The following is a 214,211-nucleotide window of genomic DNA, read 5'->3' as shown; positions in this document are numbered from 1 at the left end:
TCCTCTTCTTCAGTCTCATCCTCTTCCTCCTCACTCTCCTCTTCTTCAGTCTCATCCTCTTCCTCCTCACTCTCCTCTTCTTCAGTCTCATCCTCTTCCTCCTCACTCTCCTCTTCTTCAGTCTCATCCTCTTCCTCCTCACTCTCCTCTTCTTCGCTTTCTTCTTCGTCACTCTCGTCATCCTCGCTTTCTTCGACGTCGTCACCGCCCGGTCCGGCGTGGGATGGCGGTCCCCGTTCGCCGTCATCTGGCGGCCCAGCATGATCCGGCGGGCCTTGCATGACGTTCTCCGGCGGCCCCTGCGTCACATTTTCGGGCGGTCCCTGTGTCGTGTTCTCCGGCGGGCCTTGCGTGACGTTTCCGAGCGGCCCCGCGCCGGGATTGTTCGCGGTCACGAACGCCGAGATGATCTGGCCGAAGGTCAGTTGCGTCTGGTTCGCCAGCGATATGTTCCCGCTCTGGAGGGCGTGGACGAACGAGGAGACGGTCACCCCGAACGGCTGGTCGCTCACGTTCCAGTCGATCTCGTCCCCGATGTCCGTCTCGTTCTCGCCAGCGTCTGTCTCGTTCTCGCCAGCGTCTGTCTCGTTCTCGCCAGCGTCCGTCTCATTATCGCCAGCGTCCGTCTCGTTGTCACCGGCGTCTGTCTCATCATCCTCGTCGCCCGCCGCGTCGAGTTCGTCGTCGGTCGTTCCGTCCTCGTGGTCGTCCGCGGCCGCGACGCCGACGCCGGCCATCGCAACCACGGAACCGACCATCAGGAGTGCCAACACGAGTGCAGTCAGTCTCTCTCGCATGAGAGTAAAATGTCCAACAGTAGGTATTAAACCCGCAAGTAATTCAATCGAATTCGGGGACGTTCGAACTGATTGAAACCGTTTGAGACCGGCTGATACGATTTATCGACGTTTTGTGTCGTTTAATTCTCAACTGTAGAGTGAAAATCAGTCGGCGGACCGCTCGAACAGCGCCGTCGCGTGCTCGTTCGCTTCGCGGGTGACGGCCTCGACATCGAGTGTCAGCAGTTCCCGGTCGCGCATGAGCACGGACCCGTCACAGACCGTGTGGCGAACGTCGCTCCCGCGGGCGGCGTACGCGAGGTGACTGACCGGGTCGTGGTCAGGGGTGAGATGAGGGGCGTCGAGGTCGACCACAGCGAGGTCGGCGTTCGCGCCGGGTTCGATCCGGCCACTGGCGAATCCGAGCGCGTCGGCGCTTCCCGCGGTCGCCATCCGAACCACCGCGGGTGCCGGAACGGCGCTTGCGTCGTCGGCCGCGAGTTTGCCGAGCATCGCCGCGTCGCGCATCTCGTCGAACAGGTCAAGATCGTTGTTCGAGGCCGCGCCGTCAGTCCCGAGACCGACCGGAACGCCTGCATCGAGGAGATCCTGCACGGGAGCCATCCCGCTCGCGAGTTTCATGTTCGAGGCCGGGCAGTGAACCACTGCTGTCTCGCGCGCCGCGAGCAGGTCGATCTCGGTCTCGTCGACGTGGACGCAGTGCGCGAGAAAGCTGTCCGCCCCGAGCACGCCGAGGTCGTCGGCGTATTCGAGCGGGCGCTCGTCGCGCTCGGCGACGATCGGATCGACCTCGTCGGTCGTCTCGTTTGCGTGGATGTGAACCGGGATCCCTGCCTCGCGCGCCTTTGGGACGTACTCGCGATAGAATTTCCCGTCGACGGTCGTCAGACTGTGCGGGGTGAACATCGTCCGGACGCGGCCGTCGGCGTAGTCGTCGTACTCGCGAGCGAAGTCGAGCGCCTCCGCGAAGTCCTCGTGGGCCGCCTCGTCGTCCTTACCGACGGAAATCGCGCCGTGGCCGAGACGCGCACGGAGACCAGCGCTGGCGACGGCGTCGGCAACCTCTGGCATGAAAAAATACATGTCGCCGAATGCAGTCGTCCCCGAGCGGATCATCTCGGCGATGCCCAGACGCGCACCGGCGCGAACGTCCTCGGCCCGGAGGTTCGCCTCGACGGGCCAGATGTCCTCTTGCAGCCACGCGTCGAGTGGCTTGTCGTCGGCCGCGCCGCGAAAGAGCGTCATCGCGACGTGCGTGTGTGCGTTGACGAGACCGGGAACGACGAGTCCGTCCGCCGCGTCGAGGGCTTCGTCGCCGTCGACGGTCCCCGAGTCGGCCACCGCTTCGATCGTTCCGTCGTCGCTGTCGACCAGTACGTCTGCCCGCTCAACGGACATATCCGGCCGGAGCACCCGGCCACCCGTGATCGCGAGTTCCATACCCCCACTCCGAGACACGGCGAGTTAACTCTTGGAGAATTACAGACCGAGCGGTGTCAGCAGTGCGGGAGCGAGCACGGCAGCTTCCTGTTCGAGTTCTGGCCCATAGAGCAAGACGATGAGGAGAATCGAGTTGTGCATAGCGTGCAGCAGCGTCGGCACGACGATGTTGCCGGTGTACTCGTAGACGAAGCCGAGGACGTTCGCGGTCACAAAGAGGATCCCTATCGTGACGATGGCACCGGCGACCGACCCCGCGAGCGCGATGACGTGGACGACTGCAAACACGGCAGAGGCAATCAAGATTGCAGGAACCGCGTCGAAGTGTTCGCGCAGACGCCCCTGGACGACCCCGCGGTAGAGAACCTCCTCACACGGGCCAACGACGAAAAACATGAGCGCGAGTGCCCCGACCGCGAGCAGTGGGGACGGGTTCTCGATGCCCGAGACCTGTCGTTCCGCACCCTCTGCGGTCTCCAAGCCGAGAAATTCGACGAACAGCCCGATGACGAGCGAGAGCAAGAGAATCGCAAGATAGCCCCCGATGACGATGCCGAGTTCGCGAAGCGTCGGCCAGCGAACGCCGAGATAGGACGTGATGTGGTCACGCGTGAACCCGCGGCGTCTGAAGTAGGTGACACTGAGACCGAGAAATCCGATGTACTGTCCGAACACCGAACCCACGATGAGTGCAACGCCGAGCGAGAAACCGAGCGTGACGCCGATCACCCCGACGATGGTGCTCACGATGAGCAGAATGACGATACCGAGGAGCCCCAGACCGACTGCGATTGCTGCGTTCCGTGCCTGTGGTCGGTCACCGAGAAAGACATCTGCGTTGTGGGACATAGGTCGATAGTACTCCCGCAGGGGTGCGATTTTCGCGCCACGAACGCAGACCCCCGCGTTGTGTCTATCTTTGGAAGGGCAGACAAAAGAGTGTTCGTGGTTCGCACGGTCGAAAGGCAATTGCCCGAGGCGGGAGAAGGTGCAGTATGCGTATTGCCGTCCCGAACAAGGGCCGCCTGCACGACCCGACGGTCGAGTTGCTCGAACGCGCCGGGTTGCATCTCGTCGACGGTGCTGACCGCAAACTGTACGCCGACACCGTCGACCCGGACGTGACCGTGCTCTTCGCCCGGGCGAGTGACATCCCCGAGTACGTTGCTGACGGGGCCGCCGATATCGGTATCACCGGCTACGACCAGGTCCAAGAATCTCCGGTCGATCTCGTCGAACTGCTCGATCTCGGGTACGGAACCTGTCGGATCGTGCTCGCCGCCCCGGAAGACGGCCCCATCGAGACAGTCGAGGACTTCGCCGGTGGCTCGGTCGCCACGGAGTTTCCCCAGATCACTCGCAACTACTTCGAGCGCGAGGGTGTCGACGTGGACATCGTGGAGGTCTCTGGCGCGACCGAACTCACGCCCCACGTCGACATCGCTGACGGCATCGTCGACATCACCTCGACGGGCACGACGCTGCGGATGAACCGGCTCGCGGTCGTCGACGAGGTGCTCGACTCCTCGGTTCGGCTGTTCGCCCGCCAGTCGACCGCCGACGACCCGAAGGTTCGGCAGGTCGCGACCGCGCTCGAATCGGTTCTGGCCGCCGAGGACCGCCGCTATCTGATGATGAACGTCCCCGAAGAGAGTATTGAGAAGGTCAAAGACGTGATTCCGGGAATGGGCGGCCCAACGGTGATGGATATCGCTGGCGGAGACCAGGTCGCCGTGCACGCCGTCGTCGCGGAGGACCGCGTCTTCGAGACGATTTCCGAACTCAAAACCGTGGGTGCAAGCGACATTCTCGTCACCGAGATCGAACGGCTGGTCGAGTAGCGTGGATCACTAGAAGGTGTCGTTATAAATTTTCCACTCGCCGTCTGTCCTTCAAAGCTCGATATTTAGTGTCTGGCTCTGTTCGTCCTCTGGTCCCTGGACGGTGATATCAGCCTCGACCATCGCCTGTGTCCCAGTCTCTTCGACGACCCGGATCGCGTCGATGGTGTACTCGACATTTTCGAGAAACGACAGGTCTCCCTCGCTGACTTCCTGCAGTTGCGGACTGTTTGGATGGATGATCCGGTTGTAGGTCTCGATATTTGTCGAATCGATCGCGTTGATGTAGGTTCGAACCGCCGCTTCCGGCGTCGAGGCGTCGTATCCGCCGCCGTCCCGGACGAAGAAGTACCAGCCACCGACAGCGGCGGCGACGGCCGCGCCACCGGCCAGAAGGAGATTGCGCCGACTCTGGTCGTTCGGCCCGCCAGCACCGGGCGCACCAGGTGCCTGTCCCGGCCCGCCGCCACCTGGTTGCTGCTGTCTGGTCCCTTGCTGTTGGCCGCGCTGGGGCTGTTGTCGGCCGCCCTGCTGCTGTCCACCCTGCACCTGTCGGCCGCCCTGCTGGGCACCGCCCTGTGGCTGCTGTCCCTGCCTGGGCTGCGCTCCCTGTCGCCCGCCCTGGGGCTGTTGGCCACCCTGATGCGGTTGCTGACCGCCGCCCTGGCGTTGTCTGCCCTGCTGTCTGTCCCGCTCGCTCGGTCGCTGTTGCCGCTCTGTTCTGGATGGCTGTTGTGGGTCTGTCTCCACCAGGTCTGCGCCACACTCACTACAGTAGCGGGCGCCATCACTAGTCTGTGCGCCACACTGTGGACACTGAGCCATACGTATCATGTCCGGGACTTGGGATATAAAACGCCCGCTTGCGTCACTGTCCCGCGATAAAAACGCGCCGAGGATGACGCTAGCCCGGCTATTCGAGGAGGTTCAGGTCTTCGAGCCGTGAGACGATCTTGTCGACCGCCTGTCGGGCATCCTCGGGCTGTTTCCCGCCGGTGATGACCAGTTTGCCCGAGCCAAACAGCAGCGCGACCACGTCGGGGTCGTCGAGCCGGTAGACGAGTCCCGGGAACTGTTCGGGTTCGTACTCGATGTTCTCGAGTCCGAGTCCGATGGCGATGGCGTTGAGGTTGAGGTTCTTCCCAAGATCCGCCGACGTGACGATGTTCTGGACGATGATCTCCGGGTCGTCCTCGACCTGAATGTTCAGGTCACGGAGTTTGTCGAAGACGATGCGCAGACTCTGGTGGACGTCGTCGGTGCTTTTCGCACCCGTGCAGACGATCTTGCCGGACCGGAAGATGAGCGCCGCCGATTTCGGGTCCTGCGTGCGGTAGACGAGTCCCGGGAACTGCTCGGGGTCGTAGTCGGCACCTTCGAGGTCCATCGCCACGCTCTGGAGATCGAGTTCCTGTCCGATTCCAGTCGAGGCGACGACGTTTTCGATATTGATGGTTTCCTTTGGATCGGCCATGTCTCGACTTAAATATCGTATTTAAGGTTTATAAAGGTTCGTGGGATGGGGACGAGAACCGTCAGAGCGACGAAGTGAGCGGAACGGTGTGAGCCAATTCGAGGGATAGAGCGGAGATATCTGTGCAGACGGGCGAGAGACCGATACGCTCATGTCGTTCGCCCGGTCAGTTCAGCCGTGTACGTTCTCGAACTCGCGGGGCAGGACGACGAGTTCGCGACCTACGAGGCGCGCCAGCGCGCGAGCGACGTGACCCACGTCGCGCCGGGACTCGCGACGGCGCGTGGGATCACCGACGCCTTTGCTGATCTCGCCTTTACGCACCGCGCGAGCGAATTGGTCGGTCAGGGCGACCCGACCGTGTCCGACGCGCGGGCGATTCTCGACGCCGCGACAATCGAGCGCGAGGGGACAGTCGCGGTTCGCGCGGTGGACGTTCGCGCGACAACGGGGGTCGACACCCAGCGCGTCGAGCGAGAACTGGGGGACGTGCTCGTCGAGCGGGGCTTCGCTGTCGATCTCGATGACCCCGACCACGAGGTGCGTGCGCTCTTTTCCGGCGGCGAGGACGGAACCTGTCTCGTGAGCTGGCTAGCCGCAGAGACGACGCGGGGATTCACCGCGCGCAAACCGACCGACCGCCCCTTCTTCCAGCCCGGGAGCATGGACCCGATGCTCGCCCGCGCGCTCGTCAACATCGCCGGTGCACGCCCCAGCGCGACGGTGCTCGATCCGATGTGTGGCACCGGCGGCATTCTGGTGGAGGCCGGACTGGTCGGAGCCGACATCGTTGGAATCGACGTACAGCGGGAGATGGTCGAAGGCACGCGAGCGAATCTCGACGATGCGCTCGACGGGGACTACGAGGTACTGCAGGGTACCGCTGGCGCGCTCCCACTCGCCGGGGACAGCGTCGATGCAGTCGTCTTCGACCTGCCCTACGGCAGACAGTCGAAAATCGCAGGCGACCTCCACCAGCTCGTCGCCGACACGCTCGGTGAGGTTCGCCGGGTCGCCCCTCGGTGTGTCATCGTCGGTGACCGCCCGTGGACGCGGACGGCGAGCGAGATGGGGTGGACGGCCGAAGCAGCCTTCACCCGACGCGTTCACAAGTCGCTGACCCGGTACATTCTGGTGTTGCGACGGTAGACAGAACCGACATGGAATTGCGCTCGAGTCACCGACGCTCGGCGTAACCCCGAAATTCTGTCACTACGAGCGTTTTGGCGGTTCAATCCACAACGACGGAACCTTTCATTCCGAGCGACAGGTGCGGCTCACAGTGATAAAGCGCAATACCAGACTCATCGAACGTGTAGGAGTACTCGTTATCAGCACCTTCAACTGGTTCCCCAGAGCTGAACTCGTAGTCGGATTCACCGATCTGGTCGTCCGGTTCTGCTTCGACGTTGTGTAGGCTCCCCTCGCCAGTCCAATCCCACAGAACCTCGGTTCCAGTCGAAACAGCCACTGCGGATGGCCCGTAGGCGTACCCATCCCCGTTTCCTTCTGCGCCGACGTCTATCGTCACGTCACTATCGTCGCGGAGATCCACAATTTCTCCCTCGTAAGTATCATCCGCATCCCCGATATCTGTCTCGGTCATCCACTCGTCGACGGCCGGATAGTCGCTTCCAGGAATTGTATCAGTGCCGTTTCCGTCACCGTTGTCATCGCCAGCACACCCTGCAAGACCAATCAACCCGGCGGTCGAGAGAGCGCCAACCGAGTGAAGAACTGTTCGTCTGTCTACGTCGGGAAGGCGTGAGCGGGCCATCTCAATAGAACAATAAGTCGCCCAATAAGATATAACAAACCATAATTATCCCCAAGTGATAACTAATGGTGTTTTTGAAACATTAGCCAAAATAGGCCTGATAGCACGCGTACTACCCTACTCCCGTTGACGAATATCGAGAGGTCGTCAATACGTCTTGTAGGGGTAAATAAAACAGGAGATGCTCCGATCCGAGTTCGCCCGGTATCGGTCGGTGAGAATCACCAGTATGGACTGCCTTTGCAACCAGGTAATTATATCCAAAATTGAGTTTGAAATAATCTTCGACGAGTCGGGGAAACATCGCAGACGACAGGTTGTCATAGATAGCGTGTCCCTGTAGCAGTGCAGTTTCACAGCCTGGGCTGGGGAAGAATTCGCGCGCAAAGAACGCATAGCGACCATCCCAATCGGCGAATTGAGACAGGCAATCATCGATCGAGACAGAGGCATCTTTCCCGAGAGGCTCGTCAGTAATCCGGTCAGCAAATGGATTGATCGACCGCCACTCTGGCGATGGAGTGTTCGACGAACGCTCGTGATAAAAGTCGATACAGCAGTCCGGGTAGCCGTGTAGTCGTCCCTGATACCGTTCGAATTTATAAAACGAGTCGCTCACGAGTGCATCGATATTTCGCTGGAGTATCTCTTCCGGCGTTATCGGATCGTCACTCTGAAAGAGATAGATGCGTGCCCCGTACTGAAGGAGGTTCCCGGTCTGTAGCCACTCCGGAACAACGAAACACCGACCTGGAAACTGATCTTTGAGATAATTTACTTCCGGAAGTTGCTGTAACTCTCGGCGAAACTTCGCCGACGCAGTCCGGAGACTTTCCTCGGTAAGTGACGAAACGTCGACCTCGATACGCTCGTATGTCCGTCTCGATTCGCGAATGTCTCGCAGTCGTTCTTTGTGATTTGCGTTCGAGGACCGCTCCGTATCGCCGTCAAATGCATCGATAGCGCGTAACTGTCCAGAAAAGTACGTCTCGTCTAATTGGATGCTCGTCCCCCGTCGCTGGTCAGCAAGCACGGTGTAACTATCTAGAGCAGTAAACGTTGGAAGGGACAAGATGTCTCGTTGTCGGTTCATTCTGTCGGGTGTTCGCTGAGCGTCAGCGTGTACGTGTCCGGGATCGGTATTATATCATATTGACACTCGAAGACAGTGGCGAGCAGTCATCAGTGTCAGATTCGTTGACTCCTCGCCGAACCTGACCGAGATGCATACTCATTTCCCTCTCTTGGTGGTGTCGATTCCGACGACTTTCTTATTCATAATACACTCAAGTGTTAGATTACAGCGAGGTGTTATTATATCTGGGATCGTTCTCAGTCACTGAGAAGTACTGTCGCGACTCGGCGAACCAGTCGGCTGTCAGGTCTGCAACCTCTTCGAGATGCCTGCTTCCTCGAAGCGGTGACCAGCATCGAGACAGCTCTTCATATAGCCGCTCGTCGAGTCGTTCCACCTGAAACGCAGCGCACGCGCGGCTGACGTGCGTCAGACACACCTACGGAGTTCGACAATTCCTACGCCGGGACGCCGAGCAGCGACCACAGCTGGGCAGCGTCGCCGTCCATCTGCGAGAGCAGGTCGCGAGCGCGCTCGCGTGACTGTCGGTCGACCGGAACGTGGACCATCCCTTCCCCGGGCTGGCCGTAGACGACGCTCGCACCCTCGGGTGCGGCGAGAATAGCCGGTAGCACCGCCAGGTCCTCCTCGCCGTCGACGACGAGCAGCGTCCGGCCGTCCCCGTTGAGCGCCTCCGCGAGCGCAGAGAGCAGGTCGGCGGTGAGCGTCGCCGGTGGGTTGGTCACTACCAGTTCGCGGTCGTAGTCGTGCCCGAAGACGACGCGTGCGACTGTCTCGTCGACGGCGGCGCGCTCGGTTCGCTCGTCCGCGACGGCGACGGTCGGCGTCCGCCCTGCTTCGAGCACGTGGTAGGTCACGACGTCGCCGACGGTGATAAGCGGCGACGACCCGACAGCGTCGAGCAGTTCGTCAGTGTCGGTGTAAATCGAGCCGAGTGGCTCTTTGAGGTCAGAGCGCAGCGATTCGGGGAGTTCGACGACAGTCTCGCTCACTTATCGCACCTTCAGCGCGTACGTGCCGGGTTCTGTCACTTCCATCTCGTCGGCAATCTCGCTTTGCTCGGGGTGGGCGATGACGACGTAGCCAGCCCAGTCCTCGGTCAGCGACGTCGAACCACAGGCGTCACAGGCTTCGGCCTCCTCGGTTTCCTGCACGCGGTGACACTCCCGGCAGACGAGTCGATCGGCCATCAGTTATCACCCGCTTCGGCCTGGGCCTGGCGCTTCTCGCGTTCCTCCTTGAGCCAGCCGTGCTTGCCCAGTCCGACCTGCTTTGCGGTCAGCCCAATCTTCGAGTCCCGCGGGTTGCGCTCGTCGATGCTCTTCGTGACGATGCGCGTGCGGACGGAGTCGCCAGTGCCGAGCGTGCGGTTGGACTCACTGGATGCGAGTTGCTGGCCCTCGCTGTCGAAGGCCAGATACTCGTCGGAGATCTGGGAAACGTGCAACAGTCCGTCGACTGGCCCGATGCCGACGAACGCGCCGAAGTTGACCACCTCGACGACTTCGCCGTCGACGACCTCCTGCATCTGTGGGTCGAAGGTGAGCGCGTCGAACTCGGCTTCGTAGTAGACGCCGGGTTCGTTCGGGAGCACCGCCCCGTCGCCGATATCGTGGACGTCGATGACGGACACGACCGAGCCCACGTCCTCGTCGACGCGTCCTTCGAGTTTGTCCTGCAGCAACTTCTTCACGAGATCCGGCGTGACGTCTGCCAGATGCTCCGGCGGTACCTCGACCGTATCGCGTAGTGTGACCCGTTTGTACATAGAGATGATCGACTCGATTATGATTGAGTGATAGCTAGTTTGTTCTTCCCGCGTAAACTAATTACTGATATGTCCCGAGCGAGCGCGCGCTCCTGGACGTCCCCGTCGTTGGTGACGACGTGTGTCGCGTCGACAGTCTCAGCGAGTTCGAGCACCGCGTCGTCTGCGTATGCTTCCGCGGTGTCGCGGACGGCACAGCGCTCGCGGGCCAGATCCAGCCCGACGCTCGCTGCCGTCGCCGCCGTGTTGCTGCCCGCAGAGAGTTTTTCGAGTTCGGCAACGACCGCCGACGGGATGAGATAGTCGACCCTGCCCAGCAGCCGCTCGATCTCCTCGAAGACGCGAACGTCACATTCGACGGGCATCATGAGTGCGTTGGTGTCGAGAACGACGGTCACTGTATCGTGCCGTAGCCGATGAGCCGCCAGCGCGCGCCGACGCGGCGGTTGATCGCTATCTTGACGCCCTCGCGGGCGCAGACCGGTCGCTTGAGTTGTACTTCACACTCGTCGCCCCGGGCGCTCGTGACCGATCCGACTGTCGTCGCCGTGCCCACAGTGAGCATCAGCGGCTCGCCGGTCGAAATCTGCTCGACGTCGCCGCCGTCCTCGCCGACGATGCGGTCGAGCAGGTTGACGCTCATCGTAAAGGACTCGTGAACAGGCGGGAGTGTCCCCGGCGGCCCGGCAACCTGTCCGGCGAGCGCGTCGCCTTTCGTGATCGCCGGGTCGAGTCCGGTCCCGACACCGAGCAGGCCGCCGGGCGTCGCTTTGTCGACGGTGTCGTCGCCAGCCTGCAGGGATCGGATGGTCGTCTCGACGGGCGTCCACTCGGTCTGGCCGCCCTCCTCGACCTCTCGGCCGGGGCGCAGTTCGATGTCGTCGCCGACTTCGAGTTCGCCAGCGGCGAGCGAGCCCCCGAGGACGCCGCCGGTCAGCCCCTCCCAGGTCGTCCCCGGGCGGTTGATGTCGAAGCTCCGGGCGACGAGCAGTTCTGCGTCCGCGTCGGGGTCGCGCTCGGGCGTCGGAATCTCCTCCTCGATGGCCTGGATGAGCAGGTCAATGTTGACCTCCTGCTGGGCGCTGACCGGAACGATCGGCGCGCCCTCCGCGACGGTGCCCTCGACGAAGGACTGGATCTGCTCGTAGCTCTCTTCGGCCCGCGCGCGGTCGACCAGATCGATCTTGTTCTGGGCGATCACGATGTTGTCGATGCCGATGAGATCGAGTGCCATCAGGTGTTCTTCAGTCTGTGCCTGGGGGACGTCCTCGCTCGCCGAGATGACGAGCACCGCCCCGTCCATGATCGACGCGCCGGAGAGCATCGTCGCCATCAGCGTCTCGTGGCCAGGTGCATCGACGAACGAGACCGTCCGAAGTGGCTCGCTCGTCGATCCGTCGGGACACTCCTCGTCGACGGTGTACCGCTCGGGTTCGTCCAGATCCGGACACGACCGGAACGTCGTGTCGGCATAGCCAAGTCGGATCGAGATCCCGCGTTTCATCTCTTCGGAGTGCTGATCCGTCCACTGTCCGCTCAACGCCTGGACCAGCGTCGTCTTTCCGTGGTCGACGTGGCCGACGAGTCCGATGTTCACCTCCGGTTGGTTGTTCGCTGTCATCTCGGGAGTAATATGCGTTGAGTTTGGCTCGCTGCGGGTGATAAAGCTACTGTTTGCGATTTCTGCCCCCGTCTCAACGCACGCGGCGTACCCTCGACGTGTCGCTGAGCATCGAATCGATGCAAACGACTGCATCAGAATATTCTTGTGGCCGCGAACGGAACACAGGGTATGGACGACGACTCACAACAGTCCCGTCGAAGATTCCTTGCGCTGGCCAGTAGTGCCTCGGTGCTTGGCCTCGCAGGCTGTCTTGGCCATCACAGCGAGCCACACCCGAGCGAGCGAACGAAAGAGTTCTTCAGCGCGGACATGAATCGCCCGCTCCCGGAAGGGAGAGAAGAATGTGTGAGTATCGACGGGTACGAGCGTGACCCGAACAGCCTTGCCGCGAAGGGCGATGTCCAGTATCAGTTCCACCCACACCACGGTAGCGGCGGTGTCAACGATACCGAGATGTGTGCGAACTGTCGGTTCTTCTGTCCTGCAACGGACGGCGACAGGATCGGTGCCTGTGCCAGAGTTGCGGGCGGCATCCGTTCTCAGGACTGGTGTGCGCTCTGGCAGCCAACAGAGGAACTGCAACAGCTCCGCGACGAGCGCGCGAGCGGATCGGAGTAGCTTATTTTCGTTCGTCCCATAGGACGTCTGTGCAGGAGTTCGGCTTCGAACTCGCGCTGTGTGCCCATCTCGAACGAGAACGAGAGTGGATTCTGAGCCGCCAGCTCGGCACGCACATTCACGGACGGCGGGTGATGGACATCGTCTGTGTCGAACCCGGTTCGGCGTTCGAGAAGCGCCAGCGACTCACGCCGGAGACGATCCCGCCGAAAGCGATCGAAAGCGAGGTCGGTGCCGGGACGGCGACCTACTGGAAGGACGCGTTCGACTGTCATCCCGAGCGCGCGAAATCGATCACCGAGCAGGCCGTCGAGTGTGGCTTTTTCGAGCGCGAGCGACGAAACGGTCGCACCTACGTCAGACAGACTGCCCGCTATCCGGCGTGGCACGACCGCATCGTCGGCATCGAGAACAAGCCAGACCTGGATCGACCGGGCGCACTCGAAACGCAACTGCTGACTGACGTGAAAGCGGGCGTCCTCGATGCAGTCGTGCTCGCGACGGCCTCGCACGTGACCGGCGCACACCGCAACCGCATCCCCGACGAGGTGGGCATCTGGCAGTTCGACCCCGCCACTGGCGAGCGGGAGGTACTCCGCGAACCCACGCCGCTGTCGCCGGACTCACCCGGTATCGAGATTCTCAACCGGGACCCGACGCGGACTGAGATCCGACCGGTCACGGCAGCGGAGAAGGCGCGGCGCCGCCGCACGCTCGCAGAGCGCGCCTACGGGAAGGGCTGGCGAACCTACGAACTCCCGGACTGTGTCCGCCTCGACCCCGACGAGACTGGGCTTCCCTACTGCCCGTTCCACGACCGGATCGTTCGGCCTGCGACGGACTGTGGGTCCGAGTGTGCGGGCTACGACACGAGTGGTGACCGAAAGCGGGGACTCGACGCCGAGCAGTTGCGCGCCGAGCGGTCGCCGTGGGAACCCGACCCGCCGGGCCCGAGCCAGCAGTCGGGGCTGAGTCGGTTTCGCGAGTGATACTGTCGGCTGTCCGTGCGGACAAATATTCGCCACCCGGAGTGGCGAAGTATGTTCGAGATGGGAAAGCCGACAGTATGAGGCTCCGGGAGGCTACAGCAGGTCAGTAGCATCACTCATCGTCTCGGCGAGTGGCTGTCCAGTCTCGTCGCGGGCAGCGAGTAACCCCTCGACGGCGGCACAGGCCGCCTCGATGGGTTCGTGGGTTTCGACGTAGACGGCGAGTGCGAACTCGGTTTCGCCGAGGCGAGAGAGCGTCAGCGCGTCAGTTCGAGAGAGGTCGCCAGCGATCCAGTCCCGGACGACATCACGCGCGGTCGGGCCCGCGGGCGAGACTGACTCGCCGAGCAGGTGAAGTGTCTTGGCGGTGGTCACAGGCGGAACCCCTGCTGCCCGGCCCGCCGCACCGACGGATCCGCCCGCAGCGTACCGTTCGAGGATGGTCGCGGCCGCCGACGCATTACAGGGAAGCGACTCCTCGAACTCAGCGAGTCGTTTCGAGAGCGTTGCGTCCGTGTCGTCGACGGTCGCAACGCCACGCTCCTGCTGGCGCTCCGTGACGGTCACCCCCGCCGCAATCTCCGACAACCCCATTAGCTGACAGTCCGCTCGGACTGGATAAAAAAGCTACGTGTTCGTCGACGGAATGTGTGGACCCGAGAGAGTGACGGAGACGTATCAGCACTGCCAGCCCCGAGCTACCTACCGGTTACCGGTAGGTACTGGCCGCGGGTTCCGACCGAATTCGACCAGTTCGTGGCCTCTTTAAAAGGCCATCCCGGGACAAGCTTCAATTGATGACGGCGACGACAGCAACAGTCTGTCCGGAGTGTGAGGGAACGGTACGCGCGAGCGAAACGGAGACGGTCTGCACGAGCTGTGGGCTGGTGGTCGACGAACACGCGATCGATCCCGGGCCAGAGTGGCGCTCGTTCGCCGATGACGATACGAACCCGGAGCGGACGGGTGCGCCCCTGACGCGGTCACGACACGACCGTGGCCTCTCGACAGAGATCGGCCGGTCGACCCGTCTCAAGGGTCGCAAACGGCGACAGATGGCTCGCCTGCGCACCCAGCACAAGCGCACGCAGATCCGCTCGAAGGCAGAGCGCAATCGGGTGTACGCCTTCACCGAAATCGACCGGCTGACGAGCGCGCTCGACCTGCCGGAACACATTCAGGAGCAGTCCTGCGTGCTCTTCGAGTCGGCACAGGATGAAGGGCTTCTCCAGGGGCGGTCCATCGAGGGCTTCGCCGCGGCCGCCGTGTACGCGACCTGTCGGGTGAGTTCGCTCTCGCGGACGCTGCCGGAGGTGACCGAGGAATCGAAAGCCTCGCGGGGGGAACTGGACGCCGCCTACGACGCGATGAACCGCGACCTGGGGCTGTCGACCGGGCCGATCGATCCGAGTGAGTATCTCGCCCGGTTCGCGAGCGAACTCGATGTGGAACAGACGGTCGAGCGACGCGCCCGGGAGTTCGCGGAGCAGGCACGCGAGCAGGGCATCGACAACGGTCGAAACCCCCGTGGCGTCGCGGCTGGCTGTCTGTACGCCGCAGCACAGCACGCAGACGAGAAGCTGACCCAGCAGGAGGCGGCCGACGTGGCCGACGTGACGCCAGTGACGCTCCGGGGGACCTACACAGCGCTTGCAGGCGAGGCGTCATCGTGACGGTGAACCCCGATTCAGCGTAGCGTTAATACGAACTCGTCCCGTATCGGTATCCAGTGAGCGATCGCACGGCCGCACTCGATTCGGTCATCTTCGGCGTCGACGTACAAAGCGGTGACGTCCGGGGGGACGCACCCTCGTACGCGCTCGTCGTCTTCGACGGCGAAGGGGTCGAACGGGACGTGGTCAGCTACCGAAAACTCCGCCGTCGCATCGAGAGCGAGGAGCCGTCGCTTGTCGGGACGGACAACATGTACGAACTTGCGGAGGACAAGGACAGCCTCGTCCACTTCCTCGGGACACTCCCGGCCGGGACGCGACTGGTGCAGGTGACCGGTGCCGAGCAGCCGGAACCGCTCTCGCGCGTCGCCTCCCGTCACGGCGTCCCCTACGGGAAAGACCCGATGCAGGAGGCCGAAGCGGCGGCGCGGCTGGCGGCCGCGAACGTCGGCCACGAGGTGACGGCTTTCACCGACCGAACCGAGGTGAAAGTCTCCCGGGGCCGCTCGACGGGAAGCGGAGGGTACAGCGAGGACCGATACACCCGGAAGATCCACGGCGCGGTCAAGCGCCGGGCCAGAGCGGTCGAGTCGACGCTCGACGACAACGCGCTGGAGTACGACCGCGACGTGACCGAGAAGTACGGCGGGTTCGCAAACGCCGTCTTCACCGTCGAGGCACGGCCCGAGGACATCCCGGTCACGACCGGCCGGTCAGGAGACGTTCGCGTCGAGATGGAGCGAAAGCGCCGCGACGGAATCGAGTTTCGCCCGCTCGCGAAGCGTCGCGACCCCGTCGTCGTCGGGATCGACCCGGGAACGACGACGGCCGCCGCCGTGGTCGGCCTCGACGGCGAGGTGCTCGACGTGATGAGCACGCGCACGGCAGACACCGCGGCGGTCATCGAGTGGGTGATCGAGCGCGGTCGGCCGGTCGTCGTCGCGGCCGACGTGGCGGGGATGCCCGAGACCGTCGAGAAGATCCGGCGGAGCTTCGAGGCGGCGGGCTGGACGCCCGACCGGGACCTGCCGGTCGACGTGAAGAAACACCGAACCCGGGAGACGGGCTACGACAACGACCACGAGCGCGACGCCATCGCGGCGGCGCTCGGGGCCTACGACGACCGAGCCGACCAGTTCGACCGCATCGCCGCCAAAGTCCCGCCGCGGGAGGACCTCGGGACGGTACTTGCGCGAGTGGTCACCGACGAGGAGTCCGTCGAGTCAGTGCTTGCAGACCTGCGTGACGACTCGGGAGACGACGAGGAGACCAGCGAACACGTCGAACAGGAGACCTCACCCGAGCAACGGCGCATCCGACAACTTGAGACGCAGGTGAACCAGCTACAGGACTACGTGGCGGATCTGGAATCGACCGTCGAGTCTCGTGACGACCGGATCGAGGAACTCGAATCTGAGCTATCGGAGGCCCGCCGCGAGGAGCGACGCGAGGCACGCGAGCGCCGACAGGTCACGCGTCTCGAACGGGAAACCGACCGACTGGAGCACGAACTCGACGAGAAGGAAGGACGGATTGCGGAGCTGGAGGGGAAACTGGAGCGGCTGAAGACGCTCTGGAAGCTCGACCACTCGAATTTCGCTGACGTGGCCGAGAAGAAGGCGGGACTGGTTCCGGTGAAGGTGATCGAGCAGTTCACCCGCGATGCGATCAGAGATGCCGACGAGCAGTTCGGCCTCGCGGAGGACGATATCGTCATGTTACGGGACGCGAGCGGTGCCGGGCAGTCGACAGCGGAGTTGCTCGCGGACGTGAACCCCAGAGTCGTGCTCCGGAACGGACAGCTCTCGGAGATGGCCGACGCCGTCCTGTTCGACGCCGACATCCCCGTCGCGCCCGCGGACAGCGTCACCGTCCAGGAGGTCGACGAACTCGCGGTCGCCCGCGAATCCGAGGTCGAGGAGGCCATCGACGCCTATTACGACCGCGCGGCCGAGCGAAAGCGCGAGCAGCGCGCCGAACTCGTCGACCAACTCATCAGCGAACACCGCGCCGACCGCCGCGAGCGGGGATGAAAACGTGAGACCGGAGCGACGTCGCAACCGTCATACTGTCGGCTGTAAGTACGTACAAATATTCGCCACCCCGGTGGCGAATTATTTTCGAGATGTTACAGCCGACAGTATCAGCAGGAGTGACACAGTCTTTATCACTTGACCGCCCCGATCACGACCATGGAATCGGATCTGATTGCGTCAGCAATCGACGAACTTGACGATATCTTCTACGTGTTCACGCCAGACGGTGAGTACATCGAATGGAACGACCAGCTTTCGACAGTGACGGGGTACAGCGACGGCGAACTCGACGACAAAGAGCCAAACGACCTGTTTACCGGTGACGACCGTGCGGCGGTCGAAGAGGCCATCGCGACAGTGATCGAAACCGAACAGCGAAACGCAGTGCAGGCCGAAATCGAGACGAAGCGAGGCACCGAAATCCCGTACGAACTTTCGTTTGCGCCCCTCGATCGGGAGGGGGAACTCGAAGCGATCGCCGGGATCGGGCGAGACATCTCGAAGCGACTGGAAAACGAGCGACGACTTCGCGAGTTGGCGGCGGAGATCCGGTCGAAGTCGATGCCAGTCGTCGAAATCTGGGACGGCGTTATCCTCACGACGATCGTGGGGTCGCTCGACACACAGCAGGCGGAGAATCTGACCGAAGACCTGCTCCAGTCGATAGTCGAAGTGGAGGCGTCGGTCGCGCTGATCGACATCACGGGCGTGGAGGCGCTGGACACGGCGACGGCACAGCACCTCATCGACACGGTAAACGCGGTCGACCTGCTCGGGTCTGACGTGATTATCACCGGTATCAGCCCGGAAATCGCCCAGACGCTCGTCCAGATCGGGATCCGACTGGAGGGGATCGAGACGCAGTCCTCACTGATGGAGGGGCTGCGCCAGGCGCTGACGTGGCGGGGGGTCGCGTTCAACTGATGGCCCCCAGATCGACTGCGATCAACGAAGTGTTCGGCGTGTTGCTCGCCACGTTTCCGGCCGAGCCGACAGACCGGGCGGTAAACGACCTCCAGGAGTCGCTTTTGCGGGAGGTCGATGACGTCCAGCCGGATGGGGTCGTCATCGACATCTCCCGGGTGACGACGCTCGACTCGTTTTTCGCCCGCGTCATCTCCGATACGGCCGACATGGTGTCGCTGATGGGCGGCGACGTCGTCATCGTCGGCACGCGCCCGAGCGTCGCGATCACTGCAGCAGAGCTTGGATACGGGTTCGAGGACATCGAGACGGCACGCGACATCGACCACGCGCTCTCGATGCTCGGTGTCGCGGAGACAGACGACATCCCGGACATCGATCAGGGAGAATCCGAGGCGACCAACCAGACTGGGAGTTCCGCTTCAGAGGGAGTACAGAACCGACATGAGTGAGAGCCGTGGGGACGAGCGGAGCCACGGCAGTTCGCCAGTCGATGATCTCGACGACGCGACAGTCACACGTTCGGGGGCGGTTTCGATCACGAGCGAGGACGACATCCTCGAAGCGCGTCAGACAGTCAGGACGGTGGCGGAAGAGTCCGGCTTCGGCCTCACGGACGTGACACGCATCGTGACCGCCGTGTCGGAACTCGCACGGAACATCTTCCTGTATGCCGAGGAGGGCCGGATGGAGTATCGGGTACTGACCGCGGCGGGCGAGGAGGGGATCGAACTGGTTTTCGACGACGACGGGCCGGGGGTCGAGAACGTGGATGCAGCACTGCAAGGCAATCACTCCACGTCGGATGGGATGGGACGCGGACTCGTGGGGACGCGGGAACTCATGGACGAGTTTCACATCGAGACGAGCGCGTCCGAGGGTACGACCATCACCATCCGGAAGTGGCACAGATGATCGACATCGAGACGACCAGACAGGAACACCACCAGTTGCAGGTCGACGCGGACACCGTCCTCGCCAGACAGACGGCGACGGCGTACGCGGAGGCGGTCGGCTTTCCCGAGCAGGCAGTTTCAGAGGTCGGTGTCGTCGCCTCGGAACTCGGTGAGAACATCATCAAACACGCAGACAGCGGCCAGCTCGTCGTCTCGCAGATCAGCGCAGACGACCGCGCGGGGATCCGTCTCGAATCGGTCGATGTCGGACCGGGGATCGACGACGTCGACGCGGCGTTTGCCGACGGCGTCTCGACGGCGGGAACTCTCGGGAGCGGTCTGGGCGCGGTCAATCGGCTGATGGACCGAGTGACGGTGTCGGGAGAGCCGATCGACGGCACGAGAGTCGTCGCAGACCGGTGGGTGAAACCGACCTACGAGCGGACGATGGACGCGCCGGTCGATGTCGGCGCGGCGACGCGGCCGAAGGTGCCAAACGAGCCAAACGGGGACAGCTTCGTGCTCAAGCGCTGGGACGACTCGGCGCTGTTCGGCGTGATAGACGGGCTGGGACACGGAAAGCAGGGGCAAAACGCGGCGACCGCGGCGCAGGCGTACGTCGAGCGACACTTCGACCGGCCGTTCGAGGAACTGTTCGAGGGAACCGACCGGGCCTGTCGCGGGACGCGCGGCGTGGTGATGGCGCTCGCACGGTTCGACTGGCGTGAGCGGACAGTCACCGTCGCCGGGGTCGGCAACGTCTCGATGCGACTCGACGGGGACGGGCACGACTCGATCCCGATGCGGCGGGGCGTCGTCGGCGGGAACAGCACGACACCGCTCGTCGAGACGGTCGACTGGCAGCCGGACGACCGACTGGTGATACACTCAGACGGTGTCAAGTCCCGCTGGGGCTGGGACGACTGGTCGGACATCGCCGGAGAGCCAGCGGCCGTGCAGGCCCGGACGCTGCTCGACCGCTACGGCAAGGACGACGACGCGACCGTGCTGGTCGTTGCAGGCACCGGGAGGTGACGGCGAACTGGCTCGACGCTGTTATCGCTGCCCGAAAACCGTCGACAAGATATAGGTGGTACCGTCCCTAGCGGGCACAGAATCGATGGAGACGGAGGAGCTACTCGAGCGACTGGAGGAACAGGCGAGGGGAGACGGGGAACACGGACCGCTGTTCGGCGCGGCGGCCGAACAGATCCGGGACCAGCAGTCTCGCATCGAGTCACTCACTGCGGAACTCGAAGAGACCAACGAGGGGATGGTAGCGCTAACCGTCGAGTTACAGGAGGCCGAACAGCGGTATCGGTCGCTGTTCGAGGAGGCCGTCGAGGGGATCTACAAGACGACGCCGGACGCCCGCCGGTACCGGATGGCGAACCAGTCACTCGCCGAGATACTCGGCTACGACGACCCCGAGCAGTTGCAACAGAGCGTCAGCGTCGAGGACGTGTTCGTCGACCCACAGCGGTACGAGACCTACCGGTCGACGCTCCAGCGCGAGGGTGAACTCGAAGACTTCGAGTACCGAGTGCGCCGAGCGGACGGCAGCATCAGGTGGGTCACGGACAACGTCCGGGCGATCACCGACCAGCGCGACCAGCCGAGCTACCGGGGTGGGGTGGTCGACATCACGGAGCGAAAGGAGTACGAGACGCGCCTCGAAGAGCGAAACGAGGCGCTCGAAGCGCTCAACCGGGTCGTCCGCCACGACATCGGCAACGACGTGCAGGCGGTCGCGACGTGGGCCCAACAGCTCACAGACCACGTCGAACCCGAGGGGCGGGATGCGCTCGAACGCGTCCGGCGGAAGGCCGACAGCATCGCACAGATAACCCGAGAGGCCGCCGCCGTGCTGGAGACGCTCACGGACGAGACGGTCGAACTTGACGCGGTCGCGCTCGAACCGGTGCTCACCGACGAGATCGAGCGACAGCGAACGTCCCATCCGAACGCGACGTTCGCGGTGACGACGGAGATCCCGTATGTGCAGGTCAGGGCAAACGAGATGCTCGGGTCGGTGTTCCGGAACGTCCTCACGAACGCAATCGTCCACAACGACTCCGCGGAGCCACGCGTCGAGATCACGTGTAAGATGCGGGACGAGACCGTTCTCGTCTCGATCGCAGACAACGGACCCGGGATCGACGACGACCAGGCGGGAGCGATCTTCGAGAAGGGCGTCCAGTCCATCGACAGTGACGGCACCGGGATCGGGCTCTTTCTGGTCGACTATCTACTCGATGCCTACGGCGGATCCGTCCAGATCGAGGACGCAGACGGCGTGGAGACGGCAGAGCCGACCGTCGACGGCGCGATGTTCGTGCTGGAGTTCGAGCGCGTGGAGTGACCGTCGCAACGCGTGCGGGGAGAGTGTCGTTTCAAAAACATAGTAGTGAACGAGAACGCTACCGTCGGTCGAAAATGAAAGAGACAGCACGTGACGGGAGGCTGCGCGGGAAGGTACGGTACTCGGTGTTACTGGTCGTCGTTACGGTGGTCGTCGCAGGGACAATCGGCTATCTCGACGGCAACCTCCGGATGGGCGTGGTAATTGGTCTCGGGGTGGGGGTGGGGTTTGTGATCGTGCACCTGTTGCGGCCCCTCAACGGATAGTGAGACGCCGACGGCAGTCAGACCATCCCGCCCATGCCGAGCGCAGAGAGGAGATTTCGAACCATGCCGAACACGACGAGTCCGAGGCCAGCGATGACGAGCGCGATGCCGCCACCGATGAGCAGGTTTTCCGAGGCGACGAGAGCGACACCGGCGAGCACAAAGAGGAGTCCGAGGACGCCAGCGATGCCGAGTTTGTTGAGCATACGAGTGTCTGGACGGGCGGGGATAAAAACTCGCCCGTTCGAGGTGAGTCCAGTCGATACAGTTGAAAAGGTTAAATCCCCACCCGGCCGAAAGGGGATGTATGAGCGACGACGAGGGGCGAACGGACCTTCGGATGCCCGACGACGACGAGGTGTTCGCCGTCGTCACGGACATGCTCGGCGCGAACCGCGTCCGAGTCCGATGTATGGACGGCGTCGAACGCACGGCTCGCATCCCCGGCAAGATGCAAAAGCGCATCTGGATCCGGGAGGACGACGTGGTACTGGTCGAGCCCTGGGACTGGCAAGACGAGAAGGCCGACATCACCTGGCGCTACGAGAAACAGGAGGCCGACCAGCTCCGCGAGGAAGGCCACATCCAGGCCTGAATCCCGGCCGCGAGGACTGGCGACGACGCTCTTCTGATACTGCTGGCTGTATGAGCTACAGTCTTTTGCATCTCGGGCGCGTACGGCCCACCAGATGGACACGGAGTACGGCCTACTCGACACAGACAGAGAGGAACCGCCAGGCGACGAGTGGGAGGAGATCGATTATTCCGACACAGAGGCCGACCGCATCGCACGCGAGCGCGACCGAGAGTTCAACAAGTTTCGGAAGCGACTGACCGACGCTGACCAGTTCAAACTCGAAGAGTCGGTGTTCGACGAAGCGACCTACGGGGCGCTGTACAAACTCGTTCAGGACGGGTACATCGACGCCTTCGGTGGACCGGTCTCGACCGGAAAGGAAGCGAACGTCTACACCGCACTCGCTGGCGACAAGGAGGTCGCAGTCAAGATTTACCGGATCAACGCCTCGGACTTTCGCGAGATGGGCGAGTATCTAGAGGGTGACCCGCGCTTCGAGAAGGTCGGCGACAAGTTGGCGGTCGTGCTCGCGTGGGTTCGCAAGGAGTTCGCCAATCTGCGTCGAGCGCGCGAGGCGAACGTTCGCGTCCCGGAGCCGATTGCCGTCGAGCGAAACGTGCTTGTCATGGAGTACATCGGCACCGAGACGGGGCGGGCGAAGCGACTCACTGAAGTCGAGATCGAAAATCCCGAAACTGCCTACGAGGTCGTCCGGGAGTACATGCGCAGACTCTATTCGGCTGGACTCGTCCACGGCGACCTCTCCGAGTTCAACATCGTCTTTCACGAGGGGCAGCTGGTCATCATCGACCTCGGGCAGGCGGTGACAGTCCATCACCCAAACAGCGACGAGTTTCTCGACCGGGATTGTGAGAACGTCGCGAACTTCTTCGCCAGACAGGGCATCGAAACCGACGGCAGCCAACTGCGCGAGTACATCGAGGCGAACGCGGATCCGACTCCATCGGGGTAGCGTACAGGGCGTCGTTGAGGGGAATCAACAGTGTACCACGTCTGATTGCTTCGACGATCCCTCGTCTATTTTTCAGCGCGGAGAAATGTCTGGTAGCCATCCACCACCCGCTCTTCGACCGAAAAACCGTGGCTCTCGAGCACGTCGGTAATATCCGAGACTGAGTGGCCTTGCGATTGAAGTCGCTCTTCGTGTACTTCACAGTAGACGAGTCGACAGTCAGGGGACGACAGCGTTGACTCGAGTCCCTCGATAACACCCATCTCTGCCCCTTCGACATCGATTTTCAGAACGGTCGGCGGGGGCACCTGTTCGCTTTCGACGAACTCGTCTCCCGGTCTCGTTTCGACAGTGATCGTTTCGGTGTCCTCCTCTTCGTGATCGACCAGACTATGGCCAGCCGAACCGAGTCGTTCGATGTCGAATCCGGGGGCGAGCCGTAGCTCGGCTGTGCCTTCTGATGCGGCGAGTGCGCAACGATACACGGAGATGTCGCTCTCGTTGAGTGTGGCGTTTTGTTCCAGTCGGTCGGCGTTTTTCGGATGTGGTTCGAAGGCCACGACAGGCGACGTGACGATATCTGCGGCAAGACACGAATACAACCCAACGTTTGCCCCGAGGTCGTAGAAGACATCGTCAGCCCGAAGATTTGAAAGGAAATCATCCAGTATCGGTCGCTCTTTCAGCTCCAGAAAGTCGAAGTATTCCTGTCTGGTCAGGACAGAAAACTCCGCCTCGGCATTCCCGACTGTGACTCGATAGGTGTCACGCCGCAGTCGATACTGCTTGTATCTGAGGTCTCGCAGGCGTTTTTGTATGCCCCGCCATCTCCAGTACAGCCATGCGGCAATCGGGCGAATACCAAGCTTTGTCGATAATCTGTCGACAGTCTGTATTAGTTCACTCATTACCGTCAAAGACAGGGCCGGGTGTAAGACTATAGAGTGCATACTAGTCAGGACTGCTGTCGAGGGGAACCGGGTCAAGCCGTTAGTGAGACTACTCTCTTAGTAAGCCCTACGTATTCACGCACCGGAGCTGGTATCAAGAGTGTCTATTGTCTCTATTACATCAAATTCTGACTATTTTGAGGGTGTGGGGCACGCGTTCCTCTTTGAGAAGCGACGGGGCCTCTCGAGTGACGAGCGATACACTTTAACGGGTCTGTCACGTAGTTGAGTGTATATTATGCAGCACGTGAAGGTGCCCGACGACCGTATCGGGGTGTTGATCGGTCAGGGCGGCGAGACGATGCGGGAGATAGAGGAGCGCACGGAAGTGCGACTCGATATCGACTCCGAATCCGGCAAGGTCAGCATCGAGACGGTCGGCGACCCGGTTCTCGGTCTCAAGGGGCCGGACATCGTCAAGGCGATCGGCCGCGGGTTCGCACCCGAGGAAGCGCTGCGCCTGCTCGACGACGACATGATGATGTTCGACGTGGTCGACATCGACGCAGCCGCGCGAAACAAAAACGACCTCCGGCGACAGAAGGGCCGACTGATCGGCGAGAACGGCCGCACGCGGGAGTTGATGGAGGAGTTGACCGGTGCCTCGGTCGCCATCTACGGCTCGACGCTTTCGATCATCGGCGGTCCCAAACAGGTTGCGGCCGTCCGCGAGGCCGCCGAGATGATCTTGGACGGCGCACCACACGGGGCCGTGTACTCGTTTCTCGAACGCAAGCGAAACGAACTCAAGCACAAGGGGATGGAGTACCACCCCTACCACGGCTAGTGTCGTGTGTCTGCTGAGTGTCAGTGGCTGAACGACTGTCGAGAACGGAAACGAAGTAGAATCAACAATAAAAATCGAACAACAATATTGAAGCGCGTTCGATCAAAGAGTCAGCCACTTGAGCGTGAATCTCTCGGCAACTCTGCTGTGGGCGACACAGGCGACCGGAGTGCAGACGAACGCCACGTATCTCGGCTACGTGCTCGGCTTCGGGATCGCTGGAGTCGTCTGTCTCGGCGCGGTCAGGCGTGCTGAACAGGTCGAAGACGACGACGTCCGGCGGGGGCTGGTCTGGTTGCTCGGAACGACGAGCGCGTGGGCGTTTCTCAAGGTTGCATACTTCACGTTTCCTGGACGCGCTGCCGAGCCAGTGTATATTGCGGGTCTCATCTTCGGCTTCGCGACCGTGTGGGCGTGGCTGTACTTCTGTTCGGCGTACACCGGGCGGAACTACCACCGGGATTCGACGCTACGACGACTCGGTTCCGGGGTGTTTCTGAGCGTAGTCGCCGTCAAGGTCACGAACCCAGTTCACGGGCTGTACTTCGGGACGGCACGGGTCGACGATCCGTTCGCCCACGTGGCGATCGAACACGGCGTCTTCCACTGGACCGTGACTGGGTTGTCCTACGCACTCGCTGCGATGGGGGTGTTCATGCTCTTTGAACTGTATCGCCAGTCCGGATACGACACTCGACCGCTCGCGGTGCTCACGGGGCTTATCGCGGTCCCGGTCGCGGTCGATATCGGAGTGCTGTTCACGCCGGTGCTGCTCGACGTCATCTACGCGCCGCTCGGCGTCGCGGTGTTTGTCGTCGGCGTCCTGTACGTCTACGAGCGGGAGTTCATCGCCGTCGACCGGGCCGACGGGGAGAGCGACGCCGCCATCGTACTGAACGACGAGGGGCGGATCCGGGATTACACACCCGCCGCCGGGGCGTTGTTTCCCGAGCTTGAGGGGGCCATCGGCGAACCGCTCGGAGCGGTGGTGCCGTCGGTGGCCGAGCTCATCGAGCGCGACGAGCAGATCCTCGAAGACGCGCAGGCGGGGGAGACCCGGTACTACCTGACCACGACAAACCGTGTCTCGCTCGGTGAGACAACAGAAACAGTCGTGTTGCTGTCGGACGTCACCCGCGCGGAGCGGCGGCGGCGCGAGCTCGCCAGACACAACCGACAGCTCGAGAGTCTCGCGAGTGCGATGACTCACGAACTGCGGAATCTGTTGCAGATAATCGACTGGCGGCTGGCGGCCGCAAGCGACAGAGTCGACGACGGAACAGTCGAACACGAGTCGATCGAGACTGCCGCCGACACCAACGAGCGGATGGCAGACCTGGTCGAGGACTTCACGGCGGTCGCGAAGTACGGGCAGACGGTCGAGCACGTCGAGTCGGTGGACCTCGGAACCGCAGCCCGGGACGCGTGGCGGAGCGCCCTGACCGACGGCATGACTCTCCGGATCGAAACCGACGTGACGGTCGAAGCCGACCCCAGCCGTCTGGGAGAACTGTTTACGAACGCCTTCGAGTTCGCGCGACACAACGGCGCGGAGACAGTCACCGTTTCACACACCGCAGACGGGTTCGCCATCGAAGACGACGGCCGGTCGCTCGCCGGGGATCCAGACCGGTATCTCGCGTACGGCGAAGCGGTTCCGGACGCAGAGTCGGGTATGAAGCTCCCGAACGTGGACACGTTCGCCCGCGTGCACGGCTGGTCAGTCGCGGTCGAGGACGGCAACGACGGGATTCGGATCGAAATCACTGGCGTCCGGATGGAGTGATCGTGGACGGAGTGATGAGCGTGGCTCTCGAAGCGGTTCGAACCGTCGGACACTTGCTGGATGCCGTCGTAATGAGCGTATGGTACTCGAACCGGGGACAGCGGTCAAGCCGATCGAGGCGACAACTCAGGACGGCGAGCGCGTGAGCGTCCCCCTCGCGGAGCCGACGGTACTGTACTTCTATCCGCGTGACGACACGCCGGGCTGTACGACCGAGAGCACCGAGTTCGACGACCACCTGACGGAGTTCCGGGACGCTGGCGTCGCAGTCTACGGCATCTCGACGGACGACGCCGAGTCACATCGGGCGTTCGCGGAGAAACACGACCTCGACGTGACCTTGCTTGCGGATCCGGACGCCGTCATCGCGGAGGCGTTCGACGTGCCCGTCGAGAACGGCGCGGCCGCCCGGACGACGTTCGTCTGCGCCCGACAGCAGGTGTGTGGGGTCTACGAGGGCGTCCAGCCTGAAGGACACGCGAGCGCGGTGCTCGAAGATATGCGACAGATGAGCCTGATCGAGTAGCCGAAGGCGGACCGTCAGGCCACGCCGAGCCAGGTCAGCACCGCAAAGAGCACGTCGCCGTAGGTGAAGGCGACGACGAGTCCGAGAAACATCGGCACCAGAAACGGGATCCCCGGTGAGATCCACACGCGGTCGCGTTCGACGAGCGCGTCGAGACCCGCTCGCAACACCTCCGGGGAGGTGCCGTAGGCAGACCCCTCGATGTCGTCGAGAAACGCCTCGGCACCCCACGGGTCGTCGTAGGCTTGGGCGGACATCTGGTCGTCAGACTGGGCTGTCGTGTGGTCTGAACCAGAGGGTGTCTCGACAGCTGTCGAGGAGGTGGCATCGGACTCACCGAGCGTCTCGTCGGGGACAGCGACCGGATCCGCGCCGGGTGGGAAGGAGCCATCGCCGGGCGGATGTGGCTCCGCAGGAAGTGAGTCGGGGTCGCGATACCGGTCGGCGTTCGCGCGCAACTCAGCGAGGGTGCAGCCACGCCACTGGAGATACATCCGGAGCGCGTCCAGATCAAGTCCCCGATAAGAAAAGTACGAGCGGAGACCAGCGAGCGAGCGAACCTCGGTGAGCGACCGGTCTGCAAATTTGAGCATCACGCCGTACTCGCTCGTGGTCTCGTCCCACCGCAACGGCCGGGCGAAGAACATCCCGAGGGAGAACTGCCCGGCGAACGCATTTCGACCGGCCAGCACGACCGGATACAGCGCACCCAGCAACACGGTGTTCGTGAGGATGGTCAGCGAGAAGACACCGACTGTCGTCTCGACGACCGGAAGCGTCGCGAGCGCGCCCTCGATACCCAGGTCCGAGAGCGCGTACTCGGGATAGGTCGGAAAGAGGACGGCGACGACGAAAAACGCCTTCGCGTCCGCGCCACCGAATCCGCCGATGAGCCAGAACAGGTACGTGAGCGGGATCAGAAAGCCAATCGAGATGAGCGTCCGGATCAGGAACCGCTGCTGTTGCACGTCGGTCGCGTCACCCACAAACACCGCGAGCAGTTCCCAGCCGAGCAAGACGACCGCGAGCGCTGCGAGCGGATACCAGGTCCGGTTTGGCACGCGACGGGTTCTGATATCGCGATAGGCCACGTAGCCAAAGACCGGGAGCACGAGCAGTCGAAGCAGGTCCGGGATGGTCCCCACCGGCGTCTCGACAAATGAGACAGAAGAAATCGGGAACGACGACAGAGCAGAAACCGACGTCAGCGAGAGCGACGTGAGCATAGCGAGTACTGCACGGCGCTCCCTGTTAGAGATTGGGACTTGCAGTTGCTGTCAACGACTGCAGCGTTGGGTGCGACAGCTGTCGAATGTGGAGCCGACACTCGCCGAGTCAGTTCGTCTTCGAGTCGAGTTCGTCGCCGTTCTCGGGCGGTTCGACACCTTCGGCGGCGGCGACGGCTTCGGTTTGCTTTTCGGTGTCGATGTGCCATCGGTCGACCTCAGTCTCGTAGTCTGCGAGTTTGTTCGAGACCCTGATTTTCAGGTCGTCGTCGTTGACGTTGACCTCGAAGACGTACTCGGGGCCGTTGTCGCCGTCGATTCGACGAATATTCGCGCTGATCAGTTCGTTGTCGAAGTAATAGGGCGACATCTGGGTCATCACGTTCTGGTAGACGGCATCCTCGACTTTCCGGACGGCCTTGCGGCCAGCGGAGTCGGCCGCACGGGCGACGTAGTCGATGCTCTCGCCCCACTTGCCGACAGCCTCGTCCGGGTCGTCTAGATTCTCGTAGGACTCTGCGAGCTTCTCGCCCGCCGTCTGGAGGTCCTCGTCGGGTGCTTTGCCCTCCTTTTCCCCTGCGCCCTCCTCGACGTAGGCTTGCTGGGCAGTCTTTTCGCTGACGTCCTCGTCGAGGCGTTCGTGGCTCTTCGGTCGCCAGTCGTCGAACTCCGCGAGCAGTTCCTCGTCGATTGTCGCGTCGGCCTCGGTGACGACATCGCGGATGGCCCGACTGATGCGCTCACCGTGTTCGACCACCTCGACCCAACTCCCACGGCGCTTGAACCCGGAGACGCTCTCTTCTATCTCGGACATACTCGGGGCCTGATACTGATCGGATACGTGACCGACCGGAATAAGCCTTGTCGCCCAGGGCGAGTCTTGCGGTATCGACAGGCGTCGAACCCCCTCATTTCGGGTGGAAACATCACCCACGATCGACGGACGCACGGCCGCTGGTCGCGCTCCAAATGCGGTCGCGGACCCGTGCCGATTCTGATTCGGGAACGCGGACAACGAACTCGACGGCGCTCGCGTAGTCGGCCTCGAAGTCGGCGTCGGCGCTTTCGAGAATCCCCCGGACAGTCCCCGAGTCGTCGTATTCGACGGTGACAGTGAACGAATCGTGTGGCTCTCTGGTGACGATAGATGCGTCGTCGAGGCCGTCCTTGACTGCACGACTGTACGCGCGTGCGAGGCCGCCGACGCCGAGGTTCGTCCCGCCGTAATAGCGCGTGACGACGGCGACGACGTTCTCGACGCCCTCCTGCTGGAGCACGTTCAGTGCGGGTTTCCCGGCGCTTCCGGCGGGTTCGCCCGCGTCGCTGGCCCACTCGCGGAGCGGGTCCGCCCGGACTCGGTACGCGGGGACGTTGTGTGTGGCGTCGTCGTACTCCGCGCTGATCTGCTCACAGACGGACTCGGCGGCTTCGACTGACTGGACAGGAGCGACGTGACCGATGAACTCGGATCCACGGACGGCAAACTCCGCCCGGCCGCGACCCGCGACAGTTCGGTACGGTTCAGTCACGCGAGTTCGATGCGTCGCACGAAGTCGAAGTCGCGAATTTCGGTCAGCAGATCGCCGGGGATATCTCCGTCGGTGATGACGTACAGGCGCGGCTCGTCGGTGAACTCGGGGTCCTCACTTATCGTCTGTCGAATGGAGATGTCGCGGTCGGCGATGGCTTCGGTCACGGTGGCGACGATGCCCGACTCCTCGGCATCGCGGACAGCGACGGTCAGAACAGTCATGTCGAGGACGGGAGCGAGATCCATCAGACTCGGGATGGCAGAGATGTTCTGAAAGATCGGTCGGAGTTGGTCGTCGGCCAGAATCGCGTCCGTGGTTGCGTCGACGACCCGGCGGTCGACATCGACCTCTCGGGCGATTCCGGTGTTGGGTATCTCGATGCCGCCGGAGACGACGCGACCTTCGTCGTTGACAGAAAAGCCGCGTTCGAGCAGAAGGCGAATGACTCGCTGCTGACTCGGTGAGTCAGCGAACTTCTCCATGATCTCTTCGAACATATCGGATCCAACTGCCCACTCGCTCATAGGTGTTGGGCACGAGCGTTCATCGTCGGACAGAAATGGGCAATTTTTGCCCAGAACGGGACGATGTGGCTAGTAGCCGAACTGTTCGCGGATGAGTACGACGGTGGTGCGGCCCTCCTCGAGTTCCTGTCGGAAGATAAGTTGCTTGGCGATAGCCGACTCCACGCCGTAGGCGTCCTGTGCACGTTCGTTTTCGAGCGGGTAGGCGACGGATTCGAGTCGGTCGAGTGCATCGTCGAGCGTCGGGACGATCTTGTTCACGCCGCTGACGATGACGACGTTTCCGGCGGCAAAGGGATAGGCACCGATGCGACTGCCCGAGCGGTCCGCCGCGACGAGTTCGCCGGTCTGTGCGATGGCGTTGACGCCGCCCAGAAAGTAATCGGCCGTCTGTGATTCGCGGCGGGCAGCCTGGCGCTCGGCGTCGTCCTCGATGCTCCAGATGTCGTCGGGGAGACTCTCCCAGTCGTGGTCCCCTTCGCTCAGATACTCGACGAAACCGATCTCTTCGAGTGTGGTCGAGTGGCCGTTCATCACGGACGCGCCTTCGGGAATGCGCGACCGTATCTCCGCGAGCGCGTCGGAAGCGTCGTCAGCGACGACGACATCGAACCCGTTTGCCTCCAGATTCTCGACAGTGGCTTCGACGGTCTCCGCGGCGGGCAGGTCGTCCAGCGATTCGTCAATCTCGGTTTCGTCGACGTAGTCTGATTTCTGTTGAGACATGGTGACAGCAGTAGTCGTATCGACAGCAGCTAGTAGCCCGAGAACGCCCATAAGTGCTCGCGGACACCGGTGTCAGGAGGTGACATCGGTGTTACTGCGGATTGCTGACCGCGTTCGGGGAAGCTAGAGTTCGCCTTTCGTGCTCGGCGGGTCGCCCCGTCGCTCGTCGATGCGGGTGGCGTCGTCGAACGCGCGTGCGAAGGCCTTGAACAGTGCCTCGATTTCGTGGTGTGCGTTCCGCCCGGAGACGCTCGCGTGCAGCGTGACGCTGGCGTTTGTCGCCAGCGAGCGCATGAAGTGTCTGGCCATGTAGCTGGTCATCCCGCCGACGGACTCCTGGGAGAACTCGCCGTCGAACTCGAAGTGGGGGCGGCCACTCACATCGAGTACGACCGTGGCGCTCGCCTCGTCCATCGGGACGGTGCGGTCGGCGAATCGACTGATCGCGCGCTTCTCGCCCAGCGCCTCGTCGATGGCCGTCCCGACTGCGATTCCCACGTCCTCGACGGTGTGGTGGTCGTCGACAGCGAGGTCACCGTCGCAGTGGACGGTCAGGTCCACCAGGGCGTGCGTGGCGAAGGCGTCGAGCATGTGGTCGAAAAAGCCGATCCCCGTCTCGACGGTCACGTCGCCGTCCCCGTCGATGTCGAGCGTGACCTCGATGTCGGTCTCGGCCGTCTCACGGGTGACGGCCGCGGTTCTCCCGGTCATACGTCGATACTGGACGCCCGGCTATTTGGCCGTTGTGTCCGAGGGGCGGAGTGACAAAAACAGGAGTACACCCATCAACGACTGTTGTCACTCGAGACAGGTGCGCTCGCGATGTACTCTGACACACTCCTCTTCCAATCGGTATTACAAAGTCCGTAATACCTATATCAAATTACACGCTAGTGAGAGTATGCCTCGCGTCACCACCAAAGGTCAGGTCACCATCCCGAAGGAGATCCGGGAGGCGCTCGGGATCGAGCCCGGTGACGAGATCGCCTTCGAGAAAGTCGAGTCCGGCTACAAGATCCAGAAGAAGGCACCGACCACCGCAGAGGGGTCGGACCCCTTCGAGAAACACCGTGGCAGCGCCGAACGCAACGACACGATGCCGGACCGGATGCGTCGACTCCGCGGCGAATACCCCCGCGAGACCGGCACCGAAGCGGAGCGTGACCCGGGGGACGAGTCGTGATCACGGCAGTCGATACGAACGCCCTGCTCGCACTTTTGTACGACGACGAACACGCAGACAGGAGTGAAGCGGAACTTCGGCGCGCGTACACAGAGGGGCGAGTCGTGATTACGCCGGTCGTGTACGCCGAACTCGCAGCGGATGGCCACTTCGAGACGCCGTCGGACCTCGACCAGTTTCTCGAAGACTTCAGCATCCAACTCGTCGAGCCATCACAGGAGGGACTGTTCCGGGCTGGAGAACAATTCCAGGAATACACCGTACAGCGCCCGGATGGGCTGCAGTGTCCGTCGTGTGGGACGAAACAGGCTGTCCAGTGCGAAGACTGTGGGGGGAGTCTCACGCCGCGGCAACATATTGCTGCGGACTTCCTCATCGGCGGTCACGCGGCGGTCGACGGAGATGCGCTGGTCAGCTTCGACACCGCCTTCTACGAGACGTACTTTCCGGACGTCGACGTGTATCCCGAGTGACCTAGTTCAGAGAAGTGGATTAAGAAGGGATCTCAGGCCCCGTTCAGCGAGATGTAGGTGGTCTTGATGATCCGGCCGTCCTCGTTCAGTCGGGTGAGCACCTCGTCGGGGACGGGGTCGTCGAGTGTGTACACCGAGAGCGCCTCGCCGCCGATGGTCTCGCGGCCGTTGAACATCCCCGCGATGTTGATGTCGGCCTCGCCGAGCACGGAGCCGATAAAGCCGATCACGCCGGGGGAGTCCTCGTTGCGGGCGACGAGCATGTGGCCGCGGGGCACCGCGTCGACGCGGTAGCCGTCGATGCGAACGATGCGCGGGTCGTTGCCAGCGAACTGCGTGCCACAGACGCTGATGCTGTCGTCGTCGTTGCTGACAGTCACCGTCACGAGCGACTGGAAGTCCTCCGCACTACGAGATTTGGATTCGATGACGTCGATGCCTCGATCCTCTGCGATTCGGGGCGCGTTGACGGCGTTGACCTGCCACTCCAGCGGTTCGAAGACGCCTTTGAGCGCGCTCGCAGTCACGAGTTCGACGTCCTCGTCGGCGATGTCGCCAGCGTAGGTGATCTCGACTTCCTCGACGCGGTCGTCGAACAGTTGGACGGCAATTTCACCGGCGGTGTCGGCAAGGTCGATGTACGGCTGGATGCGCGGGAACGCGCTCTTGTCGACGGAGGGCGCGTTGAGCGCGTTGAGCACGGGTTCGTCGTTGAACGCGGCGACGACCTGCTCGGCCGTCGAGACGGCGACGTTCTCCTGTGCGGCAGATGTCGAGGCACCGAGGTGGGGCGTCACGATGACGTCCTCAACGTCGAGCAGCGGGTTGTCGGGGTCGACCGGTTCCTCAGCGAAGACGTCGACCGCGGCCCCCTGCAGAATGCCGTCCTCGACGGCGCTGGCGAGCGCCGGTTCGTCGACGATGCCACCGCGCGCGCAGTTGATGACGTAGCCGTCTTCGAGTTGGGCGAGTTCGTCGTCGCTGATCATGTTCTCGGTTTCGCTGGTCAGCGGCGTGTGGATCGTCAGGAAATCAGCCCGGTCGAGACAGGCGTCGATGTCGTCGACGAGTTCCGCGCCGAGCTGGTCGGCCCGCTCCTCACTGATGTACGGGTCGAAAGCGACCAGATCCATCCCGAGGCTCCCAAGCCGTTTTGCGACTTCCTGCCCGACGCGACCGAAGCCGACGACGCCGAGCGTCTTGTCGTTGAGTTCCGTCCCGAGGAAATCGCCCTTGGCCCACTCGCCGTTGGAGAGGCGAGCGTGTGCCTGTGGGATCGACCGGGCCGTCGCGAAGGTCATCGCGACGGTGTGTTCCGCGGCCGCGCGGACGTTGCCCTGTGGCGCGTTCGCGACGATGACGCCGTGGTCGGTCGCGGCGTCGATGTCGATGTTGTCGACACCGATGCCCGCGCGGCCGACGATGATCAGCTCCGGCGCGGCGTCGAACACCTCGTCGGTCACCTCGGTTCCAGAGCGAACGATGAGTGCGTTTGCGTCCCCGACGGCGTCGAGAAGTTCGCTCTGGGTCAGATCGTAGGCGGTTTCGACCTCGTGACCCTGGTCGCGGAGATAGGCGAGACCAGCGTCCGCGATTGGATCCGTGACGAGTACCTTCATGCGCGGAGGGACGGAGGGAGTCGCAATAACGTTTGTTTTCTCCGGACGGACGGGCAAAAACCGGGATTGCTGGAAGCAACAGATGCGGTTTCTGTCGAGACAGTACGGGCCCGGGTTTTTCGGGGAGAGACGAGACAGTATCCGTCTCAGCGTAGATATAGACCTCGTACGTGGAGGGTATCGAGAAAGCTGGGTGTGTTGGCTGCGCGCAACACCGGAGCTACCGCCACGCAGGAAGGGATGCCGCGTCCTCGAGTGGTGTCGAGAGATAGGCCCCGTCCCGGGTTACATCGGCGATGATGAACTGGTCTGTCGGCCCTTCTTCGACTGCGGCCATCACTTCTGTGTCCGCTTCAACTGCCGCCGGGACTGCCGTTTCCGGCTCCATGCATGTGAATATGTAACACCCCAATATAAACCCTCCGGATTGATCCGGCAAGAATCGCCAGCGTGCGGGGACACAGCGTCAGACACATGTTGAAAATAGATAATAAACTCTGGCAGTGGGTTCGACGCTCGCCCAGACCGGTCACGGGGGGACTCCCGGAAAGTGTAAGGCCTTAGTGGATGGGGCGTGGAGTAGAGGCACATATGAACGTCAGCGACGTTATGACGCCCCGCGAGGAGGTCATCACGGTGGAGCTTCCCGGCTCCCGCGAGGACGCACTCGAATACCTGCAAGAGCGCGCGTTCTCGTCGGTTCCTGCGATCAAATACACCGACGACGGCGAAGTCTTTCGCGGTATTGTCTCCCGGAAATCACTCATCGAACGGCCCGACGAAGACCAGCTCGCCCTGCTCGCACAGGACGTTCCGACGACGGTGGCCGACGCGACGATTGCCGAGGTTGCCGACCTGATGGTCTCAGAGGGCGAGCGTCGGATCCCGGTCGTCTCGGGTGACGAACTCGTCGGCATCGTCACCGTGACCGACATCGTACACGCGATTGCTCGCGGCGAGGCCAACGGTGACAGACAACTCGAAACCGTCGCCAGCCGAGAGATCAACGCTGTCTACGAGGGCACACCACTTCCGACCGCCGAGCGCGAACTCTCCTTCGCAGGCGTTCCCTACGCTGTGGCGCTCGACGACCACGGCGAACTCGCTGGCATTCTCACCGAAGTCGACATTCTCGAAGTCGCACGCGTCGTCGAAGGGGAGGACGCGACCGGCGACTCGATCGCAAACCAGGACGACGAGTGGGCGTGGGAGGGGATCAAGGCTACCGGGAACCGCTACATGCCGACGCGAAACGTCGAACTTCCGACCGGCCCCGTCTCGGAGTTCATGACCGAGGACGTACTCACGCTGAGCCAGCGCCGTACCGTCCGTGACGCCGCGCAGGCGATGATCGAAGAGGACATCGAGCAGATCCCCGTGCTGAGCGGCGACGAACTCGTCGGCATCGTCCAGGATATGAACCTGCTGGAGGCGCTGCGATGACCGGCGAGGGCGAGCGTCTCGCGGAACTCGCGAAACGGCGTGGCTTCTTTCTCCAGAGCGCAGGCGCGTACGGCGGCGTCTCCGGCTTCTACACCTACGGCCCCGAGGGCGGCGCGCTCAAAGACAACCTCGAAGCCGCCTGGCGCGACCGCTACGTGACCCGAGAGGGCCACATGGAGATCAGTTCGCCGGACGTGATGCCCGAAGCCGTCTTCGAGGCGTCCGGCCATCTCGACACGTTCGACGACATGCTCGTCGAGTGCGGCGAGTGTGGACAGAGCCACCGCGCCGACCACCTCGTCGAGGACAACACCGATATCGAGGAAGCCGAATCGCTCTCGAACGAGCGGATCGCTGAGATCATCACCGAAGAGGACATCACCTGCCCATCGTGTGGAACTGCTCTCGCCGGGCAAGCAGTCGAGGACTTCAACCTCATGTTCGAGACCAACATCGGGCCGGGGTCGTCCTCGCCGGGCTATCTCCGCCCCGAAACCGCACAGGGCATCTTCGTCGAGTTCCCGCAGTGGGCCGAGTACGCCCGCAATCAACTTCCCTTCGGCGTCGCGCAGATCGGCAAGGCCTACCGCAACGAGATCAGCCCACGAAAGTCGATCATCCGCGTCCGGGAGTTCACACAGGCCGAACTCGAACACTTCATCGACCCGGAGGACGACCAGCCGCCGCTCGAACGGGTCGAGGACGTCGTGATCCCGCTGTACTCCATCGGGAGTCAGCAGGACGACGAGGGAGTCATCGAGGAGATGACCGTCCGAGAGGCCGTCGACGAGAGCGTCGTCGAGAGCCCGTGGATCGCCTACTATCTCGGTCTCTCGAAGGGCTGGTACGAGCGGGTCGGCGTCGACATGGAGCGGTTCCGGTACCGCCAGCATCTCCCCGACGAGCGCTCACACTACGCCTCGGATTGCTGGGACGCCGAGGCCGAACTCGGCGGCGACTGGATCGAGATCACGGGCTTTGCATACCGCAGCGACTACGACCTCCGGAAACACGACGAGCACTCCGACGAGGACTACACGGTGTTCAAGCAGTACGACGAGCCCGTCACCGTCGAGCGAGCGACGGTTGATCCTGAGATGAGTTATCTCGGACCGGAGTTCGGCGGCGACGCCGAGGGGGTCGCCGAGGCGCTCGACGCGCTTGCAGGACGTGACCCCGACGCGTTCGACGGGGACGAGGTGATTGTCGACGTGGACGGGTCGAAATACACGATTCCGGTCGAACAGACGGGCTTCGAGATGGAGGAGGTGACCGAATCCGGGGAACACATCATGCCTCACGTCGTCGAACCCTCTTTCGGCGTCGGTCGGCTGGTGTACACGGTGCTCGCGCACGCCTACTGGACCGAAACCGTCGATGGTGAGGAGCGAACCGTCCTCTCGCTGGAACCGAAGATAGCGCCGACGACGGTCGGCGTCTTCCCGCTGATGGACAAGGACGGCCTGGCCGAGCGCGCTCGGTCGGTCGCGGCCGACCTTCGGGCGGCAGGGCTCGCGGTCGAGTACGACGACTCCGGCGCCATCGGCAGACGCTACCGCCGTCAGGACGAGGTCGGGACGCCCTTCTGTGTTACGGTCGATTACGACACCATGGAGGACGACACCGTCACGATCCGCGACCGTGACTCACGATCCCAGGCGCGCGTGGCAATCGACGACCTCGCGGCGACGGTTGCCGACCTGCGGGACGGGGTTCAGTCGTTCGAGGACCTCTGAGCGATGGCGACCGCGTTCCGGGAGTGGGCAGTCGCGGTCGAACTGCCCCGACGACTCGTTCACGCGAGCGGGTCCGCGCTCCCGGGGCTGTACCTGCTCGACGTGCTCACGTGGTCGACCGTCGTGCTTCTGTTCGCGGTCGGCGCGGTCGGTGCGACGGCGCTCGAATTCGTTCGTCTCTCTGTGGGTCTGGACTGGGTTGTCTTCGACCGACTCACCAGAGAGTACGAACAGGCGGACGTTGCGGGCTACGCGCTGTATATGCTCTCGGCGGCGGGGGTCGCGCTCGCGTTCGCGCCACAGATCGCGGTTCCGGCCATTCTCATGCTCACCCTCGCAGACCCGATCAGCGGCGTCATCTCGACGGGCGGCTTTCGCCGCGTCAAACGACCCCGTTCGCTTGCCGCGATGTTCTGTCTCTGTACCGCTATCGCGTTCCCGTTCGCCTCCGAGATGCCACACGTCGCCGTTCTCGGCGGGATCGCCGGGATGAGCGCCGACGGCGTCAAGCCCGAACTACGCGGGTTCGTCGTCGACGACAACCTCACAATCGCGCCCGTGGCTGCTGGCGTCATGTGGCTGGGGATGCAGGTGAGCGGAATCGCGTGAGAATCGCCGTCGCTCAGTCGTCGGCCGCAACCGCCGGGTCGCCGTGGACGATTTCATCACCGAGCAGGTCGAGGAACTCGGCAAGCCATTCGGGGTGGTCCGGCCAGGCCTGTCCGGTCACGAGGTTTCGGTCGCGGACGACCCCGTCGACCCAGGAACAGCCAGCGGCCTCGACTTCGGCGCGAACCGCAGGATAGGCGGTCATCTCGTAGCCGTCGAGAACCCCCGCCGCGGCGAGAATCTGCGGGCCGTGGCAGATCGACGCGACGGGTTTGTTCGCCTCGAAGAAGTGCTGGACGGCCTCGATGACCTCGTCGTAGGTGCGGAGGTACTCGGGCGCGCGCCCGCCGGGGACACACAGCGCGTCGTACTCTGTCGGATCCACCTCGTCCATCGTCGCGGTCAACTCGAAGTTGTGGCCGCGCTCTTCGAGATAGGTCTGGTCGCCACGGAAGTCGTGAATCGCCGTCTTGATCGTCTCGCCTGCCTCCTTGTTCGGACACACCGCGTGGACGTTGTGCCCGACCATCTCCAGTGCCTGAAACGGCACCATTATCTCGTAGTCCTCTCCGAAATCTCCGACGATCATGAGAATGTCTTTGCTCATAGGTCCACGGTACCATACACCGTGAAGAACCATTATGTTTTCTGTCCGGTTCAGGAGCCCCAACGCGGCCACAACAGATGAGGAAAGCCGTTAATTCATAAGCCAATTCGTGAGTTGAATCGTATCGTTCCTGTTCACGTCTGTTGGGAGTTTGTCTACAATATCCACTTGTACCATTCCACAGAAATCACCTGGGTGAAGACGCCTGCAAGCAGTATATAGAGATCAACCTCAGAAAATTGTATTTCCCATGCTGTGTTTTCAAAAACAAATATCGAAGTAACCAAAAGAACAACTACCGCCCAAAGTCCGTTCCACCCCGCACGATGGTGGATCTTGACAAGCTGGTCGTCGCGATTCTCACGGTTTTTCCGAAGATCGCCGTACCATAACGCACCACAAAACGTCACTCCGCCAGCAATTGACAGTGCGACGATGATAGTCTCATCCAGGGTTTGTTTGAGTAGCATCGGAATGATGAGTCCGATGAGTAACCCCGATTGCGGCCAACACATAGGCAAAATATGGTCGTTCCCCCGTCATATGATTCAGTATGGATATACACACAACAAAATACCTTTTGCAATATAACCCGAGTCGTTGTCTTCACTGTTGCGGAACCACCAATCACTTTCACCCTGCTACACGAACGCTTAACCGCGGGGACGCGCAAGGAACAGTGAATGGCGACGACCGGAACGGACGACGAGACCATCGACCGGTCGCTGGTCACGACCGGGTTGCTCGAACGTCGGGAGTACCAGACCCAACTGGCCGAGTCGGCGCTGTCGGCACACACGCTCGTCTGTCTCCCGACCGGACTCGGCAAGACGGCGATTTCGCTGCTGGTGACAGCCCACCGACTGTACGAAACTGGCGGCAAAGCACTCCTGCTCGCGCCGACGAAGCCACTCGTCACCCAGCACGCCGACTTCTACCGTGAGGCACTTTCGATTCCCGACGACGAGATAGTGGTCTTCACCGGCGAGGTGCGCCCCGCCGAGCGCGGCGAACTCTGGGCGGACGCGCAGGTCGTGATCGCCACCCCACAGGTCGTCGAGAACGACCTGGTCGGCAACCGAATCTCGCTTGCGTCGGTGACACACTGCACGTTCGACGAGTGTCACCGCGCGACTGGCGAGTACGCCTACAACTACATCGCAGAGCGCTATCACGAGGACGCCGCCGACCCGCTCGTGACGGGGATGAGCGCTTCGCCCGGCGACGACGAGGAGGCAATCCTGCAAGTCTGTGCGAACCTCGGCATCGACAACGTCGAGGTGATGACCGAATCCGACGCCGACGTGAGCGAGTACACCCACGAGACGAGCGTCGAGTGGAAGCGCGTCGAGTTGCCCGAGACAGTCGAGGAAATTCGGGATTTGATTCAGGAGGTCATCACGGAGCGACTGACAAGTCTGAAGGAACTGGGCGTCACCGGTCGCACCGACCCCAGTCTCTCCGAGCGAGAGATCCAGAAGATTCAGGGCCGCGTCCGGGGGTTGATGGACGACGACCAGTCGGAGGGCTACCAGGGGATGAGTCTCCTCGCGGAGGTGCGAAAGCTCAGAACCGCGGTAACCTACGTCGAGACACAGAGCGTCGAGTCCTTCGAGCAGTACATGGACCGCCAGCGCGAGGCCGCCCGGTCGTCGGGAGCCTCGAAGGCCGACCAGCGCATGGTCTCGGACCCGAACGTACAGCGCGCGGTCAGACTCGCCGAGGAGTACGACGGTCTCCACCCGAAGTACCGGCGCGCGCGGATGCTCATCGCGGAGACGCTCGGGATCAACGACGGCGAGCGCGTCATCGTCTTCACTGAGTCCCGGGATACCGCCGAGGCGCTGACCGAGTTTTTGGGCGATCACTTCACCGTCGAGCGCTTCGTCGGGCAGTCGGACACTGACGGCAGCGAGGGGATGACCCAGACCGAACAGCAGGACACGCTGGAGCGGTTTCGGGCGGGCGAGTTCGAGGTACTCGTCTCCACGTCAGTCGCAGAGGAAGGGCTGGACGTGCCGGAGGTGGATCTGGTCCTCTTTTACGAACCCGTGCCGACTGCGATCCGGTCGATCCAGCGGAAGGGTCGAACCGGCCGTCAGACCGAGGGGCGGGTCGTCGTCTTGCTCGCGGAGGACACCCGCGACGAGGCGTACTTCTGGAAGGCCAGACAGGACGAAAAGAAGATGGAACAGCAACTCCGAGGGCTGAAAGACGCCGCCGGAACCATCGAGGGGAAACTTGGGGAGCAGGTCGCACTCGACGGTGTTCCAGAGGAGGCCGTGAGCGCCGACGGTGACGGAGGGGAAACCGGAGAGGGGTCGGCTCGGGAGGGGGAATCCACGGACGGAAAACCGGACGAATCCGATGGGCAGGCCGGACTCGATGCGTTCGCTGGCGGCGCGTCCTCCTCAGAGGAGGAGAGCGAATCAGGGGACGGCGATTCGGAACGGCAGAATGGAGAGAGCGGTTCCGAGCGACAGGATGGAGAGGCCGTCGTCGCGACGGCGGAGGGCGAGGACGAAGTCGAAATCGTCGTCGACCAGCGGGAACTCGACGCCGCGATTCCGCGGGATCTGTCGACGCGCTCGGGCGTCGAGACGCGTCTAGAGACGCTCGAAGTGGGCGATTACGTGCTCTCGGACCGGGTGGTCGTCGAGCGAAAGAGCGTCGAGGACTTTCTGGATACGCTGACCGGCGGCGACCGGTCGCTGTTCGAGCAGGTGGGCGACGCGGCCCGTCACTACGGCCGTCCGGTGGTGATCCTCGAAGGCGAGAACCTCTACGGGAAGCGAAACGTCCATCCAAAGGCAATCGGCGGCGCGCTCGCGTCGCTCGCGGTGGATTTCGGCGCGAGCGTGATGCAGACTGCGGGCGAGGAGGAGACAGCAGATCTGCTGGAAGTCATCGCGGAGCGCGAACAGGAACGCGACGACCGAGAAGTGAGCGTTCACGGTGAGAAGCAGTCGAAGACGCTCACCGAACAGCAGGAGTACGTCGTCGCCTCTATCGCCGAAGTCGGGCCGGTGACCGCTCGGGCGCTGCTCGAATCGCTCGGTAGCGTCGAGGCCGTGATGACCGCCGAGAAGGAGGAGTTACTCGCAGTGGAGGGCGTCGGCGAGGTGACCGCCGACCGCATCCGGGAGGTCGTTTCGAGTTCCTATTCGAGTTGAGTTGAAACGGTCGCGAGGATCAGTGCCGAAACCGGCCGGATTTTCCCCGCGCTTTAAGTATTTCAAACCCGACAAGAGAGATATACTCTCGATGGATCTTCGGCCAGATACCCGGGCGCAGTCGATACAGATCGGTGCAGTGCTACTGTTCGGGATGATCATCATCCTGTTTGCGGTGTATCAGGCATTCGTCGTTCCGGACCAAAATCAGGAGATCGAGTTCAATCACTATCAGGACGCCCAGCGTGACATGGTGCAACTCCGGAGCGAGACGCTGCAGGCGAAAACGACGGGCGAAGACCGGTTCACGACGGTGAAACTCGGCACGGAGTTTCCCAGTCGAGTGATCGCCGTCAATCCGCCCGATCCGTCGGGTACCTTACGGACGACGGACAACAAAACGATAGCGGCAGAGGTGACGGTCGATGGGCAGACACAGACCCTGCCGGACCTGTTCGAGCGGTTCGAGCCAGCGAATCGCTTCATCGAGTACACACCGGACTACACGGAGTTCGACGAGCACGGAACGGTCCGATACGAGAACACGGTCGTCTACAGCGACTACGGGGATGCAACGGTGCCACTCTCGAATCAGCGACTGCTGCAGGGCGACGTGATCAGTCTGATCCCGATACACAGGTCGTACTTCGAGAGCGGCGGACAGGCCGCCTCGATCGAACCGATCCCGGGCGTCCTCGAAACGCAGGAGGTAGACGACCCGACGATCACGCTCGGGACGGAACTCAGCGAGGCCGACTGGGAGGAGTTGCTGGCAGACGAAATCGAGCAAAACAACAACCTCGACGAGACGGACATCACGGTGCAAAACGGCGAACTCGAACTTGATCTACAGGGAACCTACGAACTGGAGTACGCTCCGGTTGGGATGGACAGAACGCCGATTGGCGGCGGCCGAGGCGACGACATTCTGGAGATCAACCCGGCAGCGCCGGGCGATATCGAACTCGTCGCGGCGGACTGGCAAGGAAACACCGTGACGGCGACGTTCAGAAACAACGCAGACGCGGGCCAGAACAACAGCTTCAGCCGCGGTCGGATCGCCTTCTACGACAGGATCGACCCGGAACTCGACCAGGTGCGAGTCAACGGACAGAACCGAGCGAGCAACAGCCCGTGGGTGATCCCGGGGTCGTTCGAGGACCTGAACCCGAACATCGAACTGCCCGGAGACGACACCCAGACAGTCGAACTCGTGTTCAGCGAGAACCTCAACGCACAGCAGCAGTGGTTCGTCCTCGAATTCCGGTTCGAGACCGGACAGACGGCGACGTACTTCATCGGGAGCGACTTCGACAACAGGTGAAAATGACCGGGACGACTGACTCACGGACCGAGGGCGCGTGACCATGACGGGCGCGAACCGGTCTCAATCGGAAGTGATCGGGATGATACTGCTCACGGCCGTCGTCGTCGTCCTCATGACGCTCGTCGGAGTCGTGCTGATCGGAAACGTGACGAGTGAGGAGCGAGAGCCCAGACTGACCGTCGACGCCGAGGTAACCTCACAGAACGTCACGATCAGGCACGCTGGCGGGGAAGCTATCGATATCACGGAGCTAGATGTGATTCTCCGGACCGATAGGAGAGAGCGCTACGGGCTCGAATCGTTCACGCAGCTTCGCGGGACAGACGACAGCCACTTCGAATCCGGGGACAAGTGGTACCGGAGTCACGGACTCGCCGGTGACCGAATGGAGATTCTGGTCGTTCACACGCCGTCGAACGCGATACTGGACCGGACGACAGTCGCCGTCGAAGAGACGCTCGCGGCGCGCTTCGAGACGAACGCGACGAACCCGACGACGCTGGATACGATCGAGTTCGACGCATCCGCAAGTGTCTCGCAGGAGGGCGAAATAACGAGTTACGAGTGGACTTTTGGCGACGGGACGACAGCAAGCGGTGAAGTCGTGACGCACAGCTACGACGACAACGGCACCTACGACGTGACGCTGACCATCGAGACGAGTGGCGGTCGCACCGCGAGCAGAACGAAGTTGATCACCGTGGCGAATCCCACACCAATCGCGTCGTTCACCACCAATCCGACGAACCCGGGAGTGGGCGAGTCGACAGCGTTCGACGCCTCCGGATCCGAGTCGCCACAGGGGAACATCGTGGAGTATCAGTGGGACTTCGACGACGGGAGCACCGAGACGACCACTGCCGAGACGGTCACGCACAGTTTCTCAGCGTTTGACACCTACGAGGTGACGCTGACGGTGACTGACGACAGGGGCGAGACGGCGACGACGACGCGTCAGGTGTCGGTCAGCCCACCGTTTTTCGCGGTCAACATTACGGGAACGAACTCGCCGGTCACCCGCGGCGACGAGGTCGTGGTCTCTGCGACGATCGAAAACACCGGAAGTAGCACGGACACACAGACGGTCGAGCTCGAGGACTTCGACGGGACGACCGTCGACAGCGAACAGATCACACTCGGCCGGGGGATGAGCGTCGACACGGACCTTCGCTGGCAGACGGGAGCGACTCCGGCAGGAACGGGAGAGATCACAGTGGCGAGCGCAAACGAGAGCAAAACGGCGACCGTGTCCATCGTCGAACCGGATATCAGGATATTCAACGGCCGTCCGGGGAGCAACGGGAATATCGTGCAGTTCGACGTCAAGAACACGCAAAGCAGCGACGTGACCGTGACTGGGATCGCGCTCAACGGGACGAGTTCGGGCGCGACAGTGGTTGAGAATAAAGGGAGCAGTGAACTCACATTCGGCGGCGGTGGTTCGATAAATAAGAAAGGGAACAAGAACGGACTCAATATCGACGGAACACAGTACTCGCTCGATACAAACGAAGTCGTCGCGAGCGGTGACGTCACCACGGGTACGCTGGCCGAATTCGACACCGGGATGATCGGCGAGACGGTCACGATAACGCTGTACTACGAGATCGACGGCGAGCAGAAGATGCGCACGGAGACGGTCACCGTCGAGTCGGGGCCGTACTTCGACGTCAGCGTGACCGGCACGAACAGCCCAGTCGAAGAAGACGGGACGGTCACAGTCCAGTACGAAGTGACGAACATCGGTGACCAGGCGGGAACACAGACTGTCGGACTGGAGTTCGACGGCAACAGCGGAGAGAGTACACAGTTGCAACTCGACCCCGGAGAGACGGGGTCGGGAGAACTCACCTACTCGCTCGATGGGTTCGGCGGAGGGCCGGGCGAGTACGGCGTGAGCGTGTTCACGGACGACGCAAGCGCCGCGACGACTGTCGATGTGATCGAATCCGGAGCGCCGTTCCTGGATGTCACCATCACGGGAACGAACGAACCCGTGGCCGAGGAAGAGACGCTCTCGGTGACGGCCGACATCACCAATACAGGAGGGACTGCCGTCCAGAACGCAGAGATAGCCCTCGATATCGGTGGCGTCGGCGAGACAGACACCACAACGGTCAGCGTCGCAGCGGGTGAGACCGAAACGGTCACGCTCGACTGGGGGACCGGAACTGGCGACGCTGGCGAGTACACGGCAACCGTCAGCAGTAACGACAGCAGTGACACCGCCAGCGTAACAGTGACCGAGGATGCGGAGCCACAGTTCGCAGACATCTCGGCGACAGTGACACAGAGCCAAGGGCAAAGCGGGAATATCGGTCAATTTGCGGTCAGCGGAGACGTGACTCAGCCAGACGGGGCCGGAACGATCGAATTCGTCCTGACCAGCGGCGGGAACGAACTCAGTGCGAGTCCGAGAACGATCACGATGGCTGGGACGTTCGACGAGACGTTCGACGGCGGGAACAACAAACAGATCGACGTCACTGTCCGGCTACTCGACGCACAGGGCACCGTATATCAGGAATGTGTGAGTCAGACGTCGCTGACAGCGGACAACGACCTCGCGTTCGGGGACTTCACGTGCGGATAGAATTGACTATGCCGTCGGGCTACCGCCGAAGCGCTGCGAGCGCCTCTGCGGCCTCGCGTGCGGCCGCGAGTTCGTCACGGGCCTGTCGCGGATCCTCTGTGGCTTCGGCCCGCTCGCTGAATCGAACGAGCGAGCGAACCAGCGACGCTTCTGCCGTCGCGACATCACCATCGGTCGGGGACTGTCGTGTCGCCCCACCAGTCGGAGACTCCCGTCGCGGAGCGCGGTCGTCGAGGTCACGATACGCGTCAGTATCATCGGCGCGCTCGCGAGTGCGTGAGTCGTCGCTCGCAGTCGAGTCGACCGGTGCAGTTCGGCCTGCATCTGTAGAGTCTGCGCCGGCAGTTTCCGGTGTATCCTGGTCAGCAGACGGCAGCCTCGCCCCGTTTCCACTCGAAGCGGCGTCGGCAGCACCGGCCTGTTCTGTGTCACCAGTACTGGGCTGGTCCTGTTCGGGAGACGCGCCGCCGAACTGAACCTGCGTGTCATCGGGGCTGGTCACTTCGATTCCCCCGCTGGACTGATCGGCTGCAGTCGATTCGTCTGCGTCATCTGACTCGCTCGTGTCGGCAGTATCGCGTTCGACCGCGCGCTCGCAGGTCGCACAGAACTCCTGTCCGTCGTACCGGAAGATGGGGTCGCCACACTCCGAACAGTGGGCGTTCGTCATCGTCGCCCCCTGCAGGAGTAGTTCGCTCATCCGCTCGGTCGCCTCACGCTCCTCACTGTCGCGCTCGTACTTCTCGCGAAGTTTCTCGCGCTCGGCTTCCTTGTCGAAGTCGCTCATACCCGAACAGAGCAGATGCGCGACAAAATGACTTGCGCCACAGAAATCAGTGGGGCAGGTCGGAGAGTCGTTATGTGAAGTGTAACTCCGTCCAGATGGGATCGCCATCAGAGAGAGACAGTGAGACGGTCGCGCTTACGATCGCGCTCATCGAAATGAGGGAGATATGTAACAACTCCAGATATCCTCCAATGAAGATATCGATATTCAGAATCTCAAGCGAGAATGTAAACGTCAGTGCGACCCAGAGGTACAGATACACCTGTCTCGTGTCGGGATGGAGCGTCCCGCCGATGATTGAGAGAAGCCACAAGACGGCAAATCCACCACCTCCGACGACAATTCCGGCGAAGACAGAGTGGACGATTCGTTGAGATAGTAGCAAAAATACGAAGTTCGATGGCATGCGACGAGTGTCCTCAGTACGGATCTGATCAGCCGAGATTGGATATAGATTCTGGATAGAGAGAGTATCGAAACAGCGGTGACAGTCGCGTTTCGGTATGTTTAACCCCGACCCGAGATGCGTTTCACGTATGGCAAAGGTAAGCATTATCGGTGCGGCAGGCACCGTCGGTGCGGCGGCGGGATACAGTATCGCGCTTCGGGACATCGCTGACGAACTCGTCTTCGTCGACATCCCCGAGCAGGAGGACGTAACGGTGGGACAGGCGGCAGACGCGAATCACGGCATCGCCTACGACTCGAACACTGAGGTTCGACAGGGCGGCTACGACGCCACGGAAGGATCGGACGTCGTCGTCATCACTGCGGGACTCCCCCGGTCGCCCGGCGACAGCCGACTCGATCTTGCCGACGACAACGCCCCGATCATGGAGGATATCCAGTCCTCGCTCGCGGAGTACAACGACGAGTTCATCACCGTGACGACCTCGAACCCGGTCGACCTGCTCAACCGGCACCTCTACGAGTCCGGCGACCGACCGCGCGAGCACGTCATCGGCTTCGGCGGCCGACTCGACTCGGCACGGTTCCGATACGTGCTCTCCCAGCGCTTCGACGTCCCCGTGCAGAACGTCGACGCGACTATCCTCGGCGAGCACGGCGACTCACAGGTCCCCGTGTTCTCGAAGGTCCGCGTCGACGGACAGGATCTTTCCTTCGACGAGGACGAAAAAGAGGAGATTCTGGCGGACCTGCAGGAGAGCGCGATGAACGTCATCGAGCGCAAGGGCGCTACGGAGTGGGGCCCGGCCCGCGGCGTCGCCCACACCGTCGAGGCAATTCTCGACGATACCGGTGAGGTGCTCCCGTGTTCGGTCGCGCTACAGGGCGAATTCGGTCACGAAGACGCCGCGTTTGGCGTCCCGGCGAAACTCGGCTCCGACGGCGTCGAGGAAATCGTCGAGTGGGACCTCAGCGAGTTCGAGACCGAGCAGATGCAGGAAGCCGCCGACAAACTCGGCGACCAGTACGAGAAAATCGCATAACGCCGCTGTTTCGCCTGGAAATTTCTCTGTGGTCAATCGTCTTCAGGGGGCCCGTCGTGTCCGTTCTGTGTGGATCAGATAGTCCGCCGTGTCCGGTCTGGGAGGATCAATCCTACCGCCAGTACTGGAACGGGATGGGTCAAACAGCGATTTGAGTTTACGGGAGACCCATTATACGTCGTGTCGAACGGATAGATATGAGCAGCCAGCGCGTGACAGTACGGCCCGGACGACTCCTCCAGCGCGGCCTGGGACAGATTGCGTTCTGGGGAGCCATTCTGGTGCCACTCGCGTATCTGCCCCTGCTGTATCGACTGGACAGCACGGACAGCTATCTCCTACTGGGCGGACTCATCCTCCTCAACGTCTGCTGTCTCGTCGTCGACCAGTTTGGCCTACTCGAACAGCACCAGACGGGAGGAGATCCATGAGTACGACACCTGAGGAGCGTTCCACCGACGAGAGTACGACGGCAGACGAGGACATCGGGACCGACGAAATCCCGCCGAAAGCGAACGTGGTCATCGAGTATCTGAAAGCTCGAGTAGAAAAGGAGGGGGTCTGTTACCTGAAGAGTCGAGATATCGCCAGCGACATCGAGCTGTCTCCAAAGGAAATCGGTGCGTACATGGAACGAATCGGCGAGCAGACGACGCTCTCAGTCGAACCGTGGGCCTACACGAAGGGAACGACGTGGCGTATTTCGGAGTGACGGGACGATGTGACGGATGTCGGAGTGGCAAAACGGCGTGGCGTATTTCGGAGTGGCAAAGGGGAGTCGAGCTACTCGTCTTTCCAGCGTTCGGGGACCTGAATCGTGTACTTACCGTCCTCCTGGAGAGCGATGATGTACTCCTCGCGGTTGTACAGTTCCATCAGGTTGAGTTCGTACTGGCCTGGTTCGAGCACGCGAATCGACTCAAACTGGTCGTTGAGTTCCTCGCGAAGTTGTTCGAGGCTCGGCCGCTCTGCAGCATCGTCGGTCTGGTCGTCCATCACCGGGGCCGGGCGTGACCTAGTCTGGTCGCTGGTGACCGGTGAGTCCGGTGCCGGAGGTAACTCGTCTGGTGAGACGACGTCCGAGCGCGCGCTCGCCTGCGCGTCGTTTTCGGTCTCGGCCGCGCTGGTTTCAGTTTCGGCCATGCTGGCACGGGCCGGTGTGTCGCTGTCCCTCTCGGGCGACCGGTCAGTTGAGGAGTCGGGCTGGACCGAGGAACTCGAAGCAGTGGCCGCTTTGCTGTTCGGATCCGTACCTACGGAACCAGCATCTGATCCAGCGCCGGAGCTACTGTCCGAGCCGACAAAATCCCGCACAGCCGTCGCAGCGTTGCCGACAGTCTGTGCCACCGAGCTATCGACGGCGGGCTCGGGAGGCTCTGGCGGCGTGTCTGGTTCGGACTCGTCAGGTGCCTCGGGATGATACTGGAAGGTGTTGCCGCCACAGTCGGGACAGCCCGACAGCATCTCCTTCGAGCCGTCCGAGAAGGTCCGGCCGCAGTCGGTACACTGGTGAGGCATTCGTTATTTCCGGGAGACGAGTGTCTGGATGAGCGTTTCGTCCTTGTGGAGTGTCTCGATCTGGTTTGCTGGCCCGATGACAGTCAGCTTCTTCGCCGACTCGCGACCCATCAGCCGGTCCAGAAAGCTCGCGTCCGCTGTCTCCGAGCGCGGGTACGTCTCGATTTCGATCCCGTTGAACTCCTCTGGGCTGATCTCGGTCATCGTCACCTCGATGAGGCGTGACTCCTCGTCAGGGGAAAGTCCCTCCTCGAGGATCACGATGTTCCCGTCGCGGACGCCGTCCAGGATCATGCGAATCTTCTCCATCGTCGTCTGCCCGGCCAGTCGCTGGCCGCTGATGAGGTCTATCTGAACGCCGTCACGTTGTTTGACTTCTGCCATGTTATCACCCGAAGTACTCCGCTATCTTGCCGTACACTTCGTCCATGTTGTCCCCTTCGAGCGCCGAGAGCGGAATCGTCTCGTGCTGTGGGAATGCGTTTCTGATACGCTGGACGCTCGCTTCCTCCAGGTCGATCTTGTTTGCGAGGATCAAGACCGGAAGATCCTGACTCTCGATGATGCCGATGAGCATCGTGTTGACCTGCGTGAACGGGTCGTTCGCCGCGTCAAGGACGTAGACGACGCCGTCGACGTCCTCACGGAGCCAGTGCATCGCCTCGGCGACCCCTTCGGTCGCCTCGCGAGAGCGACGAACTGCGTCGTCTTTCTCCATGTCGTGTTCGAGAAACTCCGTGTAGTCGACTTTCGTCGTCACACCCGGTGTATCCACGATGTCGATGGTGACGGTCTTGCCGTCCCGCTCTATTTCGACGTTCTCCTTGCGTCGGGCGCGCCGTGTCTCGTGGGGAACGTGACTCTCCGGCCCGACGGCGTCGCCGTGCTCGGTCCAGTCACGCGCGATCCGATTCGCCAGCGTTGTCTTCCCCGCGTTCGGCGGTCCGTAGATCCCGATCCGCTTGGGATCTTCCTCGGAGAACAGCGACGATACTGCACGCGAAATGCTCGATCTGAGGCCTGTAAGCAGTCCCATTCGATAATCCTCCCGGCCCCTTGCGGGGCTTGCATCAAAAACCCGACCGGACGTACTTAAGCCTACGTCAGACAATTGTCAACCAGAGGATGCGAATAAATCTGGAGGTGAAAAGAAGGGGTGTGGGAAGAAACTCGACAGTACAGAAGGAAATTCGGGAGTTTTTCTCCCGTTCCGACACCCCCCACCCCTTCGTTTCAAGTGGAAACAGGCAGACGACCGGGGAACGACGACGCTCTGGAAGCGACAGGCGTGTGTTTAGAGCAGAAAATCTAGTGAATCTAGAAGGATAGAACTGAGGGGATGTCGACCAAGACTCACGTCCTGTCGCTAGTTCGTTTTTTGTCTAGTTCTACTAGAGAATACACTAGTAGAAATAAACTATTGTAATATTGCAATAATAACTAGAGTGGTTTGTTGCTCTTTCACCCACTACGGATTTGGTTATAGTGTATCTATATTAAATCTTTCCTAGTCTAGAGCACATCTTTCTCTCTGCTGTTGTGGGGACTCCTCTCTTTCTGGTTCCACCTGAAACGAAGGGGTGGGGGGCACTCCCCGCTGCCGAAGCTATCGACTCTTTCCTGTTCTACTATTCTCGACTCACACGGTCACTCTTACACGGTCACTCTCACACGGTCACTCTCTCACAGGACGACAACACCCGATACAACAGATCCGGCTGTTCAAAGACCACTGCTCCCAATCGTTCAGACTTCACCTCTCAGCTGTCGCTCATCAGCTGTTACTACTTCCGATCAATCGATATCACTCACAACCAACTAATCACTCACAATTAACTGCTATCGACTCGAACTCTTCCTCCACCGTCTGATTCCTTACTCCGAGGCGACCATCGGGAACGGCAGAACGTCCTTGATCGACTGTGAATCGGTGAGGATCATCGCCAGTCGGTCGATACCGATTCCGAGTCCACCGGTCGGCGGCATTCCGTACCCGAGCGCCTCGACGAAGTCCTCGTCCATCTGGTGTGCTTCCTCGTCACCTTCTTCCCGGCGCTTCATCTGCTCGGCGAAGTGTTCGCCCTGCTGAATCGGGTCGTTGAGTTCGGTGTAGGCGTTTCCGACCTCTGCCCCGGCGACGAATAGCTCGAACCGCTCGATGCGCCCCTCCTTGTCCCGGTGATCCTTCGAGAGCGGCGTCGTTTCGACTGGATGGTCGACGATGAAGACTGGCCCCGTGAGCTTGTGTTCGACGAGCGCCTCGAACAGTTCCATGATCGCAAGCCCTCGAGAGAACCCGCCGGGGAACTCACCCCCCGCTTCGAGTGCACGCTCGCGAAGTTCCTCGTCGCTCAACTCCGACGGGTTGATGTCGGCGTATTCGACGAGAGCTTCTTCGACTGACAGCCGTGGCCACGGCGGCGAGAAATCCAGTTCGACGACCTCCGTCTCGATCGTTCCCTCCTCGTCACGGACGATATGACCGTCGTCAGTTCTGACCGGGTTGTGATACTCGATCGCGTACTCCCCGTCGTTCAGTTCGTCCAGAATCGCCACGACGAGGTCCTCGGTCAACGACATGATGTCCTCGTAGTCGGCGTAGGCCTGATACAGTTCCATCATGGTGAACTCCGGGTTGTGGGTCGTGTCGATATCCTCGTTGCGGAAGTCCTTCCCAATCTCGAAGATCCGCTCGAACCCACCGACGACGAGCCGTTTGTGGTACAGTTCCTTCGCGATCCGCAGGTACATCTCGCTGTCTTTCGCGTTCGCCTCCGTGCTGAACGGACGGGCGCTCGTCCCGCCGTAGATGTTCTGCAACACGGGCGTCTGCACTTCGGTGAAGTCCTGACTCGCGAGATACTCCCGGATCACACGGAGCATCTCGAAGCGATACTCCAGATTCGAGCGCAGCGAGTCGTCCCACATCGCGACGGCCCGGTTGCGGAGCGTTTGCTCCTCGTTCAGCCCTTCGTAGCCCGGTGGGTGCTTGAGCGCCTTCGAGAGCATCTCCATCTCGGAGACGTTGATCGACAGTTCCCCGTTCTGCGTTCGCATCGGCGTCCCCGTCACTCCGACGAAGTCCCCGCGGTCGACCGTATCGAGGATGTCGTAGTTGTCCATCGCGTCCTCGTTACAAAACAGCTGGACGCTGCCCCTCTCGTCGCTGATGTCGAGAAACGTGATGCTCCCCAGATCACGGATGTTGCCGGTGATGCGCCCGGCAAGCCGATAGGTGTCGTCGCTATCGATCTCGTCTTGCTCACTGAACTGATCCACGTACTCCCCGATCGATACCGTCCGATCGAACTCGTGAGGATAGGGGTCGATCCCCTCCTCTTCGAGTCGTTCGCGCTTTTCGAGTCTGTCGGGCGCGAAATACGCCTCGGGATCGAATTCCATTAGCGTCAGTTCGGCACACCGCGCACTTAACGCTGCTGTTCCGTGATAACGACGACTCTTTCAAACTCCGGTATTACGACCTCTCGATAGGGATTTCACTTTCACTCCGGGTGGCTGGCATATTTATTCCTGGGTGTCTAGCCTGTACACAGAGGGCGCGCCGCCCTCGATCGGAGTTTCACACGCTCTACCCCTTTCCCTTCGTGTTCGCCTGTGAGACGCATCTCCCCTTCCAGAGTACGAATCACCACACTCTCGTAATGCCCACCACGCTTTTTCCTGTTCGGTTACAATTGCGGCGCATGTCCTCTCTCGTCGATTCGGATATCTTGCTCGAATACGCGCAGGATAAGATCGTCGTCATCGACGAGGAGGGAGTGTTTCGGTACGTCAACCGTGCGGCAGAGCCAATCCTGGGCTACGACCCCGAGACGTTGATCGGCGAGAACACCTTCGAGTACATTCATCCAGAAGACAGAGCCCGCGTCCGTGACGTGTTCGAGAGCGTCATCGGGGAGGGGCGGTTCCGCGACGCGACCGGTGAATATCGCTTCCGACGGGCGGATGGGTCCTGGTGTTGGCTCGAAAGCCGCTTCTCGAATCTCACCGATTCGCAACTGGATGGCTACGTCGTCAGTTCGCGAGACGTCACCGACCGCGTCGAGGCCGAACAGCGACAGGCAGATACCGAGTCCCGACTCAAAGAAATCGCCCACACGACAGCCGACGTACTCTGGATGTTCTCGGGGGACTGGGACGAACTGTTGTTCGTGAACCCTGCGTACGAACACCTGTATGGCTCCTCCATCGAGGCCCTCAAAGCAAACCCCCGGAACTTTCTCGAGAGCATTCACCCCGAAGACCGCGAGGCAGTCGAGAAGGCCATGGAGGCACTCTCGAACGGCTCACCGGTCGACATGGAGTACCGTATCGGGTCTGGGGAGACGTGCGACCGATGGATGTGGGTGCAGTCAGAACCGATCACGGAGGACGGCGAGGTGGTTCGTATCGTGGGATTTACTAGAGACATCACCGACCGCCGTCGCAGAGAGCGCCAACTCGCGGTGATGGACAATCTCTTGCGACACAATCTCCGCAACGAACTGAACGTGATCATCTCCGCCGTCGATACGATCGAGCGGGAGACAGATGTCGACGATATCACCGAGCAGACGCGCGTGATCCGGAAGATCGGCTCGGAACTCGTCGAGACCGCGGAAAAACAACGGGATATCATCGACGTGCTCACCGACCCGACCGAGTGTTCGACTGTCGATCTCGTGATGGCGACCCACAGTGCGGTCGACCGGGTTCGGAGACACCACCCCGACGCCACAATCGACGTTGATCTCCCGGATATGATGTCGACGTGCGGTCTGCCAGAACTCGAACTCGCTATCGCTGAACTCATCGATAACGCCGCGAAGCACGCGACTCACAGTCCACGGGTACGCGTCACTGGCAAGAAACTGGACGGCGACAGGCTGCGGATCACAGTCGAGGACAACGGCCCGCCCATCCCGGAAGAGGAGTACCGGGTGTTGACTGGTGACCGGGAGATGAACGCGCTGTATCACTCCTCTGGTCTGGGTCTATGGCTCGTCTACTGGGTCGTCACGCTCTCCGATGGATCGATCTCCTTCCGTGAGCGACCGCGAGGCAACACGATCACGATAACGCTGTCGGCAACCGACTCGGACTAGCTGTCGTTTACCTTCCCTTCGAGCACTTTCGCCGCCGTCAGCACCGGATCCCACGTGGTGTTGAACGGCGGCGCGTAAGCCAGGTCGTAGTTCGCGAGTTCTGCCACCGCGACACCCTCGGTAACCGCTCCGACGAGCGCGTGACTCCGGTGGACTGCGCCCTCGCCGTACTCTGAGGTGAGACTCCCACCGAGGACGCGCCCCGTCTCTCGGTCTGCGGTCAGCGTCACCTCGACGGTTCCGCCCTCGGGGTAGTACCCGGCCCGCGATTTCGCCTCGATTGTCTCGGTGACTGGTTCGAATCCCGCCTCGCGTGCCTCCTCGGCATTAAGCAACCCCGTGCGTGCGGCCTCGATATCGAAGGCCTTGACCGCAGCGGTCCCCGCAACCGCCCCGCCCACCGACGGGGTGCCGGTGACAGTCTGTCCAACCGCGCGACCGTGTCGGTTCGCCGTCAGCGCGAGCGGAACGTACGCCGGTTCGCCCGTGACCACGTGTTCGACCTCGGCGCAGTCACCTGCCGCGTACACGTCTGGGGCGTTCGTCTCGCGGTAGGCGTCTGCCGCGATTGCTCCCGTCTCGCCGAGTTCGATCCCCGCATCCTCCGCGAGGTCGGTGCGGGGGCGTACGCCCGTCCCGACGAGTGCCATCTCTACGGGCACTCGCTGGCCCTCCGTTCTGACTGCCGTGGCGCGCTCGTCGCCCTCGATTTCGATGACACTCTCGCCGAGATACACCGCGACGTCCTGTGCTTCCAGATGGGCACAGACACTGTCGCTCGTCGCCTCGGAGAATCCCTTCAGGATCCGGTCGCCGCGCTGGAACAGGTGCACCTCGAACCCGTTTGCGGTGAGTGCTTCGGCCATCTCGACGCCGATGTAGCCGCCGCCGACGACTCCCACCGGCCCGGTACACTGTTCGAGAAACTGGCAGGCAGGGCCGCTGTCTGGCTGGTCAAGATTCTCCTCCGAGCGCGCACGCGAAACGTATTCTCGAAGTTCCTTACCGTCCGACATCGACCCCAGCGTGTAGACGCCTTCCAGATCCAGCCCGTCGATTGGCGGTAGTACTGGCTCCGCGCCGGTCGCGATCAACAGGTGGTCGTACGGCTGTTCGACCGTTTCGTCCTCGCTCTCGGCGGTGACCGTCCGCTCGTCGGGGTCGATGTCGACCACTTCGTGTCCCGTCCGCAGGTCGATATCGCGCTCCTCGCGGAACTCCTCGGGGGTGATCGAGACCAGTTCCTCCAGCGACTGTATCTCGCCTTTGATGTAGTAGGGGAGTCCGCAGGCCCCATACGAGACCCACTGGCCTTTCTCGAAGACGACCACCTCCATCTCGGGGTCGTCTCGCTTTGCCTTGCTCGCGGCGGACATCCCCGCCGCATCGCCACCGACGACGACGAACGTCTCCATACCCCCGGTTCGCCCGTCGCTGATATAAATGTCGGCTGGCTGTGTGCGGCCGCCGTCCCTTCGCGCTCGCTCGCTTCCCTCAGGTTCTGTCGGCGTCCCCGACACTGTTGTCTTCGATCCCCGTCTCGACGCCTGCATCTGCGTCGTTGTCCTTCCACTCACCGATCCCGGACGGGTCGAGATGCAGATGGACGTCTTCGATATCCTCGAGGTCGCGAACCGCACGGAGCAGTTCAGTCTCCAGGTCGTGGGCCTCCCGTAGCGTGAGGTTCCCGTCGGTTTCGATGTGGGCTTCGACCTCGATAACCGACCCGTCGTAAAACACCGCAAGGTCGTGGACGCCTCGCACGGCCGGATACGACAGCAGCGTCTCCCGAACCTCCTCGCGTCGTTCGTCGGGCGGGGCCTTGCCCGAGAGATACGAGAGATTCTCCCGGGCGATGTCGACTCCCTGATAGACGACGAGTCCGCTGACCAGCGCGCCAGCGAGCGGATCGAGAATCGGATAGCCTGCGGCGACGCCGAGAACGCCGACGATGGCCGCGACAGTCGTGTAGAGGTCGTTGAGACAGTCCGCAGCGAGCGCGCGGAGCGCGGGAGCGTCGATACCCTTGTTCATCCGCCGCGTGTACCAGTAGACGAGATACATATCCACCATCGCGAAGGCGAGCGCCCCGATCAGAATCGGGCTGAAGGTGACTGTGCTCTCACCGAGCAGTCCGTTCACCGACTCGTAGAGCAGATTCAGCCCGAGGATGATGATCACGGCACCGACAAACAGCGCGGTCAGCGGTTCGATTCGGGCGTGGCCGTGTGGGTGTTCCCTGTCGGGTGCGTCGAATCTGCTCCCGCCCCAGAGGATCACGACGAAACTCGCGATCAGGTCCGCCACGGAGTGGGCGGCGTCGGCGACGAGTGCGACGCTGCCGAAGGTCAGCCCGGCCGCCCCCTCGACGATGATCTTGACCGCGTTGCCGACGGCGTTCGCCCACGACGCGCGCCGGAATCGCCGTCGGTCGGTGTCCGCGGCCATAGACGTGTTAGACCGATCTGCGCCTTCAACGTTGGTATTAGCCCCGTCGAATCACAGAGTTGTCGGGGTCTATCTCGACTGTCTGACTCTCCCTCCGACCGACGGGCTTACCCTCCCGGAGTCCATACCACGAAGTGGCAGAGGGAGCCCGGTTCCCGTGTCCCGGCAGCCACTGGCCAAGGGACATGAGAAAAGTCCCCCCACCGTCCGGGCGGGCGACCGGGGGCAACCCCGGGGCGGGAGACCGTCGGCTCTGGAACAGAAACGAGACCCCTCCCCCCGACCGATGAGGTGCGCGAACCCGAAGCCAGGCCACACGGCCGAAGCGACGGGGAGTTAACCCACCGAGGACGCGAGGTCGACCAACGGGAGACCTCGATCGGGCGGCATCGCCGCACGAGACGGGGGAGAACGGCTGGAACGGCGAATCCTCGCCGGTGCAAGTCCGGACCGCAAGGTAGCCCGGACACACGGTTCGGACGCTTAGCTGAATACCGGGTAAACAGAAGGGGGCTTACTCCCCTCAGCCAGTTTCATTCCTGAGCCCTTGGTGGCTTGATCTCCGGTGATTCCGAATGCTCTGGTAAATACCCAGAATCTGATATATTGTCCTTGCCCGACTCAGATCAGAATGGGGACTTATTCACTCGTGGTATTCGGGTCAAAAGGGTAGGAGACGACAGCCATAGTGATCCCCATCGTCAGTCCTATTGCTATTGATTCAAAATTTCCCTGACCCGATAGTGGAATTCTAACAGCAACTACAGCCATGGCGGTGACGAGACCAAGGAGTAGTGAGTAGGAAACGCGAGACAGTTCACGAACTCGATCATCCAGTTGCCGGTACAGGCCCCGAAGAGTTTCCATACGCTGGAGGATTGGAGAGTAACTGCTGTGTAGTTTTTGATACTTCACTCTTCGGCAAACTCAACGGTGTGTCCGTTCCCCGCTGTATCGGTAGACTGCGTCCATTCTGGTACTGGTCACGACTGTTGGCTGGCTCGCATGGGACTTCTGACGGGCCACAGCACGGCGAGAACGCCCATTAATCGTCAGCGTACGCTGCCTCCGGTCGATACTCTTCGCTGATCGATTTCCACTTCCCGGTCTGGAACCGCCAGTAGTTGATCGCCGCGGGGACGGCAGTCTCAGCGAACAGGGCGAGATACAGCCCCCACATGCCAAGCCCCGTCGTCGCCCCGAGATACGTCAGCGGAATCGCCACACAGAACATCCCGATAAACTGGCTGAGGAAGGGCACACGGGTGTCGCCGCTCGCGTCGAGTGGCCCCGCCGCCGCGCCAGAGACCCCGCGCAGGAGCACCGCGACACAGGAGACGTAGACGAGATTGACAGCGATCGGCACCTCCGGACTCGTTGGGTCCTGCGCGAACAGCGCGACGATCTGGTCGGCAAAGAGCGCGACCAGCACCGCCGAGACCAGATACGTCGCGACGGCGAATCGGATGATATCCTGTCCGTAGGAGGTGGCCTTGCGCTCGTCGTTTTCGCCGAGCGCCTGCCCGACGAGACTCGACGACGCGAGTCCGAAGCCCCATCCGGGCGCGTTCATGATCCCGACGATCCGTCGGGCGATGACGAACCCGGCGACCGTCGCTTCACCGAAGAGATCGAGGATGCCGAGCATGGGAAACTCGGCGACCGTCCAGACGAGTCCCCGTGCGCCGATCGGGAGACCGATGTCGACGATGTCTCGCATCATCCCCACGTCGACGTACGATTTGGTCGCGGCGATCTGGACGGGAAACTCACCCGCGCCGGGCAGGCGACCGCGGGTGAGTCCAATCGCGAACGCGCTCGTCACGCCAGCGTTCGAGAGCACCGTTCCGAGTGCGGCCCCCGTGACGCCCAGCCCCAACCCGAAGATGAAGACGGCGTTCAACCCGATGTTCGCGACCGCACCGGCCCCGCGCAACTGCATCGCGGTGTAGGCGTCGTCGGCCCCGATGACGGCGCGGCTGCCGACGAGATTCAGCCCGGCGAAGGGAATCCCGAGGCCGACGATCTGGAGGTACGTCGCCCCCTGTTCGATCGCGTCCTCGTTGCTGCTCAGCACCGAGATGAGTTCGCCCGGGAACGTCCAGAATACGGCGGTGATCGGCACCGTCAACACGACGGTCATGAGGGTGCTCGTCCGGATGGTCAAGCCGAGTTCCTCGTAGGCATCTGCGCCAAAGCGCTGTGAGACCAGCGCGAGCGTCCCGCCAGCGACGCCGCCACCAACCGCGAAGGCAAGTCCCCAGTACGGAGTGGCAAAGCCGACACCGGCAACTGCCGACGTGCCGACTGCCACCCCGACCATCGCGACGTCGACCGCGTTTTTCGACATCCGGGCGATCCCGGTCACGATACGCGGCCACGCCAGATCCGTCGTCCGCACCACGTGCTCTCGGTCGACGAGACCGACCCGGGCGAGCCCGAAGCCGATCCACAGGATTGTCAGCCGGATTGGGTTTGGAAGACGCATTTGGGATGGTGCGGATCGTCTGCTGTGGCCAATTCGTGTCGTCTGTCTGCCGTGGGGCGAGCAGATTCGTGTCGTCTGTCTGCCGTGGGGCGAGCAGATTCGTGTCGTCTGTCTGCCGTGGGGCGAGCAGATTCGTGTCGTCTGTCTGCCGTGGGGCGAGCAGATTCGTGTCGTGAGTCCTGACTGAGCAACTCTCGTGGGAGGGCTGTATCGGCCGGTCTCGCTGGACCTATCGCTCGGCCCAGTCGGGCATGTCCGCGAGCGTATCCGCGAGCGTCGGCCGCTGGGTGTCTGCGGTGAGCAGCGGGTCCACGACCCGGGAGAGTGTCTCCTCGGCGACCGTTCGCGTGTACGGCTGGTCCGTCGGCGGATTGTTGCCGAGTGTCACTTGCCGGGTTCGTGCGCCGTCAAGGGTCGCGACGACGAACGCCGCTGTTCGGTCGACGTCGACTGCCTCGAACTCCCCGGCGTCGATACCTGCTTCGAGAATCTCGGCGACGGTCTCTCTGAGCAGTTCGTCAGCGCGAACCAGTTCGTCGCGGATCTGGTCGTCGAACGGCCCCTGCGCTCGCATCTCGAGCAAAGCGAGATGATACGACTCGCGCTCGTCGTCGTCCGGCCCGAACACGTATCGCGCGATGAAGGCACACAGTTGCTCGGTTGGCGTCCCCTCGGCCCGGTTCTCGACGCGACACTCGTACTCGTCGAGAATGTGGTCAAGAAATTCCCCGAGCAACTCCTCTTTCGTGTCGTAGTGGTAGTGCAGCAGCGACGTGCTCTTCGAGCACTCGTCGGCGATATTCTGCACCGTCAGGTCGGCGTAGCCGTGCGTACACAGCGCACGGTAGACGCCGTCCATGATCTCGTCCCGACACTCGATTTCGCTCACTGACTGAGTAGTCAGTCAGCAACGACATTAGGAATTGTGATCCCGGTCGGCCGTCACTCCTTCGACGGTCGCGATCTCGACCGCGCCGTCGGCATCCGCGCTGGCTGGTTCCGCCGTCCAGACGCATCGACCCGTCGACGAACTCGCAGAAGCATTTGCTTTCCGACAGTTCCCGCCCCGACTCCGATCGCCAACCCCGCGACCAGGGCGGGGTTTGCAAGCAGGGCCAGTAGCCCGCCGAGCGCGATCAGATATCCCACGAGACCGCCGACACTCCGTCTTTTGTCTGCCGATACCGCTGTTGCGCCGCCGCGTTCACGCGATTCGTTCGGGAAGTGTTCCCCGCTTGGGATGTAATTCATCGTGGTGATCACCACGGCCCCGTTCCCCATAAGTATAATCTGAAGAACATTTCTGTAAACGGCGTTACTGAAGATTTCTTCACTTACTGTGTGCGTGTTCTCACCCGCCGAGTCATTTACAAGCCATTCGTGAGATAGTGGGGGTATGACCACGCCGACGTTCGTCGAGCGCGACGACCCCGAGGCGGTGTTTTCGACGCTGTCGGACACCAACCGGGTCGACATCCTGCGTGCGCTGTGGGAGGCCGAGGGCCACGAGGCGACGTTTTCGGATCTTCGCGAGGCCGTCGGGATGCGCGACTCCGGACAGTTCAACTACCATCTCGACAAACTCGTCGGTCGCCTCGTCACCCGGACCGACGAGGGGTACGAACTCACCCGAACCGGGATGCAGGTCGTCGGCGCAGTCGAGGCAGGCACCTACACGACCAGCGCGGACGTCGATTCGATCCCGGTTTCGGCCCCGTGTGGAACCTGCGGCGGGACGCAGACGCTCTCCTACGAGAACCAGACGGTGCTGGTCGAGTGTGAGGACTGCGGGATCCACATGGCGGTGGGGGTTCCGCCGAGCGTCATCGCGGGCTACGACCGCGAGGAGATCCCTGCGGTCGCCAGCCGGTATCTCCAGAGCAAACTCCGGCAGATCTACGACGGCTTCTGTCTGTACTGCGACGGGGCCATCGAACCGACCGTCGACTCGCTATCCGCGATTATCGACGTCTCCGAGAACGTTCCCGAGGACATCGCCGCGGAGATCAAAGACAGCGCGTTCGTCCAGTTTGAGTGCTCTCGCTGTGGCGGACGCGTCCCGACGACCCCCCGGATCACCCTGCTTCACCACCCCGCCGTGATCGCCTTCTACTACGACCACGGGATTTCCCTCAGCGAGGAGTCGGTCTGGCAGTTCGCTGACCTCTCGGCCGACCGGCAGCGACTGGTCGAGACCGACCCGGTTCGGGTGCGTCTCACCTACACCGTCGATGGCGACACGCTCACGCTCGTCGTCGATGGCTCGCTCGACGTCGTCGAGATAGAGTCCTGAGGCGACGCGTCACAACTGCTCGGCGACAGCGGGGGCGGCGCTGACTTCGCTGACGGCACGCTCGATGGTGTCCGTGCCGTAGATAGCCTCGACGCCAGCGCGTTCGAGTTTGAGTCGCGCGTCGCGGGCGAACAGTGGGTGGACGCAGGTGACGAACACGCGGTCGGCACCGCCCTCGTCGAGTAAGGTCACGGCTTCGCTCATCGTCGACCCCGTGGCGATGATGTCGTCGACGACGACGACGTCCCGCCCCGCGACGCTCGTCTCGCTCGGTTCGATGTCGACTTCCGTCCCGGAGTGGCGCGTCTTCTCGAAGTAGTCCGTCTCGCCGCGGCCGTAGGCGTCTCTGACGCTCGTCGCGAGTTCGATTGCGCCGTCGTCGGGCGAGAGAAAGAGCGGGTCCGAGAGGTCAGCGAGCGGGGCGGCGAGACGGCCCGCCGCGTCGACGGGTGTCGCTGGCACGTCGAAGAAGTCACAGACCGCCGCTTCGTGGGGATTCACCGTCAGCACCCGATCACTTCCGGTGGAGATTGCCCGCGCCATCGCACGCGCGGAGACGCTCTCGCCCGACTCGAAGGCGTGGTCCTGGCGGGCGTATCCCATGTACGGGAGGACTGTAGTGACCTGCGTTGCGCCAGCCTCCCGTGCCCCATCCTGCAGTTGGAGCAGTTCCACCCACGCTTCATCCGAAACGGTGGACGCGACGACGACCGCTTCGTCGACGCTGTCCTCGACCCGGAGATATCGCTCGCCGTCGGGGAACCGCTCCGTCGTGACGGTGGCGATGTCGATGCCGGTCTGGGCTGCGAGTTCCGCAGCGAACGCCTGTGACGTGGCCCCGGCGAGTATCATACCCGAACGCTCGCCCCCCGCGGTAAACGACTTTTCGGTTCGACCTCTCTCCTGTCGCACACTCGAACCCGCTCAGTAGTGGATGCTCTCGCCGCCCGCGCCCAGTACTGCCTCGTGGACTGCCTCCGAGAGCGTCGGGTGGACGTGTACCGTCGCCGCCAGTTCTGCGAGCGTGAGTTCGTGCTCGACGGCGAGCGTGAGTTCGGCGATCAGCTCTGACGCTTCCGGTGCGACGATCTGCCCGCCGCGAATCACCCCGTCTTCGCTCGCGACTACGCGAACGAACCCCTCGCGCTCGTCGAGCGTGCTGGCACGCCCCGATGCGCGAAGCGGCATCTGCCCGACGACCGGTTCGAACCCGGCCTCCCGTGCCGCCGCCTCGGTCATGCCGACGGTCGCTATCTCGGGGTCGGTGAACACTGCCGCCGGGATCACCCGGTCGTCGAGCGTCGCAGGCTCACCTGCGGCCGCGCGTGCGGCGACCTCCCCCTCGTGGAACGCGGCGTGTGCGAGCATCGGTTCCCCGGCCACGTCACCGACCGCGAACACCGACTCCGCGCTCGTCGCCGTCCGGTCGTCCGTCTCGATGAAACCGTTGTCGTCGGTGTCCACCCCGAGCACGCCGAGATTTACTGTCTCTGTCACCGGCTCTCGGCCGACTGCGACGAGACACCGCTCGGCGTCGAATGCGCGCTCCTCGCCCGCTCCGTCCTCGGCCAGGACCCTCACGCCACTGTCGTGTTGCTTCCACCCCGTGGCGCCGTGCTCGAAGTGAAACTCGACGCCGACCGACTCCGCCCGCGAGACGACCACGTCTGTCACATCCTCTTCGTAGCCCGGGAGCGCGTTCGGAAGCTGTTCGAGTACGACCACGTCACAGCCGAGTTTGCCAAACACCGTCGCGAGTTCCATCCCGATGTAGCCCGCACCGACGACGACCAGTCGCTCCGGCACCGATTCGAGTTCGAACGCGTCTGCCGAGGAGAGCACTGACTCCCCGTCGAAGGCAAAGCCGGGGATTTCGACCGGTCGGCTCCCCGTCGCGATAATCGCGTTCTCGAAGCTGACCTCCGTCTCGGAGCTGTCCTGACCGACGACCCGAACGGCGTCGTCCGCAATAAACTCGGCCCGTCCCTCTCGGAGGGTGACTCCGGCCCCCTCACACAGCGACTCGACGCCTTTTGTGAGCCGACGGACGACGCCGTCTTTCCACCGGACCAGTCGGGTCATATCCACGGAGGGGTCGGCGTCGATTCCCATTCGGCTGGCCTCGCGCGCGCGGTGTGCGATATCAGTCGCAGAAATGAACGCCTTCGAGGGGATACAGCCGGTGTTCAGACAGGTCCCGCCGTAGGCCTCTTTCTCGACGAGCGTGACGTCAAGCCCCGTCTGACCGGCGCGGATCGCAGCGACGTAGCCGCCCGGCCCGCCGCCGACGATGAGTAGTTCCGTGTCCATACAGACCGGTCGGGGGCCACCGCCCTCAAACCATCGCTGCCCCCTGAACCTCGTCCACAGTCTCTAGTCACTTCCCCGGGCCAGCGCACGGGCCTGCCCCACGTCCTCACCGGCCTGCACTGCCTCGACGAACAGTTCGCCAGCGCGGTACGACGAGCGAACGAGCGGGCCGCTGGCGCAGTACTGGAAGTCGAGTTCGTCCTCGGCGACGCGTCGCCACGTCTCGAAGGCGTCCGGGTGGACGTACTCGCTGACCTCTAGATGGGAACGGGATGGCTGGAGATACTGCCCGAGGGTGACGATGTCGACGCCGACAGCGCGCAGGTCCCGGAGCGTCTCGTACACCTCGTGGTCGTACTCGCCGACGCCGAGCATCAGGCTCGTCTTCGCGTAGGCGTCGCTCTCCCTGGCGATCCGTCTGAGCACGGACAGCGACTGCTCGTAGCCCGCTCTGCGGTCGCGCACCGGCCACTGGAGACGGTCGACCGTCTCGACGTTGTGTGCGATCACGTCCGGCCCAGCCGCGATGATCCGGTCGACCAGTGCCGCGTCGCCCTGAAAGTCCGGGATCAGCGCCTCGACCAGAATATCCTCGTTCCGTTGCTTGATCGCCTCGATGGTTCGTGCGAACTGGCCCGCGCCCTGGTCGGACAGGTCGTCGCGGTCGACCGAAGTAAGCACGACGTAGTCGAGACCGATCGTCGCGACTGCGTCTGCGACGTTTTCGGGTTCCTCGGGGTCGAGCGGCTTCACCCCACCGGTTTCCACGTCACAGAAGTTACAGCCCCGTGAACACCGGTCCCCCAGCAGCATGAACGTGGCCGTCCCGGGACCGTGGCCTTCCTCGGTAGCGTCTGTCCTCTCCGTGCCCGGAGCGGCGTTTCGCCCTCCCGACCAGCACTCCCCGAGATTCGGGCAGTTCGCCTCTTCACAGACCGTGTTGAGGTCGTGTTCGCGGAGCGTCTCCTTGATCTCGGTGAACCGCTCTCCCGACGGCGGCGGCGTCTTCAACCACTCCGGCTTCCGGGCGCGACTCATTAGCGAGTGCTTTGCGCGAACGGACTAAAAGCTGGCCGCTCGCACGTTCACTTTCGAAACAATATTTCCCGCACGACCGATAATGGCAGTACCATGCTGTCTCGCCGCTGGCTGTCCCTCGCTGTGATACTTGCACTGGTCGCGAGCGTCCCGGCTGTCGGTCTCGGTGCCCAGTTCGGTTCGGGTGCCCAGCCCACGGACTCGGCGAACGCGACTGCACTCCAGCAGACGGACGCGCCGCCGGACCCCGAATCGGACCGGCTTGGCTGGGAGAACGGCTACTGGCACAACGAATCGGTCGACGTGACGCCCGACGACGGATTGAACGACGCCGAACTGGACGCGGTCGTCGCCCGCTCGATGGCCCGCGTCGAGTACGTCCGTGGTATCGAGTTCGCGGAGACGCCGCCAGTCGAAATCATCACTCGCTCGGCGTTTACAGCCCAACTCGAATCGCAGTACGCCAACCTCACCGAGTCAGACCGTCTCCTCCACAACACGAAGTACGAGGCGCTGTTCATGGTCGGCGAGAATGAGAGTTCGGTCGCCGCACAGCGTGCCAATCAAGGTGGCGGCGTGGCCGGATTCTACGACCCCGAATCTGAGGCGATCAAGATCATCTCGAACAACGGCACGACGCCGAAACTCGACGAGATCACTCTCTCACAGGAGCTGTTCCACGCGCTTCAGGACCAGCGGTACAACATCTCGGCGTACAACCAGACGACGCGAGAACTCCACAACGCCAGAGACGGGATCACCGAGGGTGACGGCAACTACGTGGACCACCTGTACAACATCGAGTGTACGCAGGGTGTCTGGGAGGGCAGTTGCCTGCTCTCGGAGAGCGGCGGTGCACCGGCGGGCTTTGACCCGCACCTCGGCCTGTATCAACTGTTCTTGCAACCCTACAGCAGCGGGCCCGCGTTCGTCCAGGAGATCCACCAGACGGAGGGTTGGGAGGCTGTCAACGAGATATACGAGGACCCGCCAGCGAGCACCGAGCAGACGATCCATCCCGAAACGTACGATTCTGACGAGCCGACGAACGTCAGCATCGAGGATACGAGTTCAGATCCGTGGCGCCAACTGGAACTGAACGGGTCGAACTCGGCAAACAGCGTCTCCTTCGCACAGTTCGGTGAAGCGGGGCTGTACACCGCGCTGTGGTACCCAAGTGTTGCAGGGAAAGAACCGATCATCCCTCGGAGAGATCACCTCAATATCGATGGGGGACAGCTCGACCAGATCGAACCGTACCTCTACGAGAACGAGGCGACTGCAGGCTGGGACGGCGACAAACTCGTCCCCTACGTCACCGACGACTCCGCCGAGACCAACGAGACCGGGTACGTCTACAAACTCGTCTGGGACTCAGAGGCAGACGCGACCGAGTTCCGCGAGGCGTGGCTCGAACTCCTCTCGGTCAACGGCGCGACGAGCGTGGACGGTTCACAGACAGTCTATCGCATCCCGGACGAGGAGGCATTTGGCGACGCGTTTTGGGTCACACAGAACGGCGACACCGTCCGAGTCGTCAACGCGCCGACCCTCGCTGCCCTGTCGGATATCGACACGGATGCTCCGTCATTATCGGCGGGTGACGACGGTTCGACTGACGACGACGCGGCCGACGATGGTGGTGCTGACGGGACGGCCGACGATAGCGGGACTGGCGATGCGACAGACTCTGCCGACGAAGATGGGGCTGGATTCACGCTCGGACTCGCCTTCGTTGCGCTCGTCGTCGGTGTCGTGCTTGCGGTTCGACGAGTGAACTGACGCCTGTCGGGTCGAGCTGATTTGTGGAACTCTCTCAGAACAGCGACCGCTCTGCGATCTGTTCGTCAGCGTCGGTATCTGGTTCGACGTCAGACCGGACGTACAGGACACAGCCAGCCAGCACGAACAGGAACGCCCACAGCGGCACGGACGTGAAGGCCATCCCGCCCCGGATGAGGTCAAGCACCACGGCCCCCGCGCCCGATGCGATGCCGAGCGTCTCGAACCCGGCCTCGACGTGCTGTGGGTAAATCGGGACGTGGATCAACACCAGCGCGGCGAGAAAGCACGCCTTCGTCCGGCGGTGGTCGACGAGGTAGACGAGCGACACGAGCGGGAAGAGCAGGTAGACCACGTACCCCGCTGTCAGCGGGATCACCGTGATCAGAAAGACCACCAGCGTCCCGAAGAAGGCGATAAGGCGATCGAGTTCGCTCTGGACGTTCTGATACAGGTACAGCACCACCGGCGAGAGCAGGATGACCGACACGACAGAGAGTTGATTGCCGGTCAGGGGAAGGATCTGCGAGAGCGGCCGTCGAACGGTGATGTACTGGAGTTCCGGATTGAGTCCACCGACGAACTCACCCTCGCGGCTCCGGTCCGAGAGGATGAACTCGACGAAGTCGATGTTGGTGTCGAGCCCAAAGACGAGGACGCTCAAGACCATCGCCCCGCCCCCGACGACGAGCGCGGACGCGACCGCCCGGTACTGCCGTCGGTACAGCAGCCAGACGCCGAGAAATGCGGGGAAGAACTTGAAGAGCGACGCGATCGCCCACAGCGCGCCGCCGGTTAGCTCCCGGCTGCGTTCGACCGTGAGAAAGCCCACCGCGATCAGCAACACGACTGCCGGGTCGACGTTGCCCCGATACAGCCCCAGTACGGAGGGCCCGGAGAACAGACAGAAGCCGATAATGAGCCACCGATCGACGCGTGCGACTTCGTGACCCTGACTCTCGATGTACCGGACGCTAATGTGTCCGATCAGGTAGAACACCCCGAGGAGGATGGCAGTGTGGATGACGAAGGGGATACGCCAGTCTCCGAAGAGCCCGTAGGGCACGAACAGCGGTGCCGTGATCGGTGCGTACACGTAGCCTTTCTCCACCAGAAAAGTCCCCTCCGTGATCGCCCACCCGACGAACGGCTCACCGGCGATGATCTTTCGCCCGGTAAAGTAGTAGGCGTGAAAGTCGATTTCGTGACCCTCTGGATACCAGAGGACGAGTGCGATGATCGTCCCGAACCCGACCAGCAACCCGAAGGCGAGCACGAACCGCTCGGGAGGGTGTCGACCGAGTCGGTCACGTAACTGCAATCCCATCGCGTTGGGGGATGGGGGCGTTCGGAATCAACGTTTCGACTGCCGTTCGGGTCGTGATACTGCTGGCTGTATGCGTCATCACCCACAGTGTCGTCACGCGATCGGAGTCAAAAAGGTATATCACGATGTCGGCCAAGATGCGCACGTTGTGGCACGTCAGACCAACCGCCGCCGATTTCTCGCGCTTACCGCAGCGGCGGCCACGGGCGGTCTAGCTGGCTGTACGATCGAGGCTGAACAGGAGAGTTCGCGTGGTACGGGTCCCGAAATCGCTCTCGAACCCGTCATCGAGGGACTCACCTTTCCGACCACGATGACCTTTCTCCCGACCGGTGATCGTCTCGTCTGTGAGCGAACTGGACAGATCCTTCGTCAGGCCGAAGCGGGCGCGTCGCCGGGGCTATTTGCCGATCTGAGCGACCGAATGGCCGAACTCGCCGGAGAGCGTGGGCTGCTCGGAATCGCACATCACCCGAACTTCACCGAGAACCGCAGGGTGTATCTCCGCTACAGCGCGCCGCTTCGCGACGGGATGCCCGAGGGCTACTCCCACACGGCCGTCCTGTCGTCGTTCGAGGTTGCCGAGGACGGGTTCGTCCCCGACTCGGAGCAGATCCTTCTCGAAATCCCGGAACCCGGCGCGGTTCACAACGCTGGCGACCTGGCGTTCGGTCCGGATGGCTACCTGTACGCATCGATGGGCGACGGTCGACGCACCGACCTCGGGGCCGAGGGCTGGTCGTGGTGGTACGACCAGGGACAGGAAGCTCAGAACACGGACAATCTGCTCGGTGGTATCCTCCGCCTCGATGTTGACAACCCCTCCGACGGTCGCCCCTACGGGATTCCCGATGACAACCCGCTCGTCGGACGGGAGGGACGCGACGAGTACTTCGCCTGGGGGTTGCGCAACCCCTACCGAATCTCCTTCGACGAGGGCCGTCTGTTCGTCGGTGATGTCGGCGAACACGTCCGCGAGTCGGTCTACATCGTCGAAAACGGCGACAACTGCGGCTGGCCGATCACTGAGGGGTCTTCCTGTTCGCCGCCGGTGCCGCTCGGGCAGACACTGGGAGACAACCCGCTGCAGTTTCTCAATCCGAAGACGTGGGTCGCACAGACCAATCGGCTCTCCCCGCGGAAGGTCTGTCCCACACCTGAGGGCGTCAGCGGCCCCTTCAACGATCCCATCGTCGAGTACCGCCGCACCGGCGCTCGCTTCGTCACCGGCGGCTACGTCTACCGCGGCACCGAAGCCCCCTCGCTCCAGGGCAAGTACATCTTCGGCGATGGGATCCCGCAAGTACCGATCTTCGCGACCGAGGATCCGGGCGACGCCTCGAAGCCGTGGCCGATCGTCGAACTCCCCGTCCCAGACCGGGAGAACGACCGGCTCAACGGACAACTGCTCTCCTTCGCCCGTGACCCCGACGGCGAGGTCTACACCCTCTCGACGCAGTTCGAGCAGGGCTCCGGTGTCGTCCAGAAGATCACCGAGCCAGCCTGACCACCGCAGTCTGGTGACCCAGACCGTTACGAACGCAGTGGAATCGATAGCTCGCCGTCACGCTTCGACCCGGCAAACAGCCCCAGCGCGAAGACGAGCGTCCAGACGAGCATCGCCAGAATCGTGACCGTCGGCGTCTGCACCGCCGTCGAGATTGGGCCGCCGAAAACGGCGAACATCAGCGTGGCGAAGACTACCGGGGCGATTCCGGCCGCAATCGCTGGCGCGATATCGAACCCGAGACGACGCCCCGCGAGAACGCCGACGACGAAGTGCGGGACGACGTACATCAGCGCGAGGCCCGCGACCTGTGTGACGATGTTCGTGAGCAAGAATCCTTCTGCGACGAAGATCAGCCCGGCGACGACACCGAATCCGACCCCCATCGCGACCAGCGCCGCGGCCGCCGGGGCGAGCACCTGTCTCCCCACATAGCGCCTGTCGATATCGTCCGCGTGTGGATACCAGTTCTCGGCCATCTGGGCTAGTGTTTGGCAGTTTCTACTTAACTCTACTGTCTGTCGCCCGTCCCCGTGTCTGCGTGCGCTCTGTGGCGGATTCGCTGTCACTCGGACAACGAAGGAAACGCCTATGTGCGTTGCACTCTGCCTCTCGGTCGTGCCACGCAGTGCCGATACGGAGACCGAACTTCCTGTCGCCGAGGTGCTTCCGGAATTCGCCGATGCGTTTCCCTTCGAGCGGTTCAACGCCATGCAGACGGCGACGCTCCCGGCGCTGCTCGACTCACAGGACAACGTCGTCGTGAGCGCGCCTACTGCGAGCGGCAAGACCGCAATTGCCGAGGTGGCTATCTGTCGAACGCTTGCCGCGGGCGGAACCGCGCTCTTTCTCGCCCCGCTTCGGGCGCTGACCACCGAGAAAGAACAGGAGTGGGAGCGCTTTGAGGATCTTGGCTACTCGGTGTATGTCGTCACCGGCGAACGCGACCTCAACCCCGCGCGAGCAGAGCGCGCCGACATTCTCGTGATGACTCCCGAGAAGGCCGACTCCGCGACGCGCAAACACGACACTCATCGCTATTCGTTCGTGACCGACGTGGACTGCTGTGTCATCGACGAGGTGCATCTACTCGACTCCGAACACCGCGGGAGCGTCCTTGAAGTGACCATCGCTCGTCTCCGGCGACTCTGTGATCCACGTGTGATCGCGCTCTCTGCCACGATGTCGAACGTCGACGACGTTGCGGCGTGGCTGGACGCGACCGACGAGACCACGTTTTCCTTCGACGACTCCGCTCGACCGGTGCCACTCGAAGCCTCCGTCGAGACCTACACCCACGGCGAGAACGCCTTCGCCGACAAGTACCGCCGCCTCTACCGAGCGCTGGATCTGGTCGAACCACACGTCCGCGAGGAAGGGCAGGCGCTCGTCTTCGTCGCCTCCCGGCAGGACACTGTGCAGGCCGCGAAGAAGGCTCGGGACGAACTCACCGAGCGTGACATTCCCATCGGTGCGCGAGGTGACTACGACTTTCACACCGCCGCGGAGCAACTCTCCGATGACACGCTCAGACAGTCCGTCCTCGACGGGGTGGGCTTCCATCACGCCGGACTCGCACGCGAGGATCGCAATCTGATCGAGGAGTGGTTCCGCGAGGGGAAGATCCAGATTCTCTTCTCGACGTCGACGCTCGCGTGGGGGGTCAACCTGCCCGCGCGGTGTGTCGTCATCCGCGATACCCGTCGCCACGACCCGCTCGAAGGCGAAGTCGAGATGAGTCCGCTCGACGTGCTCCAGATGCTCGGCCGCGCGGGCCGCCCGGGCTACGACGACCGCGGGTACGCGTGGATCGTCTGTGACGGCGAGACCCTCGACCGATACGAGCAACTCCTGCGGGACGGCAAGCCGATCGAATCTCGCCTCGCAGAGCAGACCCAGACCGAAACCGGCCCGCCGACCGGTGACCTCGCGGACCATCTCAACGCCGAAATCGCCTTGGGCACCGTCGGCGACGTGAGCGACGCGATGGACTGGCTCGAAGAGACTTTCTACTTCGTGCGCGCACAGCGTGCCGCCGACTACATCTCCGGTGACGAACTCCGCGACCGAGTCGGGGAGACGCTGGAGTGGCTACTCGACAACGGCTTCGTCGAGATGGACGGTCTCTCGGTCGACCCGACGCCGCTCGGCCGTCTCGCCTCCGAGTTCTATCTCCGGCTGGACACCGCACGACAGTTCGCAGACTGCGCCGAACGCGAACAACTCACGGCCGAGGATATTCTCGGTGCGGTCGCGACCGCCGGGGAGTTCGACAGCGTCACGACACGGTCTGACGAGGAAGACGCCGTCGAGGCAGTACTCGGTGACCGCGGGACTGACCTCGATTCCGGGTCCCGCAAGGTGCTCGCAATCTGTCGGTCGAGCATGGCCGGCACCACTCCAGCGGCCCTGCGGAGCGACGCGTGGGTCATCAGACAGAACGCTCTGCGACTGCTCGGTGCGCTGCGCGCCATCGTCGACCGCTTTGGGACCGCCGCGGAGGCGAATCTGGTCCGTCGCGTCATCGCCCGGGTCGAGACATCGATCAGCGCCGATGCCGTCGGACTGGCCGCAATCGACGGCGTCGGGCAGACCCGTGCGAGTTCGCTCGCGAGCGCTGGCTACCAGACGCCCGAGGATGTCGCACGAGCCACGGTCGACGAACTCGTTGCCGCAGGGCTCTCCGACGGCGTCGCCAGACAGGTCACCGAAAGCGCCGCCGAACTCCCGGTCGTCGAGGTCGACTGGGGCGCGTTTCCGGATTCGATCGGTCGCGACGAACGTGACCTCTGTGAGATCACGGTTCGGTCGAGCGCTGGCGACGCACGGGCGGGCCTGTGGGTGACGGTCAACGGCGTCGAGATGACCCGCAAGTCGACCTATCTTGGTGAAACCACCCTTCCCGTCGGCGTCTTTGGCGGCGATGCCGAGGAGTTGACCTACACTGTTCACGTTGCCTTCCCGGACCTGCCGCTGTCTCCGATCACCCACACGCGAACGGTCGGGGTGAGTGACTCCTGACGCCAGCGGTGGATTCGACGAAACGGACTTTGACGGCAGATTAAATTGTCTAGACGAACCTCAGAGCGTCGTAAAGAGTCGACCGATCCGAATAAAACGTCCCGGCAGTCGAGTTAAAATGTCCTCTGGATTGGCGACTATCAGAAAAATAACCCGAAATCGCGCTAGCGTTCACCCCTTTATATGGTCACCACAGTCCATGGTGTGAGTGAGGAGAACCCCCATGTCAAGCGCATCCCCCTTCAGAACTGATCCAGTTGCGTTCGACTCTCTCATCGAGTCCCTGGACCGAGCACTCAAGCCAGTACAGTTTCTGGGCTTCTGGACGGCAATCGTAGCTCCCTTTGTCATCTTGGCACTGGTCGCGGGCAACACGGCGCAGAGTTCTCCAGCACTGCTGGCGGGACTTCTGGCACTCAACGTCGTCGGGATCGTCCTCGGTCGGGGCTATAACACATAAGGGTGCGCTGGGGACTCCTCATTTTCGGCTACTAGCTGTCCTACAGAGCAACAGCGCGAGTCAAGCGGTCACTCTATCGCTCTGTTACACCCTGACAGCGCCGATGATGAAGGTCACAAGCGCCAGGGCTACGAGAAGATGATACCCAAGCAGAATGCCCTGCCCCGCTGTGGTTATCCCCTCCAGTGGAACGACGAAGACGGGAATGAGCATGAACACGAACACACCGGCCGCGATTGCGACGAAGTTTCTCACCGGTCGTGCTGTGTACCTGACGACGGCGGCGTACACGATAGCTGCGCCTACCCCAGCCGAAATTGATGTGACGATCAGCGGACCGGCTGTAAACGGGTTCATGGAGCCAGTTACCCCGACATCGACACTCAGCGCATCCACGAGTGCCTGAGCAATAAGTACCAATCCGACCGCGACGAACACGCCAAGAGCTGTGCGACGCGCGAGGTCACTGCCCGTCTCTGGAACTGGATATCGAGTGGTTTCGTTGGCCATACGCATCCTACGGCTAAAGATAAAAAAGAAAGAGCTGAATACTCGACAGTCACCCTTCCTTATCGCTTTTGTCTGGATCCTTGGATAGCCACTGGCAGTGCTGAGCGTCTAGTATCTCGCTCATACTGGGGTGTGGTGTCGACACGAACTAACCCCTGTCCGATCACGGGTCTCATGTCGACGACTGACACGCGTAAATCGGGGTACAGGAGCTACACCTATTGTCATCGGTTCGATGCCCGATATTCCTCGAACTGCCACAGCTTTATATCCGATCACGGAACCAATCGCCGTATGCCCGAGACGACCCGCGTCATCGCTGGCCGCTGTACGACCGTTTTCGAGGGGTCTCGCGAACAGGAACAGCAGGGAGAGATGCTCGTTCTCGTCAAGCCCGATGGAACCGTGCTGGTTCACGACGTGGACGGGTACCAGCCTGTTGCATGGTTGACCCGCGCCGAATCAGTGACCGTCACCGACCACACCGTCGTCGCACAGGATGGAGAGCAATCGCTGGAGGTCCGAATCGACGACGAATACGCGAGTCACGACCATCCAACCGGTGAGGCAGGCCACCCCGTCGGAACGTGCCCGAGTTGTCACGGGTCACTGCTCCGGAGCGACGGTCGCGTGTTCTGTCCCGACTGCGACCACAACTTCGGCCTGCCATCGCAGGCGACGGTGCTCGATACGACCTGTTCGGAGTGTGGTTTGCCGCGGATGCGCGTCGAGCGTGGCGACGAGTTCGAACTCTGTGTAGACCGACACTGCGAGTCACTCGACCGCGCGGTGGACGCACGATTCGACCGGGAGTGGCCGTGTCCCGCCTGTGACGGCGACCTGCGGGTGCTTCGCCGGGGCGGTCTCATTCTGGGATGTGAGGAATACCCCGACTGTGAGACGGGCTTTGCCGTTCCCAAGGGGATTCACGACGGTGACTGCGCCTGCGGTCTGCCAGCCTTCGAGACGCCGACAGGCAGGCGCTGTCTGGACAGCACCTGTTCGGAGATGTCGTCCGACCGCCGTTCGGAGGAGGTGTAGAGACGCAATCACAGGGGCTTTACTCGCGCCCGACACAGGCGGGATATGGAGTGTACGTTCGACGGCGACCGGGTCCGGGCCGGAACCGACGCCCGCGAGCAGTTCTACGATTCGCGCGGCTACGGCCGCCCCCACAACGGTGCCCTCGAACTCGCGCCGGTCGAGGCGGCCCACTTGCTCTATCGCGGCGACATCGAGCGCGTCCGCGACGAGCGACCCGAGACGGCTCAGTATCTCGATTTCGAGTCACTCCTCGACACGGTCGTCCGTGCGGTCGATTTCTTCGTCTACCGCGAACTCCGGGACCGGGGCTTTTACCTCTCGCCTGTTCGCGAGGGCTGGGTCGACGATATCGACCAGTTTGCCGAGGCCGATTTCGTCGTGTACCCTCGCGGCGAGGGGCCGTGGGACGACACAGTCGCGTACCGGGTGCGCGTCGCGAGCGAACGCGAGTCCATCCCGGCTGATTCGCTCCTGGCACTCGCCACGGGGGATCCGACCGGCGTCCTCGCAGTTGTCGACGAGGAAAGCGAGGTCACGTACTTCGAGTGTGACCGGCCGACGATGACTGGGTCGAGCCATCACGACCTGTCCGCAACTTCGGGAACGTTGCTCGAAGACCGAGTCCTCGTCGAGACGCCGCCGGACGCCCTCCACGAGCGGGCGTTCTACGGTCAGCCACTCGACCACGAGGACGACGCTCTGCAACTCTCGCTGATCGAGGCGACCCATCTCGCGGGCCGTGGGCTACTTTCTGTCGAGGGCGGCGAGCTCGCGCTGCTGGAACGTGGCCGTACAGTCGAGGGTGACCGATTCGACCGTAGGCTCGCGGTCTACGACGCGCTCCGGACGGCAGGGATCGTCCCGAAAACCGGCTTCAAGTTCGGCGCGGACTTTCGCACCTACGCACACGTCGAGTCGGTCGACGACCTCGGCCACTCAGAGCGCCTCGTTCGGGTCTGTCCCGCCGACCACGTCTTCGACCCGCGGGACCTGGCGCTCGACGTTCGCCTCGCTGGCGGCGTCCGCAAGCAACTCGTCTGTGCGCTCGTGGCGGACGACGACATCGACTGGCTCTCCGTGGGTCGGCTCACGCCCTGACGCTCGTCGCGTGTGACGACTCCGCGCTACCCGAACCCTTCGGATTCGATTCGCTCCGGTGGTACCCCGAGTCGCTCCACCGCACGGACGAGGCTGAATACCATCGCGTTGATGCCACAGGCGTAGACGTCCATGTTGGTCGGGTCGAGGCGGGCAGTCACGTCCGAGTCAGGACCCTCGCGGATCCAGCGTTCGAGGCGCTTGCCGATTGGCGCGGTCACGGCGCGCTCGTCCGTGTGTTTCAGGAGTGCGTGCTGGACGTAATCCGACTCCCCGTCCCAATCGGAGAGAATTGGTTCGCGGCTCAGACACGGGACGAAATGGAAGTTGTCGTGCTCGCGCTGGCGCTCGCGAAAGGCCTCGCGATAGGGCAGGTCGTCGAGCCACGCCGTGCCGAGAAAGAGCCAGATATCTCGCTTTTCACCGGCGAACTCGTCACGTCCAGTCTCGAAGAGGTAGTCGATCATCCCCTTGAACGGCGCGACACCGGTGCCCGTCGCGAGAAAGACCATATCGCGGGGCGACCGGTCCTGCAAGACGAGTTCACCGTAGGGCCCGCGAACCGTCAGCGTGTCCCCGACGTCGAGTTCGTCACAGAGCTGGGGCGAGAGCTTGCCGCCGGGCACTCGCCTGACGCAGATTTCGAGTTCGTCCTCGATCGGTGAGTTCGCAATCGAGTACGCGCGCGGAACGTCGTTGTAGGTCAGCCCGACGTACTGCCCGGCGAGAAAGTCGATGTCCGGTTCGAATCGCGCCCGGACGAGCATCGGCTTGGGGCGCTCGTAGCGCTCGGTCAGCGTCGCAATCTGGCGCCCGAGTTCGGGGTCCCCCGCCTCGGCAACCTGGGCGCTGAGTCCCGCCCAGTCGTCCGGACCAGACACCGGGCCGTAGTCGTCGTCCAGGTCCGTCGCTTCGAGCCAGTGGTTGATCACCCCTGTCACCTCCGGCCTCCGGTCCTCGTCCATTCGCTCGACGTCTGTCACTTCCGCCGACTGGGTGATGAGCGGCAACTCACCCATCGCGTCGTGCTGTGAGACGTACTCGCGAACCGATGTCTCGACCATATGTGCGCACATAGGGCTCGTGTCGTATAGTTCCGCGCCCGTCGAGTCGTCGGTCCGACAACGAATCGACCGGGTCGATGCTATCGGTGCTCGGCCACGTCGAAGCTGATGTCGAGTTCGTCGAGATGCTCCTCCCACTCCGCGCGTTTCTCCTGATGGTCTTCGAGAAACTCCTCCATCAGCCGTGCGGCCTGCTCCTTGCAGTCGCCACAGAGGCGCTCGCCGCCGACGCACTCGTCGTAGACCTCCTTCGCGAACTCGTCGTCGTCGCCCGCGAGCAGGTACGCGTACAGTTCGTACACCGGACACTCGTCGGCCTCGCCGCCGAGTTCGCGCTGTTCCTCCGCGGTTTCGCGCCCGCCGGTGGTCGCGCTCTTGACCTTGTCGTAGCCGTCCTCTGGGTCGTCGAGCAGGCTGATGTGCGAGGCGGGGATCGACGAGGACATCTTCCCGCCGGTGAGGCCCGTCATGAAGCGATGATAGATCGACGTGGGCGCGAGAAAGCCGTAGCCGCCGTGGTCGATAGCGACCTCCCGGGACAGCGCCTCCGCCTCCTCGCGGGAGAGATCGAAGGTGTCGATGTGCTCGTCGTAGACGCGCTTCTCGCCGTCGACCGCTTCGATGAACGCCTCGAAGGCCTCCTCGGTCGCGTTGCGGTCGACGATCCGAACCCGCGGGCGAAGCGGTTCCTTGCCCGCCTCCTTGAGCATCGTGATCGTCGAATCGAGCGTCGTCGCCGCGACGTCGGTCGCGCCGGGTTCGCGCTCGCCTTCGAGCAGGTTCGCCGCGTCGCTACACCGGATGGTCTCGTCTGGATGGCGCTCTGCGAGGCGGTCGTAGGCGTCTGCGATGAGCGCGCGCTCGGCGTCGTCGGCCTCGAAACTCGCGTAGGCTTCGGTGACGCCGAAGTACTGTACTCGCGCGGCGAGATCACGCGAGAGGCGGATGTGCGGGTCCTGGTCGGGGCCGACCGGGATCACCGTCGGCTTCGGCCCGTCGAGTTGCGGGTAGAGGATGTCGGCCATCTGGGTGACCACCGACTGCATATGCGAGACGTCGGTCTCGCCGTCGAAGTCGTAGATCGCCTGCAGTTCCGAGAAGTTCGCCTCGATGCCGAGTTCGAAGGCCAGGTCCTGCACCTCGCGGTTGGTGGACTGGCGGTACAGCCGTCCATCCTCGGGGTCGAATCCGAGCGCGAGCAACGAGAGGATGTAATCGCGGGCGTGTTCGTCGATCTCTTCCCACGTCAGCCCGCGGGCGCTGTGGGCTTCCAGATCTGCGATGAGGGCGTACGCATCACCACCCTGCTGTTGATGCCAGATGATCTCGTCGAAGACGAGTTTGTGTCCGATGTGTGGGTCGCCGGTCGGCATGAACCCCGACAGGGCGGCGAAGGGTTCGCCTTCGGCCATCGCGGCCGCCACGTCGCGGTAGTTGCGGTGGCCGAAGATGACGCCACGGCGCATGAGGTAGTGCGGGTCGTCGAGTCTGTCGACCATCTGGTCGAACGCCTCGATGCCGAACTGCTCGAAGAGCTTGCGGTAATCGGAGACGGTCGAAGACCCCCACGGGTCGAGCGCCACGTCGTCGACGGCTCCGCCGTCTGTTCGATACCCGGCGCTCTCCGCGTTCGGTTCCCCCGACCCGTCCGGCGTGTCCCCCGCTGTCGAGTCTGACGATTCGTCGGTCATTACCACAGTATCGCGCCGACGCGCGCAAAAAGCGTTCGCTTTGGCTAGGACGGGTTGCAGGTGTCTTTGCTAATTTTATTGAGGGAAACCCAAGACCAAGAAAGCCCCGAGCCGTTGGACTCGGGCGACTCGCTGCGCTCCTCACCCTTTGGGTTGCGGTGCTTGCATCGTCGTCCGTCGACCAACGGCTCGCCCCTTTCAGTCCCGCCCGATTCGGCTGATTGGCCTTTGTACGTGGGTGGGACTGAAAGAGGCCATCTGTTCGAGGAAGGCGGACGAAGCAAGCACTGAACCGAGCGAAGCGAGGGAAGCGCGCAGCAAGTCCCCCGACTCGAACAGACGGGGGCTTTCTTGGTGTTCATAAGATCAATCTCTACTCTTCTTCCTAGTCGATGCGAGTGAGAACCGTTAACTGGCCGACCAGCGGTGTATGTGATAACAACCGATGCGATTACCACAGGCACAGGTCGCGGTCCTCGAAGCCGCGACTGACCGAACCGACCGACCGATCGCTGACATCGCGACCGACACAGACCTGAAACCCGAAACCGCGACCCGGGCGGCGTTCGAACTCGCTGAGGAGGGGCTGGTCGAACTCACCGAGGAAACCGTCGAGGACATCTCCTTGACTGACGAGGGCCGAACCTATCTCGATGCCGGGCTTCCCGAAATCAGGCTGTACGAGGCCGCAGTCGCCGCCGGTGGCGAGAGCGTTCAGATGGGTGAGGTGCTTGGACGGGCCGAACTCGACGGCGAGGCCGTCGATATCGCGCTCGCGAACTTCGCTCGCAAAGGATACGGCGAGGTCGAGAGCGGCAACGTTCGACCCGACCCGGATGCCGACCCCGATAGCGACGAGGAACTGACCGCGCTCGCGGCGCTCGACGCCGACGAATCGGTCGCCGACGAGGACGTTCTGGACCAACTCGCAAGTCGGGGGCTGATCGAGAGGACCGACCGGACGGTTCGACGCGTGCGACTGACCGACGAGGGCGTCGACGCCCTCGACGCTGGCGTCGAAGCCGCCGAAACAGTCGACCAACTCACACCGGAACTGCTCACCAGCGGCGAGTGGCAGGACGTGGAGTTCACCGAGTACAACGTCGCCGCCGAGGCCGAGACGACCCCCTCCGGCCGGAAACACTCGCTTCGGCAGATGGCAGACCGCGTGAAGGACGTTCTCGTCGGGATGGGCTTTCAGGAGATGCAGGGGCCGACCGTCGACGCCGACTTCTGGATCAACGACTGCCTGTTCATGCCACAGGACCACCCGGCGCGCAACCACTGGGACCGATTCGCGCTCGAACAACCGGAAGAGATAGACGAACTCCCGCCGGATCTGGTCGAGCGCGTCGAGTCTGCCCATCGCGAGGGCGTCGGCGCGGACGGCGACGGCTATCACTCGCCGTGGGAGGAATCGTTCGCCCGGAAACTCGCGCTCCGCGGACACACGACCTCACTCACGGCTCGCCATCTCTCCGGGGAGGCGCTCGGTGAACTAGAGCCACCCCAGCGATTCTTCAGCGTCGAGAAGGCCTACCGCAACGACACGCTCGACGCCACGCACCTGCTCGAGTTCTTCCAGATCGAGGGGTGGGTCATGGCCGAGGAACTCTCCGTTCGGGACCTGTTTGGCACCTTCACTGAGTTCTACGAGCAGTTCGGCATCACCGACATCGAGTTCAAACCCCACTACAACCCCTACACGGAGCCGAGTTTCGAGCTGTTCGGTCGCCATCCGGAGACTGACGAACTCATCGAAATCGGCAACTCCGGCATCTTCCGTCAGGAGATGCTCGAACCGCTCGGCGTCGACTGTGACGTGATGGCGTGGGGACTCGCGCTGGAACGGCTCATGATGCTCGCGACTGGTGCGGAGGACATCCGCGACGTGCACGGCACGCTCGTCGATCTGGACTACCTGCGAACCGAGGAGGTGATCTACTGATGCCAGTCGTCGAAGCTGACCCCGACGAACTCCGTAGACTGACCGGCCACGAAGAGATCTCCGACGACCAGCTCCGCGAGGACCTGTTCGGGCTCGGACTCGAATTCGAGGGGCTGACCGACGACGGCGAGTTCCAGCTCGAATTCGCTCCTGACCGACTCGACCGACTCTCGATCGAAGGGATCGCCCGCTCGCTGCGGTATCAGTACGGCGATGCCCGGGGCGTGTACGTCCCCTCGACCAACGACGCCGAGTGGACGATAGAAGTCGACAGCCCACCAGAAGAGCGACCGTATGTGACCGGCGCAGTCGTCCGCGGGCTGGATCTGGACGAGGCGGCCTTCGAGTCGCTCATCCAGTTACAGGAGAAGCTCCACGCGACGATGGGACGACAGCGCGCGAAGGGCGCAATCGGCGTCCACGACCTGACGATGCTGAAAGGCGCGCCGGGAACCGGCGGCGAGAAGTCGATCCGCTACACGAGTGTTGACCCCGACGACGAGCGTCTGGTTCCGCTCGAAAGCGACGAGGAGATGACGCTCCGGGAAGTCACCGAACGCCACCACATCGGCACCGAATACGCGGACCTCGTCGCCGACATGGGGCGGTATCCCGCCATCTACGACGCTCTCGGGTTGTTCTCGTTCCCACCGGTGATAAACGGACAGCGGACGGAAGTGACCGAGTCCTCGCGGGACCTGCTCATCGAGATGACCGGCACCGACCAGTGGACGATAGACCGGATGTGTGCGATCGTCTGTTATTCGCTTGCGGCACGCGGCGCACAGGTCGAGCGAGTCACAGTCGAGTACGAGGCCGACACGCCAGGCGAGTACGCTGGCCAGCGACTCGACCGCCCGGACTTCGAGATCCGGACGAAGACGGTCACGCACGACCGCATCGAATCGATCCTCGGGATCGATCTCGCCACCGACACGGTCGTCGACTGTCTCGAACGCGCGGGACTCGACGTCGAGACCGACGGCACGGACTATCGGGTCGAGATTCCGCCCTATCGCGTCGACGTGCTCCATCCCCTCGATCTGATCGACGACATCGGACGCGCGTACGGATTCAACGAACTCGAACCGCGATACCCCGACGTGTCGACGGTCGGGGGCCGCCACGAACGCTCCCGACTCGAAGACGCCGCCCGCGAGACGCTCGTCGGACTGGGCTTCGAGGACCTGTTGAACTTCTACATGACGAGCGAGGCCGACAACTTCGAGCGGATGAACGTCGACCCCGGCGACGACGTCGTCGGCGCTGGCCGTCCGGTCACGATTCAGGAACCGTACAGCGAGGAGTACACCATCCTGCGAACGTGGGCGCTCTCCTCGATACTGCTCGTGCTCGAAAACAACACCCACCGCGCATATCCGCAGGACCTCGCGGAGATTGGACTCGCTGCCCGCGTCGACGAGAGCGAGAACACCAACGTCGCCGAACACCGCACGGTCGCCGGGGCGCTGGCCCGTACGGACGCCTCCTACGAGGACGCCCGCGCTCGCCTGCAGACGCTCGCCCGTGCGTTCGACAAGAATCTGGAGACGCCCCCGACAGAACACCCCAGTTTCATCTCCGGCCGAACCGCCGATATCCGCCTCGACGGCGAGTCAGTCGGTGTCATCGGCGAGATTCATCCCGAAGTGCTGGTCGAACACGACCTCGAACTGCCAGTGGCGGCCTTCGAGTTCCGGCTGGATGGCCTGCAGTAGTCTTTGTCTGGTCTCCCATCAGAGCTATTTGCGCTCCACGACAACAGCGATCCGAGGAACAGGGCGTGAAACGTGACCAGACCCGCCCGAGCGAACCGACGCGTCGGTCGAGTGCATCCGGCCGCGGTTCAGCACCGGTCATCGGTGACGTGTTGTTAGTCGGTGTTGCGCTTCTGTTCGCTGTGATAGCGACGATTACCGTGCTCAACCTTACCGGTCTCCTCGTGGAGGACGCTCCGGTCGCGAACATCGAGTTCGAGTACGAGTCGGACGTGAAATCGACGTATGCCGACAGCTTCAACACGACGAACGAGGCTGGCCAGTACGACGGGCTGTTGACGATTACACACACGCATGGCCGGACGATTCCGGCGAAGGAACTTTTCGTCGACAACGTGTCGAGTCTCGCTGGCAAGACCTCGTGGGCCGTGACCGTGGCGACGGGCGACGGTCCGAGTTACACGCGCACGCAGCGGGTCGGGGCCAGTGACCAGCTCGAAGTCTGGGTCCGCACGACCGATCCGGTACAGATCATCTGGCTGTTCGAGCAGGATCGTGAGGGGCTGGTGCTCGCGGAGTGGGAGCACTAGTCCGCCCGATCTCGCCATCTGACAAATCGCCAGTCAGGTCAGTCTGGTCGTTGTACTGTGTCGTAAACGCCTCGTTAGAAATCGTGTTGCACGTCGTCCTGGTCGGCTTTCTGGATGATTATCTTGTTGTCCCGAACCCGGACGAACACCTCGTCACCGATCTCCATCCCGGCTACGGCAAGTTCGTCCTCGTGGAGGTTGAGATGTACGTTGTGATACTCGCCGTCCTCGTCTTTCGCCCCGCTGGGGCTGAGCTTCTTTTTTCGCACCATCGCGGCTATCTAGTCCGTCCTTCACCCCACCAAATACTTAAGCTTACCGCGCTGGTCTACTGCGCGCGAGCGTTTTGGTCCCGAACTACGCCCGGAATTCACCCCGCAACGAGCGGTTTTGGCGCCGATCCTCCCGCTCCATTTATAAACTACCCGCAGAAGGCGGTCGATTCAGGGGGTATATTTATATTGGGTCGTGTGCTGAATTGACATGGAGCGGTGAAACCATGGCACCCGACAACGATAAGCGCAACTTTGCGCTCCGAACGAACGATGGTGAAGAGACAAGCGTATTCTCCGGCGGGACGCCCCGTCAGGCAGCACTGAAAGCGGCGCGACGGCTCGACCCCGCGGACTCGGAAGCGGATGCCGACCCCGAGGAGATCCGTCTCCGCGAGAAAGGCACCGAGAAGGTCCACGTGTACGAAGGCTGGGCATGGGAAGAAGATGCACCGGACGACAAACCTGACTGGATGCCAGGCGAAATCACGAAGGGCAACGTATCGAAGGAAGGCGTCGAACACCTCGACGAGATCTGAGGCGATCTCGTCGATCTTCTCAGCGATGATACGGCCGATGAGCGACGTGGCTGGCTACAGGTCAGCGTGGACGCGCAGCTCTGTGTCCGTGACCGTTTCGACGCTGTCTGCAGGTACTGTGATGTCGTCGGCGTCCGCGTCACCGAACCCAAACCCCTGTACGACGGACTCGGCAAGTCCCGGCTCTGGCTCGACGTACGCCTCCTGTGCGTCTGGGTCGACTTCGGTGACGATCCCGATCTGTTCACCCTCGACGTCCATGAGGAACTTCCCCTCGTCCTCAGTTGACAGTACAGTCACAGTTACGTGTTCCCGTTCGGCTTGTATATATATTCGGAACTCAGACAGAGCGCAGGACTGATAGGCGTCAACTCCGTTTCGTGAGGTGCGTGGCTCTCACCCGCCGGGACTGTACGCACGCGCGTGGGATGACCGGCAGGCCTCCGGCCACGCGACAGTTTCGCTGACCGACACGCTTCTACAGCACTTGCTCTCTGCGCCCCAGCACTCGACCGGTCGGTAGTGCTCGCTCGACCGCTGATCGGGACAACAACCCGACACGAATCCGTGGCGTGAGAGCGCATGGCGAACAGGGATTGCTTCGACGGGCTTAATACCAGCCTGCCTCTGAGAACGTAATGCGATGGTCGGTCGGGTCACGCTGGCCCGCCAGGCCGGATCGCATCCGATGCCCTTAAGTATAACAGGGCATTCGGAACGGATGCGAAAAACCGCTCACGCTGGTCGGTTCCGACGCCGTTCGGAATCGGAGCCCTTAAGTGTAATAGGGCGTTTCGGTGTGATGCGAAGGAGGTCTGGTTCGGGTCGAGGAAACCCGGCCGACGCTGGACCACGACGATGCCAACTCGAAGGGTTTAAGACCCTATCTGGCATACGATCTGGTCCGAACGATATGAGGATTCCACCCCTGCGGTCCGCCGTATAGATGGGATCTGATGTTAGCTCTGGTAGTTCGGTGACACCTGGTCGATCGACCGAGTGTGCCGAACTTTCGATAGCAACACACGTCATGTGTGTTCAACACACAATACGTGTGTTTCCCGCCTACCGCCCACTTCACGTGGGCACATTCCGGTTGATCCTGCCGGAGGCCATTGCTATCGGAGTCCGATTTAGCCATGCTAGTCGCACGGGTTTAGACCCGTGGCGTATAGCTCAGTAACACGTGGCCAAACTACCCTGTGGACGAGGATAACCTCGGGAAACTGAGGCTAATCCTCGATACAGCTTCCGTCCTGGAATGGTGGAAGCTGGAAACGTTCCGGCGCCACAGGATGTGGCTGCGGCCGATTAGGTAGACGGTGGGGTAACGGCCCACCGTGCCAGTAATCGGTACGGGTGATGAGAGTCAGAGCCCGGAGACGGTATCTGAGACAAGATACCGGGCCCTACGGGGCGCAGCAGGCGCGAAACCTTTACACTGCACGACAGTGCGATAGGGGGACTCCGAGTGCGAGGGCATACAGTCCTCGCTTTTCTGTACCGTAAGGAGGTACAGGAATAAGTGCTGGGCAAGACCGGTGCCAGCCGCCGCGGTAATACCGGCAGCACGAGTGATGGCCGATCTTATTGGGCCTAAAGCGTCCGTAGCTGGCCAGACAAGTCCGTTGGGAAATCTGCGCGCTTAACGCGCAGGCGTCCAGCGGAAACTGTCTGGCTTGGGGCCGGAAGACTCGAGGGGTACGTCCGGGGTAGGAGTGAAATCCTATAATCCTGGACGGACCGCCGGTGGCGAAAGCGCCTCGAGAGGACGGACCCGACAGTGAGGGACGAAAGCCAGGGTCTCGAACCGGATTAGATACCCGGGTAGTCCTGGCCGTAAACGATGTCCGCTAGGTGTGGCGCAGGCTACGAGCCTGCGCTGTGCCGCAGGGAAGCCGTGAAGCGGACCGCCTGGGAAGTACGTCTGCAAGGATGAAACTTAAAGGAATTGGCGGGGGAGCACTACAACCGGAGGAGCCTGCGGTTTAATTGGACTCAACGCCGGACATCTCACCGGCACCGACAGTGTGCAGTGAAGGTCAGTTTGATGAGCTTACTGGAGCCACTGAGAGGAGGTGCATGGCCGCCGTCAGCTCGTACCGTGAGGCGTCCTGTTAAGTCAGGCAACGAGCGAGACCCGCATCCCTAGTTGCCAGCAACACCATTGGTGGTTGGGTACACTAGGGAGACTGCCGCTGCTAAAGCGGAGGAAGGAACGGGCAACGGTAGGTCAGTATGCCCCGAATGTGCCGGGCAACACGCGGGCTACAATGGCCGAGACAGTGGGATGCGACTCCGAGAGGAGGAGCTAATCCCCGAAACTCGGTCGTAGTTCGGATTGAGGGCTGGAACTCGCCCTCATGAAGCTGGATTCGGTAGTAGTCGCGTGTCACTAGCGCGCGGCGAATACGTCCCTGCTCCTTGCACACACCGCCCGTCAAAGCACCCGAGTGAGGTCCGGATGAGGCCACCGCACGGTGGTCGAATCTGGGCTTCGCAAGGGGGCTTAAGTCGTAACAAGGTAGCCGTAGGGGAATCTGCGGCTGGATCACCTCCTACTGACCGGGACTGAGGCGTTGACCTCAGCCCACATTCGTTTGGGAGACCTCGTGTCTCCAGGAGGCGTCGACACACTCGCTCGGGCGACCGGGCACCTATGAACTACCAGAGCTAACACTGTACGGCGGACGGGCCCATAGCTCAGCGGCAGAGCGCCGCCTTTGCAAGGCGGAGGCCCTGGGTTCAAATCCCAGTGGGTCCATATCCCGTCCCTCGATGGAAGTCGTGCCCCTTAAGTGGGGCAGGACACGATTCGAGGTACGGAGGACCGATGCACCATCTCGGGCAACCGCGGATGGGAAGGGTCGATGCACGCACCGTGACCACCGGGCGTGCAAATGACACTGTGTGTACGTGCGATCCAGGCGTCCACTGGACTCGTTTCACCGAGTCACAAGTGGCTGCTATGCCGCCTGGTGAATGGCTCGGCTCGGAAGCCGACGAAGGACGTGCCAAGCTGCGATAAGCTCTGGGGAGCCGCACGGAGGTGAAGAACCAGAGATTTCCGAATGGGAATCCCCACCGCAATTGCTTCGCGCAATGGGGAACGCCCCGAACTGAAACATCTTAGTAGGGGCAGGAAGAGAAAGCGCAACGCGATGTCGTTAGTAACCGCGGGTGAACACGATACAGCTCAAACCGAAGCCTACGCCCTCGCGAGAGCGAGGGCACGGGCAATGTGGTGTGTGGGCTGACACTCAGCGTCCGACCGCCGTCGAGAAGTCTCCTGGAACGGAGCGTGAAACAGGGTGACAACCCCGTATCGACGGTCAGTACGACGTGCGTCAGTTCCGGAGTAGCGGGGATTGGAAATTCCTCGTGAATATGGCAGGCATCGACTGTCAAAGCTAAACACTCTCCGAGACCGATAGCGAACAAGTAGCGTGAGCGAACGCTGAAAAGTACCCTCCGAAGGGAGGTGCAATAGGGCCTGAAATCAGGTGGCGATGGAGCGACGGGGCATACAAGGTCTCGTGCAAAACGACCGTAGCGTGAGCTACCAGTAGAACGCACGAGAAGCCGATGTTCCGTCGTACGTTTTGAAAAACGAACCAGAGAGTGTGTCTGTCTGGCGAGCCTAACCCGTCTACCGGGGAAGGCACAGGGAAACCAACATGGCCGCAGTGCTTTGCACGAGGGCCGCCGTATTCAAGTGCGGGGAGTCAGACGGACACGACCCGAATCCGGACGATCTACGCGTGGGTAAGGTGAAGCATGACGAAAGTCATGTGGAAGCCTGCTAGGGTTGGTGTCCTACAATACCCTCCCGTAACCTACGTGTAGGGGTGAAAGGCCCATCGAGTCCGGCAACAGCTGGTTCCGACCGAAACATGTCGAAGCATGACCTCCGCCGAGGTAGTTCGTGAGGTAGAGAGACTGATTGCCGTGACCGCCCTCGAGAGAGGTCGGCGCGGCTGTCAAACTCCGAACTCACGAACGCTGTCGACGCGGGGAGTCCGGTGCGCGGGGTAAGCCTGTGTACCATAAGGGAGACAACCCAGCGTTAGGTTAAGGTCCCAAAGTGTGGATTAAGTGCGATCGAAGGTGGTCCCGAGCCCCAGACAGCCGGGAGGTGAGCTTAGAAGCAGCTACCCTCTAAGAATAGCGTAACAGCTTACCGGCCGAGGTTCGGGGCGCCCAAAATGATCGGGGCTCAAATCCACCACCGAGACCTAACCACACCTGTCACAGGGTGGTTGCGTAGGTCGGCGCTCCGCGCGGGTGGAAGTATGGGCGAGAGCTCGTATGGACCGCGTGGTGACGAAAATTCTGGTCGCAGTAGCAGCGAAAGTCGGGTGTGAATCCTGACGGCCGAAAGGGCAAGGGTTCCTCGGCACTGTTCGTCAGCCGAGGGTTAGCCGATCCTAAGAGGCGTCGCAACTCGAGCGTCTCAAAAGGGAAACTGGTTAATATTCCAGTGCCATCATACACTGAAAGCCGACGCCCCGGGGTCGACCGAACTGGGCTTTGCCCAGTCGAACTGTCCAACTTCGTGGAAGCCGTAATGGCACGAAGCGAACGAACGGCAGGATAGCGAAAGTCGGTTCAACCTGGGGCCCGTGAAAAGGCGAGTATGATGTCCGTACCGAGATCCGACACAGGTGCCCATGGCGGTGAAAGCCAAGGCCTGTCGGGAGCAACCGACGTTAGGGAATTCGGCAAGTTAGTCCCGTAAGTTCGCGATAAGGGATGCCTGCTTGGGAAACAAGCAGGTCTCAGTGACTCGGACGCTCCGACTGTCTAATAACAACATAGGTGACCGCAAATCCGCAAGGACTCGTACGGTCACTGAATCCTGCCCAGTGCGGGTATCTGAACACCTCGTACAAGAGGACGAAGGACCCGTTAACGGCGGGGGTAACTATGACCCTCTTAAGGTAGCGTAGTACCTTGCCGCTTCAGTAGCGGCTTGCATGAATGGATGAACGAGAGCGTCACTGTCCCAACGTTGGGCCCGGTGAACCGTACATTCCAGTGCGGAGTCTGGAGACTCCCAGGGGGAAGCGAAGACCCTATGGAGCTTTACTGCAAGCTGTCGCTGGGACGTGGTCGCTGATGTGCAGAGTAGGTAGGAGCCGTTACCGAGGCCCGTGCGCTAGCACGGCGCCCAGGCACCCATGAAACACTACCCGTCAGTGACTGCGACCCTCACTCCGGGAGGAGGACACCGGTAGCTGGGCAGTTTGACTGGGGCGGTACGCGCTTGAAAAGATATCGAGCGCGCCCCAAGGCCACCTCAGCCGGGACGGAGACCCGGCAGAGAGCGTAAGAGCAAAAGGTGGCTTGACAGTGTTCTTCACAACGAGGAACGCTGACGCGAAAGCGTGGTCTAGCGAACTTTTGCGCCTGCTTGATGCGGGCCAAAAATGACAGAAAAGCTACCCTAGGGATAACAGAGTCGTCACCCGCAAGAGCACATATCGACCGGGTGGCTTGCTACCTCGATGTCGGTTCCCTCCATCCTGCCCGTGCAGGAGCGGGCAAGGGTGAGGTTGTTCGCCTATTAAAGGAGGTCGTGAGCTGGGTTTAGACCGTCGTGAGACAGGTCGGCTGCTATCTACTGGGAGTGTTTTGGTACCTGACGGGAACGACCGTATAGTACGAGAGGAACTACGGTTGGTGGCCACTGGTGTACCGGTCGTTCAACAGAGCGTTGCCGGGCAGCTACGCCACACGGGGTAACGGCTGAACGCATCTAAGCCGGAAACCCACCTGGAAAAGAGGTACCGTTGAGGCCACTCGTAGAAGACGAGATCGATAGACTCGGGGTGTACGCATCGAGGCAACGAGATGTTCAGCCCGCGAGCACTAATCGGCCGAAGCCACCATTCTTACCGCATTGACTCGCTGAAACGAGTCCAGGCGCAAACTGGATCGCACGAACACACAGTCTCTATGACCGACCGATGTTGGACGTATCGCGGTTCGATTCCGCGGATCGGCGTTAAGGCGGCCACAGCGGCGGGGTTACACCCGTACCCATCCCGAACACGGAAGTTAAGCCCGCCAGCGTTCCGGGGAGTACTGGAGTACGAGAGTCTCTGGGAAATCCGGTTCGCCGCCTCCATTCTTACCACTTTCATCCCCGACCAGCGACGGCTGGCGGGGATGGTTTCATTTCGAACGCGGTGGACACCGGTCGCTACTGCACAGGTCGGGCTGTGCCGATCTGTTCCGTGCCCGGTGCAGTTTCGAGTCGAGATGTGACCTCGGCGTCAAGTGCTGTTCGGACCGTAACGTCACACTCGACGACGGTTGCGCCGAGCGTGGGTTCGATATCGGTGACGGCACGGATCTCGATGTCGTCGATGGCTGCGGGGCGTTCGAGCCGTCGTCGTGCGGCCTCGACGAGACCGTCGCTGTCACCGTCGGGGACGCGAACCGTCGCACGGACGTGCCAGTCGTTCATAGGCGCGAGAGGCGAGTCGAACGCCTCGACGTGGCCACCCCACTCGCGCTATCGGCGGCGGTGCGCTCGTTCGATGCGTCGCCGCTTGCTTGCGTGTTCTCTACACCGCTTGTGGATCGGTATCGCTCTCATAACGGCGACAGCCGGGGCGAACCGGAGACAGCGCTGTCGCTACAGGTGTGAGCGTGTACCCGGAGACCGACTACACCGGCATCCGGGGCTGGAAGGTGTCGTCAGCGAGAACGTGCCCGCGTTCCCCACCCCGGTCGGGTACTCCGGATCCGGGTGACGGTTATTCGGGCGCAGTCGGCACGAAGACGGTCAGTGCCTGAATTAGCGTCCGATGGTGACCATCGGTCCGGGTGACCGTCTCCGAGAAAAGCCGGCTGGCGCGGGCGCGCCGCTATTGCCCGGCCAGCGTCGAGTGGAGACGAGTTCCATCCGATGTCACCTCGTGTGTCAGCCTGATGATGGGGTTTGTATTAAAAGTACTCGGAGTGTGTGTCACACACCCAGGCCAAAATTCGACTCCGATGGGCTTAAGCGACCAAATGCGGTAGTATTGACTGCGCCAGGGTGGCAGAGTTCGGCCGAACGCGTCCGCCTGCAGAGCGGATCATCGCCGGTTCAAATCCGGCCCCTGGCTCTTCTCGCCGAGCATGTGCGAGGCGTGAGAGCCTTCGCCGTGATTTGAATCCGAGAAGACGAACGAAGTGAGTCTTCGCCCGGTTCAAATCCGGCTCTATGCTCTCGGTTCACTGCCATGGCCTTTGCCCGCTTTCAGTCTTCCCCTTCGAGTAACCAACCGAATCGTTTCTCCCAGAACTCCTCGCTTCGTGGTTTTTTGCTTTTGCCGCGAGTTTTCTCGTCACGGATCTGTCGTTCGAGGATATCTCTGGCTTCGTGGAGTGCGTGACTCGCTCCGTAGCCCTCTCCGGAGGCGATGAACAGCCCTCGATCGGTATGGAGACGGATCCGGGCGAGCAACAGCGCCCGTCCACGGTGTTTCTCCTCGTGCTTGTGGAGATGGATCTTCGCGTCTAGAACGCTCATGTCGTGGTTCCTGTCGTCGAACTTCTCGACCATCGTGACGATTTCGTCTGAGCCCATGTCGTCTACCAGTTCGATCCCGTAGATCTGCACTGCCCGGTTACCGCCGGTCTCCCACGTGAGTGAGTCGAGAACGTCGGTCTTGGTGAGGATCCCGTACGGGCTGTCCCCGTCGACGACGACAAGTGACGACCCGTCGATCGCAAACATCTCTTCGACGGCCGTTTCGAGTGTGTCGTCGGGCTGGATCACTCGAACTGGCGACGCCATGACATCACGGATCGGGAGATCCAACAGTCGCGCGAGTTCCCCTTCGCGAGCGCCGAACCCTCCACGGCGCGTGCTCCCTGCACTGTCGGAGATATTGCCCCCGAACGCATCTGTTCCACTGGCGTCACCGCCTTGACTCTGATCTACCGTTCGAACCGTAAAGTCTGTGACGTCATAGAGGCTCAGAATACCGACAGCGGCGTCGTTCTCGACCACCGGTAGGTGGGCGATCTTCTCCTCCCGGAAGAGATGGAGAACATCCCCGAAACTCGAGCCCGGATCGACCGTGACGAGGTCGGTCGTGGCAGCTTCGGCGACCGTCGCCGCGTCGAGAAACGGCTGTACCTTTTTCAAGACCCCGTCGACCGTAACCACACCGACCATCTCCTGTCCGTCGAACACCGGGAGAATCTGCGAACCGCTCTCGATCATGAGCCGGGCGACTTTGCGGACGTCTTCGCCGGGAGACAGATGCGGGACGTGCCAGACGAGTGATTTGAGCTTTTCGTTCGGTGGATGTTTGGATGCAATAAGTTGTCGCCTCGTGACAACTCCCTCGAATACGTCACCGTGTACGATGACTCCTTTCACTGCAGGATCGTCGAACACGCTTGCGAGCTTCGAGACACGCGTTTCCGGAGAAAGTTCCTCGTAGTCGTTGGTAACGATATCGGTGATGTTCATGAGTCTGTGTTGCTCTCCGTTGTTTCCGGTTTGGAAAGGTACGGTTCCACTCGTCCCATTCAACCGTGTTAGCAAAACTATCCGGAGCTTATTTGCTCGGACACATCGATAAGGGTTCCCAACTGATACTGTTGCTATCACATTTCAAAACTATTTAACGGACGTACAGCCAGCAGTACGCGAACTCCGTCCGTTCGCTGATTGCAGGTGGTTGCCGCCAGCGCGCCGACTGTCATGGGGCGTACTGCTCTCCTCACACAATTCTCATACGATGAGAACTAACTATCTACTTATATGAATTTCTCTCGAATAGCTACCCGTATGGATTTCGACGAGTTCACCGGCACGGTACAGAATCGACTCGAACTGCCCGGCACCGGCGAGGCGGTGCGGGCGTCCCGGGCGACGCTTCTGACGCTCGGGCAACGGCTCCCGGAAGGCAACGCGGCAGACCTCGCGGCTTCACTCCCGATGGAGATCAAGTGGTACATGACCGGCGCAGTTCACGACCACGGACAGCGCTTCGACTGGTCGGAGTTTGTCGACCGCGTGACAGCGATCGAACAGACCGACCCGGCCGAGGCGGCGTATCACGCTCGCGTTATCATCGACCTCGTGCACACGCTCGTTCCGGAGTCCGACTTCCAGCAACTGCGAGACTCGCTGCCCGAAGACGACGACTGGGGAAACCTCTTCGAGGTTGTCGACGCCTGATACTGTCGACTATACCATCTCGAACGCAATTCGCCGCCTGGGTGCGAATATTTGTCCGTACAGTCGACAGTATGCGTTACTCGTCTCCGAAGTTCCGCTCGGCGAACAGGAGGGCAACCAGCGCGAAGATGATGAGTGCGTATGCGCCAGCGGCGAGCAGGGCGTCCTGCAGCGTTGCGTACTCGCCCGTTCGAAAGATGATGGCCTTTCTGACCATCGCGATGACGCCGGTGTAGATCACTAGCCGAACGATCCGTCGGGTGTTGCTCTCTTCGACGTACGCGAGTACCGTCTGGTACACCTCGACGATGATCAACAGGAGCAGTCCGGTGTCGATGAAGCCGATAACGACAAGCGGATCGGTGATACGACCAGACCGGACGGCCCCGAGTATCTGGAGCGTCAAATCGATCACACCCACCGCGAAGAGAATCGCGAAGATGGTCGCAGCGGCTAGCTCGGTTCCCTGAACGAACCGGCCCAACATGTCGGAGTATCGTTCTGTTACCGCTGCTGAAGACCCGGTCCCGACCGCTTCGGGCGGATTCTCCGAGGCGGGCTGGTCATCGTCGCTCATGTCTCTCACACAGGATTCGGTGCATGGTAACTCGTTTCAATACACAGTATGGCTTCTGCCACATATACCATCGGGTGCGCTCACCGCTGTGGCCGTGCCCGTCGTGCTTCTCGGATGTCGCGACGCGAACGGCGGTCGTACACGGGGCCGACTCCGATGGGCTTAAGCCGATAACCCATGGAAGTCCGTCATGTTCGAGATGGTCGCGTGGATCCGCTCGCCCGGCGGTCGTGCCGCTCCGTCCTGATTCATCGGTCGCTACCGTCTCGGTACTGACGAGGAAACCATGGCAACGTACGTCAACTGGCGGCAAAGTGTCGCGCTGACGGGTACCGTCATCAAGTGGCTGGCAGTCGCGATGGTGGTACCGCTCGTGACGAGTCTCGTCTACGGCGAAGACACGGTCGTCTTCCTGGCATCGATGGGGATTTTCGTCCTCATCGGGTTCGCGCTCGAACAGGCTGACACCGACGGCGACCTCGGGCCGCCGGAGGCACTCCTGCTCGTCGCGCTCGCGTGGCTCGGCGCTGCGTTCGTCGGTTCGATCCCATATCTACTCGCCGGGATGGGGACCGAGTCGACGCTCGCTCACCCCGTCAACGCACTCTTCGAATCGATGAGTGGCTTCACGACGACTGGCGCGACCGTCATGGGCGACATTTCGACCGAGCAGCACTCACACGCGCTGTTGATCTGGCGACAGCTCACCCAGTGGCTCGGCGGGATGGGAATCATCGTCCTGATGATCGCCATCCTCCCCGAGATCGCGATCAACGGGGCACAGTTGATGGAACAGGAGGCACCAGGCCCAGAACTGCAGCGACTCACCCCACGGATCGCCGAGACTGCGCGAGTGCTCTGGCTCGTCTATCTCGGCTTCACGCTGCTTTTCGTCTTCCTGATGACTGCGCTGCATTACAGCCATCTGGTGCTCGACAGCAGCCTCGCGCCGGACATGACCCTCTACAACGCGGTCGCACACGGCCTCTCGACGCTGCCGACGGGGGGGTTCTCCCCGGAGGCCGACAGCATCGCCGCCTTCGACCCCGCCGTGCAGTGGCTCGTGATCCCGTTTATGGTCGTCGCGGGGACGAACTTCGCGCTCTTCTGGTATCTGTTGAACCGCGACACCACCACAGTACTGAACGACGCCGAGTTCCGGGGGTATCTCGGCGCGCTCGCGCTGTTGATGCTCGTGCTCGCCGGTGTGCTGTACGCGGGGGCGGCCCCGTCCCTGCGACTGGGCGGGACGACCGCGGGACACCTCGAAAACGCCGCACGGCAGGCCGCCTTCCAGATCGGCTCGCTGATGAACTCGACGGGCTTTGCGACCAGCGACTTCGCGCAGTGGGACACTGCCGCACAGATGGTTATCCTCTTTGCGATGTTCATCGGCGGCTCCGCCGGATCGACCGGTGGCGGAATCAAGATCGTCCGGTGGCTAATCGTCCTCAAGGCTGGCAAGCGCGAACTCGACACGGCCTCGCATCCGGACGTCGTCGAGCCGATCCGACTCGGCCATCACGTCGTCGACGAGGGCGCGGTGCGTGGCGTGATCGGGTTCACGCTCCTGTATCTCGTGTTGCTCGGACTCGGCGCAGTCATCATCGCCGTCGACGCCAGCCGCACGACCGACATCGCCCTCACTCCCATCGACGCGCTCAGCGCCAGCCTCGCGACGATCGGAAACATCGGCCCCGGATTTGGCCCGCTCGGCCCGTTCGGGAGCTATCTCGACTTCCCGAACACCTCGAAGCTGTTTATGGTCTTTCTGATGTGGGCCGGTCGGCTCGAGATCATTCCCGTGCTGGTGGTGTTCACCGGCGCATTCTGGCGTCGGTAGCGGTTGGGCCGCTCGTTTGCTCAAGGTCTATCTGCTTGTAGCCCGTCGCTCCGCGTATGCAGGCTCCACCATCTGATGACCGACTCGTCGAGACGCTCTCCGGACTGGTCGTCGAGAGCCTCGCGATCAAACAGAATTTCACTGACGGGACCGTCGGCTGCCGGGCCTGCGATGGGACACGGCTGCGCGAGGGTGACTCCGTGACGGTCGCAGTCTCGTGTTACGAGGGGCACAGCTGGGAGATTCAGGGGGTGTACTGTGCGGAACACGACATCGACGACGTCGAAGACGTGATGGAGACGCGCGCCGAGACGCAGGCCGTCGTCGCGGCGGTGCTGCAACGGGACCGGTACCAGTCCGCACGCGGCGACGTCGAACCCGACGCACTCGTACTCGCTGCCGTCGAGGTACTCGACGTCAGTCCAGCGGGTGACGCCTACTGACGGGCCGCCCGCCGAGTTCGCCCTGTTGTGTCGTTCGCCAATACGTACCCTTTTGTATCAACTGGACGAAATAGAACTATGGGACTCAAACTGGCGCTCAGTCGCGCACGGTACGCAGCGATCGGTGCGGCAATCGGCGCAGCGATTGGCGGATTGATCAGTCGCAACGCGGCGAGCACCGGCGGCGCAGTCGGCGCGCTCGTCGGCGCGACCATCGGCGAGACGCGCATCTCGGTCGGTGACAAGATCGAAAACGTCCGCTCGTCGGCGAGCGGGCGCGTGCCCGGTGTGAAGACTACAGACGAGAGCTAAATTCGAGACGCGGTTGCCGTCATCTGACCCGTCGCGCATCGGGTAGCCGCGGGTTTCATTCGGCTGGAGACAAATCGATCGGCAGTGCCCGAGACGGACCGCCAGCGCGTCGACATGACGGCGGGGGCGATAGCGCCGAGTCTCCTCACGCTGGCGTGGCCGCTCGTGCTCGGCAACCTGCTTCAGACGGTGTACAACCTCGCGGATATGTTCTGGGTGGGTCGGGTCGACTCGGAGGCGGTCGCAGCGGTATCGCTGATGTTTCCCCTCTCGTGGCTCTTTGTCTCGACGGCGATGGGTATCACTGCCTCGACGATCGCCGTCGTCTCCCAGCACGTCGGAGCGGGCAACGATCGGCAGGCCGACCAGGTCGTCGCACAGACGATGTTGCTCGCAGTTGCTGTCTCGGGGCTTCTCGCGGCCGTCGGCTGGCGATTTCGCACGACGGTCCTGACGCTGATGGGTGCGGAGGGCGCGGTGTTTACCGACGCACTCGCGTACATCGAGGTCATCTTTCTCGCGCTTCCCTTTACCTTCCTGTTCATGGGCTTTCGCGCCTCCCTGCAGGGGGCCGGGGATACGAAAACTGCGATGTGGCTGATGGTCGCCTCTGCTGGCGGCAACGTCGTTCTCGACCCGTTTCTGATCCTCGGCTGGGGACCGTTCCCGGCGATGGGTACTCGCGGCGCGGCGGTGGCGACGCTCATCGCCCGGGCGGGTGCGACTGCGGCGGGGATCTACTTTCTGCTGCGTGGCGGCTTCGGCGTGCGCCTGTATCTCCGTGACCTCCGACCGGACCTCAGCGTGCTGGGGAGGCTACTGTCGATCGGCTATCCGGCGACGATCGACGGCTGGGCGCGGAGTTTCGCTGCGGTCGTCATGGCCGCCTTCGTCACGCCCTTTGGCACGGCGGCGGTCGCTGCCTACGGGATCGGTGTTCGGCTGATGTCGGTCACGTGGTCGGTCGCTGGCGCGGTCGGACAGGCGACTGCGACCGGCGTGGGACAGAACCTGGGTGCGAACACGCCCGACCGTGCTTGGCGTGTCACCTACGTCGCGACCGCCGGAACGATGGGACTGCTCGGGGCCGCGGCGGCGGTCTGTCTGCTCTTCCCCCGGTTCATGCTGGGGATTTTCGTCGACGACCCGGCAGTCATCACCGAGGGCGTCGGATTCCTGTACATCATCGCGCCGTTCTGGGCGGCCTTCGGCGGGACGATGGTCATTCAGGGAGCCTTTCGCGGTGCCGGACAGACGAAAGTCGCGATGGCGCTGTCCTTTCTCTCGCGGTGGGTCTTTCGCGTCCCGGTCGCGATAGTCGTCGCCTTCTCCGCGATCACGGTCCCCGGAACCGACCTCGCGATCCCGACGCTCGGCGTCGGTGTCGAGGGGATCTGGATCGCCTTCGCTGTCGGTGCTGCCCTCTCCTTCGTGATCGCAGTTGTCTGGTTTCGCCTCGGCCGGTGGCAGGACACCGTCATCGACGAATCACGACCGGACCCGGCCGTGAAGAGAGAATCGGTCGACGACGACGCTGCCGTCCGTGACGTGGACTGACTGCGCCCGGTCTCCGTGCGCTCATTTAAATATCCTCCTTCTCGATCTGGTCTACTCACGACCGAAATCTTTAATATAGTATCAACCGCCGTTTCTGGTGGTTCAACTGGACGCGACTGGCACTCGCAGTACCCCCTATGTGTCGGCGTTACCCGGGGATGCGGGCAAATTCGCGTCGGCGCGCGAGACTTCCACCCGAAACAGAGGGCACGAAACCGCATGACAGAGAGGAATAAATCATCCGAGGGCGGTGGCGAGAGCGATATCGATCCCAGCGAATCGGCTGGAGTAGCCGACCTGGATACTGCGACTGCTGACGATGAGATGTCCGATTCTGCGGTCCCCGACGATGGCGACGACACACCGGAGGCTGACGACGCCACCCCAGAAACCACCGACGGTGACGAGCCGGACGATGTGGGCTTCGAGTCGACCCCGTCCGGCGATGGTAGTTTATCCGACGAGGACGGACTCGACGATATCTTGCTCGACGATATCGAGGGTGGTGACGATGAGGCCTCGCAGGGGCTGTTCGATAACTTGCTCGACGGCGAACCGATCTTCGAGAACAAGGAGGTGCTTCGTCCGTCGTACACGCCCCGGAAACTCCCCCATCGCGAGGAGCAGATCAACAACATGGCCACTATTCTCGTCTCGGCGCTCCGGGGCGATACGCCGTCGAACATCCTCATCTACGGCAAGACGGGGACGGGCAAGACTGCGAGCGCGAAGTTCGTCAGCGACGAACTCGAATCGACCTCCGAGAAGTACGAGGTGCCCTGCGAGGTGCAGTACATCAACTGCGAGGTGACCGACACCCAGTATCGCGTGCTCGCCCAACTCGCAAACACCTTCATCGAGCGGAACCGCGAGGCCATCGAGGCCGACATCGAGGCCGCCGAGTCGCTGGCCGAGCGGGCCGAGTCGGACCCGAGCGCCCTCACCGACACCGAGTTTTCCTCCCGCGATCAACTGACAGAACAGATCGAATCACTTCGCGACGAGCGCGACGAGTTCGACGAGGTGCCGATGACTGGCTGGCCGACCGACCGCGTCTACAGTTCGTTTTTCGACGCCGTCGACTACCGGGAGCGCGTGGTCGTGATCATGCTCGACGAGATCGACAAACTCGTCGAGAAGTCGGGCGACGACACGCTCTACAACCTCTCGCGGATGAACAACGAACTCGAACGCTCTCGCGTCTCGATCATCGGCATCTCGAACGACCTGAAGTTCACTGACTTTCTGGACCCGCGCGTCAAGTCGAGTCTCGGCGAGGAGGAAATCGTCTTCCCGCCCTACGACGCGAATCAACTCCGGGACATCCTCGAACACCGCGCCGAGGCCGCGTTCAAACCGAGCGCGCTCACCGACGACGTGATCCCGCTGTGTGCTGCATTCGCGGCACAGGAACACGGCGACGCCCGGCGCGCGCTCGACCTGCTGCGGACGGCGGGTGAACTCGCCGAGCGCGACCAGACTGACAACGTCGAGGAGGACCACGTCCGACAGGCCCAGGAGAAGATCGAACTCGACCGCGTCGTCGAAGTCGTCCGAACCCTCCCCCAGCAGTCCAAACTCGTCCTGTTTGCGATCATCCTGCTCGAAAAGCAGGGCGTCCACAACATCAACACGGGCGAGGTGTACAACATCTACAAGCGCCTCTGTGAGGAGATCGACGCCGACGTGCTCACCCAGCGTCGCGTCACGGACCTCATCAGCGAACTCGACATGCTCGGGATCGTCAACGCCGTCGTCGTCTCGAAGGGGCGGTACGGCCGCACCAAGGAGATCAGCCTCTCGGTCCCGGTCGAGGAGACCGAGACGGTCCTGCTTTCGGACTCCCGACTCGGCGACATCGAGGAGGTTCAGCCGTTCGTCCAGGCCCGCTTCGACAACTGATCCGTCCCGGAAGTTGGGTGAACGGATCACGCACCTGTTTTGCTGTCTCGACTGTGCGTGTCGGCAGTACTTACAGCGTTCATGCCATTTAGTACGGGGGGACAGATGGATCGCAACATGGCTGATTCTTCGGGAGATTCCCCCGAACTGCTCGGTGCTGTCGAGAACAGACTCACAGACGAGGGCTGGCGCATCGACCGAACCGAGGTGTCACCCGGCGTGTACCAGATTGCGGCACTCGACCCGGAGACTGACCAGCGCCGCGTCCTCGCTGTTCTGCCCAATCCCGAAGCGACCGTGCGGGCCGAGCACTGCACGTGGCTCGCAGAGCAGGCCGACGAGACAGAGGCCGACGCCGCGGAACTGGTCACAGCGGGGAGGGTCCCCGACGACGTGGCCGACACCGCCCGTGAGCACGACGTTTCGATTCTCGATCCGGCGACGTTCTTTCACTCGGCTGACCAGCCGTCCGCGGCGACGGACGACCCCGGCGCGGAGTCACCACCTGGCAGCAAACAGGCAGGCGGCGGGGCGCAGACTGGAGCGGGGCAGCCACCAGCTGAACAGCCCCCCGGTCAGCCAGCGCGCGGTCACGGACAGTCCGACCCACGACAGCGTACCGAACCGCCACAGCAGGGAACTGCACCGCCCCGAAACTCCCGGCAGGAACCCACACAGCCACAGAACCAACAACCGCCACAGGGGACCGCACCGCAGAACCAGCAGACACCACCGCAGAACGCACAGCAGGGATCTGCACAGCCACGGGACCAGCAACAGCATGCCGCACCACCGCAGAACCAGCACCAGAACACCGCACCGCCGCAGAACGCACAGCAGGGTGGAATCTCGAACTGGAGTTCGAGCAGACTTCTCGCGCTCGGCGGCGGGGTTCTCGCTGGCGTCTCGCTGTTTCTGCCGTGGGTTGTCTCAATCGAAGGCAGTCAGAGCTGGAACGGGATGGCACTCGAAATTTCGGTGCTCGTGCTGATCCCCGTGTTGCTCGGTGTACTCCTCCCCGCCCTCTCGTGGGGTACCGGGCTGGGACGGCTCTCGGCGCTCGTCACACTGATACTCGGTGGTCTCATGGTCGCTGGTGGATTCTTCCTCCGGACCATGCTGGCCGAAACCGTCACGACCGGAACCATCGAAATCGACGGGCAAACGATCCCGATTGCCGTCGTCGAGAGCGCCGTGGGGCTGGACGTGTTCATGCTGGCCGGGGTGCTGGTCGCAATCGGCGGCCTCGGAGGACTGTTCGGGTCGTTCCAGAAGTGAACTACCCCACCCTGCTCGCACTGACGCGCTCGCTGAGGGTGGGGCTTCCTGTTTCCAAGACGCGCTTTGCAGGAACAACCGCAGTTCCCGCAGGGAGCGCAGTCTCCACAGGCGTGCCTTCGGAGTGACCCACTCCTAGTTTGGTGAGTCCGCGAAAAAGAATGTTCCACGCTGCGTTTGCGTCTCTGTCCGCCTCGAAACCACAAGCCGGACAAGAATGTTCACGCACCCACAGCGGTTTGTCGGTTTCGACGCCACACTGAGCGCACTCTTTGGTGGTTCCTTCGGGGTCAACTTCCACGAAGTGCGTGCCTTCCTGCTCACACTTCGTTTCGAGCATATCAGTGAAGGTATTCCACGCCGCCGATACCATGTTGCGGCTGTTGCGCGGCTGTTTGAGCATCCCTTTCACGCCAAGGTCTTCGACCGCGACTAGCTCGTACTCCCGAGCGTAGTAGTTCGAGAGTTTATGCAAGAAATCACGCCGCTTGCGCTTGATGTCGAAATGGCACTCAGCGACACGCTGACGTTGCTTCTCCCAGTTGTTCGACTCGTACTCTTTGCGTGAGAGCTTTCGCTGCTCTCGTTCGAGTCTGTCGCGTTCTTCCGAGAGGTCGAGTGATTCGACCGCCGTGCCGTCTGTGTCGTGGGCGTACTTCAGAATACCCACATCGATGCCGACCATCTCGTCAGTGTCAATATCCGCTATGGACGGCTTGGTTGGCGGTTTCGTGTCCATCTCGATGCCGAAAATGGCGAACCACTCGCCAGTCTTCTCTTTTTTGAGCGTGACTTCTTTGACTGTGGCGTCCTCGGGCAGTGGTCGGTGGAGTTGGATGGGAATGTCTGCGAGTTTCGACAGCGACAACACGGTCTGACCACTCTTCTTGTCGAGTTCGAAGCCAGACTGGTTGTAGGTGAAACTGCGAAACTCCCGAGGTGATTTCCACCGAAGTTTACCAACCTTGTAGCCCTGTTCTTTGAGCTTCCCCAGTGTGTTGATGTTTTTCGCAATCCGCATGACAGTGGGCTGAAGCACTTTCGAGTACACGTCGGTAAGTGCGTCCCACCAGTCTTTGAGGTCGGGAAGCTCGTCACGGATTGTCCGCACACGCTGTTTGACAGTGCCCTCATCTTCGGGAATTTGGTTGAAGCGGTACAGGGCGTGATTATAGAGTTGTCTACAGATATCGCGGTGGTAGTCCAGTGTCTCACGCTGGCTTTTGGTCGGCTTGAGGCGATACCTGTAGTTGTAGTTCATGTTCGCTGGTTTTCGACGTACTCTTTCAACACATCCAGTGAGACTTGTCCTGTCGAGATGAGACAGTACGAATCGTTCCAGAACGAATCGCCCCACAGGTCGGTTTTGAGTTCATCTTCGTACTCGTTTCGGATGCGTCGAGCAGTTGCACCTTTGACAGTGCTGATGAACTTCACGAGGTCTGTGGTTGGCTCGGCCCGGAACAGGATATGAACGTGGTCGTCCTCACCGTCGAGGTTGGTCAGTGTGACACCATAGTTATCTGCGAACCCCTCGATGACCCCGCGAATGAATTGGGTTCGCTCCTCGGTGAGCACACCACGTCGATACTTGGTGGTGAGTATCAGGTGGTAATGGAGCGAATACACCGAGTGCGCTCCCGTGTCGAGGTCGTATTCTATTGGGTTCAGTTAATATCTGTAGAGTCTAGTCGAAAGAAGTTACGACTGCGTGGGCCTGTGGGTCGAGAATAGAACAGTGTATGAAAGACGATGACGGCGCTGTATCTCCTCCCTACTGCGCTCCTTGTCCGCTGGCACGGACTGCGGTGTCGTCCGGAAATCGGAGATTTCCGTGATCACGAGAATCTTCAATTCTCGAACGACTCCTTGAAGGAGGGGGCTTAGCGCCTGCATTCAGCTAATCGGCACCCGATTGCGTACCGGTGAAACACCACGCTCATGCGCATTCGCACTCGTCTCTCAGGTACACGCTATGAACTGGCGGTATCGACACACGGTGTTGGTTCTGTGTATGCTGGCGTTTTTCGTCACCTACTTCGCACGGCTGGCTATCAGCCCGCTCGTCCCCTTTATTGTCGATGACTTTGCCATCTCGAATACGCTGATCGGGGTTGCCCTGACGGGGATGTGGCTGGCGTACGGGGTCGCCCAGTTCCCGAGCGGGATTCTCGCAGACAGATACGGTGAGAAAACCATCATCCTCGTCGCTGTCGGCGGAACGACGGTGATGAGCGTTCTACTCGCGCTGGCTCCCCTGTATGTCGTCTTCGCCCTCGCGGCGATCGCTCTCGGCGGAGTCGCTGGCCTCCACTACGCCGTCGCGACGACGCTGCTCTCGAAGACGTTCGACAACCTCGGCACTGCAGTCGGCTTTCACTCGCTTGGCGGCCCACTGGCCGGACTCGTCGCGCCGGGGATGGCCGCCTGGGTCGGCGTCAGATTCGGCTGGCGTCCCGCAGTCGTGTTGACTGTGGCCGTCGGCCTTCCGATTTTCGTCCTCTTTCTCGTTTGGATCCGACCGACCGAACCGGCGCGACCGGACATCTCGCTGCGAGAGGGAGTCGACCGGGACGCGATCCGAACGGTGCTTTCCCGGTCGACCATCGCCTTTCCGCTGCTGATCGCGATTGCGGGCACCTACGCCGTGCAGGGCCTGCTGTCCTTTTTCCCTGCCTTTCTCGTCGCCTTTCACGGCTACACGCCGACCACGGCTGGAATCGCGTTTTCCGCGTTTTTCGTCCTCCGGGCTGGCGGTCAGGTCGCGCTTGGACGCGCCTCCGACGCGTACGGCCGGGATCTCTCGCTCGCTGTCTCGATGCTCGCTGGCGCGTCCGGGATCGTTCTGGTTCTTCTGGGCGCGTGGCTCCCAGCGATGATTGCTGGTATCGTGCTGACGGGTATCGGGTCGAGTTTCTTTTCGGCGCTCGACCCGCGATTCATGGACGCACTCTCCGATGCGGAGCGTGGCACGGCCTTCGGACTCGTCAGAACAGTCTACACCGTCTTCGGCGCGACCGGATCGTTTGGCGTTGGCCTCACTGCCGACCTGTTCGGCTGGGGCGTGGCCTTCGGGACGCTGTCTGGGCTGTTTTCGTGTGCCACTCTCGGACTGGTCGTGAACTACGTTCTCGGTCTCGGATACTAGCTTCGTGCGCGCCCACGCTTCTCTGTCCGTCGCCTAGCTATTCGGCGAACGCACGCTGTAGTGCGTTCATTCGAACCGTCCACGTTTCCTCGGATAGCTGGGCATCAGGGACGAAGGTTGTGTAGCCGTGGCAGGCCCCAGGCCAGAGGTGGTATTCAGTCTGCACGCCGTCTTTGGCGAGCCGACCTGCATATGCCGCTGTTTCGTCGCGGAAGACATCGTGTGTCCCAATATCCAAGAAGGCTGGCGGGAGACCGGATAGATCCTCGACTCTCCCGGGTGCGGCATACGGCGGAATGTTATCCTCACCCCGCTGGTCGCCGAGATACGCCTCCCAGGCACGGATGTTCATCTCGCGGTCCCACATGCCGATATCGGTGACCTGCTTGCTCGACTCGGTGGTGTTACGGTCGTCTAACATCGGAGAAAGCAGCATCTGCAAACACGTGTCTGGCCCCCCTTCGTCGCGGACGCGGAGCGCAACAGCGGCTGCGAGTCCGCCGCCAGCACTCGATCCGGCAATCGCTATCCGCGTGTCGTCAACGCTTAACTCTTCGGCGTTGTTTCCGAGCCACTTCAACCCGGTGTAGCAGTCGTTCACGGGTGCGGGATAGGGATGTTCGGGCACAAGTCGATATTCGACTACAACCACCACACAGTTGAGGTTCTCGACGAGTCGATGCGCGGTAGCGTCTTCCTTCTGTACTCCCCCGACGACCATACCGCCGCCGTGAAGCCAGTACACACAGGGAAGGGGCCCCGTCGAATCAACGGGGCGGTGGATGCGGAGCCGGATCGTCTGATTCTCCGTGGGTCCGGGTATCGTGACCTCTTCGGATTCGACTCGTTTGCTTTCCGGCGGCTCGTCGAACACAGCCTCGTAAATCTCTGTGACCCGTTTCCGAGTCCCTGGTATATCGTCGAAATCGAACAGATTTTTCGGGAGATAGTGGTCCGGTATCTCCTCCAGGGCAGTGGCGAGTTCTGGATCGAGTGGCGGCAGATCTGCTGTCACATCGTTCTCCTACGCCCGTCGCGGGTATAGTTATTCACTGCAACTGGAGGCGGAACCAGCCGAGATACGGCACCTGCACTTCAGCCGTACCGACGACCCACTCTGGCTTGACCGGTTCGCTGATCCCCCGCACCTGGTCGTATTGGCCGTTCGCGTCGCCTTTCGTGATGAACCCCGCGTGTGGTGCTTCTTCGCACGCGTTCGAGTTGCCGAGATACTCCTCGTTTGCACGATCACACCAGTTTTCGCCTTCCTCGACCCAGAGTTTCGCCCGGTGGATCACCGGCGTCCGATTCGGGTCCCCGTCCGGTGTGAAGACGATCACGTCGCCGTAGCCGCCGAACTGGGAGTACCCCGTCTCTCTCCCGGTCTGGGCCGTGACGACGCCCGTCTCACCGGTTGCCTCTGCCGGGGTGAACCGCTCGTTTTCCATGACAAAGACCAGGTCTTCTCGCTCCATGTTCGGGTTCATGCTCCCGCTCTCGACGGCGACCAGCGGCGGCCAGACGCCGCTTATCGCAAACAGGTACGAACCGAACAGTGCCACTGCGAGGAGACTCACCACCAGGTCGCGCACGAACGGCATCCACCCCTCGCCGTCGCCGCTGTCCGTGGCTCGGCGTGGCGGCGGCCCGTCGGGGGTAGAACGTGGCTGTCTCTCTGCTGTGTCCCGCTGGGGTTCACCCGTGTCCTGTCGGCGCGTCCCCCCCGACTCCGCCGCGGGCGATCCGTCCGCGCTGTCCTCGCCGGGCGCTGTCATCACTCGCCTTTGTTCGTATCCCCGCTTGAATGTTCTGTTCGTCTCGCTCGGCGGTATTCAGATAAGCGGTATCAAACATGTGAACAGCATGAAAGCCCCGAGCCTCTGAACTTCTGCTCACGGCTTCGCCGTTCGCACGGCCCGAGGCGCTTTGCGCCTCGCTGCCCGCGACTCGCTGTCTCAGAAAATCGAAGATTTTCAGGATCGGGCGAACGCAACGCGTTCGCAGACCTCGCGAATCTTCGATTCGCTCAGTGACGAGAGAGCTCCGCTCTCTCGAACCACGCGCGCTCCTTCCAGTCGCGTGCTTACGTCACCGGGAGAGCAAGCTCTCCCGAGCCCGCGGCGAAGCCGCGGATGCCGGGGTTCGTTCAGAGGCTTGCCCCTTTCAGTCCCGCCCCGTAGACAGGCCAATCAGTCAGATTGGTGGGACTGTGGGGGCTTTCTTGGTGGTTTCAGCACCTCGAACAGCTATTCACTACGCAACTCGACAATACTACCCCAGTACTCGTAGTCGACTCCGCTACCTTTTTGCTTGCAGTAGTAAAAATCGGGGTATGGTTACCGTCCGGGCACCGGCGACGAGTGCGAACCTCGGGAGCGGCTTCGACGTGTTCGGGGTGGCGCTCTCGCGTCCGGCGGATATCGTCCGCGTCGAGAAAGCCAGCGAGACGACGATCGACGTGACGGGGGCGGGCAGCCAGTACATCCCCGAGGACCCGAAGAAAAACACCGTCGGTGCGGTCGCCGAGGCGCTCGACGCGCCAGCGCACATCCGCATCGACAAGGGTGTCAGACCGGCGTCGGGACTCGGCTCCTCGGCCGCGAGCGCCGCGGCGGCGGCCGTCGCGCTCAACGAACTGTACGACCGGGGAAAGACTCGCGAGGAACTCGTCCCCGTCGCGGCGAAAGGCGAGGCCGTCGTCTCCGGCGACGCCCACGACGACAACGTCGCTCCGGCGATCATGGGCGGGTTCACTATCGCAACCGACGACGGCGTCACCCGCGTCGACGCCGACATCCCCTTCGTGGCGTGTCTCCCTGACATCGTGGTCTCGACGCGGGATGCCCGCGAGGTGGTCCCCAAGCGCACGGACGTCTCACAACTCGTCGAAACGGTCGGAAACGCGGCGACGCTGACGACCGGCATGCACCGCGACGACCCGGAACTCGTCGGGAGCGGGATGTACGACTCCGTCGTGACGCCCGCCCGTGCGAAACTCATCGACGGCTACGACGCTGTCCGGGAAGCGGCCTTCGATGCTGGCGCGACCGGCGTCACGATAAGCGGTGCTGGCCCGACGGTCATCGCCGCCTGTCCCGACGAGGTGCAACGCGACGTGGGGGTGGCGATGCTCGACGGCTTCGCCGACCACGGCGTCGAGGCCAGCGTCTACCAGGCCCGGATCGGCGAGGGCGCGCAACTGCTCTGACTGCGAGCGGTGCATACGAGTCTCGTTTTCACAGAAAACCGACCGCTATCGCTGTGGCGGCTGGCCGTCGCTCTCGGTGTCCGACTCGGGTTCTTCTGTCGGCGATTGACCGCCGCCCCGTAATTGCTGTCCGCTGTCTTCTGCGGGTGGCGGACTGCTTCCCTGTGATTGCTGTCCACGTTCCTCCGCTGGCGGATTTCCGCCAGGCTGTGTCGACTGTCCGCCAGCGGGTGGTGGGCTGCCACCCTGTGGAGGCTGACCGCCCGATCCGGCCGGGGGTCGACTGCCGCCCTGCTGTCCGCCTGGGCCTGTCGGTGGCGGACTGGTACCCTGCTGTGCACCCGGTCCCATAGCCGCACCCTGTCGCGATCCGGTTGACTGCGTCGCGTATACCTTCGCCCCGATTGCGCCGCCGATTGCCGCGAACGCGACGGGATAGACGACACCGGCGAGAATGATCTGGGCAGAGAGACCCGAAATCGTGGCGTTTACCTGCGCGACGATAGCCTCCGGCCAGGTGTCGTACTCCATCGCGTCGGAGAGTCTGGTGAAGGCTGCGCCGAATGCGATCAGCGTGGCGAGGATAAAGTAACCGACCCCGACGTGTGCGCCCTTGCCCATGCCAGCGAGCGGGTCTCTGACCTTGAGATAGTACGCCAGCGCCCCACCACCAACGAGCGCCGCAACCACGATGTACCACTCGGGGAAGAATCGCTCTGCACCGAGCGCGTGGTTGCTGAGGTACTCGGCGAGGAAGTCGAACTGCGCGGTCGACCCCGGAAGGTCACCCCAGCCATCTACACCGGACATATCCGCGAACGGGTCGACGATGAAATACCAGATACCGAAGCCGAGCACGAAGGACCCGACCCCAGCGATCAACCCGTTTATCGACGTGACCGCCGCTCTGGTCCGCATCGCGGCTCCAATCGACGCGAACACGAGCGGATACGCAAGCCCCATGAGCAGAAGCGAGACGATGTCATAGGAGATGTTGTCGTGCGTGAAGATGAATGAACCGAGAAGCAACATGACGACGAACGGCACCGCGAGTGCAGCGCTCACGACCACCGTATCGACCGCCGTCGCGTTCGGTCGGTTCCGGAGGAAGTGTCCCGCCACCGCGCGACCAGCGAGGAGCAACACGATAGCCGGAATGAGATAATGCAAGATCGGACCGACACCCCAGTAGTTCGAGTCGAGTTGTGCGTAGAGTTGAAACACGCTGAACGCAGTGCCCTGACTCTCGAAGCCGCCACCGATCCCCCCGGTCAGCATCCAGTGGGACATGTCGATCCCCGACAGATCGCCGCCGAGTTTCTCCGCGAGTGAGAAAAACGTCACGACGAAAAACGAGAGGACGAGCGCCCCCGCCCACGCGCCCACGCCAGCGACCGCCGTCACTTTCGGATCGATCAGATTCTTGTAATAGTCGATTCGTGACTGCTGGGCCATCCCGGGCGGTGCCCCCCCTGGAGCCCCGCTGCCCGGCGGGCCCTGTCCTGGTGGCTCCTGCCCCGGCTGTCCTGGTGGTTGTTGCTGTCCTGCCATGTGTGTCGACTCGTAGCAATATAGTAAAATGGTTTCGATGACCTGTTTGCCTGTTTACTGGTCAGGAACAGTCGGAAACCGTCGTCTCGGCGGCCGCAGACAGCGCTAAGCGTAGAGCCTGTCAACTATTCTCCGGACCCCTTCGAGGTCAGGCACACCTGACAGTTACTCGTCGGCAGTCGATCCAGCCTCATCAGCGTCCTGTGCCGTGTTGCCGGTCTGCTGACTCGTCCCGGCCGTGCGCTGGCTAGCACCCATCTCGTCCGTGCCCGGTGGGGCCTCACCGCGAATCCGGAACCCTTCCGTCTCCGCCCGGCCCGAGAGTTCGCGCTGCGGGAAGGGGATCTTGATGCCTTCGGACTCGAAGGCCGCCTTGACGTTGTGAACGACTGCGCGTGTCGCCCGCCACTTGCGCGGCGGCGTCGGCCTGTCGATCCAGACTCTGAGTTCGAGGATGACGGCCGAATCGTCGAATCCGGTCGGGACGACATCCGGGGGTGGCGAATCGGAGACGATGTCGATGTCGTCGAGCGTCTGCAGGGCAACGTCCTGTGCGTGCTCGGTGTCCGTGCTGTAGTCGACACCGACATCGATCCGGAGGCGCAGATGGCCCTGCTTGCTCCGATTGGTGATGGGCTTGTTGCTGACGATGTCGTTTGGCATCACGATCGATTCGCCGTCGAAGTTGCGCATGTGGGTGTTGACGATGGTGATGTCGGTGACGATTCCCTCGTCGCCTCCGATCTCGATCCAGTCGCCGATGGTGAACGGGCGGGAGAACATCAGCACGAACCCCGCGATGATCGACCCGAGCGTCTGCCGTGCGGCGAAGCCGACGACAATGCCGAGAAAGCCCGCCCCGACGAGCAGCCCCGAGAGGTCGACCCCCCACAGCGTCAGCAACGCCCCGAACCCGAAGACGAGAATGGTGACGTGACCGAGCCGGAGTGCGATCTCCTGCTGGTGTTCGGTGATCCGGTCTGCGCCCTGACTGTACTGTCTGATCGCGTCGCCAAACAGGTCGAGCGCGACGTAGGTGAAAAAGAGCACGAGGAAGGTGACGCCGATCTGTCCGAAAAGCGGCGCGGACACACCAGCGAACTGCACGACGCCGAGCGCGACGTCGACCAGCCCCCAGACGATGAGCATGGCGATGACCGCACTCACGAGAAGGGCAAGCTGGATGACTCGGATCGCCAGCCCGCCAAACGTCGTCGGAATGTAGGCCGTGAGGACGTCGAGGACCCCACGAGAGGTGTCAGAGAGCATCCGGTCAGCGATGAAGGCGTTCACCCGCCGGAGGATGTACGGGACGAGTACGACAACACAGAGAAGCGTCAGGAACACAATCGCGGCGCTGACGGCCAGACGCCCCTCGGTCGTCGCGAGGTCCTCGAGAAACTGCCGGAGTTCCGTCGGCAGTTCCGTCGAGACCAGCCGAAACAAGCGCATGTCCCGAGTATATTTCCCAGCCAACTTGTGTGTTGTTTCCTGTCCCGAGGAGAGTGTTCACTAAAGCGGGGTGTGCTCAGAGGTGCGACTCGAAAGACGGATTTATATCGGGCTACCCGTGAATACGGATATATGGACACCTACACGCGACGCGGAGTGCTCAAGGCTGGTGCGGCCGGTGTCGCGACACTCGGCCTGAGCAGTGCCGCGAGTGGACAGCAATCGAGCGCATACGGCGGCTATCTCGCCGAAGAAGGCACCTGGGACGGGCTGACCGCTGACGCGACCGGTCTCGACGAGGTCACGGTCGAGGTCGGCGCGTCGGGCAACAACGGCAACTTCGCGTTCGCTCCCCCCGTCGTGCTGGTCGAACCGGGAACGACAGTACAGTGGCAGTGGACCGGCGCTGGCGGCGGCCACAACGTCGTTCACTTCCCACAGGATGTCGACGCCAGCAATCTGACCAACGAGGACTTTTTCGACCAGTTCGCGTTCAACAGCCAGACGGAAACGGAGGGGACGACGATCAACGAGGAAGGGTTCGTCTACGAGTACACCGCCGAGGAGACGGGCGTGTTCCCCTACGTCTGTACGCCCCACCGCACGCTCCAGATGAAAGGCGTGCTCGTCGTCGGCGAAGACAACGCCGAGACGGAACTCAGTCCGTTCGGGTCCGGCGGGGGCGACGGCGGAACTGCCCTCTCGACGGTCGTCGGCGGCGCTGCGGTCTTCGGCGGCGTCACGCTCGCTGGCGTCGCGGCGTATCGCGAACTCGTCGGCGCAGACACCGAGTAACCGTCGTCGACGCGCACAGTCAGCAGTACCCGAGAAACTGTCGCAGACCTAGACGCCCCGGTCCTGGAGCTTCTCTTCTTCTGGCAGGTCGACGTTTGCGTCTCCGGACATCCCCTTCCCGACGTTCGCGGCAATCTCGACCAGTCGCTCAGGGTCGTCCCAGTTGTTGACCGCTTCGACGATTGCAGTCCCCATCGCCTCGGGGTCCTCTGCGCCGAAGATGCCCGACCCGACGAAGATGCCGTCACACCCGTGGTGCATCATCAGGGCGGCGTCGGCGGGCGTCGCAATCCCGCCCGCTGCGAAGTTGACCACGGGTAGCCGACCGCGGTCTGCGGTCTCGTGAACCAGGTCGACCGGGGCCTCGTGTTCGCGCGCCCAGCGTTCACGCTCCTCGTGGTTCATCCCTTCGAGTTTGCGGATGGCCGATTTGATCGCGCGCTGGTGGTGTACCGCCTGATTGACGTCGCCCGTTCCGGCCTCGCCCTTTGTTCGGATCATCGCCGCGCCCTCGCGGATGCGTCGCAGCGCCTCGGGAAGGTTGCGCGCGCCACAGACGAATGGAGCCGTAAACTCGCGCTTGTCGATGTGGTACTCGTCGTCGGCCGGGGTGAGCACCTCGGACTCGTCGAGCATGTCCGCGCCCGCGGCTTCGAGAATCTGGGCTTCAGTTCGGTGGCCGATCCGGCACTTGCCCATCACGGGGATCGAGACTTCGTCGATGACCGCCTGCAGCGAGGCGGGATCCGCCATGCGGGCGACGCCGCCGCGCTTGCGGATGTCCGCGGGCACCGCTTCGAGGTTCATCACCGCGACCGCACCCACGTCCTCGGCGATTCGGGCCTGCTCCGGCGTGACGACGTCCATGATGACGCCGCCTTTCTGCATCTTCGCGAAGCCGCGTTTGACCAGTTCGGTGCCGCGCTGTAACTCCTCCAGATCGGTGGGGTCGCTCATATCTCGGATTAGGTGTGCATCCACTTAACCGGTTGCGTTTCCAGGGGGATCGGTCTCCGACTGGGTTTCGGTGATCGCTTTCCGATCGCTACCGTTTTGCGGAACCGCCCGTACATCCGTGTATGAGTGGCGTCGGCGCTCGCCTCGATGGATTTCTCGCCCGATACGTCGACGAGCCGATTCCCGAGTCTCGTGACCTGCCGTGGTGGCTCGCGCCGCTGCCCGAGTGGCTCGAAAACGTCGGCTTTCGGCTGCTCTGGCCCATCGTCTTCGTCAACCTCGCCGGGACTGCCTTCGGCTTCTGGTTTTACTGGGTGCAACTGCAGGAGACGCCGATCATCATGTGGATCATCGTCCCGGTCAGCCCGCTGGCGACGATGTACATGGCGCTGTCTCTGGCGAGTTGGCGGCTGGGCTGGGACGCCGAATGGCTCCATATGCTCGCTTTCTTCGGCTGTCTGAAGTACGGCGCGTGGGTGCCCTTCGTGCAACTCTACGTCAACGGGCCGGGCGTGATCGAGCCGTGGCTGTACCAGTTTCTCATCTGGAGTCACGCCGCGATGGTCGTGCAGGCGTTTCTCATCACCCGCTACGCCGAGTTTCCGGTCTGGGCCGTCGGCGTCGCAACTGGCTGGTACGTGCTCAACGACGTGCTGGATTACTTCGTGGCGATCTTCGACGGCCCACACCACACGTGGGTGACCGGCCTGCGCGTGAACGGCGAGATCGACCGCACGCTCGCTGTCTTCGACCACACCGCCGCCTTCGCCGTCTGTACCACCATTCTGGCGGTCTTTCTCGCGCTCGCGCTCCGGGTCGAACTCGTGAAGCGACGGGATGGAGGCTGACCGAGCCAACGGAGCCAGTTACTCCCAGTTGTACAGCGCGTCGAGAAAGATGTCGCGCACGTCGTCTTCCGTCACCGGCCGGGGGTTACACCGCAGGAGTCGTTCCTGCGTGCCGACCGTCTGCGTTGCGAGCCAGTCGACATCGTCCTCGGTGATCCCGGCGAGTTCGGCGAGGCCGCTCGGCAGGACGTTCAGATCCCGCTGAAGCTGGATGTACTCCGCTTTGAGCGCGTCCGCGGCCGCGCGGTCGGTCATGCCCGCGGTGTCGACGCCGAACAGGTCCGCGAGGTGAGCGAAGCGGGCCGGGTCGCTAGCGGCGTTGTAGTCGATGGTGCTCGCAGGCGTCAGGACGGCGATGGTCTCGCCGTGGTAGGTGTGATACCGGTTCCCGACCGGGTACGCCATAGCGTGACAGAGGCTCGCGCCCGCGGTCAGCCCGGAGATAGCGCCAAAGAGCGCGCCGAGCAGCACGTTCTCGCGGGCGTCGAGGTCGTCGCCGTTGTGGACTGCCCGCCGGACGTTCGACGACAGGAGCCGAATCGCCTTCTCGGAGAACAGTTCCGTGAGCGGCGACCGACCGGCGTAGACGGGTCGCTCCGCTGGATCGGTCGGGCGGAGCAGCGAGTCGTACTTGTGGGTGGTGTAGCCCTCGATGGCGTGGCCCAGCGCGTCCATCGCCGTCTTCGCGGTGAGGTCCGGGGGAAGCGTCGTCGTCAGCGTCGGGTCGAGAACGGCGGCGTCGGCGCGGACGTGATTGCTGGAAATCCCCTCCTTGGTCTCCTCGTCGGGTACCGAGAGGATGGCGACGGGTGAGATTTCGGCACCAGTTCCGGCCGTCGTTGGGAGCAACACCAGCGGGTCGCCGGAGTCGGTGAGTGGTTCACCGTTCCCCGTGGGTTCGGCGACGTAGTCGAGCGGGTCACCGCCGTTTGCGAGAACCGCCCGCGTGACCTTCGCCGTGTCCATGCTGCTGCCGCCGCCGAGTCCGAGATAGAAGTTGTAGCCGCTCTCGGTCGCGTCGCGGACGAACGCGATGCAGTCCTCGACGGCCGCGACGGTGGGTTCGCGCTCGACCCCGTCGTAGATGTCCACGTCGAATCCGGCGTCCGTGAGGTGGTCGCGCACACGACCCGGATGGCCGACGTCGACGAGGTTTTCGTCAGTGACGAGGAGGCCGCGAGCGGTCTCCTCGACGCCCAGATCACGCAACTGGGCGGCGAGTTCTTCGATGGCGTGTCGCCCGAACCGGATTGCTGGCATCTCGATGTGCCAGACTGTCTCCGGGTTGAGTTCGTGAGCGTCAGCGGAGACGGAGCGTCGGTCACTCACGGGCAGCCACCTCGGCGCAGGGAAGTGTGATGGCTTCTGGCGAAACCGCCGCGTTCGATGGGATTCGATTGCACGATACGCCCACCTCGTCGCTCTATTCAATAAAGGTACACCACCGTTCAGGGCAGCGGCCGGAGTGAGAATTTATATGAGATGATACGAAATGGTTGTCTATCGAGTCGAGCGCTTCCGTTGACCTGAAACATGCACGACGCAAACGCCGACCCGCGCTGTCCGGAGTGTGGCGAACCGGTCGGACAGACAGCCACGTACTGTATGCACTGTTCGGCGGAATTCCCCGACGGACTGGACGAGGACGGTGGGATAGACCAGTCAGACGAGAGTGGATTTTCCGCCGCGTCTGACGGGATCGACGGCGACAGCGTCGCCAGCACCGTCACAGCGCAGGCCGACAGCGTCGTCGACGCCGCGGGGGTCGGAACGGAGGACGGGCGACTGCTCGACCCCGACGGGTTCGTCGACAACACGCTGACGGTCGTCGTCGGCATCGGTGGTGGGATCGTCGTCGGTCTGGTCGGAACCTTCGTGTTACTCGCGATGACGAACAGCCTCTGGGCGCTCCTGCTCGGGTTTTTCCTCTGGCTCGGCGCGACGGCCTACCTCGTGCGGCGACGGACCGTACAGGGTGCAGTCGCCGCGACTGGCTACGCCGTCGCGCTCGTCTTGCTCGCGATGCCATTCATCACACTCAGCCCGTTTGTCGCCGTCGAGGGCGGGTTGCAGGAACGCATCGTCTCATTTCTCGTATTTTTCCTGACCGTACTGATCCCCGCCGGAATCGCGGCCGGGATCGGTCTGGTCGCCGCGCAGTTCGTCCCCGATGGGGCTGCGGGAAGCGAGGGCTGATACCTCTTCACCCACGCCAGCGCGCCCAGCACAGCAGGAAACTCGGCAGGACGAAGACACTCACAAGGAAGGAGAGAAAGAGCGACAGCACCACGATTGCCCCGAACGACTGGAAGACGGCGGAGGGGTGAACGAGCAGCGTGGCGAAGGCGGCACAGGAGGTGAGCGCGCTGCCGAGCAGTGCCCCGCCGGTGCCCCGAACCGTCGTGTACAGCGCGTCGATCGGATCGGCCCCGTCGTCGAGTTCCTGCATGAACCGGTCGCTGACGTGGATGTTGTAGTCGATGCCCAGCCCGATGGTGATGCTCACCAGAAACGCAGTGATGAAGGTCAGTGGGACGCCAAACAAGTACATTCCGCCGAAGACGAACCCGGTCACGAGCACGATGGGTACGACGGTCACCACGCCGAGGGTCAGCCGTCGCCGTTCGAGGTGGTAGGTGGCGGCAAGTACGAGCGTGACGCCGCCGAAGGCCAGCACCATCGTCCAGAGGATGCTGTCGGCTATCGTCCCGAGTCCGGCGTTGGAGACGGTCGCGAAGTCGACCGGGTCGACGCGCAGGTCCGTCTCGCCTTCGATTTCGTCCGCGAGTGCGTGCATCGCTGCACCGCGCTCGTCGATGTCGACGCCCTGCTCGACGGGGACGATGAGCCGCATCGACTCGTACTCGCCGTCGACGCGACTGAGGACGGCGGCGGCATCCTCGGGCGCGATATCGTGGAGGGTGTCGTACACCGCTTCGATGTCGGTCGCGTCGGCAGAGTCGGATAGCTCCGAGGCGGAGTCAGCGTCGACAGCAGCGAGGGCAGCGGCAAAGGCCTCGTCGTCCGCGCGCAGGTCTGTGAGCAGTGCCTCGAGCTCGTCGTTGTGATCTCCAGCACGTGCGACGAGCGTGGCAAACTCTTCGTTTCCGATAGCGTAGGCCCGGATGAGCGACAGGGGCGAGACGACCGGCACCTGTCCGCCCTGTCTGAACGCGAGTTCGTGGCTGGCGGCCCGGGTTGTGCCGACGTGAATCCGTTCGAGTGCGGTCACGTCGGTCACGTCCCCGCGAACGAGAAACGTGGTCGTCCGGGCGCGCTCGTCAGTCGACTGGAACTGCGCCTGAACGTAGTCGAGGTTCTGTCGGTACTCGGTCTCGTGAGCACTCCAGCCGACCGGGTCCGGCAGGTCCGTCTGCCAGTCGTCCGCGTCGGCGAAGTCCTGCTGGAAGCCCTGTCTGTCGAGGTCAGTGTAGGAAACCAGCCCCAGTCCGCCCACCACGAGCGACAGCACGACAACGGCGACTGCACCCGAGCGGGCGAGCGTGACGCCCGAGGAGAGGACTGGCTTCAGAACGCCGCTCGTTCCGAGCGCCTGCTTCCGTCGGTCGAATCCGTGCCCTTCGAGCCGGGAGTCGATCACGAGTTTCAGCGCCGGGACGAGCGTCACGAAGACGAACACGGACGCGAACACGCCGAGCGTGATGACGACGCCGAACGCGCGGATGAACCCGATTGGGTTCGTCACGTTCGCCAGAAAGCCGACGCCAGCGGTGAGCGCGACGAGGACGAACGCGACCAGCACCGACGAGCCAGACCGGGCGAGCGGCGGGCGAATCCCCTCCGCGGGGCCGCGCTGTTCCCGGTATCGCATGATCACGTGCAACCCGAAGTCGATAGACAGCGCCACGATCAGTATCGGGCCGACGATGCTGGCGAATCCGGCGGGGATCCCGAGCCAGCCCAGAATGCCGAAAAACCAGAGGACGGAGACACAGACCCCGACAAAGCCGACGAGGATGTCGACCAGGTCGCGGTAGGCAAACGCCAGGACGGCGACGACGAGCAACAGTGCTGGCGGGACGATGAGCCAGAAGACGTCCATGATCTGCTGGGAACTCCACTCGGCCTGCGCGAGCGTCCCCATCGTGAACAGGTCGTCGCTCTCCTCGGCCGCGTCGAACAGCACCTGCTGGGCGCGTTCGTCGGGCAGTGGCTCCTGCTGTTGCGTGTAGCCAGCCTGCTCGAACTCGAAGAGCAGACGAACGCTCTCGGCCTCGGCCGTTCCGGGTTCGTACCCACGCGGGAGGTACTGCCCGGCACGCGTCCCGTCGCTGAGTGTCTGCTCGATCGCCTCGTCGAGTCGCTCGTCGCTGGCATCCTCAATAGCCGCCTGCATCTCCGCCGGGCTTGCGTCTTCGCTAGCTAACTCCGTCCCCACGAACGTCGCAGGCCCGGTGATCGACCGTCCGTCGACCAGTTCCGCGGCGACCGTCTCGTTGTCGAGAACGGTCTGCTGATATTCGAGGGCGCGAATCAGCGACTCTCGGGAGAGTGCGTTGCCGTCCGCTGGTCTGAGATACACGCTCGAAAGTGCGGTCTCCTCGTCGTCGCCGTAGTGGGCGTTCGTGTATTCGAGCGCGTCACCGACAGCGGTTCGCTCGAAGACTTCGTCGTCGATATTCGTCTGATTTGCCATATCGAGTTGTGGCAGCCCAGCACCGACGCCGACAGTCAGAAGGAGAACGGCGACGATAACCAGCAGCGGATGGTCCGTGACCGTCGTCGAGACGCGATCAGCGATAGATCCGAACATCTCAGACACACCCGGATCGATTCCGTCCGTCTCCTGTGATGTCTCTCCGACTGTCGCTCGGCCCGTCTGTGCTGTGTGTCCAGTTTGCGAATCGGGTCGTCTGGTTCATCGCGTACCTTGATGTGGGTGGCGAGTGTCCGTACATATTAGGCCAACATGTTGGGGACAGAGAAACGTATCGAACGCGCAACTGTTCGCACGGGATGTTCGAGACAGACGAGTCACGGATGATCAGCGCACGATTTCGGATCCGACTACCGGACGGCATCTGGGTGACGGACGTGTCGACGGCGTTTCCGCGGGCGACGTTTCGGTTGCTGTCGGGGTACAAGACGGGGGACAGCGCGCTCGAACTCGGGGAGACGATCACCGACACGCCCGACGATGTGGTCGACTCGATGCGGTCGCATTCGTCGATCCACGACTACGAACTGCTCGAAAGCGACGAGCGGCGGGTCCTCGGGCGATACGAGACGACGGACACGAACCTCTACGAGTTCGTCGAGAGCGCCTCGCTGACTATCGAGTTTCCCGTCGACGTGCAGAACGGCTTCTACGAGTTCGACCTGACGGCGACCCGTGAGGAACTGGAGGGACTGCGGGCGACGCTCGACGCGTCGGGACTCTCCTACGAACTCCTTTCGCTGACCGAATCGACCGATCCAGAGAACACGCTGACCGACCGCCAGCGAGAGGTGCTCGAAACGGCAGTGCGGGAAGGCTACTTCGAGGTGCCCAGAGAGTGTACGCTCGCCGAACTCGCCGAGACGCTCGATATCGACAAGTCGACAGCGAGTACCATCCTCCGCCGCGGGGAGGCAGAACTGCTGAAATCCGTGCTCGGGGGGCCGACTGACCGGACGGGGTAGTCTGGTTCGAGAGGGTGCTCGCTCGTGGAGCGGACTGCCGCCACTCGCTCTCGACCCATCATTCGACGGTGTTTCACGCGAATCGCCGTCAGGGAGAAGGGGCCGTTTAAGTACAGTGACACCCACCGACTACGTATGAGTGAACGTCCGAGCCGTATCGACGGCGAGCGAACGTACGACAAGGATCCGGATCTGCCGAGCAACGAGGTCACGCAGGGTCCCGAGCGCGCACCCCACCGTGCGATGTTTCGCGCGATGGGCTACGACGACGAGGACATGGCCGCACCGATGGTCGGCATCGCGAACCCGGCCGCCGACATCACTCCCTGTAACGTCCACCTCGACGACGTGGCCGCCTCGACCTACGAGGCAATCGACGAGTCGGACGGGATGCCAATCGAGTTCGGCACGATCACTATCTCCGATGCCATCTCGATGGGCACCGAGGGAATGCGCGCCTCGCTCATCTCCCGTGAGATCATCGCCGACTCGGTGGAACTGGTCGCCTTCGGCGAGCGCATGGACGGGCTCGTGACCATCGGCGGATGTGACAAGAACATGCCCGGGATGATGATGGCCGCCATTCGCACGGATCTGCCGAGCGTCTTTCTCTACGGCGGTTCCATCATGCCCGGCGAACACGACGGCCGAGAGATCACCATCCAGAACGTCTTCGAGGGCGTCGGCGCGGTCGCACAGGGCGAGATGTCCGAGGACGAACTCTCCGAGATGGAACACGAGGCCTGCCCCGGCGCTGGCTCCTGTGGCGGGATGTTCACCGCGAACACCATGGCCTCGGTCGCAGAGGCGCTTGGCTTCTCGCCACTCGGGGCCGCTTCCCCGCCCGCGGAGGCCGAATCTCGTTACGAGGAGGCCCGACGAGCGGGCGAACTTGCCGTCGAAGTGGTCGAAGAAGGACGACGACCATCTGACTTCCTCACGAAGGAGTCCTTCGAGAACGCCATCGCACTGCAGGTCGCCATCGGCGGGTCGACAAACGGCGTGCTCCACCTGCTCGCGATGGCCGCCGAGGCCGGGATCGACCTCGCTATCGAGGAGTTCGACGAGATCAGCCGTCGGACGCCAAAGATTGCCGACCTGCAACCGGGCGGCGAGCGCGTGATGAACGACCTGCACGAACTCGGCGGCGTCCCGGTCGTGCTCCGCCGACTGCTCGAAGCGGACCTGCTCCACGGCGACGCGATGACCGTCACCGGACGCACGCTCGCCGAGGAGATCGAACATCTCGAATCCGAGGGACGGCTCCCCGACGATTCGGAACTCGACGCCGACTGGCTGTACACCGTCGACGACCCCAAACAGGAGGAGGGCGCGATCAAGATCCTCACTGGGAATCTCGCGCCCGACGGCGGCGTCCTGAAGGTCACCGGCGACGACGCCTTCCACCACGAGGGTCCCGCCCGCGTCTTCGAGAGCGAGGAAGCGGCGATGGAGTACGTCCAGGAAGGCCACATCGAGAGCGGCGACGTCATCGTCATCCGCAACGAAGGGCCACAGGGCGGCCCGGGCATGCGAGAGATGCTCGGCGTCACCGCCGCCGTCGTCGGACAGGGCCACGAGGACGACGTGGCGCTGTTGACCGACGGCCGCTTCTCGGGTGCGACCAGAGGGCCGATGATCGGCCACGTCGCCCCAGAAGCCTACGTCGGCGGCCCCATCGGCGCGCTCGAAGACGGCGACACCGTCACCGTCGACATCCCAGACCGAACGCTCGCAGTTGACCTCTCAGAAGAGGAACTCCAGGCACGACTGGACGAGCGCGACGACCCGGAGCCAGCCTACGACACCGGCGTCCTCGCGAAGTACATTCGCGATTTCGGCTCGGCCGCTAACGGTGCTGTCACCAACCCCGGCGTGCAGTGGGATTGATCGGACGGGTTTTCGTTTTTCAGGCGATCCAGAGAACGTCTGTTGAAATTCCTATCTCAGCTGGTGATACATCCACTCCCTGGCGGACTGAAAGGGCGAGGCTGTCTCGGGGAACCCGGACGAAGTAAGGACTGCAGGCCGTGTACGGCCGAAGCCCGCAACGAGTCCCGGGACTCGAGACAGCCGAGGGCTTTCTGTGGCTCACTTGCATCAGCGGAGGTATCCGTATTTCTCGTCAGGTCGATCCAAACGGCTTAGTGTTCGTGCGACGCAATCGTGTTTTGAGGGCACGTAGCTCAGCCAGGATAGAGCGTCGGACTTCTAACCTCGTGACGCCAGTCGCGGGGGGAGACATCCGACGGTCGTGGGTTCGAATCCCACCGTGTCCGTGCGCAGTCCTGCGGTTTCGTACTTCTCCCCGAAACTACTACTAACGGCCAGTACAGACGCTTAGCGGTAGCTTTTCAAAACTCAAATTTTTCTCAGATTTTGGATTCCATTCGACTGGTGAACGGCCCCCTCCGCCGTCTTGCGATATCAATTGTCGGAGGTGTCAGATGACGGCCGGTGTGAGGACGACGCTGCTGTGTCGTCGAGTGCTGGCAGACCGTCGGTGCCGTGAGGTTCACTTCAGCCCGCGGGTCGCGATGTGGTACTCGTAGACGGTTTCCATGCCGTCGATCAGGCGGTCGAGGTCGACGGTATCGGCGTCGAACTGCCGTTCCCTGACTGCCCTGTACCGGTTCGCCCAGCGCTGGCGGAACAGTTCCTCGACGTCGTTGGACTTGATCCGGTCGACGACATCCTCGTCGGCGTCGAGTTCGTCGGGCGTGACGATGCCTTCCTCCAGAGCGAAGACGACAATACCGGCAGTGAAATCGCCCTCGTCGACTTCGCGCTCCCAGGTCGTCAGCCAGTTGCCGATACGCGCCATCTCCTGGAGGTCCCAGAGTAGATCCCTGACCGCACCGAACTCGCTTGTCTCGAACTCCGGCGCGTACATCAGGTCGACGTCGGCGTACGGGAACATCACCATATTGTGTGATTCGTACCGTCTCGCGCCCCTGAGATTCGCGATTTCGGGGTTCTCGTTGACCATCGCGCTGTACTCCATGGCGTTCATCGTCTGTTCGAGGTCGTACTCGAATACGTCTGCGAACTCGTCGTACCGCGGTGCGTCGACGATGCCGTCCTCGAAAGTGCGCCAGACGCGTTCGATGAACTCGAACGACTCTTGGTCGACGCGCGCGCGGCCTGGGTCGGCCGTTTGCCCCTCTGTTCGGAGGCGACACACTTCGTCGAAGGTCCGTCTGTCCCCACGCTGCTCGACGATGTCGTCGAGGATGGTGACGTACATCGTCAGTATCGTCTTCTGTGTCCGTACGTGTGCGGCGTACTCGTCAGCGACCGTCGAGAGCGTAAACGAGGGGAATAGCGAATGGATCCACTTCCAGAGGAACCGGTCGCGTTCCTCGAACAACCTGTCGTACTCGTCGGCCAACTCCTGAACCCGCGGTGGCAGGCTTACTGTTCGTATCTCGTTTATGCACTCGTGTGGCTCGTCTTGCGCTGTTGATTCTGTCGTCGACATAGTTTCATCCAGTTTCGATCGTCGCAACCGCTCGACTGGATCGTCGCCGACTGCTCGGCTGGTATCCATCGCTTACCCCGAGACGGGCGACCGATCGGCTGCGCACGTGGGTCGGAACGCGACGGCGCGAACCATCCGTGCCCGCTCGAAGGTAACTCGTCACAACCACGATTCGATACGGTAACACGAAGTTAATAACCGTTATCGCGTGTAGGATGTTTCTAAGCGACGTTTGGACTGTTTTCCCTGCCAACCAGCACCGAGTAGCATGAGAATACGTACATCTACTTGCGATAGTAGGACCAAATTACCAGCATATCGGCGGTGGACAAAGAAACCGTACGCCTGATAAGAACGTATTACTGCAAGAAAACAACTCGAACTGGTCGAACGATCACAGCGTCTGCAACACACGATGCAAGGATGACTCGGAACCACGCAACATCGTCTGGTCCCTCTCCTCTCGGGCGGTGTTCGTGTGGTCGGGTTCCTGCTCGGTGACGAACACGAACCCAGAGGCTTCGACTGTGACGCGGTGGCCAGCGAAGACGAACGACACACTCGTGTCACTGCCGTTGCTCGCTTTGTCACAGAGGTTCTCGATCGCTCCCGGGTCGACAGCGTCTCCGAGCCGACTGTCCATCTGCAACGGATCCACGTCCTGCACGTCGGCAACGGCACGAACCACAGTCTCGGTGACCGATTCATCGTCGCTTCGTCTGTACACCGCTGGTGTTGTTGTCATGGTTTGCTGCGTCATGCTATCTGTACAGACACAACCCTATATCGGTCATCACTAACTAGATAAACACTCGCTCGCGCCGATTTATACACATAAATCGTGGCTGCCGTGCCGGTCAGGCGTCGTCGAAAAGCAGTTCCAGACACTTTCGCTGTCCGATGCGCAGGTGCCGGTTGATGGTCGGTTGCGTCACGTCGAAGGACTCCGCAATCTCCGCCCCAGTCGTCTTGCGCGGCCAGTCGAAGAAGCCGGTCAGGTACGCAGTCCTGAGTATCTGCTGTTGTCGCTCCGTGAGTCGGTCTCTGAGCGTCGCCCGGAACCCCTCGGGCCGTCGGGCCGGGTTGGACTCCTCGCGCCGTGCGAGCAGTTGCGTCGTGTCGTGGGCCGACTCGATTCGTTCGACGAACGAGCGGACGTCTGTCGTGTACGGCACCTCGACGGTCACGCTCGCGGACTCACCGGTGAGAACCAGCGAACGGATACGACCGCCGTACTCGGCGATGTCCACTGCGAGCGTGGGTGCCGTCACGGAGACTTCGTAGAACTGAGAGTCCTCGTCTCCCAGGACTCTCACCGAGTCGATGCCCGTGATCCGGTCGGCGACACGGGTCACCTGTTTCGCTGTCGCGTCCGGGACGCGGACGAAGGCGCTGTGGCGTTCCTCGCGAGCGACGACACCTTCGAGTTCGAGCGGGTGACCCGTGTTGCTGGCGATCCGTGAGAGCGGGTCTGTCGGGTTGTCCACCTCCAGTGCAAGTCGCACCACCCGCTCGGCGGAGAGCCACTGCTTGGTCTCGACGACACGGAGTGCGTTTGCGATCGTCTCCGCCAACTCGGTGAACACGGTCTGGAGCTGCTCGTCGAACCCGGACTGTTCCGTCGAGTAGACCGTCAGAACGCCGTACGTGACGCCGTCACAGGACAGCGGAGTGCTAATAGCGGACTGGAACTCCCGGGTTATCGCCTCGGTTCGCCACCGCTCGCTCCGGAGGTCGGTGGCGATCTCTGATTCGATTGCCAGTTCACCGGTCGTGGCTGCGCGAACGCTCGGCGGGCTGTCGGTCCCGTTCAGTGAGAGGTCGACCGCATCGACGTACCCGGCGGTATCGCCAGCCCACGACCGGGGAACCAGTTCGTCGCCGTCGGTCTGTCCGATCCAGGCCGCCGCGAACAGTGAGGACTCGATAAGGTTCTCACAGACCGCGGCTTCGACCTCCCCGCGCGAATCCGCATCGACGATCGCCGCGTCGATGCGCCTGATTATCTCGTTGGTCTGTTTGAGTCGCCGCAATTGGTGGTTGCGTTCCCGGAGTTCACGGTCACGGGACCGGAGCGTCGTCTCCCTGTCGACACGTTCGAGCGCGGTCTCGGCACTGGCCGCCAGCAGGTCGATCAGCTCCAGCGTGTCCGTGTCCACGCTGTCACGGTCCCGCATCGCGACGAAGAACACGCCGTGGTCATCGAGCGGGATGAACGTGCCGTTCTCCGTCGGGACGGTCACGTCGTCAGTGAGCCGTATCGGCGCACCACTCCGGTCGATTTCTCGCGTCCCATCGATGAATACGTCCCAGAGGGATCCGTCGTCCGAACCGACCTCTGGTAGCGTGTCGAGCGGCCCATCGGACGTTGCCACGGGGTGGAGGGCGTTCGTCTCGCCGTCGAAGAGGTAGACGGCGGCGGCTGTGAGGTCGAGCACGTCGATGGCGGTGTCGACGATGCGGTTCGCGACGTCCGATTTCGTCTCTGCGTGCAGGAGTTCCCGTGTGGAGTCGTGGAGCGCCGTCAGAGTCTCCTGATACCAGATGCGCTCGGAGATGTCCCGGATGACCCCGACCTGTCCGTAGCTCCCGTCCGGGAACCAGTAGACCGAGAACCGCGTCTCGATGGGGAGCGTCTCACCGTCTGCGGTCTCTATCGTGGCCGTGATCGTCATGGCGTCGTTCTCGCTCATCGTGAGAAGCTGGCTGATCGTGGCCGCCTTCTGGATGGTCTGCTCGTCGGTGAGCATCGTCGCGTTCGAGCCGACGAGTTCCGACCGCGAGTAGCCGGTCATCGACTCGACGGCATCGTTCACCATCATGATGTTGAACGAATCGTCGAGGACGTACACGCCGTCGTCGATGGTCTGAACGACGCGCTTGAACTGGGTGACGTCCTCGTTGCGTTCGTAGTACTCGCTCACGTCGTTGACGACCAACACGTACCGACGCTTCCCGCCGATCGACGAGGTGCCGATGCTGACCTCGACGAGAATTTGGGACCCATCCGCTCGCCTCGCACGCCCGGTCAGGGCGCTGTCACCGCCGTCAACTGAACTCCGTGCTTCGATCTCGGCAAACTCGAACATCGGACAGAACTCCGTCACTGGCGTCCCGATGACGTCCTCCTCGGCGTATCCGAACGTCGATTCCACGCGCTCGTTGGCGTGGACGATTCGCCCCTCGTCGTCGAGGACGATCACTGGCGACGGGATCGCCGTCCAACACGACGCAAAATCGGTCGGAGCCGTCGAGTCCGCTTCGGTGTCTTCGGCATCGGTGGCCGACGCTTCCGTCGACTCCTTCATGGGTCGACTATCCGATAGATAGGGATAACTCTGCTTTCGGGGTGGTTTCCCGATAGTAGCACGATAACAGTCCGCTGCCAGCGATTTCCTCCACCAATTGAGCGACGGTACCCGAACGGTTCCGTCGGATCAGATGATCTCGCCGTCGAGTCCAAGATGGACGAGAATTCCGAGGAAGAACGTCCAGACGACGGCGACGGCGGCGACTTGCTGTTCGAGGATAAGGTCACTCGTCCCGGCCCAGACGGAGCCAGCGATGAGGCCGGTCAACACGAAGGTCACGGCGACACTGTGGGTCCAGGCGCGGTGGCTCTGTGTCGCAAGTCCGATGAGCGGGTCGACGAGACCAGCACAGAAGATGGCAGCGAGCGTCCCGGCGACGGCGACGACGACTTCCGGCGGAACGGGCAGGTCGACGCCGAAATCGGAACTCGCCGTCTCGACGGCGGAGACGAGCCCCTCGAAGGTCAACGCGACGAGGGAGACGACGCCGAGAACGACGAGCGCACGGAGCGCTCGATTCGCTTTCCGTCTGGGGATCGACTTGTGATGGTCGATGTCCGGAAAGATCGCACCGACGAAGGTCGCTCCGGCGGCCCCGACGGCCGCACCGGTCGCGAGCAGCGCCGTCTCGAACGCATAGAAGATCGCTCCGCCGACGAGCAGGGCTGCGGCTACTGCCCCGATGCGGCCCCATCGTGCGTGTGTCGGATAGTTCGGCATACAGAGTGATTGGTTGCAGAGTATATGTATCGTGGGTTCACAGAGCGTGGCGACGGGATGCCGATTACGCGGTGGCGCTCTCCGCGATGCCGACAGCGGCGTCGACATCCTCGTCGTCGATGTCGAGATGCGTACAGAACCGGATCGTGTACTCGCCGAAGGGTGAGCCAAGTAGCCCCGCGGATTCGTAGGCTTCGAGTACCGCCTCTGCGGGCCGGTCTGTCTCGACGAGGACGATGTTCGTCTCGGGTTCGGCGGCCGAGAGTCCATCGACGGCGTCGAGGCCAGCAGCCAGTCGCGTCGCGCGACGATGGTCCTCGGCAAGTCGGTCGCGGTTGTCAAGCGCTGTCAGTCCGGGTCCGGCGACGATACCCGCCTGTCGCATCCCGCCGCCCAGCAGTTTCCGGACACGGCGAGCGCGCTCGATGAACGACTCGGACCCGGCGATGATCGATCCGACGGGCGCACCAAGCCCTTTCGAGAGACAGCACAACACCGAATCGACCGGATCGACGAACGACGACGGATCGCAGTCGTGTGTGACCGCGGCGTTGAACAGGCGCGCGCCGTCGAGGTGGACGGGAACGTCCCGGTCGTGTGCTGCCTCGGCCGCCGCTGCGATCCGGTGGGGCGCGAGTGCGGTACCGCCCTTGCTGTTGTGCGTGTTTTCGAGTGTCAGGAGGCCCGTTCCCGGTCGATGGCCATCGGCCTCGACGTAGCCGTCTCGAACCTGCTCTGGGGTGATGACGCCACGTTCGCCGCCGTCAAGCGTTCGCGGCTGGAGGTCGGCGTGCTGGACGAGACCGCCCAGTTCCCACTTGTAGATGTGGCTCTCGCGCTCACAGAGTACCTCCTGCCCGCGGTCGGTGTGGGTTCGGGCGGCGACCTGATTGCCCATCGTTCCGGTCGGGACGAACAGGGCCGCCTCCGCGCCGAGAACGTCCGCGGCGCGGGCCTGCAGTTCGTTCACTGTCGGGTCCTCGCCGTACACGTCGTCACCGACGGCCGCGTCGTGGGCGCGCTCGCGCATCGCGTCGCTCGGCCGGGTGACGGTGTCGCTCCGCATGTCGATCATGGCCCGTGCTACCCGCTCCCGCCTCAAAACTCCGACGGCGGTTCTTAGGAGTAGAAGAGAAACGGCACGTCAGCGGACGCGGTACGGTTCCGACCCGGGGAGAAAGCGGCCGAGGTCCGACTCGCGCCGGTAGTCGCTCGCCTGAATCGCCTGCATTCGCTGGACGAACCGCTCGCTGTCGTCGTCGGTCCACGTTGCGGGGTCCTTGACCGGGACGATGAGCCAGCCCGACCCGCGGATCTCGGTCGCGTGCAGCGCGTCCATGTCGAGTTCGTCGTCGACGGGCCGCGCGGTGTAGGTCTCGAGCACGTGTCGCGTCGCCCGCTCCCCGACCGGCAACAGGACGTGTGCGACGATGGCCCGGAGTTCGGCGTCGAAAAATGGCTCGAAGCGCTCGTACTCCGGGTCGCCCTCCGGGAGACAGAGATGGAGATAGGAGAGGAAGGTTCGGTCCGTGACGACTGTCTCGATGGCCCGAGAGCCGTCGGTCCGAGCGCGTTCGCCGTCCGCCGAGTCGAGAGCGTGTGCGTCAGCGTCGGGGTCCGCCCACGCGATCCGCTCGACTAGCCCGCAGGCTTCGAGCGCCTCGAAGAACGCCGCCGACCACGGGCGACCGGTGAATGGGATGCTCGTTTCGAGGCCGCCGTGCACCCCCGGATGGTCACCGATCACGTGAAAGTGCGCATCGGTGTCACCAAAACCCGCGACGAACTCCTCGCAGGGCGGCGACTGGTCGAAAGGGTTCCGGACGCGGTGTGTGACGAATTCCACACCCGAGAGTACGAGGGGACTGGTATGAAAGTCACTATTCCAGTCGAGCGGTTGCCAGCGACGCGGCCAGCAGTATCACAGCGCGTTCGAGACGGCGTCCGCAACTGATCGGGCCTTCTCGGCGAGCGGTTCGGAGACGTGCCCCGCCTCGACGGCCGCGTTGAGTTCGTCGTCGTCGACGCGTTCGACCGTTCCGTCGGGGTGTTTGACCACGTCGACGTGCAGGTCGACGTACCGGGCTTCCCGGGGGAACAACTCGACGGGCGTGCAGATATTGACGTACGTCCCGCGACGGTCACCGTCCGCGCCGCGATAGACCGTCGGATACCACCACCGACCCTCCTTGAACTTCGTGATGGCAACGTCGCCCTCCTGTATCTCAGTGCCAATCGCGTCGTAAGTGCCGCCGGGCGTGAGGTCACGGCAGAGCGTGACTTCGCCCTCAGCCGTCCGATTTTCCACCTCGCCGGGGCCGAGTTCGATCCGGCGACCGTCGGGTTTGCCGTGGCCGATGGTGAGCGTCTCACCGACGCGCGGGCCGAACTGCCGCGTCACGGCCTCGAAGGGAAAGGATCCCCCGCCCGCATCCGGACAAACGTCTTCGACGAAATCGACGGCGGCGCTCGCCGACTCGCTCCCGGCCTTGATCCGGTGGTGGCCGTCCATCGTCGCCGTGACCGACCGGCGGCGGTCGTCAAGCGCGCCCCGCGACTCGCGACCGAACCAGACCCACTTCGTCGTCTCCCCCGGCCAGTAGCAGTGGGGCGCAACGTCGGTCGGTGCGTCCGCATCCCCGAAGGCCTCGTCGAACTCGATCGCACGCGCTCGAAGCCGGTCGAGCGTGTCACCGAGCGCGTCCAGGTCGGCCTCGTCGGCGTCGCGCGTCCAGTCGACCGCCCAGCCCTCGGGCGGGTCGGTCGGGAGCACGTCCGCGAGTTCCGGCCCGCCGGTGTCTGTGGTTCCGCCGCGGACGAGCGTGGCGAGCGACCCCCGGATCCGGATCGTCGTGTCTAGCACGGGTCGGCGGTCGCTCCAGGGCGGGTACGGCTCGTCGACCTGCACCCGGAGACGGTCGCCGGTCTCGACGCGTCTGGCGGTCTTCGAGTAGGGCAGAAAGCCCACGCGGCCGCCGGACTGACAGGTGACGAGGGCACCGCTGTCGAGTGTCTCGGTCACTTCTGCAGCGTAGATCGCCCCCCTGGGGAGATCAGCTTCCCAGACGAAGGTGTCCCGGCCGAGCGTCGAGAGCGTCTCGGTGACCGTGGACGCGTCTCCGGGACCGAAGACGCCGACGCCCTGCCGGTTCTCAGTCGTCTCGACGACGACATCTGCCGGTTCGAAGGGAAACGACTCCTCGAAGCGCTCCTGGATCGGCGGCGATGCCTGCACGACGGACTCGAACAGCGACGTGAGCGCAGTTGTGTAGATTCCGCGAACCCGAACGGTCATCGCCCGAAACTGGGTGACCGAGCGGCAAAGCTTCTGCGGGTCGCGGTTGACGGGGAAGGATCCGTCCGCGGTAACAGTGGAGGGCGTCCGCTATCCTTAATTCGCCCCCGCACGTTGTCGGGATGTGCCACTCGAAACGCCCGCTCGCGTCGTCCGCGAACTCGCACAGCGGGGGTACAACGCCGAGCGCGAGGCTGTCACGGTACTCGCAGGTGCTGCGGATCCACAGCGGGCGATCGAACGCGCAATCGAACTCGCACCCGACGAGACGCCCGTCCTCGCGACCGAACACGCCCGCGAGGCCGTCGAAGCGGCCGAGTCCGGCGATTCTAGCTCCGACGATCCGGAGTCGCAAGCGTCCGAATCATCGTCAGCGCCCGATCCAGACCCCTCTGTTTCAACTGGAACCAGGCCCGAAAATCCGACCGAAAGTGGTGGGGAAGTTCCACCTGAAACGAAGGGGTCTTCGGATGGGGGAGCAGCAGGCCAAGCGACGGGTGTCACTGTCGAGACGGGGGGGACGACCGTTGCAGATAAGTCCGAACCGGGAGGATCAACGACTGCAGCGGGCGAGCGGACTCGCACAGAGCGCGACCGACCTGCCTCCGACCGCGATATCGAAGTCAGCGGCGATATCCAGAGCACAGGGACCGGTGACTACGGGGACTTCGTGACCGTCTTTCGCGACCGCTACGAGAAACTCGCCGGACACCTCCGCGGGCGCGTGACCCACCGGCCGACCGACGCCGTCTCCCAGATGAGCGGCGGCAGCGAGGCGGCAGTCATCGGGATGGTCTCAGACGTTCGCTCGACGTCCGGCGGCCACGTCCGGATCGAACTCGAAGACACCAACGGCACCTACCCGTGTCTGGTGATGAAAGACCGCGACCTGGCCGACGAGGCCCGGGAACTGCTCCACGACGAAATCGTCGCTATCGAGGGACGGCTCTCCGACGACAACTCCGACGGCGACGGCATCCTCTTTGCCGACGATATCCACTTCCCGGACGTCCCCCGGACGTACTCGCCGTCGACAGCCGACCGGCCGGTGCAGGCCGCACTCATCTCCGATATCCACGTTGGCAGCGACGAGTTCCGCCCCGACGCGTGGAACCGCTTTGCCGACTGGCTTCACACCGACGAGGCCGAACGGGTGGAGTATCTCCTCATCGCCGGTGACATGGTCGAGGGCGTCGGCGTCTACCCCGGTCAAGACGACGAACTCGACATCGTGGACATCTACGAGCAGTACGAGGCCTTCAGCGAACACCTCAAATCGGTGCCCGGGGACATGGAGGTCATCATGATCCCCGGCAACCACGACGCAGTTCGACTCGCGGAGCCACAGCCAGCCTTCGACGAGGAACTGCGCGAGATCATGTCCGCACACGATGCACGGATCTCGGCGAACCCCTCCACGGTCACCGTCGAGGGCGTTTCGGTCCTGATGTACCACGGCGTCTCGCTGGACGAACTCATCGCCCAGTTGCCCGACGAGCACGCGACCTACGACCGCCCGCAGGATGCGATGGCGCAACTCCTCAAGAAACGGCACGTCGCGCCACCCTACGGCGGCATGATCCGACTCGCACCCGAGGCCGAGGACCATCTCGTCATCGAGGACGTTCCGGACATCTTCCACACCGGTCACATCCACAAACTCGGCTACGGCACCTACCACAACGTTCTCACCATCAACTCCAGTTGCTGGCAGTCCCAGACCGACTTTCAGAAGAGCGTCAATCTCGAACCAGACGTGGGCTATGCGCCTATCGTCGACCTCGATACGCTCGATCTGACGATCCGACAGTTCCTCTGATCGAACCCAATAGATCGTACCGTACTGACCCATCTGGCAGTAAGTTCGCCGAAATATCCGGAAATGTCGGATACAGAATTTTTCGAGAAAGTAAAGCCACAGTAACAAATAGTGATAGGTTCGAACAGAGAAAGGCCCGCAAATATCGAATAAACGCTTTTCAACGATGAAAATCGGGAGGAAGAATATATATAACGATCTGTGTATTGGCAAGATATGGCATACTACAACGAAGACCATTTGAAAGTGCGGTATGAGGAAGACCTCGACGCTGTGATGATGAAGTGGAAAAGCTTTGCACAGGGCGATGAGTTTCGCGATGGACTCGACACCGGGTTAGAACTGGTGCAAAACAAGAAGGCGAAGAACTGGCTCGCGGACCTCCGGGAGATGGGGACTATCAACGAAGACGATCAGGAGTGGTCAAACACCGATTGGTTTCCCCGCGCGCTTGAAACGAGTCTGACAAATATGGCGATTGTCCAACCTGAAAGTGTTGTCGCAAATATGAGCGTCGAAAACATCATGGAGGAAGTCGGTGACGGCGACTTGACGACACACTATTTCGATAATCGCTCGGAAGCAAAGCAATGGCTTCGAGACCAGAGAGCAACGCTGTGAACGGAGCGATCAGGTCAGGTTTTCGCGTTCGAGCAGGTCCAGCAGTTTCGGCATCGAGGAGACGACACTATCGCAGGCGGGTTCGACGTTCGGTTTCGGCTCGAAGCCGATAGCCAGCCCCGCGGCTTCGAGCATCGGGAGGTCGTTCGCCCCGTCGCCGACAGCGATGGTGTCTGCACGGTCGGCCCCGACGACGGCCGTCAGCACCTCCAGCGCGTCGTCTTTGGTCCCCTCGATGAGCGGCCCCTCGACCTCGCCGGTGAGTTTGCCGTCCGCGACGGGCAACCGATTCGCGACGATTGCGTCGACGGTGACGCCCTCGCGGTCGAGTGCGGCCGCGACGCCGCGCTCGAAGCCGCCGGTGAGGATGGCGACGTAGACGCCTGCATCTCGGAGCGATTCGATAACGTCGGCCGCGCCGGGGCGCAGTCGTACCTCGTCGAAGGCGGCCTGTGCCTTCTCGTCGGCAAGCCCCTCCAGGAGCGCACATCGCTCGCGGAGGCTCTCGGGGTATTCGAGTTCGTCGTTCATCGCCCGCTCGGTGATCTCTTCCATCTCGTCTGCGACGCCACACTGCTCGCCCAGCAATACGGTCATCTCTGAGTCCGAGAGCGTCCCGTCGAAATCGAAGGCAACGACTGTCATTAGTCGGTCTTCGATGCGCGGGCTTTCAAACCCCGCGATCTGTCTCTCGGGTGAACTCGCCGTGGGCTGGTTACCGAACGCTCAGGGTTTCGGCGGCTTCCCGTCGTAGGCGTCCATGTCCGAGAAGAAGTTCAGCAGGCCGAACTTGAGTTTTGCCGGGTCGACGTCGGTCATCTCGGCGCGCTCCTCGGGCGGAAAGGTGCCGCGCACGGCGTACTCGGACATCTCGATTTCGGCGCGCTCGGTGTAGCGACCGTCGAGCAGAATGCGCGCGCCGAAATCGTCCGGCGAGCGAACGACCCGACCGAGCGCCTGCCGAGTCTTTCGGATCGTCGGAATCTCGACGGCGTAGCGCCAGCCAGCCTCGTCGTCCCCATCCTCGCCAAAGGCTGTCTGGTAGGACTGCTGGACGGCCTCCATCCGGTCGTCAAGTTTCGGGTAGGGCACGCCGACCACGACGACGGTGCGAGCGTCGTCGCCGTCGTAGCTGACCCCTTCACCGAGGGTCCCCCACAGCGACGTAAAGAGGACGCCGTCGTCGTCGTCGGTGAACCGCTCGCGCAGGTCGTGGGCTGGCGTCCCCGGTTCGTCGAGATACCGAGTCCCGTTCTCGACTCGGCCGTGATACCGACTCGCCTCGGCGTAGCTCGGGAAGAACACGAGCGTGTTGCCGGGCGTGAATCGGATGACGTCTTCGAGGGTGTCGGTTATCGTCGCCTGCACCCCGGAGTCGTCGCGCTTGCTCGCGAACAGCGCGGGGCCGTCGACTGCGTACGTGCGCCGCCGCTTCTCGGGAAACTGCGGACCGTACGCGAGCGTCTCCGGGTCGTCGAGTCCGAGTACGTCCTCGGTCACGTCGAACGGACGGAGCGTGGCACTCATCAGCACGCTTGCGTGGAGATCGGAAAACAGCGACCGGGTCACCGACTCGGGGATACAGGTGTACAGTTCCGCTCGGCCGTAGATGTCGCCTCTGGCGCTCGCCGGGCCGCCGTCAGTATTTCCCAGGCCACCGCTGGCAGCACTCCCCCGGCCACCGTCAGCATTCTCCGGGTCGCCCCCGGTACGCTCGCGGCGGACGCTCACGACGGGATAGGTTCCCGTCGCGTCCCCTTCGTCGAGCCACGCCTGGACGAACTCCGCGGCCTGCAGGGTCTGACACTCCTTGCGGACGCTCGTCTCGCCGTTCTTGTAGGCCGTCTCGTACTGGCTGTCGAGTTCGCGGCCGAGTTCGACGGCGTGCTGGAGTTCCGACTCGTAGCCCGGCCCCGTGTACGCCCGCAGGAAGCGAAGCGTCAGTTCGTCCCGGCGGTCGTCGTTCGCGATGGCAAGGTCGTGCCACTCCTCACCGACACCCTCGCGTTCGCCAAAGGCGAGTTCCTCCCCGTAGGTGTCCCGAAGCGCTCGGAGAAAGGTCGAGAGCACGTTGTAGGCGCTATCGGCCCGTGATGGGTCCCCGGTCGGGTCCGCGCCGCTGGACGCAGTCGTCTCGCTTTCGAGTTCGTCGAGCGCGCTCTCGACGGTGGTCTCGGTGAGCGTCCGTCGGGCGTGGTCACGGGCGGACGATTCGACGTTGTGGGCCTCGTCGAAGACGGCGATCACGTCCTCGGGGTCCCGGCCCAGCCACCGGACGAACTGCTCGCGGATGAGCGGGTCGAGCAGGTGATGATAGTTGCAGATGACGAGATCGACCCCGTCGACGCCCTCCTTGAGGAGTTCGTAGCCACAGAACCCGCGCTGGTCAGCGAAGTCATATATCTCGTCGGGCGTGCGGACGTCGTCGTACAGCCACGCGAAGAAGTCCTCGGTCCCCGCGGTGAGGTTCCGGTAGTAGTGGTCGCAGGTCTCGCGCTCTTCGAGTTCCGCGAGCGTCGTTTCGACCTCGTCGAGTTCGTCCATCACCGAGGAGCGCGCTGCAGTCGCCTGGTCCGATCCCGCCTGACTGTCCGCCAGCAGTTCGCGCTGGTCGCGTTCGAGTTGGGCCTGTTCGCGCTCCGTCTCGACGAGTTCCCGCGTCGTGTCTCGCAGCGCCTGACACTCTTCGTAGCCCACGTCGATGTGACACATCGAGTCCTTGCCGCGAAAGACGACCGCCCGGATGTCCTCGCTCTCGGCGATTGCACTGGCTTCCCGTCGGAACTGGCGCATCTGCTGGTGGACGTTCGTCGTAATGACGACCGTCTTGTCCTCGGCCTGGGCGTATTCGAGCGCTGGCGCGAGCGCGGCGAGCGTTTTTCCCGTCCCCGTTGCACCCTCGAAGAGAATGTCCGTCCCGTCTTCGAGCGCCCCCCGGATCTGGTCCATCGCCTCCTGCTGGTGGTCGTAGGGGCGCTCGTAGGGGAAGTATCGAAGATACGAGGGCGCTGACACAGGTAAGGGTAGACCCCATTCAGATATAAATGACGGCCCCAGAGCGGATGTGGACACGGTCGTCAGAGTGGCTGTTATAGGGACACGGCACGTAGCCACCACCATGCTCGTCGTGCTCTCCGACACGCACGCGGAGACGGACCCGTCGCTGAACCGCCATCTCGAACGCGTCGTCGGGGAGGCCGACGCACTCCTGCACGCTGGCGATTTCACCACGCCAGCAGTCCTCGACGCGTTTCGGGCCCGCGCTGACACGCTCGTGGCCGTCGCCGGAAACCGGGACGGGCGCGCCGTCACCGAACAGCTTCCAGAAACGACGTGCTTCGAGTGGGAGGGGTTTCGGATCGCACTCGCGCATGGACACCGCCACGACCGGACGAGTCTCTCATTATTTGGACGAGAAAACGCTGCCGACGCCGTCGTGGTGGGGCACACCCATCGGCCAGGCGTCGACTCCCTCGACGACATCCCGGTCGTGAACCCAGGGAGTCACGCCGACCCGCGCGGAGCGCGCGCGGGCTATGCCGTGTTCCAGCGGAGCGGTGGACGGCTCCGCTGTGAGCTCCGCACCCTCACCGGGAAGCCAGGCAGGACGGTTCGGCTGTAAGGGGTGGCTGGAGGGCCACGTCGGGGAGGGGGCAGGCATCGAAGGCTACTCGGGGGGACACAAAATAGGCGGCGAAGGCTCAAACAGCGGTTTTAGCTATCACAACCTCTCGACGCCCCTTCGAGAGGATTCACCGATAGTACTGGACGACACCGACGATACCCAGCACGAATAGGCCGCCAGCGAAAAACAACAGCCCGGGTGGGAGCGACGCCGCGGCCTCGGACGCTGTCTCGACAGCCTCGGGCGTCGGCGTGTCGATGACGTCCGGGGTCGGCGTCCCAGAGGGTTCCGGCGTCTCGGTGACCGCCTCCAGTCCGACGTCGCCGCCTTCCTCGGGCGTCGACGCGGCGTCAGCCCCGTCGCCGCTGGCCGCGCCCCCCGCTGGCGTCGGGTCAGACGCCGCTCCGGGATCGGAGCCGCCATCCCCGTCACCGAACGGCAGCAGTGATCCGCCAAACGTCGACTGGATCGCGAGACTCGCAATTCCGAGCAGGCTGACGGGGCCGAGCAGGCGGGACAGCGCCGTCCGCAGCGTCGACTCCTCCTCCTGGTCGCCCGCGTAGATGACCAGCGGCTTGTCCGCGGCCGCGTAGACGTTCATCTCCCTGCCTTTCTCCGAGTAGGCGGTGTCGACGACTTCGATCGCGCCCGCGTCTTCGAGGTTTCCGAGATGGTACTGGACGTTCTGGACCGAGGTTTCGACGCGATCGGCGAGTTCCGAGGGGGTCGCTGGCTCGCCGTGGATCTCCTGCAAGAGATTGCGTGCAGTATCCGAAGAAAGCGCCGCGAGAACGTCGTCGGCGTCCTCGCTGTCGACGCCGATCACCCGAGGGTCCGCATCGGCCGACTCGGATGTGTCGGGTCGGGAGGGCAACAGCGACATACGGGCGGATATGTCAGCGGTGACATTAGTGTTGTCGCTGTGGAATCAGCCACCGACGCCATTTTCACGGTCGCTTGCAAAGTCCGGGTGTGACAGCAGTCGACGAGTGGGAACAGGCGCTCGCCGCCGAGGGGTCGCTCACCCCGGAGTTGGTCGACCGGATCGTCTCGCTGCACGGCGACCGCGGCCACCGCGCAATCGAGGCCGTCGGAGAGGAGCGCGTCAAGTCCTACCGCGATTTCACCGTCGTCGTCGGCCACAGCGAGGAGTACGTCGTCGAGGACGACGGCTGTAGCTGCCGGGACGCCGAGTACAACCTCGACGTGGACGACCCCGAGCAACTCTGCTGGCACGCGATTGCGGTACGCGTCGCGCGTGCCATCGACGAACTCGACAAACACGACATGTGGTACTCCGACGTCCACGATTTCATCTAGTGTCGGCGTGTCTCGTCAGCCAGTGACAAATCCCACCCACCGTCGATACCCCAAGCAGTACGCTTATGTGTAACAGGCGGGCATCTCATGGCAATGAGTCTCAAGTGTTCGATACTCGGCCACAGATACGGGGAGTCCGACATCGAACGCTCCCGCGAGGAAGACGGGAGCGAGGTGGTCACGACGATCCGGGAGATCGAGACGTGCCAGCGCTGTGGCGAACAGCGCGTCGTCTCCGAGAACAAGGAAGTGACGACGCTGGAGACGGCCGCCGACATCGTCTCGGAGGATCTCGGCGAGTCGACTGCTGACGAGCCATCGGAGACGGCGTCCGACACGGGCGACCCGTCACCAGCCGAACAGACTGACGCAAGCGCACAGGAGGCGAATCAAACCGAGATGGACGGAGCGGAATCGACAGCCCAGTCGGGGCCGAGCGGCGCGGAGATACAGGACGCGGAGACTGACGACGCGGAGATTCTGGACGCCGAGACGAGCGAGCCAGCAGCCCAGCCCGAGCAGTCGGTCGCCCCGGAGACAGCGCCGACCGACGCTGGAACCGACGCCCAGCCCGACGACACGGTACCCGATGCCGAAGACGACGACGGGGTCATTCTCGGTGAAGACAGCGACGACGACACCGACGAGCGCGAACCTGGCGAGTGGCCCGAAGAAGACGACGAAGGCGAGGACGACTGGCAACCGGAGACGACTCCCGTCTCCGAGGACGCCGACATCGAGCCGACGGGATCAGCAGTGACCGTTCCCGAAGGCGAATTTTACTGTCCGGAGTGTGACTTCACCACGCCCGTCGAGGACTCCTCACTCCGGGAAGGTGATTTCTGTCCGGAGTGTCACCGCGGGTCGCTCAAACACAGAACAGGGTAAACAAAGCGCGACGGCACCGCGCGAACGGAGACACGACCGAGCCTCGAAAGAGGTAAACCGTCACCTGCCAAACCTGGGAGCATGCGAGAGTACAAGATGCGTCGGGGCGAGCATCTCGACGAGCGCGTTGCGGATATGGAGGCGTTTGTCGAGGAGTATTTCGGGCCAGTCACTGACACCGAGGCGTACAAGGACAGCGAACTGCTTATCGTCGAGGAACCGGACAATCCGGTCTTCTCACGGGTGACGGCGGGGACAGTCGAGTATTCGGGCAAGAAGGACAAAATCGCGCTGGACATCGAGGAACGCCCGGCCGAGGAGGTCATCGCCGAAGGCCACGTCGACGCCGCCGAGGACGCGGTCACCGTGAAAAACGACTTTCTGGAGGAAGCGACCGGCCGGGACGCCAAGTCCCGCCGGGACTCGATGAAACGCGACGTCGAAGACGACGAAGTGCCCGACGACGTCTGATACGGAGACGGCCCTGTCGTCGCCCGAGACGCTCACAGATATGCGTCGAATCTCAGCGGTATGCGTCGAATTCTCTCCCAAAGAACAGGAAGTACGCGACACCACCTAGCCCGATTGCTGTCGCGATGGTAAAGGCCGCCACGGGGCTACCCGGGTAGTCGATGCCGACGCGCTGGAGAGTGACGCCACCGTAGAGAGCGCCACCGACCGCCGCGCTCGGGATGACGATCGCATTTCTGACCAGATAATACGAGCCAGCGACCCGGCCGCCGGTGTCGCGCTCGGCGGGGCCGACGATGAGCGCCTTGTGGGCCGGGAGTCCGGCAAATCGCAGTCCGGAGAACGCAAAGAGCAGCGCAAACACGGCCGCGTTCGCGGGCGCGGTGATGAGCACGACCGGGAAGACGGCATAGACGACGAAGCCGAGTGCGACGACCGGCTTGAGACCGACCGACTCGGCGAGTCGAGCGGCAGCAGGCATCGAGACCAGCGCGACGCTCATCTCGACTGCGAGCAACACGCCGAAAAACACCTCCGGCGAGAGGGCGATGCCGCCGAGTTCGAGCCCGACTGCCCGGAACTCCGTGACGACGAGGACGAAGAACACGTACACCATCCCGTTGGCAAAGCGCACGAGCGTGTCCGCGACCAAAAGCGGCCGCAGTTCCGGTGGCATCGTCCGCAGGTCCGCGCGAATCTCAGCGAGCCCCTCGAAGGATGAGCCGATGGTCGTGTCCTCCGCGCGATAGAGGACGTGTTGCATGGCCGTCGCGACGACGGCGGTGACGAAGGCAACGGCGAGGATGAGCTGGAATCCAGCCGTGAAATCAACAGTGAGAAAGAGCAAGCCAGCGGCGAGCAGCGGGCCGACCAGAAAGGCGGTGCGTCGAAACACCTCCGTACTCGCGAACCCCCGGGCGAGCTGTGCGGGCGGCACTGACTGCTTGACGATGGCGAAGGTCGCACCGAGACCGAAGGACTTCCAGGCCTGTGCAAAGAGGAGACCCACGAACACCCACACCCACGGTTCGACGACGAGCGCCCCAACCGAAAGGGTCCCGAGCACCGGCGCGAGAAACCAGACCAGAAAGCCGAGGCTGGAGACCAGCCCGAACAGCGTCAGCGCCCGCCGTGACCCGATCCGGTCCGAGATCGCGCCGCCGGGATAGGGATAGCCCGCGCTGATGATATTCTGGAGGGTTCCAAAGAGGCCGATCACGAACGCGCTCGCCCCGAGTACGCTCAGATACTGCGGGATGTATCGGCTCGTCATCTGAAACCCGAGGCTGAACGCGAACATCGCCACCGAGAGCACGAGCACGTCGCGCCGAAGCGAGAAAAACTGTCGGAACGGGTCGAGCACGCCGGGCGTCTCGTCGCCGTCCGTTCCCATGATCCACGTCTCGGTGGAGAACCCAATCAAGCTACGCATCCCGGCGATTCTGACTTCCTTCCGGGCGGCAGTTCCTGCTCGCGTTACTCCCGAAGGACGCCGATGATAGCAAATCGCGCGCCGCCGTCTGCGCCGTCCTCGATGTCGACCTCCCAGCCGTGTGCGTTGGCGACTCGCCTGACGATTGTGAGACCAAAGCCCGTGCCGTCCTCGGCTGTCGTGTGTCCCTTCTCGAAGACTGACTCGCGCTCTGACTCGGGGATCCCGGGACCGTCGTCCTCGACGTAGAAGCCGTCAGGCAGGTTGCCGACGGTGATCGTGACCGACGGGCCAGCGTGGTCGATGCTGTTCCGAAAGAGGTTCTCGAAGATCTGCTGGAGACGGCTCCTGTCGGCGGTGATGCTGCCGCTGGTCTCGTTTTCGAGCGTCGCCTCGGTCGTCTCGACGCCCTCCCAGCAGTCCTCGACGAGCGCCGTCATGTCGATGGATTCGGTCTCGCTGACCGGTTCGCCCTGTCTGGCGAGTGTCAGTACGTCGTCGATGAGCGCCTCCATGCGTTCGTGCGCCTCCGCGACAGCCTCCAGGTCCTCGCTGTCGAACTCCCCTCGTGCGGCGTCGAGGCGCAGTTCAGCGACGTTCAAGGGATTGCGCAGGTCGTGCGAAATGAGGCTCGTGAACTCCTCGAGGCGCTCGTTTCGCTCTTCGAGTTGCGCTTGGTATCGCTGGCCGGATATCTCGTAAGCCAGCCACCGACTCGTCAGTTCGACGAAGGTCTGCTCGAAATCAGTGAACTCGGGTCGCGGGTCGCTGTCGGCAAAGCAGAGCGTGCCGTACAGTTCGCCGTCCACGCGAACCTTCGCCCCGACGTAACTTTCTAGCCCGAACACGTCGTACGCACTGTCGTCTTCCCAGCCTTCCTCCCCGGCGTGTGTGACGGTCAGACTTCCCTCGGTTCTGATCGTCTTGCGGCAGTACGAATCCGAGAGCGGGCAGGACTCGCCCGCCTGCAGTAACTCGTGGTCACCGACGCTTTTGATGATGTGCTGTCTGTCGTTTGTGATCCGTGTCAAGAACCCGTATGGAAGGTCGAGATGAGCGACGCCGAGGTTGAGGATCCGGTCGAGTTTCGTCTCGAAGGCCATCTCGATGTCGGAGGCGAGTTCGTACAGCGCGCTGAGGCTGTTGACGCTTTTCTGCAGTTGGTCCCGGAGTTGCTGGTGTTCGGTGATGTCTCGGAAGTAGACAGTCAGCCCCGACTCCGAGGGGTACACCTGCACGAAAAAGTGCGTCGCGAGCGGGTCGTACCAGATATCGAATGACAGTGACTCCTGATTGTTCATCGCCTCGTGGAACTTGTCGGAGATGACCGTCTCGCTGGCCTCAGGAAAGGCCTCCCAGAGCGACTCCCCGACCAGCGCCTCAGGATCGCTGTCGAGTAACTCCGCGGCCCGGTCGTTGAGATACGTGAACTGCCACTCGGAATCGAGTGCGTAGAACGCGTCGGTCATCCGGTCGAGGATGGCCCGCTGCTGGGCCTCGGCTTCCTTTCGTCCGGTGATATCCCGCGAGTTGATGACGTACCCGCCCAGCCGCCGGTCCTGTTCCGTACTTGCGACCGCTTCCAGCCAGACCCAGGATCCGCTGGCGTGACGGATCCGAAATTCGATAGCATCCGGTCCGGCGGTCGGGTCGATGAGGGCCTCGACGACTCGGTCGCGGTCGTCGTCGTGCACATACTCGAATACGTTCACACCGACCAGCATGCTGGGGTCGTATCCCAGTAGCCGCTCTATTGACTGGCTCCCGTACTGGAGTCTGCCGTCCTCGTCGACGACAGTGATGATGTCCTGCGAGTGTTCGAGCAGGGTTTCGAGGTCAGCCTCTGGGAGTTCAGCGGTCATACTTGCAACGTGGTCAGGGTGGAGACGCCCCTCGTACGGTGAAACACACTCCCCCTACCGTCGCTCGGAAGATAAACCTCGTGGCTGTCAGCCGACATCATGTGGCCGACCATGTCGTGATCGTTCGCGGTCAGTGGCCGAGTCGCTCCCGACTGATGTTGATCCCAGCGGGCGTGATGAGGAGTTGGTCGTCGTCCTTCTGGACGATGTCGCCGCCGACTTCGCGGGCGACCTGCTTGAGTTCGTCCGTGATGTGTTCCATCGTTCGGTCTTTCGTGCTGTGACGCGTGATGTCAGCGACGACGATGTCACCGTCGTACACGGCGTCTTTGATCTCGATGACGTCAGTCTTGTCGCTGATGTTTGCGATCCGGAGTGTCGTTCCCGTCTGGATGTCCTCCTCGGCCAGGTCCTCGGCAGTCAGTTCCACGTAGTCGCCGGTCTCCCGGGCAGGCCCCGACGTGCCGAATATCTTGCTCATTAGTCCCATACGACCTACCGGGACCGCTGGCCGCTTAGGCTTTACGTCAGACACAGAACGTCGTCCGGGTGACCAGCGGGTGCTGTACAAGCAGGGCAGTTCGGTTCAGTCTCGGGAGGTTACGAGTTGGCCGCCTCCAGCGCATCGAGTCGTGACTCGACGGTCTCCAGTCGGTCACGCAACTGGTCGCCCGACCGTCGGTCGGTGTTGTCTGCTATGCTGGAAGCTCCCGCACCTTTCGTCAGGCCGGGTTGATCGACACCATCTCGCCAGCGCCACGTGAAACGGTACGAACTGACAGAAAAAATTCAGTAAAACATAATAAAGGCCATGATAACAGAAATTACCCGGGATGTGGGTGAGTTCGCGTGCGACACAGCCGCGACGGGAAATCGGTAAGTGAACGATATTTTCGTGAGAGAAATTCCGTCGTGCGATATTCGACGAGTAACAATTAGCCACACGCCCGATGGTGAGTCGGTATGGCAAACCAATACAGCTGTAGTGCCTGTGGATTTCAGGTTCAGGCGGACGACGAACAGGAAGTGATCGACCACGTACAGAAACACGCCGACGAAGCACACGATATGGACGTGTCGTCGGACGATATCCGCAGTGGGATGGAAGAGGTAAACATCGCGAACTGACAGACGGCAGTCACACCGTGAGTTCGTAGAGTTCGTCACCGACGTGGTGGAGTGACTCGACGACGCGCCCCTCGTCGCCAGTCATCTCCGCGCCGTCGACCTTCGCTCGTCCGACTGCGAGCGCCTTGTCGTGAGTCTCCTCGACGATGACGACGAGGTCACCAGCATCTATCGACTCGTCGGCCGCGACGATTCCCGGTCGCATCACGTCGGCTCCGTTCGAGACGAACTCGATCGCACCGGCGTCGACGGTGACGACGTTGCTCTCTGGTGGATATTCGTTTGCGCCGCGGACGGTCAGAAACGGCTGGCCGTCCAGATATAGGACGAGCGGTTCGCCGTCGACCAGCACGACGTCCCAGTCGCCGCCGGTCAACTCGACCTTCTCGAAGGACTCGGCGTCGACCTCGACACCGAGTTGTGTGGCGAGTGTCTCGCTGATCTCGTCGATCGCGTCCGACCGCAGGTGATGCCGGGATTTGACCTCCATACTCCACCGTCATCGGCCCGAGAGATAAAACGCATCGACTCGGGTCGCGACAGCGACACCACTAATTAGCGCCTCCTCGTATCGGGGGTATGAGCGACTCAGAGCAGGCCGATGCCGGCACCGCCGAAGAGCAGGGGCCGGTCGAAATCGACGAGGAGATGGCTCGCCATCTGGCGAACAAACGCGAGGAGCTGTTCGAGAAGTTCGAGATCCCCGATGGCTTCCCGCCGGAAGTGCTCGAAGAGGCCGAGGCGCGAACCGAGGACGTCGAGGCGGAGATTCAAGCGGAACTCGACGAGCGCCGCGACCTGCGTGACCTGACGACGTGGACGACCGACCCCATCGACGCACAGGACTTCGACGACGCGCTCTCGGTCGAGGAACGCGACGACGAGTACGTGCTGTGGGTCCACATCGCTGACGTAACACACTACGTCTCTCCGGACACCGAGATGTGGACCGAGGCGGTGACTCGCGCGAACACAGTGTATCTCCCGGCCTACACCGTGCATATGCTCCCGCCAATCCTGGCCGAGACGGTCTGTTCGCTCGTCGAGGGGGAGGACCGACTCGCCCACACCGTCGAGATGCACCTCGACAAGGAGACGCTCGGCTACGAGGAGATAGACATCTACAAGTCAGTCATCCACAGCGACGAGCGACTCACCTACACCGAAACCGAGGACAGACTCGACTCCGACGGCGAACCGCTCCACGACGACCTGTCGCTGGTCTGGGAACTCGCAGACCGGATGCACGAGCAGCGCAAGGAAGACGGTTCGCTCGTCCTCAACCCTCGCCGTGACCGTGCTCACACCATCATCGAGGAGTGCATGCTAAAGGCGAACAAGGCAGTCACCCACGAGTTGATGTGGGACCGGGGCGTCGAGGCGATGTATCGCGTCCACCCCCAGCCAAGCCCCGACGAGTGGGGCGAAGCGCTCCAGGAAATTCAGGAACTCGACGGCGTCTCCGTCCCCGGCGACAAGTGGGACGAACCCCGAAAGGCGGTCAACGCCACGCTCGAATCAGCCCCGAAGCGACAACTCGACAAGATCCAGTGGGCAGTGATGAAGGTCATGCCCCGCGCGAAGTACATGAACGACCCCTTCGGGGGCCACCACGCGCTGAACTTCGAGATTTACGGGCACTTCACCTCACCGATCCGGCGGCTCTCGGATCTGATCAACCACTGGATCGTCGCAACGAACGACGTACCTGAGGATCTGGTCGCGCTCTGTGACCGGGCCTCGGACCGACAGAAAGACGCCGAGCAGTGCGAACGCGAGTACAGGGACTTCCTCGAAGAGGTCGGGCTGAGTCCCGACGCCGTCAACAACCGCGGGATCGAAGTCGTCGAAGACTAAGCACTCTCACAGTTGGGAGTCGCGTGAGAAGTGACTGCCGGGCGTCGCTATGCGCCAGCTTCCTGCAGGGCGTCCTCGATGTCGCCCGCCTGCGTGACACCGACGAAGCGCTCAACGATGCCGTCCTCGTTTTCGACGATGAGCGTGGGCAGCGAGCGAACCTGGTACTCGTTTGCGATCTCCTGCTGTTCGTCGACGTCGATCTTCTCGAACTCGACGCCGTCGTATTCGGCTTCGAGGTCGTCGAGGATCGGGTCTTGGGTCTTACAGGGGCCACACCAGTCGGCGTAGAAATCCTTGAGCGTCACGGACATACGTCTACGATCGTATGCCAGTAATTCGGATAAGCGTTTCGTCAGCGGTGACGCGGTGACAACTGTTTTATTCGAGAGCGAAAGAGATCCGGACATGTCCCCGCAGACGTCGCGTGAACAGATAGACGTCAGTCCCGCCTCGAAACTTGGTGGAACCGTCATCGTGTTCGGAGCGCTTTCTGTTCTCTTCGAGGTGGCGTTCGTCGCAGTCGCGCTCGCGTACGCGTCGGTTCCGACGGAGGTCACAGCCGTGGTTACGCTGTTCGCAGCGGTGCTGCTCGGCGGCCCGTTTGGGCTGACCGTCTGGCGGTGGTGGCGGGGCCGGTTGAGCGAGGAGAAATCCCGACTCATTCGGGTCTCGGAGGCCATCGTCTCGGTCACGGTGCTGGCTGGTCTGGCCCCCGTGCTCGGCTACGGCGGGGCGACGATGCTCGCGCTTCGGGCGAAGGTTGACGAGGGCGCGGACAGCGAGGCGTTCAGACAACGACTCTGGCAGTGGCCCGACCGAAACAGAGCGTTCATGGCCCGCGGCGAGGGGACGATTCCGATCGTTCCCTGACGGTGGAGAAAAGGCGTCCGGTGTCGATGTCGAAACGCTTAGTACGGTCCCAGACAGAGACAGGAGTATGAGTTCAAGCGACGGCGGCGGACTGATGTCGAGTGCGGGTCTCGTCCGGTACTTCGATTCGGAGGAGAATAAGGGGATCCGCATCGACCCCAAGACCGTCATCGCCTTCAGTACCATGCTGGGCGTCCTCGTGTTGTTGCTCAACGCGTTCGCCTGAGAGCCGCTTTTTGCATTCTGGCGTCCGCGCTCGGGGTTAATGAGGGTGATACGTAGTGTTCAGATGAGAGATTGAGACAGCATGAAAGCCCCCGCGCTCTCGGGTCGGGGGACTTGCTGTGCGCGCTCCCGTTGGTCGCGTGCTTGCTGCGTCCGCCTTCCCCGAGAGCGCCGCCCCTTTCAGTCCCGGCCCGTAGACAGGCTATTCAGTCGAAATAGGTGGGACTGAAAGGGGCGAGTCTCGACGACGTAAGCACGCAACTGGAAAGAACGCGCGTGGTTCGAGAGAGCGGAGCTCTCTCGTCACTGAGCGAATCGAAGATTCGCGAGGTCTGCGAACGCGTTGCGTTCGCCCGATCCTGAAAATCTTCGATTTTCTGAGACAGCGAGTCGCGGGCAGCGAGGCGCAAAGCGCCTCGGGCCGTGCGAACGGCGAAGCCGTGAGCAGAAGTTCAGAGGCTTGGGGCTTTCTTGGTGTCTACATCCATCCCAAAGTCAGCAACTCCATCGGCACAGCTACCTCGAAGACACAAGGACTATTCGCCCGAGCGGAAAATGGAGCGTATGATCGGTATCGTCGGGGGCGGAATCGCCGGACTCGCCGCCGCCCACCGTCTGCAGGGCCACGGCCACGACGTGCAAATTTTCGAGGCGAGCGACCAGGTCGGCGGCCTCGCGGCGACCTACGAGACGGCGGGCGACCCCATCGAGCGATTCTACCACCACCTCTCGAAGTCCGAAGAGGAGATCGTCGAGTTGGCCGCCGATCTGGGACTCGGCGACGCCGTCGACTGGCGGGTCGGTGAGAACGCCTACTACGTCGACGGCGTCGTCCACCCGATGGACACCCCGTGGGAAATTCTCGCGTATCCACACCTGAGCTTCTACGACAAGTTTCGACTCGGGATGCTCGTGCTCGGCATCGACGTTCGCGGAGTGCCAACCCGCGAGACTTTTCAGGACTTTACTGACTTCGACGACGTGCCCATCGAGGACTTTCTGCTCGACCACACCACCCGATCAGTGCTGGAGAACTTCTTTCGCCCCCTGCTGGAGGCGAAGTTCGGCGACCGCTGGCGGGACGTGAGCGCCGCGTGGCTCCTGGGCAGAATACAGTTTCGCGGCGAGCGCGACATCCTCCGGGGCGAGATTCTGGGGTATCTCGACGGCGGCTTCGGCCGCCTACTTGACGCACTCGTCGACGCCGTCGGCCGCGAGTCGATCCACACCGGCGCGCGCGTGACCGATATCCATCGAGACAACGGCCGCGTCACCGGTCTCTCCTACGAGACGAACAGGGCTGGCGATGCCGACGGCCCAGCACAGGAGACAGTCGACGTGGACGGCGTCGTCGTGGCGACGATGCCGAACGTCCTCGAAGCGCTCACGGGCTACACCTGCGAGATAACCTTTCAGGGGACGGTCTGTTCGCTCTTTAGCTTCGACCAGCCAGTCACCGGCACCTACTGGCTGAACATCGCTGACGACGCGCCCTTCGGCGCGCTCATCGAGCACACGAACTTCATTCCGCCCGAACGCTACGGCGGCGAACATCTGGTGTACGCCGCGACGTACGTGCAGGATCTGGCCGCAGACCTGTGGCAACTCGACGACGAGGCGGTCGAGCGGCGGTATCTCGACGGTATCGTCGACCTGTTTCCCGACACCGACCGGGACGCGCTCAACTGGGTGCAGACGGCGCGCAACCCCCGGACTGCGCCGGTCTACGAGCAGGGCTATCTGGATATGGTGATCCCCTACGACCTCGAATCAGTCGCGGATGGACTGTACTACGCTGGCATGGCCAGTCGAGCGCAGTACCCCGAGCGCTCGCTGAACGGCGGTATCGTCGCCGGGTTCGAGTGCGCAGACCGGATCGCAGAGTAGAACGAACCGACAGAACCGCCGGTCTCAGTCGTCGGCGGCGTGCGTGTTCCGCGCGAGGTCGTCGACCAGTTCGTCCACTGCCCGGTTGATGTCGCTGATCTGGTTCGTCTGCGTGGCGACTTCCTCGGAGATTTCAGTCGTCTCGTCGGCGATTCCTTCGGCACTGACGACCGTCTGGTCGACCATGCTCGCGACTTCCTCGGTCGAGGCGGCCTGCTCGTCGGTCGCGTCTGCGATCTCGGCAATTCCGTTAGAGACCTCCTGCACCGCCTCGTGGATGTCTTCGAGGATCTCGACGGCCTGATTGACCGACTCGATGCCCTCCTCGATACGCTCGTTGTTGCGTTCCAGACTCTCGACGGCGGTGGCGGTGTTTTGCTGAATTTCGCCGATCATCGCTTCGATCTCGCTCGCGTTGTCCTGTGACTCCTCGGCGAGTCCTTTGACCTCGTCGGCGACGACCGAGAACCCCTCGCCTGCCTCGCCAGCGCGTGCAGCCTCGATCGAGGCGTTCAGCGCGAGCATGTTCGTCTGGTCGGCGATGTCGTTGATGACCTCGACGATTTCGTCTATCTCGCCGACGCTCGACTGGATCGCCTGCACGTCGTCGGCGACGTCCGTCGCGGCGGTCTGAATGTCGCTCATCGCCGTTTCCACCTCGACTGCCGACTCTTGTCCCTGTTCGGCAAGATCGCTGGCCTTTCGCCCCGCCGCGGAGACTTGCTCTGAGGAGGAGGCGATCTCCTCGACCGACGCCGAGAGGTTCGACACTTCGTTCGCGACGTTCGAGACGGCCTCGTACTGCTCTGCCGCTTCCCCCCGAACTGCGTCGATGCGCTCTGCTATCTCGACAGAACTGTCCTCGAGTTCAGCCAGCGAGGACTGGAGTTCGCTCGCCGCCGCGTGGTCGTAGCCAGCGTCTGCGTCGATGTCTTCCTCGACCTGCTCGTCGATATCGACGTCGATGTCCTCGTCGATATCTCCAGTTGTTGCACCGATATCGGCAGATGACTCGTCCATGTGCGACCAGACGGTTGGCGCAAATCACCTTAAAAATTGTGTGCGAGTTTACTTCACTGAGACTCACGGGTGAGCGTCAGCAACCGCCATCGCATGGCAAACCCAGCAGCATTATAGGGACCCGATACACCTATCCACTGTGACCGAAACGTCGCTACGACGGAGCACGCGACTGCTGCTCGGCGTCGGGATTCTGATCGGTCTCCAGGGAAGTATCGCGATGCTCGTGAGCGGTTCCGACCAGTACCTGCTCGCGTCAGACGTGTACTTTCACGCCGCCGACACGGCGCTTTCGGGCGGCGATATCTACGAGGTGACACCGCCCGGCAGAGAGGACTATCACTACCTCTATCCGCCGGTCGTGACGCTGCTCTTTCTCCCGCACGCCCTGCTCGGGAGCGAACTCGCCGCCTACGCGCTCCAGACGCTGTTGAACGTCGGTGTCGGCATCGCCACCGCGGCCGTCATCTGGCGAGCGCTGGCGCGTCGGGGTATCGTTCTGCCGCGACTCGACCGCATCCTGCTCGGCGTCTTCGTGCTCTGTTCCTCCTACGGGGCGATCACGGTGGTGAACGGGCAGGTGACGCTCTGGCTCGGACTCGCGCTCGCGGTGGGCTTCGACGCGCTCGACCGGCAGCGAGAGACGGTCGCTGGCGTCGCCTTCGCGCTCGCGGCACTCGTCAAGGTCTTTCCCGCCGCGCTCGGCCTGCTTCTCCTCCGATTCCGTGCCTCTCGGGGCGTGGTCGCGGCCGTCGCGACCGGACTGCTTGGGATGCTCGTCGGCCTCGTCGTCTTCGGTCCAGACGTGACCGTCACCTACGTCGAGGACGTACTACTCGCCCGCTTCGAGAACGAGACGTTCGACGGCGTGCCCGACCCGAGCGACTCACCCGGCGGGATCCACCGCCAACTCGCCGCACTCCGCGTTCCCTCGGTGCTCGTGACGCCGCTCGCGCTGGTCGCCGTCGCCGCTCCGCTCGCCGTCGTCTACCGGCGACTCGACACCGACCTGCGACGACAGGCCGCGGCGCTCGCGACTGTCGCGGCCGTGTTGCTGTTCGTCCCGCTCCAGCCGCTGTACTTCCCGCTCGTTGTCTTCCCCCTCGTCCTGTTGCTCGTGATGCTCCCCTCTGGACCGGTCAGAGCGATCCTCGCTGCGGGCACGCTGGTGTCGTACTTTCGAACCAGCTACGAGCAACTCGTCAGCGATATCGAGGCAATCGGACTGCCCTCGGGCATCGAATCCGCGCTCGTTGACGCGACGGGCGCCCTGCTCACCTTCATTCTGCCAGCGCATATCGGTCTCTGGGTCATGTTCGGAGCCTGTGTGCTAGTCGCCCTCTCGTCTGTGGAGGCGCGACCGGCCGTTCGCACGACCGATGATTGACACTCATACTGTCGGCTGTACGTGTGTAAAAATATTCGCCACCCCGGGTGGCGAATTATGTTCGAGATGTTACAGCCGACCGTATCAGGACTCACCGAGACAGGCGGCGACGGCCCGCAACAGCCGTTCGCCGTGTACCTCCTCGGCGAACAGCGGGACGCGCCGAACGGTGTAGGAGCGAAAGATGTCCTGTGACTGGGCGAGTGCCTGTTGTTGGACCTGCCAGCGTCGCTTACAGAAGGCACAGTCGGTGTGATTTGGCGAGACGTACAGGTCCGGATCGATGTCGGCTACCTCCGAGGGATCCTGCATCACTCGGTTGACGACGACAGTCCTGACGGGGATCTCGAACTCCGCAAGTCGGTCAAGCAACCGCTCTGACTCGCGGACGCTCAATTCCTCGGGCACGAGCACGACCCGGAAGTCCGTTCGCTCGGGGTCGCGCAACAGTTCGCGCAGTCGCTCGATTCTCTCGGAAAATTCCTGCAGGCCGCCCAGGTCGTCCGCGTCGTCGTCATCGCCAAACATCCCATCGAACAGCCCACCCATGCGCTCGCGCAGGCTGAGCAGGCGTCCGGCCATCGAGTCGAGCATCTCGGGGAGTTCGAGCAACCGAAGCGTGTGCCCCGTCGGCGCGGTGTCGACCACGACGCGGTCGAAGCGGGGGTCGTCGAGATACTCGATCAGCAGTCGGACTGCGGCGGCCTCGTCCGCACCGGGCATCGCCCCCGAAAGCGGGTCTGGACCGTCACCGAGGACACTCGACAGCGTGCCCTCGTCCAACCCGAACGGCCCGTCGTCGAGCGCGCTCTCGGGGTCAATTTCGGCGGCGTACAGCGGGATGTCCTCCCGGATCCGCCCCGGTTCGTCGGGCACCTCGGTTTCGAGTGTGTCCGACAGCGAGTGTGCCGGGTCAGTCGAGACGACGAGCGTCGAGACGTCGCCGCGCGCGCTCGTGAGTGCCGTCGCTGCGGCCATCGTCGTCTTGCCGACGCCGCCCTTGCCACCGTACAGCACGTACTCCGGCGCGTCGATACCGGCCGGGACCGCCGATTCGTCGACTTCCTCGACGGGTTCGACCTCGAGATCCATACCCTCGCTTCGAGCGGGGTCGTTGTGTACCCGTCGAACACGTCACGCCCACGCGAGAGCAACCGCTGTATGCGCGAAACTCTCCTCTATTCGCGCTTGGCGTCGACGAGCGTCGAGACACGGGCATTTTCCTTGAGCAACAGGCCGCCGTCGCTGACACTGAGCGGAACGGGCGGCAGTTCGGTCACGTCGAGCGTCGGATGAAAGGCCCCGCGGACGAGGAGTTCGTCGCGCGTCTGGAGTTGGAAGCACAGATCCCCGTCGCGCAGTGATTCGTTGTACTCGATCAGGTACTGCCCCGGTTCGAGGTGCCACCACTCGTAGTCGTCGTCGGGGTTGCGCTTCTCGGTCGGATGCGGGTCCGTCGCCGCGGGTTCGAGTTCGCCGCCGCCGAAGTCGACGCGGCCGGGATCGGTCACCTCGTACACCTCCGCGACCGTCAAGTCGAGACCACGCCCCTCAGTCTGCGTCGGTTCGTGTACGATGTCCTCAACGAAGGCTGTGTAGTCCACCATACCGACCGATTGGGGGAGCGACGTGTAAAACCCGTTGCAGGATCTGAACGCGTTCGATGGCTGGATCCGTGGGTTCAAACCCGAGGGCGACTCACTCCCGGGCACATGGCCGACGCCGACGCGTGGCGGTCGTATTTTGGCTTCGATGAGCCGTACGACAACCAGCGAAACGCCATCGAGACGGCAATCGACGCTGGCGAGCGCGGCGGCTATCTCGCGATGGAAGGCCCGTGTGGCACGGGCAAGACGATGGCCGCGCTGACCGCCGGCGCGACGCTCGTACGCGAGGGGGAGTATGAGCGCATCGTCGTCGTCACGCCGGTCAAACAGCAGCGCGCGCAGTTCGTCGAGGATCTGCGAACGATGAACGCAAGCCTCGACGACCCGCTCGCTGGTATCGCACTCGTCGGCAAGCGCGACCTGTGTCCGTACGGCCGCGAGGAGGTTTTCCCCGACAGCGTCGGCACCCACGACCGGTGTGAGGACCTGCGGGAGAACACGGCCGGTCTGGTCGAAAGCGAGGGGGGCGACGACCGGGCGGTTGCATCGAGCGCCGACGGCACGGCAGTCGACGCGAGCGGGGACGAGGACATCTGGTGGGACCCACAGCGAGCCAGCGACCTCGCAAAGGCCGCCCGCCCAGACGCGGCCGGACAGCGAACGCTCGGAACTGGCGGCCTCGAAACTGCTGGCGTGGAGACGCCCTACCGCCCGGAACAGCCAGCGGCGCCGGAATCGATGACCGAGAGCGACGACCCGCCGCTGTACTGTCCGTTCGAGGCCGACTGGTACGCCCGGAACAAGGGATCGCCGGTCGGGTTCGCGGACGGCGACCGGAACGTCCTCACCGCCGATGAGTACCTGCCCGGCGCGGCCGAGCGGGGCACCTGTCCCCATCGCGCGATGAGCGCCCTGCTCGACTCGGCGGACGTAGTCGTCGGCAACTACAACCACCTGTTCGACCCGAACGCGCGGCCGCTTCTGGAACCGATCCTCGACGAGGACACCTTTCTCGTCGTCGACGAGGCCCACCGTCTCGAAGAGCGGGTGCGGGACCTGCTCTCGGACCGGGTCGGGCGGGCGACGCTCAAGCGGGCGCGCAACGACTGCGAGCAACTGCTCGCGCGGGCCAGACAGGGAACCGACCACAAGGCACAGGTGCGAGACCGACTCGCGAGCCACGAGGTACCACTCGAAGCGGTCGACCGGGCGCGGGCGTTCTACGACGACGTGCTCGGCTGGCTCGACGACCAGATCGCGGCGGAACTCACCGCGGAGTACGGGCCGGAGTGGCGAACGGACGCGGAGCGACTGCCCGACCGACTGGTCGAACTGCCGCTTCGCGACCCGGAGACCGTCGAACCCGACGAGTTGACGACGTGGGCGCAGTCAGAGGGCTACACCGGCGAGTTGTGGCGCTCGCTCTCGGCGGTCGGCGGGGCCGTCGAGGATACGCTCGATGCGCTCGGAGTGACCCGCACGCCGGTCTGTACCGCCGTCGGCGCGTTGCTGGGACGGTGGTGGGAGCGAGATCACGCCAGTTCGCTCCGGGAGATTGCGCTGGAGCACTCGCCGCGGAAGGACAGTTCGCTCGAACAGCCCTGGCAGGCGACCCACACCGCCGGACTCGTCCGCTTCGAGTGCATGCCGGGTGAGCGCCTCCGCGAGACGTTCGACGAACTCGGCGGCGGCGTGTTGATGAGCGCCACGCTCGAACCGATGGACGTCTTCGAGGAGGTGTCGGGCCTCGCGGCGCTTGCGGCTGACCGGCCGATTCGCACCCGCGCGTACGACCTGCCATTTCTCGAGCAGAACCGGGCGAGTTGGCTCGTCGACGCCGACCCGTTCACCGCGCGCAACCGCGGCGACCCGGCCGAGAATCGCGACCCGGAGACGTGGAACCGCACCCGAGACGAGTATGCCCACGTCCTGCGGACGCTCGCGCGCTCGCCGGGCAACGTCCTGCTCGCCCTGCCGAACTACCGCGAGGCCGAGTGGGCCGCGGCCTACCTGACCGAGGCAGTCGACAAGCCCGTTCTCTGTGACGAGAGTTCATCGAACGAGGAGACAGAGCGCCTCAAGAGTCGGTTTTTCACGGGAGACGGAAAGGTGCTGGTGACGAGCACGCGCGGGACGCTGACCGAGGGCGTCGATTACGACGGCGCGAAACTCCGCTGTTGTGGAGTGGTCGGCGTTCCGCTCGTGAACATCGGATCACCGCGAGTCCGGGCCGTCAAGCGGGCCTACGCCGACGCCTTCGGCGACGAACACGCCTTCGAGTACTCGCTGACGGTGCCAGCGGTCAGGCGCGCACGCCAGACCATCGGGCGGGTAATCCGCGGCACCGACGAGGTTGGCGTTCGCGCGCTCGTCGGTCATCGCTACACGCCCGACGCACGCCACAGCGTCTATCCGTATCTCTCTGCGGACGAACAGGCGGAGTTCGTCCAGTTGACTCCGGAGTTTCTCCCGGGGCAACTCGACGCGTTCTGGGCCGAGCGAGACCTGCCCGATGACTGACTACTCCGGGTACTCGTGAAGTCGTTCGTTGACCGTATCGAGCAGTACCTCGTTTTTGTCGCCGTAGTGTTCCCAGAACATCACGCCGCCAAGGTCGTTGTCGACGGCGTATTCCGTCTTGTAGGCGATCGATTCGGAGTCGTCGTAGGTGATAAACACCTCTTCCTCCGCGGAGTACAGCCAGGGAACCTTCGCCTCGTCGTGCCAGTGTTTCTCGTATGTATCGCTGGTCTCGTAATTCTGGGCCAGGTCCCAGTAGTCGTGCACGCCGGGTGACCACGTTCCCTGTGGCGTCCCGTCGAACGATTGATAGAGACCGTCGTTGTCGGCGGGAACGTCGTCGAAGCTCCGCCCGTAGAATGCCAGACCGAGCACCAACTTTTCGTTGGGGATGGGCTGGTCTTGCCACCACGTGATCGACGCATCGACGTTCAACTGCGCGGCCTCCTGTTCGTCCCGCGGGTCGTTTTCGAGTTCGTACATCGGTGTCTGGAAGTTCGTCAACTCCCCCCACGACCCGTGATAGTCGTAACACATGACGAGGATGTGGTCGAGATACGGTTCGATCTCTTCGATCAGTAGATTGCCAGCGATCTCCGGATTTGCCGATGACGCCATCGTGAGGCTGTACTCGGCGTCGTCTTCGTTCTCCGCGGCGTCGAGCTGGTCTCGACACTCCTCGAGCAGCAACACGAAGTTCTCCGGGTCTTCCTCACGAACCGTATTGTCTGGGTGTCCGCCACCACCGGGGTACTCCCAGTCGATATCCAGCCCGTCGAAGTCGTATCTCTGCATGATCTTGATCGCCGAGGACGCGAACCGCTCGCGGTTTTCCTCGGTCATTGCCGCATCCGAGAAGTTACCCGAGAACGTCCAGCCGCCGATCGACAGCAGAAACTCCGTCTCGGGATAGTCCTCCTTGTAGGACTGAAATGCGCTGAGGTTTTCCGGGTCGCCGCCGGCATCACCGAGGATCACTTGCCCGTCCTTCTCGACGTCGAGAAACGCGTAGTTCATCGTCGTGATCTTCCCTTTCGGAACGTCGTACGGCACGTAATCACGCGCGTACCGCGCCCAACTCGTGTAGTACCCGACGACCTCGTAGTCGTCTGGCGCGTCGTACGCTTCTGACTCTTCGGGCGTCGGCGTCTCCTCCGGGGTTGGCGTCTCCTCTGGTGTCGGTGTCTCTTCGGCTGGCGTCCCCTCCGGCGTGGTCGTCGGTGTCTCGTTTGCCGGTGTCTCCTCGGGCGCTTCTCCGTCGCCCCCGTCGCCGCCGGTACAGCCAGCCAGCCCGACGAGCCCGCCGACACCAGTCGTTCTGAGAAACCACCGCCTCGATTGTCTTGATACTGTTCGTCCCCCGTCCGTCCGTCTTTCGTTCGACATCGCTATTTGGAATACTGCCTACCGCCTCAAAATTGTTTATCTCTCTGCGAATCTCTCCGTTCACGTGCTGTCGTCGGAGTGACTGAAACTGCTGTCCTGTCGCCGCCGACACAACCGGGCACTGGTCGTGTCGCTTCCGGGGAGAAGGGTTAAACCGAAACCGCCCGGAGTCGGATCTGAACGACCACACACGCCACCAAACGATGAGTGATGCATCTGACCCACACGGCCGGAGTACGAATCGTCACGAGGGAGACGGACAGCGTCCGAACCACCTCGACGGCCGAAACCACCCCGAGACAGCGCCCAGAAGCAACTACGACTACCGAAGCCCACAGATCGAACGCCCCGACCTGCTCGCGGACCTCGACAGCCGCGTCGAGGGGGAGGTTCGCTTCGACTCCTACACGAGACAGCTCTATGCGACCGACGCGAGCGCGTACCAGCAACTCCCCATCGGCGTCGTCGCGCCTGTCTCGACCGACGACGTGCAGGCGGTCGTGGAATACTGCGCGGACCACGAGGTTCCGGTGTTGCCCCGCGGCGGCGGGACGAGCCTCGCCGGACAGGCCGTCAACGAGGCGGTCGTCCTCGATTTCAAAAAGGAGATGGACGCAGTCCTCGATATCGACCCCGAAAGCCAGACCGTCCGCGCAGAGCCGGGGATCACGCTCGCACGCCTGAACGACCGGCTGGAACCGCACGGCCTGAAGTACGCACCCGACCCGGCGTGGGGCGACAAGAGCGTCCTCGGCGGCTGTATCGGCAACAACTCCACGGGCGCACACTCGCTGAAATACGAGAAGGCCGACGGCTACATCGAGTCCGTCGAGGCGGTGCTCGCGGACGGAACGGTCACGACCTTCGGCTGGATCGACGTCGAGGAACTGCACGACCGAGCGGACGCTGTCTCCACCGATGACGGGGACAAGACCGACATCGAAGACCGCATCTACGCAGAAGTCTCGCGGATTCTCCGGGAGGACGGCGACGAAATCGAATCCCGGTACCCGGACATCACCAGAAACGTCTCGGGGTACAACCTCGACAAACTCGTCGAAGACGCGGACGAGCGCGGCGCGGTGAACATCGGCCGCTTGCTCGCGGGGAGCGAGGGCACCCTCGCTATCGTGACCGAAGCGACAGTCTCGCTGGAACCGATCCCCGAGACGAAGTCGGTCGTGTTGTTGACCTACGACGACATCATCGACGCGGTGACCGACGTTGCCCCGATTCTCGAACACGACCCCGCAGCGGTCGAGGTGATGGACGACGTGTTTCTCGACCTGGCCGCGGAGCGCCCGGAGTTCGCCCCGGTCGTCGAGATGCTCCCGGAGGGGACCGAATCGACGCTGCTGGTGGAGTTTTACGCCGAGTCGACTGACGACGGCAAACAGAAAGTCGCCGACCTCCTCGCCGACCGACTGCCCGGCTACGAGGCGACTGTCCAACCGGCCGAGGGGGCAGTCGACACCGACGCTCCGACCACCGCCGTCGACGCGCTGGAGGCCTACGACGCCGACCGGCAGGCCAAGTTCTGGAAGATGCGCAAGGCTGGATTGCCAATCTTGCTCTCTCGCACCGGCGACGAGAAACACTGGGCGTTCGTCGAGGACACTGCGGTTCCGGCCGAGAACCTTCCCGAGTACGTCGCCGACCTGCAGGAGTTGTTCGACGACCACGACACCTTCGCCTCCTACTACGCCCACGCCGGACCCGGTGTGCTCCACATTCGCCCACTGCTGAACCTCAAAACCGAGGCGGGCATCGAGACGATGTCGGCGATTCTCGACGGCGTGACCGACCGCGTCATCGAGTACGGCGGGTCGGTGTCGGGCGAACACGGCGACGGGCGGGCGCGCACGAAGTACAACCGGAAACTCTACGGCGACGACCTCTGGGAGACGTTCCGCGAGTTGAAGACCGCCTTCGACCCCGACTGGCTGTTGAATCCCGGCAACGTCTGTGGTGACTTCGACCCCACCGAGAACCTCCGCTTCGACCCCGAGTATCAGTTCGACGCTGGCTTCGAGCCAGCCATGGAGTGGGACAACGAGAACGGCTTTCAGGGGATGGCGGAACTCTGTCACGGCTGTGGCGGCTGTACCGGCCATCAGGAGACGACCGGCGGCGTGATGTGTCCGACCTACCGCGCGGTCGAAAACGAGGAGATCCTCTCGACGCGCGGCCGTGCGAACGCCCTCCGGCGGGCGATGAGCGGCGAACTCCCCGAGGACCCAACCGACGAGGAGTTCGTTCACGAGGTGCTCGACCTGTGTATCGGCTGCAAGGGCTGTCGGAAGGACTGCCCCAGCGGCGTCGACATGGCGAAACTCAAAGCCGAACTGAAACACGAGCACCACCAGCGGGAGGGGGTCCCGCTACGCGACCGGTTTTTCGCCAACGTCGAACGGCTGTACGGCCTCGGGAGCGCCTTCGCGCCGCTTTCGAACTGGGCGACGAGCGCTCCCGGGAGCGGTCTGATCGCCGAGAAACTGCTGGGTATCGCTCGAGAGCGGGACCTCCCGACTTTCAAGCGCGAGACACTCCAGAAGTGGAACGACACGCGCACACCCGCCGTCTCCGAAGCCGAGGCCGACCGGAAGGTACTGCTCGTCGCAGACCCCTACACGAACTACACGCAACCGGCGGTTGGGAAGGCGGCGGTCCGGACGCTCGAAACCGCAGGCGTCCACGTCGAAATTCCGGACGAGGTGACCGACAGCGGGCGGCCCGCTCACTCGAAGAGCATGCTCGACAAGGCCCGCGACATCGCACGGGAGAACGTCGACACACTCGCGCCGAAGGTTCGAGACGGCTGGGATGTCGTCTCTGTCGAACCCTCCGACGCCGTGATGTACCAACTGGACTATCTCGACCTGCTGACCGGCGACGATGCCGAGGCAGTCGCGGCGAACGCCTACGGCGTCATGGAGTACATCGATACGTTCGGCCTCGACGAACGCGTCTCGCTCGACGGGGCGAACAACCCGCTCACCTATCACGGCCACTGCCAGCAGAAGGCGACCTCGAAGGACCACCACGCGGCGAACGTCCTCTCGCGGGCGGGCTACGACGTGGACGAACTCGACTCGACCTGCTGTGGGATGGCCGGTTCCTTCGGCTACGAGGCCGAACACTACTCGATGAGCAAAGCCATCGCGAGCATCCTCTTCGACCAGGTCGACGACTCACCCGGCGAGACTGTCGTCGCGCCGGGCACGTCCTGCCAGTCACAGCTACTCGAATACGACGGCGTGGACGGGAAACCCTCACACCCCATACAGGCGCTCGAAGGTGCACTTGAGTGAGACAGATACCCCACCAGTCGCTGTCACCGCTCGAAAACGTCGGGAAGCAACGCAGATAGCATCGTTTCTGTCGATTCTCCGCTCGCTTGGGACTCTAATTTCCGGTTTTTCTCTGCCAGCAGTCGTTCGTAGCGTTCGATCATGGTCTGTCGTTCACACTTCCTACGGGCAAGTTCGGCTTCGAGTTCGCGTATCTCCGCTTTCAGCGAACGGACGCGCTCGTGACAGTCGGTCTGTGAATGGGGAGGGGATCGCCGTGTGTCCGTCCGGCCCGACGAGGGGTCCGTCGACGAACGCCGCGCGTCGCGGGCCGCCTGCAGGCGATTCCACTCCCATCCCCCGCTACCTTTGACGCTCGCAGTGGGGCAGTTTGGTGGCATGAGAGTGCATACCAAGTATTCCATCGGTACACAAAAACCCGCGTCAGACGACTGACAGACGTCGGTTCCGGGGCGTGTTCGACGACTGCGCTCGAGCGTTATTGTCCCGGAGCGCACTCGACACGATCCAGCGTTATTATACCGGAGAGCGCCCAACACGATGGTATGTCCGCCCAATCAGACGAGACCTACGAGACGTTTCTCGAACAGGTGAATCGGATCGAGTATCTCGACGACGCGAGCGGCTACCTCTCCTGGGACCAGCAGGTGATGATGCCCGAGGGTGGCACACCGGCCCGGTCGAAACAGCAGTCGGTGCTGTCCTCGCTCAAACACGAGGTGCTCACCGACGAGACGGTCGCAGACGCGCTCGACGAACTCGACGCGGCCGACCTGGACGAGCGCCAGCAAGCTATCGTTCGGGAGGTCCGACGCGAACACGAGCGCGCCGTTCGCGTGCCCCGTGATCTGGTCGAACAGCTCTCTGAGGCGTCCTCGAACGCCATCCCCGTCTGGGAACAGGCCAAAGAAGAGGACGACTTCGACCACTTTGCGGGGACGCTCGCGGAACTGGTCGAGTTGCGCCGGGAGTACGCGGCGGAAATCGACCCCGACCGGGATCCCTACGCGGTGCTCGTCGAGGACTACGAGCCGTATCTCGACATCGAGACCATCGAGTCCGTGCTCGAACAGCTCCGCGAGGAACTTCCGCCGCTAATCGAGGCGGTCGGCGAGAGCGACGTGGAACTGACCGACCCCTTCACGGGCACCTACGACGAACGCGACCAGGAGGCGCTCGTCCGCGACGCGCTCGACGCGCTCGGCTACGACTGGGACCGGGGACGCCTCGACACCGCGCCCCATCCGTTCTCGCTCGGAACGCAGTTCGACGCTCGCGTCACGACGCGGTTTGCCTCCGACGACCCGATGAAAGCGCTGGGGTCGACAATCCACGAGTTCGGCCACGCACGGTACACGCTCGGCCTGCCCGACGAGGAGTACGGAACGCCGCTCGGGTCCAGTCGCGACCTGTCGGTCCACGAATCGCAGTCCCGCCTCTGGGAGAACCACGTCGGGCGCTCGCGCCCATTCTGGGAGTTTTTCACCCCGACAGTCGAGGACCGTCTCGGCATCGACACCACGCCCCAGGCGCTGTACGAGGCCGCAAACGAGGTGTACGACGACAACCTCATCCGCGTGCAGGCTGACGAGTTGACCTACCACATGCACATTCTCGTCCGCTTCGAGATCGAGCGCGACCTCGTTCGCGGCGACCTCGAAGTCGACGAGATTCCGGGCGTCTGGAACGACAAGATGGAGTCCTATCTCGGCGTTCGACCCGAAACGGACGCCGAGGGCTGTCTGCAGGACATCCACTGGTCGTACGGCAACTTCGGCTACTTCCCGACCTATTCGCTGGGGTCGATGCTCGCCGCCCAGTTGTTCGACGCCGCGGAGGACGAACTCGGGAGTCTGGACGAGGACATCGCCGCGGGCGAGTTCGACCGACTCGCGGAGTGGCTGACCGAGAACGTCCACAGCCACGGCTGCCGGTACACGACGCCGGACCTGATCCGCGAGGCGACCGGCCAGAACATCTCTGCCGATCCATTCCTCGACTACGCCCGCGAAAAGTACGGCGCGCTGTACGACCTGTAGCGGGAGTCACACACCCGTCGGCTTTTGTCCGCTCGGGACGAATCCAGTGTATGAGCGGTCTCACGCCCGAACAACTCGACCGGTACTCGCGTCACGTCATCATGGACGACGTGGGGCCGGACGGACAGGAAGCCCTTGTCGAGGCGTCGGTGCTGGTCGTCGGTGCCGGTGGCCTCGGCTCGCCCGTGTTGCAGTATCTCGGCGCTGCGGGCGTCGGGCAGATCGGCGTCGTCGACGACGACGTCGTCGAGCGGAGCAATCTCCAGCGACAGGTCATCCACGAGACCGACGACATCGGCGAGCCGAAAGTCGAGAGCGCCGCCGCGTTTCTCGACGCGATAAACCCGAATGTCACCGTCGACACCTATCAGGAACGAGTGGTCGTCGACACCGTCGAGGAACTCGTCGCTGACTACGATATCGTGGTCGACGCCTCTGACAACTTCCCCACGCGGTTTTTGCTCAACGACGCCTGCACGCTCGCTGATATTCCGCTCGTCCACGGCTCGATCTATCGGTTCGACGGACAGGCGACGACCTTCACCGGCGGCGAACCCTGTTATCGGTGTCTGTTCCCCGAAGCGCCGCCAGCGGGTGCCGTTCCGGACTGTGCGACTGCGGGCGTCCTCGGCGTGTTGCCGGGGACTATTGGTGCGATTCAGGCCACGGAGACGGTGAAACTCCTGCTCGACCACGGCGAACCGCTCGATGGCCGTCTACTGGTCTACGACGCGGCGGGCATGAACTTCGAGACGGTAACCCTCGCCGCGAACCCGGACTGCCCGGTCTGTGGCTCCGACCCGTCGATCGAGAGCGTTCACGACGTGGAGTACGTCGATTCCTGTACCGTCGCTGATTCGGCATAGGGCGTCTGTTGCGCATTTCTTCGGGTCCGACCTCGATCAGAGCCGACATCACCAAGGCCGATGCGGCCGTGGCCTCGCTATGCGCGTCGTGACCTACATCTACGACTCGGCGGACACACCCGAACACGTCGAGCAGGTGCTCGACCTGCTTGCCCAGCGCGACGAAGAGATAGCTATCCAGGACGTTGCGGCGGGCGACCGCGAGGACACCCTTAGGGACGCGTTGCTGGAGATCCGGAGTGCCGTTCGCATCGGAACCACTCCGGAGGAACTCTACGATGACGGTGGGAATCCAGACCTCTCGACCGGCGCACTCATCACGGAAGCGCCGACGGGTCGGCGGACGCTCTCGGTCGGGCCGGAGGCGCTGGAGACGCTCCGCGAGGAAGCGTAACTACTGTCTCGGCCGCGAGTCTCGCGGCAGATCCGGCCACGGTCGAACGACTTCGTCGGACGTCTCGACCGTCTCGGGGTGAACAATCCCGGCGAGCAGTTCGAGGCTGTCGACGAGTCGCGGCCCCGGGCGGTTCATGTAGTGGTGGCCGTCGATGATCTGTACTCGCCCGTTCCTGACTGCGCGCAACTGTTCCCACCCTTCGCGCCCGATCAGGTCGGCGGTGTTGTCCAGCGTCTGATCGACGCCGAAGCCACAGGGCGCGACGACGAGCAGGTCCGGATCCTCGGCTCTGATGTCGCTCCATTCGTGCGGGCGGGAGGGGTCGCCGGGCTCGGCAAGCCCGTAGGTGCCACCCGCGAGTTCGACCATCTCGGGCACCCAGTGGCCCGCGACCATCACCGGGTCGAGCCAGTCGAGAACAACGACGCTCGGGCCGCTCTCGGGTGTCTCGCGCCCGACGGCGTCGACGCGTGCTTCGAGGTTCGCCAGAACTGTCCGGGCGCGCTCCTCGCGACCCAGCACTCGCCCGAGGCGTTCGACGTCCGCGAGCAGGTCGTCGAGGCTGTGGGGATCGGTGGCGACGACCTCACAGTCGAGTTCCAGGTCAGCGACGGCCTCGCGGACGAGCGAGTCGTCGACGGCACACACGTCACAGATGCCCTGCGAGACGATCACGTCCGGGTCGAGTTCGGCCAGACGCTCCCGGTCGAGTTCGTAGACGCCGCCCTCGTCGACTGCCGCCTGCACTTGGTCGTCGATCTCTCCGCTCGTCGCTGAGGCGTCGACGCGAGAGTGAATGACAGTCGGCAGATCCGTCGCGGCGGGCGGGTGGTCGCACTCGTGAGAGACGCCGACCGGTTCGACGCCGAGTGCGTAACACAGTTCGGTCGCTGACGGGAGCAGCGAGACGACGCGCATACCAGTGCTACAGAGACAGGACGGTAAAAGGGCGCGGTCGATACCACGAGTCCGACTTGCTTAGAACGGCAACCGTCGTCGGATGTCGTCGATGAGATTCGACTCAGTTTCCTCTCCGTTGTCTTCGGGGCCGATGACGTGGTCTTCGACGACGATCACGGTGCGCTCGGATTCGGTGGTGGCCTCGATGAGGTCGTCGGCTTTCAGCGCGGCCAGCGCTCCTTCGAGCGTGTCGATGTCGGTCTCGACGTGTGCGCGCAACTCGAAGACCGTCATGCCGTCCTCGGGACGGTCGGCAAGCGCGTCGAGCACCTCGACTTCGGTGTCGTCGCGGTCACGGTAGGACGGCTTCGCTCGCATCGATCGTAGCTATGTGTGGCCCTGTCTTATAGATTGGCGACTGTCAGACGACGGTGCAAAGACAATACTGGCTCATATACACAAGAGCACCGAGGCGTTACTCGGCTGTGTCCGACTGTGACTCATACTGCTGGCTGTCCGTTCGTACAGATATTCGCCACCCCGGGGCGGCGAATTCATTCAAAATGGTACAGCCAGCAGTATCAGCAGTCCCCGATCTTCTCCCACGGGCCCCACTGGCCGCTGGATCCGGGCTCGTCGCCCTGCGTCCACCAGCTGGCCTCCCAGACGGCACCGTTGTAAACCGCGCGGTCGCCACCCGTGTAGGTTGCTCCCGAGTCCCAGGCGTCGGTCTCTGAACAGTTACCGTCGCCGTCGTCGCCGCCGTCACCGCCGTCACACGATCCGACTTCCTCCCACGGACCCCACTGGGACGAGCCTGGCTCGTCGCCACGTGACCACCACGACACCTCCCAGACAGAGCCGTCGTAGCTCGCACGGTCACCGCTCCGGTAGACCTCGCTTGAGTCCCATGCTGGCGCGTCGCAGTCGCCGCCACCGCCGCCGTCGCTGACGGAGAGGCTCACGGAGGCACTGGCGGTTCTCTCTGCCTCGTCGACGACGGTCACTCGCGGCGAATAGCTGCCCGAGTCGTAACTCTGCGTCGTCGTCGCTGATTGGGTCGTGCGCGTTGTTCCGTTGTCGAAGTCCCACTGATACTCGACGATGGCGCCGTTTGGCGAACTTGACCCCGACGCGTCGAAGGTCACCTGCTCTCCCGGTGATGGGTCACTCGGGCTGACCATCAGGTCAGCGCTGGGGTTCCCGGGATCCGGATCCGGATCCGGATCGGGATTGGAGCCGCCACCGCTGTACTGGCTGAATATCTTCGTGTATTGACCGTCTTCCTCGCCGAGTCGCCATGGGGCGATACTGTACAGCCCCTTTTCTTCAGCGAGTTCGAGTAGTCCCTCGGCGGAGCTTTGAGAGAGTTCGACGTAGCGGGGCACGACGCCGATCATCCCGTAGATTTCGTCCATGGACTTGCCGGGATACTGGCTCGAGATAAACTCCGCCGTCGAGTCGACCGCGGACTCGAAGGTTTGCTTGGTCGGATCCGAACCAAGATGCATGACCATGAGCTGGACGTAATCGAGTTCGAGGTCGGTTTCAGCGATCTCTTCTATCCAGTGCTCGCCCGGCGAGTGTGTGCCGGTATTCGAGTTCATCCCTCGAGCGTCCGCAGCGACGGTGTAGCCGACGGTAAGATCTGGGCGCTCGTCTTGTAGTTGTGAGAGGGCCTTGGCCCGGAGCATGTTCAGGTTCTCCGGTCGACTCCAATCGTCGGCGTTCTCGTCGTCGATGTCGATATGCGAGATGCCAAGGGTATCCAGCACGGTCTCGTAGCCCTGCTTGAGTTCAGATACACTATCGGCATCGCGGGCGATCACCCGGCCTTGATAGCCACCGACCATCAGCCCGACGCTGATGCCGTTGTCCTGCATCCGCTGGACGTCGGGAAGGTGCCTGTCGAGCGGTTGTTCACTGCACCCGCCTTTACATTGGGAGAGCCAGGCGGGATTGACCTCCCCGTCGTCGGTCGCGTCGCCTGCTGGGCCGAAAACGACGTGGTCGACGTCGCGGCTGATCGCATTATCCACCCCAGGTCCCCACGTTCCCACGTACGGGGAATAGATTCCACCTGTGGCTGCTGCTGTCGTCCCTGTCAGGCCGGTCACGCCAGTCACGGCGGCTGCCGCAGCGGCGGATGATTTCAGCACTGTCCGTCGAGTCGGTGTGATGTCTTCGTCCATTGGTTATCCCCCACCCAGATGTGGATGTGACCCTCTATTTGCCCTCTACGTGTATATAATTGCACCCTTTTCCCATTATTGTAACTGATATAGGGTGGACACAGTCCCGTGCAGTTGGCCAGACCGCGAGCCTTTTACTCCCCTGTCATCTACGCCTCGGGTATGCAGGTGCTCACGCTGGGACCGGAAGGGACGTACTCACATCGAGCGGCCAGCGCGGTCGCAAACGACGAGGAGATCTCCTTTACCGAGTCAGTGACGGCAATCGTCGAGGCCGTCGCAAACGGGGAGTACGACCGCGGCGTCGTCCCGGTGGAAAACAGCATCGAGGGGTCGGTGACGGAGTCGCTCGACGCCTTCGCTGAGTACGAGATTGCGGTCGTCAAGGAGGTCATCACGCCGATCCGTCACGCCCTGCTCGCACAGTCGGAGACGTTCGACACCGTCGCCAGCCACGCGCAGGCGCTCGCGCAGTGTCGATCCTATCTTGAGGAGAACTACCCGGACGCCACGCTGGAGGCCGTCGCGAGTACGGCCCGGGGTGTTCAACACGCCCGCGAGGACCCGTCCGTGGCGGCGATCGGACATCCCGCAAACGCCGACGATGACGAGTCGCTTCTCGTACTCGCCGAGGACATTCAGGACCAGACGTCGAACGCGACGCGGTTTCTGGTCGTCGCCCCGGTCTCGGAGCGAAGCGAGGCTGGCGCGAAGACCTCTTTCATCGTGTACCCGGACGTCGACTACCCCGGACTGTTGCTGGAGATGCTCGAACCCTTTGCCGAGCGCGACATCAACCTCACGCGCGTCGAATCCCGGCCAAGCGGGGAGCGACTCGGGGATTACGTCTTCCACATCGACATCGCCGCTGGTCTCTACGAGGAGCGAACGCAGGACGCGCTCGCGGTTATCGAATCCATCGCCGAGGAGGGGTGGGTTCGCCGCCTCGGCTCCTACGACAGCGAGACTGTCATCTACTGACGGTTGGTCTGCCGAGACCAACCGTCAGAGTTCCCGCTGGATGTACCGCGCAATCCGCGTAACTTTGTCGGGTTCGAACGTCCAGTAGCCGTCCCAGACGCGGGGCTCGGTCTCTAATGCAACGAGTGCTGCGTGCGGGTCCGCGGCGGAGTCTGGAACGAACGTGACGAACCACGAGTCGCGGTACTCCTGTGACCGGCCACCGTGGATCGTCACGCCGAACTCGTCGGGAGGTGTCCAGTTCGGGATACCGTACACGTGAGTGTCGACAGGCGACTCCCCGAGTTGCTCGTACACGCGCCGCGTGCCTTTCTCGTCGTTGATGCGGGAGAGTCGCTGGAAGGACGCACGATGTGTTCCGCCCTCGCTCGCGAGCGCGACCCCCTCGATGTATCGTGAGATAGTGATGAGCAGCAGCTTTTCCTTGTTCGATTCCGGATAGCCCCGGAGCCGAAACTGCACGCCGTCGAGTTCCCGAAGCACCGCGGGCAGGTCGAGTTCCTCGGGGCTGCGTGCGCCAGTGATGTACAGGTCCGAGTTGACAAGCAGTATCGTCTTCTCGAGTTCCGTCAGCGTCGAGGACGCGAGCACTGCCTCGTCCTCGACCAGATAGACCATCTCCCCTTCCTCGTCGGGGATCTCCCGTTCGTCGACGTCGACTGGCTGGCCCGCGAACAGCTCCTCCAGCAGATTCTGGACCGGATCGACAGCGTCCCGGTTCACGACGACGAGCGAGAGCGACCCTCGCTCTGCCGAATCGAGGAACTGCCGAAGTGACACGTTCGAAAGAACGGGAAGGACTTACAAGAAGGTGGTGCTCCCTCGAACTGGCGCAGAATATCGGTGACAGCGGTGTTATCTCCTACTTAAATGGTGTCGTATGACAACTATTACCGCGGTAATACCCGGCGACGAACGGGCTTCGATGATAGTCTTCCGCCACTTTTATATAGAATCACATTCAATCTTTCTTTGACTATGGCTCAGCAGATGGGTAACCAGCCCCTTATTGTACTTTCCGAGGACAGCCAGCGGACATCTGGCAAGGACGCACAGTCGATGAACATCACGGCCGGAAAGGCCGTTGCCGAGTCCGTTCGGACGACGCTCGGTCCGAAAGGGATGGACAAGATGCTCGTCGACAACTCGGGCAGCGTCGTCGTGACCAACGATGGTGTCACCATCCTCGACGAGATGGATATCGAGCATCCGGCCGCCAACATGGTGGTCGAAGTCGCCCAGACTCAGGAGGACGAGGTCGGTGACGGCACGACCACCGCTGTCGTCATCGCTGGCGAACTCCTCTCGAAGGCCGAGGAACTCCTCGACCAGGACATTCACGCGACGATTCTCGCACAGGGATACCGACAGGCCGCCGAGAAGGCCACCGAGGTCGTCGAGGACCTGGCCGTCGACGTCGACGCCGACGACACCGAGACGCTCGAAAGCGTCGCGGCGACGGCGATGACCGGCAAAGGTGCAGAGAGCGCACGAGACACCCTCGCCGCGCTCGTCGTCGAGGCCGTCCAGTCCGTCGCGGACGAGGACGGTATCGACACGGAGAACATCAAAGTCGAGACCGCAGTCGGCGGCTCCATCGACCAGTCACAGCTCGTCGACGGCGTCATCATCGACAAGGAGCGGGTCCACGACAACATGCCCCCGCTCAAGGAGGACGCCAACATCGCCCTGCTCGACACCGCCATCGAAGTGCCCGAGACCGAACTCGACACGGAAGTCAACGTCTCCGACCCCGAGCAGCTACAGGAGTTCCTCGACCAGGAGGAACAGCAGCTCAAGGAGATGGTCGACAAGATTGCCGATTCGGGTGCTGACGTCGTCGTCGCCCAGAAGGGCATCGACGACATGGCCCAGCACTACCTCGCACAGGAGGACATCCTCGCAGTCCGCCGCGCGAAGAAGTCCACCGTCGGCGCGCTCTCACGAGCGACCGGCGCACGCGTCGTCTCGAACATCGACGACATCAGCGAAGACGACCTCGGATTCGCTGGCTCCGTCGCAGAGCAGGCGCTCGGCGACGACGACCAGAACATCTACGTCGAGGACGTCGAGGACGCCAAAGCAGTCACGCTCATCCTGCGTGGCAGCACCGAGCACGTCGTCGACGAAGTCGAGCGAGCCATCGAGGACGCGCTCGGCGTCGTCGCGGCGACGCTCGAAGACGGCAAGGTGCTCACCGGCGCTGGCGCACCCGAGGCCGCACTCTCGCTCGAACTCCGTGACTTCGCAGACAGCGTCGGCGGCCGCGAACAGCTCGCCATCGAGGCCTTCGCTGACGCCATCGACGTCGTCCCGCGCACGCTCGCGGAGAACGCCGGACTCGACCCCATCGACTCGCTGGTCGAACTCCGAAGCGAACACGACGCAGGCAACTCCACGTACGGTCTCAACGCCGAGACCGGCGAGGTCTCGGACATGACCGACGTCGCTGTCGAACCACTGCGCGTCAAGACCCAGGCCATCGAGAGCGCGACCGAAGCGGCCGTCATGCTGCTTCGCATCGATGACGTCATCGCGGCTGGCGAACTCAAAGGCGGCAGCGGCGACGACGACGACGAGGCGGGCGGCCCAGGCGGCGCACCCGGCGGCATGGGTGGCGGCATGGGCGGCATGGGCGGCATGGGTGGCATGGGCGGCGCGATGTAGGTTAGCTAACCACCACCCGCCCGGAAGTCTGAGAATCTACACACCTTTTGCGCGCGGATAGTCTCACAGTATCGGGGTGGTGACTGCTGGCGGTGCCAAACCGTCGTTGTGGCAGTAGAGTCGCGGGTATTGCCTTGCTCTTTGAGCAGTCGGCACGGACCCACTCTTCTGGAATTCCGTTCACTTTCTCACGCGAGCGTGTAGCGGTCGATCCGCCGGACTGCGAACAGATACGCGAGCACGGTAGCGACGAGGACGACGACCAGCAGGAGTTGTGCAATCGTTTCGAGCGGCCCCGGATCGACAGCGATTCCGTAGGGGAGATGCGTCGAGAGCAGGTCGCTCATGATGACCGCGTAGATGTCGTCGGCAAGGACGCTCACGGACGACACCGCAAGTGAGACAGCGAGCGAAAAGAGGCCAAAGGCAGTCTTCGAGGGGAGCAACGCCTTCGTTGTCGCGGTGAGGTCGATCCCCTCGAATCGAGGGAATGCAACGCCGAGTCCCGCCGCGAGAACCGCGCCAGCGACCACGACGACTGGGGCGGCCGCACCGACTGCGACGAGCGTCGCCGTCGACCGACCGGCGGCGTGTGCCGTCGCGACGCCGAGTACCGAACTGGCCGGGACGAAGACCAGTGCGGTGGCGAGGACGTAGCCGTGGACGACCTGTCGGCCGCGAACGCGTGCGGAGAGCAGGGTCGGCAGCGTCGCCCCCTGGTCGCCGAGGATGTTGAGCGGGAAGGCGGCCCCGGCGGCCCAGGCACCGTACAGGAGGATGACCCACGGGAGCCACTCGGGAACGAATCCGGTTCGGATCGTCGTCTCGATGGAGGGGAGCACGAACAGCAGGGGGAGGACGACGTAGACGAGTTGCAGCGGCGACCGATAGCCCCGGAGAAGGACGGTCGTCGCGACACCGCGCGTCTCGGGACGAACGCCGACCGCTCGCAACGCGCCGTCGAGCCAGCCAATCAGTGACCGCGAGCCGATCGTCTCATCCGCGGCGGACGCCGCAGTCTCCTCGTCACTCGATCCGGCCGGTCGGACCGCGTCCACGTACCACGCGTATTCGGCGGCACGGATGACGGCGAACACCCCGACAGGGATGAGCGCACCGTACAGGACGACCGCTCCAGCGGCATTCATCGGAGCGGCACCCGTATTCTGCGTCGTCAGGAAGGCGAGATCCGCGAGCCAGCCAAACGGGGATTCGTTCAGCCGTGTTCCGACCGCCGTGAGAATCGTCGCCAGCCGACCGGTCGTGCTGAGCCAGAAGTACCCGACGACGACGCCGACACCGAGCGCTGGCTTGAGGCGCGCAAGCCACGGCGAGCGCCGAAACTGTCCTTTCAGCGCGAGCCCAGTTGCGAAGCCGACCGTCACCGCCGTCACGGTCAGCAGCACTGCCGCAGGCAACATTCCGAGAAGCGGCAGGGGCGTTCCGAGACCGATCGAGATACCGACACCGCCGACGAGTGCTGGTGGAACCACGAAGATTCCGTAGCCGATCACCTGTGCGAGCAGCAACCCCCCGGCCACGTCTTTCGGCGGACGGATAGTCAACATCGTGTCCTGTCCGTCGATCTCACCCTCGGATCCGACGCCACCCATGATCCCGAACGCGACCATCCCGATCCAGCCGACCACGACCAGCGCGAACGGAATCGACGTCGAGGCCGTATCGGCGGCCAGTTCCCGGCCGAATTCGCGCCCGAAGCCAAATATCAGAGGCATCGACACGAGGAGAACGAGCAGGCCGAGCGCGGCCATCGCGAGCCAGAGGTCCTGATTGCGAACCTTCCGCCAGGAGCGGCGGGATTCGACTTTGGCGATCAGATAACTCAGCGAGGGGGATGGAACGATCCCCTCCCGCGATGTGGTAAGCAGCCTGCTCATGTGTCTGAACGTGGCGCAGTCGCGGTCGTCTCCTCTGTCTGGTCGTCCCGCGTGACTTCGAGAAAGACCGTTTCGAGATCCGCGTCGTCGGCCCGCTGTGCGCGGGCTTTCAGTTTGTCGGGCGAGCCCTCTGCGACGAGTCGCCCGTCGTGGATCACGCCGACGGTGTCTGCCAGTTCGTCGGCAACCGGAAGGATGTGCGTCGAGAGGAAGACGGTCATCTCGCGCTGGGCGAGTTCGGCAATCGTCTCGCGCATCGTCCGGGCGGCGCGAGGGTCCAGCCCGCTCGTCGGTTCGTCCAGAAAGAGTACGTCCGGGTCATGCATCATCGCGCCGATGACGCCGAGTTTCTTTTTCATCCCCGTCGAGTAGCCGTCGATCCGCCGGTCGGCATCCGACAGGTCGAACCGGTCGAGATACGCCGCTGTCTGTTCCTCGGCGCGGTCGTCGTCGAGTTCGCGCAACCGAGCGACGTAGCGGAGATACTCCCGGCCGGTCAACTCGTCGAAGACGGGTGGCTCCGCGGGGAGATAGCCGATTCGCTCTGTTAGCGTCGCACGGTCCGTGGTCTGTACGCCCGCGACCGAGGCCGTTCCCTCGGTCGGAGTGGTCAGCGAGGTCAACATCCGCATTGTCGTCGTCTTGCCTGCGCCGTTCGGGCCCAGAAACCCGTACACTGTGCCGCGATCGATCGAGAGATCGAGACCGTCGACGGCGACGATGTCACGTCCGTAGCGCTTCGTGAGTCCATCCGCGAGGATTGCGGAGCCAGTAGTTGTCATTGTCGGTCACACTCTGTGTAAAGCTTCCTTTACAGTAAAGTCTTCTTTACACCCTCACTTAATTGTGTCGGCTCACAGTCAGATGACTAGTCGTCCGAGGTGTCAGGGTGGAACAGGTCTTCGATCCGGCAGTCGAAAAAGTCCGCAAGGGCGAAGGCGAGTTCGAGCGAGGGATCGTAGCGTTCGCGCTCAATGGCGTTTATCGTCTGTCGGGAGACCTCGACTGCCGCGGCCAGGTCGCCCTGGCTGAGGTCGTGTCGGTCGCGGTACTGTTTGAGGTTGTTGTTCATCGGTCAGGAGTACTGCCGTTTCATGTAGCCGTGTGCGAGCGCGTAGATGCCAAACAGGAGCGCATACCCCCACATCATGCCGCTGAACCACGACGGTGCGGTGTACACGCCCGTCTGTTCGAGTGTCACCGACCCGGGCGCGCCGAGGATCAGGACGAACCCGACTGCCATCACGGACACCATCGCGGCCTTCTCACCGACCTCCCGCTGGCGCTCGTCTTCCAGTTCGACCGGGCCGAGATGATGGATCCCGAGCGCAATCACGAACGCGAGCCAGTAGATACCGACTGCCGCAACCGCAATCACGTCGCTTTCGACGCTGTTCCACACGAAGATGAGGACGAGATACCCGACGATGCCAGCGGCCATCACGCCGAAGTAGAGCCGTCTGTATCGCTTCCGCCTGGCGAGGTGGTTCTGCCCGTTCGCGAGGTTCTCTGGTGGCATGGGAATGCTCTGTAAAGCCTCCTTTACAGTAAAGGATGCTTTACACACTTACTTATATTTTCCCGTTCGTCCGTCCGGTAGGAGACTGCTGTCGATGACTCAAATCGCTCTTTGTGTCTCAAACAGGGCTTTATCTTGGGGGGAGATAGAGACAGGTATGAATCGACGGAAATTCCTGGCCGGTGCCAGCGCGGCAGTCGTCGGGCTGGCTGGCTGTGTCTCGAACGGCGGTACAGACAACGACGACGGAACTGGGAACGACAGCAACGGTGGAGACGACGGCGGTAACCAGGACGATAACTCGGGAGACGGGGACAACGGCAGCGGTGACGGTGGGAACGGAGATGACGGCAGTGGTGACGATGGAAACGGAGACGACGGGACGGGAGATGGAGACAACGGGAACGGGGACGATGGCAATAGTGACGACGGAAGCGGAGACGGGATCGACTTGCCGGATGGTGTCTCCACGGCGTCGATTCCCACTGTCAACACTGACTGTGGCACGTCCGACGCCGACCGGTTCGACGCCGAACTCGGCGAGACGGTCACGATCAACGGAACGCTCTCGGCTCCGAACCCGTGCCACGAAGCGGTGTTCAGCGAAATAACGCTCGACGGCGACGAACTCGGCGTGACAGTCGACGTGGAGGATACGTCGGGGGACACGGGGTGTGTCGAGTGTATTGGCGAAGTCTCCTACGAGGCGACGATCGAACTCGACGACGTGGAGGTCACGAAAGCGACGCTTACCCACGCGACGGGCGGCACCTACACCATCGAAGGGTCGCGGACGTACCCCAATCCGACCGTGACCGATACCGCCATCGAGATGGTCGGTGCAGAGTGTGGCACAGAGGACGACGCGACGGCGAACATCGAACCGGGAGAGGAAGCGGTCACAATCACAGGGACCGTCATCGCCAGCAACCCGTGCCACCGGGCAGTCCTCTCCGACGTGACCATCGACGGGTCAAAACTGGCTGTCGAGGTCGGACTCGAGGAGACAGAGACGGACGTGTGTGAGTCCTGTACCGGCGCGATCAGCTACGAGGCGACAGTCACCGTCGCGGAGATCAAGGGCCTCAACACAGTTTCATTGTCACATCCCGACGGGTCGAGCTACGGGGCGAGCTGGCGGAGTGCGAGTTCGGGTGCGCGCGACCCGGAATCCAACTAATCAGGCTGTTGCCGCCGTCGGCCGCCGAACGGGCCTTTCAAGTCTCACCCGCCAGTACTCCTGGCCATGAACGAAGGCGACAGGGTTCGCGTCGAGCGAGCGGGACAGTCCTACGAAGGGGTACTGTTGCCCTCCTCGACGCGGGATCAACTGGTCGTGAAGCTCGAAAGTGGCTACAACGTGGGTCTCGACCGCGAGGAGACCACAGTCGAAGTGCTCGAATCCGACGTGTACGACATCGACTCGACGGGAACAGAGGGCGAGTCAGAGATCGAATTCGACGAGAATCTACCGACGATATCGCTCATCTCGACCGGCGGCACCATCGCGTCGACGGTCGATTATCGGACCGGCGCGGTCACCGCACAGTTCGACGCCGAGGACGTCCTCCGGGCAGTGCCCGAACTCGCTGGCCTCGCGAACTACCGCGGGCGCGTGGTCGCGAACATCCTCTCGGAGAACATGACGCCCGACGTCTGGCAGGAACTCGCTGTCGCCATCCACGAGGAAATCGAGGCTGGCGCGGACGGCGTCGTCGTGATGCACGGCACCGACACGATGCAGTTTTCCGCGAGCGCGATGGCCTTCATGCTCGATACGCCAGTTCCAATCGTCTTCACCGGCAGCCAGCGCTCCGCTGACCGGCCGTCCTCGGACAACGTGATGAACGCTGTCTGTGCTGTCGAAGCCGCAAAAAGTGATTGCGCGGAGGTACTCGTCTGTATGCACGAGAGCGAATCCGACCAACGGTGCGCCCTCCACCGCGGAACGCGCGTCCGGAAAAATCACACCTCGCGACGGGACGCCTTCGAGACTGTCGGCGCGAAGCCGCTCGGAACGGTCGAGTACGAGAGCCGCGACGTGTCCTTCCGCCGCGAGCACACCGCCCGTGGCGAGCAGGAACTCGGACTCTCCGAAGAACTCGAAACCGACGTCGAACTCGTCAAGTTCACGCCCGGAACCGACGCCTCCCGACTCGATGCCGTCGCCGACAGCGCGGGCGTCGTCATCGAGGGGACCGGGCTGGGACACGTCCACACCGACTGGATCGAACCGATCGAGAAACTGACCGCAGCGGGGACGCCGGTCGTGATGACCAGTCAGTGCCTCGACGGGCGGGTCTGTGACCGGGTCTACGACACCGGCCGGGACCTGCTCGACGCTGGCGTGATCGAGGGTGAAGATATGCTTCCCGGGACTGCGAAGGTCAAACTGATGTGGACGCTCGCACACAGCGAGTCAGTCCCGGAAACGATGCGAACGCCGCTCGCCGGTGAAATCCAGGAGCGCTCGACGCCCTGGACGTAGGTGTCGTCTAGCCGCCGCTGACCGGGGGGAACAGCGCGAGTTCCGCGTCTGTGACGACCGTGTCCCAGCCATCGCGCTCGCGGAACGGGTCCGTCCCGTCACACAGAAGCCGAATGTGGTCGTACAGGTCGCCGTCCTCGTCGAACAGTTCCGCCTCCAGTTCTGGATGCGTCTCCAGCAGCGCATCCAGAGCGGACCGGAGGCTCGGCTCCTCGCCCTCGACCGAAACCGTGACGCTGTCTGTGCCCGCTGTCTCGGCAAGTGTCGCGAACAGCTTCCACCGCATATCCCGCGATTCGCGCTCGCGCTGTATGAGCGTTCCGTCTGTCGGTCGGATCACCCCTCGTCGTGGCTGTCTTCGAGTCGTTTGAACGCGTCGAGGATGGCCTGTTTCGCGACTGCACCCTGCGTGCTCCAGTGGTGGGCGTAATCGAGCATGTCCTCGTAGATGTCGGGCTTGCAGCCCGCAGCCTTCGGGTGGCCGCCGCCGTTGACCTGCGCGGCCACCTCGTGACACCGCTCGAAGGAGTCGGTCCCGCGGATCGACGCCGACCCGGCGGGTTTGACGATGACGGCGGCGTCGGCTCCCTGCTCGCGGAGCTGTTCGGCGACCTCGTTCTGTGAGCACCGGCCGTAGGTGACGCCGACCGTCCACGGACCAACCTCGCGAAGGCTTGCGCGTGCGACTGCCTTCTCGATCAGCGCTTCCTTCTCGACGCGTCGCTCGGCAAGCAGGTCCTGTGCCGTCTCCGGAAGGTTTGGCCCGTGATCGACGATGGTCTGGATGTACTCCCCGGGGTCGACCCAGTAGGCGAAATCCGCCAGGTCGTCGGATCGCTCGTCCTCGCGGATCCACAGGTCGTGGTCGCGCGTGGCCGCCGCCAGTTCGACGTACTGCTCCGGAAAGTCGTATTCGAGCGCTTCGAGTGTCACGTCGGCGGTACAGACCTCGTCGGACGGCCCGACCACGAGTGTGACGTCAGCAGCTCGCACCCGGTCTGCGAGTTCCTCGTCCCACTGGTGGTGGTCGTACCAGGTCACGGCGGCTGCCGTCTCGACAACGCTGTCCAGGTCGGCCAGGTCGTCGGCGTGGTCTGGGCACAGGTCACAGATGTACACGTCCGCACCATCTGTGTGCTCGGCGACCCACGAGAGCGCCCGGTCGATTTCGTGTGGTCCAGCAGGCAACAGTGTCGCCGTCCCGCGCGCAATCTGGATCAAGGCGGTCGCGGCCAGCCCATCGGCGTCCGGGTCTGCCACGACAACCACCTCAGCGCCGTCGAGACGCTCCTGTGCCTCGCGTTCGGCCTGCTCGTCGGCCAGCGAGTCCGGCTGAAAGAACCCCTCCCCCGGGAGCACGGACTTGCGCTCCAGCGACAGCCGGTCGTCGTCGATGAGTCTATCGTCCATATCGCTCACTGCACAGCGAGGGGCAAAAAGCCGCGGGTTCGACCGCTACCGCTCGGCTGTGGCTTCCTGTCCGTCGAGTTGACGGACGGTCAAGACGGGCGTCGACGCCTGCCGGACGATCCGTTCGGCGACGCTGCCGAGCAGGAACGCGTGTTCACCGTGTCGGCCGCGCGTCCCCATCGCGATGAGGTCAGCGTCAACCTCCACCGCGTAGTCCATGATCTCCGTGGCGGGTTGTCCTGCCCGCGTTGCGGTCACGACGGGACACTCCCCGGCCTCCCGCTCGACAACCGACAGCGCCTCGTCACCGGCAGACTGGAGCGCCGATTCGAGGTCATCGCGAACCTCTTCGGGTGAACTCTCGATGTCGTGTTCGTCGACGACATACAGCGCGTGTACGGTCGCGTCGAACCGATCGGCGATATCGAGTGCGGCCACGACGGCCCGTTTCGCGCTTGCAGAGCCGTCAGTGGCGATGACAACCGTCTCGAACATACCTGGGATCGGACGGGCAGACAGTAAAGCACCCCGTTTTGGAACAGCACTGCCGTTCACAGACCGGCGGGTTTTTGCCCCTACCACTCCCACCGTCGCACGATGGCCCTCGCGATCGATCTCGTCCTCGCGCCGGTCGACAGCAGCGACGACAGCCACGAAGCTGTCGAGTACGCCGTCGCCGTCGCCAAGCGTTACGACGCAGACCTGCATCTGCTTCACTTGCTCGACGAGCGCGTCTTGCAGGGGCTCGAAACGGACGATATCTCGGCCGATACTGTCGCGGCACAGCAGCGCTCATTTACGGCTGACGTTCGTGACGACCTCGCAGTCGAATCGGTTTCGTTGTCCCACTCGTCGGCGGTCGGCTTCTCGTCGAGTCGGCTCGCACAGACGCCCGGGTCCGTCACGCTCGATGCAGCCGACCAGCTCGACGCCGACTTTCTGGTCGTCCCCCGCGTCACCACGAGCAGCGAAACACACGTCCTCGGGAAGGCGGCGCTGTACATCCTCGAATACGCGAGTCAACCGGTGCTCTCAGTTTAGGTCGTCGAGACGGAGCGCCATCTCGAGTTCGAAGGAGTCGTCTTCGGTCGTCTCGAATCCGATCTTTTCATAGAGGTTCACCGCGGCCCTGTTCCAGCGCTCGACGGTGAGCCAGACGCGTTCGACCCCCTCGGTGTGAGCCACGCCGAGTACGGTTCTGACGAGTTCCGTCCCGATTCCCGCACCCTGGTAGCGCTGGAGGACGAAAATCGCAAGCTCGTAGCCGCCGGTGCGGTCGGGAACTAACATGGCGTGGCCGACTGGTTCGTCACCGTACCAGCCAACGACGTCGAGACACTCCGGGTCCGTGACGACATCGAGCCACTCGCGAATCGTCTCCTCTCCGACCGGTGGAATCCCCTGTGCCCGGTCTTCCGGGTCGAACTCGTCGTACATCGTGACGAGTGGTTCGTACTCGTCAGGCTCCAGTCGCCTGACAGTGATGGTTCTGCCCTCGCGGTCGGTGAACTCACGCGGCGGTGTCGGCAGTGAGTCAAGATCGGATTCAGTCATCGTACTAGAGTCACCGTACTCTGTGCGTTCAACAGGACGAATTCGACGACACTACCAAGCTGGATCTTGCCGAGCGGGCTTCGCTCCCCGCCAGCGAGGACGATTCGGTCGTAGCCGTCGCGTTCGGCCAACTCGACGAGGGTACTCCCCGGATCGCCGGTCACTCGCCTGAGTTCGGCGAACTTCTCTGTCTCATCGAGATGGTCCCGAACCTGTGATTCGATCGCATCGAGATCGTCGTCGGTCGCGTAGACAGCAACGGTGACCTCGTCGCCGTCCTGCAGCCGTTCGAGTGTCTCCGTGATAGCCTGCAGCGAGCGGTCGCTTCCGTCGGCCCCAACGAGAAACCGCATAGTACAACGACGACGCCCGACTACAAAAGAACGGCGAACTCGCGGGGGTCTCCGGTAGTCTTTTTCACATCGCCCGCCCATCTCTGCCCATGACAGACGAACACGACCGGGAGACAGCCGAGGGCGACCCGGCCGAGTCGGGGATGCCCGCGACTGACGAGCCAGCGACGGAGGAAGTCCCTGCCGAACCAGAGACTGAGCGGTCGGAGCCAGTCACTGAGGCAGAACCCGAACCAGACACCGACGCCGCGACAGATGGGCCCGAATCTGCCCGCTCCGATGAGAATGCCGGTTCAGCACCTGAAACAGCCACGGCGACAGACGACCCTATACCCGAAGACGTCCGGAAGTACGACCGTTTTCAGAAGATCGACGGCGGCACCTACGGCCGGGCGAACGACTTTCTCCGCGAGCGGACCTACATCACCGCCCGCGAGTGGGCCATCGCCCGTCTCTGTGCGGACTTCCGAACAGAAACTGGCGTCGAGATGACCAAAATCGGCGAGAATCTCCCCGAACTCGTCCCCTTCATGACTGACACCTACTCCCCGCAGGCAGTCAATCAGGCGCGGTCGTCCTTCGAGGAGAAGGTCCGGAAGGCGGGCGCAACCTTCCTGTACGGGGCGATGTGTGACTTTTTCACCGCAGAGGAACTCGACGACGTGATGTACGAGGCCACGGAGGTTGCGAAGTTTCTGCTGGAAGTCGAAGGCGTCGACCTGTCCGTCGAGGAGGAACTCGAAGCCGAAGACCGCATCTCCGAGGTGATGCGGGACGTCCGCGAACACAGCGTCGCCCTGCGACACGACGAGGTGACCTGTCCCGAGTGTGGCCACCAGTTCGACGCTGACCGATAGCGAGCAGGCGACACGAGCGGCCCGCGACGCGGTGTGTCGCACTATCGCGTGACGCGTCGCGGCATGCGCTACAGCACAGCGGCGATGGTTCCGTTTTCGGATAAAAAGTCAGGGTGTGACGGACAGCCTACGAGAAAGAGATCTCTTCGAGTGTCGTCACCTCACCGAACAGCCAGCCAGCGTGGTCGAGCGCGTACTCGCGGTCGTCCTCCTCGATGTAGCCAATAGCGTCTTCGACCAGCAGCGGTCGGTAGTCGCGGAGACCAGCGCTCCCCGCTGTGTGGAGTACGCAGACGTTCGCGAGCGTCCCCCCGAAGACGAGGTTGTCCACGTTGTGTGCGTCGAGCCATCCCTCCAACTCGGTCTGGTGGAAGGCGTCGTAGGTGTGTTTGACGACGACGAGGTCGTCCTCGTTCGGGTCGGGTTCGTCGACGAGTTCGGCCTCCCAGGACCCTTCGAGGACGTGTTCGCCCCAGCGCTCGAACTCGTCGTAGTAGTGGGCGTCGTCGAACTGCTCGGGCGGGTGGACGTCCCGCGTGTAGACGACGTGTGCGCCCGCGTCGCGCCCGCGTTCGACGAGGTCGGCACAGCCCTCGATTGCCGCCTCGCTTCCGGGCGCGTAGAGACTCCCGTCGGGATGACAGAAGCCGTTTTGCATGTCGACGATGACGACCGCCGTCCTGTCTGCGTTCAGTTGCATGCGTTCAGGTTCGGGCCGTGCGCACTGAAAATTTGCGCTCGCCCGGGCGAACATAGCGATATATACTGCTCGTGGGACGGCTGACCGATACATAGCCCTCCTAGCAAGAGACATGGACGAGTCGCCCCTTCGCTATCGTACCTGTATGTCTCTGGATACGTCGACACAACTGCCCGCGGAATACGAGACGCTCCACACCGGGATCGCACTCTACAACGCGGCGACGGCACGCATCGTGGCTGCGAACGAACGGCTCGAATCGCTGTTCGGCTATCCCACGCAGGAGTTGCGCAGGCTGTCGATCGAACAGTACACCGCGAACACCTACAAGTTCTCGGAACCCGATTTCGTCAGGCGGCTACAGGTGGCCAGCGACGGCGACCCCCAGCAGTTTCTGTGGCGGATCAAGCGGTCTGACGGGGAGCTAGTCTGGGTGCGCGTCCACCTCGCACAGCAGACTGTCGGCGGCCGGGAGTACGTCCTCGCGGAGATAAGAGACCTCACCGACCACTACACTGCCAGCCGACGGGAGATGCTGTTCTGGCGCATCCTTCGCCACAATCTGCGAAACGAGACGACGACGATCGCTGGCCGCGCTGGCGAGATCAAGACGCTCACAGACAGCGACGACGTCACGGCCGCCGCCGAGACGATCCGGTCGACGGCGATGGAACTCGGCGGGGTAGCCACCTCCGTCAAGGAGATCCAGCAGGCGGTACTGCAGTCCGAAACGAATCGGTCACACAGACAGGCGGCAGCCGCGATCCGCGATGTCGTCTCCGATATCGAGCGGGAGTACCCGGACGCCGAGGTCACTGTCGAGGAACGAGAGCGGATGTGGATTCACGTCGACAGCGCTTTCGACCACGCCCTGTCTCACGCCATCGAAAACGCTATCGTTCACAGCGAGCAGGACCGACCGACAGTCACGGTCGCGGTTCGGGCCTCACCAAATACCGGGCGCGTCGAGATCCGCATCACCGATACGAACCCGGTGATCCCCGACGTCGAAGTCGACGCTCTCGACGAGTTCGCAGACCTGACGAGCACCTACCACGGGACCGGCGTCGGCCTGTTCGTGATGAAGTGGTGTATCGAATCGCTGGGCGGCGAACTCGAATTCGAGGAGCGCGACCCGCGCGGAAACGTCGTTCGCCTCTATCTGCCACCGAAATCACCGTCCGGGCCGCGCTGACTCGGACAGCGAAGGAGTGTCCACAACAGACAGCTTTTGCGTACGCAGTTCGTATCGCAGCTAATGCGTCGGCTTCTGCTCGTGGTTGCGCTCGTCGCGTTGGCGGGCTGTGCGGGAATCGCACCGACAGCGGACGCGCCAGCGGAGATGCCAGCCTCGGGGGATTCCACAGACTCATCAGGACCGGAGCCGACACCTGTCGAAAACGGAACGGCGAACGATGCGCCAATCGAACACGAACTGAGTCCCGATCCGGAGGAGGATACGCTCGGCTGGCACGACGGCTACTGGCACGACGACCCGGTGTCGGTCAACGCGACCGACGGTCTCAACGAGACCGAACTCGACGTCGTCACAGCGCGCGCGATGGCCCGCATCGAGGTACTCCGAAACCGCTCCTTCGAGGAGACGGTCGCGGTGTCGCTGATCAACCGGACGGAGTTCGGGAATCGGCAGGCTGGCACCCCCTCTGGCGGGGACAGCGGGTTCGAGGAAGCGCGCTACCGCGCGACATTTCTGGTTGGTGGCGACGAGAGCGCGACCGAACGGCAACGAGAGACGACCCAGCAGTCAGTCGCCGGGTACTACTCGCCCGGTACCGGCGAAATCGTGATCGTCTCCGACTCGAAGACGCCACGGATATCGATCGACACGCTCGTCCACGAACTCACCCACGCGTTGCAGGACCAGCACTTCGACCTCTCGGAAGTCACCGCCGTCTCGACACAGGACCGGACGCACGGCCGTCTCGGACTCGTCGAGGGTGACGCCGAGACGGTCAGAGCGGAGTACGAGGAGCGCTGTGGCGAGGTCTGGCGGTGTGTCACCGTAGCTGGTGGTGAGAACAGTGAAGAGAACAGCGAGACGGCGGACGGAGCAGGGTCGGACATCCACCTCGGCCTGTACATCACTTCGTGGTTCCCGTACGACGACGGCCCGGGCTTCATCGAACACCTCAGGGACGGGTCGGGATGGGACGGGGTCGACGAGGCCTACGAACACCCGCCGAATTCGAGCCGCGAGATACTCGATCCGGCTATCTACGGCACCTTCGAACCGACCGCCGTCGAACTCGACGACCGCAGCACCGACGAGTGGACGCGGCTGGAATCCGGCGGCACGGACCACCAGCGCATCGGACAGGCCGGACTGACGGCGATGTTCGCCTACACGCTCTACGACGACAGCTCCGCTGGCGGCGTCATCGACCCGCGCGCGTTTCTCGACACCGACAGCGAGTCCCAGCGAACCGATCTGCTGAACTACGACCTGCCAGCGACGAGCGGGCTGGTCGGTGACCGACTACACCTCTACGAGCGAACCGACGAGTACGCCCACGTCTGGCGGTTGGAATGGAACTCTGCGGCGAACGCAACGGAGTTCGCAGACACCTACGAGCGACTGCTCTCGTACTGGGGCGGGCAGGCTGATGGCGCTGTCTGGACGATTGGCGAGGACAGTCCGTTCACGGGCGTCTACGACCTGCGAGTCGATGGCTCGACGGTGACAATCACGAACGCGCCGACCGAAGAGGCGATTGAGAATGTCCATCCGTAAGAGGCGACTCGCAGTCACGCTCGTCGCGCTCGTCGCCGTTGCACTGCTCGCGGGCTGTACCTTCATCTCCGGTGGGGGAGATGACCTCCAGACCGATGGGACGCTTGGCGAGGTAGATGGAATTGCCCACGACGATGCGATTGCGGTGGACGCTTCGGATGGGCTCAACGCCACCGAACAGGACCTGCTCGTGGCCCGCGCGATGGCCCGCATTGAATCGATTCGTGGCCTGGAGTTCGAGCGAAGCGTCGATGTCGAGGTGATCACACGCGAGCAGTACCGCGAGAACCGGACCGTCGGGGGGAACGTGACACACGCCGCGTGGAACAATCAGGTCTGGGAGGGGCTCTTTCTCGTCGGTGAGAACCGCGACATCGAGGCGGTGTTCAACGAGACGTTCGGCGCGAGCGTGCTCGGGTACTATCGGATCGGAGAAGACGAGATCGTGATCGTCAGCGACGACGACCAGCCGACGATCAGCAAGGACACGCTCGTCCACGAACTCGTCCACGCGCTGCAGGACCAGCACTTCGACCTGTCCGGCAGCCCCGACACCCAGGACAGACAGCTAGCCAGAAACGGTCTGGTCGAGGGTGAGGCCGAACTGATTCCGGAGCTGTATCTGGACCGATGTAGCAACGGCTGGTCGTGTGTTCGACCACCGACAACACCTGGCGGCACCAGCAACGCCGACATCGGCGTGTTGCGCGTGCTCTCACAGCCGTACACGAGCGGCCCTGATTTCGTCGCTGCGCTCCGCGGCAGGGGTGGCTGGGACGCAGTCGACGCAGCCCACGACCAGATGCCCACGAGTACGACACAGATCATTCATCCCGAGCGGTATCCGGACGAACAGCCGCTGAACGTGACAGTTTCCGACCGGTCGGCTGCGGCGTGGTCGCGCTTCGACCACGACCCCGTCGGGGACACGCTGGGTGAGGCGTCGATCAACGTGATGCTGCGCGAAAGCGGCGTCATCGATCCGCGGGGCAACGACCCGTACAGTCACCCCGTGTCGGAGGGCTGGCGCGGCGATACGCTCGTGCCGTATCACAACGACGGCGAGTACGGGTACGTCTGGGAACTCGAATGGGACAGCGAATCCGACGCGTCTTCGTTTTACAGCCACTACCAGGAGTTGCTCGACAGCCGGGGCGCTGTCGAGCGCGGCGCGAATAGCCTCTTGATCGCTTCGGGACCGTTCGCGGACGCATTCCGGGTTACGCAGGCGGGAACGACCGTTCGCATCGTCAACGGGCCAACTATCGACTCGCTTTCCCAGATCCACGCACCCTGACGAACACTCGAACGCGTCGCGCTCCCGGCCCTTTTTTACGTTCGCTGCCGACGAACAGGTATGACGGAGTTCGACATCGTTTCGCCGGATGCAATTGCGTCCGGCAAGGCGACGGATGCATACTTCGACCGGACGGTGGAGACGCTCGAACACGCAGACCGGAATCCGACCGTCGTTGCGGAAGTGACCGCGACGCAGTTCCCTACCGGGGACTGGAACCTGCTCGCTGGCGTGAAAGACGCTGCGCACCTGCTCGCCGGACACGACATCGACGTCAACGCAATCCGCGAGGGACGGCTGTTCGACGGCGGGCCGGTCCTGCAGATCGAAGGGCAGTATCTCGAATTCTGTCGGCTGGAGACGCCGCTACTGGGCTTTCTCTCACACGCCACCGGCGTCGCAACCGCGGCGCTCGAAGCCCGACAGGCCGCACCCGAGACGACACTTTTGAGCTTTGGGACCCGGCACGTCCATCCCTCGATCGCCGCGATGGTCGAGCGAAGCGCACTCGTCGGAGGACTCGACGGCATCTCGAACGTGGCCGCCGGTGAGGTCATCGACCGCGAGGCAGGCGGGACGATGCCCCACGCACTCGTCATCTGCTTTGGCGCTGGCAATCAGGAAGCGGCGTGGCAGGCCTTCGACGAGGCAGTGGCCGAGGACGTGCCCCGAATCGCACTCTGTGACACCTACTCCGACGAAGTCGACGAAGTCCTCCGTGCTGTCGAGGCAGTCGAGGATCTGGACAGCGTTCGCATCGACACCACCGGGTCGCGCCGCGGTGACTTCCGGCATATCCTCCGCGAACTCCGGTTCAAACTCGACGCCCGTGGACACACGGATATTGGTATCTTCGCGAGCGGCGGCATCACGCCTGAATCGATCGCACAGTTGCACGACGTCGCCGACGGCTTCGGCGTCGGCTCACACGTGAGCAACGCCGACCCGATCGATTTCGCACTCGACATCGTGGAAGTGGAGGGTGAACCCGCCGCGAAGCGGGGGAAACTCGACGGCAAAAAACAGGTCTACCGGACACAGGAGGGCGGCCACCACATCCAACTCGCCGACAGACAGCCACCTGACGACGGGGAGGCGCTGCTGGAACCGCTCATCAGAGATGGGGAACTCGTCCGGGAGTTCGACATCGACACCGCCGCGGCACGCGCCATGCAGGACGCCGACGTCGTCGGATTCGAGCCGCCGCTGTGAGCGGGGCGTTCGCGGCTACGTACCGGAGAGCACGCCGAACCGCTCGGAGGTGGACGTGACGGCGATCAGCAACACGCCAATCCCGAGCGCGAGCGCGATCCCAAGCAGCTGTAGTCCGGCGACGACGCCGCTCTTGGCCGTCGTCCACGGCGTCCCGGCGAGCGTTCCGAGTGCCACGAGGACGATGAACCCTCCGGCCAGCACTCCGAGCAGTTCGAGCCGGTCCTCGTAGGTCAGGATGTCCATACGTCACGTCTCGTGACACCCGATAGTAAATGGCGTGGTTTCGGCTCTCCGGCCCGACAGTCACGCGAGCGCCCCCTCAGATTTATTTCCTGAGCCAGTGAACGGTCGGAGCAGATGAGTGAAACGCTACTGTTCAGGCTCGGCTGGTCGGGGTTCAGTCTGATTTTTGTCGTTCTCGGCCTCTACACGGCGAATCGAGGACGGGCCGAGCGTGCACGGAGCAAACAGATCGCCACGACCGAGACGACGCCGATTCGCAATCTCGAACCTGGCACGGTGGAGATCAAGGGAGCTGCCCACCCCACAGACGAGGGCGCTGTCCTGAACTCGCCTATTGAGCGAGCGAGCGCGCTGGCGACCTACGTGAAAATCGAGGAGTGGGAACACAGCAATCAGAGCGGCGGAAACTGGAAGACGAAACACGAGAAGACGCACGTGGTGCCGATGACTGTCGACGACGGCACCGGGGAGGTGCGCGTCAACCTCCCGCGGGACGGCGACCTGATCGTCGAAGAGACACAGACCGAGGTCGCAGGCGGTGAGGAACCACCGGAAGCAGTTCGACGGTACGTCGAACGCGAGCGCTCCGTCGACGAGCGCGACCAGTACGACCTCGGGCCGATCAGCCTCGGAGACCGTCGACGCTACTCGGAGGGGTGGATCGAACCGGGCGAGGAGGTCTACGTTCTCGGGAACGCCCACGAGAAGGAGGCTGACTGGGGCGAGCGAGCGTTCGTGATTGACGAACCGGACGACTCCGATACGTTCGTCCTCTCGGACAAATCCGAGGACGACCTGATTCAGGAGGGGAAGTGGGGCGGACGCATCCTACTCGCAATCGGCGGATTTATTATCGTCATCGGTGCGCTGTTTACCGTGATTCCGTGGGTAGTGTTTTGACGGGGTGCGCTCATTCTGTGAGTATCGGGCGGTTGGTCTATGAGGGAAGCATACGGCGAGCGGAGCGAGCCGTTTCGCTGCTGACGAGCGAAGCGAGTCAGCAGGGTGTTTTTCCCCACGTTTTTGCGAGTTGCGAGGGAACGAAGTTCCCTCGAACCATGCGAACGGGCCTACGGCCCGTGAGCAGAGAGTGGTTCGCCGGAGGCGAACCCGACGAAGTAAAAAGTGGTAGCGGGCCGGGAGGGAGTTGAACCCCCGACCGTCTGGTTAAAAGCCAGACGCTCTCCCTAACTGAGCTACCGGCCCACACTCGTGATTGGGATGGTTATCGGCTAAGTCCTTACGATCACTCGCGTTGGAAGTGATCCGATAGCACGTCGCCAGCGACCTCGCCGGGTTCGCGGTCGGACAGCGAGGCGCGGCGACGCAACTCGCGGTACACGTCGGGGGGCAACCGAAGCGTGATTTCGCCGAGCGTGATCCCCCGCCGGGCGAGCGCGCTCTCGATGGGTTCGCCGTCGTTGATGTCGCTTGCGACGGCACGCACCTGCCGAACCGTCAGGTCGTGATCGAGTACGGCAAAGGCGAGTGCGAGACGCGCCTCGCCGGGGACTCTAGCGATGTGCTTCGCTGCAGAGGGGGCAATTTCGCCGCGGGCAACGTGTCTGCGGATCGACTGGGGAAGGTCGTGGACCCGTGCCCACTTGCGGATAAAGGACACCGTGACGCCGTCGCCAGCCCGCTCGGCCGCCGCCTTGTACGAGCCTTCACCGCGAACCAGCGCCGCACACGCCGCCGCGCCCCGAAGCATGAACACGTTGTCCTCGGCCCCTGCCGTGTTGTTCGAGAACGCGGTAACAGTTTCGGCGGCGAGTTCCAGACTCTCCGGGTCGTCGGGGTCGAACTGCACCGCCTCCTTGGCGCGCTCGCCGGTCAGCGACGGGTCGCCTCGAATAACCGGTTCGCCGACAGGAGATTCTCTGTCGGTCGGAATGAACTCACTGTCCGCGTCGTCACTCATCTTGTTCTGATACGAGTGGCCCGAATAAAAACGTCCCGCAGTCAGTCCTCACGGTTCTCTGAGAGGTGCTCCCAGATCTCCGTACAGCCGCATCCATCTTCGACATCTTCGAGGTGTTCTCTTGCCTGCCCGTCCTCGTCTTCAGTGGTTAGTGTTGTTCCCGTCATGATTCACGCCAAAGCTGCCACGATCCGACAGCCAGTACACGCTGGTATGCACCCCACATATTAAGGCCCGACTACACCTGTAAACACTACCATTACTCCCGTCTACCAGCAACACCTCCCGGTATCTCCGACATGTCCGTCCGCCGCCAATAAACACGAACAATCGGGATAAAACCGCGTGACCGATCCCTGAGAAGCGTCCAGAAATACCGCCTCACGGTGTAGTTCGGGGATATTCCTCGAACGGGCGGGATTATGGGTGTCACTGGTCCGAATCCGTGAGCACATCCAGTCGGACTGGCTGCTCGTCACTGTGTCTCCCGTCCTCGAAAGTCGACAGAAACAAGATACTGTTGCCGGTACTCTTGTACCGTAGATCGCCACCGGATGGCGGATTCCGTCGTGACAGCGGTTCACTTAGCCCTCGACGATGACTTGCTCGCCGATATCCGGCGCTGTCGCATCGTATCCATCTGCCCGGAGTTGTTCGGCGAACCGTTCGCACGTGTCGCCGTGATTGACGAGAATCTGGGCGTCACGATACGAATCGAGAAGAGAGCGAAGCCCGTTGCTGTCGGCGTGTGCCGAGAAGTCGTACTGTTCGACCCGGGCGCTGACCGGCATCATTCGGCCGTCGATTTCGGCGCTTCCCGTCTCGACCAGATCCCGCCCCGGCGTCCCCGCGACCTGATAGCCTGTCATCGTTATCTTGTTCGTCGGATTCGCCCGGATTTCGGGGATGTACGTCATCGCGGGGCCGCCAGAGAGCATCCCACTGGTGGTGACGATTGCCGCCTTCTGATCCGTGATACGCTTTCGCTGTCCATCGTCGCCGGTGACGAATCGGGCGTGAGATTTCGCTCGCCTGAACGCGGCTTCGTCACGCAAAAAGCCGGGGTACTGTCGTAACATCTCGGTGACCTGCTTTCCCATGCCGTCGACGTAACAGGGGACGTCGTGCGCTTCGCAGATCATGAGCATCTCCTGGGTGCGTCCGATGGCAAACGCCGGAACGACGACCGTTCCGCCCTCCCAGAGCGTCGTCTTCACACTCTCGGCGAATCGCTCCTCGACTGTCGTTCGGTCCTCGTGCTCGACATCGGCGTACGTGCTCTCACAGATGACGACGTCCGCGTCGGGCCGGGCGGTCGTTCCCGCGACGAGACGCTGGTCGTCGGTGTGAAAGTCGCCCGTGTAGAGCAGGCGGGTCTCGCCGTCGTCGACGAGGACGTGCGCGCTCCCGGGGATGTGTCCGGCGTTGTAGAACGTAATCTCGAATCCCGCGGCCTCGAATGGCTCTCGATACCCGTGCGTCTCGGAGACTCCCGTGACGCGTTTGACGTTGTGCTCGGTGAACGGGCAGTTGTAGCTGCCACCATGGAGTTTCAGCGTGTCGCGGGCGAGCGTGAGCGCGAGTTCTCGCGTCGGCGGCGTCCAGTGGATCGGTGGCCGAGAATCGCCAGAAAGGAGTGCGGGAACCGCACCCGCGTGGTCGAGATGGCCGTGGCTGACGACGACCGCGTCCGGGTCGACCGACCCGACGGGATACTGCGGCGGCGTCGACGGTTCCAGCCCGTAATCGAGCAAGAGGCGCTCGTCGACGAGGATGGCACTCCGACCAACCTCGCGTGCGCCCCCGAGAAACTCGACGTCCATTACGCACCACTCGGTCGGCAGGCGGTTTGTCTCTCTCGATGTTCCGCTGCCGGGAGCAGTAGCAGACAGAGCCACTCGTCACTGCTCGTCGATATCGGGCCTGACGCGAAATTGGTCGTACCCCCCGTGAGAGAGTTCGAGCGATCCGATCCACCAGTTCCATCGCTCTGCGAGCGAGTACTCGTCTGGCGCGTCGTCCAGATTCGAGATGACGGCGTCGACGGTGAGTTCGTAGCCCAGGTCCCGCTCGATCCAGCCCACGTCGTCCAGATCCCGGGCCTGTCTGGTGACGGCGCGCCGGATGCTGTCGCTCCCGTCGAAGGAGGACGCCAGTGCATCTGCGAGCCGTGCTCGGTCCACACTCGGTGGTCGGCCCCCAACTCGCTTGTATCTTTCTGCGAGTGGCCCGTTCGGCCATCGCCAACCGGTCTCGTCACAATCGTCCCACTTTTGACTGCCCGGAACCTGACTCGAATAATGGCACATCTGGACTTGCAGACTGAGCAGCCGTCGTGTGCGACCGACGGCGTCTGGCTCGCCTGTATCGAGTGTGGGGAGCAGTTCGCGCCGTTCGAGTCGGTCCGATACACCTGTGACGAGTGTGATGGCCTGCTCGAAGCGCGCTACGCCGACCTGCCGACGTGGGACGACTTCGCGGGTAGCGGTGTCTGGCGCTACGCCGCCGCGTTGCCCTTCGACGAGGGTGTCTCGCTCCCGGAGGGGAACACACCGCTACACGAGGTTCCAGGGATCGAGGCTGAACTCGGTCTCGACCGGGTGCGGGTCAAACACGAGGGGATGAACCCGACGGGGAGTTTCAAAGACCGGGGGATGACCGTCGGCGTCCGCGTCGCTGAACGGGTCGGCGTCGACCGACTCGCCTGCGCGTCGACGGGCAACACGAGCGCGGCGCTTGCGGCCTACGGGGCGCGAGCGAATCTGGAGACGCTCGTCTTGCTCCCGGCGGGGAAAGTCGCCGCGGGCAAGGTCGCTCAGGCCAGCCTCCACGGCGCTCGCATCCTCGAAGTCGACGGCAACTTCGACACCTGCCTCGACATCGTGCAGGATCTGGCGACAAGCGGCGAGGCGTACCTGCTCAACTCGCTGAACCCCTTCCGACTGGAGGGACAGAAGACTATCGGCCTCGAAATCATGGAGCAGTTCCGCGATGAGGAAGGCGACTATCCCGACCGGATCGTCCTCCCGGTCGGCAACGCGGGAAACACCGCCGCGCTGTACAAGTGCTTCCGCGAACTCGAAGCAAGCGGCGCAATCGACAGCGACGACGTTCCGGCGCTGACGGGCGTGCAGGCCGAGGGCGCAGCGCCGATGGTCGAAGCCATCGAGAACGGCTGGGACCACATCGAGCGATGGGACGAGGTGGAGACGCGCGCCACCGCAATCCGCATCGGCAACCCCGTCAACGCGCCGAAGGCCCTGCCGGGGATCAGATCGACCGGCGGCACCGCAGTCGCAGTCTCGGACGAGGAGATTACGGCGGCACAGCGTGCGCTCGCCGAGGAGGGCGTCGGCGTCGAACCCGCCTCCGCTGCATCGATTGCTGGTCTCCGCAAACTCCGCGAGTCCGGCGACGTCGACGACGACGAACGCGTCGTCTGCCTGACGACTGGCCATCTCCTGAAAGACCCCGAGGCGGCCGCGGAGGCTGGCGTCGACCCCGAACCGGTCCCCGGGACCACCGAAGGCGTCGTCGAGCACCTCGAAGCGAACTGACCGCGGAGAAACTGCAGGCAGTTTATCGGATCAGCGGACGTAACCGAGCGTATGGACGAAGGGAGACAGCCATCGCTTGGAACGGTGCTTGGCGCGCTCGTCGCTGGCGTTGCAGTCGTCGGCACACAGTTTCTGGGCTGGGAGTGGGGGTCAGAACAGGTCGTTCCGACGCTCGTCGGCGTCACCGCCGCCGTGGTCGCCGCGGGACTCGTCGCGAAACAGGTTGTGTGAGTCAGGCTCGCGAGCAGATGGCTGGGACGGCCGTTAGTTCTCGCGTTCGTTCTCGTCTTCGTCGTCTGTGTCCCCAGTCGAGATACGCTCAGTAGCATCCGCCTCCTCGTCAGGGAGTTGCTCGAAGAAGTCCTCGTCTTCGCGGGGGAGTTCCTCCTCCGGAGCGCCGCCGATGCCGGTGGTCATCAGCATTCGCATCCCCTTTCGGACGGAGAGGTCGACCTCGTGGATCTGGTCTTCGGGCACGAGCACCAGACGGCCGCTCGTTGGGTTGGGGCTGCTCGGCAGGTAGATGCTCTGGGTGTCCTTTCCGACGACATCCCTGATCGGCCGTGGGCTCTTGTCAGTGACGAGACCGATAGAGTACACCCCCTCGCGGGGAAATTCGATAAGCACTAGCTTGTCGAAGGAACTCTCCTTGGTAGTAAACGACGTCGAGAGCTGTCTGACTGTGCCGTAGATGGTCCGAAAGAGCGGGATGATCGTCACGGCCTTTCCGAGTCCCCCAAAGAGCTGTCGGAACAGCCGCAACTGTGCGAGATAGCCGATGACAGCGATGGTCGTGACGATCAACACGACGGCGATCACCTGTGCAACCGCCTCGACGTTGGCTGTGTACGACGAGAGATTCATCGTCTCGACGACGGGGTCGATGAATCCCAGCGCGAGATTCATCAGGAAGTAGAGAACGTACACAGTGACCAGCAGCGGGAGGAGCAGAATGAGGCCAGTGATGAAGCTGTTTTTGATCTTCCCGAAGAGTCCCATGACCGGGCTATCGAATGGGACCGTTAAATAACTCGGTGACCGACGAATCTCTGTCTCCTACTGCGGTGTGACCGGTCAGCGACACGCGGCATCGTCGTCAGCGGCCTCGTCGGTCTGTTCCCCGGGACGCCACTCTTGGTCGCCCGTGAGGCCCCCGTTCGCTGGATGGTCCGGAATCGACGCAAACAAAACACCGCTGAGGATGCCCTTCAGACGACGTGTCACCGATTCCCCCTCGTCCGATTTGTCCATACACATCGATTCGCTGGTTGATAGATAAGCGTTCCTCCACGTCGTGACTGACTCACCCGGATTGCGAGAGACGGTCCCGAAGCCCAGTCAGGAGGCCGGGCCGTCGCTTGGGGTCACTCGCTGCAGTCAGTGATTTGTGCATCTCGACGACCGGGAGTTCGGCCGAGTCGTATGTTATCGTGCGGTCTGCGCCGCGCTGGTAGCCACACGAGCGGTAGAACGGAACGGCGTTCAGCGAGGCCCACAGGCCGACTCGCGTACAGCCCTGGTCGCGCGCGGCCGCCTCTAGACGGTTACAGAGGTGCGTGCCGACCCCCTCACGGCTGGCCGATGGCGCGACGTAGAGGCCGCCGAGTTCGCTGTCGACGTCGAGTCCGTCGAGATACGTGTCGGGCGAGAATCGGACCCACCCGACGCCGACGAGCGAGTCACATTCGGCGGACGACTGGGACCGGTCGTCGACGGGAGAGACTCGTTCCGCGACGAGCACGGTTGCAGTATCGTCGTTCACTGGATACAGTCTCGGCCCGACCGTTCCCTTCCACGCTGTCACCTGCTGGTCGTCGTACACCGCCCCGGTGAGCGCCTCGATTGAGCCGCGGTGGAGCCGCTGGATAGCCACAAGATCCGTAGGCGTTGCCGCTCGGACGACGACCATACCGGGAGAAACACCCCAGACATGATATATGTTTGGGCAAGACATACGACGCGCTCGCTGCATCGAACGGTATCACGAACGCGACACGCAAGAACAGACGACGCCGACGGCGGCGGTTCGGTCTTCGCTACTCCTCGAGAGCGTCGTCGTCTTCCGGTTCCGATCCGCGATTTCGTAGTGCTTTCAGTGTCAGTACACCGACGACCAGCGCGGCTGCAGCAGCCAGCCCCTTCTTGACTTTGCTCATACAGTTGAAACGAGGGCTGGAATAAGTATATGCTTTTTGATTAGATGCTGAGCGAACACTTGTGTGTCGTCGGAGCGGTGGTTTCCGGGGAGACGGGGTGCCGAGTGACGGTGGGCAGCGACAGTCACAGCGGGATGACCAGTACAGTTTTGAACGTGCCAACCCTGTTCGGGAACATGGATTCTATCGAAGTCGCGGGCGGCCGGGAGTTTCTCGCCCGACTCGAACACGGCAAGGACTGGCGTGCCCAGATCGAGACGTTCGCCGAGCGCGAGGGGGTCGACTCGGCGGTGTTTTTCGGACTCGGGGCCGCACAGGACGCCCGGATCATGTTCTACGACCAGGACGAGAAGGAGTACGAGCCGGTCGAATTCGACGAACCGCTCGAAGTCGCCTCGCTCGTCGGGAACATCTCGTGGCTCGACGGTGAGCGATTCGCCCACACGCACGCGACGTTCTCCCGACCGGACGGGAGCACGGCCGCTGGCCATCTCGACCGGGCGACGGTCTTTGCTGGAGAGCTGTACGTGCGGACGTTCGAGACGACACTCGAACGCACACACGACGAGGTGACGGAACTCGACCTCTGGCCGCTTTCATGAGACCCGACGACGAGCGCTACTTCGCGGAACTCGAAGCCGAACTCGACGAGGCGCTGTCGGTCGCAAACGCCGCCCGCGAGCGCGGGGGTGACCCCGAGCCCGAAGTGGAGATTCCCGTCGCACAGGACATGGCCGACCGCGTCGAGAACATCCTCGGCATCGACGGCGTCGCTGAGCGGGTGCGCGAACTCGAAGGGGAGATGTCCCGCGAGGAAGCCGCGCTCGAACTCGTCGAAGACTTCGTCTCGGGGGCGGTCGGCGACTACGACACGCGCGCTGGCAAGATCGAGGGGGCGGTTCGGACGGCTGTTGCACTGCTGACCGAGGGGGTCGTGGCAGCACCGATCGAGGGGATCGACCGCGTCGAACTGCTCGAAAACGACGACGGGACGGAGTTTATCAACGTTTACTACGCCGGGCCAATCCGCTCTGCGGGCGGCACGGCACAGGCGCTCTCGGTACTCGTTGCCGACTACGCGCGGGCACTGCTCGGCATCGACGAGTACCACGCCAGAGACGACGAGATCGGCCGGTACGCCGCTGAGGTCGCACTCTACGACGAGGAGACCGGCCTGCAGTACGCCCCAAAGGAAAGTGAGGCCAAATTCATCGCCGAGCACATCCCGATCATGCTCGACGGCGAGGCGACTGGCGACGAGGAGGTCTCCGGATACCGCGACCTCGACCGGGTTGACACCAACGCCTCACGCGGCGGGATGTGTCTGGTCTTCGGGGAGGGTATCGCCCTGAAAGCGCCGAAGATCCAGCGCTACACCCGCGAACTCGACGAGGTGGACTGGCCGTGGCTGCAGGACCTCATCGACGGGACGTACAAGGGCGGTGCACACGAGGATGACGACTCAGAGAGCGATGGCGACGCAGACGGAGACGACTCGGCGGACGACACGGAGGGAGACCAGCCCGCCGACGAACCAGCGGCGGGTCCGCTACGGCCCGACCCCTCGAAGAAGTTCCTCCAGGATTTGATCGCCGGACGGCCGGTCTTCTCGCATCCGAGCGAACCCGGCGGCTTCCGACTCCGGTACGGCCGGGCGCGCAATCACGGTCACGCGACCGCCGGGATTCACCCGGCGACGATGCACCTGCTCGATGACTTTCTCGCGCCCGGAACGCAGATCAAAACCGAGCGACCGGGCAAGGCCGCGGGCATCGTCCCCGTCGACAGCATCGAGGGGCCGACGGTTCGACTCGCAAACGGCGACGTGCGCCGGATCGACGACGTGAGCGAGGCAAAGCGGGTCAGAAACGGCGTCGAACGCATCCTCGACGCCGGGGAGTATCTGGTCAACTACGGCGAGTTCGTCGAGAACAACCACCCGCTCGCGCCCGCCTCCTACGTCTTCGAGTGGTGGGTCAAGGAGTTCGAGGCCGCGGGCGCGCCCGTCCAGGCGCTTGCGGACGACCCGTCGTTCGACCTCGAGTCGCCGGACTCCGCGCAGGCGCTCGACTGGGCCGAGTCCTACGACGCACCCCTCCACCCCGAGTGGACGTATCTCTGGCACGACGTGAGCGTCGAGGACGTCGAAACTCTTGCTGACGCCATCGCTGAGGCCGACGTCGCCACCGCCGACGGGGCGTCGCTCGCGCCCTCCGCAGAGAGCGGCCAGCAACTGGTCGTGCAAAACACCGACGCCGTGCGCGAGACGCTGGAGACGCTGCTGGTCGAGCACACCCAGACCGAAACGCGACTGCAGATCCCCGACTGGGAACCGCTGGTTCGGACGCTCGGATTCGCCGAATCGCTCGAACGGGTGCGAATGCTCGATTCGGTGAGCGAGCGAGCACGAACGTACGACGACGGGGACAACGCCATCCGCGTCGTGAACGAACTCGCGCCGTTTCTGGTGCGCGAGCGCGCGCCGACTCGCATCGGCAACCGCATGGGCCGCCCCGAAAAGTCAGAACAGCGCGAACTCTCGCCTGCCGTCCACACGCTCTTTCCGATCGGTGAGGCGGGCGGCAGTCAGCGCTCGGTCACCGAGGCCGCCTCGCAGGGCGATTCCGTCGAGGGGACGAAAGGCGAGGTCAGCGTCGAGGTCGGACGGCGCGAATGTGCGTCCTGTGGCACGCGCACCTACCATTCGCGGTGTCCGGACTGCGGCGACGTAGCCCAGCCCGTGTATCTCTGCCCGGACTGTGACCGGGAAGTTCAGCCAGACGAGTCCGGCCGCGCGGAGTGTCCCCGGTGTGAGGTGCTCGCCGAACCGACCCAGTACGCGACCGTCGACATCGACCGCGAACTCAAGGACGCGCTCGCGACCGTCGGAGAACGCCCCTCGGCCTTCGATATTCTGAAAGGCGTCAAGGGGCTGTCCTCCGAGACGAAAGCGATCGAACCGCTGGAGAAGGGCATCCTGCGGGCGAAACACGACGTGTCCGCGTTCAAGGACGGCACCGTTCGCTACGACATGACCGACCTCCCGGTGACGGCAGTCACACCCGCCGAACTCGACGTGACCGTCGACGACTTCCGTGAACTGGGCTACGAACGGGACATCAACGGCGACCCGCTCGAACACGACGACCAGGTGGTCGAACTCAAAGTACAGGACATCGTCCTCTCCGATGGCGCGGCCGAACACCTCCTCCAGACCGCCGACTTCGTCGACGATCTCCTCTCGCAGTACTACGGCCTCGAGTCCTACTACGACTTTGAGACCCGCGAGGATCTGGTCGGTGAACTCGTCTTCGGGATGGCTCCGCACACGAGCGCAGCGACGGTCGGGCGAGTCGTCGGCTTTACGAGTGCCGCTGTGGGATATGCGCATCCGTACTTTCACGCAGCGAAGCGTCGGAACTGCTTCCACCCGGAGACGAAAATCTGGTATCAGCGAGACAGTGGAGACTGGCGATACGAAGACATCGAGTCGTTCGTGGAGGCGCAAATTAAAACACCCAGAGAAGACGACTTCGGGACACTCGTCGAAGACATCGATACGGAGATTCTCGTACCATCCCTCGATAGCGACGGGGATATCGTCCCAAAGCCTGTCGAAACAGTCTCGAAACATCCGGCACCCGATCATTTACTCTCGATCGAGACTCGAAGTGGTCGGGAGGTGACGGTGACGCCCGATCACGAGATGCAAGTCCTCAAACACGAGACACTCACGACGAAGCGTGCATCCGAGATTACAGATGAGGATACCCTCGTGAAACCGCTCAATCTCGATAGTGTGGCCGAAGACGCCGAAACGCGGCGGTTCGATCTGCTGGCCGAGTTTCTCGACTGTGAAACGGTAGCAAACGATCGGCTGATGATCAAAGGCCTCGAAAAGGACCGATTGTACGACCTCTTCGAGGACGTTCTCCGAGACCAGTGGAGCGGTCAGTTCTATCCGCTGAAAAGCACTGCCGAACATTTCGACATGTCTCACAAGACGCTGAGTAACTATCTCTATCGCGGCAGTTTTCCTGCTGACTTGCTGTGTGACCTGATCGGCTCAGTTGAGCGCGTACTCGACTGGGTTCCAGCAGATGTTTCACTAGGAATGAAACGCGACCGTACAGAGATATCCCGGTTCGTAACCATCAACGAGCAAGTAGCGACAGTGCTAGGATACTACGCGGCGGAAGGGTTTTCTCGGGAACAGGAAACAAAAAAGGGGTGTATCCATCAAACGACGATCTGCGGGACAGAACAAGAATCCAGGGAGTTCTTCGTGAACGTTCTGGAACAGGATTTCGGTGTCGATCCGTATCGTGAGAACGCAGCGAAGGTTACGACCTCCGGTCGATTACTGCGCACACTATTCGATACGGTGTTGGACATGGGCAAGTATGCCCACACAAAGCGCGTACCACAGTGCGTGTTCGACGCGCCGGACAGAGTCGTTGCCGCGTTTTTGCGCGGCTATTTCAGCGGAGACGGTCATGCTGATGGGAACGCGCTCGCAATCCACGCAACGACTGTTAGTCGAGAACTCAAAGAGGATCTTCTGGCGCTGTTGACGAGACTGGGTATCTCAGCGCAGGTCAAACGGACGGATCCGGTGCCACTGTCCGAAAAATTCCCCGAGTTCTACGACGAGACTGGCGACGAGATGTCCGCGGTGTCGTACATCGTTACCGTCACCTCAGAAGATGCAGCTACCTTTGCGGAGACTGTCGGGTTTCATCTCTCGCGAAAGGATCAAAAGCTTCAGTCACAGCTCGCAGAAACGACGACAACGGCGAAGCGAATTTTCGACGGAGGACACTCGGAATATCTCGGTGACGAAGTGAAACGCACAGAGATTGTCGAAACGGAGAGCGATTGGGTCTACTGTCTCACGGTATCCGAAACTCACAATCTCGTTACGAACGATTTAGTAGAGAAGCAGTGCGACGGCGACGAAGACTGCGTCATGCTGTTGCTCGATGGACTGCTCAACTTCAGCAAATCCTACCTCCCCAACCAGCGGGGCGGCAGAATGGACGCGCCCTTGGTGATGTCCTCGCGCATCGACCCGTCCGAAATCGACGACGAAGCCCACAACATCGACATCATGCGGGAGTACCCGCTCGAATTCTACGAGGCGACTCGCGAGTTGGCCGAGACGGGCGAGGTCGAAGATATCATGCGGATTGCGGAGGAGACGCTGGACACCGACGACCAGTATCGGGGCTTCGTCCACACTCACGAGACGAGCGACATCGCGGCCGGGCCGGACCTGTCGGCGTACAAGACGCTGGGCGACATGCAGGAGAAGATGGACGCCCAACTCGCGCTCTCGCGGAAACTCCGCGCCGTCGACGAGACTGACGTGGCAGAGCGCATCATCGAGTACCACTTTCTCCCGGATCTGCTGGGGAATCTCAAGGCGTTCTCGACACAGGAGTTTCGGTGTCGTGGCTGTGGGCGCTCGTACCGGCGCGCGCCGCTGTCGGGAACCTGCCGGGAGTGTGGCGGCGACGTGAGCCTCACTGTCTACGAGGGCGCGGTTAACAAGTACATGGACACCGCGATCCGCGTCGCAGAGGAGTTCGGCGCACGCGAGTACACGAAACAGCGCCTGGAGATCCTCGAAACCCGAATCGAGCGACTCTTCGAGGACGACACCAACAAACAGTCCGGCATCGCTGATTTCATGTGACGAGCGACCCCCACGACTGAACGCTCCCAACCTCGATCCGGATGAGCGGTCGGTCGTCCAGCGCGTGAGTGGCGTACTGGTCGTACTTCGCTCTGAGCGCACGGATCCCGTCGGCGTGGCCGTCGTCCTCGGGCGACTTGATGGTGGCAGTGCCGCGGACCTGTACCCAGCCGAGTCGATCCCACTCTTCGGTGTAGTGGTCGACGACGAGACAGACGCGGTCGTTGGTGCGTACGTTTTGCGCCCGGCGAAGACCCTCCGGCGGGGCGCGCTGTGGCTTCTCGTCGATGGGGGTGACGATGGAATCATCCATGAGAGCAAAGCACACGGGGACAGCGTGGGGACGACCCTCGGCGTCGGCGGTAGCGAGGCGGCCGACACGTGCTCGCTCGACGTACTGGCGTTCCTCGGTCCGGAACATACGCGCACTACGGACCGGTCGAGAAAAGCGGTTACTCCACGTTCGAGAGCCTGACTGATTCGATCTGTGCGTTTCCGTAGGTGGATCTAGACCCGTCCGCGTCCGTCAGAGCGATCATATCTCCCTCCCGATTGATTTCGGTCACGTTCGACCGCGTGTAGCGTCGCCCCTCGTCGTGGGTGAGTGTGACGACCATCGTGGCCTGTTCGCGTTGCACCTCGGCAGGGCGACGACCGGTCGACTCCGGAGCAGTCGCCCCCTCGGATCCCGGCTCTCGTGGCGCAGTGGATCCAGTTTTTTGCGCCGATTCGGCCCATCCGTCGCCGCCTGCGTCAGTGTCGACATCGCGTGCGACCTGCCGCCACTGGTTGCCGTCGTCCGCTGTCGACTGTTGTGTGGCAGTCCCATCTCGTGTCGCGGTGTCTGCGACGGATTCGGCCTCCGGGTCGGTCACCCGGTCGCCAAACTCGGGGGAGTCACCCATCTCTGCGCGTGGTTCGAGTTGGTCCCGTTGCTCGGACGGTTCGGAAGAGATCACGACGTAGAGCACGTAGACGACAGCCGCAAGAATACTGAAGAAGAATCCGAGAAGACCCCAGACAAACGGATTTCTGCCGGTGGTGTACGCGTGATATCCCAGTCCAGCGCCCACGAGGACGCCAAGGACGAGCGATATCAGAAGCTCCTCGGTCGTTGGTTCGTAGATCGGACTCGTCTCCAAGACGATATCAGTCACGCCGAAGAGCGTGCTGACCGCCAACCCGAGACCATCAAGCAGGGGAACGACGCCGGATGTCATCGCTGTGTTTGGGGCGTATCGTCGGTGTACTCGGTGGGACCTGTCATGCCAGAGCGTACGCGCGCAGGGGGAAAAAGACCGGTGGCTGCAGTCGAACGGACGGTCGCTGGTACTCAGGGCTCTTCGATGCGGTATCGCGTCGTCGACTGCCCCTCGAATCGGGGGCCGCTCCCGGTGTGCTCGAAGCCAGCCGCTTTGGCTGCGGCACTCGCAGTCGTCTCCGAGTCCGGCACGAGGAATTCGACAGCCATCTCCTCGGCGCGGGCGAATCCGATAGGTTCGGCGAGTAGCTCCTCGAAGCTGTCTGAATCGCCCTCTAGCTGGGTAACGTGTACCGTGCGGTCGCGGGCGTCGTAGCTGACGAAGCCGACGATTTCGTCGGACGCCTCTGCGACGCGCACCGTGCGGTCGTGGACGAGATTGCGCATCACGTCACGGGGCGTGTCGGTCAACTCGGCGAGCCGGTCGGCGTCGGCCTCGACCGCGTCTCGTAGCTCCATGCCTCTCGTTGGAGTGCTCGATAGGTAAAACACCCGGCGTGCTGGCAGTGATTTCGACCAGCCCGTCGCTATACCATTCTGCCGCTGCCGGTTCTCAGATGGCAGTCTCGGGAGCCGTATCGTTCGATGGTCGATGAAAGCAGTTATGCAAGGTGACTACAAACACCGTGCAAATGCACCAATCAGGGCAGGTGATCTCATGCGTATAGTCGCCAAATTTGGCGGAACGAGCGTCGCGAACGGCGACCGGATCAACCGCGCCGCAGACTCGATCGCTGCGGCGGTCGAAGACGGTCACCAGGTCGCGGTCGTCGTCAGCGCCATGGGGGGAACGACCGACGAACTGCTCGACGAGATGAAATTCGAGGCCAGCGAGGAGGACCGGGCGGAGATCGTCAGCATGGGCGAGCGTACCTCCGTCAGGATGCTCAAGGGCGCACTCGAAGCCCGCGGGATCGAGTCGAACTTCCTCGAACCCGGCCGCCCCGAGTGGCCGATCATCACCGACGAGTACGGTGAGGTCGACGTTGAGGAGACGCGCCGCCGGGCCGAGAAGTGCGCAAAACAGATGGAAGACGGCGTCGTGCCAGTCATCACTGGCTTTCTGGCACAGGACCACGAGGGGACGATCACGACGCTCGGGCGCGGGGGCAGCGACACGACTGCGGTCATGCTCGGCAACTACATGGACGCCGACGAGGTCGTCATCGTCACGGACGTCGAAGGCGTCATGACCGGTGACCCGAACGTCGTCGAGGGCGCACGCAACGTCGCGGAGATTACTGTCGACGAACTCCGCAATCTCTCCTTTCGCGGGGCCGAGGTCGTCGCACCCTCTGCGCTCACCTACAAATCGAACAACCTCAAGGTCAGGGTCGTCCACCACCAGCACGGCGACCTGCTGACTGGCGGGACGAACATCGAGGGGCAGTTCAAGAACATCATCGACTTGCACGAGCGGGAACTGGTCTGTCTGACCGTCGCGGGGCGAGCGATCCGGAACCAGCCCGGGATCCTCTCGACGCTCTCGACGGCGCTCGCAGACGAGGGGATCAACATCGAGACAGTCTCCAGCGGCCTGGACTCGATCAGTTTCTATCTCGACAAGGGACGTGCGAGCGAGGCAGAGGCCCTGCTCCACGATGCCGTCGTCGAGGACGACGTGATGTCGAGTGTCACGCTCGAAGAGGAAATCGCCGCGCTTCGGATCGCGGGCGCTGGCATCCAGAACCAGCGCGGCGCGGTGAATGATCTGCTCTCGCCGCTCGCCGAGGAACACGTGTATCTGCACGACGTGATCACCAGCGCGACCTCAGTCTCGATTTTCGTTCCGTGGGACGACCGGGAGCGCGCCCTCGATCTCGTCCGCGACGTGATGTGAGCGGTGAGTGAGTAGCGGCGTCGACGTACGCCCTCAGCGGTTCCGGTTCATTCCTTCCTTGAACCCCTGTGCAGTCCGGCGAAGAAGGAGATAGACAAAGAAGATAAAGAGGAGAATGAGCGTGAGGACAGTGAACGTGATCGGATCGAGTCCGAAAACGAAGGCGACCGAGGTCATGCGCCCGATTCGTCAGGCGAGATAAAAGAGGTTTCGACCCAGTCAGCGCATCTCCGACCGATCTCCTGAGGTGGTTTCCTGTCGCTTTTATCAGTCGCCACCGGAATTCGGGTATGAACGTCCGGGAGGGAGCCGTCGAGATCGATGCCCCCGAGCAGGGGGAGGGAGCGGGTGAGGAGGTGTTTTACAACCCGACCCAGGAACTTAATCGGGACTTGACGATTGCAACGCTGCGGGCCTACAGCGACCGAGAACCTCGCGCAGAGACGTATCTCGACGCGATGGCGGCAAGCGGGATCCGCGGCGTCCGGGCCGCGAGCGACGGCTGGGACGTGACCTGCACCGACACCGACGCCGACGCCGTCTCGCTGTGCCGAGACAACTTCGAGCGAAACGACCTCGCTGGCGACGTCAGACAGCGCGACTGTCGACCGCTGCTGTACGAGGAGTACTTCGACGTGGTCGATCTGGACCCGTTCGGGACGCCGATCCCCTTCGTCGACGCCGCAGTCCAGGGGACGCGAAACCTGCTCTGTGTCACCGCGACCGACACCGCGCCGCTGTGTGGCGCACACTTTGAGAGCGGCGTCAGAAGTTACAGCGCAGTCCCGCGAAACACCGAGTATCACGCCGAGATGGGCGTCCGGATCCTCCTGTCGGCGCTCGTTCGGACAGGGGCGCGCTACGACGTCGCTTTCCGGCCACTTCTCACTCACGCCACCAAACACTACGTCCGCACGTATCTGGAACTCGACCGGGGTGCGACCGTCGCCAACGACGCGGTCGACTCGCTCGGCTATATCCATCACTGTGAGCACTGTCTGCGCCGCGAGACCGAGTATGGACTCATCGCAGATCCGCCCGAGTGCTGTCCGAACTGCGGACACGGGATCCAGACTGCAGGGCCGGTCTGGCTGGATTCGACGTGTGACCGTGAGTTTCTTCCAGATGTCGACGCCGCGCTCTCGGCAGAACTCGACACGATGGACAAACTCGAACGGCTGCTCGACCGACTCGACGCTGAGCTGTCGGAGCCAACACACTACGACCAGCACCGCCTGTGCAAGCGCTGGAATCGACCGGCACCGTCGATGGACGAGTTCCTCGACCAGATCAGAGCATCCGGATACGACGCCTCTCGGACGCACTACGGCGGGACGACGTTCAAGACGACTGCATCCGTCGAGGAGATCCGCGCCGTGACAGGGTCGGACGCGTGACTCGGTTGCCGGTGCTCCGCTCGGCGATCAGCTAAGTGCTCGTCGAGCTATTGCGATGAGCGTGAGATACACCGGTCGGAGGAAGTAATTCGCCATCCCGACCGCACCGGCGATCCCACCGATCGACTGCAGTTCTGCGGGCGAGGCACCGAGCACGGCGAGCGCGCCGACGGCCCCGACCAGCGGGCCGATCCAGAGGTCCTGCTGGTAGCGGCGCAGGTCGTGTCCGGCCACCGTCGGAAACGCCGGAAGCGAGTCACGAACCGCAAATAGCCCACCCGAGAGGAGGAGTAAGACCCCGACCAGCGGCGGCGTCGCACCGATGTCGACGAGCGACGGACCGATGAGCACGACACTCGCGACGAGACACACCCCCGTCAGACGCACTGTCCCTTCCTGCAACGTGGCCATTATCGACTCGGAGGACCCCACATCCCTAATGGCTTTCGAGGGAGTCCCGTGTCGTCGGGGGAGAGCTATATGCGACTGCCGCGAGAGGATCACGTGTGACCAGTTCGATCGACCACGCCAGGACGGTCATCGCACACGCGAAATCAGCCCAGTTGCCCTTTCTCGCGGCCGCAATCGCCTACTACGCGTTCGTCTCGCTGGTGCCGCTCGTGATCGTCGCGGTCGCAGTCACCTCCGCACTGGCGGGAGAATCGATGACACAGGCAGTCACGACCCGAATCGGGCAGTTTCTCACGCCGGAGGGGACGGCTCTGATCGAGGATGCGCTGCAGGGCGGCGCGGGTCGCGAGAGCGCCACTGTACTCGGCGTGCTGGTGTTTGGCTGGAGTGGCCTTCGTCTGCTTCGGGGCCTTGATGTGGCGTTCGCTCAGGTGTACGGGGTCGAGATGGTGAAGTCGCTCCCGGAACAGATACGCGACGTGCTGCTCACGGCCACCGCGATGACCGTCGCCGTGGCCGTGACCGGACTCGTGACTGCGGCCATCCCGACCAACCGTCTTCCGTTCAGCGGGGTCGTCGCCAGCCTCTTGCTCGCCGTGGCGCTCGCTGCCGTCTTCTTCCCGCTGTACTACCTGCTTCCGGACCGACCGGTCTCGGCACGGGAGGCGGTGCCGGGGGCTGTTCTCGTCGGACTGGGCTGGACGGGACTCGGAATTGGGTTCGGAATCTACGCCGCACAGGCGACGACCCTGCAGGTGTACGGCGTGCTCGCTGGCGTTTTGCTGTTGTTGCTGTGGTTTTACTTCGGCGGTCTTTTCGTCCTCGTCGGTGCCTTCCTGAACGCGGAACTGGCAGGATACACCGGAGACCGGCAACTACAACAGGCGTCCCGCCGAGATGCAAATCAACGGACTATGACAGCTGAGCGGCCACCGGACGACGAATCGGAGCGAGCCGACGCCGAAGCGCCCGACGAGAGCGAGTCTACGGGGGCGTCCGCGGAGTCGGAGCGCGAGTCAGCGGGGCCAGAGCGCGAGCGACAGCCACGCGCGGACGCGGTGACACAGGAGGAGATAGACGAACTCCGGCGGGAACTCGACCAGTTCGAGGAGGAAATCGAACAGCGAACGGTCCACCGCGAGGAACTCGAAGGTGACCTGAAACAGTACGTTCGCCGCCGCGTCCGCCGCGGGCACGCCCGCGGCTGGGGCCCGTATCTCGTCTTGCTGTATGGCACCGCTATGACGCTCGGCGCGTTCTACTATCTCGGCGGCGGCTGGGCGATTCTCGCGATGTTCGTCATCTGGCTGTCGACGCTCGGGCTGTATACGCTGATGGTCGTCGTCGGGCTGACCAGCGCGGCGCTCGGCCTCCCGGGGCGGGTGCTCGACCGGCTCAGAAACCTCCGATAGTGCCCAGGAGCCGAGTTATTTGAGGCTGGGCGGGAACTCCCGAACATGGACAGACCCAGCGATTCGACACGGCGGACGACACTCCTGTCCGTTGCCGCTGGGAACTTTGTACAACTCGGCTGTCGGTTGCTCGTCGGCGCTGTCGTGCCGCTGTTGCTCGTTCACTTCGAGACGACCCGGTCGGCGATCGGTCTCGCGCTCACCGGGATGTGGAGCGTCTACGCGCTCGCGCAGTTCCCAAGTGGCGTGCTCGCGGACCGGTTCGGGGAGCATCTCGTTTTGATGGGCGCGCTCGCGGCGACGGCTGGCAGCATCGCTCTCCTCGCGCTCGCGCCCTCCGTCGTGGTGTTTGCCGTGTTCGCGCTCGCCCTCGGGATGGGCGCGGGGCTGTACTTTGCGCCTGCGTCCACGCTCGCCACCCGCCTCTACGACGCCCAAGGGGAGGCACTCGGAGTGCTGACGGCGAGCGGTGCCGTCGCTGGCGTCGTCTTTCCGGCCGTCGGCGGCGTCGTCGGGGTGCGCTACGGCTGGCGGATCGCGATTGCGCTCGGCGCGGCAACCGCACTCGGCGCGCTCGCGTTGACAGCGGTCACCGTGCCCAGACTCCCGCCCGAGAACCCCGACCGAAGCCTGCACTCGGTCGTGGATTTCGACCGACACCGCCGCCTGTTGACCCGCCCGAGCGTGGCGTACTCGGTCGCGCTGGGCGCGCTCGTGGGGTTTACCTTCCAGGCGGTCAGCTCGTTTTTCCCCACCTTTCTTGTCGAGTATCGCGGTCTGACCACAGGGACAGCCGGTATCGCATTCGGGGCAGTCTGGGCGCTCTCGGCGGTCGCACAGTTCGGCGCTGGTCGTCTCTCGGACCGGTACTCCAGAGACACTGCAATCGCGCTCAGTGCCAGCATCTCTCTGGCCGGGGTGGTGACGCTCCTTGCAGTCCCCTCGACTGTCGGACTGCTCGCTGGCGTCGTGCTCCTCGGCATCGGCATCTCGTGGCCCGGCCCCATTCAGGCTCGATTTTTCGACCAGCTTCGGGACACGGAACGCGGCTACGGGTTCGGCCTGCTTCGAACCGTGTACATGCTGCTTGCATCCTCGGGCAGTGTCGTCGTCGGCGTGCTCGCAGACCAGGGCGGCTGGACCGCGGGAATGGGGAGCGTCCTCGTGGTCCTCTCGGCGTGTCTCGTGTTACTGGGCGCGAATCGGTGGTACTCGCTGGGTCTGTGAAAGAGAGCAACACACCATTCGAGTATCAGGAGTGATATTTTGAGCCGATCACTTACATAGAGAACCCGGCAACGGACAGATATGGACAGCGTGCTGGAGGACCAACCGGCGACCACATCCCCCGATTCGGCGTCGGATGTCGAGCACACAGCCGACGCACACGTCTCTCCAGCGGTCGACTTTCTGCTCCTGTTCGGCGTCGTACTGGTCGGGGCCGTGCTGCTGGTCGTGCTGCTGTAGACGGAACGCTATAGTGGCCTCCCTCTGATCACTCGTTTGTGTCTGCTGACTCCGCGTGGCTGGCAGCGCTCGCCGACAGACAGACGCAGCTCTGGGTCCTCGCCGTGCTGCTGTACGGCGTCGGTGACAGCGTCACGACTGTGATCGGTCTCCAGAGTGAAGACGTGACCGAGGGTGGACCACTCGCGCTTCTCGCCATCGAACAGGCGGGTGTCGGTGGCTTTCTGCTGTTCAAGCTTGCCTTTCTCGGAATCTGTTGTGTCACCTGGTATCTCCTGCGAACGCCGGGCAGACTTGCGATTCCGCTCGCACTCGCCCTCGTCGGGGGCGTCGTGACTGTCTGGAACGCGCTGGTGTTGCTGTGAGTCAGTAGCGACGCGGCCGCGTGCCAGAAAGAGCAGGGTCGTCAGATCACTGTCGTCGCAGATGGGTCAAAGCGCCGTTCAGAACTTCTCGAGGTAGCGGTCGAGTTCCCAGTCGGAGACGTCGACGCGGAATTCGTCGTACTCCTGGGTCTTTGCCTCGACGAAGTTCTCGTAGACGTGCTCGCCCAGTGCGTCCTCGATGACGTCGTCGGCTTCGAGGGCATCGATAGCCTCACCGAGGTTCGACGGCAGCGTGGTGATGCCGTACTCCTCGCGTTTCTGTTCGTCGAACTCGTAGATGTTCTCGCGGATCGGGTCGTCGCACTCAAGCCCGTTTTCGATGCCGTCGAGCCCAGCGTGGATGAGTGCTGCGAAGGCGAGATACGGGTTACACGACGGGTCCGGGAAGCGGGCCTCGATCCGGCTTGCTGCGGGTGTGCGGGCCGCAGGCTTGCGGATGAGCGCCGAGCGGTTTCGGTCGGACCAAGCGACGTAGACGGGTGCCTCGTAGCCGGGAACGAGTCGCTTGTAGGAGTTGACCGTCGGGTTCGAGACGGCCGCGATGGCCGGGGCGTGTTCGAGAATGCCTGCGAGGTAGCTCTTGGCCGTGTCGCTCAGGTTGAACTCGTCGTCCTCGTCGTGGAAGGCGTTCTCACCGTCCTCGGTGAACAGCGACATGTGGGTGTGCATGCCCGACCCGTTGATGCGCGGGATGGGCTTTGGCATGAACGTCGCGTGCAGGTCGTGTTCGGCCGCGATGGCACGGACGACGGCGCGGAAGGTCGCGACGTTGTCCGCCGTCGAGAGCGCGTCGTCGTAGGTGAAGTTGATCTCGTGTTGCCCTCGTGCGACCTCGTGGTGGGAGGCCTCGATGTCAAAGCCCATCTCCTCGAGGCCGAAGATGATGTCACGACGCACGTCGGACGCGAGGTCTTTGGGTGCGAGATCGAAGTAGCCACCAGCGTCGCTGGTCTTGGTCGTCGCACGGCCGTCCTCGTCTTCCTCGAACAGGAAAAACTCGGGTTCGGGAGCCACGTTGACTGTGTAGCCCATCTCCTCTGCACGAGCGATGGCTCGCTTGAGGACACCACGCGGGTCGCCCGAGAACGGCTCGCCCGTGGACGTGTCGATGACGTCACAGATCAGACGGCCAGCCGCGCTGTCCGAATCGGTGCGCCACGGCAAAACGGCGAACGTCGAGGGGTCGGGGTCGAGACGCATGTCCGACTCCTGAATCCTGACGAAGCCGTTGATCGAAGAGCCATCGAAGTAGATCCCCTCCGTAAACGCCTTCCTGGCCTGGTCGGCCGGAACGGAGACGTTCTTGACAGTGCCGAGAATGTCCGTAAACTGGAGTCGCAGGAAATCTACGTTCTCCTCGTCAATCGCTTCGAGTACCGCGCTCGCTTCCTCTGATAGATTTTCGGTTGTCATCTTTCGACAGGTGATTAGTTTCTCCCACGGAGTAAAAGCCCTTCTATATTCCGCAAACATTGCCATCTGCGAGTAGAACTGGATATTCGTAAAATTATAGTGGGTGGGCATCCTCTACACAGTTGATGACGTACGAAAATCTGGACCGAAAGTTGGTGAATGAACTTCTCGGGGACGGTCGCGCCAGTCTCCGGAGTCTGGCCGAGGACCTCGACGTCTCGGTCACGACCGTCTCGAATCATCTCTCTGATCTCGAAGCGGCGGGGATCATCGACGGCTACACACCCAGGGTCGACTACGACGCGCTCGGCTACGACGTGACCGCGATTCTCCAGTTGAAGGTGGAGGGAGACTCGCTGACTGAGGTGACTGAGACCCTCGCACAGCACGAGCAGGTGATGAGCGTCTACGAGGTGACCGGCGACCACGACATCATCGCCATCGGCAAGTTCCACGACACCGACGACATGAACGACAGCATCAAGGAACTGCTCACCGACCCCGAGATCAAGGAATCGAACACGAGCGTCGTGCTCAACCCCGAGAAGGAACACGAGCAGTTCGAACTCGAACTCAGATAACGCACTTTCTTTTTCGCTCAGTGCGGTTCGGTAGGGACAGATGCGTCCCCGGAACGGCGAGTGTCCGTAGCGACGTAACAATCGTGCTTACCCTCGGCATTCTGACTGGTGGAGCAGCAGCGGATGACAGTGTCACCCGAACCGAGAGTAACATCACCGTCGAAGACTCGGTCGTCGAGAGCGACAGACCTGACCCACTCACGGACACGCTGGGGCGGCCAGGAACAGACACCACGCCAAGAAACGACGATGTGGCGACGACTGACGACGAGGGTCCCGGGTTCGGTATCGTAGCGGTGGGTATCGGTTTCGTGCTCGTGGTACTCCTGCTGGTGTCGAAGTCGCGGAGGTAACACAGTGAGATTCACTCGCGGACGATGCTGAGCCACACGAGAGAACGCCGGAATTTTCTCGCTGAGTGGAACGGGCTGACAGTCTCAGCCCCGTGCAGGAAACACTTGTTCGTCGAGACGTTCGACGGTTCGTTCGAGCACTGGCTTCATGTTCTCGGTGTCCTCGCGGTTGTACTCGATCAGTCGGTCGAGCGCGCCGTCGACGCCGCGTTCGTGCTCGTGCCAGAGCCGAACGGCCTCGCGACCGTCCACGTCCGGGAGTTCTCGACCGATCCCGAGCGCGTCCTCGACGGCCGAGAGACCGCCGGAGAGACCAACCTTTCGGCAGGTCGGCATCAGGTCGAGATGGGGCTGGTCGAGCGTGATGTCGAAGTTGTGTTCGAGAAAGGGGACGTCGAAGCGCGCGCCGTTGAACGTGACGAGCAGGCCCGCGTCCGCAAAGGCCGCACGTAGCCGTTCGTCAGTCAGGTCGTCGCCGCGAACGAGCGTCTGTGTCTCGCCGTCCTGATGGAGCGAGACGGTGGTGACAACGCTCGTCCGCTCGTCGAGACCGGTCGTCTCGATGTCGAAAAAGCAGGCCCGGTCGCGAAACGACTCGTAGAGTCGCCAGCGCGCCCCCGACGGAAAGGCTTCGTCGAAGTAGGCGATATCATCGGCCGCGAGCGCCTCACGCCCCTCCGCGATGAACGATTCGATGCGACTGGCCCGCGTGGACCCGACCCCGTCACAGGACGGCTCGAACGCGTCCCATTCGGTGATTCCCTGCTCCCAGAGGCGGCGCTCGATGGTCTCGCCGATCCCCTCTGCGCCACAGAAACTGTTCTCGACTCGCACACTGCAACAGAGTGGATTGGATAGTTCTAACTGTTTCGGTTGTTCGAGACGCTAAACGACCGGCGAGAAAGCGACGACTTCAGGCGTACCGTTCGAGCGCGGGGTCGTCGAGGTCCTCGAGCACGTCTTCGGCGATATCGTCGAGCAGGCTGTGGCCCTCCGAGGTAACCTGTCGCCCTTCGCCCTCTGCGACTTCGACGTAGCCAGCGTCTTCGAGTTGCTGGAGCGCGGTGCGGATGATGTTGCCCGAGCCAGTCGTCTTGTGTCGCGGTCGGACCTTGTAGCGGTTCGTCCCCTGTTTCGCGTCGCCGTAGGTCGTTTCGAGGCTGCCGACGCCGACCGGGCCCTTGACAGCGACTTTTCGGAGCAGGCTGGCGCTACGGCGCACCCAGAAGTCCTCCTGCTCGGGCGGGAGTTCGCGGTCGTGGCCGGTCTTGACGAACTCGATCCAATCGGGCTGTTCGATAGACTCCTCCTCGGCGAGGTGCTCTGCGAGCGCCTCGATGAGTTCCTCCGCCGGAACGTCGTGCAGGGTTGTCATTGGAACTGTCTTCCCGTTTGCGTCATTTAAGGGCGTCGTTATCACCTCTCCGTCGGGGACGTGTCGCGCGACGGTCGGAGCGCTGTTGTCACAACTTGCGGCGGTCGGGGCGCTTTTGTCGTCGCTTGCCGTAGCCCGCCCATGGACGAACGGGCGCTGCTCGACAGACTCGACGAGTATCTCGAGGCTGCTGGCGACGACACCGCCGTCGTTGATGGGTTCCTGTTGACGACGGACATGCTCCACGAGTCGACCGACTTCCCCGACGGTACGACTCGCTACACCGCTGGCTGGCGCTCCGTGGGGGCGTCGCTGTCGGACGTGGCGGCGATGGGCGGCGAGGCGCTCGCGGCTGTCGCCGTCTACGGCGCACCGCAACTGAAGTGGGACGAACTCAGGTCCTTCGTCGACGGTGCCAGCGATGTCTGTGAGGTCACGGGCGCGTCCTACGTCGGCGGCGACCTGGACACTCACGAGGAGTTCACCGTCGCGACGACCGTTCTCGGGCGGGCGGACGCCCCCGTCCGCCGCGACGGCGCGCGCCCGGGCGATGCCGTCTGTGTCACAGGGACGCTCGGACGAAGTGCGGCCGCACTCCGGCTGTTTGCGGCGGGCGACCACGAGCGCGCGAACGACCTGTTCCGATTCGAGCCACGAGTCGCCGCCGGTCGAGCGCTCGCGCCCTACGCGAGTGCGATGATGGATTCGAGCGATGGTCTCGCCCGATCGCTGCATCAACTCGCCGACGCGAGCGACTGTGGCTTCGCGGTCGAATCGCCGCTCCCGGTGGCCGACGCCGTCGACGCCGTCTCTGAGGGCGACGACGACCGACGGGAGTTGAGTGTCTTCTTCGGCGAGGACTTCGAACTCGTCTGTACCATCCCCGAAAGCGACCTCGCACACGTGCAGTCGGAAACAGATGACCTCCTCACTCCGATCGGCCGGATCACCGAGTCAGGGCGAACGCTGGACGGGGAGTCGCTTCCGGACCGCGGATACACCCACTGATAGATTCGTTGTCAGGTCATCTCGATGACTTCGATCGGGACGGGGGTGAAACACAGTGCAGCGAGAACGAATGTGACACTCACTTCCAAATAGTACCAACTGTTTTAGGTTCGGTTCTCGTATCTACACCAAGCTTCTCTGAGTCGGACGGACGAGGGTTCTTTAGTCACTGGCCCGTCCATAGGCCATGGAGCATGTCGAGTACGTCTACACCGGAGGGATCAACGAGGAGGAGATCGGCCAGTTGCTCGAAGAGCGTGGCCACGGTGTCCTCGCATTGGCCCGGGACGACGACGCCTACGCGGTGCCACTGAACTACCTGTATGACGGCTCCCGGCTCCTCGTTCGCATGAGCGACGAGCCCGAAAGCACCAAGCTGGCGTACGCGGAGTCGACGGAGACGGCCACGTTTATTGTCTACGAGATGGACGAGGCGGGCAACTCGTGGAGCGTGATGATCCGGGGCGAGATACGTCCCCTCTCCGCGGAGGAGCAGGCTCGGTTTACCGACACCGAAATCAACGAGCAGTTCCCGCCGTTTCGCCTCTTTGACGAGGCCGTCCCCGAAGTCGAGATGCTGATCTACGAACTCAACCCCTACGAGATAACCGGCCGGAAGACGACCGATTGAACCGGCGGCGCGGTCGTCGCCTCGTCGCACCGTTCGGAGATCTGTGTCCTTTGCCGAACACAGTAACTGGTGACTGCGTGCTGACTACAGCCTCTGTATTCAGCACGTGACTCCTATCAGTATTTGAGGGTTTCAACAGAGCCACTGTCGGCTGTACCATCTCGAACATAATTCGCCACCGAGGTGGCGAAAATTTGTCCGTACGTACAGCCGACAGTATCAAGCCATCTCGATGACTTCGATCGGGACGGGTGTGAAACACAGCGCGGCAAAGACAAACGTGACGACGCCAAGCGCCATCCGCTTGCGGTCGAGCGGTGTCTCGCGGATCGGTGATGCGGGACCAGCAGAGACGAGCAACACGGCGAATACGCCCCAGATCGTCCAGATGAGCACGGAATCGAAGCCGCTCCGGAAAAAGAGCAGGTAGCCGGCCAGCGCAAACAGCGCACCGGGGACGGCCGCCGCGATTCGCTCTTGACTCTGCCCGAACATCGCACGGAGAATGTGTCCGCCGTCGAGTTGGCCGACTGGAAGCATGTTCAAGAGTGTGACCAACATTCCGACCCACCCGCCGAACACGACCGGATGCATTCGGCCGTCGTCGATACGCTCTGTCGTCCCGGTCGCCTCGGCAATAAGATCCAGCAACGGCGGGTGACTGAATCGGATCAGCGTCTCACCGGGTTCGGGTGGCGTCTGCTGAACGGCGAGCGGATCCAACTGTAGTCCGATGGCGGTGACCAGTATTGTGGCGGCCAGTCCGGCGAGCGGTCCGGCCACGCCGATGTCAAACAGCGCCCGTCTGTCCGGGATCTGTCCGCGCATCTTGATAACCGCACCCATCGACCCGATGATCGTCGGCACTGGGATGAAGTAAGGCAGCGAGGCGTTCACCCCGTGATAGCGGCTCATCACGTAGTGGCCGAGTTCGTGAACGCCGAGTACGCCCATCACGGCGAGCACGAACGGCCAGGCTTCGACGATTCGCCATGGATTCTCGCCCAGCGGGATCTGGTACCACCAGACTGCGCCAGCGACGAGTGTCGACAGGACGGTGAGCGAAAACAGCGCGAGATTGACCCAGGGGATCCCGTCGATACCGCCGGACCACGGCTCTGCCACAAGGACGTACTCCCCGTGCAGATCGATCCCGTCTGCTTCCTCGTAGCCGCGCTGTAAGGAGAGTTCGTAGCCGCGCTCGCGAAAGAGCGGCCAGAGCTTCCGCTCGATAGACTCGCCGGGGGCGACCGGATTCCCGACGTACAGCACTGTCTCACCGTCTGTCCGTACCTCGTAGACCTCGAAGACGGATGCGATTTCAGAAACTGCGGGCGGATCCGACCGCTCACTACCGGCCATCGTCGGCGGCTAGCGGTCGTGCGTATTTAAATCCCAACACAGCCGTGCCGACAGCGCGACACTGTCTCTCACTGAACGTCCGACGGCAAAAGAGGTGATGTGCAAGACGCCGGTCGATTCTGACCTGCCTGCGACCCAGCGCGATAGCTGGCTCCCGTCAGGCCGGTTCGACTCGCCACGTTGTCGCGCTCGTGTACGACCACTTTTCGATCTCCAGTTCGCCTGCGGACTTGCGGAGCTTGACCATCAGCGCGCCGATCTCTTTCGGTGAGAGTCCGACCTCGTCCGCGATGAACTTGCTTTTGAAATACATCTCTCCATCCTCCGCCTTCTGCCGGAGATAGGAACGGAGGCGGTCTTCTTTCGAGCGGTCGTCTTGGGAGGGCTCTGTCACACTCATGTTTGCCTCACTTCCACGTATCCCCTGTATGGGTATATAAAGGGAGGATGCTTTGTGTCGGTTTGTCCGCTTTCAGGGATTTTTGGGTGCGATGGACAATTTACAGAGCGACTAGATTCGTTTAGACCTTTTATTCTTTGCTCTAATCCCGTCTCAGGAATTCAGACACTCAATAAAATTCTATAACTATTACTGGAAATAAATGCTGAAATTGCCGTCTATCGTCGTTTGATATCGGGGCTACGACCAGTCAGGTCGGGGTCGAACGGCAGGTGACAACCTTTAGGTTTCGACACCGTGACTCGCGGATATGAAGGTGGTCGTCTCCGTCGGTGGGAGCGTTCTCGTCCCCGCCGTCGAATCCGAGCGAGTTGCAGCGTACGCGTCGGTACTCGAACGGCTCGATGCGGCGGGTCACGAACTCGGCGTCGTCGTCGGTGGCGGACCGACCGCACGCGAGTACATCGAGACTGCACGGGAACTGGGGGCAAACGAGATCGAACTCGACCAACTCGGCGTGGCAGCCACGCGGATGAACGCG

The 214,211-nt window shown here is 62.8% G+C and carries 205 protein-coding genes, 4 tRNA genes, 3 rRNA genes, 1 other RNA gene and 1 pseudogene (1 of these 214 cut by a window edge); 104 read left to right on the top strand and 110 right to left on the bottom strand.

Annotated elements, in window-relative coordinates:
- The 3 genes and pseudogenes from ACMGFL_RS15310 to ACMGFL_RS15300 all read right to left on the bottom strand — a co-directional run.
- Positions 1 to 797: pseudogene (locus ACMGFL_RS15310) on the bottom strand (hypothetical protein); the annotation flags it as partial.
- Between the two features lie 147 nt (positions 798 to 944).
- Positions 945 to 2,240, bottom strand: coding sequence for an amidohydrolase (locus ACMGFL_RS15305; protein WP_436936397.1), 1,296 nt, complete (start codon positions 2,238 to 2,240; stop codon positions 945 to 947).
- 39 nt (positions 2,241 to 2,279) lie between these two features.
- Positions 2,280 to 3,089, bottom strand: a complete 810-nt coding sequence (locus tag ACMGFL_RS15300) for a CPBP family intramembrane glutamic endopeptidase (protein ID WP_436936396.1) — start codon at positions 3,087 to 3,089, stop codon at positions 2,280 to 2,282.
- A gap of 146 nt (positions 3,090 to 3,235) precedes the next feature.
- On the opposite strand from ACMGFL_RS15300, the gene hisG reads away from it, so the two are divergent.
- Positions 3,236 to 4,081: an ATP phosphoribosyltransferase gene (hisG, locus tag ACMGFL_RS15295; RefSeq protein WP_436936395.1), complete on the top strand. Its 846-nt coding sequence runs from the start codon at positions 3,236 to 3,238 to the stop codon at positions 4,079 to 4,081.
- Positions 4,082 to 4,132: 51 nt separating this feature from the next.
- Here the strand turns inward: hisG and ACMGFL_RS15290 are convergent, their stop codons facing one another.
- A complete protein-coding gene (locus ACMGFL_RS15290; RefSeq protein ID WP_436936394.1) occupies positions 4,133 to 4,906 on the bottom strand; it encodes a zinc ribbon domain-containing protein in 774 nt (257 codons plus the stop codon).
- Between the two features lie 88 nt (positions 4,907 to 4,994).
- On the bottom strand, positions 4,995 to 5,555 hold the full coding sequence (locus tag ACMGFL_RS15285; protein WP_436936393.1) for a TATA-box-binding protein: 561 nt from the start codon (positions 5,553 to 5,555) through the stop codon (positions 4,995 to 4,997).
- A 177-nt stretch (positions 5,556 to 5,732) separates the two neighbouring features.
- Here ACMGFL_RS15285 and ACMGFL_RS15280 point away from each other — a divergent pair, with 177 nt between their 5' ends.
- Positions 5,733 to 6,704: a methyltransferase domain-containing protein gene (locus ACMGFL_RS15280; protein ID WP_436936392.1), complete on the top strand. Its 972-nt coding sequence runs from the start codon at positions 5,733 to 5,735 to the stop codon at positions 6,702 to 6,704.
- 82 nt (positions 6,705 to 6,786) lie between these two features.
- Here the strand turns inward: ACMGFL_RS15280 and ACMGFL_RS15275 are convergent, their stop codons facing one another.
- The 6 genes from ACMGFL_RS15275 to ACMGFL_RS15250 form a co-directional block, all read right to left on the bottom strand.
- The gene (locus ACMGFL_RS15275) at positions 6,787 to 7,332 is read right to left on the bottom strand and encodes a halocyanin domain-containing protein (protein WP_436936391.1); all 546 of its coding nucleotides are present in this window, start codon (positions 7,330 to 7,332) and stop codon (positions 6,787 to 6,789) included.
- A 1,533-nt stretch (positions 7,333 to 8,865) separates the two neighbouring features.
- Complete coding sequence (locus tag ACMGFL_RS15270) at positions 8,866 to 9,420, bottom strand: GTP-dependent dephospho-CoA kinase family protein (protein ID WP_436936390.1); 555 nt, start codon at positions 9,418 to 9,420, stop codon at positions 8,866 to 8,868.
- Complete coding sequence (spt4, locus tag ACMGFL_RS15265) at positions 9,421 to 9,621, bottom strand: transcription elongation factor subunit Spt4 (RefSeq protein WP_436936466.1); 201 nt, start codon at positions 9,619 to 9,621, stop codon at positions 9,421 to 9,423.
- On the bottom strand, positions 9,618 to 10,196 hold the full coding sequence (locus tag ACMGFL_RS15260) for a DNA-directed RNA polymerase (protein ID WP_436936389.1): 579 nt from the start codon (positions 10,194 to 10,196) through the stop codon (positions 9,618 to 9,620). The genes spt4 and ACMGFL_RS15260 overlap by 4 nt, the downstream gene beginning before the upstream one ends.
- 17 nt (positions 10,197 to 10,213) lie before the next feature.
- Positions 10,214 to 10,594 carry a type II toxin-antitoxin system VapC family toxin gene (locus ACMGFL_RS15255; protein ID WP_436936388.1) on the bottom strand — a complete coding sequence of 127 codons (381 nt, stop codon included), beginning with the start codon at positions 10,592 to 10,594 and terminating at the stop codon, positions 10,214 to 10,216.
- Positions 10,591 to 11,817: a translation initiation factor IF-2 subunit gamma gene (locus tag ACMGFL_RS15250; protein WP_436936387.1), complete on the bottom strand. Its 1,227-nt coding sequence runs from the start codon at positions 11,815 to 11,817 to the stop codon at positions 10,591 to 10,593. Before ACMGFL_RS15250 ends, ACMGFL_RS15255 begins: the two co-directional genes overlap by 4 nt.
- Positions 11,818 to 11,988: 171 nt before the next feature.
- Between ACMGFL_RS15250 and ACMGFL_RS15245 the strand changes: the two genes are divergently transcribed.
- Positions 11,989 to 12,438 carry a high-potential iron-sulfur protein gene (locus tag ACMGFL_RS15245; protein ID WP_436936386.1) on the top strand — a complete coding sequence of 150 codons (450 nt, stop codon included), beginning with the start codon at positions 11,989 to 11,991 and terminating at the stop codon, positions 12,436 to 12,438.
- Between the two features lie 29 nt (positions 12,439 to 12,467).
- On the top strand, positions 12,468 to 13,427 hold the full coding sequence (locus ACMGFL_RS15240) for a DUF5787 family protein (protein WP_436936385.1): 960 nt from the start codon (positions 12,468 to 12,470) through the stop codon (positions 13,425 to 13,427).
- 93 nt (positions 13,428 to 13,520) lie between these two features.
- Here ACMGFL_RS15240 and ACMGFL_RS15235 read toward each other — a convergent pair whose 3' ends face one another.
- A complete protein-coding gene (locus ACMGFL_RS15235) occupies positions 13,521 to 14,021 on the bottom strand; it encodes a DUF7858 family protein (RefSeq protein WP_436936384.1) in 501 nt (166 codons plus the stop codon).
- A 203-nt stretch (positions 14,022 to 14,224) separates the two neighbouring features.
- On the opposite strand from ACMGFL_RS15235, the gene ACMGFL_RS15230 reads away from it, so the two are divergent.
- The 8 genes from ACMGFL_RS15230 (at position 14,225) to ACMGFL_RS15195 (ending at position 21,584) form a co-directional block, all read left to right on the top strand.
- The gene (locus ACMGFL_RS15230) at positions 14,225 to 15,100 is read left to right on the top strand and encodes a transcription initiation factor IIB (RefSeq protein ID WP_436936383.1); all 876 of its coding nucleotides are present in this window, start codon (positions 14,225 to 14,227) and stop codon (positions 15,098 to 15,100) included.
- Positions 15,101 to 15,156: 56 nt separating this feature from the next.
- Positions 15,157 to 17,133 carry a DUF460 domain-containing protein gene (locus tag ACMGFL_RS15225; protein ID WP_436936382.1) on the top strand — a complete coding sequence of 659 codons (1,977 nt, stop codon included), beginning with the start codon at positions 15,157 to 15,159 and terminating at the stop codon, positions 17,131 to 17,133.
- A gap of 159 nt (positions 17,134 to 17,292) precedes the next feature.
- A complete protein-coding gene (locus ACMGFL_RS15220) occupies positions 17,293 to 18,060 on the top strand; it encodes a PAS domain S-box protein (RefSeq protein WP_436936381.1) in 768 nt (255 codons plus the stop codon).
- Positions 18,060 to 18,512, top strand: a complete 453-nt coding sequence (locus ACMGFL_RS15215; RefSeq protein WP_436936380.1) for an STAS domain-containing protein — start codon at positions 18,060 to 18,062, stop codon at positions 18,510 to 18,512. Before ACMGFL_RS15220 ends, ACMGFL_RS15215 begins: the two co-directional genes overlap by 1 nt.
- A complete protein-coding gene (locus tag ACMGFL_RS15210) occupies positions 18,505 to 18,975 on the top strand; it encodes an anti-sigma regulatory factor (RefSeq protein ID WP_436936379.1) in 471 nt (156 codons plus the stop codon). Before ACMGFL_RS15215 ends, ACMGFL_RS15210 begins: the two co-directional genes overlap by 8 nt.
- A complete protein-coding gene (locus ACMGFL_RS15205) occupies positions 18,972 to 19,991 on the top strand; it encodes an ATP-binding protein (protein ID WP_436936378.1) in 1,020 nt (339 codons plus the stop codon). Before ACMGFL_RS15210 ends, ACMGFL_RS15205 begins: the two co-directional genes overlap by 4 nt.
- Positions 19,992 to 20,076: 85 nt before the next feature.
- Complete coding sequence (locus ACMGFL_RS15200; protein ID WP_436936377.1) at positions 20,077 to 21,318, top strand: sensor histidine kinase; 1,242 nt, start codon at positions 20,077 to 20,079, stop codon at positions 21,316 to 21,318.
- Positions 21,319 to 21,392: 74 nt separating this feature from the next.
- Entirely contained in the window at positions 21,393 to 21,584 is a 192-nt protein-coding gene (locus ACMGFL_RS15195; RefSeq protein WP_436936376.1) for a hypothetical protein, read from the top strand.
- A gap of 17 nt (positions 21,585 to 21,601) precedes the next feature.
- On the opposite strand, the gene ACMGFL_RS15190 is transcribed toward ACMGFL_RS15195, so the two are convergent.
- A complete protein-coding gene (locus tag ACMGFL_RS15190) occupies positions 21,602 to 21,790 on the bottom strand; it encodes a DUF7470 family protein (RefSeq protein WP_436936375.1) in 189 nt (62 codons plus the stop codon).
- Between the two features lie 101 nt (positions 21,791 to 21,891).
- Between ACMGFL_RS15190 and eif1A the strand changes: the two genes are divergently transcribed.
- Positions 21,892 to 22,179, top strand: coding sequence for a translation initiation factor eIF-1A (eif1A, locus tag ACMGFL_RS15185; RefSeq protein WP_436936374.1), 288 nt, complete (start codon positions 21,892 to 21,894; stop codon positions 22,177 to 22,179).
- Positions 22,180 to 22,273: 94 nt separating this feature from the next.
- Positions 22,274 to 23,134, top strand: coding sequence for a serine/threonine-protein kinase Rio1 (rio1, locus tag ACMGFL_RS15180; RefSeq protein ID WP_436936373.1), 861 nt, complete (start codon positions 22,274 to 22,276; stop codon positions 23,132 to 23,134).
- Positions 23,135 to 23,199: 65 nt separating this feature from the next.
- Here the strand turns inward: rio1 and ACMGFL_RS15175 are convergent, their stop codons facing one another.
- Positions 23,200 to 24,042 carry an FkbM family methyltransferase gene (locus ACMGFL_RS15175; RefSeq protein ID WP_436936372.1) on the bottom strand — a complete coding sequence of 281 codons (843 nt, stop codon included), beginning with the start codon at positions 24,040 to 24,042 and terminating at the stop codon, positions 23,200 to 23,202.
- A 280-nt stretch (positions 24,043 to 24,322) separates the two neighbouring features.
- Here ACMGFL_RS15175 and ACMGFL_RS15170 point away from each other — a divergent pair, with 280 nt between their 5' ends.
- The 3 genes from ACMGFL_RS15170 (at position 24,323) to ACMGFL_RS15160 (ending at position 27,183) form a co-directional block, all read left to right on the top strand.
- Positions 24,323 to 24,871 carry a KH domain-containing protein gene (locus ACMGFL_RS15170; protein ID WP_436936371.1) on the top strand — a complete coding sequence of 183 codons (549 nt, stop codon included), beginning with the start codon at positions 24,323 to 24,325 and terminating at the stop codon, positions 24,869 to 24,871.
- Positions 24,872 to 24,995: 124 nt separating this feature from the next.
- Entirely contained in the window at positions 24,996 to 26,657 is a 1,662-nt protein-coding gene (locus ACMGFL_RS15165) for a sensor histidine kinase (protein WP_436936465.1), read from the top strand.
- Positions 26,658 to 26,736: 79 nt separating this feature from the next.
- Complete coding sequence (locus tag ACMGFL_RS15160) at positions 26,737 to 27,183, top strand: peroxiredoxin (RefSeq protein ID WP_436936370.1); 447 nt, start codon at positions 26,737 to 26,739, stop codon at positions 27,181 to 27,183.
- 14 nt (positions 27,184 to 27,197) lie between these two features.
- Here the strand turns inward: ACMGFL_RS15160 and ACMGFL_RS15155 are convergent, their stop codons facing one another.
- The 6 genes from ACMGFL_RS15155 to hisB form a co-directional block, all read right to left on the bottom strand.
- Positions 27,198 to 28,409 carry an A24 family peptidase gene (locus tag ACMGFL_RS15155; protein WP_436936369.1) on the bottom strand — a complete coding sequence of 404 codons (1,212 nt, stop codon included), beginning with the start codon at positions 28,407 to 28,409 and terminating at the stop codon, positions 27,198 to 27,200.
- Positions 28,410 to 28,518: 109 nt separating this feature from the next.
- The gene (locus ACMGFL_RS15150) at positions 28,519 to 29,223 is read right to left on the bottom strand and encodes a DUF5828 family protein (RefSeq protein WP_436936368.1); all 705 of its coding nucleotides are present in this window, start codon (positions 29,221 to 29,223) and stop codon (positions 28,519 to 28,521) included.
- A gap of 112 nt (positions 29,224 to 29,335) precedes the next feature.
- Positions 29,336 to 29,938, bottom strand: coding sequence for an IMPACT family protein (locus ACMGFL_RS15145; protein WP_436936367.1), 603 nt, complete (start codon positions 29,936 to 29,938; stop codon positions 29,336 to 29,338).
- Positions 29,935 to 30,438: a TrpY family transcription regulator gene (gene trpY / locus ACMGFL_RS15140; protein WP_436936366.1), complete on the bottom strand. Its 504-nt coding sequence runs from the start codon at positions 30,436 to 30,438 to the stop codon at positions 29,935 to 29,937. The genes ACMGFL_RS15145 and trpY overlap by 4 nt, the downstream gene beginning before the upstream one ends.
- Positions 30,439 to 30,534: 96 nt before the next feature.
- Positions 30,535 to 31,191, bottom strand: coding sequence for a lactate utilization protein (locus tag ACMGFL_RS15135; RefSeq protein ID WP_436936365.1), 657 nt, complete (start codon positions 31,189 to 31,191; stop codon positions 30,535 to 30,537).
- 123 nt (positions 31,192 to 31,314) lie between these two features.
- Positions 31,315 to 31,902 (bottom strand): imidazoleglycerol-phosphate dehydratase HisB, encoded by a 588-nt coding sequence (hisB, locus tag ACMGFL_RS15130; protein ID WP_436936364.1) that lies wholly within the window; start codon positions 31,900 to 31,902, stop codon positions 31,315 to 31,317.
- Between the two features lie 190 nt (positions 31,903 to 32,092).
- Between hisB and ACMGFL_RS15125 the strand changes: the two genes are divergently transcribed.
- Both ACMGFL_RS15125 and ACMGFL_RS15120 read left to right on the top strand, forming a co-directional pair.
- Complete coding sequence (locus ACMGFL_RS15125; protein ID WP_436936363.1) at positions 32,093 to 32,374, top strand: AbrB/MazE/SpoVT family DNA-binding domain-containing protein; 282 nt, start codon at positions 32,093 to 32,095, stop codon at positions 32,372 to 32,374.
- On the top strand, positions 32,371 to 32,847 hold the full coding sequence (locus tag ACMGFL_RS15120) for a type II toxin-antitoxin system VapC family toxin (RefSeq protein ID WP_436936362.1): 477 nt from the start codon (positions 32,371 to 32,373) through the stop codon (positions 32,845 to 32,847). Before ACMGFL_RS15125 ends, ACMGFL_RS15120 begins: the two co-directional genes overlap by 4 nt.
- 32 nt (positions 32,848 to 32,879) lie before the next feature.
- Here the strand turns inward: ACMGFL_RS15120 and serA are convergent, their stop codons facing one another.
- Together serA and ACMGFL_RS15110 are read right to left on the bottom strand one after the other, a co-directional pair.
- A complete protein-coding gene (gene serA / locus ACMGFL_RS15115; RefSeq protein WP_436936361.1) occupies positions 32,880 to 34,466 on the bottom strand; it encodes a phosphoglycerate dehydrogenase in 1,587 nt (528 codons plus the stop codon).
- A 220-nt stretch (positions 34,467 to 34,686) separates the two neighbouring features.
- Entirely contained in the window at positions 34,687 to 34,854 is a 168-nt protein-coding gene (locus ACMGFL_RS15110) for a DUF7556 family protein (RefSeq protein ID WP_436936360.1), read from the bottom strand.
- A 203-nt stretch (positions 34,855 to 35,057) separates the two neighbouring features.
- Here ACMGFL_RS15110 and ACMGFL_RS15105 point away from each other — a divergent pair, with 203 nt between their 5' ends.
- Genes ACMGFL_RS15105 through ACMGFL_RS15095 form a run of 3 tightly spaced genes read left to right on the top strand, consistent with a single transcriptional unit; the run spans position 35,058 to position 38,254 of the window.
- On the top strand, positions 35,058 to 35,909 hold the full coding sequence (locus ACMGFL_RS15105) for a CBS domain-containing protein (protein ID WP_436936359.1): 852 nt from the start codon (positions 35,058 to 35,060) through the stop codon (positions 35,907 to 35,909).
- Positions 35,906 to 37,645 carry a glycine--tRNA ligase gene (gene glyS, locus ACMGFL_RS15100; protein ID WP_436936358.1) on the top strand — a complete coding sequence of 580 codons (1,740 nt, stop codon included), beginning with the start codon at positions 35,906 to 35,908 and terminating at the stop codon, positions 37,643 to 37,645. The genes ACMGFL_RS15105 and glyS overlap by 4 nt, the downstream gene beginning before the upstream one ends.
- 3 nt (positions 37,646 to 37,648) lie before the next feature.
- Positions 37,649 to 38,254, top strand: coding sequence for a dolichol kinase (locus ACMGFL_RS15095; protein ID WP_436936357.1), 606 nt, complete (start codon positions 37,649 to 37,651; stop codon positions 38,252 to 38,254).
- A 13-nt stretch (positions 38,255 to 38,267) separates the two neighbouring features.
- Here the strand turns inward: ACMGFL_RS15095 and ACMGFL_RS15090 are convergent, their stop codons facing one another.
- Together ACMGFL_RS15090 and ACMGFL_RS15085 are read right to left on the bottom strand one after the other, a co-directional pair.
- Positions 38,268 to 38,861: a DJ-1/PfpI family protein gene (locus tag ACMGFL_RS15090; protein WP_436936356.1), complete on the bottom strand. Its 594-nt coding sequence runs from the start codon at positions 38,859 to 38,861 to the stop codon at positions 38,268 to 38,270.
- A 155-nt stretch (positions 38,862 to 39,016) separates the two neighbouring features.
- Positions 39,017 to 39,331: a hypothetical protein gene (locus tag ACMGFL_RS15085; protein ID WP_436936355.1), complete on the bottom strand. Its 315-nt coding sequence runs from the start codon at positions 39,329 to 39,331 to the stop codon at positions 39,017 to 39,019.
- A 213-nt stretch (positions 39,332 to 39,544) separates the two neighbouring features.
- Between ACMGFL_RS15085 and ACMGFL_RS15080 the strand changes: the two genes are divergently transcribed.
- The 3 genes from ACMGFL_RS15080 to ACMGFL_RS15070 all read left to right on the top strand — a co-directional run bounded on the left by ACMGFL_RS15080 (position 39,545) and on the right by ACMGFL_RS15070 (position 45,954).
- A complete protein-coding gene (locus ACMGFL_RS15080) occupies positions 39,545 to 42,034 on the top strand; it encodes a DEAD/DEAH box helicase (protein WP_436936354.1) in 2,490 nt (829 codons plus the stop codon).
- Between the two features lie 91 nt (positions 42,035 to 42,125).
- A complete protein-coding gene (locus ACMGFL_RS15075; RefSeq protein ID WP_436936353.1) occupies positions 42,126 to 43,358 on the top strand; it encodes a hypothetical protein in 1,233 nt (410 codons plus the stop codon).
- A 43-nt stretch (positions 43,359 to 43,401) separates the two neighbouring features.
- Positions 43,402 to 45,954, top strand: a complete 2,553-nt coding sequence (locus ACMGFL_RS15070) for a PKD domain-containing protein (RefSeq protein WP_436936352.1) — start codon at positions 43,402 to 43,404, stop codon at positions 45,952 to 45,954.
- Between the two features lie 19 nt (positions 45,955 to 45,973).
- On the opposite strand, the gene ACMGFL_RS15065 is transcribed toward ACMGFL_RS15070, so the two are convergent.
- On the bottom strand, positions 45,974 to 46,741 hold the full coding sequence (locus tag ACMGFL_RS15065; protein ID WP_436936351.1) for an Sjogren's syndrome/scleroderma autoantigen 1 family protein: 768 nt from the start codon (positions 46,739 to 46,741) through the stop codon (positions 45,974 to 45,976).
- Between the two features lie 70 nt (positions 46,742 to 46,811).
- Complete coding sequence (locus ACMGFL_RS15060; RefSeq protein WP_436936350.1) at positions 46,812 to 47,147, bottom strand: hypothetical protein; 336 nt, start codon at positions 47,145 to 47,147, stop codon at positions 46,812 to 46,814.
- A 130-nt stretch (positions 47,148 to 47,277) separates the two neighbouring features.
- On the opposite strand from ACMGFL_RS15060, the gene mdh reads away from it, so the two are divergent.
- The 3 genes from mdh (at position 47,278) to ACMGFL_RS15045 (ending at position 48,904) form a co-directional block, all read left to right on the top strand.
- Positions 47,278 to 48,192, top strand: a complete 915-nt coding sequence (gene mdh / locus ACMGFL_RS15055; protein WP_436936349.1) for a malate dehydrogenase — start codon at positions 47,278 to 47,280, stop codon at positions 48,190 to 48,192.
- 170 nt (positions 48,193 to 48,362) lie between these two features.
- A complete protein-coding gene (locus tag ACMGFL_RS15050; protein ID WP_495849332.1) occupies positions 48,363 to 48,623 on the top strand; it encodes a DUF8028 family protein in 261 nt (86 codons plus the stop codon).
- The gene (locus ACMGFL_RS15045; RefSeq protein WP_436936347.1) at positions 48,620 to 48,904 is read left to right on the top strand and encodes a DUF7123 family protein; all 285 of its coding nucleotides are present in this window, start codon (positions 48,620 to 48,622) and stop codon (positions 48,902 to 48,904) included. The genes ACMGFL_RS15050 and ACMGFL_RS15045 overlap by 4 nt, the downstream gene beginning before the upstream one ends.
- Before the next feature lie 71 nt (positions 48,905 to 48,975).
- On the opposite strand, the gene ACMGFL_RS15040 is transcribed toward ACMGFL_RS15045, so the two are convergent.
- From ACMGFL_RS15040 to lysS, 4 genes are all read right to left on the bottom strand, one after another.
- A complete protein-coding gene (locus ACMGFL_RS15040) occupies positions 48,976 to 49,710 on the bottom strand; it encodes a Zn-ribbon domain-containing protein (protein ID WP_436936346.1) in 735 nt (244 codons plus the stop codon).
- A 3-nt stretch (positions 49,711 to 49,713) separates the two neighbouring features.
- Entirely contained in the window at positions 49,714 to 50,094 is a 381-nt protein-coding gene (locus tag ACMGFL_RS15035; RefSeq protein WP_436936345.1) for a DUF2073 domain-containing protein, read from the bottom strand.
- Positions 50,095 to 50,098: 4 nt separating this feature from the next.
- Complete coding sequence (locus ACMGFL_RS15030) at positions 50,099 to 50,746, bottom strand: Era-like GTP-binding protein (protein WP_436936344.1); 648 nt, start codon at positions 50,744 to 50,746, stop codon at positions 50,099 to 50,101.
- Positions 50,747 to 51,585: 839 nt separating this feature from the next.
- Positions 51,586 to 53,112 carry a lysine--tRNA ligase gene (lysS, locus tag ACMGFL_RS15025; protein WP_436936343.1) on the bottom strand — a complete coding sequence of 509 codons (1,527 nt, stop codon included), beginning with the start codon at positions 53,110 to 53,112 and terminating at the stop codon, positions 51,586 to 51,588.
- A gap of 302 nt (positions 53,113 to 53,414) precedes the next feature.
- Here lysS and ACMGFL_RS15020 point away from each other — a divergent pair, with 302 nt between their 5' ends.
- Positions 53,415 to 54,815: a PAS domain-containing sensor histidine kinase gene (locus ACMGFL_RS15020; RefSeq protein WP_436936342.1), complete on the top strand. Its 1,401-nt coding sequence runs from the start codon at positions 53,415 to 53,417 to the stop codon at positions 54,813 to 54,815.
- On the opposite strand, the gene ACMGFL_RS15015 is transcribed toward ACMGFL_RS15020, so the two are convergent.
- The gene (locus ACMGFL_RS15015) at positions 54,812 to 56,230 is read right to left on the bottom strand and encodes an FAD-dependent oxidoreductase (RefSeq protein ID WP_436936341.1); all 1,419 of its coding nucleotides are present in this window, start codon (positions 56,228 to 56,230) and stop codon (positions 54,812 to 54,814) included. The genes ACMGFL_RS15020 and ACMGFL_RS15015 overlap by 4 nt on opposite strands.
- Positions 56,231 to 56,309: 79 nt before the next feature.
- Positions 56,310 to 57,263: a cation diffusion facilitator family transporter gene (locus ACMGFL_RS15010; protein WP_436936340.1), complete on the bottom strand. Its 954-nt coding sequence runs from the start codon at positions 57,261 to 57,263 to the stop codon at positions 56,310 to 56,312.
- 136 nt (positions 57,264 to 57,399) lie between these two features.
- Here ACMGFL_RS15010 and rnpB point away from each other — a divergent pair.
- Positions 57,400 to 57,792: RNase P RNA component (gene rnpB, locus ACMGFL_RS15005), an RNA gene on the top strand.
- A gap of 516 nt (positions 57,793 to 58,308) precedes the next feature.
- Here the strand turns inward: rnpB and ACMGFL_RS15000 are convergent.
- The 3 genes from ACMGFL_RS15000 to ACMGFL_RS14990 form a co-directional block, all read right to left on the bottom strand.
- Positions 58,309 to 59,751 (bottom strand): MATE family efflux transporter, encoded by a 1,443-nt coding sequence (locus tag ACMGFL_RS15000; protein WP_436936339.1) that lies wholly within the window; start codon positions 59,749 to 59,751, stop codon positions 58,309 to 58,311.
- 229 nt (positions 59,752 to 59,980) lie between these two features.
- On the bottom strand, positions 59,981 to 60,640 hold the full coding sequence (locus tag ACMGFL_RS14995; protein ID WP_436936338.1) for a TetR/AcrR family transcriptional regulator: 660 nt from the start codon (positions 60,638 to 60,640) through the stop codon (positions 59,981 to 59,983).
- 53 nt (positions 60,641 to 60,693) lie between these two features.
- A complete protein-coding gene (locus tag ACMGFL_RS14990) occupies positions 60,694 to 61,002 on the bottom strand; it encodes a hypothetical protein (RefSeq protein WP_436936337.1) in 309 nt (102 codons plus the stop codon).
- Positions 61,003 to 61,147: 145 nt separating this feature from the next.
- Here ACMGFL_RS14990 and ACMGFL_RS14985 point away from each other — a divergent pair, with 145 nt between their 5' ends.
- Positions 61,148 to 62,044 (top strand): ArsR/SmtB family transcription factor, encoded by an 897-nt coding sequence (locus ACMGFL_RS14985; protein WP_436936336.1) that lies wholly within the window; start codon positions 61,148 to 61,150, stop codon positions 62,042 to 62,044.
- A 9-nt stretch (positions 62,045 to 62,053) separates the two neighbouring features.
- Here ACMGFL_RS14985 and ACMGFL_RS14980 read toward each other — a convergent pair whose 3' ends face one another.
- The 3 genes from ACMGFL_RS14980 to lipA form a co-directional block, all read right to left on the bottom strand.
- Positions 62,054 to 62,896 carry a ribose-phosphate diphosphokinase gene (locus tag ACMGFL_RS14980; protein ID WP_436936335.1) on the bottom strand — a complete coding sequence of 281 codons (843 nt, stop codon included), beginning with the start codon at positions 62,894 to 62,896 and terminating at the stop codon, positions 62,054 to 62,056.
- Between the two features lie 72 nt (positions 62,897 to 62,968).
- Entirely contained in the window at positions 62,969 to 64,354 is a 1,386-nt protein-coding gene (gene lpdA / locus ACMGFL_RS14975; RefSeq protein WP_436936334.1) for a dihydrolipoyl dehydrogenase, read from the bottom strand.
- Positions 64,355 to 64,417: 63 nt separating this feature from the next.
- Positions 64,418 to 65,392, bottom strand: a complete 975-nt coding sequence (gene lipA / locus ACMGFL_RS14970; protein WP_436936333.1) for a lipoyl synthase — start codon at positions 65,390 to 65,392, stop codon at positions 64,418 to 64,420.
- 123 nt (positions 65,393 to 65,515) lie between these two features.
- Between lipA and ACMGFL_RS14965 the strand changes: the two genes are divergently transcribed.
- A complete protein-coding gene (locus tag ACMGFL_RS14965; protein ID WP_436936332.1) occupies positions 65,516 to 67,174 on the top strand; it encodes an Hvo_1808 family surface protein in 1,659 nt (552 codons plus the stop codon).
- 34 nt (positions 67,175 to 67,208) lie between these two features.
- Here ACMGFL_RS14965 and ACMGFL_RS14960 read toward each other — a convergent pair whose 3' ends face one another.
- The gene (locus ACMGFL_RS14960) at positions 67,209 to 68,501 is read right to left on the bottom strand and encodes a glycosyltransferase family 87 protein (RefSeq protein WP_436936331.1); all 1,293 of its coding nucleotides are present in this window, start codon (positions 68,499 to 68,501) and stop codon (positions 67,209 to 67,211) included.
- Positions 68,502 to 68,649: 148 nt separating this feature from the next.
- On the opposite strand from ACMGFL_RS14960, the gene ACMGFL_RS14955 reads away from it, so the two are divergent.
- Positions 68,650 to 70,008: a PQQ-dependent sugar dehydrogenase gene (locus ACMGFL_RS14955; protein WP_436936330.1), complete on the top strand. Its 1,359-nt coding sequence runs from the start codon at positions 68,650 to 68,652 to the stop codon at positions 70,006 to 70,008.
- Positions 70,009 to 70,034: 26 nt separating this feature from the next.
- On the opposite strand, the gene ACMGFL_RS14950 is transcribed toward ACMGFL_RS14955, so the two are convergent.
- Positions 70,035 to 70,487 (bottom strand): hypothetical protein, encoded by a 453-nt coding sequence (locus tag ACMGFL_RS14950; RefSeq protein ID WP_436936329.1) that lies wholly within the window; start codon positions 70,485 to 70,487, stop codon positions 70,035 to 70,037.
- Between the two features lie 139 nt (positions 70,488 to 70,626).
- Between ACMGFL_RS14950 and ACMGFL_RS14945 the strand changes: the two genes are divergently transcribed.
- Both ACMGFL_RS14945 and ACMGFL_RS14940 read left to right on the top strand, forming a co-directional pair.
- Positions 70,627 to 73,029 (top strand): DEAD/DEAH box helicase, encoded by a 2,403-nt coding sequence (locus tag ACMGFL_RS14945; RefSeq protein WP_436936328.1) that lies wholly within the window; start codon positions 70,627 to 70,629, stop codon positions 73,027 to 73,029.
- Positions 73,030 to 73,252: 223 nt separating this feature from the next.
- The gene (locus tag ACMGFL_RS14940; RefSeq protein WP_436936327.1) at positions 73,253 to 73,489 is read left to right on the top strand and encodes a DUF8028 family protein; all 237 of its coding nucleotides are present in this window, start codon (positions 73,253 to 73,255) and stop codon (positions 73,487 to 73,489) included.
- An 84-nt stretch (positions 73,490 to 73,573) separates the two neighbouring features.
- Here the strand turns inward: ACMGFL_RS14940 and ACMGFL_RS14935 are convergent, their stop codons facing one another.
- Positions 73,574 to 73,999, bottom strand: a complete 426-nt coding sequence (locus ACMGFL_RS14935) for a DUF6069 family protein (protein WP_436936326.1) — start codon at positions 73,997 to 73,999, stop codon at positions 73,574 to 73,576.
- A gap of 294 nt (positions 74,000 to 74,293) precedes the next feature.
- Here ACMGFL_RS14935 and ACMGFL_RS14930 point away from each other — a divergent pair, with 294 nt between their 5' ends.
- Both ACMGFL_RS14930 and endA read left to right on the top strand, forming a co-directional pair.
- Positions 74,294 to 75,040, top strand: coding sequence for a DUF91 domain-containing protein (locus ACMGFL_RS14930; protein WP_436936325.1), 747 nt, complete (start codon positions 74,294 to 74,296; stop codon positions 75,038 to 75,040).
- A gap of 45 nt (positions 75,041 to 75,085) precedes the next feature.
- Positions 75,086 to 76,141, top strand: a complete 1,056-nt coding sequence (gene endA, locus ACMGFL_RS14925; protein ID WP_436936324.1) for a tRNA-intron lyase — start codon at positions 75,086 to 75,088, stop codon at positions 76,139 to 76,141.
- A gap of 26 nt (positions 76,142 to 76,167) precedes the next feature.
- Here the strand turns inward: endA and ACMGFL_RS14920 are convergent, their stop codons facing one another.
- On the bottom strand, positions 76,168 to 77,205 hold the full coding sequence (locus ACMGFL_RS14920) for a ferredoxin--NADP reductase (protein ID WP_436936323.1): 1,038 nt from the start codon (positions 77,203 to 77,205) through the stop codon (positions 76,168 to 76,170).
- Positions 77,206 to 77,285: 80 nt separating this feature from the next.
- On the bottom strand, positions 77,286 to 78,896 hold the full coding sequence (locus ACMGFL_RS14915; RefSeq protein WP_436936322.1) for a tryptophan--tRNA ligase: 1,611 nt from the start codon (positions 78,894 to 78,896) through the stop codon (positions 77,286 to 77,288).
- Positions 78,897 to 79,341: 445 nt separating this feature from the next.
- On the opposite strand from ACMGFL_RS14915, the gene pheS reads away from it, so the two are divergent.
- The 3 genes from pheS (at position 79,342) to ACMGFL_RS14900 (ending at position 83,152) form a co-directional block, all read left to right on the top strand.
- Entirely contained in the window at positions 79,342 to 80,844 is a 1,503-nt protein-coding gene (pheS, locus tag ACMGFL_RS14910; protein ID WP_436936321.1) for a phenylalanine--tRNA ligase subunit alpha, read from the top strand.
- Positions 80,844 to 82,562: a phenylalanine--tRNA ligase subunit beta gene (gene pheT / locus ACMGFL_RS14905; protein ID WP_436936320.1), complete on the top strand. Its 1,719-nt coding sequence runs from the start codon at positions 80,844 to 80,846 to the stop codon at positions 82,560 to 82,562. Before pheS ends, pheT begins: the two co-directional genes overlap by 1 nt.
- A 65-nt stretch (positions 82,563 to 82,627) precedes the next feature.
- On the top strand, positions 82,628 to 83,152 hold the full coding sequence (locus ACMGFL_RS14900) for a type IV pilin domain-containing protein (RefSeq protein ID WP_436936319.1): 525 nt from the start codon (positions 82,628 to 82,630) through the stop codon (positions 83,150 to 83,152).
- Positions 83,153 to 83,226: 74 nt separating this feature from the next.
- On the opposite strand, the gene ACMGFL_RS14895 is transcribed toward ACMGFL_RS14900, so the two are convergent.
- On the bottom strand, positions 83,227 to 83,424 hold the full coding sequence (locus tag ACMGFL_RS14895) for a hypothetical protein (protein WP_436936318.1): 198 nt from the start codon (positions 83,422 to 83,424) through the stop codon (positions 83,227 to 83,229).
- Between the two features lie 227 nt (positions 83,425 to 83,651).
- Between ACMGFL_RS14895 and ACMGFL_RS14890 the strand changes: the two genes are divergently transcribed.
- The gene (locus tag ACMGFL_RS14890; RefSeq protein WP_436936317.1) at positions 83,652 to 83,963 is read left to right on the top strand and encodes a non-histone chromosomal MC1 family protein; all 312 of its coding nucleotides are present in this window, start codon (positions 83,652 to 83,654) and stop codon (positions 83,961 to 83,963) included.
- Between the two features lie 54 nt (positions 83,964 to 84,017).
- On the opposite strand, the gene ACMGFL_RS14885 is transcribed toward ACMGFL_RS14890, so the two are convergent.
- Positions 84,018 to 84,263, bottom strand: coding sequence for a DUF8593 domain-containing protein (locus tag ACMGFL_RS14885; protein ID WP_436936316.1), 246 nt, complete (start codon positions 84,261 to 84,263; stop codon positions 84,018 to 84,020).
- 789 nt (positions 84,264 to 85,052) lie between these two features.
- Here ACMGFL_RS14885 and ACMGFL_RS14880 point away from each other — a divergent pair.
- From ACMGFL_RS14880 to rrf, 4 genes are all read left to right on the top strand, one after another.
- Positions 85,053 to 86,523: ribosomal RNA gene (locus ACMGFL_RS14880) — 16S ribosomal RNA — on the top strand.
- A gap of 132 nt (positions 86,524 to 86,655) precedes the next feature.
- A tRNA-Ala gene (locus ACMGFL_RS14875) sits at positions 86,656 to 86,727 on the top strand.
- Between the two features lie 189 nt (positions 86,728 to 86,916).
- Positions 86,917 to 89,858: ribosomal RNA gene (locus ACMGFL_RS14870) — 23S ribosomal RNA — on the top strand.
- Positions 89,859 to 89,971: 113 nt separating this feature from the next.
- Positions 89,972 to 90,093: ribosomal RNA gene (gene rrf / locus ACMGFL_RS14865) — 5S ribosomal RNA — on the top strand.
- Together the 16S, 23S and 5S rRNA genes with 1 tRNA gene alongside form the textbook arrangement of a ribosomal RNA operon.
- 75 nt (positions 90,094 to 90,168) lie before the next feature.
- On the opposite strand, the gene ACMGFL_RS14860 is transcribed toward rrf, so the two are convergent.
- Positions 90,169 to 90,435, bottom strand: a complete 267-nt coding sequence (locus ACMGFL_RS14860) for a hypothetical protein (protein WP_436936315.1) — start codon at positions 90,433 to 90,435, stop codon at positions 90,169 to 90,171.
- Between the two features lie 570 nt (positions 90,436 to 91,005).
- Between ACMGFL_RS14860 and ACMGFL_RS14855 the strand changes: the two genes are divergently transcribed.
- Positions 91,006 to 91,081 (top strand) — tRNA-Cys (locus ACMGFL_RS14855).
- 134 nt (positions 91,082 to 91,215) lie between these two features.
- On the opposite strand, the gene ACMGFL_RS14850 is transcribed toward ACMGFL_RS14855, so the two are convergent.
- Positions 91,216 to 92,439: a CBS domain-containing protein gene (locus tag ACMGFL_RS14850; RefSeq protein WP_436936314.1), complete on the bottom strand. Its 1,224-nt coding sequence runs from the start codon at positions 92,437 to 92,439 to the stop codon at positions 91,216 to 91,218.
- Positions 92,440 to 92,760: 321 nt separating this feature from the next.
- Between ACMGFL_RS14850 and ACMGFL_RS14845 the strand changes: the two genes are divergently transcribed.
- Positions 92,761 to 93,153: a DUF2267 domain-containing protein gene (locus ACMGFL_RS14845; RefSeq protein WP_436936313.1), complete on the top strand. Its 393-nt coding sequence runs from the start codon at positions 92,761 to 92,763 to the stop codon at positions 93,151 to 93,153.
- A 76-nt stretch (positions 93,154 to 93,229) separates the two neighbouring features.
- Here the strand turns inward: ACMGFL_RS14845 and ACMGFL_RS14840 are convergent, their stop codons facing one another.
- Positions 93,230 to 93,730, bottom strand: a complete 501-nt coding sequence (locus ACMGFL_RS14840; RefSeq protein ID WP_436936312.1) for a phosphate-starvation-inducible PsiE family protein — start codon at positions 93,728 to 93,730, stop codon at positions 93,230 to 93,232.
- Positions 93,731 to 94,016: 286 nt separating this feature from the next.
- Between ACMGFL_RS14840 and ACMGFL_RS14835 the strand changes: the two genes are divergently transcribed.
- The 6 genes from ACMGFL_RS14835 (at position 94,017) to ACMGFL_RS14810 (ending at position 101,065) form a co-directional block, all read left to right on the top strand.
- Positions 94,017 to 95,573: a TrkH family potassium uptake protein gene (locus ACMGFL_RS14835; protein ID WP_436936311.1), complete on the top strand. Its 1,557-nt coding sequence runs from the start codon at positions 94,017 to 94,019 to the stop codon at positions 95,571 to 95,573.
- Positions 95,574 to 95,629: 56 nt separating this feature from the next.
- Positions 95,630 to 96,016, top strand: coding sequence for a DUF8112 family protein (locus tag ACMGFL_RS14830; protein WP_436936310.1), 387 nt, complete (start codon positions 95,630 to 95,632; stop codon positions 96,014 to 96,016).
- Between the two features lie 78 nt (positions 96,017 to 96,094).
- Complete coding sequence (locus tag ACMGFL_RS14825; protein ID WP_436936309.1) at positions 96,095 to 96,328, top strand: YMGG-like glycine zipper-containing protein; 234 nt, start codon at positions 96,095 to 96,097, stop codon at positions 96,326 to 96,328.
- A 114-nt stretch (positions 96,329 to 96,442) separates the two neighbouring features.
- Positions 96,443 to 97,885, top strand: a complete 1,443-nt coding sequence (locus ACMGFL_RS14820) for an MATE family efflux transporter (protein ID WP_436936464.1) — start codon at positions 96,443 to 96,445, stop codon at positions 97,883 to 97,885.
- Positions 97,886 to 98,104: 219 nt separating this feature from the next.
- A complete protein-coding gene (locus tag ACMGFL_RS14815) occupies positions 98,105 to 99,787 on the top strand; it encodes a Cdc6/Cdc18 family protein (RefSeq protein WP_436936308.1) in 1,683 nt (560 codons plus the stop codon).
- Positions 99,788 to 99,904: 117 nt separating this feature from the next.
- Positions 99,905 to 101,065, top strand: a complete 1,161-nt coding sequence (locus ACMGFL_RS14810) for a hypothetical protein (protein ID WP_436936307.1) — start codon at positions 99,905 to 99,907, stop codon at positions 101,063 to 101,065.
- A 1-nt stretch (position 101,066) separates the two neighbouring features.
- Here the strand turns inward: ACMGFL_RS14810 and ACMGFL_RS14805 are convergent, their stop codons facing one another.
- The gene (locus tag ACMGFL_RS14805) at positions 101,067 to 102,326 is read right to left on the bottom strand and encodes an RNA-guided endonuclease InsQ/TnpB family protein (protein ID WP_436936306.1); all 1,260 of its coding nucleotides are present in this window, start codon (positions 102,324 to 102,326) and stop codon (positions 101,067 to 101,069) included.
- A complete protein-coding gene (gene tnpA, locus ACMGFL_RS14800; protein ID WP_436936463.1) occupies positions 102,323 to 102,727 on the bottom strand; it encodes an IS200/IS605 family transposase in 405 nt (134 codons plus the stop codon). Before tnpA ends, ACMGFL_RS14805 begins: the two co-directional genes overlap by 4 nt.
- Positions 102,728 to 103,040: 313 nt before the next feature.
- On the opposite strand from tnpA, the gene ACMGFL_RS14795 reads away from it, so the two are divergent.
- The gene (locus tag ACMGFL_RS14795; RefSeq protein WP_436936305.1) at positions 103,041 to 104,213 is read left to right on the top strand and encodes an MFS transporter; all 1,173 of its coding nucleotides are present in this window, start codon (positions 103,041 to 103,043) and stop codon (positions 104,211 to 104,213) included.
- A gap of 37 nt (positions 104,214 to 104,250) precedes the next feature.
- On the opposite strand, the gene ACMGFL_RS14790 is transcribed toward ACMGFL_RS14795, so the two are convergent.
- Both ACMGFL_RS14790 and ACMGFL_RS14785 read right to left on the bottom strand, forming a co-directional pair.
- The gene (locus tag ACMGFL_RS14790; RefSeq protein ID WP_436936304.1) at positions 104,251 to 105,228 is read right to left on the bottom strand and encodes an alpha/beta hydrolase; all 978 of its coding nucleotides are present in this window, start codon (positions 105,226 to 105,228) and stop codon (positions 104,251 to 104,253) included.
- Positions 105,229 to 105,262: 34 nt separating this feature from the next.
- On the bottom strand, positions 105,263 to 105,988 hold the full coding sequence (locus tag ACMGFL_RS14785; RefSeq protein WP_436936303.1) for a S26 family signal peptidase: 726 nt from the start codon (positions 105,986 to 105,988) through the stop codon (positions 105,263 to 105,265).
- Between the two features lie 557 nt (positions 105,989 to 106,545).
- Here ACMGFL_RS14785 and ACMGFL_RS14780 point away from each other — a divergent pair.
- Entirely contained in the window at positions 106,546 to 107,421 is an 876-nt protein-coding gene (locus tag ACMGFL_RS14780) for a homoserine kinase (protein ID WP_436936302.1), read from the top strand.
- A 45-nt stretch (positions 107,422 to 107,466) separates the two neighbouring features.
- Here ACMGFL_RS14780 and ACMGFL_RS14775 read toward each other — a convergent pair whose 3' ends face one another.
- The gene (locus ACMGFL_RS14775) at positions 107,467 to 108,972 is read right to left on the bottom strand and encodes a DUF7978 family protein (RefSeq protein WP_436936301.1); all 1,506 of its coding nucleotides are present in this window, start codon (positions 108,970 to 108,972) and stop codon (positions 107,467 to 107,469) included.
- Positions 108,973 to 109,137: 165 nt separating this feature from the next.
- On the bottom strand, positions 109,138 to 110,424 hold the full coding sequence (locus ACMGFL_RS14770; RefSeq protein WP_436936300.1) for a mechanosensitive ion channel family protein: 1,287 nt from the start codon (positions 110,422 to 110,424) through the stop codon (positions 109,138 to 109,140).
- Between the two features lie 132 nt (positions 110,425 to 110,556).
- Here ACMGFL_RS14770 and ACMGFL_RS14765 point away from each other — a divergent pair, with 132 nt between their 5' ends.
- On the top strand, positions 110,557 to 111,219 hold the full coding sequence (locus ACMGFL_RS14765; protein WP_436936299.1) for a plastocyanin/azurin family copper-binding protein: 663 nt from the start codon (positions 110,557 to 110,559) through the stop codon (positions 111,217 to 111,219).
- 48 nt (positions 111,220 to 111,267) lie between these two features.
- On the opposite strand, the gene pdxS is transcribed toward ACMGFL_RS14765, so the two are convergent.
- Positions 111,268 to 112,176, bottom strand: coding sequence for a pyridoxal 5'-phosphate synthase lyase subunit PdxS (gene pdxS, locus ACMGFL_RS14760; protein ID WP_436936298.1), 909 nt, complete (start codon positions 112,174 to 112,176; stop codon positions 111,268 to 111,270).
- A gap of 122 nt (positions 112,177 to 112,298) precedes the next feature.
- On the opposite strand from pdxS, the gene ACMGFL_RS14755 reads away from it, so the two are divergent.
- Positions 112,299 to 113,024 carry a DUF1405 domain-containing protein gene (locus tag ACMGFL_RS14755; protein WP_436936297.1) on the top strand — a complete coding sequence of 242 codons (726 nt, stop codon included), beginning with the start codon at positions 112,299 to 112,301 and terminating at the stop codon, positions 113,022 to 113,024.
- An 18-nt stretch (positions 113,025 to 113,042) separates the two neighbouring features.
- Here the strand turns inward: ACMGFL_RS14755 and ACMGFL_RS14750 are convergent, their stop codons facing one another.
- On the bottom strand, positions 113,043 to 114,353 hold the full coding sequence (locus ACMGFL_RS14750) for a hydroxyacid-oxoacid transhydrogenase (protein ID WP_436936296.1): 1,311 nt from the start codon (positions 114,351 to 114,353) through the stop codon (positions 113,043 to 113,045).
- Positions 114,354 to 114,557: 204 nt separating this feature from the next.
- Here ACMGFL_RS14750 and ACMGFL_RS14745 point away from each other — a divergent pair, with 204 nt between their 5' ends.
- On the top strand, positions 114,558 to 115,220 hold the full coding sequence (locus ACMGFL_RS14745) for a zinc ribbon domain-containing protein (RefSeq protein WP_436936295.1): 663 nt from the start codon (positions 114,558 to 114,560) through the stop codon (positions 115,218 to 115,220).
- Positions 115,221 to 115,227: 7 nt separating this feature from the next.
- Here ACMGFL_RS14745 and ACMGFL_RS14740 read toward each other — a convergent pair whose 3' ends face one another.
- Positions 115,228 to 117,798: an efflux RND transporter permease subunit gene (locus tag ACMGFL_RS14740; protein ID WP_436936294.1), complete on the bottom strand. Its 2,571-nt coding sequence runs from the start codon at positions 117,796 to 117,798 to the stop codon at positions 115,228 to 115,230.
- Between the two features lie 227 nt (positions 117,799 to 118,025).
- Between ACMGFL_RS14740 and ACMGFL_RS14735 the strand changes: the two genes are divergently transcribed.
- The 3 genes from ACMGFL_RS14735 (at position 118,026) to ACMGFL_RS14725 (ending at position 120,946) form a co-directional block, all read left to right on the top strand.
- A complete protein-coding gene (locus tag ACMGFL_RS14735; protein ID WP_436936462.1) occupies positions 118,026 to 118,667 on the top strand; it encodes a helix-turn-helix domain-containing protein in 642 nt (213 codons plus the stop codon).
- Between the two features lie 135 nt (positions 118,668 to 118,802).
- The gene (gene ilvD, locus ACMGFL_RS14730) at positions 118,803 to 120,557 is read left to right on the top strand and encodes a dihydroxy-acid dehydratase (protein WP_436936293.1); all 1,755 of its coding nucleotides are present in this window, start codon (positions 118,803 to 118,805) and stop codon (positions 120,555 to 120,557) included.
- Positions 120,558 to 120,842: 285 nt separating this feature from the next.
- Positions 120,843 to 120,946 (top strand) — tRNA-Arg (locus ACMGFL_RS14725).
- A gap of 236 nt (positions 120,947 to 121,182) precedes the next feature.
- Here ACMGFL_RS14725 and ACMGFL_RS14720 read toward each other — a convergent pair.
- From ACMGFL_RS14720 to ACMGFL_RS14690, 7 genes are all read right to left on the bottom strand, one after another.
- Positions 121,183 to 122,148, bottom strand: a complete 966-nt coding sequence (locus ACMGFL_RS14720; protein ID WP_436936292.1) for a hypothetical protein — start codon at positions 122,146 to 122,148, stop codon at positions 121,183 to 121,185.
- A gap of 394 nt (positions 122,149 to 122,542) precedes the next feature.
- On the bottom strand, positions 122,543 to 122,893 hold the full coding sequence (locus tag ACMGFL_RS14715; RefSeq protein WP_436936291.1) for a HalOD1 output domain-containing protein: 351 nt from the start codon (positions 122,891 to 122,893) through the stop codon (positions 122,543 to 122,545).
- A gap of 112 nt (positions 122,894 to 123,005) precedes the next feature.
- A complete protein-coding gene (locus ACMGFL_RS14710) occupies positions 123,006 to 125,456 on the bottom strand; it encodes a PAS domain S-box protein (RefSeq protein WP_436936290.1) in 2,451 nt (816 codons plus the stop codon).
- Positions 125,457 to 125,585: 129 nt separating this feature from the next.
- Entirely contained in the window at positions 125,586 to 126,179 is a 594-nt protein-coding gene (locus ACMGFL_RS14705; RefSeq protein WP_436936289.1) for a metal-dependent hydrolase, read from the bottom strand.
- A 64-nt stretch (positions 126,180 to 126,243) separates the two neighbouring features.
- Complete coding sequence (locus ACMGFL_RS14700; protein ID WP_436936288.1) at positions 126,244 to 127,254, bottom strand: threonine aldolase family protein; 1,011 nt, start codon at positions 127,252 to 127,254, stop codon at positions 126,244 to 126,246.
- 69 nt (positions 127,255 to 127,323) lie between these two features.
- The gene (locus ACMGFL_RS14695) at positions 127,324 to 128,025 is read right to left on the bottom strand and encodes a uracil-DNA glycosylase family protein (protein WP_436936287.1); all 702 of its coding nucleotides are present in this window, start codon (positions 128,023 to 128,025) and stop codon (positions 127,324 to 127,326) included.
- Between the two features lie 75 nt (positions 128,026 to 128,100).
- Positions 128,101 to 129,474 carry a ribonuclease FAU-1 family protein gene (locus tag ACMGFL_RS14690; RefSeq protein ID WP_436936286.1) on the bottom strand — a complete coding sequence of 458 codons (1,374 nt, stop codon included), beginning with the start codon at positions 129,472 to 129,474 and terminating at the stop codon, positions 128,101 to 128,103.
- Positions 129,475 to 129,598: 124 nt separating this feature from the next.
- Between ACMGFL_RS14690 and ACMGFL_RS14685 the strand changes: the two genes are divergently transcribed.
- The gene (locus ACMGFL_RS14685; protein ID WP_436936285.1) at positions 129,599 to 131,293 is read left to right on the top strand and encodes a DNA-directed DNA polymerase II small subunit; all 1,695 of its coding nucleotides are present in this window, start codon (positions 129,599 to 129,601) and stop codon (positions 131,291 to 131,293) included.
- A 216-nt stretch (positions 131,294 to 131,509) separates the two neighbouring features.
- A complete protein-coding gene (locus tag ACMGFL_RS14680) occupies positions 131,510 to 131,914 on the top strand; it encodes an STAS/SEC14 domain-containing protein (RefSeq protein ID WP_436936284.1) in 405 nt (134 codons plus the stop codon).
- 9 nt (positions 131,915 to 131,923) lie between these two features.
- Here ACMGFL_RS14680 and serB read toward each other — a convergent pair whose 3' ends face one another.
- Positions 131,924 to 132,559 (bottom strand): phosphoserine phosphatase SerB, encoded by a 636-nt coding sequence (gene serB / locus ACMGFL_RS14675; protein WP_436936283.1) that lies wholly within the window; start codon positions 132,557 to 132,559, stop codon positions 131,924 to 131,926.
- A gap of 81 nt (positions 132,560 to 132,640) precedes the next feature.
- The gene (locus tag ACMGFL_RS14670; RefSeq protein ID WP_436936461.1) at positions 132,641 to 134,863 is read right to left on the bottom strand and encodes an ATP-dependent DNA helicase; all 2,223 of its coding nucleotides are present in this window, start codon (positions 134,861 to 134,863) and stop codon (positions 132,641 to 132,643) included.
- Between the two features lie 169 nt (positions 134,864 to 135,032).
- Here ACMGFL_RS14670 and ACMGFL_RS14665 point away from each other — a divergent pair, with 169 nt between their 5' ends.
- Complete coding sequence (locus ACMGFL_RS14665) at positions 135,033 to 135,536, top strand: metallophosphoesterase (RefSeq protein WP_436936282.1); 504 nt, start codon at positions 135,033 to 135,035, stop codon at positions 135,534 to 135,536.
- A 130-nt stretch (positions 135,537 to 135,666) separates the two neighbouring features.
- On the opposite strand, the gene ACMGFL_RS14660 is transcribed toward ACMGFL_RS14665, so the two are convergent.
- Positions 135,667 to 136,422 (bottom strand): ArsR/SmtB family transcription factor, encoded by a 756-nt coding sequence (locus tag ACMGFL_RS14660; RefSeq protein ID WP_436936281.1) that lies wholly within the window; start codon positions 136,420 to 136,422, stop codon positions 135,667 to 135,669.
- Positions 136,423 to 136,511: 89 nt separating this feature from the next.
- Here ACMGFL_RS14660 and ACMGFL_RS14655 point away from each other — a divergent pair, with 89 nt between their 5' ends.
- The 3 genes from ACMGFL_RS14655 (at position 136,512) to ACMGFL_RS14645 (ending at position 138,218) form a co-directional block, all read left to right on the top strand.
- A complete protein-coding gene (locus ACMGFL_RS14655) occupies positions 136,512 to 136,859 on the top strand; it encodes a hypothetical protein (RefSeq protein WP_436936280.1) in 348 nt (115 codons plus the stop codon).
- A 93-nt stretch (positions 136,860 to 136,952) separates the two neighbouring features.
- Positions 136,953 to 137,747, top strand: a complete 795-nt coding sequence (locus ACMGFL_RS14650; RefSeq protein WP_436936279.1) for a DUF7093 family protein — start codon at positions 136,953 to 136,955, stop codon at positions 137,745 to 137,747.
- A gap of 81 nt (positions 137,748 to 137,828) precedes the next feature.
- Positions 137,829 to 138,218, top strand: a complete 390-nt coding sequence (locus ACMGFL_RS14645) for a DUF5611 family protein (protein ID WP_436936278.1) — start codon at positions 137,829 to 137,831, stop codon at positions 138,216 to 138,218.
- A gap of 52 nt (positions 138,219 to 138,270) precedes the next feature.
- On the opposite strand, the gene ACMGFL_RS14640 is transcribed toward ACMGFL_RS14645, so the two are convergent.
- The 3 genes from ACMGFL_RS14640 to ACMGFL_RS14630 form a co-directional block, all read right to left on the bottom strand.
- Positions 138,271 to 139,611, bottom strand: a complete 1,341-nt coding sequence (locus tag ACMGFL_RS14640; protein ID WP_436936277.1) for an MFS transporter — start codon at positions 139,609 to 139,611, stop codon at positions 138,271 to 138,273.
- A gap of 83 nt (positions 139,612 to 139,694) precedes the next feature.
- The gene (locus ACMGFL_RS14635) at positions 139,695 to 141,512 is read right to left on the bottom strand and encodes a sensor histidine kinase (RefSeq protein ID WP_436936276.1); all 1,818 of its coding nucleotides are present in this window, start codon (positions 141,510 to 141,512) and stop codon (positions 139,695 to 139,697) included.
- 130 nt (positions 141,513 to 141,642) lie between these two features.
- Positions 141,643 to 142,002, bottom strand: coding sequence for a cell division protein SepF (locus tag ACMGFL_RS14630; protein ID WP_436936275.1), 360 nt, complete (start codon positions 142,000 to 142,002; stop codon positions 141,643 to 141,645).
- Between the two features lie 473 nt (positions 142,003 to 142,475).
- Here ACMGFL_RS14630 and ACMGFL_RS14625 point away from each other — a divergent pair, with 473 nt between their 5' ends.
- Positions 142,476 to 142,640: a DUF1059 domain-containing protein gene (locus ACMGFL_RS14625; protein ID WP_436936274.1), complete on the top strand. Its 165-nt coding sequence runs from the start codon at positions 142,476 to 142,478 to the stop codon at positions 142,638 to 142,640.
- Between the two features lie 10 nt (positions 142,641 to 142,650).
- Here ACMGFL_RS14625 and ACMGFL_RS14620 read toward each other — a convergent pair whose 3' ends face one another.
- Positions 142,651 to 143,130 carry an RNA-binding protein gene (locus ACMGFL_RS14620; protein ID WP_436936273.1) on the bottom strand — a complete coding sequence of 160 codons (480 nt, stop codon included), beginning with the start codon at positions 143,128 to 143,130 and terminating at the stop codon, positions 142,651 to 142,653.
- Positions 143,131 to 143,219: 89 nt separating this feature from the next.
- On the opposite strand from ACMGFL_RS14620, the gene ACMGFL_RS14615 reads away from it, so the two are divergent.
- On the top strand, positions 143,220 to 144,497 hold the full coding sequence (locus ACMGFL_RS14615; RefSeq protein ID WP_436936272.1) for an RNB domain-containing ribonuclease: 1,278 nt from the start codon (positions 143,220 to 143,222) through the stop codon (positions 144,495 to 144,497).
- 47 nt (positions 144,498 to 144,544) lie between these two features.
- On the opposite strand, the gene ACMGFL_RS14610 is transcribed toward ACMGFL_RS14615, so the two are convergent.
- On the bottom strand, positions 144,545 to 144,811 hold the full coding sequence (locus tag ACMGFL_RS14610; RefSeq protein WP_436936271.1) for a thioredoxin family protein: 267 nt from the start codon (positions 144,809 to 144,811) through the stop codon (positions 144,545 to 144,547).
- Positions 144,812 to 144,905: 94 nt separating this feature from the next.
- On the opposite strand from ACMGFL_RS14610, the gene ACMGFL_RS14605 reads away from it, so the two are divergent.
- The 3 genes from ACMGFL_RS14605 to ACMGFL_RS14595 all read left to right on the top strand — a co-directional run bounded on the left by ACMGFL_RS14605 (position 144,906) and on the right by ACMGFL_RS14595 (position 147,482).
- A complete protein-coding gene (locus ACMGFL_RS14605; protein ID WP_436936270.1) occupies positions 144,906 to 145,370 on the top strand; it encodes a hypothetical protein in 465 nt (154 codons plus the stop codon).
- 67 nt (positions 145,371 to 145,437) lie between these two features.
- Positions 145,438 to 145,596: a preprotein translocase subunit Sec61beta gene (locus ACMGFL_RS14600; RefSeq protein WP_436936269.1), complete on the top strand. Its 159-nt coding sequence runs from the start codon at positions 145,438 to 145,440 to the stop codon at positions 145,594 to 145,596.
- Positions 145,597 to 146,159: 563 nt separating this feature from the next.
- The gene (locus ACMGFL_RS14595) at positions 146,160 to 147,482 is read left to right on the top strand and encodes an NAD(P)/FAD-dependent oxidoreductase (RefSeq protein WP_436936268.1); all 1,323 of its coding nucleotides are present in this window, start codon (positions 146,160 to 146,162) and stop codon (positions 147,480 to 147,482) included.
- Between the two features lie 24 nt (positions 147,483 to 147,506).
- Here ACMGFL_RS14595 and ACMGFL_RS14590 read toward each other — a convergent pair whose 3' ends face one another.
- A complete protein-coding gene (locus ACMGFL_RS14590; protein WP_436936267.1) occupies positions 147,507 to 148,502 on the bottom strand; it encodes a methyl-accepting chemotaxis protein in 996 nt (331 codons plus the stop codon).
- Positions 148,503 to 148,641: 139 nt separating this feature from the next.
- Here ACMGFL_RS14590 and ACMGFL_RS14585 point away from each other — a divergent pair, with 139 nt between their 5' ends.
- Positions 148,642 to 149,889: a glycosyltransferase family 87 protein gene (locus ACMGFL_RS14585; RefSeq protein WP_436936266.1), complete on the top strand. Its 1,248-nt coding sequence runs from the start codon at positions 148,642 to 148,644 to the stop codon at positions 149,887 to 149,889.
- 84 nt (positions 149,890 to 149,973) lie between these two features.
- Here the strand turns inward: ACMGFL_RS14585 and ACMGFL_RS14580 are convergent, their stop codons facing one another.
- Both ACMGFL_RS14580 and ACMGFL_RS14575 read right to left on the bottom strand, forming a co-directional pair.
- Complete coding sequence (locus ACMGFL_RS14580; protein ID WP_436936265.1) at positions 149,974 to 150,981, bottom strand: ArsA family ATPase; 1,008 nt, start codon at positions 150,979 to 150,981, stop codon at positions 149,974 to 149,976.
- Between the two features lie 86 nt (positions 150,982 to 151,067).
- Entirely contained in the window at positions 151,068 to 151,496 is a 429-nt protein-coding gene (locus tag ACMGFL_RS14575) for a dCTP deaminase/dUTPase family protein (RefSeq protein ID WP_436936264.1), read from the bottom strand.
- Positions 151,497 to 151,601: 105 nt separating this feature from the next.
- Between ACMGFL_RS14575 and ACMGFL_RS14570 the strand changes: the two genes are divergently transcribed.
- Positions 151,602 to 154,016 (top strand): ATP-dependent DNA helicase, encoded by a 2,415-nt coding sequence (locus tag ACMGFL_RS14570; RefSeq protein WP_436936263.1) that lies wholly within the window; start codon positions 151,602 to 151,604, stop codon positions 154,014 to 154,016.
- Here the strand turns inward: ACMGFL_RS14570 and ACMGFL_RS14565 are convergent, their stop codons facing one another.
- Positions 154,017 to 155,402 carry a glycoside hydrolase family 18 protein gene (locus tag ACMGFL_RS14565; protein WP_436936262.1) on the bottom strand — a complete coding sequence of 462 codons (1,386 nt, stop codon included), beginning with the start codon at positions 155,400 to 155,402 and terminating at the stop codon, positions 154,017 to 154,019.
- Between the two features lie 203 nt (positions 155,403 to 155,605).
- Here ACMGFL_RS14565 and ACMGFL_RS14560 point away from each other — a divergent pair, with 203 nt between their 5' ends.
- A complete protein-coding gene (locus tag ACMGFL_RS14560) occupies positions 155,606 to 158,713 on the top strand; it encodes an FAD-binding and (Fe-S)-binding domain-containing protein (protein ID WP_436936261.1) in 3,108 nt (1,035 codons plus the stop codon).
- Positions 158,714 to 158,736: 23 nt separating this feature from the next.
- Here the strand turns inward: ACMGFL_RS14560 and ACMGFL_RS14555 are convergent, their stop codons facing one another.
- The gene (locus tag ACMGFL_RS14555; protein ID WP_436936260.1) at positions 158,737 to 159,093 is read right to left on the bottom strand and encodes a hypothetical protein; all 357 of its coding nucleotides are present in this window, start codon (positions 159,091 to 159,093) and stop codon (positions 158,737 to 158,739) included.
- 165 nt (positions 159,094 to 159,258) lie between these two features.
- Between ACMGFL_RS14555 and ACMGFL_RS14550 the strand changes: the two genes are divergently transcribed.
- The 3 genes from ACMGFL_RS14550 (at position 159,259) to ACMGFL_RS14540 (ending at position 162,012) form a co-directional block, all read left to right on the top strand.
- Positions 159,259 to 160,752 (top strand): carboxypeptidase M32, encoded by a 1,494-nt coding sequence (locus ACMGFL_RS14550; RefSeq protein WP_436936259.1) that lies wholly within the window; start codon positions 159,259 to 159,261, stop codon positions 160,750 to 160,752.
- Positions 160,753 to 160,802: 50 nt separating this feature from the next.
- Positions 160,803 to 161,618 carry an SAMP-activating enzyme E1 gene (gene ubaA, locus ACMGFL_RS14545; protein ID WP_436936258.1) on the top strand — a complete coding sequence of 272 codons (816 nt, stop codon included), beginning with the start codon at positions 160,803 to 160,805 and terminating at the stop codon, positions 161,616 to 161,618.
- Positions 161,619 to 161,697: 79 nt separating this feature from the next.
- Positions 161,698 to 162,012, top strand: a complete 315-nt coding sequence (locus ACMGFL_RS14540; protein ID WP_436936257.1) for a hypothetical protein — start codon at positions 161,698 to 161,700, stop codon at positions 162,010 to 162,012.
- On the opposite strand, the gene ACMGFL_RS14535 is transcribed toward ACMGFL_RS14540, so the two are convergent.
- The 3 genes from ACMGFL_RS14535 to ACMGFL_RS14525 all read right to left on the bottom strand — a co-directional run bounded on the left by ACMGFL_RS14535 (position 162,013) and on the right by ACMGFL_RS14525 (position 165,107).
- Positions 162,013 to 162,933, bottom strand: a complete 921-nt coding sequence (locus tag ACMGFL_RS14535; protein ID WP_436936256.1) for a cobalamin-binding protein — start codon at positions 162,931 to 162,933, stop codon at positions 162,013 to 162,015.
- A 60-nt stretch (positions 162,934 to 162,993) separates the two neighbouring features.
- A complete protein-coding gene (locus ACMGFL_RS14530) occupies positions 162,994 to 163,293 on the bottom strand; it encodes a DUF6432 family protein (RefSeq protein ID WP_436936255.1) in 300 nt (99 codons plus the stop codon).
- A gap of 203 nt (positions 163,294 to 163,496) precedes the next feature.
- Positions 163,497 to 165,107, bottom strand: coding sequence for a carbohydrate-binding protein (locus tag ACMGFL_RS14525; protein WP_436936254.1), 1,611 nt, complete (start codon positions 165,105 to 165,107; stop codon positions 163,497 to 163,499).
- Positions 165,108 to 165,269: 162 nt separating this feature from the next.
- Here ACMGFL_RS14525 and pheA point away from each other — a divergent pair, with 162 nt between their 5' ends.
- Positions 165,270 to 166,088 carry a prephenate dehydratase gene (gene pheA, locus ACMGFL_RS14520; RefSeq protein WP_436936253.1) on the top strand — a complete coding sequence of 273 codons (819 nt, stop codon included), beginning with the start codon at positions 165,270 to 165,272 and terminating at the stop codon, positions 166,086 to 166,088.
- Positions 166,089 to 166,112: 24 nt separating this feature from the next.
- Here pheA and ACMGFL_RS14515 read toward each other — a convergent pair whose 3' ends face one another.
- The gene (locus tag ACMGFL_RS14515; protein ID WP_436936252.1) at positions 166,113 to 166,868 is read right to left on the bottom strand and encodes a DICT sensory domain-containing protein; all 756 of its coding nucleotides are present in this window, start codon (positions 166,866 to 166,868) and stop codon (positions 166,113 to 166,115) included.
- Between the two features lie 210 nt (positions 166,869 to 167,078).
- Here ACMGFL_RS14515 and thsA point away from each other — a divergent pair, with 210 nt between their 5' ends.
- Positions 167,079 to 168,755: a thermosome subunit alpha gene (thsA, locus tag ACMGFL_RS14510; protein WP_436936251.1), complete on the top strand. Its 1,677-nt coding sequence runs from the start codon at positions 167,079 to 167,081 to the stop codon at positions 168,753 to 168,755.
- 188 nt (positions 168,756 to 168,943) lie between these two features.
- Here thsA and ACMGFL_RS14505 read toward each other — a convergent pair whose 3' ends face one another.
- The 4 genes from ACMGFL_RS14505 to ACMGFL_RS14490 all read right to left on the bottom strand — a co-directional run bounded on the left by ACMGFL_RS14505 (position 168,944) and on the right by ACMGFL_RS14490 (position 172,172).
- Entirely contained in the window at positions 168,944 to 170,653 is a 1,710-nt protein-coding gene (locus tag ACMGFL_RS14505; protein WP_436936250.1) for a hypothetical protein, read from the bottom strand.
- The gene (locus ACMGFL_RS14500) at positions 170,650 to 171,435 is read right to left on the bottom strand and encodes an ABC transporter ATP-binding protein (protein WP_436936249.1); all 786 of its coding nucleotides are present in this window, start codon (positions 171,433 to 171,435) and stop codon (positions 170,650 to 170,652) included. The genes ACMGFL_RS14505 and ACMGFL_RS14500 overlap by 4 nt, the downstream gene beginning before the upstream one ends.
- Before the next feature lie 86 nt (positions 171,436 to 171,521).
- Complete coding sequence (locus ACMGFL_RS14495) at positions 171,522 to 171,725, bottom strand: helix-turn-helix transcriptional regulator (RefSeq protein ID WP_436936248.1); 204 nt, start codon at positions 171,723 to 171,725, stop codon at positions 171,522 to 171,524.
- 3 nt (positions 171,726 to 171,728) lie between these two features.
- Positions 171,729 to 172,172 (bottom strand): DUF2178 domain-containing protein, encoded by a 444-nt coding sequence (locus ACMGFL_RS14490; protein ID WP_436936247.1) that lies wholly within the window; start codon positions 172,170 to 172,172, stop codon positions 171,729 to 171,731.
- A gap of 157 nt (positions 172,173 to 172,329) precedes the next feature.
- Between ACMGFL_RS14490 and ACMGFL_RS14485 the strand changes: the two genes are divergently transcribed.
- Both ACMGFL_RS14485 and gatD read left to right on the top strand, forming a co-directional pair.
- Positions 172,330 to 173,352, top strand: a complete 1,023-nt coding sequence (locus tag ACMGFL_RS14485; RefSeq protein ID WP_436936246.1) for a hypothetical protein — start codon at positions 172,330 to 172,332, stop codon at positions 173,350 to 173,352.
- 66 nt (positions 173,353 to 173,418) lie between these two features.
- Entirely contained in the window at positions 173,419 to 174,660 is a 1,242-nt protein-coding gene (gene gatD / locus ACMGFL_RS14480; RefSeq protein ID WP_436936245.1) for a Glu-tRNA(Gln) amidotransferase subunit GatD, read from the top strand.
- A 7-nt stretch (positions 174,661 to 174,667) separates the two neighbouring features.
- On the opposite strand, the gene ACMGFL_RS14475 is transcribed toward gatD, so the two are convergent.
- The 3 genes from ACMGFL_RS14475 to ACMGFL_RS14465 are packed head-to-tail and all read right to left on the bottom strand — an operon-like array spanning position 174,668 to position 176,565.
- Entirely contained in the window at positions 174,668 to 174,946 is a 279-nt protein-coding gene (locus ACMGFL_RS14475; protein WP_436936244.1) for a ubiquitin-like small modifier protein 1, read from the bottom strand.
- 50 nt (positions 174,947 to 174,996) lie between these two features.
- On the bottom strand, positions 174,997 to 176,070 hold the full coding sequence (locus ACMGFL_RS14470; protein WP_436936243.1) for a DHH family phosphoesterase: 1,074 nt from the start codon (positions 176,068 to 176,070) through the stop codon (positions 174,997 to 174,999).
- Positions 176,071 to 176,115: 45 nt separating this feature from the next.
- A complete protein-coding gene (locus ACMGFL_RS14465) occupies positions 176,116 to 176,565 on the bottom strand; it encodes a universal stress protein (RefSeq protein WP_436936242.1) in 450 nt (149 codons plus the stop codon).
- A 102-nt stretch (positions 176,566 to 176,667) separates the two neighbouring features.
- Here ACMGFL_RS14465 and ACMGFL_RS14460 point away from each other — a divergent pair, with 102 nt between their 5' ends.
- Complete coding sequence (locus tag ACMGFL_RS14460) at positions 176,668 to 177,111, top strand: universal stress protein (protein WP_436936241.1); 444 nt, start codon at positions 176,668 to 176,670, stop codon at positions 177,109 to 177,111.
- Here ACMGFL_RS14460 and ACMGFL_RS14455 read toward each other — a convergent pair.
- Together ACMGFL_RS14455 and ACMGFL_RS14450 are read right to left on the bottom strand one after the other, a co-directional pair.
- Positions 177,103 to 177,624: a GNAT family N-acetyltransferase gene (locus ACMGFL_RS14455; RefSeq protein ID WP_436936240.1), complete on the bottom strand. Its 522-nt coding sequence runs from the start codon at positions 177,622 to 177,624 to the stop codon at positions 177,103 to 177,105. The genes ACMGFL_RS14460 and ACMGFL_RS14455 overlap by 9 nt on opposite strands.
- Positions 177,621 to 177,977, bottom strand: a complete 357-nt coding sequence (locus tag ACMGFL_RS14450) for a universal stress protein (protein ID WP_436936239.1) — start codon at positions 177,975 to 177,977, stop codon at positions 177,621 to 177,623. The genes ACMGFL_RS14455 and ACMGFL_RS14450 overlap by 4 nt, the downstream gene beginning before the upstream one ends.
- Before the next feature lie 89 nt (positions 177,978 to 178,066).
- On the opposite strand from ACMGFL_RS14450, the gene ACMGFL_RS14445 reads away from it, so the two are divergent.
- Positions 178,067 to 178,834, top strand: coding sequence for a DUF5806 family protein (locus tag ACMGFL_RS14445; RefSeq protein WP_436936238.1), 768 nt, complete (start codon positions 178,067 to 178,069; stop codon positions 178,832 to 178,834).
- Positions 178,835 to 178,961: 127 nt separating this feature from the next.
- Here ACMGFL_RS14445 and ACMGFL_RS14440 read toward each other — a convergent pair whose 3' ends face one another.
- Positions 178,962 to 179,534: a cysteine hydrolase family protein gene (locus ACMGFL_RS14440; protein ID WP_436936237.1), complete on the bottom strand. Its 573-nt coding sequence runs from the start codon at positions 179,532 to 179,534 to the stop codon at positions 178,962 to 178,964.
- A 145-nt stretch (positions 179,535 to 179,679) separates the two neighbouring features.
- Here ACMGFL_RS14440 and ACMGFL_RS14435 point away from each other — a divergent pair, with 145 nt between their 5' ends.
- The 4 genes from ACMGFL_RS14435 to ACMGFL_RS14420 all read left to right on the top strand — a co-directional run bounded on the left by ACMGFL_RS14435 (position 179,680) and on the right by ACMGFL_RS14420 (position 184,795).
- Positions 179,680 to 180,729: a PAS domain-containing sensor histidine kinase gene (locus tag ACMGFL_RS14435; RefSeq protein ID WP_436936236.1), complete on the top strand. Its 1,050-nt coding sequence runs from the start codon at positions 179,680 to 179,682 to the stop codon at positions 180,727 to 180,729.
- Between the two features lie 63 nt (positions 180,730 to 180,792).
- Positions 180,793 to 182,286 carry an Hvo_1808 family surface protein gene (locus ACMGFL_RS14430; RefSeq protein WP_436936235.1) on the top strand — a complete coding sequence of 498 codons (1,494 nt, stop codon included), beginning with the start codon at positions 180,793 to 180,795 and terminating at the stop codon, positions 182,284 to 182,286.
- Positions 182,273 to 183,583 (top strand): Hvo_1808 family surface protein, encoded by a 1,311-nt coding sequence (locus ACMGFL_RS14425; protein WP_436936234.1) that lies wholly within the window; start codon positions 182,273 to 182,275, stop codon positions 183,581 to 183,583. Before ACMGFL_RS14430 ends, ACMGFL_RS14425 begins: the two co-directional genes overlap by 14 nt.
- Before the next feature lie 60 nt (positions 183,584 to 183,643).
- The gene (locus ACMGFL_RS14420) at positions 183,644 to 184,795 is read left to right on the top strand and encodes a nicotinate phosphoribosyltransferase (RefSeq protein ID WP_436936233.1); all 1,152 of its coding nucleotides are present in this window, start codon (positions 183,644 to 183,646) and stop codon (positions 184,793 to 184,795) included.
- Positions 184,796 to 184,810: 15 nt separating this feature from the next.
- Here ACMGFL_RS14420 and ACMGFL_RS14415 read toward each other — a convergent pair whose 3' ends face one another.
- Complete coding sequence (locus tag ACMGFL_RS14415) at positions 184,811 to 185,041, bottom strand: DUF8123 family protein (RefSeq protein WP_436936232.1); 231 nt, start codon at positions 185,039 to 185,041, stop codon at positions 184,811 to 184,813.
- A 114-nt stretch (positions 185,042 to 185,155) separates the two neighbouring features.
- Between ACMGFL_RS14415 and ACMGFL_RS14410 the strand changes: the two genes are divergently transcribed.
- Positions 185,156 to 185,941, top strand: coding sequence for a GIDE domain-containing protein (locus tag ACMGFL_RS14410; RefSeq protein ID WP_436936231.1), 786 nt, complete (start codon positions 185,156 to 185,158; stop codon positions 185,939 to 185,941).
- A gap of 232 nt (positions 185,942 to 186,173) precedes the next feature.
- On the opposite strand, the gene ACMGFL_RS14405 is transcribed toward ACMGFL_RS14410, so the two are convergent.
- The 5 genes from ACMGFL_RS14405 to ACMGFL_RS14385 all read right to left on the bottom strand — a co-directional run bounded on the left by ACMGFL_RS14405 (position 186,174) and on the right by ACMGFL_RS14385 (position 189,145).
- Positions 186,174 to 186,247, bottom strand: a tRNA-Lys gene (locus tag ACMGFL_RS14405).
- A 40-nt stretch (positions 186,248 to 186,287) separates the two neighbouring features.
- Entirely contained in the window at positions 186,288 to 186,962 is a 675-nt protein-coding gene (locus tag ACMGFL_RS14400; protein WP_436936230.1) for a DUF7119 family protein, read from the bottom strand.
- A 41-nt stretch (positions 186,963 to 187,003) separates the two neighbouring features.
- A complete protein-coding gene (locus ACMGFL_RS14395; protein ID WP_436936229.1) occupies positions 187,004 to 187,129 on the bottom strand; it encodes a DUF8595 family protein in 126 nt (41 codons plus the stop codon).
- 417 nt (positions 187,130 to 187,546) lie between these two features.
- On the bottom strand, positions 187,547 to 188,785 hold the full coding sequence (locus tag ACMGFL_RS14390; RefSeq protein WP_436936228.1) for an MBL fold metallo-hydrolase: 1,239 nt from the start codon (positions 188,783 to 188,785) through the stop codon (positions 187,547 to 187,549).
- Positions 188,786 to 188,863: 78 nt separating this feature from the next.
- Positions 188,864 to 189,145, bottom strand: coding sequence for a WNWW family protein (locus tag ACMGFL_RS14385; RefSeq protein ID WP_436936227.1), 282 nt, complete (start codon positions 189,143 to 189,145; stop codon positions 188,864 to 188,866).
- Between the two features lie 117 nt (positions 189,146 to 189,262).
- Here ACMGFL_RS14385 and thrC point away from each other — a divergent pair, with 117 nt between their 5' ends.
- Positions 189,263 to 190,519, top strand: coding sequence for a threonine synthase (thrC, locus tag ACMGFL_RS14380; protein ID WP_436936226.1), 1,257 nt, complete (start codon positions 189,263 to 189,265; stop codon positions 190,517 to 190,519).
- 51 nt (positions 190,520 to 190,570) lie between these two features.
- Positions 190,571 to 190,750, top strand: a complete 180-nt coding sequence (locus ACMGFL_RS14375) for a multidrug transporter (protein ID WP_436936225.1) — start codon at positions 190,571 to 190,573, stop codon at positions 190,748 to 190,750.
- A gap of 33 nt (positions 190,751 to 190,783) precedes the next feature.
- On the opposite strand, the gene ACMGFL_RS14370 is transcribed toward ACMGFL_RS14375, so the two are convergent.
- The 3 genes from ACMGFL_RS14370 to ACMGFL_RS14360 form a co-directional block, all read right to left on the bottom strand.
- On the bottom strand, positions 190,784 to 191,518 hold the full coding sequence (locus ACMGFL_RS14370; RefSeq protein ID WP_436936224.1) for a DUF502 domain-containing protein: 735 nt from the start codon (positions 191,516 to 191,518) through the stop codon (positions 190,784 to 190,786).
- A gap of 75 nt (positions 191,519 to 191,593) precedes the next feature.
- Positions 191,594 to 191,770: a hypothetical protein gene (locus ACMGFL_RS14365; protein WP_436936223.1), complete on the bottom strand. Its 177-nt coding sequence runs from the start codon at positions 191,768 to 191,770 to the stop codon at positions 191,594 to 191,596.
- A 52-nt stretch (positions 191,771 to 191,822) separates the two neighbouring features.
- Positions 191,823 to 192,428 carry a GNAT family N-acetyltransferase gene (locus ACMGFL_RS14360; RefSeq protein ID WP_436936222.1) on the bottom strand — a complete coding sequence of 202 codons (606 nt, stop codon included), beginning with the start codon at positions 192,426 to 192,428 and terminating at the stop codon, positions 191,823 to 191,825.
- Positions 192,429 to 192,851: 423 nt separating this feature from the next.
- On the opposite strand from ACMGFL_RS14360, the gene ACMGFL_RS14355 reads away from it, so the two are divergent.
- Positions 192,852 to 193,277, top strand: coding sequence for a PPC domain-containing DNA-binding protein (locus ACMGFL_RS14355; protein WP_436936221.1), 426 nt, complete (start codon positions 192,852 to 192,854; stop codon positions 193,275 to 193,277).
- Positions 193,274 to 198,373: a DNA polymerase II large subunit gene (gene polC / locus ACMGFL_RS14350; protein ID WP_436936220.1), complete on the top strand. Its 5,100-nt coding sequence runs from the start codon at positions 193,274 to 193,276 to the stop codon at positions 198,371 to 198,373. The genes ACMGFL_RS14355 and polC overlap by 4 nt, the downstream gene beginning before the upstream one ends.
- On the opposite strand, the gene ACMGFL_RS14345 is transcribed toward polC, so the two are convergent.
- From ACMGFL_RS14345 to ACMGFL_RS14335, 3 genes are all read right to left on the bottom strand, one after another.
- A complete protein-coding gene (locus tag ACMGFL_RS14345; RefSeq protein ID WP_436936219.1) occupies positions 198,366 to 198,794 on the bottom strand; it encodes a TIGR03668 family PPOX class F420-dependent oxidoreductase in 429 nt (142 codons plus the stop codon). The genes polC and ACMGFL_RS14345 overlap by 8 nt on opposite strands.
- Positions 198,795 to 198,825: 31 nt before the next feature.
- Positions 198,826 to 199,593, bottom strand: a complete 768-nt coding sequence (locus ACMGFL_RS14340) for a hypothetical protein (protein ID WP_436936218.1) — start codon at positions 199,591 to 199,593, stop codon at positions 198,826 to 198,828.
- Between the two features lie 113 nt (positions 199,594 to 199,706).
- On the bottom strand, positions 199,707 to 200,093 hold the full coding sequence (locus ACMGFL_RS14335) for a GNAT family N-acetyltransferase (RefSeq protein WP_436936217.1): 387 nt from the start codon (positions 200,091 to 200,093) through the stop codon (positions 199,707 to 199,709).
- 199 nt (positions 200,094 to 200,292) lie between these two features.
- Here ACMGFL_RS14335 and ACMGFL_RS14330 point away from each other — a divergent pair, with 199 nt between their 5' ends.
- On the top strand, positions 200,293 to 201,474 hold the full coding sequence (locus ACMGFL_RS14330) for an aspartate kinase (RefSeq protein ID WP_436936216.1): 1,182 nt from the start codon (positions 200,293 to 200,295) through the stop codon (positions 201,472 to 201,474).
- Between the two features lie 33 nt (positions 201,475 to 201,507).
- Here ACMGFL_RS14330 and ACMGFL_RS14325 read toward each other — a convergent pair whose 3' ends face one another.
- A complete protein-coding gene (locus ACMGFL_RS14325) occupies positions 201,508 to 201,651 on the bottom strand; it encodes a DUF7859 family protein (RefSeq protein ID WP_436936215.1) in 144 nt (47 codons plus the stop codon).
- A gap of 113 nt (positions 201,652 to 201,764) precedes the next feature.
- On the opposite strand from ACMGFL_RS14325, the gene ACMGFL_RS14320 reads away from it, so the two are divergent.
- A complete protein-coding gene (locus ACMGFL_RS14320) occupies positions 201,765 to 202,871 on the top strand; it encodes a tRNA (guanine(26)-N(2))-dimethyltransferase (RefSeq protein WP_436936214.1) in 1,107 nt (368 codons plus the stop codon).
- A 27-nt stretch (positions 202,872 to 202,898) separates the two neighbouring features.
- On the opposite strand, the gene ACMGFL_RS14315 is transcribed toward ACMGFL_RS14320, so the two are convergent.
- Positions 202,899 to 203,282 carry a hypothetical protein gene (locus ACMGFL_RS14315; protein WP_436936213.1) on the bottom strand — a complete coding sequence of 128 codons (384 nt, stop codon included), beginning with the start codon at positions 203,280 to 203,282 and terminating at the stop codon, positions 202,899 to 202,901.
- A 95-nt stretch (positions 203,283 to 203,377) separates the two neighbouring features.
- Between ACMGFL_RS14315 and ACMGFL_RS14310 the strand changes: the two genes are divergently transcribed.
- The 4 genes from ACMGFL_RS14310 (at position 203,378) to ACMGFL_RS14295 (ending at position 206,526) form a co-directional block, all read left to right on the top strand.
- Positions 203,378 to 204,694, top strand: coding sequence for a YihY/virulence factor BrkB family protein (locus ACMGFL_RS14310; protein ID WP_436936212.1), 1,317 nt, complete (start codon positions 203,378 to 203,380; stop codon positions 204,692 to 204,694).
- A gap of 45 nt (positions 204,695 to 204,739) precedes the next feature.
- Positions 204,740 to 205,921 (top strand): MFS transporter, encoded by a 1,182-nt coding sequence (locus ACMGFL_RS14305; RefSeq protein ID WP_436936211.1) that lies wholly within the window; start codon positions 204,740 to 204,742, stop codon positions 205,919 to 205,921.
- Positions 205,922 to 206,002: 81 nt separating this feature from the next.
- The gene (locus tag ACMGFL_RS14300; protein WP_436936210.1) at positions 206,003 to 206,161 is read left to right on the top strand and encodes a hypothetical protein; all 159 of its coding nucleotides are present in this window, start codon (positions 206,003 to 206,005) and stop codon (positions 206,159 to 206,161) included.
- A gap of 38 nt (positions 206,162 to 206,199) precedes the next feature.
- Positions 206,200 to 206,526, top strand: coding sequence for a DUF5658 family protein (locus ACMGFL_RS14295; RefSeq protein WP_436936209.1), 327 nt, complete (start codon positions 206,200 to 206,202; stop codon positions 206,524 to 206,526).
- Positions 206,527 to 206,604: 78 nt separating this feature from the next.
- Here the strand turns inward: ACMGFL_RS14295 and glnA are convergent, their stop codons facing one another.
- Positions 206,605 to 207,960 (bottom strand): type I glutamate--ammonia ligase, encoded by a 1,356-nt coding sequence (gene glnA / locus ACMGFL_RS14290; RefSeq protein WP_436936208.1) that lies wholly within the window; start codon positions 207,958 to 207,960, stop codon positions 206,605 to 206,607.
- 125 nt (positions 207,961 to 208,085) lie between these two features.
- Between glnA and lrp the strand changes: the two genes are divergently transcribed.
- Together lrp and ACMGFL_RS14280 are read left to right on the top strand one after the other, a co-directional pair.
- On the top strand, positions 208,086 to 208,541 hold the full coding sequence (lrp, locus tag ACMGFL_RS14285; RefSeq protein ID WP_436936207.1) for an HTH-type transcriptional regulator Lrp: 456 nt from the start codon (positions 208,086 to 208,088) through the stop codon (positions 208,539 to 208,541).
- 83 nt (positions 208,542 to 208,624) lie between these two features.
- Complete coding sequence (locus ACMGFL_RS14280) at positions 208,625 to 208,894, top strand: hypothetical protein (RefSeq protein WP_436936206.1); 270 nt, start codon at positions 208,625 to 208,627, stop codon at positions 208,892 to 208,894.
- Between the two features lie 84 nt (positions 208,895 to 208,978).
- Here the strand turns inward: ACMGFL_RS14280 and ACMGFL_RS14275 are convergent, their stop codons facing one another.
- Complete coding sequence (locus ACMGFL_RS14275) at positions 208,979 to 209,728, bottom strand: ribonuclease H-like domain-containing protein (protein WP_436936205.1); 750 nt, start codon at positions 209,726 to 209,728, stop codon at positions 208,979 to 208,981.
- A gap of 79 nt (positions 209,729 to 209,807) precedes the next feature.
- Positions 209,808 to 210,269 (bottom strand): 30S ribosomal protein S19e, encoded by a 462-nt coding sequence (locus ACMGFL_RS14270; protein WP_436936204.1) that lies wholly within the window; start codon positions 210,267 to 210,269, stop codon positions 209,808 to 209,810.
- A 141-nt stretch (positions 210,270 to 210,410) separates the two neighbouring features.
- On the opposite strand from ACMGFL_RS14270, the gene thiL reads away from it, so the two are divergent.
- Entirely contained in the window at positions 210,411 to 211,277 is an 867-nt protein-coding gene (gene thiL, locus ACMGFL_RS14265; protein WP_436936203.1) for a thiamine-phosphate kinase, read from the top strand.
- Positions 211,278 to 211,464: 187 nt separating this feature from the next.
- Positions 211,465 to 211,908 carry a pyridoxamine 5'-phosphate oxidase family protein gene (locus ACMGFL_RS14260; RefSeq protein ID WP_436936202.1) on the top strand — a complete coding sequence of 148 codons (444 nt, stop codon included), beginning with the start codon at positions 211,465 to 211,467 and terminating at the stop codon, positions 211,906 to 211,908.
- A 219-nt stretch (positions 211,909 to 212,127) separates the two neighbouring features.
- Here ACMGFL_RS14260 and ACMGFL_RS14255 read toward each other — a convergent pair whose 3' ends face one another.
- Both ACMGFL_RS14255 and ACMGFL_RS14250 read right to left on the bottom strand, forming a co-directional pair.
- Positions 212,128 to 213,270, bottom strand: coding sequence for a site-2 protease family protein (locus ACMGFL_RS14255; protein ID WP_436936201.1), 1,143 nt, complete (start codon positions 213,268 to 213,270; stop codon positions 212,128 to 212,130).
- 157 nt (positions 213,271 to 213,427) lie between these two features.
- A complete protein-coding gene (locus ACMGFL_RS14250) occupies positions 213,428 to 213,670 on the bottom strand; it encodes a DUF7123 family protein (RefSeq protein WP_436936200.1) in 243 nt (80 codons plus the stop codon).
- A 310-nt stretch (positions 213,671 to 213,980) separates the two neighbouring features.
- Here ACMGFL_RS14250 and pyrH point away from each other — a divergent pair, with 310 nt between their 5' ends.
- Positions 213,981 to 214,211: the beginning of a UMP kinase gene (pyrH, locus tag ACMGFL_RS14245; RefSeq protein WP_436936199.1), read on the top strand. Its footprint extends 453 nt past the window's final position; 231 of the gene's 684 nt are visible here — the first part of the coding sequence; it begins with the start codon at positions 213,981 to 213,983; its stop codon lies beyond the right edge, outside the window.

The organism is Halovenus marina, assembly GCF_051414115.1.
GTDB classification, from domain to species: domain Archaea; phylum Halobacteriota; class Halobacteria; order Halobacteriales; family Haloarculaceae; genus Halovenus; species Halovenus marina.
Note: the sequence above shows the minus strand (reverse complement) of the source record. Positions and strands in the feature narration are given on the sequence as shown.

Coding starts and splice junctions, on each gene's coding strand:
- ACMGFL_RS14305 (WP_436936211.1), top strand. CDS start 204,740: ATGGACAGACCCAGCGATTCGACACGGCGGACGACACTCCTGTCCGTT.
- ACMGFL_RS15230 (WP_436936383.1), top strand. CDS start 14,225: ATGACGGCGACGACAGCAACAGTCTGTCCGGAGTGTGAGGGAACGGTA.
- ACMGFL_RS14555 (WP_436936260.1), bottom strand. CDS start 159,093: ATGCCACCAAACTGCCCCACTGCGAGCGTCAAAGGTAGCGGGGGATGG.
- ACMGFL_RS14990 (WP_436936337.1), bottom strand. CDS start 61,002: ATGAATTACATCCCAAGCGGGGAACACTTCCCGAACGAATCGCGTGAA.
- ACMGFL_RS15210 (WP_436936379.1), top strand. CDS start 18,505: ATGAGTGAGAGCCGTGGGGACGAGCGGAGCCACGGCAGTTCGCCAGTC.
- ACMGFL_RS15075 (WP_436936353.1), top strand. CDS start 42,126: ATGGATCTTCGGCCAGATACCCGGGCGCAGTCGATACAGATCGGTGCA.
- ACMGFL_RS14610 (WP_436936271.1), bottom strand. CDS start 144,811: ATGTCCGTGACGCTCAAGGATTTCTACGCCGACTGGTGTGGCCCCTGT.
- ACMGFL_RS15235 (WP_436936384.1), bottom strand. CDS start 14,021: ATGGGGTTGTCGGAGATTGCGGCGGGGGTGACCGTCACGGAGCGCCAG.
- ACMGFL_RS14780 (WP_436936302.1), top strand. CDS start 106,546: ATGGTTACCGTCCGGGCACCGGCGACGAGTGCGAACCTCGGGAGCGGC.
- ACMGFL_RS15105 (WP_436936359.1), top strand. CDS start 35,058: ATGAACGTCAGCGACGTTATGACGCCCCGCGAGGAGGTCATCACGGTG.
- ACMGFL_RS14795 (WP_436936305.1), top strand. CDS start 103,041: ATGAACTGGCGGTATCGACACACGGTGTTGGTTCTGTGTATGCTGGCG.
- pheS (WP_436936321.1), top strand. CDS start 79,342: ATGCGATTACCACAGGCACAGGTCGCGGTCCTCGAAGCCGCGACTGAC.
- ACMGFL_RS15040 (WP_436936346.1), bottom strand. CDS start 49,710: ATGCCTCACCAGTGTACCGACTGCGGCCGGACCTTCTCGGACGGCTCG.
- ACMGFL_RS15010 (WP_436936340.1), bottom strand. CDS start 57,263: ATGGCCGCGGACACCGACCGACGGCGATTCCGGCGCGCGTCGTGGGCG.
- lysS (WP_436936343.1), bottom strand. CDS start 53,112: ATGGAATTCGATCCCGAGGCGTATTTCGCGCCCGACAGACTCGAAAAG.
- ACMGFL_RS14430 (WP_436936235.1), top strand. CDS start 180,793: ATGCGTCGGCTTCTGCTCGTGGTTGCGCTCGTCGCGTTGGCGGGCTGT.
- ACMGFL_RS14330 (WP_436936216.1), top strand. CDS start 200,293: ATGCGTATAGTCGCCAAATTTGGCGGAACGAGCGTCGCGAACGGCGAC.
- lpdA (WP_436936334.1), bottom strand. CDS start 64,354: ATGGACACGGAACTACTCATCGTCGGCGGCGGGCCGGGCGGCTACGTC.
- ACMGFL_RS14850 (WP_436936314.1), bottom strand. CDS start 92,439: ATGAACATCACCGATATCGTTACCAACGACTACGAGGAACTTTCTCCG.
- thiL (WP_436936203.1), top strand. CDS start 210,411: ATGGACGAACGGGCGCTGCTCGACAGACTCGACGAGTATCTCGAGGCT.
- ACMGFL_RS14565 (WP_436936262.1), bottom strand. CDS start 155,402: ATGTCGAACGAAAGACGGACGGACGGGGGACGAACAGTATCAAGACAA.
- ACMGFL_RS15155 (WP_436936369.1), bottom strand. CDS start 28,409: ATGCTCACGTCGCTCTCGCTGACGTCGGTTTCTGCTCTGTCGTCGTTC.
- polC (WP_436936220.1), top strand. CDS start 193,274: ATGAGACCCGACGACGAGCGCTACTTCGCGGAACTCGAAGCCGAACTC.
- ACMGFL_RS15095 (WP_436936357.1), top strand. CDS start 37,649: ATGGCGACCGCGTTCCGGGAGTGGGCAGTCGCGGTCGAACTGCCCCGA.
- ACMGFL_RS14715 (WP_436936291.1), bottom strand. CDS start 122,893: ATGACAACAACACCAGCGGTGTACAGACGAAGCGACGATGAATCGGTC.
- ACMGFL_RS14425 (WP_436936234.1), top strand. CDS start 182,273: ATGTCCATCCGTAAGAGGCGACTCGCAGTCACGCTCGTCGCGCTCGTC.
- ACMGFL_RS14580 (WP_436936265.1), bottom strand. CDS start 150,981: ATGGATCTCGAGGTCGAACCCGTCGAGGAAGTCGACGAATCGGCGGTC.
- ACMGFL_RS14835 (WP_436936311.1), top strand. CDS start 94,017: ATGGCAACGTACGTCAACTGGCGGCAAAGTGTCGCGCTGACGGGTACC.
- pheA (WP_436936253.1), top strand. CDS start 165,270: ATGCAGGTGCTCACGCTGGGACCGGAAGGGACGTACTCACATCGAGCG.
- ACMGFL_RS14475 (WP_436936244.1), bottom strand. CDS start 174,946: ATGCGGTGGAAGCTGTTCGCGACACTTGCCGAGACAGCGGGCACAGAC.
- ACMGFL_RS14635 (WP_436936276.1), bottom strand. CDS start 141,512: ATGACCGCTGAACTCCCAGAGGCTGACCTCGAAACCCTGCTCGAACAC.
- thrC (WP_436936226.1), top strand. CDS start 189,263: ATGGCACATCTGGACTTGCAGACTGAGCAGCCGTCGTGTGCGACCGAC.
- ACMGFL_RS14395 (WP_436936229.1), bottom strand. CDS start 187,129: ATGACGGGAACAACACTAACCACTGAAGACGAGGACGGGCAGGCAAGA.
- ACMGFL_RS14560 (WP_436936261.1), top strand. CDS start 155,606: ATGAGTGATGCATCTGACCCACACGGCCGGAGTACGAATCGTCACGAG.
- ACMGFL_RS14775 (WP_436936301.1), bottom strand. CDS start 108,972: ATGGCAGGACAGCAACAACCACCAGGACAGCCGGGGCAGGAGCCACCA.
- ACMGFL_RS15045 (WP_436936347.1), top strand. CDS start 48,620: ATGAGTACGACACCTGAGGAGCGTTCCACCGACGAGAGTACGACGGCA.
- ACMGFL_RS14600 (WP_436936269.1), top strand. CDS start 145,438: ATGAGTTCAAGCGACGGCGGCGGACTGATGTCGAGTGCGGGTCTCGTC.
- ACMGFL_RS14570 (WP_436936263.1), top strand. CDS start 151,602: ATGGCCGACGCCGACGCGTGGCGGTCGTATTTTGGCTTCGATGAGCCG.
- ACMGFL_RS14460 (WP_436936241.1), top strand. CDS start 176,668: ATGGCCCTCGCGATCGATCTCGTCCTCGCGCCGGTCGACAGCAGCGAC.
- ACMGFL_RS14530 (WP_436936255.1), bottom strand. CDS start 163,293: ATGCGAGCGAAGCCGTCCTACCGTGACCGCGACGACACCGAAGTCGAG.
- ACMGFL_RS14785 (WP_436936303.1), bottom strand. CDS start 105,988: ATGACAGCGCCCGGCGAGGACAGCGCGGACGGATCGCCCGCGGCGGAG.
- hisB (WP_436936364.1), bottom strand. CDS start 31,902: ATGACCGGGAGAACCGCGGCCGTCACCCGTGAGACGGCCGAGACCGAC.
- ACMGFL_RS14410 (WP_436936231.1), top strand. CDS start 185,156: ATGAGTGAAACGCTACTGTTCAGGCTCGGCTGGTCGGGGTTCAGTCTG.
- ACMGFL_RS15160 (WP_436936370.1), top strand. CDS start 26,737: ATGGTACTCGAACCGGGGACAGCGGTCAAGCCGATCGAGGCGACAACT.
- gatD (WP_436936245.1), top strand. CDS start 173,419: ATGAACGAAGGCGACAGGGTTCGCGTCGAGCGAGCGGGACAGTCCTAC.
- ACMGFL_RS15305 (WP_436936397.1), bottom strand. CDS start 2,240: ATGGAACTCGCGATCACGGGTGGCCGGGTGCTCCGGCCGGATATGTCC.
- ACMGFL_RS14605 (WP_436936270.1), top strand. CDS start 144,906: ATGTCCCCGCAGACGTCGCGTGAACAGATAGACGTCAGTCCCGCCTCG.
- ACMGFL_RS14735 (WP_436936462.1), top strand. CDS start 118,026: ATGATCAGCGCACGATTTCGGATCCGACTACCGGACGGCATCTGGGTG.
- ACMGFL_RS14745 (WP_436936295.1), top strand. CDS start 114,558: ATGCACGACGCAAACGCCGACCCGCGCTGTCCGGAGTGTGGCGAACCG.
- ACMGFL_RS14365 (WP_436936223.1), bottom strand. CDS start 191,770: ATGGACAAATCGGACGAGGGGGAATCGGTGACACGTCGTCTGAAGGGC.
- ACMGFL_RS14255 (WP_436936201.1), bottom strand. CDS start 213,270: ATGGCCGGTAGTGAGCGGTCGGATCCGCCCGCAGTTTCTGAAATCGCA.
- ACMGFL_RS14575 (WP_436936264.1), bottom strand. CDS start 151,496: ATGGTGGACTACACAGCCTTCGTTGAGGACATCGTACACGAACCGACG.
- ACMGFL_RS14345 (WP_436936219.1), bottom strand. CDS start 198,794: ATGTTCCGGACCGAGGAACGCCAGTACGTCGAGCGAGCACGTGTCGGC.
- ACMGFL_RS15035 (WP_436936345.1), bottom strand. CDS start 50,094: ATGGCAGAAGTCAAACAACGTGACGGCGTTCAGATAGACCTCATCAGC.
- ACMGFL_RS15020 (WP_436936342.1), top strand. CDS start 53,415: ATGTCCTCTCTCGTCGATTCGGATATCTTGCTCGAATACGCGCAGGAT.
- ACMGFL_RS14845 (WP_436936313.1), top strand. CDS start 92,761: ATGGATTTCGACGAGTTCACCGGCACGGTACAGAATCGACTCGAACTG.
- ACMGFL_RS14505 (WP_436936250.1), bottom strand. CDS start 170,653: ATGAGCAGGCTGCTTACCACATCGCGGGAGGGGATCGTTCCATCCCCC.
- ACMGFL_RS15030 (WP_436936344.1), bottom strand. CDS start 50,746: ATGGGACTGCTTACAGGCCTCAGATCGAGCATTTCGCGTGCAGTATCG.
- pdxS (WP_436936298.1), bottom strand. CDS start 112,176: ATGAGCGACCCCACCGATCTGGAGGAGTTACAGCGCGGCACCGAACTG.
- ACMGFL_RS14645 (WP_436936278.1), top strand. CDS start 137,829: ATGCGAGAGTACAAGATGCGTCGGGGCGAGCATCTCGACGAGCGCGTT.
- ACMGFL_RS15290 (WP_436936394.1), bottom strand. CDS start 4,906: ATGGCTCAGTGTCCACAGTGTGGCGCACAGACTAGTGATGGCGCCCGC.
- thsA (WP_436936251.1), top strand. CDS start 167,079: ATGGGTAACCAGCCCCTTATTGTACTTTCCGAGGACAGCCAGCGGACA.
- ACMGFL_RS15220 (WP_436936381.1), top strand. CDS start 17,293: ATGGAATCGGATCTGATTGCGTCAGCAATCGACGAACTTGACGATATC.
- ACMGFL_RS14935 (WP_436936326.1), bottom strand. CDS start 73,999: ATGGCCAACGAAACCACTCGATATCCAGTTCCAGAGACGGGCAGTGAC.
- ACMGFL_RS15190 (WP_436936375.1), bottom strand. CDS start 21,790: ATGCTCAACAAACTCGGCATCGCTGGCGTCCTCGGACTCCTCTTTGTG.
- ACMGFL_RS14490 (WP_436936247.1), bottom strand. CDS start 172,172: ATGCCACCAGAGAACCTCGCGAACGGGCAGAACCACCTCGCCAGGCGG.
- ACMGFL_RS15260 (WP_436936389.1), bottom strand. CDS start 10,196: ATGTACAAACGGGTCACACTACGCGATACGGTCGAGGTACCGCCGGAG.
- ACMGFL_RS14980 (WP_436936335.1), bottom strand. CDS start 62,896: ATGATACTCGCCGGGGCCACGTCACAGGCGTTCGCTGCGGAACTCGCA.
- ACMGFL_RS14810 (WP_436936307.1), top strand. CDS start 99,905: ATGGCTGATTCTTCGGGAGATTCCCCCGAACTGCTCGGTGCTGTCGAG.
- ACMGFL_RS14650 (WP_436936279.1), top strand. CDS start 136,953: ATGAGTCTCAAGTGTTCGATACTCGGCCACAGATACGGGGAGTCCGAC.
- ACMGFL_RS14670 (WP_436936461.1), bottom strand. CDS start 134,863: ATGGACCAGATCCGGGGGGCGCTCGAAGACGGGACGGACATTCTCTTC.
- ACMGFL_RS14495 (WP_436936248.1), bottom strand. CDS start 171,725: ATGAACAACAACCTCAAACAGTACCGCGACCGACACGACCTCAGCCAG.
- ACMGFL_RS15170 (WP_436936371.1), top strand. CDS start 24,323: ATGCAGCACGTGAAGGTGCCCGACGACCGTATCGGGGTGTTGATCGGT.
- ACMGFL_RS14930 (WP_436936325.1), top strand. CDS start 74,294: ATGCCCGAGACGACCCGCGTCATCGCTGGCCGCTGTACGACCGTTTTC.
- ACMGFL_RS15065 (WP_436936351.1), bottom strand. CDS start 46,741: ATGAGCGACTTCGACAAGGAAGCCGAGCGCGAGAAACTTCGCGAGAAG.
- ACMGFL_RS15275 (WP_436936391.1), bottom strand. CDS start 7,332: ATGGCCCGCTCACGCCTTCCCGACGTAGACAGACGAACAGTTCTTCAC.
- ACMGFL_RS14960 (WP_436936331.1), bottom strand. CDS start 68,501: ATGGGATTGCAGTTACGTGACCGACTCGGTCGACACCCTCCCGAGCGG.
- ACMGFL_RS14915 (WP_436936322.1), bottom strand. CDS start 78,896: ATGACCGACGAATCGTCAGACTCGACAGCGGGGGACACGCCGGACGGG.
- glyS (WP_436936358.1), top strand. CDS start 35,906: ATGACCGGCGAGGGCGAGCGTCTCGCGGAACTCGCGAAACGGCGTGGC.
- ACMGFL_RS14770 (WP_436936300.1), bottom strand. CDS start 110,424: ATGCGCTTGTTTCGGCTGGTCTCGACGGAACTGCCGACGGAACTCCGG.
- ACMGFL_RS14325 (WP_436936215.1), bottom strand. CDS start 201,651: ATGACCTCGGTCGCCTTCGTTTTCGGACTCGATCCGATCACGTTCACT.
- ACMGFL_RS14950 (WP_436936329.1), bottom strand. CDS start 70,487: ATGGCCGAGAACTGGTATCCACACGCGGACGATATCGACAGGCGCTAT.
- ACMGFL_RS14620 (WP_436936273.1), bottom strand. CDS start 143,130: ATGGAGGTCAAATCCCGGCATCACCTGCGGTCGGACGCGATCGACGAG.
- ACMGFL_RS14335 (WP_436936217.1), bottom strand. CDS start 200,093: ATGGAGCTACGAGACGCGGTCGAGGCCGACGCCGACCGGCTCGCCGAG.
- glnA (WP_436936208.1), bottom strand. CDS start 207,960: ATGACAACCGAAAATCTATCAGAGGAAGCGAGCGCGGTACTCGAAGCG.
- ACMGFL_RS14595 (WP_436936268.1), top strand. CDS start 146,160: ATGATCGGTATCGTCGGGGGCGGAATCGCCGGACTCGCCGCCGCCCAC.
- ACMGFL_RS14920 (WP_436936323.1), bottom strand. CDS start 77,205: ATGGTCGAGACATCGGTTCGCGAGTACGTCTCACAGCACGACGCGATG.
- ACMGFL_RS14660 (WP_436936281.1), bottom strand. CDS start 136,422: ATGTCGCTGTTGCCCTCCCGACCCGACACATCCGAGTCGGCCGATGCG.
- ACMGFL_RS14415 (WP_436936232.1), bottom strand. CDS start 185,041: ATGGACATCCTGACCTACGAGGACCGGCTCGAACTGCTCGGAGTGCTG.
- ACMGFL_RS15250 (WP_436936387.1), bottom strand. CDS start 11,817: ATGACAGCGAACAACCAACCGGAGGTGAACATCGGACTCGTCGGCCAC.
- ACMGFL_RS15070 (WP_436936352.1), top strand. CDS start 43,402: ATGACGGGCGCGAACCGGTCTCAATCGGAAGTGATCGGGATGATACTG.
- lrp (WP_436936207.1), top strand. CDS start 208,086: ATGACGTACGAAAATCTGGACCGAAAGTTGGTGAATGAACTTCTCGGG.
- ACMGFL_RS14485 (WP_436936246.1), top strand. CDS start 172,330: ATGAATCGACGGAAATTCCTGGCCGGTGCCAGCGCGGCAGTCGTCGGG.
- ACMGFL_RS14680 (WP_436936284.1), top strand. CDS start 131,510: ATGGCATACTACAACGAAGACCATTTGAAAGTGCGGTATGAGGAAGAC.
- lipA (WP_436936333.1), bottom strand. CDS start 65,392: ATGAGTCGCGCCCGGAAGCCGGAGTGGTTGAAGACGCCGCCGCCGTCG.
- ACMGFL_RS14710 (WP_436936290.1), bottom strand. CDS start 125,456: ATGAAGGAGTCGACGGAAGCGTCGGCCACCGATGCCGAAGACACCGAA.
- ACMGFL_RS14370 (WP_436936224.1), bottom strand. CDS start 191,518: ATGGGACTCTTCGGGAAGATCAAAAACAGCTTCATCACTGGCCTCATT.
- ACMGFL_RS14450 (WP_436936239.1), bottom strand. CDS start 177,977: ATGCGGTTTCTCGTTGGGGCCGACGGAAGCGACCGCTCGCTGCAGGCT.
- ACMGFL_RS14360 (WP_436936222.1), bottom strand. CDS start 192,428: ATGGTCGTCGTCCGAGCGGCAACGCCTACGGATCTTGTGGCTATCCAG.
- ACMGFL_RS15200 (WP_436936377.1), top strand. CDS start 20,077: ATGGAGACGGAGGAGCTACTCGAGCGACTGGAGGAACAGGCGAGGGGA.
- ACMGFL_RS14355 (WP_436936221.1), top strand. CDS start 192,852: ATGGATTCTATCGAAGTCGCGGGCGGCCGGGAGTTTCTCGCCCGACTC.
- ACMGFL_RS15245 (WP_436936386.1), top strand. CDS start 11,989: ATGGACGACGACTCACAACAGTCCCGTCGAAGATTCCTTGCGCTGGCC.
- eif1A (WP_436936374.1), top strand. CDS start 21,892: ATGAGCGACGACGAGGGGCGAACGGACCTTCGGATGCCCGACGACGAC.
- ACMGFL_RS14860 (WP_436936315.1), bottom strand. CDS start 90,435: ATGAACGACTGGCACGTCCGTGCGACGGTTCGCGTCCCCGACGGTGAC.
- ACMGFL_RS15285 (WP_436936393.1), bottom strand. CDS start 5,555: ATGGCCGATCCAAAGGAAACCATCAATATCGAAAACGTCGTCGCCTCG.
- ACMGFL_RS14455 (WP_436936240.1), bottom strand. CDS start 177,624: ATGACTGAATCCGATCTTGACTCACTGCCGACACCGCCGCGTGAGTTC.
- ACMGFL_RS14985 (WP_436936336.1), top strand. CDS start 61,148: ATGACCACGCCGACGTTCGTCGAGCGCGACGACCCCGAGGCGGTGTTT.
- ACMGFL_RS15135 (WP_436936365.1), bottom strand. CDS start 31,191: ATGTCTCAACAGAAATCAGACTACGTCGACGAAACCGAGATTGACGAA.
- ACMGFL_RS14550 (WP_436936259.1), top strand. CDS start 159,259: ATGTCCGCCCAATCAGACGAGACCTACGAGACGTTTCTCGAACAGGTG.
- ACMGFL_RS14615 (WP_436936272.1), top strand. CDS start 143,220: ATGAGCGACTCAGAGCAGGCCGATGCCGGCACCGCCGAAGAGCAGGGG.
- ACMGFL_RS14250 (WP_436936200.1), bottom strand. CDS start 213,670: ATGAGTGTGACAGAGCCCTCCCAAGACGACCGCTCGAAAGAAGACCGC.
- ACMGFL_RS14755 (WP_436936297.1), top strand. CDS start 112,299: ATGAGTGGCGTCGGCGCTCGCCTCGATGGATTTCTCGCCCGATACGTC.
- ACMGFL_RS14820 (WP_436936464.1), top strand. CDS start 96,443: ATGACGGCGGGGGCGATAGCGCCGAGTCTCCTCACGCTGGCGTGGCCG.
- ACMGFL_RS15000 (WP_436936339.1), bottom strand. CDS start 59,751: ATGCGTCTTCCAAACCCAATCCGGCTGACAATCCTGTGGATCGGCTTC.
- ACMGFL_RS15205 (WP_436936378.1), top strand. CDS start 18,972: ATGATCGACATCGAGACGACCAGACAGGAACACCACCAGTTGCAGGTC.
- ACMGFL_RS14720 (WP_436936292.1), bottom strand. CDS start 122,148: ATGTCGACGACAGAATCAACAGCGCAAGACGAGCCACACGAGTGCATA.
- ACMGFL_RS14470 (WP_436936243.1), bottom strand. CDS start 176,070: ATGGACGATAGACTCATCGACGACGACCGGCTGTCGCTGGAGCGCAAG.
- ACMGFL_RS14300 (WP_436936210.1), top strand. CDS start 206,003: ATGGACAGCGTGCTGGAGGACCAACCGGCGACCACATCCCCCGATTCG.
- ACMGFL_RS14805 (WP_436936306.1), bottom strand. CDS start 102,326: ATGAACTACAACTACAGGTATCGCCTCAAGCCGACCAAAAGCCAGCGT.
- ACMGFL_RS15195 (WP_436936376.1), top strand. CDS start 21,393: ATGAAAGAGACAGCACGTGACGGGAGGCTGCGCGGGAAGGTACGGTAC.
- ACMGFL_RS15150 (WP_436936368.1), bottom strand. CDS start 29,223: ATGTCCGAGATAGAAGAGAGCGTCTCCGGGTTCAAGCGCCGTGGGAGT.
- ACMGFL_RS14630 (WP_436936275.1), bottom strand. CDS start 142,002: ATGGGACTAATGAGCAAGATATTCGGCACGTCGGGGCCTGCCCGGGAG.
- ACMGFL_RS14315 (WP_436936213.1), bottom strand. CDS start 203,282: ATGGCCACGTTGCAGGAAGGGACAGTGCGTCTGACGGGGGTGTGTCTC.
- ACMGFL_RS14665 (WP_436936282.1), top strand. CDS start 135,033: ATGCTCGTCGTGCTCTCCGACACGCACGCGGAGACGGACCCGTCGCTG.
- ACMGFL_RS14535 (WP_436936256.1), bottom strand. CDS start 162,933: ATGCGCGTCGTCTCGCTGCTCCCGTCAGCGACCGAACTGTGTTACGCA.
- ACMGFL_RS14465 (WP_436936242.1), bottom strand. CDS start 176,565: ATGTTCGAGACGGTTGTCATCGCCACTGACGGCTCTGCAAGCGCGAAA.
- ACMGFL_RS14840 (WP_436936312.1), bottom strand. CDS start 93,730: ATGAGCGACGATGACCAGCCCGCCTCGGAGAATCCGCCCGAAGCGGTC.
- ACMGFL_RS14700 (WP_436936288.1), bottom strand. CDS start 127,254: ATGATCGACATGCGGAGCGACACCGTCACCCGGCCGAGCGACGCGATG.
- ACMGFL_RS14765 (WP_436936299.1), top strand. CDS start 110,557: ATGGACACCTACACGCGACGCGGAGTGCTCAAGGCTGGTGCGGCCGGT.
- ACMGFL_RS14435 (WP_436936236.1), top strand. CDS start 179,680: ATGTCTCTGGATACGTCGACACAACTGCCCGCGGAATACGAGACGCTC.
- pheT (WP_436936320.1), top strand. CDS start 80,844: ATGCCAGTCGTCGAAGCTGACCCCGACGAACTCCGTAGACTGACCGGC.
- ACMGFL_RS14445 (WP_436936238.1), top strand. CDS start 178,067: ATGACAGACGAACACGACCGGGAGACAGCCGAGGGCGACCCGGCCGAG.
- ACMGFL_RS14375 (WP_436936225.1), top strand. CDS start 190,571: ATGGACGAAGGGAGACAGCCATCGCTTGGAACGGTGCTTGGCGCGCTC.
- ACMGFL_RS15015 (WP_436936341.1), bottom strand. CDS start 56,230: ATGGAGACGTTCGTCGTCGTCGGTGGCGATGCGGCGGGGATGTCCGCC.
- ACMGFL_RS14590 (WP_436936267.1), bottom strand. CDS start 148,502: ATGGACGAGTCATCTGCCGATATCGGTGCAACAACTGGAGATATCGAC.
- hisG (WP_436936395.1), top strand. CDS start 3,236: ATGCGTATTGCCGTCCCGAACAAGGGCCGCCTGCACGACCCGACGGTC.
- ACMGFL_RS14625 (WP_436936274.1), top strand. CDS start 142,476: ATGGCAAACCAATACAGCTGTAGTGCCTGTGGATTTCAGGTTCAGGCG.
- ACMGFL_RS14270 (WP_436936204.1), bottom strand. CDS start 210,269: ATGACAACCCTGCACGACGTTCCGGCGGAGGAACTCATCGAGGCGCTC.
- ACMGFL_RS14640 (WP_436936277.1), bottom strand. CDS start 139,611: ATGGGAACGGACGGCGACGAGACGCCCGGCGTGCTCGACCCGTTCCGA.
- ACMGFL_RS14500 (WP_436936249.1), bottom strand. CDS start 171,435: ATGACAACTACTGGCTCCGCAATCCTCGCGGATGGACTCACGAAGCGC.
- ACMGFL_RS15175 (WP_436936372.1), bottom strand. CDS start 24,042: ATGAGTGAACTAATACAGACTGTCGACAGATTATCGACAAAGCTTGGT.
- serB (WP_436936283.1), bottom strand. CDS start 132,559: ATGACAGTCGTTGCCTTCGATTTCGACGGGACGCTCTCGGACTCAGAG.
- ACMGFL_RS14340 (WP_436936218.1), bottom strand. CDS start 199,593: ATGACATCCGGCGTCGTTCCCCTGCTTGATGGTCTCGGGTTGGCGGTC.
- ACMGFL_RS14540 (WP_436936257.1), top strand. CDS start 161,698: ATGCGCGTCGTGACCTACATCTACGACTCGGCGGACACACCCGAACAC.
- ACMGFL_RS14895 (WP_436936318.1), bottom strand. CDS start 83,424: ATGGTGCGAAAAAAGAAGCTCAGCCCCAGCGGGGCGAAAGACGAGGAC.
- ACMGFL_RS14815 (WP_436936308.1), top strand. CDS start 98,105: ATGACAGAGAGGAATAAATCATCCGAGGGCGGTGGCGAGAGCGATATC.
- ACMGFL_RS14940 (WP_436936327.1), top strand. CDS start 73,253: ATGTCAAGCGCATCCCCCTTCAGAACTGATCCAGTTGCGTTCGACTCT.
- ACMGFL_RS14890 (WP_436936317.1), top strand. CDS start 83,652: ATGGCACCCGACAACGATAAGCGCAACTTTGCGCTCCGAACGAACGAT.
- ACMGFL_RS15090 (WP_436936356.1), bottom strand. CDS start 38,861: ATGAGCAAAGACATTCTCATGATCGTCGGAGATTTCGGAGAGGACTAC.
- serA (WP_436936361.1), bottom strand. CDS start 34,466: ATGAAGGTACTCGTCACGGATCCAATCGCGGACGCTGGTCTCGCCTAT.
- ACMGFL_RS14705 (WP_436936289.1), bottom strand. CDS start 126,179: ATGCCGAACTATCCGACACACGCACGATGGGGCCGCATCGGGGCAGTA.
- ACMGFL_RS15080 (WP_436936354.1), top strand. CDS start 39,545: ATGGCGACGACCGGAACGGACGACGAGACCATCGACCGGTCGCTGGTC.
- ACMGFL_RS14525 (WP_436936254.1), bottom strand. CDS start 165,107: ATGGACGAAGACATCACACCGACTCGACGGACAGTGCTGAAATCATCC.
- ACMGFL_RS15215 (WP_436936380.1), top strand. CDS start 18,060: ATGGCCCCCAGATCGACTGCGATCAACGAAGTGTTCGGCGTGTTGCTC.
- ACMGFL_RS15060 (WP_436936350.1), bottom strand. CDS start 47,147: ATGCCATCGAACTTCGTATTTTTGCTACTATCTCAACGAATCGTCCAC.
- endA (WP_436936324.1), top strand. CDS start 75,086: ATGGAGTGTACGTTCGACGGCGACCGGGTCCGGGCCGGAACCGACGCC.
- ACMGFL_RS14690 (WP_436936286.1), bottom strand. CDS start 129,474: ATGACCGTTCGGGTTCGCGGAATCTACACAACTGCGCTCACGTCGCTG.
- ACMGFL_RS14830 (WP_436936310.1), top strand. CDS start 95,630: ATGCAGGCTCCACCATCTGATGACCGACTCGTCGAGACGCTCTCCGGA.
- trpY (WP_436936366.1), bottom strand. CDS start 30,438: ATGTTCGAAGAGATCATGGAGAAGTTCGCTGACTCACCGAGTCAGCAG.
- ACMGFL_RS14740 (WP_436936294.1), bottom strand. CDS start 117,798: ATGTTCGGATCTATCGCTGATCGCGTCTCGACGACGGTCACGGACCAT.
- ACMGFL_RS15110 (WP_436936360.1), bottom strand. CDS start 34,854: ATGGAGCCGGAAACGGCAGTCCCGGCGGCAGTTGAAGCGGACACAGAA.
- ilvD (WP_436936293.1), top strand. CDS start 118,803: ATGAGTGAACGTCCGAGCCGTATCGACGGCGAGCGAACGTACGACAAG.
- ACMGFL_RS14260 (WP_436936202.1), top strand. CDS start 211,465: ATGGAGCATGTCGAGTACGTCTACACCGGAGGGATCAACGAGGAGGAG.
- ACMGFL_RS15300 (WP_436936396.1), bottom strand. CDS start 3,089: ATGTCCCACAACGCAGATGTCTTTCTCGGTGACCGACCACAGGCACGG.
- rio1 (WP_436936373.1), top strand. CDS start 22,274: ATGGACACGGAGTACGGCCTACTCGACACAGACAGAGAGGAACCGCCA.
- ACMGFL_RS15125 (WP_436936363.1), top strand. CDS start 32,093: ATGCCTCGCGTCACCACCAAAGGTCAGGTCACCATCCCGAAGGAGATC.
- ACMGFL_RS14440 (WP_436936237.1), bottom strand. CDS start 179,534: ATGCAACTGAACGCAGACAGGACGGCGGTCGTCATCGTCGACATGCAA.
- ACMGFL_RS14320 (WP_436936214.1), top strand. CDS start 201,765: ATGAACGTCCGGGAGGGAGCCGTCGAGATCGATGCCCCCGAGCAGGGG.
- mdh (WP_436936349.1), top strand. CDS start 47,278: ATGGCAAAGGTAAGCATTATCGGTGCGGCAGGCACCGTCGGTGCGGCG.
- ubaA (WP_436936258.1), top strand. CDS start 160,803: ATGAGCGGTCTCACGCCCGAACAACTCGACCGGTACTCGCGTCACGTC.
- ACMGFL_RS14390 (WP_436936228.1), bottom strand. CDS start 188,785: ATGGACGTCGAGTTTCTCGGGGGCGCACGCGAGGTTGGTCGGAGTGCC.
- ACMGFL_RS15085 (WP_436936355.1), bottom strand. CDS start 39,331: ATGCTACTCAAACAAACCCTGGATGAGACTATCATCGTCGCACTGTCA.
- ACMGFL_RS14825 (WP_436936309.1), top strand. CDS start 96,095: ATGGGACTCAAACTGGCGCTCAGTCGCGCACGGTACGCAGCGATCGGT.
- ACMGFL_RS14420 (WP_436936233.1), top strand. CDS start 183,644: ATGACGGAGTTCGACATCGTTTCGCCGGATGCAATTGCGTCCGGCAAG.
- ACMGFL_RS14400 (WP_436936230.1), bottom strand. CDS start 186,962: ATGAGTGACGACGCGGACAGTGAGTTCATTCCGACCGACAGAGAATCT.